This window comes from Streptomyces spongiicola, from assembly GCF_003122365.1.
Lineage (GTDB): Bacteria > Actinomycetota > Actinomycetes > Streptomycetales > Streptomycetaceae > Streptomyces > Streptomyces spongiicola.
Genome location: NZ_CP029254.1, coordinates 344,507 through 575,192 on the forward strand (window position 1 = coordinate 344,507; position 230,686 = coordinate 575,192).

At 73.1% G+C, this 230,686-nt stretch carries 187 protein-coding genes, 1 tRNA gene and 3 pseudogenes (1 of these 191 only partly in view); 74 read left to right on the forward strand and 117 right to left on the reverse strand.

The features are described from left to right. Positions 1 to 99: 99 nt before the first annotated feature. Positions 100 to 294: a DUF1918 domain-containing protein gene (locus tag DDQ41_RS01460; protein ID WP_109292803.1), complete on the forward strand. Its 195-nt coding sequence runs from the start codon at positions 100 to 102 to the stop codon at positions 292 to 294. Between the two features lie 9 nt (positions 295 to 303). Here DDQ41_RS01460 and DDQ41_RS01465 read toward each other — a convergent pair whose 3' ends face one another. After that, complete coding sequence (locus DDQ41_RS01465) at positions 304 to 1,554, reverse strand: glycoside hydrolase family 10 protein (RefSeq protein ID WP_109292804.1); 1,251 nt, start codon at positions 1,552 to 1,554, stop codon at positions 304 to 306. A 179-nt stretch (positions 1,555 to 1,733) separates the two neighbouring features. On the opposite strand from DDQ41_RS01465, the gene DDQ41_RS01470 reads away from it, so the two are divergent. Both DDQ41_RS01470 and DDQ41_RS01475 read left to right on the forward strand, forming a co-directional pair. Then, positions 1,734 to 2,594 carry a 3-hydroxybutyryl-CoA dehydrogenase gene (locus DDQ41_RS01470; protein WP_109297485.1) on the forward strand — a complete coding sequence of 287 codons (861 nt, stop codon included), beginning with the start codon at positions 1,734 to 1,736 and terminating at the stop codon, positions 2,592 to 2,594. 367 nt (positions 2,595 to 2,961) lie between these two features. Beyond that, the gene (locus DDQ41_RS01475) at positions 2,962 to 3,219 is read left to right on the forward strand and encodes a hypothetical protein (protein ID WP_109292805.1); all 258 of its coding nucleotides are present in this window, start codon (positions 2,962 to 2,964) and stop codon (positions 3,217 to 3,219) included. A gap of 61 nt (positions 3,220 to 3,280) precedes the next feature. Here DDQ41_RS01475 and DDQ41_RS01480 read toward each other — a convergent pair whose 3' ends face one another. From DDQ41_RS01480 to DDQ41_RS01545, 13 genes are all read right to left on the reverse strand, one after another. Next, positions 3,281 to 3,811 (reverse strand): NUDIX hydrolase, encoded by a 531-nt coding sequence (locus tag DDQ41_RS01480; protein ID WP_172607739.1) that lies wholly within the window; start codon positions 3,809 to 3,811, stop codon positions 3,281 to 3,283. Between the two features lie 86 nt (positions 3,812 to 3,897). Further along, a complete protein-coding gene (locus DDQ41_RS01485; RefSeq protein WP_109292806.1) occupies positions 3,898 to 5,238 on the reverse strand; it encodes a transcriptional regulator in 1,341 nt (446 codons plus the stop codon). Between the two features lie 741 nt (positions 5,239 to 5,979). Continuing rightward, positions 5,980 to 8,514, reverse strand: coding sequence for a phenylalanine--tRNA ligase subunit beta (gene pheT, locus DDQ41_RS01490; protein WP_109292807.1), 2,535 nt, complete (start codon positions 8,512 to 8,514; stop codon positions 5,980 to 5,982). Next, complete coding sequence (gene pheS, locus DDQ41_RS01495) at positions 8,514 to 9,650, reverse strand: phenylalanine--tRNA ligase subunit alpha (protein WP_109292808.1); 1,137 nt, start codon at positions 9,648 to 9,650, stop codon at positions 8,514 to 8,516. The genes pheT and pheS overlap by 1 nt, the downstream gene beginning before the upstream one ends. A 126-nt stretch (positions 9,651 to 9,776) precedes the next feature. After that, complete coding sequence (locus tag DDQ41_RS01500; RefSeq protein ID WP_109292809.1) at positions 9,777 to 10,901, reverse strand: sensor histidine kinase; 1,125 nt, start codon at positions 10,899 to 10,901, stop codon at positions 9,777 to 9,779. Positions 10,902 to 11,352: 451 nt separating this feature from the next. After that, a complete protein-coding gene (locus DDQ41_RS01505) occupies positions 11,353 to 12,210 on the reverse strand; it encodes a TrmH family RNA methyltransferase (protein ID WP_109292810.1) in 858 nt (285 codons plus the stop codon). A gap of 195 nt (positions 12,211 to 12,405) precedes the next feature. Next, entirely contained in the window at positions 12,406 to 12,792 is a 387-nt protein-coding gene (gene rplT / locus DDQ41_RS01510; protein WP_017945472.1) for a 50S ribosomal protein L20, read from the reverse strand. 106 nt (positions 12,793 to 12,898) lie between these two features. Next, positions 12,899 to 13,093 (reverse strand): 50S ribosomal protein L35, encoded by a 195-nt coding sequence (rpmI, locus tag DDQ41_RS01515; protein ID WP_017945471.1) that lies wholly within the window; start codon positions 13,091 to 13,093, stop codon positions 12,899 to 12,901. Between the two features lie 105 nt (positions 13,094 to 13,198). Further along, positions 13,199 to 13,822, reverse strand: a complete 624-nt coding sequence (infC, locus tag DDQ41_RS01520; protein ID WP_109297487.1) for a translation initiation factor IF-3 — start codon at positions 13,820 to 13,822, stop codon at positions 13,199 to 13,201. A gap of 476 nt (positions 13,823 to 14,298) precedes the next feature. After that, the gene (locus DDQ41_RS01530) at positions 14,299 to 14,679 is read right to left on the reverse strand and encodes a DUF1844 domain-containing protein (protein WP_109292811.1); all 381 of its coding nucleotides are present in this window, start codon (positions 14,677 to 14,679) and stop codon (positions 14,299 to 14,301) included. An 85-nt stretch (positions 14,680 to 14,764) separates the two neighbouring features. Continuing rightward, complete coding sequence (locus DDQ41_RS01535; RefSeq protein ID WP_109292812.1) at positions 14,765 to 15,496, reverse strand: SseB family protein; 732 nt, start codon at positions 15,494 to 15,496, stop codon at positions 14,765 to 14,767. Between the two features lie 174 nt (positions 15,497 to 15,670). Beyond that, positions 15,671 to 16,864, reverse strand: coding sequence for a type VII secretion-associated serine protease mycosin (gene mycP / locus DDQ41_RS01540; protein WP_109292813.1), 1,194 nt, complete (start codon positions 16,862 to 16,864; stop codon positions 15,671 to 15,673). Continuing rightward, on the reverse strand, positions 16,861 to 17,742 hold the full coding sequence (locus DDQ41_RS01545; RefSeq protein ID WP_109292814.1) for a hypothetical protein: 882 nt from the start codon (positions 17,740 to 17,742) through the stop codon (positions 16,861 to 16,863). Before DDQ41_RS01545 ends, mycP begins: the two co-directional genes overlap by 4 nt. A 1,491-nt stretch (positions 17,743 to 19,233) precedes the next feature. Between DDQ41_RS01545 and DDQ41_RS01555 the strand changes: the two genes are divergently transcribed. After that, the gene (locus DDQ41_RS01555; RefSeq protein WP_109292816.1) at positions 19,234 to 20,436 is read left to right on the forward strand and encodes an amino acid deaminase/aldolase; all 1,203 of its coding nucleotides are present in this window, start codon (positions 19,234 to 19,236) and stop codon (positions 20,434 to 20,436) included. Between the two features lie 668 nt (positions 20,437 to 21,104). Here DDQ41_RS01555 and DDQ41_RS01560 read toward each other — a convergent pair. From DDQ41_RS01560 to DDQ41_RS01570, 3 genes are read right to left on the reverse strand one after another with little or no spacing between them, the layout of a single operon-like run. Continuing rightward, positions 21,105 to 21,899 carry a 3-oxoacyl-ACP reductase gene (locus DDQ41_RS01560; protein ID WP_109292817.1) on the reverse strand — a complete coding sequence of 265 codons (795 nt, stop codon included), beginning with the start codon at positions 21,897 to 21,899 and terminating at the stop codon, positions 21,105 to 21,107. A gap of 6 nt (positions 21,900 to 21,905) precedes the next feature. Continuing rightward, positions 21,906 to 23,276: an aldehyde dehydrogenase family protein gene (locus DDQ41_RS01565; RefSeq protein ID WP_109292818.1), complete on the reverse strand. Its 1,371-nt coding sequence runs from the start codon at positions 23,274 to 23,276 to the stop codon at positions 21,906 to 21,908. 8 nt (positions 23,277 to 23,284) lie between these two features. Next, positions 23,285 to 24,649 carry a glutamine synthetase family protein gene (locus tag DDQ41_RS01570; RefSeq protein WP_109292819.1) on the reverse strand — a complete coding sequence of 455 codons (1,365 nt, stop codon included), beginning with the start codon at positions 24,647 to 24,649 and terminating at the stop codon, positions 23,285 to 23,287. Between the two features lie 79 nt (positions 24,650 to 24,728). Here DDQ41_RS01570 and DDQ41_RS01575 point away from each other — a divergent pair, with 79 nt between their 5' ends. From DDQ41_RS01575 to DDQ41_RS01585, 3 genes are all read left to right on the forward strand, one after another. Then, positions 24,729 to 25,457 (forward strand): FadR/GntR family transcriptional regulator, encoded by a 729-nt coding sequence (locus DDQ41_RS01575; RefSeq protein ID WP_109292820.1) that lies wholly within the window; start codon positions 24,729 to 24,731, stop codon positions 25,455 to 25,457. A 310-nt stretch (positions 25,458 to 25,767) separates the two neighbouring features. Next, positions 25,768 to 27,219 (forward strand): ethanolamine permease, encoded by a 1,452-nt coding sequence (eat, locus tag DDQ41_RS01580; RefSeq protein ID WP_109292821.1) that lies wholly within the window; start codon positions 25,768 to 25,770, stop codon positions 27,217 to 27,219. A 381-nt stretch (positions 27,220 to 27,600) separates the two neighbouring features. Then, entirely contained in the window at positions 27,601 to 28,278 is a 678-nt protein-coding gene (locus tag DDQ41_RS01585; RefSeq protein ID WP_109292822.1) for a gamma-glutamyl-gamma-aminobutyrate hydrolase family protein, read from the forward strand. Between the two features lie 123 nt (positions 28,279 to 28,401). Here DDQ41_RS01585 and DDQ41_RS01590 read toward each other — a convergent pair whose 3' ends face one another. Beyond that, the gene (locus tag DDQ41_RS01590; protein ID WP_172607740.1) at positions 28,402 to 29,325 is read right to left on the reverse strand and encodes a LysR family transcriptional regulator; all 924 of its coding nucleotides are present in this window, start codon (positions 29,323 to 29,325) and stop codon (positions 28,402 to 28,404) included. A 325-nt stretch (positions 29,326 to 29,650) separates the two neighbouring features. Here DDQ41_RS01590 and DDQ41_RS01600 point away from each other — a divergent pair, with 325 nt between their 5' ends. After that, entirely contained in the window at positions 29,651 to 30,736 is a 1,086-nt protein-coding gene (locus DDQ41_RS01600) for an SLAC1 family transporter (RefSeq protein WP_373995473.1), read from the forward strand. On the opposite strand, the gene DDQ41_RS01605 is transcribed toward DDQ41_RS01600, so the two are convergent. The 4 genes from DDQ41_RS01605 to DDQ41_RS01620 all read right to left on the reverse strand — a co-directional run bounded on the left by DDQ41_RS01605 (position 30,657) and on the right by DDQ41_RS01620 (position 35,079). Further along, the gene (locus DDQ41_RS01605) at positions 30,657 to 31,382 is read right to left on the reverse strand and encodes a helical backbone metal receptor (RefSeq protein WP_109292826.1); all 726 of its coding nucleotides are present in this window, start codon (positions 31,380 to 31,382) and stop codon (positions 30,657 to 30,659) included. The genes DDQ41_RS01600 and DDQ41_RS01605 overlap by 80 nt on opposite strands. Further along, positions 31,379 to 31,930: a helix-turn-helix domain-containing protein gene (locus tag DDQ41_RS01610; protein ID WP_109292827.1), complete on the reverse strand. Its 552-nt coding sequence runs from the start codon at positions 31,928 to 31,930 to the stop codon at positions 31,379 to 31,381. Before DDQ41_RS01610 ends, DDQ41_RS01605 begins: the two co-directional genes overlap by 4 nt. A 166-nt stretch (positions 31,931 to 32,096) precedes the next feature. Continuing rightward, on the reverse strand, positions 32,097 to 33,935 hold the full coding sequence (locus tag DDQ41_RS01615) for an ABC transporter permease/substrate binding protein (RefSeq protein ID WP_109292828.1): 1,839 nt from the start codon (positions 33,933 to 33,935) through the stop codon (positions 32,097 to 32,099). Then, complete coding sequence (locus tag DDQ41_RS01620; RefSeq protein ID WP_262508326.1) at positions 33,928 to 35,079, reverse strand: quaternary amine ABC transporter ATP-binding protein; 1,152 nt, start codon at positions 35,077 to 35,079, stop codon at positions 33,928 to 33,930. The genes DDQ41_RS01615 and DDQ41_RS01620 overlap by 8 nt, the downstream gene beginning before the upstream one ends. A gap of 457 nt (positions 35,080 to 35,536) precedes the next feature. On the opposite strand from DDQ41_RS01620, the gene DDQ41_RS01625 reads away from it, so the two are divergent. The 4 genes from DDQ41_RS01625 to DDQ41_RS01640 all read left to right on the forward strand — a co-directional run bounded on the left by DDQ41_RS01625 (position 35,537) and on the right by DDQ41_RS01640 (position 39,690). Beyond that, positions 35,537 to 36,457 (forward strand): 5'-3' exonuclease, encoded by a 921-nt coding sequence (locus DDQ41_RS01625; protein WP_109292829.1) that lies wholly within the window; start codon positions 35,537 to 35,539, stop codon positions 36,455 to 36,457. A gap of 46 nt (positions 36,458 to 36,503) precedes the next feature. Beyond that, positions 36,504 to 37,340: a siderophore-interacting protein gene (locus tag DDQ41_RS01630; RefSeq protein WP_174720245.1), complete on the forward strand. Its 837-nt coding sequence runs from the start codon at positions 36,504 to 36,506 to the stop codon at positions 37,338 to 37,340. A 726-nt stretch (positions 37,341 to 38,066) separates the two neighbouring features. Then, positions 38,067 to 38,651 carry a sigma-70 family RNA polymerase sigma factor gene (locus DDQ41_RS01635; RefSeq protein WP_109292831.1) on the forward strand — a complete coding sequence of 195 codons (585 nt, stop codon included), beginning with the start codon at positions 38,067 to 38,069 and terminating at the stop codon, positions 38,649 to 38,651. A gap of 226 nt (positions 38,652 to 38,877) precedes the next feature. Further along, positions 38,878 to 39,690 (forward strand): anti-sigma factor, encoded by an 813-nt coding sequence (locus DDQ41_RS01640; RefSeq protein ID WP_109292832.1) that lies wholly within the window; start codon positions 38,878 to 38,880, stop codon positions 39,688 to 39,690. An 879-nt stretch (positions 39,691 to 40,569) separates the two neighbouring features. Here DDQ41_RS01640 and DDQ41_RS01645 read toward each other — a convergent pair. The 11 genes from DDQ41_RS01645 to DDQ41_RS01695 form a co-directional block, all read right to left on the reverse strand. Further along, on the reverse strand, positions 40,570 to 43,398 hold the full coding sequence (locus DDQ41_RS01645; RefSeq protein ID WP_109292833.1) for a DEAD/DEAH box helicase: 2,829 nt from the start codon (positions 43,396 to 43,398) through the stop codon (positions 40,570 to 40,572). Positions 43,399 to 43,574: 176 nt separating this feature from the next. Beyond that, positions 43,575 to 44,534: a twin-arginine translocase subunit TatC gene (gene tatC / locus DDQ41_RS01650; protein WP_109292834.1), complete on the reverse strand. Its 960-nt coding sequence runs from the start codon at positions 44,532 to 44,534 to the stop codon at positions 43,575 to 43,577. 42 nt (positions 44,535 to 44,576) lie between these two features. After that, positions 44,577 to 44,867 carry a Sec-independent protein translocase subunit TatA gene (gene tatA / locus DDQ41_RS01655; RefSeq protein ID WP_109292835.1) on the reverse strand — a complete coding sequence of 97 codons (291 nt, stop codon included), beginning with the start codon at positions 44,865 to 44,867 and terminating at the stop codon, positions 44,577 to 44,579. Between the two features lie 211 nt (positions 44,868 to 45,078). Next, positions 45,079 to 45,276 carry a hypothetical protein gene (locus DDQ41_RS01660; RefSeq protein ID WP_109292836.1) on the reverse strand — a complete coding sequence of 66 codons (198 nt, stop codon included), beginning with the start codon at positions 45,274 to 45,276 and terminating at the stop codon, positions 45,079 to 45,081. 202 nt (positions 45,277 to 45,478) lie between these two features. After that, positions 45,479 to 45,733, reverse strand: coding sequence for an FmdB family zinc ribbon protein (locus DDQ41_RS01665; RefSeq protein ID WP_162602776.1), 255 nt, complete (start codon positions 45,731 to 45,733; stop codon positions 45,479 to 45,481). Between the two features lie 28 nt (positions 45,734 to 45,761). Beyond that, positions 45,762 to 46,730 (reverse strand): helix-turn-helix transcriptional regulator, encoded by a 969-nt coding sequence (locus DDQ41_RS01670; protein WP_109292838.1) that lies wholly within the window; start codon positions 46,728 to 46,730, stop codon positions 45,762 to 45,764. A 17-nt stretch (positions 46,731 to 46,747) separates the two neighbouring features. Next, a complete protein-coding gene (locus DDQ41_RS01675) occupies positions 46,748 to 47,704 on the reverse strand; it encodes a helix-turn-helix transcriptional regulator (protein WP_109292839.1) in 957 nt (318 codons plus the stop codon). Between the two features lie 115 nt (positions 47,705 to 47,819). Beyond that, complete coding sequence (locus DDQ41_RS01680; RefSeq protein ID WP_109292840.1) at positions 47,820 to 48,194, reverse strand: FKBP-type peptidyl-prolyl cis-trans isomerase; 375 nt, start codon at positions 48,192 to 48,194, stop codon at positions 47,820 to 47,822. A gap of 45 nt (positions 48,195 to 48,239) precedes the next feature. Then, a complete protein-coding gene (locus DDQ41_RS01685; RefSeq protein WP_109292841.1) occupies positions 48,240 to 49,172 on the reverse strand; it encodes an FKBP-type peptidyl-prolyl cis-trans isomerase in 933 nt (310 codons plus the stop codon). 135 nt (positions 49,173 to 49,307) lie between these two features. Next, positions 49,308 to 50,669: a Pup--protein ligase gene (gene pafA, locus DDQ41_RS01690; protein ID WP_109292842.1), complete on the reverse strand. Its 1,362-nt coding sequence runs from the start codon at positions 50,667 to 50,669 to the stop codon at positions 49,308 to 49,310. 9 nt (positions 50,670 to 50,678) lie between these two features. Continuing rightward, positions 50,679 to 51,947 carry an MFS transporter gene (locus DDQ41_RS01695; protein WP_109292843.1) on the reverse strand — a complete coding sequence of 423 codons (1,269 nt, stop codon included), beginning with the start codon at positions 51,945 to 51,947 and terminating at the stop codon, positions 50,679 to 50,681. 142 nt (positions 51,948 to 52,089) lie between these two features. Between DDQ41_RS01695 and DDQ41_RS01700 the strand changes: the two genes are divergently transcribed. After that, positions 52,090 to 53,118 (forward strand): LacI family DNA-binding transcriptional regulator, encoded by a 1,029-nt coding sequence (locus DDQ41_RS01700; RefSeq protein ID WP_172607749.1) that lies wholly within the window; start codon positions 52,090 to 52,092, stop codon positions 53,116 to 53,118. Positions 53,119 to 53,699: 581 nt separating this feature from the next. Here DDQ41_RS01700 and prcA read toward each other — a convergent pair. From prcA to arc, 6 genes are all read right to left on the reverse strand, one after another. Beyond that, the gene (gene prcA / locus DDQ41_RS01705; RefSeq protein WP_109292845.1) at positions 53,700 to 54,461 is read right to left on the reverse strand and encodes a proteasome subunit alpha; all 762 of its coding nucleotides are present in this window, start codon (positions 54,459 to 54,461) and stop codon (positions 53,700 to 53,702) included. Between the two features lie 62 nt (positions 54,462 to 54,523). Beyond that, positions 54,524 to 55,369, reverse strand: coding sequence for a proteasome subunit beta (prcB, locus tag DDQ41_RS01710; protein WP_109292846.1), 846 nt, complete (start codon positions 55,367 to 55,369; stop codon positions 54,524 to 54,526). Beyond that, complete coding sequence (locus DDQ41_RS32845; protein WP_309475787.1) at positions 55,321 to 55,530, reverse strand: endonuclease domain-containing protein; 210 nt, start codon at positions 55,528 to 55,530, stop codon at positions 55,321 to 55,323. Before DDQ41_RS32845 ends, prcB begins: the two co-directional genes overlap by 49 nt. A gap of 389 nt (positions 55,531 to 55,919) precedes the next feature. Beyond that, on the reverse strand, positions 55,920 to 56,138 hold the full coding sequence (locus tag DDQ41_RS01720) for a ubiquitin-like protein Pup (protein WP_109292847.1): 219 nt from the start codon (positions 56,136 to 56,138) through the stop codon (positions 55,920 to 55,922). A gap of 132 nt (positions 56,139 to 56,270) precedes the next feature. Then, positions 56,271 to 57,782 carry a depupylase/deamidase Dop gene (gene dop / locus DDQ41_RS01725; protein ID WP_109292848.1) on the reverse strand — a complete coding sequence of 504 codons (1,512 nt, stop codon included), beginning with the start codon at positions 57,780 to 57,782 and terminating at the stop codon, positions 56,271 to 56,273. A 272-nt stretch (positions 57,783 to 58,054) separates the two neighbouring features. Then, entirely contained in the window at positions 58,055 to 59,821 is a 1,767-nt protein-coding gene (gene arc, locus DDQ41_RS01730; protein ID WP_109292849.1) for a proteasome ATPase, read from the reverse strand. A gap of 256 nt (positions 59,822 to 60,077) precedes the next feature. Between arc and DDQ41_RS01735 the strand changes: the two genes are divergently transcribed. Then, positions 60,078 to 60,356, forward strand: a complete 279-nt coding sequence (locus DDQ41_RS01735) for a ferredoxin (RefSeq protein ID WP_109292850.1) — start codon at positions 60,078 to 60,080, stop codon at positions 60,354 to 60,356. Between the two features lie 29 nt (positions 60,357 to 60,385). On the opposite strand, the gene DDQ41_RS01740 is transcribed toward DDQ41_RS01735, so the two are convergent. The 3 genes from DDQ41_RS01740 to DDQ41_RS01750 form a co-directional block, all read right to left on the reverse strand. Beyond that, positions 60,386 to 60,979, reverse strand: a complete 594-nt coding sequence (locus DDQ41_RS01740; RefSeq protein WP_109292851.1) for a hypothetical protein — start codon at positions 60,977 to 60,979, stop codon at positions 60,386 to 60,388. A 334-nt stretch (positions 60,980 to 61,313) separates the two neighbouring features. After that, on the reverse strand, positions 61,314 to 62,201 hold the full coding sequence (locus DDQ41_RS01745) for a tRNA (adenine-N1)-methyltransferase (RefSeq protein WP_109292852.1): 888 nt from the start codon (positions 62,199 to 62,201) through the stop codon (positions 61,314 to 61,316). Between the two features lie 43 nt (positions 62,202 to 62,244). After that, on the reverse strand, positions 62,245 to 63,492 hold the full coding sequence (locus DDQ41_RS01750) for a site-2 protease family protein (protein ID WP_109292853.1): 1,248 nt from the start codon (positions 63,490 to 63,492) through the stop codon (positions 62,245 to 62,247). A 384-nt stretch (positions 63,493 to 63,876) separates the two neighbouring features. Between DDQ41_RS01750 and DDQ41_RS01760 the strand changes: the two genes are divergently transcribed. Next, positions 63,877 to 64,647: a RecB family exonuclease gene (locus DDQ41_RS01760; RefSeq protein ID WP_109292854.1), complete on the forward strand. Its 771-nt coding sequence runs from the start codon at positions 63,877 to 63,879 to the stop codon at positions 64,645 to 64,647. A 120-nt stretch (positions 64,648 to 64,767) separates the two neighbouring features. After that, complete coding sequence (locus tag DDQ41_RS01765; RefSeq protein ID WP_017945425.1) at positions 64,768 to 65,439, forward strand: response regulator; 672 nt, start codon at positions 64,768 to 64,770, stop codon at positions 65,437 to 65,439. 216 nt (positions 65,440 to 65,655) lie between these two features. Here DDQ41_RS01765 and DDQ41_RS01770 read toward each other — a convergent pair whose 3' ends face one another. From DDQ41_RS01770 to metH, 4 genes are all read right to left on the reverse strand, one after another. After that, entirely contained in the window at positions 65,656 to 67,242 is a 1,587-nt protein-coding gene (locus DDQ41_RS01770) for an ABC transporter substrate-binding protein (RefSeq protein WP_109292855.1), read from the reverse strand. Between the two features lie 59 nt (positions 67,243 to 67,301). Next, positions 67,302 to 67,961 (reverse strand): hypothetical protein, encoded by a 660-nt coding sequence (locus DDQ41_RS01775; protein WP_109292856.1) that lies wholly within the window; start codon positions 67,959 to 67,961, stop codon positions 67,302 to 67,304. 469 nt (positions 67,962 to 68,430) lie between these two features. Beyond that, on the reverse strand, positions 68,431 to 69,132 hold the full coding sequence (locus tag DDQ41_RS01780) for an HAD family hydrolase (RefSeq protein WP_109292857.1): 702 nt from the start codon (positions 69,130 to 69,132) through the stop codon (positions 68,431 to 68,433). A gap of 104 nt (positions 69,133 to 69,236) precedes the next feature. Next, positions 69,237 to 72,812: a methionine synthase gene (gene metH / locus DDQ41_RS01785; protein ID WP_262508327.1), complete on the reverse strand. Its 3,576-nt coding sequence runs from the start codon at positions 72,810 to 72,812 to the stop codon at positions 69,237 to 69,239. A 241-nt stretch (positions 72,813 to 73,053) separates the two neighbouring features. Between metH and DDQ41_RS01790 the strand changes: the two genes are divergently transcribed. The 5 genes from DDQ41_RS01790 to DDQ41_RS01810 all read left to right on the forward strand — a co-directional run bounded on the left by DDQ41_RS01790 (position 73,054) and on the right by DDQ41_RS01810 (position 80,847). After that, complete coding sequence (locus DDQ41_RS01790; RefSeq protein ID WP_109292858.1) at positions 73,054 to 73,821, forward strand: IclR family transcriptional regulator; 768 nt, start codon at positions 73,054 to 73,056, stop codon at positions 73,819 to 73,821. An 827-nt stretch (positions 73,822 to 74,648) separates the two neighbouring features. Then, positions 74,649 to 75,434, forward strand: coding sequence for an MIP/aquaporin family protein (locus DDQ41_RS01795; protein WP_109292859.1), 786 nt, complete (start codon positions 74,649 to 74,651; stop codon positions 75,432 to 75,434). A gap of 37 nt (positions 75,435 to 75,471) precedes the next feature. Next, a complete protein-coding gene (gene glpK, locus DDQ41_RS01800; protein WP_109292860.1) occupies positions 75,472 to 77,001 on the forward strand; it encodes a glycerol kinase GlpK in 1,530 nt (509 codons plus the stop codon). A 26-nt stretch (positions 77,002 to 77,027) separates the two neighbouring features. Beyond that, positions 77,028 to 78,638: a glycerol-3-phosphate dehydrogenase/oxidase gene (locus tag DDQ41_RS01805; protein ID WP_109292861.1), complete on the forward strand. Its 1,611-nt coding sequence runs from the start codon at positions 77,028 to 77,030 to the stop codon at positions 78,636 to 78,638. A 1,075-nt stretch (positions 78,639 to 79,713) separates the two neighbouring features. Then, positions 79,714 to 80,847 (forward strand): PAC2 family protein, encoded by a 1,134-nt coding sequence (locus tag DDQ41_RS01810; protein WP_109292862.1) that lies wholly within the window; start codon positions 79,714 to 79,716, stop codon positions 80,845 to 80,847. 667 nt (positions 80,848 to 81,514) lie between these two features. On the opposite strand, the gene mshC is transcribed toward DDQ41_RS01810, so the two are convergent. The 7 genes from mshC to DDQ41_RS01845 all read right to left on the reverse strand — a co-directional run bounded on the left by mshC (position 81,515) and on the right by DDQ41_RS01845 (position 90,174). Next, positions 81,515 to 82,744 (reverse strand): cysteine--1-D-myo-inosityl 2-amino-2-deoxy-alpha-D-glucopyranoside ligase, encoded by a 1,230-nt coding sequence (gene mshC, locus DDQ41_RS01815; RefSeq protein WP_109292863.1) that lies wholly within the window; start codon positions 82,742 to 82,744, stop codon positions 81,515 to 81,517. 269 nt (positions 82,745 to 83,013) lie between these two features. Next, positions 83,014 to 84,759, reverse strand: coding sequence for an IS1634 family transposase (locus DDQ41_RS01820; protein WP_109292864.1), 1,746 nt, complete (start codon positions 84,757 to 84,759; stop codon positions 83,014 to 83,016). A 391-nt stretch (positions 84,760 to 85,150) separates the two neighbouring features. After that, the gene (locus DDQ41_RS01825) at positions 85,151 to 85,981 is read right to left on the reverse strand and encodes an SCO1664 family protein (protein ID WP_167450227.1); all 831 of its coding nucleotides are present in this window, start codon (positions 85,979 to 85,981) and stop codon (positions 85,151 to 85,153) included. Beyond that, positions 85,945 to 86,535 carry a DUF3090 domain-containing protein gene (locus DDQ41_RS01830; RefSeq protein ID WP_109292866.1) on the reverse strand — a complete coding sequence of 197 codons (591 nt, stop codon included), beginning with the start codon at positions 86,533 to 86,535 and terminating at the stop codon, positions 85,945 to 85,947. The genes DDQ41_RS01825 and DDQ41_RS01830 overlap by 37 nt, the downstream gene beginning before the upstream one ends. 85 nt (positions 86,536 to 86,620) lie before the next feature. Beyond that, positions 86,621 to 87,328 (reverse strand): histidine phosphatase family protein, encoded by a 708-nt coding sequence (locus tag DDQ41_RS01835; RefSeq protein WP_109292867.1) that lies wholly within the window; start codon positions 87,326 to 87,328, stop codon positions 86,621 to 86,623. 275 nt (positions 87,329 to 87,603) lie between these two features. Further along, complete coding sequence (locus tag DDQ41_RS01840; protein WP_109292868.1) at positions 87,604 to 88,389, reverse strand: ferritin family protein; 786 nt, start codon at positions 88,387 to 88,389, stop codon at positions 87,604 to 87,606. 735 nt (positions 88,390 to 89,124) lie between these two features. Next, positions 89,125 to 90,174 carry an LLM class F420-dependent oxidoreductase gene (locus DDQ41_RS01845; protein WP_109292869.1) on the reverse strand — a complete coding sequence of 350 codons (1,050 nt, stop codon included), beginning with the start codon at positions 90,172 to 90,174 and terminating at the stop codon, positions 89,125 to 89,127. 200 nt (positions 90,175 to 90,374) lie between these two features. Between DDQ41_RS01845 and DDQ41_RS01850 the strand changes: the two genes are divergently transcribed. Both DDQ41_RS01850 and DDQ41_RS01855 read left to right on the forward strand, forming a co-directional pair. Then, entirely contained in the window at positions 90,375 to 91,358 is a 984-nt protein-coding gene (locus DDQ41_RS01850) for an aldo/keto reductase (RefSeq protein ID WP_109292870.1), read from the forward strand. A 353-nt stretch (positions 91,359 to 91,711) separates the two neighbouring features. Then, complete coding sequence (locus DDQ41_RS01855) at positions 91,712 to 93,919, forward strand: helix-hairpin-helix domain-containing protein (RefSeq protein WP_449451392.1); 2,208 nt, start codon at positions 91,712 to 91,714, stop codon at positions 93,917 to 93,919. A gap of 471 nt (positions 93,920 to 94,390) precedes the next feature. Here DDQ41_RS01855 and DDQ41_RS01860 read toward each other — a convergent pair whose 3' ends face one another. Further along, complete coding sequence (locus DDQ41_RS01860; RefSeq protein ID WP_109292872.1) at positions 94,391 to 95,056, reverse strand: hypothetical protein; 666 nt, start codon at positions 95,054 to 95,056, stop codon at positions 94,391 to 94,393. Positions 95,057 to 95,103: 47 nt separating this feature from the next. Between DDQ41_RS01860 and DDQ41_RS01865 the strand changes: the two genes are divergently transcribed. Then, positions 95,104 to 95,292, forward strand: coding sequence for a DUF5703 family protein (locus DDQ41_RS01865; RefSeq protein WP_109292873.1), 189 nt, complete (start codon positions 95,104 to 95,106; stop codon positions 95,290 to 95,292). Positions 95,293 to 95,358: 66 nt separating this feature from the next. On the opposite strand, the gene DDQ41_RS32850 is transcribed toward DDQ41_RS01865, so the two are convergent. The 3 genes from DDQ41_RS32850 to DDQ41_RS01880 all read right to left on the reverse strand — a co-directional run bounded on the left by DDQ41_RS32850 (position 95,359) and on the right by DDQ41_RS01880 (position 98,079). Further along, positions 95,359 to 96,135 carry a chaplin gene (locus DDQ41_RS32850; RefSeq protein WP_109292874.1) on the reverse strand — a complete coding sequence of 259 codons (777 nt, stop codon included), beginning with the start codon at positions 96,133 to 96,135 and terminating at the stop codon, positions 95,359 to 95,361. 136 nt (positions 96,136 to 96,271) lie between these two features. Then, positions 96,272 to 96,505, reverse strand: coding sequence for a chaplin ChpH (chpH, locus tag DDQ41_RS01875; protein ID WP_109292875.1), 234 nt, complete (start codon positions 96,503 to 96,505; stop codon positions 96,272 to 96,274). A 248-nt stretch (positions 96,506 to 96,753) separates the two neighbouring features. Beyond that, complete coding sequence (locus tag DDQ41_RS01880) at positions 96,754 to 98,079, reverse strand: M20/M25/M40 family metallo-hydrolase (protein ID WP_109292876.1); 1,326 nt, start codon at positions 98,077 to 98,079, stop codon at positions 96,754 to 96,756. A gap of 208 nt (positions 98,080 to 98,287) precedes the next feature. Between DDQ41_RS01880 and DDQ41_RS01885 the strand changes: the two genes are divergently transcribed. Continuing rightward, positions 98,288 to 98,375: transfer RNA gene (locus DDQ41_RS01885), tRNA-Leu, on the forward strand. A 1,201-nt stretch (positions 98,376 to 99,576) separates the two neighbouring features. Further along, on the forward strand, positions 99,577 to 99,777 hold the full coding sequence (locus DDQ41_RS31960) for a helix-turn-helix domain-containing protein (protein ID WP_109292877.1): 201 nt from the start codon (positions 99,577 to 99,579) through the stop codon (positions 99,775 to 99,777). Positions 99,778 to 99,808: 31 nt separating this feature from the next. On the opposite strand, the gene DDQ41_RS01895 is transcribed toward DDQ41_RS31960, so the two are convergent. The 3 genes and pseudogenes from DDQ41_RS01895 to DDQ41_RS01905 all read right to left on the reverse strand — a co-directional run. Then, a complete protein-coding gene (locus DDQ41_RS01895; protein ID WP_109292878.1) occupies positions 99,809 to 100,663 on the reverse strand; it encodes a hypothetical protein in 855 nt (284 codons plus the stop codon). Continuing rightward, positions 100,644 to 101,549, reverse strand: coding sequence for an aldo/keto reductase (locus tag DDQ41_RS01900; RefSeq protein ID WP_109292879.1), 906 nt, complete (start codon positions 101,547 to 101,549; stop codon positions 100,644 to 100,646). Before DDQ41_RS01900 ends, DDQ41_RS01895 begins: the two co-directional genes overlap by 20 nt. Then, positions 101,546 to 102,094, reverse strand: a pseudogene (locus DDQ41_RS01905) (cupin); the annotation flags it as partial. The gene DDQ41_RS01900 and the pseudogene DDQ41_RS01905, both read right to left, overlap by 4 nt. A gap of 706 nt (positions 102,095 to 102,800) precedes the next feature. Between DDQ41_RS01905 and DDQ41_RS01910 the strand changes: the two are divergent. After that, positions 102,801 to 103,742: an RluA family pseudouridine synthase gene (locus DDQ41_RS01910; protein ID WP_262508329.1), complete on the forward strand. Its 942-nt coding sequence runs from the start codon at positions 102,801 to 102,803 to the stop codon at positions 103,740 to 103,742. Here the strand turns inward: DDQ41_RS01910 and DDQ41_RS01915 are convergent. The 3 genes from DDQ41_RS01915 to DDQ41_RS01925 all read right to left on the reverse strand — a co-directional run bounded on the left by DDQ41_RS01915 (position 103,715) and on the right by DDQ41_RS01925 (position 107,110). After that, positions 103,715 to 104,344 (reverse strand): MBL fold metallo-hydrolase, encoded by a 630-nt coding sequence (locus DDQ41_RS01915; RefSeq protein WP_109292881.1) that lies wholly within the window; start codon positions 104,342 to 104,344, stop codon positions 103,715 to 103,717. The two genes, DDQ41_RS01910 and DDQ41_RS01915, sit on opposite strands and share 28 nt — an antisense overlap. Continuing rightward, positions 104,341 to 105,426 (reverse strand): S-(hydroxymethyl)mycothiol dehydrogenase, encoded by a 1,086-nt coding sequence (locus DDQ41_RS01920; protein WP_109292882.1) that lies wholly within the window; start codon positions 105,424 to 105,426, stop codon positions 104,341 to 104,343. Before DDQ41_RS01920 ends, DDQ41_RS01915 begins: the two co-directional genes overlap by 4 nt. 223 nt (positions 105,427 to 105,649) lie before the next feature. Further along, positions 105,650 to 107,110, reverse strand: a complete 1,461-nt coding sequence (locus tag DDQ41_RS01925; protein ID WP_109292883.1) for an amino acid permease — start codon at positions 107,108 to 107,110, stop codon at positions 105,650 to 105,652. A gap of 800 nt (positions 107,111 to 107,910) precedes the next feature. Between DDQ41_RS01925 and DDQ41_RS01930 the strand changes: the two genes are divergently transcribed. Further along, positions 107,911 to 108,420: a gluconokinase gene (locus tag DDQ41_RS01930; protein WP_109292884.1), complete on the forward strand. Its 510-nt coding sequence runs from the start codon at positions 107,911 to 107,913 to the stop codon at positions 108,418 to 108,420. Between the two features lie 375 nt (positions 108,421 to 108,795). Here DDQ41_RS01930 and DDQ41_RS01935 read toward each other — a convergent pair whose 3' ends face one another. The 5 genes from DDQ41_RS01935 to DDQ41_RS01955 all read right to left on the reverse strand — a co-directional run bounded on the left by DDQ41_RS01935 (position 108,796) and on the right by DDQ41_RS01955 (position 115,075). Then, positions 108,796 to 109,524 (reverse strand): cytochrome b/b6 domain-containing protein, encoded by a 729-nt coding sequence (locus DDQ41_RS01935; protein ID WP_109292885.1) that lies wholly within the window; start codon positions 109,522 to 109,524, stop codon positions 108,796 to 108,798. Further along, the gene (locus DDQ41_RS01940) at positions 109,466 to 110,404 is read right to left on the reverse strand and encodes a molybdopterin-dependent oxidoreductase (RefSeq protein ID WP_109292886.1); all 939 of its coding nucleotides are present in this window, start codon (positions 110,402 to 110,404) and stop codon (positions 109,466 to 109,468) included. Before DDQ41_RS01940 ends, DDQ41_RS01935 begins: the two co-directional genes overlap by 59 nt. Positions 110,405 to 110,467: 63 nt before the next feature. Then, on the reverse strand, positions 110,468 to 112,033 hold the full coding sequence (locus tag DDQ41_RS01945) for an APC family permease (protein WP_109292887.1): 1,566 nt from the start codon (positions 112,031 to 112,033) through the stop codon (positions 110,468 to 110,470). Positions 112,034 to 112,065: 32 nt separating this feature from the next. Continuing rightward, the gene (locus DDQ41_RS01950) at positions 112,066 to 113,022 is read right to left on the reverse strand and encodes a hypothetical protein (protein WP_167450229.1); all 957 of its coding nucleotides are present in this window, start codon (positions 113,020 to 113,022) and stop codon (positions 112,066 to 112,068) included. A 397-nt stretch (positions 113,023 to 113,419) separates the two neighbouring features. After that, positions 113,420 to 115,075 (reverse strand): FAD-binding dehydrogenase, encoded by a 1,656-nt coding sequence (locus DDQ41_RS01955; protein WP_109292889.1) that lies wholly within the window; start codon positions 115,073 to 115,075, stop codon positions 113,420 to 113,422. A gap of 149 nt (positions 115,076 to 115,224) precedes the next feature. On the opposite strand from DDQ41_RS01955, the gene DDQ41_RS32165 reads away from it, so the two are divergent. From DDQ41_RS32165 to DDQ41_RS01980, 5 genes are all read left to right on the forward strand, one after another. Further along, positions 115,225 to 115,401, forward strand: a complete 177-nt coding sequence (locus tag DDQ41_RS32165) for a hypothetical protein (protein ID WP_245991337.1) — start codon at positions 115,225 to 115,227, stop codon at positions 115,399 to 115,401. A gap of 116 nt (positions 115,402 to 115,517) precedes the next feature. Further along, positions 115,518 to 115,907 carry a YidH family protein gene (locus DDQ41_RS01965; RefSeq protein ID WP_109292890.1) on the forward strand — a complete coding sequence of 130 codons (390 nt, stop codon included), beginning with the start codon at positions 115,518 to 115,520 and terminating at the stop codon, positions 115,905 to 115,907. Next, positions 115,904 to 116,221, forward strand: a complete 318-nt coding sequence (locus tag DDQ41_RS01970) for a DUF202 domain-containing protein (RefSeq protein ID WP_109292891.1) — start codon at positions 115,904 to 115,906, stop codon at positions 116,219 to 116,221. The genes DDQ41_RS01965 and DDQ41_RS01970 overlap by 4 nt, the downstream gene beginning before the upstream one ends. A 651-nt stretch (positions 116,222 to 116,872) precedes the next feature. Next, positions 116,873 to 117,895: a phosphotransferase family protein gene (locus DDQ41_RS01975; protein ID WP_109292892.1), complete on the forward strand. Its 1,023-nt coding sequence runs from the start codon at positions 116,873 to 116,875 to the stop codon at positions 117,893 to 117,895. Between the two features lie 6 nt (positions 117,896 to 117,901). Next, positions 117,902 to 119,116 carry an acyl-CoA dehydrogenase family protein gene (locus DDQ41_RS01980; RefSeq protein ID WP_109292893.1) on the forward strand — a complete coding sequence of 405 codons (1,215 nt, stop codon included), beginning with the start codon at positions 117,902 to 117,904 and terminating at the stop codon, positions 119,114 to 119,116. Between the two features lie 322 nt (positions 119,117 to 119,438). On the opposite strand, the gene DDQ41_RS01985 is transcribed toward DDQ41_RS01980, so the two are convergent. The 3 genes from DDQ41_RS01985 to DDQ41_RS01995 form a co-directional block, all read right to left on the reverse strand. Continuing rightward, positions 119,439 to 120,032 (reverse strand): TetR/AcrR family transcriptional regulator, encoded by a 594-nt coding sequence (locus DDQ41_RS01985; protein ID WP_109292894.1) that lies wholly within the window; start codon positions 120,030 to 120,032, stop codon positions 119,439 to 119,441. Between the two features lie 97 nt (positions 120,033 to 120,129). Continuing rightward, complete coding sequence (locus DDQ41_RS01990; protein WP_109292895.1) at positions 120,130 to 121,800, reverse strand: AMP-binding protein; 1,671 nt, start codon at positions 121,798 to 121,800, stop codon at positions 120,130 to 120,132. Next, positions 121,782 to 122,543 carry an SDR family oxidoreductase gene (locus DDQ41_RS01995; protein ID WP_109292896.1) on the reverse strand — a complete coding sequence of 254 codons (762 nt, stop codon included), beginning with the start codon at positions 122,541 to 122,543 and terminating at the stop codon, positions 121,782 to 121,784. The genes DDQ41_RS01990 and DDQ41_RS01995 overlap by 19 nt, the downstream gene beginning before the upstream one ends. Before the next feature lie 245 nt (positions 122,544 to 122,788). Here DDQ41_RS01995 and DDQ41_RS02000 point away from each other — a divergent pair, with 245 nt between their 5' ends. The 4 genes from DDQ41_RS02000 (at position 122,789) to DDQ41_RS02015 (ending at position 126,999) form a co-directional block, all read left to right on the forward strand. After that, on the forward strand, positions 122,789 to 124,039 hold the full coding sequence (locus DDQ41_RS02000; RefSeq protein WP_109292897.1) for an exo-beta-N-acetylmuramidase NamZ family protein: 1,251 nt from the start codon (positions 122,789 to 122,791) through the stop codon (positions 124,037 to 124,039). 538 nt (positions 124,040 to 124,577) lie between these two features. Further along, entirely contained in the window at positions 124,578 to 125,189 is a 612-nt protein-coding gene (locus DDQ41_RS02005; protein WP_109292898.1) for a hypothetical protein, read from the forward strand. 416 nt (positions 125,190 to 125,605) lie between these two features. Continuing rightward, positions 125,606 to 126,319, forward strand: a complete 714-nt coding sequence (locus DDQ41_RS02010) for a YoaK family protein (RefSeq protein WP_109292899.1) — start codon at positions 125,606 to 125,608, stop codon at positions 126,317 to 126,319. Positions 126,320 to 126,537: 218 nt separating this feature from the next. Continuing rightward, positions 126,538 to 126,999 carry a MaoC family dehydratase gene (locus tag DDQ41_RS02015; protein ID WP_109292900.1) on the forward strand — a complete coding sequence of 154 codons (462 nt, stop codon included), beginning with the start codon at positions 126,538 to 126,540 and terminating at the stop codon, positions 126,997 to 126,999. 187 nt (positions 127,000 to 127,186) lie between these two features. Here DDQ41_RS02015 and DDQ41_RS02020 read toward each other — a convergent pair whose 3' ends face one another. Next, positions 127,187 to 127,810: a TetR/AcrR family transcriptional regulator gene (locus DDQ41_RS02020; protein ID WP_109292901.1), complete on the reverse strand. Its 624-nt coding sequence runs from the start codon at positions 127,808 to 127,810 to the stop codon at positions 127,187 to 127,189. Between the two features lie 519 nt (positions 127,811 to 128,329). Between DDQ41_RS02020 and DDQ41_RS02025 the strand changes: the two genes are divergently transcribed. Continuing rightward, positions 128,330 to 129,007, forward strand: a complete 678-nt coding sequence (locus tag DDQ41_RS02025) for a TetR/AcrR family transcriptional regulator (protein WP_109292902.1) — start codon at positions 128,330 to 128,332, stop codon at positions 129,005 to 129,007. Positions 129,008 to 129,481: 474 nt separating this feature from the next. Here DDQ41_RS02025 and DDQ41_RS02030 read toward each other — a convergent pair whose 3' ends face one another. The 5 genes from DDQ41_RS02030 to DDQ41_RS02050 all read right to left on the reverse strand — a co-directional run bounded on the left by DDQ41_RS02030 (position 129,482) and on the right by DDQ41_RS02050 (position 137,571). Further along, on the reverse strand, positions 129,482 to 130,816 hold the full coding sequence (locus DDQ41_RS02030; protein ID WP_109292903.1) for an MFS transporter: 1,335 nt from the start codon (positions 130,814 to 130,816) through the stop codon (positions 129,482 to 129,484). A gap of 564 nt (positions 130,817 to 131,380) precedes the next feature. Next, complete coding sequence (locus DDQ41_RS02035) at positions 131,381 to 132,463, reverse strand: Zn-dependent alcohol dehydrogenase (protein ID WP_109292904.1); 1,083 nt, start codon at positions 132,461 to 132,463, stop codon at positions 131,381 to 131,383. A 17-nt stretch (positions 132,464 to 132,480) separates the two neighbouring features. Further along, positions 132,481 to 133,872, reverse strand: coding sequence for an aldehyde dehydrogenase family protein (locus DDQ41_RS02040; RefSeq protein WP_109292905.1), 1,392 nt, complete (start codon positions 133,870 to 133,872; stop codon positions 132,481 to 132,483). A gap of 626 nt (positions 133,873 to 134,498) precedes the next feature. Then, a complete protein-coding gene (locus DDQ41_RS02045) occupies positions 134,499 to 134,840 on the reverse strand; it encodes a hypothetical protein (protein ID WP_394342116.1) in 342 nt (113 codons plus the stop codon). 490 nt (positions 134,841 to 135,330) lie between these two features. Then, positions 135,331 to 137,571: a molybdopterin oxidoreductase family protein gene (locus DDQ41_RS02050; RefSeq protein ID WP_109292907.1), complete on the reverse strand. Its 2,241-nt coding sequence runs from the start codon at positions 137,569 to 137,571 to the stop codon at positions 135,331 to 135,333. 223 nt (positions 137,572 to 137,794) lie between these two features. On the opposite strand from DDQ41_RS02050, the gene hmgA reads away from it, so the two are divergent. The 3 genes from hmgA (at position 137,795) to DDQ41_RS02065 (ending at position 141,246) form a co-directional block, all read left to right on the forward strand. Beyond that, positions 137,795 to 139,120, forward strand: a complete 1,326-nt coding sequence (gene hmgA, locus DDQ41_RS02055) for a homogentisate 1,2-dioxygenase (RefSeq protein ID WP_109292908.1) — start codon at positions 137,795 to 137,797, stop codon at positions 139,118 to 139,120. A gap of 25 nt (positions 139,121 to 139,145) precedes the next feature. Next, complete coding sequence (locus DDQ41_RS02060) at positions 139,146 to 139,895, forward strand: GntR family transcriptional regulator (RefSeq protein WP_109292909.1); 750 nt, start codon at positions 139,146 to 139,148, stop codon at positions 139,893 to 139,895. Positions 139,896 to 140,022: 127 nt separating this feature from the next. Then, the gene (locus DDQ41_RS02065) at positions 140,023 to 141,246 is read left to right on the forward strand and encodes a CaiB/BaiF CoA transferase family protein (protein ID WP_109292910.1); all 1,224 of its coding nucleotides are present in this window, start codon (positions 140,023 to 140,025) and stop codon (positions 141,244 to 141,246) included. 317 nt (positions 141,247 to 141,563) lie between these two features. Here DDQ41_RS02065 and DDQ41_RS02070 read toward each other — a convergent pair whose 3' ends face one another. Then, on the reverse strand, positions 141,564 to 141,830 hold the full coding sequence (locus DDQ41_RS02070) for a hypothetical protein (RefSeq protein ID WP_174720247.1): 267 nt from the start codon (positions 141,828 to 141,830) through the stop codon (positions 141,564 to 141,566). 298 nt (positions 141,831 to 142,128) lie between these two features. On the opposite strand from DDQ41_RS02070, the gene DDQ41_RS02075 reads away from it, so the two are divergent. The 9 genes and pseudogenes from DDQ41_RS02075 to cobC all read left to right on the forward strand — a co-directional run bounded on the left by DDQ41_RS02075 (position 142,129) and on the right by cobC (position 154,272). Next, positions 142,129 to 143,658: a DUF4331 domain-containing protein gene (locus DDQ41_RS02075; RefSeq protein WP_109292911.1), complete on the forward strand. Its 1,530-nt coding sequence runs from the start codon at positions 142,129 to 142,131 to the stop codon at positions 143,656 to 143,658. Next, on the forward strand, positions 143,655 to 144,971 hold the full coding sequence (locus DDQ41_RS02080) for a tetratricopeptide repeat protein (RefSeq protein ID WP_262508330.1): 1,317 nt from the start codon (positions 143,655 to 143,657) through the stop codon (positions 144,969 to 144,971). Before DDQ41_RS02075 ends, DDQ41_RS02080 begins: the two co-directional genes overlap by 4 nt. A 395-nt stretch (positions 144,972 to 145,366) precedes the next feature. Then, positions 145,367 to 146,272, forward strand: a complete 906-nt coding sequence (locus DDQ41_RS31965) for a CobD/CbiB family cobalamin biosynthesis protein (protein WP_394342117.1) — start codon at positions 145,367 to 145,369, stop codon at positions 146,270 to 146,272. Beyond that, complete coding sequence (locus DDQ41_RS02090; protein WP_262508331.1) at positions 146,269 to 148,041, forward strand: cobyric acid synthase; 1,773 nt, start codon at positions 146,269 to 146,271, stop codon at positions 148,039 to 148,041. The genes DDQ41_RS31965 and DDQ41_RS02090 overlap by 4 nt, the downstream gene beginning before the upstream one ends. Before the next feature lie 38 nt (positions 148,042 to 148,079). Next, positions 148,080 to 150,209, forward strand: a complete 2,130-nt coding sequence (locus DDQ41_RS02095) for a putative cobaltochelatase (RefSeq protein ID WP_262508636.1) — start codon at positions 148,080 to 148,082, stop codon at positions 150,207 to 150,209. Beyond that, positions 150,209 to 150,817, forward strand: coding sequence for a cob(I)yrinic acid a,c-diamide adenosyltransferase (cobO, locus tag DDQ41_RS02100; protein WP_109292915.1), 609 nt, complete (start codon positions 150,209 to 150,211; stop codon positions 150,815 to 150,817). Before DDQ41_RS02095 ends, cobO begins: the two co-directional genes overlap by 1 nt. A gap of 19 nt (positions 150,818 to 150,836) precedes the next feature. Then, the gene (locus DDQ41_RS02105; protein ID WP_109292916.1) at positions 150,837 to 152,381 is read left to right on the forward strand and encodes a cobyrinate a,c-diamide synthase; all 1,545 of its coding nucleotides are present in this window, start codon (positions 150,837 to 150,839) and stop codon (positions 152,379 to 152,381) included. Then, positions 152,354 to 152,815: pseudogene (locus DDQ41_RS33195) on the forward strand (cobalamin biosynthesis protein); the annotation flags it as partial. The gene DDQ41_RS02105 and the pseudogene DDQ41_RS33195, both read left to right, overlap by 28 nt. Before the next feature lie 407 nt (positions 152,816 to 153,222). Next, positions 153,223 to 154,272, forward strand: coding sequence for an Rv2231c family pyridoxal phosphate-dependent protein CobC (gene cobC / locus DDQ41_RS02115; RefSeq protein WP_109292918.1), 1,050 nt, complete (start codon positions 153,223 to 153,225; stop codon positions 154,270 to 154,272). Positions 154,273 to 154,497: 225 nt separating this feature from the next. Here the strand turns inward: cobC and DDQ41_RS02120 are convergent, their stop codons facing one another. Then, on the reverse strand, positions 154,498 to 155,586 hold the full coding sequence (locus DDQ41_RS02120; RefSeq protein ID WP_109292919.1) for an amidohydrolase family protein: 1,089 nt from the start codon (positions 155,584 to 155,586) through the stop codon (positions 154,498 to 154,500). 676 nt (positions 155,587 to 156,262) lie between these two features. On the opposite strand from DDQ41_RS02120, the gene ectA reads away from it, so the two are divergent. The 4 genes from ectA to thpD all read left to right on the forward strand — a co-directional run bounded on the left by ectA (position 156,263) and on the right by thpD (position 159,611). After that, positions 156,263 to 156,829, forward strand: coding sequence for a diaminobutyrate acetyltransferase (gene ectA / locus DDQ41_RS02125; protein WP_262508332.1), 567 nt, complete (start codon positions 156,263 to 156,265; stop codon positions 156,827 to 156,829). A 131-nt stretch (positions 156,830 to 156,960) separates the two neighbouring features. Next, positions 156,961 to 158,229, forward strand: a complete 1,269-nt coding sequence (gene ectB, locus DDQ41_RS02130) for a diaminobutyrate--2-oxoglutarate transaminase (protein WP_109292920.1) — start codon at positions 156,961 to 156,963, stop codon at positions 158,227 to 158,229. A 60-nt stretch (positions 158,230 to 158,289) separates the two neighbouring features. Beyond that, positions 158,290 to 158,718: an ectoine synthase gene (locus DDQ41_RS02135; RefSeq protein WP_109292921.1), complete on the forward strand. Its 429-nt coding sequence runs from the start codon at positions 158,290 to 158,292 to the stop codon at positions 158,716 to 158,718. Between the two features lie 2 nt (positions 158,719 to 158,720). Continuing rightward, positions 158,721 to 159,611 (forward strand): ectoine hydroxylase, encoded by an 891-nt coding sequence (gene thpD / locus DDQ41_RS02140; RefSeq protein ID WP_109292922.1) that lies wholly within the window; start codon positions 158,721 to 158,723, stop codon positions 159,609 to 159,611. A gap of 682 nt (positions 159,612 to 160,293) precedes the next feature. Here thpD and DDQ41_RS02150 read toward each other — a convergent pair. Then, positions 160,294 to 161,337 (reverse strand): aminotransferase class V-fold PLP-dependent enzyme, encoded by a 1,044-nt coding sequence (locus DDQ41_RS02150; protein ID WP_109292924.1) that lies wholly within the window; start codon positions 161,335 to 161,337, stop codon positions 160,294 to 160,296. 219 nt (positions 161,338 to 161,556) lie between these two features. On the opposite strand from DDQ41_RS02150, the gene DDQ41_RS02155 reads away from it, so the two are divergent. The 4 genes from DDQ41_RS02155 to DDQ41_RS02170 all read left to right on the forward strand — a co-directional run bounded on the left by DDQ41_RS02155 (position 161,557) and on the right by DDQ41_RS02170 (position 165,936). Further along, positions 161,557 to 162,027: a GNAT family N-acetyltransferase gene (locus DDQ41_RS02155; RefSeq protein WP_109292925.1), complete on the forward strand. Its 471-nt coding sequence runs from the start codon at positions 161,557 to 161,559 to the stop codon at positions 162,025 to 162,027. A gap of 415 nt (positions 162,028 to 162,442) precedes the next feature. After that, positions 162,443 to 163,891 carry a penicillin-binding transpeptidase domain-containing protein gene (locus tag DDQ41_RS02160; protein WP_109292926.1) on the forward strand — a complete coding sequence of 483 codons (1,449 nt, stop codon included), beginning with the start codon at positions 162,443 to 162,445 and terminating at the stop codon, positions 163,889 to 163,891. A gap of 105 nt (positions 163,892 to 163,996) precedes the next feature. After that, entirely contained in the window at positions 163,997 to 164,437 is a 441-nt protein-coding gene (locus DDQ41_RS02165; RefSeq protein WP_109292927.1) for a hypothetical protein, read from the forward strand. 299 nt (positions 164,438 to 164,736) lie between these two features. After that, entirely contained in the window at positions 164,737 to 165,936 is a 1,200-nt protein-coding gene (locus DDQ41_RS02170; RefSeq protein WP_172607704.1) for a TerD family protein, read from the forward strand. 235 nt (positions 165,937 to 166,171) lie between these two features. Here the strand turns inward: DDQ41_RS02170 and DDQ41_RS02175 are convergent, their stop codons facing one another. After that, positions 166,172 to 166,399, reverse strand: a complete 228-nt coding sequence (locus DDQ41_RS02175; protein WP_109292929.1) for a hypothetical protein — start codon at positions 166,397 to 166,399, stop codon at positions 166,172 to 166,174. Positions 166,400 to 166,768: 369 nt separating this feature from the next. After that, on the reverse strand, positions 166,769 to 168,223 hold the full coding sequence (locus DDQ41_RS02180; protein ID WP_109292930.1) for a hypothetical protein: 1,455 nt from the start codon (positions 168,221 to 168,223) through the stop codon (positions 166,769 to 166,771). 209 nt (positions 168,224 to 168,432) lie between these two features. On the opposite strand from DDQ41_RS02180, the gene DDQ41_RS02185 reads away from it, so the two are divergent. Next, positions 168,433 to 170,277, forward strand: coding sequence for an endonuclease/exonuclease/phosphatase family protein (locus tag DDQ41_RS02185; protein WP_109292931.1), 1,845 nt, complete (start codon positions 168,433 to 168,435; stop codon positions 170,275 to 170,277). Between the two features lie 479 nt (positions 170,278 to 170,756). Further along, positions 170,757 to 171,695 (forward strand): 4-hydroxy-tetrahydrodipicolinate synthase, encoded by a 939-nt coding sequence (gene dapA / locus DDQ41_RS02190; RefSeq protein WP_109292932.1) that lies wholly within the window; start codon positions 170,757 to 170,759, stop codon positions 171,693 to 171,695. On the opposite strand, the gene DDQ41_RS02195 is transcribed toward dapA, so the two are convergent. From DDQ41_RS02195 to DDQ41_RS02250, 12 genes and pseudogenes are all read right to left on the reverse strand, one after another. Beyond that, entirely contained in the window at positions 171,680 to 171,883 is a 204-nt protein-coding gene (locus DDQ41_RS02195) for a hypothetical protein (protein WP_109292933.1), read from the reverse strand. The genes dapA and DDQ41_RS02195 overlap by 16 nt on opposite strands. Positions 171,884 to 172,027: 144 nt before the next feature. Further along, the gene (gene dapD / locus DDQ41_RS02200; protein ID WP_109292934.1) at positions 172,028 to 173,029 is read right to left on the reverse strand and encodes a 2,3,4,5-tetrahydropyridine-2,6-dicarboxylate N-succinyltransferase; all 1,002 of its coding nucleotides are present in this window, start codon (positions 173,027 to 173,029) and stop codon (positions 172,028 to 172,030) included. 342 nt (positions 173,030 to 173,371) lie between these two features. After that, positions 173,372 to 173,902 (reverse strand): annotated as a pseudogene (locus DDQ41_RS02205) (TetR/AcrR family transcriptional regulator); the annotation flags it as partial. Continuing rightward, the gene (locus DDQ41_RS02210) at positions 173,902 to 174,240 is read right to left on the reverse strand and encodes a DMT family transporter (RefSeq protein ID WP_449451393.1); all 339 of its coding nucleotides are present in this window, start codon (positions 174,238 to 174,240) and stop codon (positions 173,902 to 173,904) included. The gene DDQ41_RS02210 and the pseudogene DDQ41_RS02205, both read right to left, overlap by 1 nt. Positions 174,241 to 174,468: 228 nt before the next feature. Further along, positions 174,469 to 174,864: a metal-sulfur cluster assembly factor gene (locus DDQ41_RS02215; RefSeq protein ID WP_109292936.1), complete on the reverse strand. Its 396-nt coding sequence runs from the start codon at positions 174,862 to 174,864 to the stop codon at positions 174,469 to 174,471. Next, a complete protein-coding gene (sufU, locus tag DDQ41_RS02220; protein ID WP_109292937.1) occupies positions 174,861 to 175,316 on the reverse strand; it encodes a Fe-S cluster assembly sulfur transfer protein SufU in 456 nt (151 codons plus the stop codon). The genes DDQ41_RS02215 and sufU overlap by 4 nt, the downstream gene beginning before the upstream one ends. 10 nt (positions 175,317 to 175,326) lie before the next feature. Then, positions 175,327 to 176,583 (reverse strand): cysteine desulfurase, encoded by a 1,257-nt coding sequence (locus DDQ41_RS02225; RefSeq protein WP_109292938.1) that lies wholly within the window; start codon positions 176,581 to 176,583, stop codon positions 175,327 to 175,329. Next, complete coding sequence (gene sufC, locus DDQ41_RS02230) at positions 176,580 to 177,344, reverse strand: Fe-S cluster assembly ATPase SufC (protein ID WP_109292939.1); 765 nt, start codon at positions 177,342 to 177,344, stop codon at positions 176,580 to 176,582. Before sufC ends, DDQ41_RS02225 begins: the two co-directional genes overlap by 4 nt. A gap of 7 nt (positions 177,345 to 177,351) precedes the next feature. Further along, a complete protein-coding gene (locus DDQ41_RS02235) occupies positions 177,352 to 177,669 on the reverse strand; it encodes a non-heme iron oxygenase ferredoxin subunit (RefSeq protein WP_017948817.1) in 318 nt (105 codons plus the stop codon). Continuing rightward, complete coding sequence (gene sufD, locus DDQ41_RS02240) at positions 177,669 to 178,883, reverse strand: Fe-S cluster assembly protein SufD (RefSeq protein WP_109292940.1); 1,215 nt, start codon at positions 178,881 to 178,883, stop codon at positions 177,669 to 177,671. The genes DDQ41_RS02235 and sufD overlap by 1 nt, the downstream gene beginning before the upstream one ends. Positions 178,884 to 178,945: 62 nt before the next feature. Next, positions 178,946 to 180,367 (reverse strand): Fe-S cluster assembly protein SufB, encoded by a 1,422-nt coding sequence (gene sufB / locus DDQ41_RS02245; protein ID WP_109292941.1) that lies wholly within the window; start codon positions 180,365 to 180,367, stop codon positions 178,946 to 178,948. After that, entirely contained in the window at positions 180,364 to 181,194 is an 831-nt protein-coding gene (locus DDQ41_RS02250) for a helix-turn-helix transcriptional regulator (protein ID WP_245991243.1), read from the reverse strand. The genes sufB and DDQ41_RS02250 overlap by 4 nt, the downstream gene beginning before the upstream one ends. Positions 181,195 to 181,537: 343 nt before the next feature. Between DDQ41_RS02250 and DDQ41_RS02255 the strand changes: the two genes are divergently transcribed. From DDQ41_RS02255 to DDQ41_RS02265, 3 genes are all read left to right on the forward strand, one after another. Further along, complete coding sequence (locus tag DDQ41_RS02255; RefSeq protein WP_109292943.1) at positions 181,538 to 182,464, forward strand: ABC transporter ATP-binding protein; 927 nt, start codon at positions 181,538 to 181,540, stop codon at positions 182,462 to 182,464. 98 nt (positions 182,465 to 182,562) lie between these two features. Further along, positions 182,563 to 183,279 (forward strand): ABC transporter permease, encoded by a 717-nt coding sequence (locus DDQ41_RS02260; protein WP_109297490.1) that lies wholly within the window; start codon positions 182,563 to 182,565, stop codon positions 183,277 to 183,279. 91 nt (positions 183,280 to 183,370) lie between these two features. Next, complete coding sequence (locus DDQ41_RS02265) at positions 183,371 to 184,339, forward strand: COX15/CtaA family protein (RefSeq protein ID WP_109292944.1); 969 nt, start codon at positions 183,371 to 183,373, stop codon at positions 184,337 to 184,339. Positions 184,340 to 184,463: 124 nt separating this feature from the next. On the opposite strand, the gene DDQ41_RS02270 is transcribed toward DDQ41_RS02265, so the two are convergent. From DDQ41_RS02270 to DDQ41_RS02280, 3 genes are all read right to left on the reverse strand, one after another. Further along, entirely contained in the window at positions 184,464 to 185,546 is a 1,083-nt protein-coding gene (locus tag DDQ41_RS02270) for an amidohydrolase family protein (RefSeq protein WP_109292945.1), read from the reverse strand. Between the two features lie 116 nt (positions 185,547 to 185,662). Next, positions 185,663 to 186,004 (reverse strand): hypothetical protein, encoded by a 342-nt coding sequence (locus tag DDQ41_RS02275; protein WP_109292946.1) that lies wholly within the window; start codon positions 186,002 to 186,004, stop codon positions 185,663 to 185,665. A 111-nt stretch (positions 186,005 to 186,115) separates the two neighbouring features. Then, complete coding sequence (locus tag DDQ41_RS02280) at positions 186,116 to 187,063, reverse strand: heme o synthase (RefSeq protein ID WP_109292947.1); 948 nt, start codon at positions 187,061 to 187,063, stop codon at positions 186,116 to 186,118. Between the two features lie 362 nt (positions 187,064 to 187,425). Between DDQ41_RS02280 and tkt the strand changes: the two genes are divergently transcribed. The 5 genes from tkt to pgl are packed head-to-tail and all read left to right on the forward strand — an operon-like array spanning position 187,426 to position 194,186. After that, positions 187,426 to 189,546 (forward strand): transketolase, encoded by a 2,121-nt coding sequence (gene tkt / locus DDQ41_RS02285; RefSeq protein WP_109292948.1) that lies wholly within the window; start codon positions 187,426 to 187,428, stop codon positions 189,544 to 189,546. A 35-nt stretch (positions 189,547 to 189,581) separates the two neighbouring features. After that, complete coding sequence (gene tal / locus DDQ41_RS02290) at positions 189,582 to 190,724, forward strand: transaldolase (RefSeq protein WP_109292949.1); 1,143 nt, start codon at positions 189,582 to 189,584, stop codon at positions 190,722 to 190,724. Positions 190,725 to 190,729: 5 nt separating this feature from the next. After that, on the forward strand, positions 190,730 to 192,262 hold the full coding sequence (zwf, locus tag DDQ41_RS02295) for a glucose-6-phosphate dehydrogenase (protein ID WP_109292950.1): 1,533 nt from the start codon (positions 190,730 to 190,732) through the stop codon (positions 192,260 to 192,262). Then, positions 192,259 to 193,383, forward strand: coding sequence for a glucose-6-phosphate dehydrogenase assembly protein OpcA (opcA, locus tag DDQ41_RS02300; protein WP_109292951.1), 1,125 nt, complete (start codon positions 192,259 to 192,261; stop codon positions 193,381 to 193,383). The genes zwf and opcA overlap by 4 nt, the downstream gene beginning before the upstream one ends. Beyond that, entirely contained in the window at positions 193,380 to 194,186 is an 807-nt protein-coding gene (gene pgl / locus DDQ41_RS02305) for a 6-phosphogluconolactonase (RefSeq protein ID WP_109292952.1), read from the forward strand. The genes opcA and pgl overlap by 4 nt, the downstream gene beginning before the upstream one ends. A 407-nt stretch (positions 194,187 to 194,593) precedes the next feature. Here pgl and DDQ41_RS02310 read toward each other — a convergent pair whose 3' ends face one another. From DDQ41_RS02310 to uvrC, 13 genes are all read right to left on the reverse strand, one after another. After that, entirely contained in the window at positions 194,594 to 196,126 is a 1,533-nt protein-coding gene (locus DDQ41_RS02310) for a PH domain-containing protein (protein WP_109292953.1), read from the reverse strand. Continuing rightward, positions 196,123 to 196,641, reverse strand: a complete 519-nt coding sequence (locus DDQ41_RS02315) for a PH domain-containing protein (RefSeq protein ID WP_109292954.1) — start codon at positions 196,639 to 196,641, stop codon at positions 196,123 to 196,125. Before DDQ41_RS02315 ends, DDQ41_RS02310 begins: the two co-directional genes overlap by 4 nt. A 13-nt stretch (positions 196,642 to 196,654) precedes the next feature. Beyond that, on the reverse strand, positions 196,655 to 198,319 hold the full coding sequence (gene pgi, locus DDQ41_RS02320) for a glucose-6-phosphate isomerase (protein ID WP_109292955.1): 1,665 nt from the start codon (positions 198,317 to 198,319) through the stop codon (positions 196,655 to 196,657). Positions 198,320 to 198,487: 168 nt separating this feature from the next. Then, complete coding sequence (locus DDQ41_RS02325; protein WP_078503510.1) at positions 198,488 to 198,823, reverse strand: RNA polymerase-binding protein RbpA; 336 nt, start codon at positions 198,821 to 198,823, stop codon at positions 198,488 to 198,490. 109 nt (positions 198,824 to 198,932) lie between these two features. Then, complete coding sequence (gene secG, locus DDQ41_RS02330) at positions 198,933 to 199,169, reverse strand: preprotein translocase subunit SecG (RefSeq protein ID WP_170813917.1); 237 nt, start codon at positions 199,167 to 199,169, stop codon at positions 198,933 to 198,935. 183 nt (positions 199,170 to 199,352) lie between these two features. Continuing rightward, positions 199,353 to 200,129 carry a triose-phosphate isomerase gene (gene tpiA / locus DDQ41_RS02335; RefSeq protein WP_109292956.1) on the reverse strand — a complete coding sequence of 259 codons (777 nt, stop codon included), beginning with the start codon at positions 200,127 to 200,129 and terminating at the stop codon, positions 199,353 to 199,355. Positions 200,130 to 200,136: 7 nt separating this feature from the next. After that, positions 200,137 to 201,348, reverse strand: coding sequence for a phosphoglycerate kinase (locus DDQ41_RS02340; protein ID WP_109292957.1), 1,212 nt, complete (start codon positions 201,346 to 201,348; stop codon positions 200,137 to 200,139). A gap of 111 nt (positions 201,349 to 201,459) precedes the next feature. Continuing rightward, the gene (gene gap / locus DDQ41_RS02345) at positions 201,460 to 202,464 is read right to left on the reverse strand and encodes a type I glyceraldehyde-3-phosphate dehydrogenase (protein ID WP_109292958.1); all 1,005 of its coding nucleotides are present in this window, start codon (positions 202,462 to 202,464) and stop codon (positions 201,460 to 201,462) included. Between the two features lie 193 nt (positions 202,465 to 202,657). Further along, a complete protein-coding gene (locus tag DDQ41_RS02350) occupies positions 202,658 to 205,618 on the reverse strand; it encodes a M14 family metallopeptidase (protein WP_109292959.1) in 2,961 nt (986 codons plus the stop codon). A 727-nt stretch (positions 205,619 to 206,345) separates the two neighbouring features. Further along, the gene (gene whiA / locus DDQ41_RS02355; protein ID WP_017948792.1) at positions 206,346 to 207,335 is read right to left on the reverse strand and encodes a DNA-binding protein WhiA; all 990 of its coding nucleotides are present in this window, start codon (positions 207,333 to 207,335) and stop codon (positions 206,346 to 206,348) included. Continuing rightward, the gene (locus DDQ41_RS02360) at positions 207,326 to 208,360 is read right to left on the reverse strand and encodes a gluconeogenesis factor YvcK family protein (protein ID WP_109292960.1); all 1,035 of its coding nucleotides are present in this window, start codon (positions 208,358 to 208,360) and stop codon (positions 207,326 to 207,328) included. The genes whiA and DDQ41_RS02360 overlap by 10 nt, the downstream gene beginning before the upstream one ends. Continuing rightward, on the reverse strand, positions 208,357 to 209,298 hold the full coding sequence (gene rapZ / locus DDQ41_RS02365) for an RNase adapter RapZ (RefSeq protein ID WP_109292961.1): 942 nt from the start codon (positions 209,296 to 209,298) through the stop codon (positions 208,357 to 208,359). The genes DDQ41_RS02360 and rapZ overlap by 4 nt, the downstream gene beginning before the upstream one ends. Next, positions 209,295 to 211,361, reverse strand: coding sequence for an excinuclease ABC subunit UvrC (gene uvrC / locus DDQ41_RS02370; protein ID WP_109292962.1), 2,067 nt, complete (start codon positions 211,359 to 211,361; stop codon positions 209,295 to 209,297). Before uvrC ends, rapZ begins: the two co-directional genes overlap by 4 nt. Before the next feature lie 716 nt (positions 211,362 to 212,077). Here uvrC and DDQ41_RS02375 point away from each other — a divergent pair. After that, positions 212,078 to 213,022 carry a hypothetical protein gene (locus DDQ41_RS02375; protein WP_109292963.1) on the forward strand — a complete coding sequence of 315 codons (945 nt, stop codon included), beginning with the start codon at positions 212,078 to 212,080 and terminating at the stop codon, positions 213,020 to 213,022. Between the two features lie 51 nt (positions 213,023 to 213,073). Here the strand turns inward: DDQ41_RS02375 and DDQ41_RS02380 are convergent, their stop codons facing one another. Continuing rightward, complete coding sequence (locus DDQ41_RS02380; RefSeq protein ID WP_109292964.1) at positions 213,074 to 213,502, reverse strand: Rieske (2Fe-2S) protein; 429 nt, start codon at positions 213,500 to 213,502, stop codon at positions 213,074 to 213,076. 131 nt (positions 213,503 to 213,633) lie between these two features. On the opposite strand from DDQ41_RS02380, the gene DDQ41_RS02385 reads away from it, so the two are divergent. After that, a complete protein-coding gene (locus DDQ41_RS02385; RefSeq protein WP_109292965.1) occupies positions 213,634 to 214,548 on the forward strand; it encodes a carbohydrate kinase family protein in 915 nt (304 codons plus the stop codon). 410 nt (positions 214,549 to 214,958) lie between these two features. Here the strand turns inward: DDQ41_RS02385 and uvrA are convergent, their stop codons facing one another. Further along, entirely contained in the window at positions 214,959 to 217,976 is a 3,018-nt protein-coding gene (uvrA, locus tag DDQ41_RS02390; protein WP_109292966.1) for an excinuclease ABC subunit UvrA, read from the reverse strand. 224 nt (positions 217,977 to 218,200) lie between these two features. On the opposite strand from uvrA, the gene DDQ41_RS02395 reads away from it, so the two are divergent. The 3 genes from DDQ41_RS02395 to DDQ41_RS02405 all read left to right on the forward strand — a co-directional run bounded on the left by DDQ41_RS02395 (position 218,201) and on the right by DDQ41_RS02405 (position 221,662). Then, a complete protein-coding gene (locus tag DDQ41_RS02395; protein WP_109292967.1) occupies positions 218,201 to 218,893 on the forward strand; it encodes a maleylpyruvate isomerase family mycothiol-dependent enzyme in 693 nt (230 codons plus the stop codon). Positions 218,894 to 218,935: 42 nt separating this feature from the next. Continuing rightward, entirely contained in the window at positions 218,936 to 219,592 is a 657-nt protein-coding gene (locus DDQ41_RS02400) for an MBL fold metallo-hydrolase (protein WP_109292968.1), read from the forward strand. A gap of 789 nt (positions 219,593 to 220,381) precedes the next feature. Further along, positions 220,382 to 221,662, forward strand: a complete 1,281-nt coding sequence (locus DDQ41_RS02405) for an MFS transporter (protein ID WP_109292969.1) — start codon at positions 220,382 to 220,384, stop codon at positions 221,660 to 221,662. 146 nt (positions 221,663 to 221,808) lie between these two features. Here the strand turns inward: DDQ41_RS02405 and DDQ41_RS02410 are convergent, their stop codons facing one another. The 5 genes from DDQ41_RS02410 to DDQ41_RS02430 form a co-directional block, all read right to left on the reverse strand. Next, positions 221,809 to 222,825, reverse strand: a complete 1,017-nt coding sequence (locus DDQ41_RS02410) for a TerC family protein (protein ID WP_109292970.1) — start codon at positions 222,823 to 222,825, stop codon at positions 221,809 to 221,811. Between the two features lie 420 nt (positions 222,826 to 223,245). Continuing rightward, entirely contained in the window at positions 223,246 to 225,243 is a 1,998-nt protein-coding gene (locus DDQ41_RS02415; RefSeq protein ID WP_109292971.1) for a TerD family protein, read from the reverse strand. A 119-nt stretch (positions 225,244 to 225,362) separates the two neighbouring features. Then, positions 225,363 to 225,929: a TerD family protein gene (locus DDQ41_RS02420; protein ID WP_162602777.1), complete on the reverse strand. Its 567-nt coding sequence runs from the start codon at positions 225,927 to 225,929 to the stop codon at positions 225,363 to 225,365. Between the two features lie 166 nt (positions 225,930 to 226,095). After that, positions 226,096 to 228,255, reverse strand: a complete 2,160-nt coding sequence (gene uvrB, locus DDQ41_RS02425) for an excinuclease ABC subunit UvrB (protein WP_109292973.1) — start codon at positions 228,253 to 228,255, stop codon at positions 226,096 to 226,098. A gap of 114 nt (positions 228,256 to 228,369) precedes the next feature. Continuing rightward, positions 228,370 to 229,266 (reverse strand): MHYT domain-containing protein, encoded by an 897-nt coding sequence (locus tag DDQ41_RS02430; protein ID WP_167450230.1) that lies wholly within the window; start codon positions 229,264 to 229,266, stop codon positions 228,370 to 228,372. Between the two features lie 437 nt (positions 229,267 to 229,703). Here DDQ41_RS02430 and DDQ41_RS02435 point away from each other — a divergent pair, with 437 nt between their 5' ends. Continuing rightward, positions 229,704 to 230,686: the 5' portion of an MFS transporter gene (locus tag DDQ41_RS02435; protein ID WP_109292975.1), read on the forward strand. It continues 325 nt past the right edge of the window; the window shows 983 of its 1,308 coding nt (coding positions 1-983); its start codon is at positions 229,704 to 229,706; its stop codon lies off the right edge, out of view.

Below are 230,686 nucleotides of genomic sequence, written 5' to 3' on the forward strand. Positions count from 1 at the left end.
CCCGATCAGCTCGGATTGACTTCGATCGGCTCGGATTGACTCGGATCAGCTCGGATCGGCTCGGATCACCGTCAACCCCCTTCAAGGAGGTCAGGCACGATGGAAGCGAGTGTGGGAGACAAGCTGCTCGTGCACGGCCGCGTCGTCGGCCAGCACGACCGGACGGCCGAGGTCGTCGAAGTACTCGGGGACAAGGGCAGCCCGCCCTACCGCGTCCGCTTCGAGGACGACGGCCACGAGTGCCTGATGTCCCCCGGCCCCGACTGCGTCGTACGCCACCGCCGGGAGTCCTGAGCCGGAGGATCAGCGCGGCGGCCGGGCCCGGGTCGGGTAGTGGTCGGCCACCACCCTGGCCATGGCACCGATCCGGTCCGCGACGACTTCCCTCGCGGCGAAGAAGCAGTGGCCGCGCACCTCCGGGTGGCGGCGGGCCAGGGTCAGATGACGGGACGGTTCGGCCGGGTCCTGCCAGGGGGCGGGCTGTGCGGGGTCACCGGCCTTGTAGAGCGCCTCGCCGATGAACAGGTCCACGCCGGTGCCCCGGGCCACCCCGGCCCACCAGGGCACCAGCTTCGCGTAGTCGGCGGCGCTGAACCCGATGTTCCAGTACAGCTGCGGGATCACATAGTCGATCCAGCCCTGGCGGACCCACTTCCGGGTGTCGGCGTGCAGGTCGTCGTACGTTTCCACACCCGCTCGCGTGGCGGAGCCGAGCGGGTCGGTGGAGGAGTTCCGCCAGACCCCGAACGGGCTGATGCCGAAACGGATCCCGGGGTCGATGCGCTTGACGCGCGCGGCGGTCTCCCGCACCAGCAGATCGATGTTGTGGCGCCGCCACGCGGCCCTGTCCGCGAACCCTCCGCCGTACCTGCGGTACGTCGCGTCGTCGCCGAAGTCCTCACCGGCCACCGGATAGGGGTAGAAGTAGTCGTCCCAGTGGACGGCGTCGACCGGGTAGCGTGCGACCGCGTCCAGCATCGCGTCCTGCACGAAGGCCCTGACCTCGGGCAGACCGGGGTTGTAGTACAGCTTTCCACCGTACGGAAGCACCCATTCGGGGTGCTGGCGCGCCGGATGGTCGGCGACCAGGCGGCTCGGGTCGGTGTGGCCGGCGACACGGTACGGATTGAACCAGGCGTGCAGCTCCAGCCCGCGCGCATGGGCCTCCGCCACGGCGGTGCCCAGCGGGTCCCAGCCCGGATGCCGCCCCTGCACACCCGTCAGATACGCGGACCACGGCTCGTACGGGGACGGCCACAGCGCGTCGGCGGTCGGCCGCACCTGGAGGATCACGGTGTTCAGCCTGCGGTCCACGGCGCGGTCGAGGTACGCCAGCAGCTCGGCGCGCTGCCCGGCCGCGGTCAGTCCCGGCCGGGAGGGCCAGTCCCGGTTGGCGACGGTGGCCAGCCACATCCCGCGGAACTCCTCGGGGCAGCTCCGCCGGCGGCCGCGGGCGGGGGAGGCCGACGCCTCCCCCGCCGTGCCCAGCGCGGCGAGCGCGCCGGCAGCCGTGACGAACCCGCGCCGGGTGATCTGCCTCGTGTGCCGGGTCATGTACCGAGCCTCCGCAACCGCCGTGCGCCGCGCTCTCGCGGTCGTCAGCGCACAGCATGCCCGCCCCGGGCACCCGCGCACACGCACCGGCGGAGTAACGTCGTGGCGTCGAGGCGGGCGCCGGAACCATACGGCCCTGCCGCACCGAGATCAGCGAAAGGCACGATGTGACCGACACTGTGGCCGGCGTATCCCGCGTCGGAGTGGTGGGCTGTGGCCAGATGGGCGCCGGCATCGCGGAGGTGTGCGCCCGCAGCGGACTCGAGGTCAGGGTCGCCGAGACCACCGGCGAGGCTCTGGAGATCGGCCGCACGCGGCTCTGCAACTCGCTTGCGAAGGCCGCCGAGCGCGGCAAGATCAGCGAGGAGGAGCACCAGGCGACGCTGGAGCGGCTGAGCTTCACCACCGATCTCGGGGAGTTCGCCGACCGCGACCTCGTGATCGAGGCGGTCGTGGAGAACGAGCAGGTCAAGAGTGAGATCTTCCAGGTGCTGGACCAGGTGGTGACCGGCCGGGACGCCATCCTCGCCTCCAACACCTCCTCCATCCCGCTGGTGAAGCTGGCCGTCGCGACCTCCCGGCCCGACCAGGTGGTCGGCATCCACTTCTTCAACCCGGCACCGGTGCAGCGGCTCGTCGAGCTGATCCCCGCGCTGACCACGTCGGAGGAGACGATCAAGCGCTCCGAGGCCGTGGTCGAGCAGGTGCTGGGCAAGCACGCCATCCGCGCCCAGGACCGCTCGGGCTTCGTGGTGAACGCGCTGCTCATCCCTTATCTGCTCTCGGCGATCCGGATGTTCGAGTCGGGGATCGCCAGCCGCGAGGACATCGACAACGGCATGGAACTCGGCTGCGCCCACCCGATGGGCCCGCTGAAGCTCTCGGACCTGATCGGCCTGGACACGGTCGCATCGGTGGCCGACTCCATGTACGCCGAGTTCAAGGAGCCGCTCTACGCGGCTCCGCCACTGCTGCAGCGGATGGTGGACGCGGGGCGGCTGGGCCGCAAGACGGGCTCGGGCTTCTACCCGTACTCCTGAGCACGCCTCGCCCGTCCGGCCGTCACCGTCCCCGCGGCGCACGGCCCACCGCGGTGCACCGCGTAGCAGGCGCCGGGCCGGGCACCGGGCAGAACGCGTCACACGGCACGGTCCACCGGGCAGCAAGCACCGTGCAGAACGCATCACACAGTACGGCGCACCACGCGGCACGGCGCACCACGCGGCACGGCGCACCACGCGGCACGGCCCGCCGCGGACGACGCGCACGGGTGCTTCACACGGGGTGTGAGGAGCGTGTCCGCATATGCCGTGCGCACACGCTCCCCTGCTCCCACCAGGAAGTGTTGACTCGGGATCGCTCGGCCGAGGGACCACCGGACGACCATTCCCGAACAGGAGCTGACAGGTGACCACCGACTCCGATCACTTAGCCGCCGTCGAGGAGTTCGCCGAGCTGCGCCGCTCCCTCGACGTCGGCCTCGCCCGAATCGACGGGCGCCTCGCCCTGCTGGCCCAGCGGCACGACCGGATCGACCGGGACCTGGACGATCTGGCCGCCCGCGTGGTGGCGCTGGAGCACGGCAGATGGCCCCTGCCCGCGGTGGCCGCACTCACGGCGATGGGCGCACTGGCGGTGGCGGTCTGGCAGGCGGTCGGGGGCTGAGGGCCGTCCCGCCTTCCGGCCGGGCGCCGCCGCACACGACGGCCCCCGGCCCGCCCCGGGTTCACCCCAGGCGCAGATGGTGCAGCATCAGCAGCCCGGCCGCCGTGTTGGCGGCCGGGACCTCGCCCCGGGCGATCATGTCGGGGACCAGCTTCAGCGGTATCCACTCACGGCGCGAGGACTCGAAGCCGTCCACGGGAGGGCCGGTATAGGTGGCGCCCTCCGACCAGTAGAGATGGTGCCGCGCGTCGGTGAGCCCGTTCGACGGTTCCACGGTCAGCAGATGCCGCAGCGGTCCGGGACGCCAGCCGGTCTCCTCCTCCATCTCCCGCGCCGCGGCGAACGCGACGTCCTCGCCGTCCTCCACGACGCCCGCGGCGAGTTCCCAGCCCCAGCTGTCGGTGATGAACCGGTGCCGCCACAGCATCAGCACCTCGTTGGCCCCGTTGACGGCGGTCGCGACGGCGACCGGGCGGAGCCGGATCAGGAAGTGGTCGAGATGCCGGCCGTCCGGCAGCTCGACATCCGCCAGATTGACCCTGAACCAGCGGTTCTCATAGACGGTCTGCTCACTCAGTTTCGTCCACTGCAAGGTTCTGCCACCTTCCGGCACGTAGGTGGCAATATCGCAGCAGTAGCTCGGACCGAGGGGAACGCCCGCAGAGGGCACGGGAGAACTCACAGAGGTACCCGCAGGGCCCCTTCGATGATGTCGGCCGCCTCGGCGGCCGGGCCGGAGCCGTTCTCCGCCAGCTTCGCCCGCACCGCCCGGAGCCGGTCCCTGAGCCGCTGCGACTCCATCCCCCTGGCCCGCTCGGTCATTTCGACGGCGGTCCGCGCTGCGCGTTCGGCCTCGCCCTGCCGCAGCTCGATCTGGCTGAGCACGGCCAGCCGGTGCACCCGTCCCCGGTCGTGGGACGGCACGGCGGCCGCGGCGGCCGCGTGCTCCCGGGCCGCCCCCAGCTCCCCCAGGCACAGCAGTGCCTCGGCGACCTGGACGTTCACCAGTCCGGGCTGCACATATCCCGTCTCGTCCGGCTCGTGCCCCGGCAGGATCCGCTCCGCCTCCTCCTCGGCGCGCCGGATCCGGCCCAATGCCGCCTCGCCGTCGCCGAGATGGGCGTAGGCCTTCGCCTGCATCGCGTACAGGTCGGTGGCCAGCGCCGGGGTGATCTGCCCGCCCGCCGTCCGCAGCGCCGCCTCGGCGAACGCGACCGCCTGCCGGTACTCCCCCATGAACAAGGACTGGTTGACGAGCAGCGCGATCACATAGGCTCCCAGGCCCCGGTCGCCGCTCGCCTTGGCGAGCCGCAGCGCCTGGTGGAAGTACCGCTGCGCGAGGCCGTGGGCGTCCGAGTCGTAGGCGCAGATGCCGGCGACGGCCACCAGTCCGCCGGTCGCCCGGTGCAGCTGGCGCCCGAGCGCGTCGCTGTAGGAACCCCGCAGCAGCGGCGCCGCCTCGCTGTTGAGGAAGCCGACGATCCGGGAGCGGGTGGCGATACCCCCCGCCTTGCGGTACATCAGCTCGTAGTGCGCCCGCGCCGCGCGGAGCAGCTTGATGTCGGCCATGCTGACCCGGGTGCGCCCCTCGCGTGAGACGTCCGAGTCCTCCGGAGGGTTCTCCCACTCCCAGACCGGCATCACGGCGGGGGTGCCGGTGACCGCGGGCGCACCGAGGACATGGGGACGCTGCTGCTCGTCGGAGCGCCACAGCGCCGTCGCGCGCTCCACGAAGCCGCCGAGCGGGGAACCGTGCTGGGCCGCCGTCTCCCCCGGTATGCCGAGGCCGATGTCGTCGAGGGTGACCGGGCGCCGCAGCCGGCCCGCCAGCACCTCGCAGATGAGGTCCGGTACCTGACCGCGGGGGCGCTGGCCCTTCAGCCAGCGTGCGACGGCGGTGTGCTCGTAGCGGAGCGCGAGGCCTCTGGCCCGGCCCGCCTGGTTCACATGGGCGGCCAGGCCGGCGTGCGAGATGCCCGCCTCGTCGAGCAGCGCGTCGAGCAGGGTGTTGGGCTGCATGGGGCCCTCCGTTGGCTCGGTGTGGCCCAGAGTAGTGGAGGGGGCTTCGCACGGGGTGTGAAACAAGTGCATATATCCGCGCCGTGTGCGCTCTGCCGCCGTTCCCGTCGCACCGGTTGACTGTTCTTCCTCTCAAGGAGGCGGCCGGGCCGCCGGCTCCCCCTCGTACAGTGCGGCGGCCCGTATCCGCGCCGTCCGTCCTGCCGATCTGCCCGACACTCCGCGGCAGGACGGACGGCGCCGGCCGCCAACGGCCCCCTACCCGCAACTGATCGGAGGACTCGGAACGGGAACGGCGCAGCTCCGGCCCAGGACTGCGCCGGCACCCGTGTCCGGGCGGCGGGAGGCGCACCGCCGCCTGCCCGGCGGCGCCGGCCGGGGCGTCCGGCTGCCGGGGCAGCGGCGGCTTTCCGGGTCGCCCCCGGGTCGCCCCCGGGGCTCCGCCACGGCACGGGCGGCACGGTGCCCGGTCGCCGACCCCACGCGGACGACCGGCGGGTGCCTCCGAGAGCCCCTGGCGCGGGCGGGGCCGTGAAGCCGCACGGCGGGCCTGCACGGCGTGCGCGGGACCGGGCGGCGCCGCGCGGCATACCCCGAAAGCGAGGGGAGCGGGAGCATCGGGTTGACGTCGGACACCCCGGTGTCCAACCGCCCCCGGGTGTGGCACCGGGGGCGGTCACGGACGGGGGCGCGCGCGGACCCGGGTCCGCACGCGCCCCCTGTGCCGTCGGCGGCGGGCGCTCAGGCGCCGCGCAGCACCGCCCCGGTGCGCTCGCCGGCCAGCGCGACGGCGGCGTCACGGGCGGCCGAGGCCTCCTCGACGGTCAGTGTGCGGTCGGGGGCGCGGAACCGCAGCGCGTACGCCAGCGACTTCCTGCCCCCGCCGATCTGCTCGCCCTCGAAGACATCGAACAGCCGGATGGACTCCAGCAGTTCGCCGGCACCCTCGCGCAGCGCCCGCTCCACGTCGGCGGCGGGTACGCCCGAGTCGACGACCAGCGCGACGTCCTGCGTGGCCACCGGGAAGGTGGAGATCCGCGGTGCCCGCAGGGCGCCCTCACCGGCCCGCTCCAGCAGGTCCAGCTCGACCTCCATCGCGCAGCTGCGCTCGGGCAGCCCGAGCGCCTTGACGACGCGCGGGTGCAGCTCGCCCGCGTGGCCGACGAGGGTCTCCTCGCCGTCCACCGTCGCGTACAGCGCGGCGCAGCGGCCCGGATGCCACGGCGCGTGCCGGTCGGCGCGCACGGTGAGTTCGGCTCCGGCCTCGGCGGCGACCGTACGGGCGGACTCGATCGCGTCCGCCCAGTCCGCGGGACGGCCCCCGCCCCACCAGCCGGCCTGCTCGCGCGCGCCGGCCAGGACGGTCGCGGCCCGGCGCGGCTGGTGCGGCAGGGCCGCGTCCAGCATCGCGATCTCCTCGTCGGTGGGGCGGCGGTCGACCGGCAGCACGCCCGGAACCGTCTCCTCGCCGGTGGGCCGGAAGACCAGCCCGGTCTCGAACAGCGCGAGGTCGTGCGAGCCGCGTCCGACGTTGCGGCGCAGCGCGGACAGCAGTCCCGGCAGCAGCGTGGTGCGCAGCGCCGGCTCCTCGTCGGAGATCGGGTTGACCAGGGTGACCACGGTGCGCCGGGGGTCGCCGGCGTCCAGGCCGAACTGGTCCAGCACGGCCTCGCCGATGAACGGGTAGTTCAGGGCCTCGACGTAACCGGCCCCGGCGAGTGCGCGGCCGACCCGCCGGTGCAGCCGGCGGCGGTGGGTGAGTCCGCGGCCGGACGGCGGGGTGGGGAGCGTGGAGGGGAGGTTCTCGTACCCCTCCAGCCGGATGACCTCCTCCGCCAGGTCGTTCGGTGCGTGCAGGTCGGGACGCCACGACGGGGCGGTGACGGCGAGCTCGTCCTGGCCGTGGACGTCGCAGCCGACCTCCTGGAGCCGGCGGACCACGGTCTCGCGGCCGTAGGCGACACCGGCGACCCGGTCCGGGTGGTCGGCGCGCATCCTGATGGTGCGCGGCGCGGAGGGGGCGACGACCTCGGTGACTCCGGCCTCGGCGGTACCGCCGGCCAGCAGCACCAGGAGGTCGACGGTGCGCTGGGCGGCCGCGGCGGCGGCCTGCGGGTCGACTCCGCGCTCGAAGCGCCGGGACGCCTCCGAGGACAGCCTGTGGCGGCGGGCCGTGCGGGCGACGGAGACCGGGTCGAAGTGGGCGGCCTCGACGACGATCTCGGTGGTGCCGCGGACCTCGCCCGTCTCCGGGTCGGTCTCGGAGTCGGCGATCTCGGTGTTCGCCCCGCCCATGACGCCGGCGAGGCCGATCGGCCCGCGGCTGTCGGTGATGACCAGGTCCTCGGCGTCCAGGACGCGCCTGGCCCCGTCGAGGGTGGTGAACTTCTCGCCCGGCTCGGCGCGGCGCACCCCGATGGGGCCCTCCAACCGGTTGCGGTCGTAGGCGTGCAGCGGCTGGCCGAGTTCGAGCATCACGTAGTTGGTGATGTCGACGGCGAGCGAGATCGGCCGCATACCGGCCTTCTGGAGCCGGCGCTGCATCCAGATCGGCGAGCGGGCCTCGGGGTCGAGGCCGACGACGGTGCGCGCGGTGAAGCGGTCGCAGCCGGCCGGGTCGGCGATCCGCACCCGGTAGCCGTACGAGTTCGGCGCGGGGACGTCGAGCAGGGCCGGGTCGCGCAGCGGCAGCCCGTAGGCGGTGGCGGTCTCGCGGGCGACCCCCCGCATCGACAGGCAGTAGCCGCGGTCGGGGGTGACGGCGATGTCGAGGACCTCGTCGTACAGCTCCAGCAGTTCGGTGGCGTCGATGCCGACCTCGGTCTCCGGCGGCAGCACGATGATGCCGTGTGCCGCTCCGCCGAGGTCGCCCATGCCCAGCTCGTCGGCGGAGCAGATCATCCCGCGGGACATCCGGCCGTACGTCTTGCGCTCGGCGATGCGGAAGTCGCCGGGCAGGACGGAGCCGGGCAGTGCCACGACGACCTTGTCGCCGACGGCGAAGTTGCGGGCGCCGCAGACGATCTCCTGGGGCTCGCCGGTCTCGTTGGACCGGCCCACGTCGACCGTGCAGAAGCGGATGGGCTTCTTGAACCCGGTCAGTTCCTCGACGGTCAGCACCCGGCCGACGACCAGCGGGCCGGTGAGGCCGGCGCCGAGCTGCTCGACGGTCTCGACCTCGAGGCCGGCCGAGACGAGTCTGGCCTGTACGTCGCGGCCGGTCTCCGCCGCCGGCAGGTCGACGTACTCCCGCAGCCAGGAAAGCGGGACCCGCATCAGATCTCCATCCCGAAGGGCCGGGTGAACCGGACGTCACCCTCGACCATGTCTCGCATGTCTTCGACGTTGTGGCGGAACATCAGCATCCGCTCGATGCCGAACCCGAAGGCGAATCCGCTGTACTTCCCGGGGTCGACGCCGCAGGCGGTGAGCACCTTCGGGTTGACCATGCCGCAGCCGCCGAGCTCGATCCAGCCCTCGCTGGAGCAGGTCCGGCAGGGCCGGTCCGGGTTGCCGACGGAATCGCCGCGGCAGACGTAGCAGACCATGTCCATCTCGGCGGACGGCTCGGTGAAGGGGAAGAAGTTCGGCCGGAGCCGGGTCTTCATGCCCTCGCCGCCGAACAGCGCGCGGACCATGTGGTCCAGGGTGCCCTTGAGGTCGGCCATGGTGAGGCCCTCGTCCACGGCGAGCAGCTCGACCTGGTGGAACACCGGGGTGTGGGTGGCGTCCAGGTCGTCGGTGCGGTACACGCGGCCGGGACAGATCACATACAGCGGCGGCTCGCGGTCGAGCATCGAGCGGACCTGCACGGGCGAGGTGTGGGTACGCAGCACCACACCGGACCCGGCCGCCTCGCCGCCGGGGCGCCCGGCGCCCCGCACGAAGAAGGTGTCGTGCTCACCGCGGGCCGGGTGGTCGGCCGCGATGTTCAGGGCGTCGAAGTTCAGCCATTCGGTCTCGGCCTCGGGGCCCTCCGCGACCTCGTAGCCCATGGCCGTGAAGACGTCCTCGATGCGCTCGGAGAGCGTGGTCAGCGGGTGGCGGGCGCCGGCCGGGGTGCGGTCGTACGGCAGCGTGACGTCCACCGCCTCCTCGACCAGCACCCGGGCGTCGCGCTCGGCTTCCAGCTCGGCCTGGCGGGCGGCCAGGGACTTGTTCACGGCACCGCGGGCCTGCCCCACGCGCTTGCCGGCCTCGGCCTTGGCGTGTGGGGGCAGGGCGCCGATCTCACGGTTGGCGAGCGCGAGCGGCGAGGAGGGGCCGGTGTGCGCGATCTTCGCCTCGTGGAGGGCGTCGAGGTCGCCCGCGGCGGCGAAGGCGGCGAGCGCCTCGTCCCGCATGCGCTCGATCTCTTCCGGTTTCAGTGCCTCGACCTCGACCGGGTCGTACGACTTGTTGGGTGCCGACATCTCTTCCCGTGCTTCCGATGGGGTGGCTGGTGCCCCCGCTCGACGACCGAGGACGCAAAGGTGCCAAGGGACGAGTCTAGCGGGGTGACGGTACGCGAACGCGCCCGCGGGCCGCCGGTGCGCTTGTCAGGTGAGATAGGCGGGCGCGCCGACGGGCAGGGTGAACCGGAACTCCGCACCGCCGCCCGGTCCGCGGCCGACGGTGATCGTCCCGCCGTGCGCCTCGACGATGCCCTTCACGATGTACAGGCCGAGACCGGTGCCGCCGCGCTTGCTCCCCCGCCAGAAGCGGGTGAAGACGCGGCTCATCGACTCCTCGGGGATGCCGGGGCCTTCGTCGCTCACGGTGACGGTCGTACCCTTCTCGTCGTTCTCGGCGGACGCCGGTGCCACCTCGATGGTGACGGTTCCGCCGCCGTGGCGCACCGCGTTTTCGAGGAGGTTGCCGAGCACCTGGTCGATCTTGTCGGGGTCCGCCCAGAGATCGGGCAGGTCGTGGTGGACGCGGAGGAAGAACCGGTCCGGGGGCAGGCCGCCGGCGGTGTAGGCCTGGACATGGCGGCCGACGGCGGAGGCGAGGTCCACGGGCTGGCGCCGCACCTCCAGCCTTCCGGAGTCGATGCGCGAGATGTCGAGGAGTTCGGCGATGAGCCGGGTCACGCGGTTGGCGTCGGCGTCGACGGTCTCCAGCATCAGCCGCTTCTGGTCGTCGGTGAAGCGCTCCCACTTGGCGAGGAGGGTGGCGGTGAAGCCCTTGACCGAGGTCAGCGGGGAGCGCAGCTCATGGGCGACGGTGGCGATCAGCTCGGCATGGCTGCGCTCGGTGCGGCGGCGCGCCTCGGTGCCGCGGAGGCTGACGACGACGCGCCGCACGGGGCCCGTGGGCACCTGGCGCACATAGCGGGCGGAGACCAGCACCTCGCGGCCGCCGGGCAGCAGCAGATTGCGCTCGGGCTGGCCGACCCGGGTGGCCAGGCCGCCGTACGGGTCGGTGAGCGGCCACCAGCGGCGGCCCTTGAGGTCCTCCAGGGGCAGCACGTGGTCCAGCGGACGGCCCAGGGCGCGGTCCGCCGGGACGGCCGTGAGGCGCGCGGCCGCGGCGTTGAAGCAGATGACCAGGCCGTACTCGTCGGCGACGACGAGGCCGTCGGGGAGGTCGTCCGCGCCGATGCCGATCCCCACGCCCGCGCCCTTCCCGGCGATCGCCGGCGCCGGGAACGCGTCCGACGGCCCGCTCGTGCCGACAGTCATCCCCGTAACCCACCTCTCGAACCGGTGCAGCGGGTCCCCGAGTCCGCCACCCTACTAGCCGGGACTGACGGAGCGACAGCCTGTGCCCCCGGGGGGCGGTGGTGCCGTGACCGCGGTGCGGCTCCCCGCCCGGGGCGGTCCGGCGTTGCGTCGGGCCGGGCGGCCGTCAGGCCCCTCATCGGCGGTCAAGCGGTGCCCCAAGACCCGGCGGCAACACCCCCCGGGGCATCCCTTCGGCAGGGGGCGGACAGCCGTACCGGGCCCGGAGGCCAGGCGCCCCGTTTCAGGGCCACGAGAAAGGCAACGGGGCTGTGGCGGGGGGCTGTGACGGGGCACGGTGGCGGCGGGCGGAGGGACCGGTCGGCGGGGGACCGGTCGGCGGAGGGGCGGGGCCGGTGGCGGCGGCCGGACGGCGTACGCCCGCGGAACGGCGTCAGCGCGCGGAACGGCGTCAGCGCGCGGGGGCGGCGCCGCGACGGCCCGGGGCGCGCTGGGCGCGGGCGGAGGCGTAGAGGCAGACCGCGGCGGCGGTTGCGAGGTTGAGGCTCTCCGCCCTGCCGTGGATCGGTACGCGCACGACGGCGTCGGCGAGCGCCCGGGTCTCCTCGGGGAGTCCCCATGCCTCGTTGCCGAAGATCCACGCGCTGGGCCCGGACATGGTCCCGGCGTCGAGCTCGTCGTCCAGGTCGTCCTCTCCGGCGCCGTCGGCCGCGAGGACTCGCACCCCCGAGCCGCGCAGCCCGCTCACCGCCTGCTCGACGGGGACCCCGACCGCCACCGGGAGGTGGAACAGCGAACCGGCCGAGGCCCGGACCGACTTGGGGTTGTACAGGTCCACCGAGGCGTCGGTGAGCACGACCGCGTCGGCGCCGGCCGCGTCGGCGCACCGCAGCACCGTGCCGGCGTTCCCCGGGTCGCGCACGTGCGCGAGCACGGCCACGAGCCGCGGGCCCGCCGCCAGGATCTCCTCGAACGGCGCGTCGAGGAAGCGGCAGACCCCGACGAGGCCCTGCGGTGTGACGGTCTGGGAGACCTCCGCCAGTACCGCGTCGGGAGCGTGGTGGACGCGGGCGCCGGAGGCGCGGGCGGCCTCGACGATGTCCGCGTACCGCTCGGCGGCCTCGGCGGTGGTGAACAGTTCGACGAGCGTGGCCCGGCCGTCGCCGCCCCGGTGCGCGACCGCCTCGCGCACGGCCTGCGGCCCCTCGGCGAGGAACAGCCGCTCCTTGGAGCGGAAGTTCCGCTTGGCGAGCCGCCGCGCGGCGACGACCCGCGGAGACCGCGGGGAGATCAGCTCGGGGGTCCCCATGGGGGCTCTCACTTCCTTGGCTCCGCTCGGCTGTGCGCGGTCGGCAGGGCACGGTCGGCTGTGCGCGGTCGGCAGGGCAGGGTCGGCGGTTCTCGTCGGGGGTGGTACGGGCTCGCGCGGGATCGGTCCGGAACACACTCGGACCCGCAGACCGTCGGCCTGCGGGTCCGGGCTTGGTCCGGTGGGACGCGACCGTCAGGCCGCGGCCTTCGGGGCGTTGACGTCGCTCGGGAGCGCCTTCTGGGCGACCTCGACGAGCGCGGCGAACGCGTTGGCGTCGTTGACCGCCAGCTCGGCCAGGATCTTGCGGTCCACCTCGACGTTGGCGGCCTTCAGACCCTGGATGAAGCGGTTGTAGGTGATGCCGTTCGCGCGGGCGGCGGCGTTGATGCGCTGGATCCACAGCTGGCGGAAGTCGCCCTTGCGCTTCTTGCGGTCGTTGTAGTTGTAGACGAGGGAGTGGGTGACCTGCTCCTTCGCCTTGCGGTACAGACGAGAGCGCTGACCGCGGTAGCCGCTGGCCTGCTCGAGGATCGCCCGGCGCTTCTTGTGGGCGTTGACTGCCCGCTTGACGCGTGCCACTTGTTGACTCCTTGTAGCGGGGCCGTGGTTGTCCTCACACGGCCCGGAAACGAATTGGTCCCGGTTCTGCCCGGAAGCCCCCGGTCGTACGGGGGCGGGAGGTCAGTCAGATGCCGAGCATCTTCTTGATCTTGGCGGCGTCACCCGGGGCCATCTCGGCGTTGCCGGTGAGGCGACGCGTCAGCTTGGACGACTTGCGCTCGAGCAGGTGGCGCTTGCCGGCACGCTCGCGGAGCACCTTGCCGGAGCCGGTGATCTTGAAGCGCTTCTTGGCACCGCTGTGCGTCTTGTTCTTCGGCATCGCGCCGTTCTCTCCTCGTCGGTGGCGCTTCCGTCGCCGGTCGGGTGGACCGGCAGCCGAAAGCGTCAGATGTATCGGTTCGTGTCCGGGACGGCCGTCCCGGAATCAGGCCTCGGCGGGCTCTTCGGGAGCGGAGCCGGCCTGGGCGGACCGGTCCCCCTGGCGCTCCGCCTTGCGGGCGGCCTGCGCCTCACGGGCCTCGGCCATCGCCTCGGTCTTCTTCTTGTGCGGACCGAGAACCATGATCATGTTTCGGCCGTCCTGCTTCGGGTTCGACTCCACGAAACCGAGGTCCTGGACGTCCTCCGCCAGCCGCTGCAGCAGCCGGTAGCCGAGCTCCGGCCGCGACTGCTCGCGACCGCGGAACATGATCGTGATCTTGACCTTGTCGCCCTGCTTGAGGAACCGGACGACATGACCCTTCTTGGTGTCGTAGTCGTGCGGGTCGATCTTCGGCCGGAGCTTCATCTCCTTGATGACCGTGTGCGCCTGGTTCTTGCGCGCCTCACGGGCCTTCATGGCCGACTCGTACTTGAACTTCCCGTAGTCCATGAGCTTGCAGACCGGCGGACGGGCGTTGGCCGCCACCTCGACGAGGTCGAGGTCGTACTCCTGCGCAAGCTCCAGGGCCTTGGCAAGCGGGACAATCCCGACCTGCTCGCCGCTGGGACCGACAAGTCGCACCTCGGGAACGCGAATCCGGTCGTTGATGCGGGGCTCGGCGCTGATGGATCCTCCTCGGTAGCACCACGCGGCGGTCTGGCGGACAGCCGCGCAACGTCTGTTTCTGTACGGACCAACCGCACCGGAGCAAGAAAAATGCCCCGACGGGACACAGGCGGGGCTCCTCGCGATACCGGAGCACCGCCGCGTCGACCGCGGGGCGCGTCTCGGACGGCTCCATCGTCCGTACGGAACGATGGGCGCCGCCTGACCGGTGACCCGCCACCCGCGAGGGCGGCCAGGTGGGAGATCGGAGCCTCCACTTGTGGGCCGGGCACAGGCGTGTCCGGCCGGTCGTCACACCAGGCTAGCAGCTCCGGCCCTGAGGGGCGAACCGAGCCGCCGGACGAGCCGCCCGGCGGTGTGCGCGGCTCCGGCGGCGGGGTGTGCGGCTCCGGCGGGGTGCGTGCGTGCCGGGTGGCGTGTCGGCCCCGGGGCCGGGCCGCGCGTGCCGGCCCCGGGGACGGGCCGCACCGCTCCGGTCAGCCGTAGACCGGACCGGTGTACTTCTCGCCCGGGCCCCGGCCCGGCTCGTCGGGGACGACCGAGGCCTCGCGGAAGGCCAGCTGGAGGGACTTCAGGCCGTCCCGCAGCGGTGCCGCGTGGAAGGAGCTGATCTCGGTGGCACCCGCGTCCAGCAGACCGGCGAGCGCGTGGACCAGCTTCCGGGCCTCGTCGAGATCCTTGTGCTCGTCGCCGTCCTCGGTGAGTCCCAGCTTCACCGCGGCGGCGCTCATCAGGTTCACCGCGACCGTGACGATCACCTCGACGGCGGGGACCTCCGCGATGTCGCGGGCCATGGCGTCGAAGTCGGGAGCCTGCTCGCCCGCGGGCTGCTCGGGGGTGGGGGTCGCGTCACTCATGGGGCACACGATATGCGGTGCCCTCCGCCCCGAACCCACGGGGGTTCTCGCCGCACTCCGGCCCGTTCGCGCCGCCCCGTCCCCGTCAGCCCCGCACGTACAGGGGCTCTCCGGGCGGTACCGCCGACACGGGCAGCAGGGCCAGGTCGAGTCCGCGCACCAGCCGGGCCCTGAGCGTCTCGTCCGCCGCCAGCGCGCGGGCCACGCGCTGGGCGGCCCCGGCCGGGGAAGCGCCGGCGTCGAGGACGAGGGCCAGCGTGCCGTCGGCGTCACCGGGGCCGAGATGGGCGCGGAGCACCGCCGGTTCGGCGGCCACCACGGCCCGCACCGCCCCGGCGACGGCAGGGTCGGCCAGCGGGTCGGTGCTGCTGCGCCCCTCGGCGAGGGCCAGCAGCACGGCACCGGTCAGCTCGTACGGCACCGGACCGGCGAGGTCCAGGACCACGGTGTCGGCCTGCTCGTGGGCGGCCGCCCGGAGGGCCTGGTACAGCGGCACGGCGACGGGCCGGGCCTGCGGATCCCACCGGGCCAGCGACGCGGTCGACGTGAACGCGGGCAGCGCGCGGCGGCCGCCCGCCGTCAGGGTGGGCACCGCCATGTCACTGGTCTTCTCCCGGCGCAGGCCCTGCTCGTCCTCCTCGACCTCGCCGAGCACGGCGACGACGGGCACCAGGAGCCGGGCGCCCCTGAGCGCCTCCAGCACGGGCCGCTCCGCGCTCCGGTCCTGCGCCCAGGCGGCGAGTGCCGCGGCCAGGGCCGGGTCGGCGGTGCCGTCGTCGTCGGAGTAGCCGGGGTCGGGGATGTTCTTGAGCGCCACGCTACGAGCCTAGTTCGTCGGCGGCGGTGCCCGGACGCGGGGGCGACACGGGGCGCGGGGCGACACGGGGCGCGGGCGCGAGGGCACGTCGCTGCTCCTGTGCTCGCGTGCGCTCGCGTGCGCGTCATATGTACGAGGAGCCGCAGGCGCGAGGGCACGTGCCGCGGTGCGGGATCATGCCCGGCGGCCCCCGCGCCACAGCACGACCGCCGCGACCAGCAGCAGCGCTCCGAGGCCGCCGGTGACCGGGGCGAGCCAGCCGCCGCGCGACTGCCCCGGGGGGCCTTCCGGGCCGCTGCCGAAATACTGCCCGCGGTGGCCCCGGCCGGACGCGGTCTCCGGGTCGGTGTCGCCCCGGACCGGCCTGCCGCCCTGCTCGATCGCGGCGGCGGGGTCGACGATGCCGTACCCCGTGGAGTCGTCGCGCCCGTTCTTCGGGCCGCCGCGGGCGGTCGCGGCGAGGAGCCGCTTGATCTGGGCGGGGGTGAGCCGCGGGTGCGCGGCGCGGACGAGTGCGACGGCGCCGGAGACGAAGGCGGACGCCGCGCTGGTCCCCCATCCCTCGTAGTACCTGCGGTCCGGGTCGGCGATGACGACATCGACGCCGGGGGCGCTGACGGTGGCGTACCAGCGCCGGGTGGAGAAGGAGGCGTGGGTGCCGTAGCGGTCGACGGCCGCGACGGCGATCACACCGGGGTAGGCCGCCGGGTAGGAGATGTGATCGCCCTTCTCGCCCCCGTTGCCCGCCGAGGCGACGACGACCGCGCCCTTGGCGAGGGCGTACTGGACGGCCGCGTCCTCACCTGCGTCCGGGTGCGCGGACTCGCTGTCGTCACCGAGGGAGAGGTTGATGACGTCGGCGCCGTTGTCGGCGGCCCAGCGGATGCCCAGGGCGAGCGCGGTGCCGCGCGTCTTGCGGGCCTTGGAACGGGCGGGGTCGGCGCCTTCGAGGATCACCCGCACGGGGAGGATCCTCGCCTCGGGGGCGATGCCGAGCACTCCTTCGTCCCGGCCGGGACCATGGCCGTGACCGGCGATGATCCCGGCCATCGCGGTGCCGTGGCGGGCCCAGGCGCGGTCGCCCCGCTCGGCCCCGAACCCGATGAGGTCCTTGGTGGGAAGGACGCTGCCCGCCAGGTCCGGATGTCTGTCGTCGACGCCGGTGTCGAGCACCGCGACGGTGATGCCCTCGCCCTTGGTCGTGCGCCACGCCTCCTCGGTGTGGAGGGTTTCCAGGGCCCACTGCCGGGCCCGGATGCCGTCGGCCTGCGCGGGTGCGGCGGAGACGAGCGAGAAGGCGACGGCCGCGGCGACGGCTCCCAGGAGCCGCCGGGGCCCGCCGGGTGTGCGGAGGTGTGCTGCCGTCATTCGGGGCGCTCCCGTGAGGTGGCGGACTCCCGCAGGGCGCGCTCGACGCGGTCCGCGATTCCCCTGGCCTCGTGGCCCAGGCCGGCCTGGGCGGCGGCGGAGGTGTCACCGGGCACCGTCGCCTCGGCGGCCGGCACGGGTTCGGCCACGGGGCGGCCGTCCGCGAACCCGGAGACGGCGAAGACCACGACGGGCGCGTCGGTGAGCACGCTGACGGTCCAGCTGGCCCGTTGGCGGTCCCCGAAGCCCGCCGCGACGGTGCCGGGCACCGGGTATGTACGGGGCATCAGGTCGGCCCGCTCGTCCAGGTCCTCCTGGGAGAACCTCCGGTACAGGTCGGTCATGGCGTCCCGGTCGGCCTCGGCCACGACCATGCCGACGGTCGTGACGCCGGAGGCGGTCGCGTCGGTGTAGGTGGCTCGCAGGACCCGCAGGCAGCCGACCGGCCGGAGCGCCTTGAGCAGCAGCGGGTCGAAGGCACCGGCGCAGGGGCCGTCGGGCGCGACCGCGACCCGGGTCCACACCCGGTCCGCACCACCCGGCCCCGCTCCTTCGCCGTTGATCGTGCGGGGGAAGAGCGTGTCGACGGGAACGCTGTGCCAGAGCGAGCGCACGTCTGCGTAGCGGGGTTGGGAGGCGGGTGACGCGGCCGGGTCGTCCACGAGCCAGCTTCCGGCGACCGCACCGCCGATCAGCCCGAGTCCGAGCACCAGGCAGACGAGGGCGCCCGCGGTTCTTGCGGAACGGCGCTCCCGGACGGGGCGCAGCCCGGTGGTGGTCGCGGTGGTCGTCCCGGGAAGGGCGCCGGGGTGGTGGGGACTGCCATGGGGGCCGTGATGGGGGCCGGCATGCGGCCGGTGCGGCGCATCGTCCGTCATCCAGGGCCACGGGCTGCCCGGGGTTCCCGTGGGACCGGCGCCGGAGCCGCCGCCCTGGGACCCCGGGATCCCCGGGGACCCGCGGGTCCCCGGGGCGAGCGGCGGAGCGGCGGAGGCGGGTGCCCTGGGCGCCGGAGGCGCGGGAGGCGTGGGAGGCGCGGGGCTCGGGCGGCGTCCCGGCGCGGTCGCCCACGGGCCGCAGTCAGGGGGGGGGCGGCGCGCAGGCGCAGGAGGGGGTGCGGCGGGCGCCGCGGGTACGGCGGGCGCCGCGGGTCCGGCGGGCGCCGCGGGTCCGGGGGCGCCGCGGTACGGCGGGGCGCCGCGGGTACGGCGGGTACGGCAGGCGCCGCAGGTCCGCGGGCGCGGCGGGCGCGGCGGGCAGGCCACCGACGCGCGGCGGTACGAGGGGGCGCGGGGGTATCTCCTCCGCGACGCGGGGTGCGGTCGCACCGGGGCGGCCGCGGTAGCCCGGTGGCGGCACGGACCGGCCCGGGGCGGACGGGGCATCTGAACGGGGAGCACCGGGTTCGGCGGTCCCGCCCGGGTGGGCGCCGGGGGGTGAAGGCGTACCCGACCGAGAAGGCGTACCCGACCGAGAAGGCGTACCCGACCGAGAAGGCGTACCCGACCGAGAAGGCGCGCCCGGAGGGGGAACCGTGCCCGGAGGGGGAACCGTGCCCGGGGCCGGCTGGGGACCCGAGACGGCGTGCGCGCCGGAAGACGGGTGTACGCCGGAACCGGAAGACGGGTGTACGCCGGAAGGCGGGTGCGGCCCCGGTGCGGGCGGCGGGCCGGGGCGCCTGGCCGGTCCGCCCGGTTGTGCGCCGCGAGGGGCGGGGGCGTCCGTACGCCCGCCGGCGGCCGGAGGAACGGAGGGCCGGGACGGCCGGCCCCTGGTAGCGCCCGGCAGCGCGCCGCGGGGGGCGGGAGCGATCGGGCCGTTCGCCGCGGCGGCCCGGGAGAGGGGCGGCCTCGGCGGCAGGGCCGGTGCCGCACCGGTCCCGCCGGTTCCGGAGCCGGACGGGTCGTGCCCGGCGCCGGGGGGCTCGCTCGCCGCGCGGGGCGGATGCATCGGGACCGCACGGCCCGCGGAGCTGTCCGGGCGGGCCCCCGGCCCAGGGGCGGAAGGGGTGTCAGCGGGCCCGGTGCGGGGGCGGGGGGCCGGAGGGGCGGAGACGGCACGCGGGTCCGGGGTGGAGTCCGTGATCGGGCGCAGACGGGCCGTCGTCTCGGCGGAGGTGGGCGCCTGGGCCGGCGGGGCGTGGGGCGGGCGGGACGGGACGCGTGGGCGCTGCGCCTCGGTGCTCATCCGCCCCCCGTTTCCCGGTGTCCGTACCGCCGCCGATCGCCTTTCGGAGCAGGCCCGTTCGTCGTCGCGGCCCCTCACTCTACGGGCTGGAGCACACCGGCAGGGCACGGGTCCGGCGCCCCGGGGGATCTGCGCAGAAGGTCCCACTACCCGCGGACCGACCGTTCTGGCAGGCTCTGCGCATGACTCCCCGTGCCGCTCTCAGGACCCGGTACGACCGGGCCACCGCACACCTCGACGCGCCCCTGGCCGTCGTGGACCTGGAGGCGTTCGACGCCAACGCGTCGGATCTGGTCAGGCGCGCGGGCGGGAAGCCGGTCCGGGTGGCCAGCAAGTCCGTGCGGTGCCGGGCGCTGCTGGAGCGGGTGCTCGCGATGGAAGGGTTCGCGGGGGTCATGTCCTACACCCTGGAGGAGTCGATCTGGCTCACCCGGGCGGGTTTCGGCGACGTGCTGCTGGCGTATCCGTCCGCCGACCGCGCCGGTTTCGCCGAACTGGCGGGCGACGCCAAGCTCGCCGCCGCCGTGACCGTCATGGTCGACGACCCGGCGCAGCTGGACCTGATAGACCGCGCCCGGCGCGGCGGCGCGGAGGAGATCCGGGTGTGCCTGGAGCTGGACACCTCCCTCCAACTGCTGGGCGGCCGGATCCGCTTCGGCGCTCGGCGCTCGCCGCTGCGCGCGCCCGAGGACCTGGCCGGACTCGCCCGCGCGACCGTCGCCCGCCCCGGCTTCCGGCTGGTGGGGCTGATGGCGTACGAGGGGCATGTCGCGGGAGTCGGTGACGCGGTACCCGGCAGTCCGCTGCGCTCGCGGACGGTCCGGCTGATGCAGTCCGCGGCCCGGCGCGAACTCGCACGGCGGCGGGCGGCCGTCGTGCGCGCGGTGCGGGCGGTGGCGCCGGACCTGGAGTTCGTGAACGGCGGTGGCACCGGCAGTGTGCAGCACACCGCCGCGGAGGACGCGGTCACGGAGATCGCCGCGGGCTCCGGGCTGTTCGTGCCGGGGCTCTTCGACAACTACACGTCGTTCAGCGGACGGCCCGCGGCACTGTTCGCCCAGCCGGTCGTACGGCGGCCGGGCGTCGGCGCGGTGACGGTGCTCGGCGGTGGCTACCCGGCCTCGGGCGCGGCCGGCCGGGACCGGCTGCCGGTGCCGTACCTGCCGGAAGGGCTGCGCTACGACCCGATGGAGGGACCGGGCGAGGTGCAGACGCCGCTGCTGGGGCCGGCGGCGGACGATCTGCTCATCGGCGACAAGGTGTGGTTCCGGCACGCGAAGGCCGGGGAGCTGTGCGAGCGCTTCGACTCGCTGCACCTGGTCGGGGACGGGCGGGTGACGGCCGTGGTCCCGACGTACCGGGGCGAGGGCCGTACCTTCCTCTGATCCGCCGGTGCCGGGAGCCGCCCCTGCGGTGACGGGCCCCGCCCACGAGCAGCTTTCACCGTGACCGGCGCCGGGCCGTGGGAACCACTGCGGTGGCCGTCCGGCCGCGGGAGCCACTCCGACGGTGGCCACCACGGCGGCGGGAGGCCGCTCCCTGCCGGTGGCGAGCGGGGCGAGCGCGCCCCTCCCGCGCCGCCGCCGACCGCCCGGACCCGCCGACGGGCGGCAGGGGCGCGGTGGCGGTCGGCGGCACGCGGGTCCGGCCGGACGAGATGGAACGGGGCGGCCCGGGACAGGACCGGACGGGACAGGGCAGGGCAGGACGAGACGGGGCAGAGCAGGACCGGACGTGACGGGAACGGACGTGACGGGACAGGGGGGATGAGACGGGACGGGGCAGGACGGGACGGGGTCGTGCGGGAGCGCCCGGCGGGAAGGCCCCGCTCCTCGGGCCCGGCCGGGGAGCGGGCGCGCGGGCGGTCAGCCGCGGGCTCGACCGTCCGCGCGCTCCGCCCCGTGCCCGCGGGCCTCCTCCCGCCCGGGGCCGGCACACCGGCGGTCCGCCTTCCGCCGTCCGGTGTGCGGGGTTGCGGGGTTGCGGGGTTACGGAACGGGGGACGCGGGACGCCGTGTGCCCGTCCGGTGGCTGTACGGGGTGCGCCGCGGGCTTACACAGGAGTGACGTACGCCCCCGAGATGCCGCCGTCGACCAGGAAGTCGGTGGCGTTGACGAAGGACGAGTCGTCGCTGGCGAGGAACGCCACGGCCGCGGCCATCTCCTCCGCCTCGGCGAAGCGGCCGACGGGGATGTGCACCAGCCGGCGGGCCGCCCGCTCGGGGTCCTTGGCGAACAGCTCCTGGAGCAGCGGGGTGTTGACCGGCCCCGGGCAGAGCGCGTTGACCCTGATGCCCTCGCGGGCGAACTGCACGCCCAGCTCCCGGGACATGGCGAGGACGCCGCCCTTGCTCGCGGTGTACGAGATCTGGGAGGTCGCGGCGCCCATCCGGGCCACGAACGAGGCCGTGTTGATGATGGAGCCGCGGCCCTGCCGCCGCATGTAGGGGATGGCGGCCCTGCAGCACAGGTAGACGGAGGTGAGGTTGACCTCCTGTACCCGCTTCCAGGCGTCCAGGCCGGTCTCCAGGATGGAGTCGTCGTCGGGGGGCGAGATGCCGGCGTTGTTGAAGGCGATGTCGACGCTGCCGTAGGTGTCGAAGGCGGTCCGGAACAGCGCCTCCACCTGCTCGGCGTCGGTGACGTCCACCTTCACGAACGTCCCGCCGACCTCCTCGGCCGCGGCCTTGCCCGCGGTCTCGTCGATGTCGCCGCAGACGACGTGGGCCCCTTCGGAGGCGAGGCGGCGCGCGGTGGCCAGTCCGATGCCGCTGCCGGCACCGGTGATGACGGCGGTGCGGCCGACGAGCCGGCGGCAGACGGGGGTGTCGTTGTGTGCAGTGCTCATGGGTTCTCAGGCCTCCGTGCTGATGAAGACGTTCTTGGTCTCGGTGAAAGCGGTGAGGGCGTCGGGGCCGAGTTCGCGGCCGAGGCCGGACTGCCCGTATCCGCCGAAGGGGGTCCAGTAGCGGACGCTGGAGTGGGAGTTGACGGACAGGTTGCCCGCGGCGACGGCGCCGGAGACGCGCAGTGCCCGGCCCACGTCGCGGGTCCAGACGGAGCCGGAGAGCCCGTACTCGGTGGCGTTGGCGAGGCGTACGGCGTCCTCCTCGTCGTCGAAGGGCAGGACGACGGCGACCGGGCCGAACACCTCGTCGGTGGCGACGGGGGCCTCGGGCGGGACACCGGTGACGAGGGTGGGGGGGAACCAGAAGCCGGGACCGGTGGGCGCGCCGCCCCGCACCGTCGCGAGGTCGTCGGTGACGTACGAGCGGACGCGGTCCAGCTGGGCGCGTGAGATGAGCGGGCCCATCTGGGTGGCCTCGTCCGCGGGGTCGCCCACGACGACCGACTTCAGCGCGGGGGCGAGGCGGTCGAGGAAGTCGTCGTACACGGGGCGCTGCACCAGGATGCGGGTGCGGGCGCAGCAGTCCTGTCCGCTGTTGTCCAGGAAGGCCATCGGTGCCGCGGCGGCCGCGGCCTCGATGTCGGCGTCGGCGAAGACGATGTTGGGGCTCTTGCCGCCGAGTTCGAGGGTGACGCGCTTCACGCGCTCGGAGCAGAGCGCCATGATCTGCTTGCCGATCCGGGTGGAGCCGGTGAAGACGATCTTCGCGACGCCGGGGTGGCGCACCAGCGCGTCGCCCGCGACCGCGCCGCGGCCGGGCAGCACCTGGAAGAGGTCCTCGGGAAGGCCGGCGTCCAGGGCGAGTTCGGCCAGTCGCAGCGCGGTCAGCGGGGTGGTCTCGGCGGGTTTGAGGAGGACGGCGTTGCCGGCGGCGAGCGCGGGCGCGGTGCCCCAGGCGGCGATGGGCATGGGGAAGTTCCAGGGGGCGATGACCCCCACCACGCCGAGCGGTTCGAGGATGGTCAGGTTGATGCCGCCGGGGACGGGGATCTGCCGGCCGGTGAGGCGTTCCACTCCCCCGGCGGAGTAGTCGAGGAGGTCGCGGACGTTGCCGGCCTCCCAGCGGGCGTTGCCGAGGGTGTGCCCGGCCTCCCGGACCTCGAGCAGGGCGAGTTCCTCGATGTGGTCGTCGACGACGGCCGCGAAGCGGCGCAGCAGCCTGGCGCGGTCGGCGGGGGCCGCGGCCGCCCAGGCGCGCTGGGCCCGCGCGGCGCGGCGCACGGCGGCGTCGACGTCGGCGGCGTCCGCGCCGGGGACGGTGGCGATGACTTCCTCGGTGGCCGGGTTGAGCACATCGAGTGCGTACGGTTGCGACACGGGGCGCCTCACATGCGTTCGAAGGAGCGGCGGAGCTCCCAGTCGGTGACCGCGGCGTCGAACGCGTCGAGTTCGACCCGCGCCATGTTGCGGTAGTGGGCGACGACCTCGTCCCCGAAGGCGGCCTTGGCGACGGGGCTGTTGTCCCAGAGTTCGGCGGCCTCGCGGAGGGTGGTCGGGACGTGCTCGTAGCCGGCGCTGTAGGCGTTGCCCGCGCAGGCCTCGGGCAGCTCCAGCTTCTGCTCGATCCCGTGCAGGCCCGCGGCGATCAGTGCGGCGACGGCCAGATGGGGGTTGACGTCGCCGCCGGGCAGCCGGTTCTCGAAGCGCGTCGAGCGGCCGTGGCCGACGACGCGCAGCGCGCAGGTCCGGTTGTCGTGGCCCCAGGCGACGGCGGTCGGGGCGAAGGAACCGGGCTGGAACCGCTTGTAGGAGTTGACGTTCGGCGCGTACAGCAGGGAGAAGTCGCGCAGGGCGGCGAGCTGGCCGGCGAGGAAGTGCCGCATGACGTCCGACATGCCGTCCGGTCCGTCACCCGCCATGGCGTTGCGGCCGTCGGCGTCGGTGAGCGAGAGGTGGATGTGGCAGGAGTTGCCCTCGCGCTCGTTGTACTTGGCCATGAAGGTGATGGAGACGCCTTCCTGGGCGGCGATCTCCTTGGTGCCGGTCTTGTAGATCGCGTGCTGGTCGCAGGTGACGAGGGCCTCGTCGTAGCGGAACACGATCTCGTGCTGGCCGGGGTTGCACTCGCCCTTGGCCGACTCGACGGTGAGTCCGGCGGCGGCCATCTCGTTGCGGATCCGGCGCAGCAGGGGCTCGATGCGGCCGGTGCCGAGGACCGAGTAGTCGATGTTGTACTGGTTGGCCGGGGTCAGACCGTGGTAGCCGCGGTCCCAGGCCTGCTCGTAGGTGTCCTTGAAGACGATGAACTCCAGCTCGGTGCCGACCTGCGCGGTCCAGCCGTACTCGGCCAGGCGCTCCAGCTGGCGGCGCAGGATCTGGCGGGGAGCGGCGGCGACCGGGGTGCCGTCGCTCCACGCCAGGTCGGCGACGAGCATGGCCGTGCCCTCGTTCCAGGGGACGCGGCGCAGGGTGGCCGGGTCGGGGTGCATGGCGAAGTCTCCGTAACCGCGCTCCCACGAGGACATCGCGTAGCCGTCCACGGTGTTCATCTCGGTGTCGACGGCGAGTAGGTAGTTGCAGCCCTCCGTACCGTGGTCCAGGACCTCGTCGAGGAAGAACCGGGCGGCGAACCGCTTGCCCTGGAGCCTGCCCTGCATATCGGGGAAGGCCAGGACTACGGTGTCGATCTCACCGCTCGCGACGAGGGCCCTGAGCTCCTCGACGGTCAGCGGGGGTGTGCGGTCTGCCACGGGATTACGCCTCCTAAGGTCAACCGGGAGCCATAAGGTATTGCTGAATACCATTTCTTGGGAAGGGGGAACCGCGAACATGCCGGAGAAGAGCGAGTCCGGGGACCGGCTCACGTCCGTGCTGCGGCCGGTGCGCGGGGGCAACGGTTTCGAGGAGGCCCTGGAACAGATCCTGCAGGTCGTACGCCTGGGACTGGTGCCCGGCGGCGAGCGGCTGCCCGCGGAGCGGGAACTCGCCGAGCGCATGGGCATCAGCCGGGTCACCCTGCGCGAGGTACTCAAGGTCCTCCAGGAGGAGGGCCTGGTGGAGAGCCGCCGCGGCCGCTACGGGGGGACCTTCGTCCGGCAGCGCCCGCGCACCGAGAGCGAGGACGAACTGCGCCGACGGATCGCGGCCGTCGACGTGGAGGACACCCTGCGCTTCCGGGAGGTCCTGGAGGTCGGCGCGGCGGGGCTGTGCGCGGCGCACGGGCTCTCCGACGAGGGCGCCCGGCGGTTGCGCACGGCGCTGACGGCCACGCACGACGCCCCCCTGGGCGACTACCGGCGGTGCGACACCCTGCTCCATCTCACCCTGGCGGAGCTGTCCGGCTCACCCATGCTGACCACGCAGTACGCCGCGGTCCGGGCGGCCCTCAACGACCTGCTGGACTGCATCCCACTGCTCGTGCGCAATCTGGAGCACTCACAGCAGCAGCATGTCGCGCTGGTACAGGCGGTCCTGGCGGGCGACGCGGGCAGGGCGCGCGAGGTGATGCGCGAGCACTGCGAGGGAACGGCGGCCCTGCTGCGCGGCTTCCTCGCATAAGGGCCCCCGCGCGGCCTGCCCGCCGCCCGGGGTGCGCGGACGCTTCACCCTCGGGCGGCGGGCGGGCCGGGAGGGCCGGGAGGCCGGGAGGGCCGGGAGGGCCGGGAGGGCCGGGAGGGCCGGGAGGGCCGGGAGGGCCGGGAGGGCACGACGGGCCGGGGCCCGGCGGACGCGGCCCCCGGCAGGCCGCCGTGCACCGCCGGAGACCGGACGGCCGTAATCCGAAAGTAACGCACGGGTCTTGCGCTACCCCCATGTCCACCGCAAAGGTATGGCTCCATTCCATTGGGTCCGACGCGGGAGCTCTGCCATGACACTGGAAGACACCGACACCACGGGGAGCGGCAGCACCCCACCGGACAACTACCTCGAACGCCGGACCCTGCGCCGCGGCAGCGCCGGCTGGCTGCTGCTCACCGGGCTCGGCGTCGCCTACGTCGTCTCCGGAGACTTCTCCGGCTGGAACATCGGCCTCTCCAAGGGAGGCTTCGGCGGACTCGCCGCCGCCACCGTGCTGATGGGCGTGATGTACGCCTGCCTCGTCTTCGCGCTCGCCGAGCTGTCGGCCATCCTGCCGACCGCGGGCGGCGGCTACGGGTTCGCCCGGCGGGCACTGGGGACCTGGGGCGGCTTCCTCACCGGTACGGCCATCCTCATCGAGTACATCCTCGCCCCCGCCGCCATTTCGATCTTCATCGGCGACTACGTCGAATCGCTCGGGCTCTTCGGGCTGGAATCCGGCTGGCCCGTGTACCTCGCCTGCTTCGCGGTCTTCATCGGAATCCATCTGTGGGGCGTCGGCGAGGCCCTGCGCTTCAGCCTCGTCGTCACCGCGATCGCGGTCGCGGCGCTGCTGATCTTCGCCCTGGGCGCGCTGACGGACTTCCAGGTGAGCGGTCTGAACGACATCCCCGTCGACGAGACCGCACTGGGTTCCAGCTCCTGGCTGCCGTTCGGGCTGCTCGGCATCTGGGCCGCCTTCCCCTTCGGTATGTGGTTCTTCCTCGGCGTCGAGGGGGTCCCACTCGCCGCCGAGGAGGCCAAGGACCCGGTCCGGTCGATGCCCAGGGCACTCGCGCTGTCGATGTCGATCCTGGTGCTGCTCGCCCTGATCACCTTCTTCGCCGCCACCGGCGCCCGCGGCTCGGCGGCGATCCAGGAGGCCGGCAACCCGCTGGTGGTGGCCCTCCAGGGCGACGGCGACCCGACCGCGCTGAGCCGCTTCGTCAACTACGCCGGACTCGCCGGCCTGGTCGCCTCGTTCTTCTCGCTGATCTACGCCGGTTCGCGCCAGCTGTTCGCCCTCTCCCGGGCCGGCTACCTGCCCCGCTTCCTCTCGCTGACAAGCCGCCGCAAGTCGCCGTACCTGGGTCTGCTGATCCCCGGCGCGATCGGCTTCGCGCTGGCCGCCGGAACCGGCGACGGGGCGCGGATGCTCAACATCGCCGTCTTCGGCGCGACGATCAGCTACGCCATGATGGCGCTGTCGCACATCGTCCTGAGAAGACGCGAGCCGGACCTGGCACGCCCCTACCGCACCCCCGGCGGCGTGGTGACCTCGTCCGTCGCCTTCGTCCTCGCACTGTCCGCGCTGGTGGCGACCTTCCTCGTGGACAAGGACGCGGCGTTCATCGCGCTCGCCGTGTACGGAGTCGCCCTCGCGTACTTCGCCTTCTACAGTCGGCACCGTCTCGTGGCCCGTGCCCCGGAGGAGGAGTTCGCGGCCCTCGCCGCGGCCGAGGCGGAGCTGGCCCGCGACTGACGGGCGGTCCGGTGTCCGGGTCCCCAGAACCCGGACACCGGACATCCGGACATCCGGGCACCAGTACCGGGCACCGGACGCCGGGCGCCGCCGTGTGCCGACGCCGTGACGCCGGCTAGCCGTATACCCAACAGCCGCATACCGGATACCGGATACCGGATGCCGGATGCCGGATGCCGGATGCCGGATGCCGGATGCCGGATGCCGGAAACAGGACTCCGGGTACCCGACACCGGGTACCGGATACCCGCTACCGGACCATGGACAGCCGGGGCCGCCCGTCACCACCGGCGGCCGCCGCAGCCGTACCCCCGGGGGCCGGGGATGCCGTGCACGACCAGGCACCCGCCACCCCGCACCACGACCGGAGGAACCACGACCGTGACCCAGCCGCTCATCGGCGTCAGCACCTACCTGGAGGACGCCTCGTGGGGCGTGTGGCGACTGCCCGCCGCACTACTGCCCGTCGGCTATCCGCGCCTCGTCCAGTCGGCCGGAGGCATCGCCGCCATGCTGCCGCCGGACGATCCCGGCCTGGCCGCGGCGGCGGTGGCCCGGCTCGACGGGCTGGTCGTCGCGGGCGGGCCCGACGTCGAGCCCGTACGCTACGGTGCCGACCCGGATCCGCGCACCGGACCGCCGGCCCGGGAGCGGGACGCCTGGGAGCTGGCCCTGATCCGCGCCGCGCTCGACACCGGTACCCCGCTGCTGGGGATCTGCCGGGGCATGCAGCTGCTGAACGTCGCCCTCGGCGGCACGCTCGTCCAGCACCTCGACGGGCACGTGGACGCCGTCGGCGTCTTCGGCCGGCACGGCGTGACGCCGGTCGCGGGCACCCGGTACGCCTCGCTGGTGCCGGAGGAGTCGTCGGTGCCGACCTACCACCACCAGTCCGTGGACCGTCTCGGCACCGGTCTCGTCGTCTCGGCGCACGCGCACGACGGCACCGTGGAGGCCGTCGAACTCCCCGGCCCCTCCTGGGTGCTCGGAGTGCAGTGGCATCCGGAGATGGCCGAGGACACCCGGGTGATGGCGGGTCTCGTTCGCGCCGCCTCCTGATCCCGCGGGCAGCGGACCCCGGCCCGACCCCGGCAGCAGACCCCGGCCCGACCCCGGCCCGACCTCGGCAGGGGACGCTCCGGGGCCGTCCCTCAGCCGCCGGACGCTCCCGGACCGTCCCTCTCAGCCCCCGGACCGCGTCAGTGACAGCAGGTCGCGGGCGGGGCCCGTCGGGCGGTGGCCGTGGGGCCAGACCGCGCGGAGGTCGCGCCGGAGGCGGATCCCCTCGACGGGGATGCGGACGAGGCGGCGGGAACCCAGCTCCTCCGTCACCGCTAGTTCGCTGAGGACCGCGGGACCCGCGCCGCTCACCGCGGCGGCCTTCACCGCAGTGGTGGAGGCCAGTTCGAGCAGGGGCTCGGCGAGGCCGCCGTGGTGGGCGAGCGCCGAGTCGAGCACCTGCCGGGTGCCCGAGCCCCGCTCGCGCAGCACCAGCGGGGTGGCGGCGAGCTTCTCGGGTGGCAGCGGCGAGCGCCGGCGCGCCCACTCGTGTCCCGGCGCCGCGACGACGACGAGCCGGTCGTGGCCGACGACCGCGCCGTCGAGACCCTCCGGCACGGCGAGGCCCTCGACGAAGCCGAGATCCGCCTCGCCGCGCAGCAGGCGCCGGGCGACCGCCGCCGAGTTGCCTGCGAGCAGGGACACCGCGGTGCCCGGGCGCTGCTGGCGGAGTGCGATCAGCCAGCCGGGCAGCAGGTACTCGGCGATGGTCATGCTGGCGGCGACCCTCAGCCGGGAGTCGCGCCGGTCCCGCAGCGCCTGCGCCCCCGCGTCGAACGCCTCGGCCGCCTCCACGATCCGCCGCGCCCAGTCCGTGACCAGCGCCCCCGCGTCGGTCAGCCGGGAGCCGCGCGGGGAGCGGTCCACCAGCGCGACGCCAAGCTGCCGCTCCATGGAGCGGATCCGGCTGCTCGCCGCGGGCTGGGTCACACCGAGGTCCCGGGCGGCGCGCCCGAGGCTCCCGTGACGGGCCACCGCGAGCAGCAGTTCCAGCGCGGCAAGGTCGGGCACCCGGTGGGCCACCGGCCCGCGTTCCCCATCGCTCATAAACCCAGCTTATGGGGCCATAGCGAGGGAATGCCTGGTGGGCCGCCGAACGGCGCCGGACAGTGGGGCCATGGTCACCGCCGCCCATCCCCGCTCCCCCTCCCCCAGCACATCCGCGTCCCCCGCCGCATCCACCTCTCCGGTCAGCTCCCCGACCGCGTCCCCCGCCGCATCCACCTCTCCCACCAACTCCCCCACCGCATCCCCCGCCCAATCCTCCGCCCAATCCTCCGCCGCATCCGGCACCGTGCGGCCCGGCCCGGCACGGCACGCCACCCGCGCCCCGCTGCTGCGCCGTCTCGGACCGAATTGGTACTCCGCCGTCATGGGCACGGCATCGGTGGCCGTCGCGGGTGCGTCCCTGCCGGTGGCACCCGTCACCGCGGCGGCCCCCGTGGCTCTGCCCGCCGCGGCGGGCCTGCGTGTCGTGCTGGAGGCGGTATGGGCGCTGTCCGCACTGGCCCTGGCGGCCCTGCTCGCAGCGCGCGCCGCACACTGGCTGCGCCACCGCGACCAAGCGCGCGCCGACCTCCTCGATCCGGCGGTCGCCCCGTTCCAGGGCTGCATGGCGATGGCGTTCCTCGCCGTCGGCATCGGCTCGCTCTCGGTCGGCGGCGGTGTGATCGGCGAGCAGGCGGCGGTCGTCACGGCGTGGGCGCTGCTCGCCGCGGGCACCACGGCCGGGCTCACGGCCGCGGTGGCGGTCCCGTACCTGCTCCTGACCCGGCGCCGGGTCACGCCGGGTCAAGCGTCCCCGGTGTGGCTACTGCCCGTGGTGGCCCCGATGGTGGCGGCGACGCTGGGCGCGATGCTCGTGGACCGGGTGCCCGCCGGAGGCTGGCGCGGGGCCGCCCTGCTGGGCTGCTACGGGCTGTTCGCCCTCAGCCTGCTCGCCGTGCTCGTCATCCTGCCGCTGGTGACGGCGAGGCTTCTCCGCGAGGGTCCTCCGCCGCTCGCGCTGACGCCGGCCCTGTTCCTGGTGCTCGGCCCCCTGGGCCAGTCGACCACCGCCGTGCACCGGCTCGCCGACGCGGCCCCCGCGGCGGTCGGGGAGGCGGACGCGGCGGCGCTCGGGAGCTTCGCGACCGCCTACGGGACCGCCGCCCTCGGCCTCGCCCTGCTGTGGCTCGTCCCGGCCGCGGCCCTGGTGGTGCGGGCGGCGCGCCGGGGCATGCCGTTCGCGATGACCTGGTGGGCGTTCACCTTCCCGGTCGGCACCTGCGTCACGGGGGCGGCGGCGCTGTCCGCCCGCACCGGCGCGGCGGCTCCCGCGTGGGCGGCGGCCGGGCTCTACGCGTTCCTGGTCGCGGCGTGGGCCGCGGCCGGGACCCTCACCCTGCGCGGCCTCGCCGGCGGAGCGCTGCCCGCAGCGCCGTCGGGGCCGCCGCCAGCGACGGGCCGTACCAGGTGAGCATGCGCCCGTCGACGAGCGCGGCGGGGACCGCCGGGAACGCCTCCGGGCCGTCGTCCGCGCTGAATCGATAGGGCTCGTCGGGGAGCACCACGAGGTCTGCGCCCGCGGCGTTCAGTTCGTCGAGCGGGATCCGGGGATAGCGGTCCGGGTGTGCGGCGTAGACGTTCTCGACGCCGAGCCGGGCCAGCAGGTCACCGGCGAAGGTGTCGCGGCCGAGGACCATCCAGGGCCGCCGCCAGACCGGCACCACCGCGCGGCGCGGCTCCGCGCACGGTTCGACGGCGCCCCACGCGGCCTCGGCGTCGTCGAGCCACCGGGGGCGCGGCACCCCGCAGGCGTCCAGCACCCGCTGCAACTCGGCGAACGCCTGGGGCAGGCTCCGCACCTCGGTGACGAGGACCTCCAGCCCCGCGGTCCGCAGCTCGGCGATATCCGGCCCCCGGTTCTCCTCCTCGTTGGCGACGACGAGATCGGGCCGCAGCGCGGCCACCGCCGCCACGTCGGGGTTCTTCGTGCCGCCGATCCTGGCCGCTCGCAGGTCCGGGGGGTGGGTGCACCAGCGGGTGGCTCCGGCCAGCAGCCCGGGCGCGCTGGCCGCGATGGCCTCGGTGAGGGAGGGCACCAGCGAGACGACCCTCGTCACGGCGCGACGGCCTCGATGTGGTCGGCCACGGCGACGACGAGGAGGCGGGTGCCGGGGCGGGTGGCGCGCCAGCGGTGGAGGACACCGCCGGAGAGGAACAGCGTGTCGCCCTTCTCCAGCCGGTGGGCGCGTCCCTCGGCCTCGACCTCGGCGGCACCGTCGGCCACGTACATCAGCTCGTCGTTGCGGTGCTGGTGCTCGCCCCCGGTGTCCTGCTCACCGGTGAACTCCACGGCGTGGAGCTGGTGGTGGCCGCGCACCAGATGGCGCACGCCCGGCCGGGCGGCGAGGGTACCGTCGTCCGCCCGGACGACGTCGACGACCCGGCCGGAGTCGGCGGCGGCGAGCAGTTCGGCGGCGGTGGTCTCCAGCGCGTCCGCGACGCGGTGCAGCGAGCGCATGCTGGGCCGTGCCCGTTCGTTCTCGATCTGGCTGAGGAAGGGCACGGACAGGCCGCTGCGCCCCGCGACGGCGGCGAGCGTGAGATCCAGGGCCCGTCGCCTTCGGCGGACGGCGGAGCCGACACGGAGCGCTTCCTTGTCTCCCATGGCTGAGGTCCCTCCCTCCTCTCTGTACCTTACGCACGTTCCGGCCCGCGCAACTCACCGTCGCCCCGTGACGGCGGTGAACGCCCCGTGACGGCGATGAGCGCCCCGCCGCACGACGACGGGGCCCCGCCACGTTATGTGACGGGGCCCTCACCGTGTGGGGGATTCAGCCGGTCCGCTGCGACTGTGAGACGTCCGGCGCCGCTCCGGAGACCGGTGTCCACTTGCCGGCGAGGCCGGGGTTGTCCTTCAGCCAGGCCCGGACGGCCTCCTGCTCCTTGCCCTTGCCCGTCTCCTGGATCCTCGCCTCCAGGCCGGTGAGCTGCTCCTCGGTCATCTCGAAGTCCTGGAGCCACTTGCCGACCCGGGGGTTCTCCTCGGAGAAGCCCTTGCGGGCGAGCGTGTGGATGCCGTCGCCCTCGCCCCAGCTGCCCTTGGGGTCGTCCAGTTTCCTGAGGTCGTAGGAGCTGTAGGCCCAGTGCGGCGACCACAGGGTGGTGACGATGGGCTCCTTCCTGTCGTACGCCCGCTTCAGCTCGGCGAGCATGCCGGGGGTGGAGCCGTCGACGACGTCGTACTCGCCCTCCAGGCCGTACTCCTCGAGGACCTTGTCCTTGAGGATCCCCATCATTCCGGCACTCGGCTCGATGCCGACGATCCGGCCCTTGAACTGGCCCGCCCTGCCCTTCAGGTCGTCGAGGGAGTCGACGCCCTCGACGTACGAGGGCACCGACAGCTCCAGGGAGGTGGGGCCGAACCAGGAGCCCTTGTCCTCCAGCTTGTCGCGGTACTTGTCCCAGTACTGGGCGTGGGTGACCGGGAGCCAGGAGTCCGTCTGGAAGTCGATCTGCCCGCCTGCGAGACCGGTGTAGAGTGCGCCGGCCTCCAGCTGCCTGGTCTCGACCTCGAAGCCGCGGCGCTCCAGCAGCTCCTTCCACAGGAAGGTGGAGGCGATGCCCTCGTCCCACGGGATGTAGCCCACGGAGATCTTCTTGCCCCGGCCCACGTCGCCGGCTCCGCCGGCCTCGGCGGACGTGGTGCCGCCGAACACGCCCACGCCGCCCGCGACCAGCGCGAGGACCACGGCACCGACCACGGCGACGACGGGCTGGGGGCGGTGGTTCCAGATCCTCGCCCCGCCGACCGCGGCCCTGGCCCGCGCCAGGGCCCGGCGCCCGAGCGGGGAGACCTGGCGGCCCAGCGCGCCCGTCATCCGGTCCAGGTACATCGCGAGGATGACGATGGAGACGCCCGCCTCGAAGCCCAGCCCGATGTCGACGTTGCCGATGGCGCGGTAGACGGCGCCGCCGAGGCCGCCGCCGCCGACCATGCCGGCGATGACCACCATGGACAGGCCCAGCATGATCACCTGGTTGACACCGGCCATGATCGTGGGCAGGGCGAGCGGCAGCTGCACACGGACCAGCGTGTCGCGTGGCGTGGTGCCGAACGCCTCCGCGGCCTCCACCAGTTCCTCGTCGACCTGGCGGATGCCGAGTTCGGTCATCCGCACGCCCGGCGGCAGGGCGAAGACGATGGTGGCGATGATGCCGGGGACCACGCCGACGCCGAAGAAGATGATGCCGGGGATCAGGTAGACCATGGCGGGCATCGTCTGCATGAAGTCCAGGACCGGCCGGATCACGGCGCTGACGGTCTTGGAGCGCGACGCCCAGATGCCCAGCGGCACCGCGATCAGCAGCGTGACGACGGTGGCGACCAGCACCAGCGAGAGGGTCGACATGGCCTCGTCCCACAGCTCCACGGAGTCGATCACCGCGAAGCCGGCGAAGGCCAGACCGCCCGCGAGCAGACCGCGCAGCCACCACGCGGCGACGGCGAGGATGCCGGCGAAGAGCAGCGGCTCGGGTGCGGACAGCACCGCGTCGATGCCGTCGTACATGCCGGTGACGGCCGAGCTGACGGCGTCGAACAGCCAGGAGAGGTGGGACTGGAGCCAGCCGACGCCGCCGTCGACCCAGTCGCCGAGGGGAAGCCTAGGCACTCGCACGCACCTCCTTCTGCAACTCCTGCGCCTCCTGCGCCTTGTGCGCCTCCTGCGCCTTGTGCGCCTCCTCAGCCTCCTGCGCCGGCAGGTGGCGGGCCGGCGCGCCGCAGGGCACCGGCTCGGCCTGCTCGTCGCCGACGAGGCCGACCAGCCGGGACTGCGGGACGACTCCGACCACTTCGCCGGCGGCGTCCTTGACGGCCACCGGATGCGGGACGCGCGCGCTCACCGCGCACACGTCCGCGACGAGGGTGCCGGGCGTGACGGTCTCGCAGCCGCACCCGTCGGCGGTGGCGGACGGCTCGGTCATGACGGCTGACGCCGTCAGCACCCGGGAGCGGTCCACGTCCTGGATGAAGGACGCCACATAGTCGTCGGCGGGCCGGACCAGGATGTCCTCGGCGGTGCCGAGCTGGACGATCCGACCGTCGCGCATCACGGCGATGCGGTCCCCCAGGCGCATGGCCTCGTTGAGGTCGTGGGTGATGAAGACGATGGTCTTCTTCAGCCGCTTCTGGAGTTCGAGCAGCTGGTCCTGCATGTCGCGCCGGATGAGCGGGTCGAGGGCGCTGAAGGACTCGTCCATCAGCAGCAGGTCCGCGTCCGTGGCGAGGGCGCGGGCGAGGCCTACGCGCTGCTGCATGCCGCCGGACAGCTCGTCCGGCCAGGACTGCTCCCATCCGGCGAGACCGGCGAGCTCCAGCGCCTCGGTCGCGCGCCGCTCGCGCTCGGCGCGGGCGACGCCCTGGACCGCCAGGCCGTAGGCGGCGTTCTCCAGCACGCTGCGGTGGGGGAACAGCGCGAAGTGCTGGAAGACCATGCTGATCCTGGCGGCGCGCACCTCTCGGAGCCCGCGGGCGCCCAGGGCGGTCAGGTCCCGGCCGTCGAAGAGCACGCGTCCGGCGGTCGGCTCCAGCAGTCCGTTGAGCATGCGCAGCAGCGTGGACTTCCCCGACCCGGACAGACCCATGACAACGAAGATCTGACCCGGCTCGACGGAGAACGAGGCGTCGATCACCGCGGCCGTCGTTCCCTCGGCGCGGAGCTCGTCTCGGCCGGAGCCGCTCTCGAGCCTGCGCACCGCCTCGTCGGGTCGTCTGCCGAACACCTTGTACAGGTGCTCCGCCTGGAGCCTGGACACATACACCTCACGCGTCGAACCGGAAACGCCCCGCCTCCCCCGCCGGCGGGCCGTGGAGCGGGCGGGCTCTTCCCGCCTCCCCGCGTCGTCGTCGGTCGAAGGCGCGGCGGGGTCCGCTCCGGCGCCGCGCCTGCCCCGCTCTTCGCCAGGGCAAACGCAGAAGTGAGCCAGTTCACGGGCCGTCCTGCCCGTGGCGCGCCCCGGGCAGGGCTCCGGCACCGGGGCCCGTGTTGCGGTGCCCCGGTGCCGCAGCCCCGCATTGCAGTGCCCCGGTGCCACAGCCTCGTATCGCGGTGCCCCGGTGCCGCAGCCCCGTATCGCGGTTTCCCGTATCGCGGTTTCCCGTATCGCGGTGCCCCGGAATGCGGTGCGGCGCCGGGGCGCGGTGCGGTGCGCCCCGGCGCCGGGGCGCTGTCGGCGGCGTACGGCATGATGGCGGACTGTGACGCGACGCCTGATGCTCCTCGACACCGCCTCCCTCTACTTCCGCGCCTACTACGGGGTGCCGGACTCCGTGCGCGCCCCCGACGGCACCCCCGTGAACGCCGTCCGCGGACTGCTCGAGTTCATCACCCGGCTGATCCAGGACCACCGCCCGGACGAGCTCGTGGCCTGCATGGACGCGGACTGGCGACCGCACTGGCGGGTCGAGCTGATCCCCTCGTACAAGGCCCACCGGGTGGCGGTGGAGTCCGTGGCCGGGCCGGACGAGGAAGAGGTGCCGGACACCCTGTCCCCACAGGTCCCCGTCATCGAGGACGTGCTGGACGCCTTCGGCATCGCGCGGGTCGGCGTCGCGGGCTACGAGGCGGACGACGTGATCGGCACGCTCACGGCACGGGCGAGCGGCCCGGTCGACATCGTCACCGGCGACCGGGACCTCTACCAGCTCGTGGACGACGCGCGCGGGATCCGCGTGCTCTACCCGCTGAAGGGCGTCGGCATGATGCAGGCGACCGACGAGGCGGTGCTCCGCGAGAAGTACGGTGTGGCCGGACCGGGTTACGCCGATCTGGCCCTGCTGCGCGGCGACCCGAGCGACGGGCTGCCGGGGGTGCCGGGCATCGGCGAGAAGACGGCGGCGAAGCTGCTGGCCGCCCATGGGGACCTGGCCGGGATCATGGCCGCCGTGGACGACCCGGCGTCCGGGCTGACGCCGGCCCAGCGCAGGCGGCTGGACGAGGCACGGCCCTATCTGGCGGTCGCCCCGAAGGTCGTCCGGGTCGCGGACGACGTGCCCCTGCCCGGCTTCGATCCGGCCTTGCCGAGGGCGCCCCGCGACCCGGCCGGGCTCGACGGCCTCGCCGCGCGCTGGGGTCTGGGCAGGGCGGTGGGCCGGCTGCGCACCGAGCTGTCGGGCGCGAACCCGCCGCACTGAGTGTTAGCTTAGGCAAGCCTAAGCATCTACGTCAGGGGAGACCGCCGTGGCAGACACAGCCGCCCGCAGGGCACCGCAGGTACATCAGGCGCGGGTGCTGCGCACGGAACGGATCACCCCGCACATGGTCCGCCTGGTCCTCGGCGGCGAGGGACTGGCCTCGTTCGCCCTGGAAGGGTTCACCGACCACTATGTGAAGGTCGTCTTCCCGGCACCGGACACGGCCTACCCGGAGCCGTTCGACATGGCCCGGATCCGCGAGGAGTTCCCGCGCGACCGGTGGCCCAGCACGCGCACGTACACCGTCCGCTCCTTCGACGCCGTCCACCGGGAACTCGTCATCGACTTCGTGGTCCACGGCGACGAGGGTCTCGCCGGGCCGTGGGCGGCGCGGGTGCGGCCCGGCGAGACCGTGCGCCTGCTGGGCCCGGGTGGTGGCTACGCTCCGGACCCGTCGGCGGACTGGCACCTCCTCGCGGGTGACGAGAGCGCGCTCCCGGCCATCGCCGCCGCGCTGGAGCAGATGCCGCGGGGCGCGCGGGTCCACGCCCTTGTCGAGATCGCCGGACCCGAGGAAGAGCAGAAAATCGCCACCCCGGACGGGGTCATCGTCAGCTGGCTGCACCGGGGCGCCCGTCCCGTCGGCGAGGCGCTGATCGCCGCGGTGCGCGAACTCGGCTTCCCCGCGGGCGATGTGCACGCCTTCGTACACGGCGAGGCGGGGGCGGTGCGCGAACTGCGCCGCCATCTCCGGCTGGAGCGCGGCATCCCGCGGGAGCGGCTGTCCGTGTCGGGCTACTGGCGGACGGGCAAGTCCGACGAGGCCTGGCGGGCCGTCAAGCGCGACTGGAACGCGGAAGTGGAGCGCGAGCAGGAGACATAGCGGGCGGGACGGACGGACGAAGTCCGCAGGCCCGCCCGGGGGGGGTGTGGCAGGACGTCGCAGAGGTACCGCCCGCGCCACGGCGGATGTGTACCGGCAGCACGAGGGCCGCGCGAGCATCCCGGTCCGGACCGGACCCGGGTCTCACTCGGGCTCTCGGCCCGGGACCTGGGCCCGGGACCTGGGCCCGGGAGGCGGGCTCGACTCGGGCTCCGGACTCGGGAGAGCGACTCGACTCGGGAGCGGGACTCGGGCTCCGGACTCGGGACCCTGGCCCGGGCGACGGGCTCGCGGCGCGCACGCGCATCAATCCATCCAGCGGTGTCCTCGCCGGGGCCGCCGCGGTCGCCGGGCGCACCGCCTCAGGGGCGCCTCCCCGTGCGCACCCCGCAGCGACCTCCCCCTTGCACGCCTCCGGGGGTACTCCCCCGTACCTCCGCCGCCGTCCCTGTGCCGCCGTCCCTCGCCTCCGCCGGCATCCGCACCTGGTCACCATCGGTTCCCCGACCCGGCCGCGGGAACGTCGCCGCTGCTCACCTCCCCCATCCCGGCCCGGTCCGGCCCGCTTGAGCGGTGGAGAGTCCGGTCGGAGCGAGGGCTCGCAAAAAGTTCGGCGACACGGCAGTCAAGACCCGTCTCCGCTCCGTATAGGGGAGGTGACACCCGCGGCGACGCAGGTCCGGGGAAGAGGGACCGGCCGGAGCGGGCCGCGGCGAGGGGAGAGCGGTGAAGGAAGCGATACACATCACAGGGGCACCATCGACGGGGCCGGGGCTCGACGAACTTCTCGTCCGGGTCGCGCGCGGCGATCAGCAGGCCTTCTCGCGTGTGTACGACGCGGTCTGCGGACCCGTACTCGGCGTCGTGCGCGGCGTGTTGCGCGATCCGGCGCAGTCCGAGGAGGTCGCGCAGGAGGTCCTGGTCGAGCTGTGGCGGACCGCCGCGCGCTACCAGCCGTCGCGTGGCTCCGCCCTAACCTGGACCCTGACCCTCGCCCACCGCCGCGCCGTCGACCGCGTACGCTCCGCCCAGGCCGCCGTCGAACGCGAGCGGAAGGCCGCCCGCCTCGGCGGTACACCGGCTTTCGACGACGTCGTCGAACAGGTCGAGGCGCGACTGGAGCGGGAGCAGGTGCGGCGCTGCCTGCGCACACTGACCGAGCTCCAGCGCCAGTCGGTGACCCTGGCCTACTACCGCGGCCTCGCCTACCGGGAGGTCGCCGAACTGCTCGCGGTGCCACTGGGCACCGTGAAGACACGGATGCGCGACGGGCTGATCCGCCTGCGCGACTGCCTGGGGGTGAACGCATGAGCCGGAGGAAGGAGCGCCGCTCGGTGGAGAACGCCTACCGAAGGCCCGTCGACCGGCCCCGGCGGGAGCGTGCTCCCGAAACGGGACGGCCGGACCGGACCGGGCACGGTGGTCCCGGACCGGCCCGGCCGTCGACCGACGCGCTTCGCCGGCCGCGCGCCCTCCGGGGCCGGGAGGCCGCGGCCCCGCCCGCGACGGCCACGGCCACGGCAGGGACGGTCATCCGATGAGCGCCGCTGCGAAGGGAGCGGACCGGGACGCCGAACTGCACACGCTGACGGGCGCGTACGCCCTCAATGCGCTGGGCGACCGGGAGCGTACCCGGTTCGAACGGCATCTGGCCGTGTGCCCGGCGTGCGCGCAGGAGGTGCGGGAGCTAGGGGCCACCGCGGTACGACTCGGCCTGGCCGCGACAGAGATCCCGCCGTCCGCGTTGAAGTCCCAGGTGATGGCCCGGATCTCGACCGTCCGCCAGGAACCTCCGAAGGTCGCCGCCGCGGGGGCCGGCCGTATCCCGCCCCCGGTGCACAGGGCCCGCCCGTCCGGCCGGCGCAGGCTCGCCGGGTTCGTACTCGCCGCGTGTATCGCGGGGTTGGCGGCGCTCGGCGGCATGGCGGTCGTCCAGCAGCGGGCCGCCGACGAGGCGCGGGCCGAGGCCCGCGAGGCCGCCGAACTGGCGCAGCGGCGCACCGAGGCGCTCGCGGACGTGCTCACCGCGGCCGACGTACGCACGCGGAGCACGGCGCTGGGCGAGGGGGCGGCCGGCACGGTCGCCTTCTCCCGGGAGCGGGACCGCGCCGTCTTCCTCGCTTCCGGCCTGCCGCGGCCGGACGGCGGCCGGGTGTACCAGCTCTGGTTCGCGGACGGCGGTTCCATGCGCCCGGCCGGGCTGCTCGCCTCGGCGGGAAGTGCGGAGGCGTTGCTCATGGAGGGTGCGATCGGCGGGGCGACGGGCGTGGGCATCACCGTCGAGCCGCCCGGCGGCTCCCGCGCCCCCACCTCCGAGCCACTGGGACTGCTGAGTTTCCCGTCCGGGTAGGGCCGGGCACGACGGCCGCCCCCGGGCCGCCCCTCGCCTCTCCGAACCGGCCGGCGCGGGCCGGCCCGGTGGGATGCCCCTATCTGTTTCGTCAACCTCGGTGGGGTCGATTCATAGGGGTTGATGCTGGTTTTCGGGAACGTTTCGCGAAGCGGGATGTTCCCGGCGGATCGGGTGGCTGATGGGCAGGCCGGTGGTCGGCAGGGCCGGAGTGACCGTGCCGGTGCACGGGCGTGATGGGGTCTGGAGGGCAGGGGTGGTGGAGCCGTCAGGCCCCTCATCAGCGGTCAGGCGGTGCCCCAAGCCCCGGCGGCAACACCCCCGGGTCATCCCTTCGACAGGGGGCAGACAGCCATACCGGGCCCGGAGGCCAGGCGCCCCGTTTCAGGGCCACGAGAAAGGCAACGGGCCAGTGGGGGCAGGCCGGCACAGGCGGCACAGGCGGCACAGGCTGGTCGGAACCTGCGGCAGTGACGCGGGGGCGCGCCCCGACGGGTCCGACGGTCCGGGCCGCACATCGGCCGGTGCCGTCCCCGGACACCACGCCCACCGCCGGTGCGAACGGTGCAGCCGGTGCGAACAGTGCGAACGGCGCCCGGCAGGACGACGCCCGACGGTCCGACGCCCGGCAGGACGGCCGAACTGCGGGACGGCAGGGCGGCGCGGGGTGGCAGGGCACGGCGTCGCCGGCCGGGCCATGTCGGCACCGGCACCGGCACCAACACCGAAACCGACACCGGTTCCGTGCCGGGCCACCCCGGCACCGGCTTCGGCACCGGCTTCGGCCGACCGGTGCCGGCAGTGGCCGTGGCGGCTGCGAGCCGCCGGTCACGCGGTGCGCCGCACTCCCACGGGCGGCCTGCCGGGCCTCCCCGGAGGTCAGCCGACCGAGCTGTACGCCACCACACCGCGCAGCACCGCGTCCACGGCCTTGCGGGCGTTGCGCGCCACCGTGGAGTTCTCGCCCGGCGCCGCGGCCGCGATCTGGCCGAGTACGTCGATGACCTGCTTGGTCCAGCGCACGAAGTCGCCCGCGGGCATCTCCGCCTCGCGCAGCACCTCGTCCAGGCCCCTGCCCGAGGCCCACTGGTACACCGCCCAGGCGAATCCGAGGTCGGGCTCGCGCTGGCCCACGCCCTCGGCCTGGTTGATGCGGAACTCCTCCTCGAGCGCGTCCAGCCGGCCCCAGATCCGCACCATCTCGCCGAGCGCTGCCTTCGACCTGCCGGAGGGCAGCCTGGGCGCCACGGCGTCGTCGGCCTGGCGTGCCTCGTACACCAGAGCCGAGACGCAGGAGGCCAGTTCGGCCGGGTTCAGCCCCTCCCACACCCCGTCGCGCAGGCACTCGCTGGCCAGCAGGTCCAGCTCGCCGTAGAGCCGGGCGAGCCGGCGGCCGTGCTCGGTGACCTCGTCGCCGCGGAGGTAGTCCAGCTCGGTGAGCAGCGCGACGATGCGGTCGAAGGTGCGGGCGATGGTGTTCGTCCGGCCCTCGATGCGGCGCTCCAGCTGGCGGGTGTCGCGCTGGAGCCGGTGGTGGCGCTCCGCCCAGCGGGCGTGGTCCTCGCGTTCGTCGCAGCCGTGGCAGGGATGGGCGCGGATCTCCCTGCGCAGCCGGGCGATCTCGCGGTCGTCCGCGGCCGCGGCGCGCGGCCTGCGGTGCCGGTCGGGCACGATGTGCCCGGCCTTGGTCCGCAGGGCGGAGGCGAGGTCGCGCCGGGACTGGGGGGAGCGCGGGTTGAAGGACTTGGGGATCCGCATCCGCTCCAGCGGCTCCACGGGGACCGGGAAGTCCATCGAGGCGAGCCGCTTGACCTGGCGTTCGGCCGTCAGCACCACGGGGCGCGGCCCGTCGTGGTACTCGTAGCCCCGGTGGCCGTTGGACCTGCCGGCCGGCAGCCCGGGGTCGAGGACGAGCGCGAGCCCGGCGAACTTGCCGGTGGGCACGTGGATGACGTCGCCCGGCCTGAGCTTCTCCAGTGAGTCCGCGGCGGCCGCCCGGCGCTGGGCGGCGCCCTGCTTGGCCAGTTCGGTCTCACGGTCCTTCAGTTCGCGGCGCAGCCGCGCGTACTCCTCGAAGTCCCCCAGGTGGCAGGTCATGCCCTCCCGGTAGCCCTCGAGCCCCTCCTCGTTGCGCTGCACCTGGCGCGAGATGCCGACGACCGACCTGTCCGCCTGGAACTGGGCGAAGGAGGTCTCCAGCAGTTCCCTCGAGCGGTGGCGCCCGAACTGCTGCACGAGGTTGACCGCCATGTTGTACGACGGCTTGAAGCTCGAGCGCAGCGGATACGTACGGGTGCCGGCGAGTCCGGCGAGCGCGCCCGGGTCCATCCCGCGCTGCCAGAGCACGACGGCGTGGCCCTCCACGTCGATGCCGCGCCGGCCCGCGCGTCCGGTCAGCTGGGTGTACTCGCCGGGGGTGATGTCGGCGTGCTGCTCGCCGTTCCACTTGACGAGCTTCTCCAGCACCACGGACCTGGCGGGCATGTTGATGCCGAGGGCCAGGGTCTCGGTGGCGAACACGGCCTTGACGAGGCCGCGGACGAAGAGTTCCTCGACGACCTCCTTGAACGTGGGGAGCATTCCGGCGTGGTGTGCGGCTATGCCCCGCTCCAGTCCCTCCAGCCACTCGTAGTACCCGAGGACGTGGAGGTCCTCGCGGGGGATGGAGGCCGTGCGCGCCTCGACGATCGACCGCACCTCCAGGCGCGCCTCCTCGTCGTTGAGCCGCAGTCCGGCGAACAGGCACTGCTGGACGGCGGCCTCGCAGGCGGCTCTGCTGAAGATGAACGTGATGGCGGGTAGCAGCCCTTCCGCGTCCAGCCGCTCGACGACCTCGGGCCGCCCCGGGGTCCAGATGCGGCCCCGCTGCCGGCGCTCGCGCTCGCGGTCGGCCTCGCGGACCATCTTGCCGCGGCGGCGGTCACGCGGGTTGTACGTGCGGGAGTTCTCCGTCCTGGCCAGGCGGACCAGGTCGGGGTTGACCTCGCGCCGGGCGGCGCCGCGGCCGCCGTGGTCGGTCTCCTCCTCGAAGAGGTCGTACATCCGGCGTCCGGCGAGCACGTGCTGCCACAGGGGCACGGGGCGCGACTCCGAGACGATCACTTCGGTGTCGCCTCGTACGGTGTCGAGCCAGTCGCCGAACTCCTCCGCGTTGGACACCGTCGCCGAGAGCGAGACCAGGGTCACCGACTCGGGGAGGTGGATGATCACTTCTTCCCAGACGGCGCCTCTGAAGCGGTCGGAGAGGTAGTGCACCTCGTCCATGACCACGTACCCGAGGCCGCTCAGCGACCGGGAGCCCGCGTACAGCATGTTGCGCAGGACCTCGGTGGTCATGACGACGACCGGCGCCTCGGGGTTGACGCTGTTGTCGCCGGTGAGCAGGCCGACCTTGCCGGGGCCGTACCGCTTGACCAGATCCGAGTACTTCTGGTTGGACAGCGCCTTGATGGGGGTCGTGTAGAAGCACTTGCGCCCCTGGGAGAGAGCCAGGTGCACGGCGAACTCGCCGACGATCGTCTTCCCGGAACCCGTGGGGGCCGCCACGAGCACGCCCTTGCCCGCCTCCAGCGCCTCGCAGGCCTCGACCTGGAACGGGTCCAGCCCGAAGTCGTACATCTCGCGGAAGGGAGCGAGCGCGGTGGCCTGCTCGGCGGCACGGATCCGGGCGGCCGCGTACCGCTCGGCTGGTGAGAGGTCCTGTGTCATCTTGCAGTCGAGCCTACCCGCCGGGTCCGACAGCGGGCGCGAGCTTATTTCGGGGCGGCGCCGGGACGGGTCCGGGACGGGCGGGCACAGGGGGCGTGCCCGCCGCCCGTCGGGGATGCCCGCCGGACGAGGTCGCCCTGCCCGTGCGGGCGGCGCGCCCGCCCTCGGGACCCGGGTCAGGTGACGTCGTCGTACCCGTTGATCCGGTCCCGGTCCCGGTCCCGGTCGCCGCTCGACTGCTCGGGGAGCGCGCGGGCGGCGGTGACGGGCCCGGCGTCGCCGACGTCCTCGGGGGTGAGGTCGAGCCTGGATGCCTCGTCGTCGCTCAGGCCGGCGTCGGGGTCCCTGCGCCGGCGGCGGGCGTCGTTGAGGAAGGAGAAGCCCACGGCGATGAAGTAGAGGACGGCCAGCGGGCCGGCCAGGAGCAGCATCGAGATCGGCTCGCCGCCGGGCGTGGCGATCGCGGCGAAGGCGGTGAGGCCGACGATCATTCCGCGCCACCAGCGCAGCATCCGCCGGCCGGTCAGTACACCGGTCATGTTGAGCAGGATGAGCAGCAGCGGGAGTTCGAAGGCGACACCGAAGACGATCACCATGCGGGTGATCAGGTCAAGGTAGTCGTCCAGCGGCAGCAGGGGCCTCGCGCCGGACGGTGCGAAGCCGAGCATGATCTCGGCGGTCTGCGGGAGGATCGAGTACGCGAGGTAGGCGCCGCCCAGGAACAGCGGCACGCCGGCGGCGACGAAGCTCAGCGCGTAGCGCTTCTCGTGGTTGTGCAGCCCGGGAGCGACGAAGGCCCAGAGCTGGTAGAGCCAGACCGGGGTCGCCGCCAGCACGCCCGCCATCAGGGCGACCTTCAGCGCGATGGTGAACGGTGACAGGAGCCCCTGTGTCGTCATCTCGGCGCAGAGCTGGCCGTTCCGCATGACGACCTGGCCGTTCGCGCAGCCGACCGACTCCAGGATCGGCCGCATCAGGAACGCGAAGATCTCCTTCTGGAAGAAGGCCGCGGCGACCGTGGCCACCGCGATCGCCAGCACCGACTTCAGGAGCCGGTTGCGCAACTCACGCAGGTGTTCACCGAGCGGCATCCGCCCCTCGGTGTCCTTGTCCTGCTTGCGGGCGGACTTGAGCAACCCACTTCCTCGTCTCGTGCGGGAACCGTCGGGGGAACCGGGTCAGCTCTGCGTCGTACGGTTCGGCTCCGAGACGGGGCGGCTGCTCGTCACATCGCCGGGGGCGGCCTGGATGGTGCGGGGGGTGTCCTTCTGGGCGGCGGTGTCGGCGCCCGGCGCCGGCTGACCGCCCGACGGCTCGTCGTCCTTCTTCATCGCCTTCGCCTCGCTCTTCAGGATCCGGGCGGACTTGCCGAGCGAGCGGGCCATGTCGGGCAGCTTCTTGGCGCCGAACAGCAACAGGATGACCACGATGATCAGAATGATCTCGAGGGGCTTCAGATTGCCGATCATGTGCGACTTCCTTCTCACTGGGGCGGCTGAAGGGCGGGCTGCCCGGCGGGCGGTCGGACAGGAGTCCGATCGCCGATGTGCCTGCGATCGTAACCCGCCCGGGCAAACGCCGGGCAATGCCTGTGCATACGGGCGATTGCGGCCCGAACGGACAGCGGACGCATCACAGCAGGGTACCTCCGGGCCCCCGTCCCGGAGGAGACCGCCCGCGCTAGCGCAGGGTCTCACCGGTGCGCGCCAGCCGCGCCGCCGCTCTCTCCAGGTCCTCCGCGGCCCGGTTGACGCGTTCCGCGGTGGCGGCCACCTGCCGGCCCAGTCGCCGGGCTTCCAGGAAGACGCGGACACCGAGGACACCGAGGACGGCGGTGCCGAGGAACCCCAGGGCGACGGCGAGCATGGGCCAGAGCATGGACCAGAGCCTAGTACCGCAGCAGGCGACCTCCGTCCCGCGGTCCCGCCCGGCAGGCGCCGCGACGGCCGGGCGCCGCCGGCCGGGGCACCCGAGGAGTGGCGTGCGGGGATCAGTAGTCCGGAGGCCGAGCCCCACCCTGTTGGCCTGTAAATCGAAGGCGAACGGGTCTTCTCGACCTTGGACGCGTTCTATTTACGAATCAGGCGGTGGAGTGGAGGCGCAGTGTCCGCACCCCGCCCCCGGTGAGGAGTTCGACGATCCGCTCCCCCGCCGGCTTGCGTACGGCGGCCCCGCACTCGGGACAGGTGAAGGAGTAGAAGGTGGTCCGGCTGCTCGCGCCGATCGCGAGGCGCAGCGCCCCGGCCGCCAGTTCGAAGCGGCCCCGGCAGTCGGGACAGGCGGCCTTGAAGACGATCGGCATCCTCGGTGCCGGGATTCCTGCCAGAGCGGGCATGTCCGCCGTGTCCCCCCTCATTCGGGCCTCATTCGGGCCGCCGGTCGTGGCTGTCGTACGCGGTGAGCGCCTCGCGCGCCGCCTGCCGCGCGCTCTCCGCCAGTCCGGTCGGCGACACGATCCGGCCGTCCCGCCCCAGCCGGAGCGCGAGCCGCCGCAGGGACGCCGGGTCGGGGGTGCGCAGGCTGATCCGCAGGCCGCCGCCGGGCTGCTCCTCCGCGCTGTCGTGCGGGTAGTACTCGGCCACCCAGCGGCCGCCCGGGCCGACCTCGACCACGACCTCGGGGTCCTCCGCCGAGGGCTGCACCAGCCCCTCCGACAGATCGCGCAGCTCCGTCTCGGGCGGCGCCGACGGCTCGTCCAGCAGCCGGATCTCGGCCACCCGGTCGAGCCGGAAGGTCCGGCGCGCCTCGGAGAGGTAGCACCAGCCCTCCATGTAGGTGTGGCCGACGGCGAAGAGGCGGATCGGGTCGACCTCGCGCTCGGTGAGTTCGTCCCGCGCCGGGGAGTAGTACCGCAGCCACAGTCTGCGGCGCTCCGAGATGGCGCGGTCGACGTCGGCGAAGACACCCCCCTCGGATTCGAAGGTCACGGAGAGCCGGGAGCTGGCTCCGGCGGACTCGCCCGCGGCGGCCTCCAGCTTGGCGGTGGCCCGGACCAGCGCCTCGCGGTCGCCCTCCCGCAGTCCGGGCAGCGTGGCGACGGCGCGTGCGGCGACCAGGAGCGCCGTCGCCTCGTCGGCGGCCAGCCGGAGCGGCTCGGCGACGTCGTCGGGGTTGTGCCACCAGATGCGTTCACCGTCGGTGTCGATGTCCAGGAGGTCGCCGCCGCGGAAGCTGGTCCCGCACATGGGCAGCACGTCGAGGTCGGAGATCAGCTCGTCCTCGGTGATCCCGAAGGCCCGGGCGACGTCCCCGACCCGCGCTCCGGGGCGTTCGCGCAGATACGTCACCAGCGAGAGCATCCGCCGGGTCTGGTCGATGGCGTTGGCGGCCATGCCTGTACGAGTCCCCCTCAGCCCTTGGCCACGGCGCGCAGCCGGTCCACCACGTCGGCCCGCAGGTCCGCGGGCTCGAGCACGACGACGTCCGGTCCGAACTCCACCAGCCAGGCGCCCAGACCGTGTCCGTACGGAATCTCCAACTCGTCCCAGCCGCCGCCGAGTTCCCGCACGGAAGCGGCGCGGGCACGCAGCGGGTAGCCGGAGCCCGCCCTCAGCCTGATCCGCGCGGACCTCGTGGCGGTCTCGCCGGCCCAGCTCTCCACCGTCTCGCGCACGGTGACCACGTCGGGTACGGGCGCGGTGAAGGAGCCGGCGCGGGAGCGTACCCGCCCGGTGATGCGGGAGAGACGGAAGACGCGTTCGGCGCCGCGGTCGCGGTCCCAGCCGGCGAGGTACCAGTGCCCGCGCCAGCACTCCAGCGTCCAGGGCTCGACATGGCGGGTCCCGGGGCGAGCGGCGTTGGACTTGCGGTAGTCGAAGACGACGGGGCGCCGGTCCCGGCAGGCGAGCATCAGCGGCTCGAACGCCGCCTCGTGGACGGGGATCCGCGGTTCGAGGGCGCTGTGCTGGGCCTCGTAGGGGTCCCGCGCCTCGGGCATGCCGGCGGCGCGCAGCTTCTGCAGGGCGCCGCTGGCCGCTCCGGCGAGGCGGGCCTGCTGCCAGACCTTGGCGGCGAGGCCGAGCGCCGCGGCCTCCTCGGCGTCGAGGGTGATCGGCGGCAGCCGGTTGGAGTCGCGGCGGGCGAGATAGCCGGTGTCGCCGTCGAGGTTGTCCACGGTGGCGATGACCAGCCCGAGTTCGCGCAGGTCGTCCTTGTCCCGTTCGAACATCCGGTTGAAGGCGTCGTCGGAGGCCGCTTCCAGATAGGCCTCGATGGAGCCCCGCAGCTCCCGCTTGCTGAGCGGCCGCCGTGTCCCGAGCAGACACAGCGCCAGGTTCATCAGCCGCTCGGCCTTGGCAATGGCCATCGACGCCCTTCCTCACCCGTTCTTCTGATCGTCGAACCTACCGCTACGGAGCGTCGTGGCAAAAGCGCGGGGCCCGTGCCCTTGGCGGCACGGGCCCCGCGGAGACCGGTCGCGGTCAGACCGCGACCAGGTCGCAGACGAAGATCAGCGCCTCGCCGGGGGCGATGCGGCCGCCACCGGCCCCGCGGTCGCCGTAGGCGAGGTGCGCGGGGATGGTCAGCTGACGGCGGCCGCCGACCTTCATGCCCTGCACGCCCTGGTCCCAGCCCTGGATGACCTGGCCGACACCGAGCTGGAACTGCAGCGGGGTGCCGCGGTTCCAGGAGGCGTCGAACTCCTCGCCGGTGGAGAAGGCCACGCCCACGTAGTGGACGGAGACGGTGTCGCCCGCCTTGGCCTCGGGCCCGTCGCCCTCCCAGATGTCCTTGATCTCAAGGTCGGCCGGCGGCTCACCGCCGGGGAAGTCGATTTCGGGCTTGTCCATGCTCACGTGTTGCTCCTTGCGCTCTCTCTGTGCGAGTCAACGCGGACAGTCTTACAGAACCGCCAGGATGTCCACGGAGAACACCAGCGTGGACTTCGCCGGGATCGGGCCCTGGGCCTGGTCGCCGTAGGCCATGTCCGGCGGCACGACGAGCAGCACCCGGCTGCCGGTCTTCTTGCCCTCCAGACCCTTCGACCAGCCCTCGATCACACCGGAGAGCGGGAAGGTGACGGGGGCGCCCTTGGCGTAGCTGCTGTCGAACTCCTTGCCGTCCTTCCACAGGACGCCCTTGTACTGGACGGCCACCGTGTCGCCCGCCTTGACCGCGGGGCCGCTGCCCTCGATGACGTAGTCGGAGACCAGCTCGGTCGGCGCGGGCTTCTTCGGGACGGTGATCGAGGGCGCCTTGCCGTCGGTGTTCGTGCCGACCTTGGGCAGGTCGATGTTGTCCTGGGCGACCTCGGTGCCCTTGGCGGACACGGGGAGGGTGGTGCCCTTGACGATGTCCATGACGAACACCAGCGTGGCGTTCGGCGGGATGTCGCCCTGGCCGCTGCTGCCGTAGGCGAGCGACGGCGGGATGGACACCTCCAGGCGGCTGCCGACCTTCTGCCCGGTGAGAGCCTTCTGCCAGCCTTCGATGACACCGCCGCCGCCGATGGTCACCGCGAACGGCTCGCCCCGGTCGAAGCTGTTGTCGAACGGCTTGTCGCCGTCCCACACCTGGCCGAGGTAGTCGACCTGGGCCTGGTCGCCCTTCTTGAGGGCCTGGCCCTTGCCCTCGCTGACGACCTCGACCTCGAGGTCCTCGGGCGGCTCGCCCTCGCCCTTGGCGAGCGTGGGCTTCTCGCCGAACTTCGCACCCGCCGTGATGGCGGGCAGTCCGTTCGACGGCTGGGCGGATTCGGAGCCCCCGTCGTCGCCGCACGCCGCTGTGGAGAGCAGCAGCAGGGGCACGACGAGCAGGCCGGCAAGTCGGCGCACGTGTTCCTCAGATCTCAGACGGCACATCGGTCGCTCGACACTCTAAGGGCTGCGCCCGGAGCCCCGTGCGCTTCTCGCACGGGGCCCGGGTGGCGTCCGGTCCGCCCGCCGCGCCCCACCGGGCGGACCGGACCACTACATTCCGGCGATCAGCTTCTCCACCCGGTCGTCCACGGAGCGGAACGGGTCCTTGCACAACACCGTGCGCTGTGCCTGGTCGTTGAGCTTGAGGTGCACCCAGTCGACGGTGAAGTCCCGCCGCTGCTCCTGCGCCCGGCGGATGAAGTCGCCGCGCAGCCGGGCCCTGGTGGTCTGCGGGGGCACGGACTTGCCCTCGAAGATCCTGAGGTCGTTGCAGATCCGGGCGGCCTGCCCCTTCTTCTCCAGGAGGTAGTAGAGGCCGCGCCTGCGGTGGATGTCGTGGTAGGCGAGGTCTATCTGCGCGACCCTCGGGTGGGACATCGTCATGTTGTGCTTGGCCCGGTACCGCTCGATGAGCTTGTACTTCATCACCCAGTCGATCTCGGTGCCGATGCTGTCGAGGTCCTCCTGCTCGATGGCGTCGAGCGTGCGCCCCCACAGTTCCAGGACCTGCGCCACCGTGCCGGTGCGGATGCCCCGCCGGTCGACGAAGTCCACCGCCTTCTCGTAGTACTCGCGCTGGACCTCCAGGGCGGAGGCCTCGCGGCCGCTGGCCAGGCGCACCTTGCGCCGGCCGGTGATGTCGTGGCTGACCTCGCGGATGGCCCGGATCGGGTTCTCCAGAGTCAGGTCGCGCATGACCGTGCCCGCCTCGATCATGCGCAGCACCAGGTCGGTGGCCCCGACCTTGAGCAGCATGGTCGTCTCCGACATGTTGGAGTCGCCGACGATGACGTGCAGGCGGCGGTAGCGCTCCGCGTCCGCGTGCGGCTCGTCCCTGGTGTTGATGATGGGCCGGGACCGCGTCGTCGCGGAGCTGACGCCCTCCCAGATGTGCTCGGCGCGCTGGCTGACGCAGAACACCGCGCCGCGAGGGGTCTGGAGCACCTTCCCCGCGCCGCAGAGCAGCTGCCGGGTGACCAGGAACGGGATCAGGATGTCCGCGAGACGGGAGAACTCCCCGTGCCGGGCCACGAGGTAGTTCTCGTGGCATCCGTAGGAGTTTCCCGCCGAATCGGTGTTGTTCTTGAAGAGGTAGACGTCGCCCGCGATCCCCTCCTCGTGCAGGCGGCGTTCGGCGTCGACGAGCAGGCCTTCGAGGATGCGCTCCCCGGCTTTGTCGTGGGTGACCAGTTCGGTCACGTTGTCACATTCGGGGGTTGCGTATTCCGGATGCGAGCCCACGTCGAGGTAGAGGCGGGCACCGTTGCGCAGGAAGACGTTGCTGCTGCGGCCCCATGACACGACTCGGCGGAAGAGGTAGCGCGCCACTTCGTCAGGTGACAGTCGGCGCTGTCCCCTGAACGTGCACGTGACGCCGTACTCGTTCTCCAGCCCGAAAATGCGGCGGTCCATGAGGGAACATTACGCCCGATGGCCTGAGCTGAAACCGGGTTCGGCGGCACCGCTTCGATCATTTTCGTCCGCCGGTGCGAAATCTGCGCCGCGGCCGGGAGCTGCGAGGACCCGTCCGGTGGCCAGCAGCACCAGCAGGGCGGCGATTCCGCCGCAGCCCGCGACGGCGAAGCCCGCGGCGGTCCCCGCGAACTCCACCGCGGGGCCGGCAGCGGCCGTGCCGACGGCGGCGCCGACGCCGAAGGTGGTCACCAGCCAGGAGAACGCCTCGGTCACCGTGCCGCGCGGGGCGTGCCGGTCGACGACGATGAAGGCGCAGGCGATCGCGGGCGCGAGGAACAGTCCGGCGACGGCACCGAGCGCGGTCATCGCGGGGACGCCGGGGGTGAGCATCAGCGGCAGATAGCCCAGGGCGAGCAGCCCGGTGATCACCCGCAGCCGGCGCTCGGGCGCCCCGGCCCATTCGCGTGCGCCGTAGGCGACGCCGCCGACGAGGGCGCCGAGGCCCAGGGCGGCCATGAACCAGCCGTAGACGGCGTCCCCGCCCCGGCCCTCGGCATAGGAGAGGGCGGCGACCGTGATGGAGCCGAGGGCGAGGCCGACGAAGAAGAAGCAGCCGAGCAGGGCGAGCAGCCCGGCTGAGCGCAGGGCGCCCAGCCAGTGGGCCTCGCGCGGAGCGGACCGCCATCGGCGGGAGGGCTCGGAGACCACCACGGAGAGCGCGCCGAGGACGCCCGTCGCGTTGACGGCGAGCAGCGCGGCGGCGGGCGACATCAGCCAGACCAGCAGGGTGACCAGCAGCGGTCCGACCGTGAACATGACCTCCTGCGCTATCGCGTCCATGGCGTAGGCGCGGTGCACCCGGTCCCGGCGTCCGAGGACGTCCGGCCAGAGGGCGCGCAGCCCGCCCTCCAGGGGCGGGGTGAAGAACCCGGCGACGGCGACGGCGGTGTAGGCCACGGCGAGCGAACCGATGCCGGAGACGGCGAGCACGGCCATGCCGAGAGCCGAGAGGACGGCGGCGGGGAGCTGGACGCGGGGCTGCCCGTACAGGTCGACCAGGCGGCCCAGCAGCGGCTGCCCGGCGGCCGTGGTCAGTCCGTAGACGGCCGCGAGGGCTCCGGCGAGCGTGTAGCTGCCGCCCTCGGCGCGGGCGAACAGCACGATCGCGATGTGCGCGACAGCGCTGGGCAGCCGGCCCACCAGGGTGCCCGCGAGCAGGCGGGCCGCGTGGGGGACCCTGAGGATGTCCGTGTACCCGGCGAGTCCGGTGCCCATCGCTTCCGCCTCTTCGCTGCCACCGCGGCGGGCCGTGCCCGACCTTGGGAAGTTTTACGTATAACTAGCTGCGTCATACGTACCATGTCAGATGCCGCGAGTCCACTCCCGCGGCGCACGGGGACCGAGCGCGGAGGCGAGTGTGCAGACCCGGGAGCCCGCCGGCGGAGCGCGGCCGACCAGCAGGGACGTGGCGCGGGCCGCCGGGGTGTCGCAGGCCACCGTGTCGCTGGTGCTGGGCGGGAAGTGGCGCGGCCGGGTGTCCGAGCGCACCGCGGGGCTGGTGCGCGACGCGGCGTCCGAGCTGGGCTACCGGCCGAACCTCGCGGCCCGCAATCTGCGGCTCGGCCGGACCCGGACGGCACTGCTGGTGGTCCCCGCCCTCACCAACGAGTTCTTCGCACGCGTGTACGGGGGTGCGGCGGAGGTCGCCGCCGAGCACGGTTTCGGCGTGGTGCTGTACCCCTCCCCCGAGGGCACGGGGCCCGCGCGGGATCCCTTCCCGTCCGCCCGGGCCGCGCTGGACGGGGTGATCGCCTCGTCGATGGCGGCGGGCACGCTGGACGCGATCCGCGGGACCGACCTGCCGCTGGTGATGCTGGACAGCGATCCGGCCGACCGGGCGTCCGCGGCCCAGGTGAACCTGGACGTGGCGGACGGCATGCGGCAGGTGGTGGACCATCTGCTCGCCCTCGGGCACCGGCGCTTCGTCCACCTCGCCTCGGCCGTGCCGTCCTGGACGTTCGCGGTGCGGGCCCGGGCTCTGGAGGAAGCCCTGGGGGCGGTCGCGGAGGCGGAACTGCGGACGGTTCCGTCGCCGCTCGACGTGCCCGGTGCGCTGGCGGCGGCGGGGCGGGCGCTCGGCGCTCCGGGCCCCCGGCCCACCGCCCTGGTCTGCGACGACGACATCCTCGCGGCCGGCGCCTGCAAGGCGGTCCGCCGCATGGGCCTGCGGGTGCCCGAGGACGTCTCGGTCACCGGCTTCGACGACCTGGCCCTGGCGACGGCGGTGGAACCGGAACTCACCACGGTCCGCCTCCCGGCCGAACGGATCGGCCGGGCCGGCATGACCGCGCTCCTCGACGTCCTCTCGTCCCGCGCCCCGGCCTCCGGCGCCCTCCCGGTCACCCTGGTTCCACGGGGCTCCACGGGCCCCGCGCCGGCGGCCTGAGGGCCCGCCCGGAGCGCGTTCGCGGCATCCGGCCGGTGAGCACCGCCCGTCACGCGCGGGGCGGCCCGCTGCGCGCTCAGAGACTCCTCGATCCCCCAGCCCCGACCGTCACGCGCCTGGCGGCCCGCCCCGCGCCCGGGAGGCACGGCACGGGCGGGGCGCGCACGGCGCACCGCCCGCAGCGGAGCGGATGCGCTGAGGCCGCCGCCCGGGAGGCCGCCGGCCGATCCCCCCGTCCGGACGGTCGGGTCCGACTCCCCTCTCGGGCTCGATTCCCCTTGCGGGTCCCCTCTCGGGCTCGACTCCCCGTCCCCCGGCTCGGCTCCCCGTCCGGCTGGCCGCGGCGGGGCACCTCCCGGCCTCCGGACGGGTACACCCCGGGGCCGTACCGGGCAGGGAGCGCCACCCGCCCGCCGGGCGGCTCCGAGGCGTCCGGTGCGCGGGAGCGGAACGGACACATCCGCGGCTCGCCCACCGCGTCCTCGCCCGCCCGCACCGACGCCCCGCACACGGGGCGTCGGTGCGGGGCGCGTGCGGGGCGCGGCGGACGAGCCGCCTACGGGCTTCCGACGGGCTGCCGGCTACTTCTCGTCGTCCGGGGCCTCCTCGTCAGACGGGGCCTCCGTCGGAGCGGAGGCGGCGTCGGCGGCCCCCAGCAGACGGGAGAGCTGGCGGCCCACGATCCGCTTGAACTTGCGCTGCTGGGGCCGGGTGCGGTCCAGGACCGCGACCTCGAGGCGCTCCGCGGGAATCTCCCGCTCGCCGCCGTTGGTGTCGCGGGACAGGGCCTGCACCGCGAGCTTCAGCGCCTCGGCGAGCGACATGCCGTCGCGGTGCCGCTGGTCGAGGAAGGAGCTGATCTGCTCGGCGTTGCCGCCGACCGCGACCGAGCCGTGCTCGTCCACGATCGAGCCGTCGTGCGGCAGGCGGTAGATCTGGTCTCCCTCGGGCGAGCTGCCGACCTCGGCGACGACCAGCTCGACCTCGTAGGGCTTCTCGCCGGCACTGGAGAAGATCGTGCCCAGTGTCTGCGCGTAGACGTTCGCCAGGCCGCGGGCCGTGACGTCGTCGCGGTCGTAGGTGTAGCCGCGCAGGTCGGCGTAGCGGACGCCGCCGATGCGCAGGTTCTCGTACTCGTTGTACTTGCCGGCCGCGGCGAAGCCGATCCGGTCGTAGATCTCGCTGAACTTGTGCAGCGCGCGGGACGGGTTCTCGCCGACGAACACGATGCCGTCGGCGTACTGCATCACGACCAGGCTGCGGCCGCGCGCGATGCCCTTGCGGGCGTATTCCGCCCGGTCGGCCATCGCCTGCTGTGGTGAGACATAGAACGGCGTCGACACCGGCTATCCGTCCCTTTCTGTCAGTGGCGAGGAGTCACCGCCCAGCGGTGCCCTGGGGTACATCAGAGCAGCGAGGCCCTCGGGCCGTCCGGCTGCTCCCTCCGGCGCTCCAGGACCGCATGGGCGATCTCGGAGGACTCGGCCTCGGTCAGCTTGCGGAAGCCCTCGTCGGTGATGACGGTGACGATCGGGTAGATGCGCCGGCCCACGTCGGGTCCGCCGGTGGCGGAGTCCTCGTCGGCCGCGTCGTACAGCGCCTGGATGACCAGGGTGAGCGACTGCTCCTCGGTCAGGTCCTCGCGGTAGAGCTTCTTCATCGACCCCCGGGCGAAGATCGACCCGGAACCGGTGGCGGCGTAGCCCTGCTCCTCGGAACGGCCGCCGGTGACGTCGTAGGAGAAGATCCGCCCCTTCTCCCGGTCGACGTCCCAGCCGGCGAAGATCGGGACCACCGCGAGGCCCTGCATGGCCATGCCCAGATTGCCGCGGATCATCGTCGACAGGCGGTTCGCCTTGCCCTCGAGGGAGAGCTGTGCTCCCTCCACCTTCTCGAAGTGCTCCAGCTCGAGCTGGAAGAGCTTGACCATCTCCACCGCCAGGCCGGCGGTGCCGGCGATGCCGACCGCCGAGTACTCGTCGGCCGGGAAGACCTTCTCGATGTCACGCTGGGCGATCATGTTGCCCATGGTGGCCCGCCGGTCACCGGCGAGCACCACGCCCCCGGGGAAGGACACGGCGACGATCGTCGTGCCGTGGGGTGCCTCGATCACGCCCTGCACGGGGGGCAGGACGCGCTTGCCCGGGAGCAGGTCGGGGGAGTGCCCGCCGAGGAAATCCATGAACGACGACGAGCCCGGCGTCAGGAAGGCGGCCGGTAGACGCCCGGTGCTACGAGGGTTGGCTTCCACGAGGTTCCTTCCAAGTAGGCGGCAGCCCGCCGGACGGTGTCGGGATCGTCTCCCAACTTGCCGATGGCCGAATTGCAGTTGAAGCACGGTACGCCACGGACCCTACCCGTCCCAGGACAGTGGTCCACATGCGCTTGCGGGAGCGGACAGGCGGATCGCACGGATACCCGTCCGCAACGAGACCATGCCGTCGCGCTCGGCCCCGGTGATGCCGCACAGGCGCTTCGGATGCCCCCGGCGGCCCTGGACCGCCCTGCACGCCGTGCAGCGCGCCGGGAGGCCGTCGGATGCGGTCGCTCGGCGGTGCCACCCGCCGTGGGGCCTCACCCCGCGGCAGGCCCGGCACTCCTCGTACGGAGCAGGGACATCGACCCTGGTCCGGACCGCCCCGCCCCGAGCCGCCCGACGGAGTCGGTGGTAGTCGGCAGCGCATTCGCGACAGGTGGTCCGGGGCCCGTCGGGCCGCGACCCGCTCGACGCGAACGCGCCGGCCGGAAGCACCTTCTGGCGGTCTGAGCAGCTCTTCCCGATGTCCATCTCGGGCATTCGCCTACTGACCGCCCTTTTGCACAAAACTCCGAACGAAGTCCTCCGCGTTCTCCTCCAGGACGTCGTCGATCTCGTCCAGCACGGAGTCGACGTCGTCGGACAGCTTCTCCTGGCGCTCCTTGAGGTCCTCGGAGGCCTGCGCGTCCTGCGCCTGCTCCTCGACCTCCTCGGTGGAGCGCGAGGCCCGCTGCTGCCCGCCGCCGGTGTCCTTGGTCGCCATATCCCTCACCCCGCTCGGTTTGCCCGCATGGTTCGGACTCAAGATCAGACCCTACTAGGAGGGTCCGACATCGGCCCCGTACTTTCCTCGACGTCCGGGGCCCGCCTTCATGATTCCCGGACTCGGGGCATTTCAGCCCCCGGAGAGGACGCGGACCAGGTCCTCCGCCGTCCGGCACCGGTCAAGGAGCTCCTTGACATGATTGCGTGTGCCACGCAACGGCTCCAGCGTGGGGACGCGCTGCAGGGAGTCCCGACCCGGCAGATCGAAGATCACCGAGTCCCAGGAGGCGGCGGCCACGTCGTCCGCGTACTGCTCCAGGCAGCGGCCCCGGAAATAGGCCCTGGTGTCCTCCGGGGGCTTGCTCTCGGCGCGCTCGACGTCGGCCTCGTCCAGCAGGCGCTTCATCCTGCCCCGCGCCGCCAGACGGTTGTACAGGCCCTTCTCGGGGCGCACGTCCGCGTACTGCAGGTCCACCAGGTGCAGCCGGGCCGCGTCCCAGTCCAGGCCGTCGCGCCTGCGGTAGCCCTCCAGGATCTCCAGCTTGGCGACCCAGTCGAGCTCCCCGGACAGGCTCATCGGATCGTTCTCCAGCCGGTTGAGGGTGTCCTCCCAGCGCACCAGGACGTCCCTGGTCTGCTCGTCCGCGTCCACGCCGAACCGGTCCTCGACGTACTTGCGGGCCAGCTCGAAGTACTCCATCTGCAACTGGACCGCGGTGAGTGTCCGGCCGCTGCGCAGCGTGACCAGCCGCTGCAGCGAAGGGTCGTGGGACACCTGGTGCAGTGTCCGCACCGGCTGGTCGACGGCCAGGTCGACGTTGACGAAGCCGTCCTCGATCATCGACAGCACCAGCGCGGTCGTACCGAGCTTGAGGTAGGTGGAGATCTCGGACAGGTTGGCGTCGCCGATGATCACGTGCAGCCGGCGGTACTTCTCCGCGTCGGCGTGCGGTTCGTCCCTGGTGTTGATGATGGGCCGCTTCAGGGTGGTCTCCAGGCCCACCTCCACCTCGAAGTAGTCCGCCCGCTGGCTGATCTGGAAACCGTGCTCGTGGCCGTCCTGGCCGATCCCGACCCGGCCGGCACCCGTCACGACCTGCCGGGACACGAAGAACGGCGTCAGATGCCGCACGATGTCCGAGAAGGGCGTCTCCCGCTTCATCAGGTAGTTCTCGTGCGTGCCGTAGGACGCGCCCTTGTTGTCGGTGTTGTTCTTGTACAGGTGGATGGGCTGGGCGCCGGGCAGCCGGGCGGCGCGCTCGGCCGCCTCCGCCATGATCCGCTCGCCGGCCTTGTCCCAGAGCACGGCGTCGCGGGGATTGGTGACCTCCGGGGCGCTGTACTCGGGGTGGGCGTGGTCCACGTAGAGCCGTGCCCCGTTGGTGAGGATCACGTTGGCCAGGCCGATGTCCTCGTCGGTGAGCTGGCTGGAGTCGGCGGCCTCCCTGGCCAGGTCGAAGCCCCGGGCGTCGCGCAGCGGGTTCTCCTCCTCGAAGTCCCAGCGGGCGCGCCGCGCCCGGTGCATCGCCGCCGCGTAGGCGTTGACGATCTGGGACGAGGTGAGCATGGCATTGGCGTTGGGGTGGCCGGGGACGGAGATCCCGTACTCCGTCTCGATGCCCATTACTCGCCGTACGGTCATGCGGCCCTCCTTGCCCGGCGGCGCTCCCCTCCGGGAGCGGCGCTCAAGTACCGCTCGTTCTCCGTTGCGTGTGCGGTGCCCGTCCCCGCACGGCGCGACGCGGCGGTACCGACGAGCCTAGAACGCCTCTGCGCTGGTGGGGAGATCAACTCGGTCATTGCCCTGTGTGGTGCGACTACCCGTCCGGAAACCCTCGGAAAGCAGCCGGCTGCGGATGTCCTCCCCCTGTTTTCCAAGGGGGAGCCCCAGGACATCCGCAGCCGGGCCGCGATCTACAGGTACTGACCGGTGTTCGCCACCGTGTCGATGGAGCGTCCGGTGTCCGCGCCCTGCTTTCCGGTGACGAGCGTGCGGATGAAGACGATCCGCTCGCCCTTCTTTCCGGAGATCCGGGCCCAGTCGTCCGGGTTCGTGGTGTTCGGCAGGTCCTCGTTCTCCTTGAATTCGTCGACGCAGGCCTGGAGCAGGTGCGCGACCCGGAGTCCCTTCTGGTCGTGGTCCAGGAATGCCTTGATGGCCATCTTCTTCGCCCGGTCGACAATGTTCTGGATCATGGCGCCGGAATTGAAGTCCTTGAAGTACAGGACTTCCTTGTCGCCGTTGGCGTACGTGACCTCGAGGAAGCGGTTCTCCTCGGATTCCGCGTACATCTGCTCCACGACCGACTGGATCATGCCCTGGACGGCCGCCTCCTTGGAGCCGGTGTGCTCCGAGAGGTCGTCGGCGTGCAGCGGCAGCGACGGCGTGAGGTACTTCGCGAAGATGTCCTTCGCCGCCTCGGCGTCCGGACGCTCGATCTTGATCTTGACGTCGAGCCGGCCGGGCCGCAGGATCGCGGGGTCGATCATGTCCTCGCGGTTGGAGGCGCCGATCACGATGACGTTCTCCAGGCCCTCCACACCGTCGATCTCGGCGAGCAGCTGGGGGACGATCGTGTTCTCGACGTCCGAGCTGACACCGGAGCCCCGGGTGCGGAAGAGGGACTCCATCTCGTCGAAGAAGACGATGACGGGCGTGCCCTCGCCGGCCTTCTCGCGCGCACGCTGGAAGACCAGGCGGATATGCCGCTCGGTCTCGCCGACGTACTTGTTGAGGAGCTCGGGGCCCTTGATGTTGAGGAAGTAGCTCTTCCCCGCGGGCTGGCCGGTCACCTCGGCGACCTTCTTGGCAAGGGAGTTGGCGACGGCCTTCGCGATCAGCGTCTTGCCGCATCCGGGCGGGCCGTAGAGCAGGATGCCCTTCGGCGGCCGCAGTTCGTGCTCCTTGAAGAGGTCGGGGTGGAGATACGGGAGCTCGACGGCGTCCCTGATCATCTCGATCTGGCCGCCGAGGCCGCCGATCTTGCCGTAGTCGACGTCCGGGACCTCTTCGAGGACCAGCTCCTCGACCTCGCTCTTGGGCACGACCTCGTACACGTACCCGGACCTGGGCTCGAGCAGCAGGGCGTCGCCGGGGCGGACGGTGACGTCCAGCAGCGGCTCGGCGAGCCGTACCACCCGTTCCTCGTCGGTGTGCCCGATCACCAGGGCGCGCTCGCCGTCCTCGAGGACCTCCTTGAGGGTGACGATGTCCCCGGTGCGCTCGAACTCCATGGCCTCGACCACGTTGAGCGCCTCGTTGAGCATGACCTCCTGGCCGCGCCGGAGCCCCTCGGGCTCGACGCCGGGGCTGACGTTCACCCGGAGCTTGCGGCCCCCGGTGAAGATGTCGGCGGTGCCGTCCTCGTTGGTCTGCAGGAAGACACCGAAGCCGGCCGGCGGCTGCGCGAGCCGGTCGACCTCCTCCTTGAGGGCCACGATCTGGTCTCGGGCCTCACGGAGCGTGTTCGCCAGTCGCTCGTTCTGCGCGGACACGCCGGCCAGGTTCGTCTGCAGCTCGACGATCCGCTCTTCGAGAATCCTCGTATGGCGCGGAGAGTCGGCGAGCTTGCGGCGCAGGACGGCGATCTCCTGCTCGAGATAGGCGACCTGGCCGGCGGGGTCTTCAGACCCCCGCCCCGGCCGGAAGCCGCGGTTGTTGTCGTCGTCGTGGGCTGCCACGGTCCTCACCTCCTCCAAGGGGAGCTGGACGCTTCCTGACCCTACCTGGGCTGGTGGTGATTGAAACCCCTAGATCACAAAGACGGTAGGGGCGTGTCCGATCTTCACCCTTGCGCTCTCCCTCACGCCAGGGGAATACCCACCCATCAACATCGGAAAGCGGGCGGTTGTATGGTCGGAACGGTCAACACCCGTCAGGGCTGGCCGGTATTGATACAACAGGCTCGATGCACACCGCGCAGGAACGGCAGGCGACATGAACGAGGCTCTCGAAGTCTGGATCGACCAGGGGCTGTGCACCGGCGACGGCATCTGCGCCCAGTACGCGCCCGAGGTGTTCGAGCTGGACATCGACGGCCTGGCCTATGTCAAGGGCGCCGACGACGAGCTGCTGCAGGAACCGGGCGCGGCAACGCCCGTACCGCTGCCGCTGCTGACCGATGTCATCGACTCGGCCAAGGAGTGCCCGGGCGACTGCATCCACGTACGCCGCGTCGCGGACGGCGTCGAGGTGTACGGGCCGGACGCCGGGTAGCCCGCCCGGCGCGTACCGAGGGTGACGCCTCACCCACCGAAGGTGCCGTCGGCGTCCTCCGCGTCCTCCGCGTCCTCCGCGGACTCGGTGAACTTCCCCCCGCTCCACCGCCACTTGACCGTCTGCCGCCGGTCCGGGCAGCAGCGCGGCACGTCCGGCGACGAGTAGCCGAGGAGGACGGCCGTGACGGCTCCGTCACGGACCGCGAGCCCGCCGGCGCTCTGCCGGCGCGCGGGCTCAAGCAGGGTGGCGACGACGCGGGCCTCCCCGGTACGGGACCGGGCCAGTACGTAGATCCCGCTGGGCGGGGTGCCGGACCCGGCCTCGCAGCGCGCGGCCACCACCGCCTCCGGTCCGCCGTCGCCGTCCAGGTCCCCCGTCGCCTGCTCCACCACCACGGTGGGGGCCCCGCCGCACTCCAGGGGCAGCGGCACTCCGGTCGCCCCGGGCGCCGGCACGGTGGCGGCGGTGGTCTCCCGCCCCCCGGTCTGGCCCGCTCCGGCACGGTCCGGCTGGAGCAGTCCCGCGGCGGCGACGACCGCCGCCATCGCCGTCGCGGTGGCCAGCCAGTGGACCGGGCGGGCATGGTTGTGCGCGAGGTCCGGGACTGCGGAGGTCTGCACCGAGGCGTCTCCTGTGGGCGGCGGTTCCGGTGGGTGCCCCGCATGGTGCCACACGTCACAGGGTGCGGGAACAGCGGGGTGCGAACCGGCCGGAGAGCCGACCGGGGCGAACCGGCGGGGCGGACACCCCGGCGGACCGCCGGGAGGGCCAACGGGGCCCGGCCGCCGCCGAGTTCCCCGGCCGCGGCCGGAACTGAACGGCGGTCCGCCCCCGTTGCGGCAACGCGCCCGCCCCTCACCCGCCCCTCACCCGGGACGGATGCGGGACGGATGCGGGACGGCACGGGTCAGGTGACGCGGGACGGACGCCGGGCGGGCGGACCCTGACGGGCTCTCAGCCCTTGTTCGGGCCCTCGTAGTCCTCGCCGTAGGCGCCCTTGGCGGGCCGGCGGCGCCGCATCGGCGGCTCCACGCCGTCCGCGAGCCGCCGGGCGGTGACCAGGAAGCCGGTGTGGCCGATCATCCGATGGTCCGGGCGCACGGCCAGTCCTTCGACGTGCCAGTTGCGGATCATGGACTCCCACGGCTGCGGCTCGGCGTAGCACCCGGTCTCGCGGACGGACTCGACGGTCCGCGCCAGCTGTGTGGTCGTCGCCACGTAGCAGCACAGGATGCCGCCGGGGACCAGGGCCTTGGAGACGGCCTCCAGGCACTCCCAGGGCGCGAGCATGTCCAGGATGACGCGGTCGACGTCGGCGTCGGAGAGGTTGTCCTGGAGGTCGCCGACCGTGAGCGTCCAGGCCGGGTGCGGTCCGCCGAAGTAGCGCTCGACGTTGCCCCTGGCGATCTCCGCGAAGTCCTCGCGGCGCTCGTAGGAGTGCAGCATGCCGTCGTCGCCGATGGCACGCAGCAGGAAGGCGCTGAGCGAGCCGGAGCCGACCCCCGCCTCCACGACGCGCGCCCCGGGGAAGATGTCGGCGAAGGCCAGGATCTGCCCCGCGTCCTTGGGGTAGACCACGGCTGCGCCGCGGGGCATGGACAGGACGTAGTCGGGGAGCAGGGGGCGCAGCGCGAGGTAGGCGACGTTTCCCGTGGTTCGGACCACACTGCCCTCGGGGGCGCCGATCAGCTCGTCGTGCGGGAAGGAACCCTTGTGGGTGTGGAAGTTCTTCCCGGCCTCGAGCGTGAACGTGTAGTGGCGTCCCTTGGGATCGGTGAGCTGGACCTGGTCCCCGACCTCGAAGGGCCCGCGACGGCGGGCGGCACCGGTCGGTTCGGACATGTGACCAGTGTATGGGGTGCGCGAACCCCTCTTCGCCACGCGGTCAGGGGCCCGGGCGGGCCATCGCCGACACGAAGGCGCGCTCGACGTCCGCCGTGGAGAGCACTCCGTAGATCTCGCCGGTCTCCTCCACCACCAGGTACTCGGAGGCCGGGTTCGCGCGCAGCCGGTCCAGGAGCGCCTCGCCGGCGAGTTCGGCCGGGACCCTCATGCCGTCGGCGAGGTCCTGGGCGAGGCCGCCGACGGCGACCCAGGGGCGGCGGTGCTCGGGGACCCCGACGATCGCGGCCTCGCGGACGAGGGCCGTCGGGTCGCCGTGCCCGTCGACCACGACGAGGGCGCGGGCACCGGCCTCGTTGGCGCGCCGCAGCGCCTCGGACAGCGGTGTGTCCGAGGCCACCGGGACGGCCCGCCGGGTGAGGGCCCGGGCCCGCAGTTCGGGCAGGTGCTCCCGCAGGCGCGCCATGCGCAGGCTGTTGCCCGCCCCGGTCCAGATGATCGCGGCGAGGATGGCGGCGAGCAGGGCGTCGGTGACGGTCTCCATGCCGCCGATGTCCTCGGTGGAGTTGCCGAGGGCGCCGGTGTGGGTGAGCAGCGGCAGGCCGACCAGTACGGCGACGGCGAGGGCACGGCCCACCCAGGCGGCCGCGACGGTGCCGCTCATCGGCTTGCCGGTGATCTTCCACACGACGGCGCGCAGCATCCGGCCGCCGTCCAGCGGCAGCCCCGGGAGGAGGTTGAAGGCGGCGACGATGAGGTTGGAGATCATCAGGCCGGCGAGCAGCACGCCGGGAACGGTGCCGGGCTCCACGGCCCGCATTCCGGCGTAGAAGACGGCGGCGAGCACCAGTGACAGCAGGGGTCCGACGAAGGCGAGGACGAACTCCCGGCCCGGGGTCTCCGACTCCTTCTCGATCTCCGAGACGCCCCCGAAGAACTGGAGCTGGATGCGCCGCACGGGGAGCTTGTAGCGCAGTGCCGCGACGGTGTGGGCCAGTTCGTGGACCAGCACGGAGGCGTAGAAGGCGACCGCGAAGAACAGCGACACGAGGTAGCGGGCGCCGCCCAGCTCCGGCAGGACCCGGTCGAGCTGCCCGCCGAACACCCAGGTGATGAGGGCCGCGACCAGGAACCAGCTCGGGGCGACGTACACCGGTACGCCGAAGGGGCGGCCCATGAGGATGCCGCCGCCCGGCTCCGCCGGGCGGTCCCGCTTTCCGCCGCCGGGGTCCGCTGCCCCCGTGCCGGGCCGGGCGCGCTCGCGCCCGCCGCTCTCCTCGTCGTTCTTCACGGGTTCCCGGGTTCCCTTCGTCGCGAGGCGTCGCTCGCTCGATCATGCAGTGCGGCAGGGTCTGCCGTCGATGGTATGCCGCTCGCTGTCGGTGGCGGGCCGTAGGGTCTGAGTCATGAGTACGAGTCAGCCGCCCGTTCCGGAAGGCCCGCCGCGCCCCGAGCCGACGCCGCCGCCCGCCGGGGAGACGCCGGCCACCGCCGCCGGGGCGCCGCGCGGCGCCGGGGTCCGCCCGCCCTCCGGGGGACGCGCGGCCCGGCGGCCGGCCGCGCGCCCGCTCCGGCGCGGCTCCGTGCCGGGCGTCCCGCCCCGCCGGAGGGCCCGGCCCCGGTGCGGGAGGGGCGGCCGCCGGTGTCGCTGTCGCCGTCGCGTGCGAGCGACTTCATGCAGTGCCCGCTGCTCTACCGCTTCCGGGTGATCGACCGGCTGCCGGAGAAGCCGAGCGAGGCGGCCACCCGGGGCACGCTGGTGCACGCGGTGCTGGAGCGGCTCTTCGACGCGCCGGCCGCGGAGCGCACGCCGCTCCGGGCGAGGGCCCTCGTTCCCGGTCAGTGGAACCGGCTGCTGGAGTCGCGGCCGGAGCTGGCCGAGCTGTTCGCCCGGGACGAGGGCGGCGAGCGGCTGGCCCGCTGGATGTCCGAGGCGGAGGCGCTCGTCGAGCGCTGGTTCTCGCTGGAGGACCCGACCCGGCTGGAGCCGGCCGAGCGCGAGCTGTTCGTGGAGACGGAGCTGGAGTCGGGGCTGCGGCTGCGCGGGGTGATCGACCGGGTGGATGTGGCTCCCTCCGGCGAGGTGCGGATCGTCGACTACAAGACGGGCAAGGCGCCCCGCCCCGAGTACGGCGAGGGCGCGCTGTTCCAGATGAAGTTCTACGCCCTGGTGGTCTGGCGGCTGAAGGGCGTGGTGCCGCGGCGGCTCCAACTGGTGTATCTGGGCAGCGGCGAGGTGCTCACGTACGACCCGTTGCCGGCGGACCTCGAGCGGGTGGAGCGCAAGCTGCTGGCGCTGTGGGACGCCATCGTGCGGGCCACGGAGACCGGCGAGTGGCGGCCGCGCCCGACGAAGCTCTGCGGCTGGTGCGACCACCGGGCCCGGTGCCCGGAGTTCGGCGGCACGCCGCCGGTGTACCCGCTGCCGGTGGTCCCTGCGGGGTGACGCGCGGGGTGACCGGCGGGGTGGCACCGGGCGGGCCGCCCGGCGCGGGGTGACCGGCGCGGGGTGACCGGCGCGGGCAGGGCAGAATGGTCCCGGTCCCGTACTGCCTGAGGAGATCCCGTGGCTATCCGCGTCCTGCTCGTCGACGACCAACCGCTGCTGCGCACGGGCTTCCGGATGATCCTGGAGGCCGAGCAGGACATCGCCGTGGTCGGTGAGGCGGGGGACGGGCTGCAGGCCCTGGACCAGGTGCGGGCGCTTCAGCCCGATGTGGTGCTGATGGACATCCGGATGCCGCGGATGGACGGTGTCGAGGCGACGCGCCAGATCACCGGCCCGGAGCGGGACGGACCGGCCAAGGTGCTGGTGCTGACCACGTTCGACCTCGACGAGTACGTCGTGGAGGCGCTGCGTGCGGGTGCGAGCGGTTTCCTGCTGAAGGACGCCCCGGCGAACGAGCTGGTGCAGGCGATCCGGGTGGTCGCGGCGGGCGAGGCGATGCTCGCGCCCAGCATCACCCGCCGGCTGCTGGACAAGTACGCGGGCCATCTGCCCTCCGGCGAGGAGCCGATGCCGGACACGCTGCACACCCTGACCGAGCGCGAACTCGAGGTGCTCAGGCTGGTGGCCCGCGGCCTGTCGAACGCGGAGATCGCGGCGGACCTCTTCGTCAGCGAGACGACGGTGAAGACGCATGTGGGCCATGTCCTGACGAAGCTGGGCCTGCGCGACCGGGTCCAGGCGGCGGTTTACGCGTACGAGAGCGGACTGGTGCGCCCCGGGGCTCAGTAGCCCTGCGCGGCAACACCGGGCGCGGAAGCACCGGGCGCGGAAGCCCTGCGCGGGCGCTCCGGCACGGCGGGACGCCCGCGGAGCACTCGGCTCCGGGGGCCGTCCCGGTGCGGCCCGGCCGGGCCCGGTGTGTCCGGGCCCGGCCGCGGGCGGGCGGGGACGTCCGCTGACGAGCGGAGGCGACCGCTGGCGGGCGGAGGCGGGCGGAGGCGGGCGTCAGCCCTTCTTGATCTCCCAGAAGCGGAAGACCGTGGAGGCGTCGAGCGTCCACTCCAGGCCCGTGATGTCGCCGTTGTAGACGGCGTACTGCTTGCCCTGCCACAGCGGGAGGATCGGCAGTTCCTCGGCGACGATGTCCTGGAGCCTGGCGAACTTGTCACCGGTGGAGGAGCGGTCCGCCACGGCCGCTGTCTCCGGGATGATCTTGCCGGTGATCTGCTTGTTCTCGTAGCCGTTGCCGAGGACGTTGCCGTCGCCGAAGAACGGCTGGGTGAAGTTGTCGGCGTCCGGGTAGTCGGGGACCCAGCCCTTGACGTAGACGCCGTACTCGCCCGCCTGGATGCCCTTTTCGTACTGCTCGAACTCGACGGACTCGACGTCCGCCTCGAACAGGCCGCTCTGGTTGAGCTGCTGCGCGATCGCGGCCATCTCCAGGTCGGTGGCCGGGCCGTAGCGGCTCGGGGTGGACCAGAGGGTGATCTCCACCTTGTCCTCGATGCCCGCCTCGCGCAGGGCCTTGCGGGCCTTCTCCGGCTGCGGCTGGCCGCCGTAGCGGTCGAAGAACGCGGTGTTGTGACCGGGGATGCCGGCGGGCACGATCGAGTGCAGTGGCTCGGCGGTGCCCTTGTAGACGTCGCGGACCAGGGCGTCCCGGTCGACGAGATAGGCGAACGCCTGGCGGACGGCGAGATTGCCGGCGACCGGATCGTCCATGTTGAAGACCAGGTGCTGGACCTCGGCGCTGTTGCCCTCGACGACCTCGATGCCCTGCCGGCCGGCCTCCACCGAGGCCTGAAGCCCGTCGATGTCCTGGGCGGTGAGGCCTCGGTAGGCGACGTCGACGTCGCCCTGCTTCAGGGCCGTGCCGAGGCCCTTCTGGTCACCGCGGAAGAACGTCAGGGTGACGCCGCTGTTGCGGACCTGGGCGTTGCCCTGGTAGTCGGAGTTGACCGAGAAGACGGCCCGCTGCTTGCTGAAGGAGTCGAGCCGGTACGGGCCGGAACCGACGGCCTTGCCGTCCGTGCGCAGGGAGTCGGCCTCGTACTCGCGGTGGTCCACGATGGAGCCCGCGCCCGAGGCGATCTTGCTCGGGAAGGTGGCGTCGGGCACCTTCAGGTTGAAGACGACCGTGCGCTCGTCGGGCGTCTCGATGCCGTCGATGGTGGAGAGCAGCGGGCCGGGCCCGGAGTCGCTGCCGATCCGCAGCGCGCGCTCGAAGGAGAACTTCACGTCCTTCGAGGTCAGGTCGTTGCCGTTGCTGAACTTGAGGCCCTCGCGCAGCGTGCAGCGGTAGACCGTGCTGCCGCTCGTGAAGCCGCACTTCTCCGCGGCCTCGGGCTGCGGGGTGGATCCGCCCTTGGGGAAGCTCATCAGGGACTGGAAGACGTTGTTGAACAGCAGCCAGGACCCGGGGTCGTAACCGTCCGCGGGGTCGGTGGCGAGGACGTCGTCGGAGATGCCGACGGCGACGCGGAGGCCGTCTCCGTCGGACCCGTCGCCCTGCTCCGAGCCGCAGCCCGCCAGCAGTACGGCGGACAGCCCCGCGGCCAGCGGCGCCGTCGTGCGCTTGAATCGTGCCTTCACAGAACCTTGCCTCTTGCTCTCGTTTCCGGCCGCGCCCTTCGCGACCGGGTCATGAAGGGTCAGGCGGTGCCGCGCTCGGGTTCCCGCAGCCGGAGGCCGGAGGAGGCGTCCAGCGTCCTCGTGGCTCCGTCGGCGTCCGTCCGGGCGGCGACGACGTACTGCCGGCCCTGCCGTCGCGGCGGCACCGGGGCGTCGTCGGCGACGACGCCCCGGAGTCCGGCGGACGGGAGGACGGCGGCACTGCGGTCGGCCTTGCGGCGGGACTCGGGAATGAGCTGATTGCGCGCGGCGGTGCTCACGTAGGGGATACCGAGGACGTCGTCCTCGTCCGGGAACGGGGCGATGCGGCCGTCCGGGCCCGGGAGGCCGGGGAACCGGCCCGCGCCGTGGAGGGCGCAGTCACCCCGCTGCCGTGTGGGAAGGCGGTCGGACCGGCTGCGGGTGCCGGGGAGTTCGGGGCGCGCTGCCGCCGCGGGCACCGGCCGGCCGCCGCGGGTGATGCGCGTCGGCGTCTGCACGGTCCGGCGCGGCGCCTTCCAGGCACCGCCGCAGGCGGAGGCGCGGCCGAGGAGCGGGGGAGTCCCGCCGCCGGGAACGAACCGGTCCGCGGTCCGGACGGCGTCGCCTCCGTCCGGCACGCCGGACGCCGCGCCCCGGGCGGCGGGCACCGGGGCGAGCAGGCCTGCCGGGGCCGGCAGCACCAGTGTCTTGCGGTCCATCCTGGACTTTCTCCCTCGGTCCCTCACTGGGGTGCAGCGGTTGCGGGATGCTCCGCCGCGGCCGCCCGTTCGGGGCGGTGGGATCGGGCCGGAACAGGGGCGATCGGTCCTGCGGACACGGCGACGAAAGTGGTCCCCGTGACACGGCGGTGGTGCGGCGAAGCTCTCGCGACGAGATTAGTGGCTGAGCCGGGAACGCCGGACCGGGCCCGAGTCGGGAGCCGCGCGGCGATGAGCGGACATGGCGCGGAGTCGATATTCACGCGCCGGAATGATTCGTACACGCATCCACCAATGGGGACACATAGGCCTACCCGAATCACCGCACATCGGACCGGCACTGTCATGGTCGCGCTATTTATGCAGAGGCACGCGTGACGAACATCACCAAAGATGGATGGTCACGGAAACTACACGGTTCACCGCCCTTGGTACCGGCGGATATTCCCCTGCACGCTCGGTGAGAGATTCAGTTCACCCGCGTAATCAGTGTGCGCAGAAAAGGCAGATTCACTTCTTCGAGCGAGCCCACGACGATCCGGCCGTCGGCGGGCGCGATCGGCGCCACGGACGGCACCGCCACGACCCGGCAGCCGGCCGCCTCGGCGGAGGCCACCCCGGTGGCCGTGTCCTCGATGACGGCACAGCGGGACGGGTCGGCGCCCACCCCCCGGGCCGCGCGCAGATACGGGTCGGGGTGCGGCTTGGTACGGGGCACCTCGTCCCCCGCCACACTCAGCGCGAAGCGGTCGCGGCCCACGGAGGCGAGCACCCGGTCGATGATGCGCCGGTGGGAGGCGGAGACCAGGGCCGTGGGCACGTTGTGCGCGGCCAGCTCGGCCAGCAGCCGCTCGGCCCCGGGCATCAGGGGCACACCGCGGGCGATGCGGTGCTCGAAGCGCTCGTTGAGCAGCACGGTCAGCTCGGCCAGGGTGATGTCGGCACCGGTCGCCTCGATGAGGTAGCCGGCGCTCCGCGTCATCGGGCCACCCACGACCACGTCACGCCACGCCTCGTCCAGCTCGTGTCCGAGATCGGCGAAGACCTCACGCTCGGCGTCCCACCAGAAACCCTCCGTGTCCACGAGGGTGCCGTCCATGTCGAGGAACACGGCCTGGAGGGCGGAACCGCCCGCCGTACGGGCCAGGGACACGGGGACCGTACTGGTCATCCGGACACCTCCATCGGGGACGCGCAGGCCGGCCGCCAATTCGGGCGACCGGCCTGTATGGGACCGACCAGTGTACGTCGCGCGCGACCGAAGCGCGCGGGGCGTCACCGCGCGTTGAAGTACTTCGCCTCCGGGTGATGGATCACGATGGCGTCGGTGGACTGCTCCGGGTGGAGCTGGAACTCCTCCGAGAGCTCCACCCCGATGCGCTCGGGCCGCAGCAGCTCGGCGATCTTGGCGCGGTCCTCCAGGTCGGGGCAGGCGCCGTAGCCCAGGGAGAAGCGGGCACCGCGGTACCTCAGGGCGAACATGTCCTCGATCTGCGCCGGGTCCTCCGCCCCGAAGCCGAGCTCGGCGCGCACCCTGGCGTGCCAGTACTCGGCGAGGGCCTCGGCGAGCTGGACGGACAGCCCGTGGAGTTCGAGGTAGTCGCGGTAGGAGTCGGAGGCGAAGAGCCCGGCGGTGGCCTCACCGATCCTGGAGCCGACGGTGACGACCTGGAGGCCGACCACATCCCGCTCGCCGGACTCCTCGGGGCGGAAGAAGTCGGCGAGGCACAGCCGGCGGCCGCGGCGCTGGCGGGGGAAGGTGAAGCGGGTGCGCTCGTTGCCGGCCTCGTCGAGCAGGATCAGGTCGTCGCCCTTGGACACACAGGGGAAGTAGCCGTAGACGACGGCGGCTTCGAGCAGGTTCCGGGTGTGCAGCTGGTCCAGCCAGCCCCGCAGCCGCGGGCGGCCCTCGGTCTCCACCAGCTCCTCGTAGGTGGGCCCGTCGCCGGTACGGGCCTGCTTCAGGCCCCACTGGCCCTTGAAGAGCGCGCCCTCGTCCAGCCAGGAGGCGTACTCCTTGAGCTGGATGCCCTTGACCACCCGGGTGCCGAAGAACGGGGGCTTCGGCACCCGGTTGTCGGCGGCGACGTCGCTGCGCACCGCGCCGTGCTCCTCGGAACGCCCCTCGGAACGCCCCTCGGAACGCCCCTCGACGACCGCGGTGGCGGCACCGCGCACCCGGCGCTGCTTCAGCTCGGGCAGGGTGGCCCCGGGGACACCGCGCTTGACCGCGATCAGGGCGTCCATCAGGCGCAGCCCCTCGAAGGCGTCGCGGGCGTAGCGGACCTCGCCCTCGTAGATCTCGTGGAGGTCCTGCTCGACATAGGCGCGGGTGAGGGCGGCGCCGCCGAGGATGACGGGGTAGTCGGCGGCGAGCCTGCGCTGGTTGAGCTCCTCCAGGTTCTCCTTCATGATCACGGTGGACTTCACCAGGAGCCCGGACATGCCGATCACGTCGGCCCGGTGCTCCTCGGCGGCCTCCAGGATCGCCGACACGGGCTGCTTGATCCCGAGGTTGACGACGTTGTAGCCGTTGTTGGACAGGATGATGTCGACCAGGTTCTTGCCGATGTCGTGGACGTCACCGCGCACGGTGGCCAGCACGATCGTGCCCTTGCCCTCGGCGTCCGACTTCTCCATGTGCGGCTCCAGATGGGCGACCGCGGACTTCATCACCTCGGCCGACTGGAGCACGAACGGCAGCTGCATCTGCCCGGAGCCGAACAGGTCCCCGACCACCTTCATCCCGTCCAGCAGCGTGTCGTTGACGATGTCCAGCGCGGCCCGCTCCCGCAGGGCCTCGTCCAGGTCCGCCTCCAGACCGTTGCGCTCCCCGTCGATGATCCGCCGCTTCAACCGCTCCTCCAGCGGCAGCGCGGCCAGCTCCTCGGCCTTGCCCGCCCGCAGCGACTTCGCCGTCGCGCCCTCGAACAGCGCCATCAGCTTCTGCAGCGGGTCGTACCCCTCGCCGCGGCGGTCGTAGATCAGGTCCAGCGCGGTGGCGACCTGCTCCTCCTCGAAGCGCGCGATCGGCAGGATCTTGCTGGCGTGCACGATCGCCGAGTCCAGCCCCGCCTTCACGCACTCGTCCAGGAACACCGAGTTCAGCAGGATCCGCGCGGCCGGGTTGAGCCCGAAGGAGATGTTCGACAGGCCAAGCGTGGTCTGCACCTCCGGATGGCGGCGCTTCAGCTCGCGGATCGCCTCGATGGTGGCGATGCCGTCACCCCGCGACTCCTCCTGACCGGTGCAGATGGTGAAGGTGAGCGTGTCGATGAGGATGTCCGGCTCCCGGACGCCCCAGTTGCCGGTCAGGTCCGCGATCAGCCGCTCCGCGATCTCGACCTTCTTCTCCGCGGTGCGGGCCTGGCCCTCCTCGTCGATGGTGAGCGCGATCAGCGCGGCACCGTGCTCGCGCGCCAGGGCCGTGACCTTCGCGAACCGCGACCCGGGCCCGTCACCGTCCTCGTAGTTCACCGAGTTGATCACCGCGCGGCCGCCGAGCTTCTCCAGACCGGCCCGGATGACCTCCACCTCGGTGGAGTCCAGCACGATCGGCAGCGTGGAGGCCGTGGCGAACCGGCCCGCCAGCTCCTCCATGTCCGCCACGCCGTCCCGGCCCACGTAGTCGACGCACAGGTCGAGCAGGTGCGCACCCTCGCGGATCTGCTCCCGGGCCAGTTCGACGCAGTCCTCCCACCGGCCTTCCAGCATGGCCTCGCGGAACTTCTTCGACCCGTTGGCGTTCGTCCGCTCCCCGATCGCCAGATAGGAGGTGTCCTGGCGGAAGGGCACCGTCTGGTACAGCGACGCCGCCCCGGGCTCCGGCCGGGGACGGCGCTCGCCCGGGGTCAGGTCCCGCACCCGCTCCACCACCTGCCGCAGGTGCTCCGGCGTCGTACCGCAGCAGCCGCCGACCAGGGACAGCCCGTACTCGCGGACGAACGTCTCCTGGGCGTCGGCCAGCTCGCCGGCGGACAGCGGATAGTGCGCGCCGTCCCTGCCCAGCACGGGCAGGCCGGCGTTGGGCATACAGGACAGCGGGACCCGCGCGTGCCGGGCCAGATAGCGCAGGTGCTCGCTCATCTCCGCCGGGCCGGTGGCGCAGTTCAGCCCGATCATGTCGATTCCGAGCGGCTCGAGCACCGTCAGCGCCGCGCCGATCTCCGACCCGAGCAGCATGGTCCCCGTCGTCTCCACCGTGACCGAGCAGATCAGGGGCAGTTCGGCGCCGGCGGCGGCCATGGCGCGGCGGGCCCCGAGGACGGCAGCCTTGGTCTGCAGCAGGTCCTGGGTGGTCTCCACCAGCAGCGCGTCGGCGCCCCCCGCGATCATCCCCTCCGCGTTCTGCTGGTAGGCGTCGCGCAGCACGGCGTACGGGGCGTGGCCGAGCGTGGGCAGCTTGGTCCCCGGGCCCATCGAACCGAGCACCCACCGCTGCTGCCCGGTGGCGGCCGTGAACTCGTCCGCGACCTCGCGGGCGATCCTGGCCCCGGCCTCGGAGAGCTCGTGGACCCGGTCGGCGATCTCGTACTCCCCCAGCGCGGCGAAGTTCGCCCCGAACGTGTTGGTCTCCACGCAGTCCACGCCCACCTCGAAATAGGCGGCGTGGACCGAACGGACGATGTCCGGACGGGTCACGTTCAGGATCTCGTTGCAGCCCTCGAGGTTCTCGAAGTCCTCCAGACTCGGATCCCGCGCCTGCAGCATGGTGCCCATCGCGCCGTCCGCGACCACCACCCGCGTCGCCAGCGCGTCACGCAGCGCCTCGGAGCGGGTCCGGCTGTCCTGGGACGCAGCGCTGCCCGGAGCGGCCGGGCTGTCGGCGGAGGGGGTCGGCAACGAGTCCATGAAGGTGCTCCCTGGGGTGCGACGGCTGTCGGCTTTGCGGCTTCCCGTGGAAGGCGCACCCGGCCAGCGTAGCCGTGCCGCCCCCGGCGCGGCGGCGCGGTCCAGGAGGTGGACTCCGTGTGTCCCCGGTGATGACCGCGTGAGCATGCTGTTGCCACACTGTTCGGGCAGTAACACCGATTCGGCATCGGCCGATAGTGTTCAGCATTGTCGAACGAGGTTGTGCAGAAAGGCCGGAACGATGGCGAAGAACATCCAGTCACTGGAACGGGCGGCGGCGATGCTCCGCCTGCTCGCGGGTGGCGAGCGCCGTCTCGGCCTCTCGGACATCGCCTCCTCCCTCGATCTGGCCAAGGGCACCGCCCACGGCATCCTGCGCACCCTCCAGGCGGAGGGGTTCGTCGAACAGGACCCCGCCTCCGGGCGCTACCAGCTGGGCGCGGAGCTGCTGCGGCTCGGCAACAGCTACCTGGACGTCCACGAGCTGCGGGCCCGGGCACTGGTCTGGACGGACGACCTGGCCCGCTCCAGCGGGGAGAGCGTCCACCTGGGCGTGCTGCACCAGCACGGCGTCCTGATCGTGCACCACGTCTTCCGCCCGGACGACAGCCGCCAGGTGCTCGAGGTGGGCGCGATGCAGCCGCTCCACTCCACGGCGCTGGGCAAGGTGCTGTCCGCCTACGACCCCGTCGCGCACAGCGAGGCCCTGGAGATCGAGCGGGAGGCCTTCACCCCGCGCACCGTGACGGCCCTGCGGGCCTTCGAGGGCGAGCTCGACCTGACCCGGGCGCGGGGGTGGGCCTGCGACGTGGAGGAGACCTGGGCGGGCGTCGCGGCGGTGGCGGCACCCATCCACGACCGGCGGAGGATGCCGGTCGGCGCGGTCGCCATCACCGGTGCCATCGAGCGCGTATGCGATGCCGGGAAGGAACTGCGGGCCGAGTTGGTCGCCGCGGTGCGGGACTGCGCCCGCGCGGTCTCCCGGGACCTGGGTGCCGGCCGCTTCTGAGCCCCGCAGGCCCCTGGAGCGCGGGGACCCGGGCACCGGACCTCCGACCCCCCGGGGGCTTCCGCGCCCCGGGGCCGGCGCGCAGCACCCCGCGGCCATGACGGCCGCTCCCCCGCGCATACCGGGCGCACAGAACCCACAGAGCGCACAGAACACACCGGGCACACCGGGCACACCGGGCGCCGGTGCAGCACCTCGACCCGGCACCGCCCGGCCCGGCCCCGCGCCGGGGCCCAGCGCGCCGGAGCCCTCCGGCCCCACCCTGCACCGCCCGGCCCCACCCCGTGCCGCCCGGCCCCACCCCGCTCCGGGGGCGCGATCCGGTGTACGCGCGCACCACGGCGGCACCCAGCGCCGGAGGCGCGACCCGCCGGCCACCCCCGCGGACCCCGGACGCCCCGCATCCCCCGCGGACCCGGGACGATCCCTCCGGCGGGCGCGCCGGGACCCACCTCATCCCGTCCGGGTCGGCGACCGGTTCGGCGCCCCTCCGGCGGGCGCACCGGGAGCCGCCCCCGCCGGCTGCGCTTCGCTCCGTAACGCGACGGTGACAGACACCCGATCAGACGAATCACTCACAGCGGGCGATATCGCCCATCCGGGCGCACCATCGATAACGAAACGGTTTTCGGCCACACAGCCCTTGACGCCGTGTTAACCAGAGGACAAAACTGCCGTTCATCGGTCGGCATTGTCGAACACCTACCGGCAATAGGCGCTAGAGTGTGGCAAAGCCAAGGGCCGGTATCGCTCTCACCCCGAGGGCGCGGACCACGGAGGGACCCGTTGGTTCGCCTTCCCCTGGACGAAGGACAAAGGAGTCGCGGGTGTCCAGCTCCGACATCTTCATCGGCGAGATCATTGGTACCGCCGTACTCATCCTGCTCGGCGCCGGCGTCGTCGCCGCCGTCGTACTGAAGCGCTCCAAGGCGCAGGGCGCCGGCTGGGTCGCCATCGCGTTCGGCTGGGGCTTCGCGGTCATGACCGCGGTCTACATCGCCGGCCCCATGTCCGGCGCGCACATCAACCCGGCGGTCACGCTCGGCATCGCCATCACCAGCGGCGACTGGGGCAACGTCCCGATCTACTTCGCGGGCCAGCTCATCGGCGCCATGCTCGGTGCCTTCCTCGCCTGGCTGACGTACTACGGGCAGTTCAAGGCCCATCTGGAGGATCCGGAACTCGTTCCGCCGCCGCTCGAGGAGGGCCTGGTCGACGAGCGGTCCGCCCCGAACGCCGGCCCCGTGCTCGGCATCTTCTCCACCGGTCCCGAGATCCGGGTCTACTGGCAGAACCTGGTCACCGAGATCATCGCCACGGTCGTGCTGGTGCTCGCGGTGCTCACCATGGGCCTGAACGACAGCGGCAAGGGCCTCGGCACCCTCGGCGGACTGATCGTCGCGTTCGTCGTGGTCTCCATCGGCTTCTCCCTCGGCGGCCCGACCGGTTACGCCATCAACCCGGCCCGCGACCTCGGCCCGCGCATCGTGCACGCCCTGGTCCCGATGCCGAACAAGGGCGGCTCCGACTGGGGCTACGCCTGGGTGCCGGTCGTGGGCCCGCTGATCGGCGCGGCCATCGCCGCGGGTATCTACAACATCGCGTTCGCCTGAGCCGTACGCCTCCCCTCAGAACCCCCAGGAGCACACAGTGACCGACGCACACACCGCCGGCCCGTTCATCGCGGCCATCGACCAGGGCACCACCTCGTCCCGCTGCATCGTCTTCGACAAGGACGGCCGGATCGTCTCCGTCGACCAGAAGGAGCACGAGCAGATCTTCCCGAAGCCGGGCTGGGTCGAGCACAACGCCGCCGAGATCTGGACCAACGTCCAGGAGGTGGTCGCCGGCGCCATCGAGAAGGGCGGCATCACCGCGGCGGACGTCAAGGCCGTCGGCATCACCAACCAGCGCGAGACGACGCTCCTCTGGGACAGGAACACCGGTGAGCCGGTCCACAACGCCATCGTCTGGCAGGACACCCGCACCGACGCGCTCTGCCGGGAACTGGGGCGCAACGTCGGCCAGGACCGCTTCCGCCGTGAGACGGGCCTGCCGCTCGCGAGCTACTTCTCCGGGCCGAAGGTCCGCTGGATGCTCGACAACATCGAGGGCCTGCGCGAGCGCGCCGAGCGCGGCGACATCCTCTTCGGCACCATGGACTCCTGGGTCATCTGGAACCTGACCGGCGGTGTCGACGGCGGACGCCACGTCACCGACGTCACCAACGCCTCGCGCACCATGCTGATGAACCTGCACACCATGGAGTGGGACGAGAAGATCGCGCAGTCCATGGGCGTGCCGATGGAGGTCCTCCCGGAGATCCGCTCCTCCGCCGAGGTGTACGGAGAGGTCAAGGAGGGCGTCCTGGCGGGCGTCCCGGTCGCCTCGGCGCTGGGCGACCAGCAGGCCGCGCTCTTCGGCCAGACGTGCTTCTCCGAGGGCGAGGCGAAGTCCACCTACGGAACCGGCACCTTCCTGCTGATGAACACCGGCAGCAAGATCATCAACTCCTACTCGGGCCTGGTCACCACCGTCGGGTACAAGATCGGCGACGAGGCCCCCGTCTACTCGCTCGAGGGCTCCATCGCCGTCACCGGCGCCCTGGTGCAGTGGATGCGCGACCAGCTGGGACTGATCAACAGCGCGCCCGAGATCGAGACGCTCGCCGCGTCCGTCGAGGACAACGGCGGCGCCTACTTCGTCCCGGCGTTCTCCGGTCTGTTCGCCCCGTACTGGCGCTCCGACGCCCGCGGTGTGATCGCCGGCCTCACCCGGTACGTCACCAAGGCCCACATCGCGCGCGCCGTGCTCGAGGCCACGGCCTGGCAGACGCGCGAGATCACCGACGCCATGACCAAGGACTCCGGCGTCGAGCTGACCGCCCTGAAGGTCGACGGCGGAATGACCTCCAACAACCTGCTGATGCAGACCCTCTCGGACTTCCTGGACGTGCCCGTGGTGCGTCCGATGGTGGCCGAGACCACCTGCCTCGGCGCCGCCTACGCCGCCGGACTGGCCGTCGGCTTCTGGCCCGACACCGACGCGCTCCGCGCCAACTGGCGCAGGGCCGCCGAGTGGACCCCCCACATGGACGCTGCCAAGCGTGATCACGAGTACAAGTTCTGGCTCAAGGCCGTCGAGCGGACCATGGGCTGGCTCGAGCACGACGAGAGCTGACGAGAGCTGACGAGGAGCAATCGAGAATGACCACCCTGCAGAGCGTCCCCTCGCTGGGGACGCACCCGGCCTCCGGTTCACTCCCGAGCCGCGCCGAGACAAGGGAGCAGCTTGCGAGGGCGACCTACGACCTCCTGGTGATTGGCGGCGGCATCCTGGGCATCTCCACGGCCTGGCACGCCGCGCAGGCCGGGCTGCGGGTGGCCCTCGTGGAGGCCGGCGACTTCGCCGGCGCCACGTCCTCCGCCTCCTCCAAGCTGCTCCACGGCGGTCTGCGCTACCTGCAGACCGGCGCGGTGAAGCTGGTCGCGGAGAACCACTTCGAGCGCCGCGCGCTCTCCCGGGAGGTGGCCCCCCACCTCTCCAACCCGCTCACCTTCTACCTGCCCGTCTACAAGGGCGGACCGCACGGCGCCGCCAAACTCGGCGCCGGCGTCTTCGCCTACTCCGCCCTGTCCGCCTTCGGTGACGGCGTCGGCCACGTCATATCCCCCGCCAAGGCCCAGCGCGACGTACCGGAGCTGCGCACGGAGAACCTCAAGGCGGTCGCCGTCTACGGCGACGACCAGATGAACGACGCGCGCATGGCACTGATGACGGTCCGCGCGGCCGCCGAGTCGGGGGCGGTGGTCCTCAACCACGCCGAGGTCACCGGGCTCCGCTTCACCGGGGGCCGGGTCACCGGCGCCGAACTCAGGGACCGTACGGACGGCACCGAGTTCGGTGTCACCGCCCGTCTGGTCCTCAACGCGACCGGCCCGTGGGTGGACCACCTGCGGAGGATGGAGGACCCGAACGCGGCGCCCTCGATCCGTCTCTCCAAGGGCGCGCACCTGGTGCTCAAGCGCACCTCGCCGTGGAAGGCCGCACTGGCCACCCCGATCGACAAGTACCGCATCACCTTCGCCCTCCCCTGGGAGGACATGCTGCTGCTCGGCACGACCGACGAGGAGTACGAGGGCGACCCGGCCGATGTGGCGGTCAACGAGAACGACATCGCGCAGATCCTCGACGAGGCCGCCTTCTCCATCCGGGACCAGCAACTGTCGCGCGATCTGATCACCTACTCCTTCGCGGGCCTGCGGGTGCTGCCCGGCGGTCCCGGCGACACCTCCAAGGCCAAGCGGGAGACCGTGGTCACCGAGGGCCGCGGCGGCATGCTGTCGGTGGCCGGCGGCAAGTGGACGACGTTCCGCCACATCGGCCGCACGGTGCTGAACAAGCTGGCCGAACTCCCCGGCCGACCGCTCGCCGGCGACATGGAGCCGATCTCGGAACTGCCGAAGAAGCTCCCGCTGCCCGGCATCTCCAACCCCCGTGCCGTGGCGCACCGCCTGCTGGTGGACGCGCCGGCGCCCGGGCCCCGGATGGCGGCCGACACCGCGCGGCACCTCGCCACGCACTACGGCTCGCTGTCCTTCGACATCGCGAGGCTGGCGAACGAGAACCCCGACCTGGCCGAGCGGGTCCACCCGGACGCCCCGGAGATCTGGGCCCAGGTCGTGTGGGCGCGCGACCACGAGTGGGCCGAGACGGCTGACGACGTGCTGCGCCGCCGCACCACGCTGACGATCCGGGGTCTCGCCACCGACGAGATCCGGGGGAAGGTCGAAGACCTGCTGGGCAAGCGGGCCTGACACGGGACCGCGGCGGGCACGGTCCGCGCGGCGGGGGCGGTTCCCTACGGAGCCGCCCCCGTTCCGCGTTCCGCGCCTCGGGCGGCGGATGGCGCGGGACGGGGGCGGGACGGGCGGGACGGGGCAGGCAGAACCGTGGCTGTCTGCGGTTCGGTGCAGCGCAGTGCAGCCGGTCCGGTCCGGACCGGTGAGTGGGCCGGAGGATCGGAGGCGCGGTCGTCTCCGGTGCGCCGCGGCTGGTGCGCCGTCGTCTCCGGTGCGCCGCGGCCCGGCGGCCGACTCCCGGGGAGAGCCAACTCGCCGCAGGGCGGGTCCGGTCGAGGGCGCCCGCAGCCCGGACCGCCGCCGGATTCCGGCCGATCTCGCACGCGCCCGCCCGCGCACGGGGTACGGCCGGGACCGCACCCCGAGGCGATCGGCGCGTGAACGCTTCGGGCCGCATGGGAGGAGGGCTGAGCGGGTACGCCTGACGGCATGCGGTGCCTCGGTGCCTCGGTGCCCAACGCCGTTCCGGTGAGGTGCACTCGGAGGTGGTCGACGTACCGGATACCCGGGCCTCCCCGCTTCCGTGGACATCGGCGCGGCCGTCCACAGGACGGCTGCCGCACGGGTGGGGCGCCTGCCGGGCCGTGCGGCCGGATCGTCCGAACGGCGTCCGAACCGTCGGTCCGCCAACCCGTTCCGCGACGCGAGAGCGGACGCCGGGGACCCTGGCGTACGCCATGGCGGTCCGCGGGTCCCGCCGCCCCGACTCCGCCGTACCGGCGCCCGGAGTGGGCGTCCCCCGCCGCCCGCGAGCGGGGTGGCTCGGCTCCCGCGCCGCCGGGCATCGGCCCTCTCGGGCACCAGGCTTCTCGGGGATCCGGCTCGCGGCACGGCCGAGGGCCGCAGGACCCGGCTCCCCCGACGGACTTCCGATGGCAGACCGGACCGACCTTCGGCCGGAACCGGTATTCCCCCGACCGGTGCCGCTGCCGTATGGAAGTCCTCCGCGCCGCGCACGGGGGCTGCGGGCAGGCGCCCGCGAAGCCTTAAGGTTGGGGCGTACGAGAGGGAACGTCGGAAGGAGGCCTGGGTGATCGAGCTCGAGGGGGTTCCCGAGCTGATCGACCCGGTCATGGTGGCCGCGTTCGAGGGCTGGAACGACGCAGGCGACGCCGCCTCCACCGCGGTCGCGCACCTGGACCGCGAGTGGAAGGGCGAGGTGTTCGCGGCGCTCGACGCCGAGGACTACTACGACTTCCAGGTCAACCGGCCGACGGTGTGGCTGGACGGTGGGGTCCGGAAGATCATCTGGCCCACGACACGGCTCTCCGTGGTGCGGGTAGGCGGGGAGAAACCCCGCGATCTGGTGCTGGTCCGCGGGATCGAGCCCTCGATGCGGTGGCGCTCGTTCTGCAACGAGTTGCTGGGCTTCGCCCACGAACTGGGCGTCGAGATGGTGGTGATCCTGGGCGCACTGCTCGGCGACACCCCGCACACACGGCCCGTTCCGGTGAGCGGTGTCACCTCGGACCCGGACCTGGCCAGGACGATGGAACTGGAGGAGACCCGCTACGAGGGCCCGACCGGCATCGTCGGCATTCTCCAGGAGGCCTGCACGCATGCCGGGGTCCCGGCCGTGTCGCTGTGGGCCGCGGTGCCGCACTACGTCTCCCAGCCGCCGAACCCCAAGGCGACCCTGGCGCTGCTGAACCGGCTGGAGGACCTCATCGGCCTCCGCATCCCGCTCGGTGAACTGCCCGAGGACGCAAGGGCCTGGCAGCTCGGTGTGGACCAACTCGCCTCCGAGGACAGCGAGGTGGCGGAGTACGTCCAGACGCTGGAGGAGGCCCGGGACACCGCCGAACTGCCCGAGGCGTCCGGCGAGGCCATCGCCCGGGAGTTCGAGCGCTATCTGCGCCGGCGGGACGGCGGCCCCGGGCCGGGCCCGGGCGGGCATGCCGCGGAGGGCGGGGACGCCTCGTATCTGCGGGACACGTCCGGAGGACTGGCGAAGCCGCCGAGGCCGCCGCGGGCCGGGTCCGGGACTCCCGAGTCGGGAACGGGCGGGCCGGGGACTCCCGAGTCCGGGACGGGCCGGTCCGATGACGACGGCTCCGGCGGGCCGCGCTCCGCCGGGGCCTCCGGCGCTCCCGATTCCACGGACTCACCAAGGTCACCGGGATCACCGGGATCACCGGATTCGCCCGACTCCGCGGAGGACTGAGTCCTCCGAAGGGCACACGCAGCACCGCCCGCGAGCGGCCGGCGGCTGTTCCGTCCCCCGGCCGCGAACTCCCTTCTTCTCCCGCGCTCTCCGCCGGGCCCCGTCCTGTGCACCGGGTCGCCCGGCCTCGCCCGGGACCCGCGCGAGGCCCGCCGACCGGGTTCGCACCGGGTCCCGCGGCCGTGGTCGCGTCGGGGAGGAGAGGGGAGTCGGGGAGGAGAGAGGGGAGGCGAGGGGAGGTGGGGAGAAAAGAGAGAAGAGCGCTCTCGGACGTCCGCCGCACCCCGCCCCGCCACCGCGCTGAGGACCGGATCGCGCGCACGTCCCCCGGAGAGCCGCTCACATCCCGCGAACCGCCGTCTGGGAGTGCGGAGTCGCCCCGCCGTCCGCGGATACGCACCGCCGCCGCCCGGCCCGGCGCCCCGCACGGAATCACCCCGGCCCGGCGCCCCGCATGGAATGCCAGGCCCTCGGCGCGCCCCGGGGATGTCCAGAGGATGTCCAGGGGCCCGCGGTACGCCGCCGGTGCGGGGCTCAGCCGCCTTTCCCCGCCGGGGCGCCTCGGTCGGCTACGGGCCCCGGCGGGAGCGGCGCGGCCGCCCCCGGGCCCGTGCGGGACTCCGGGGACGGCCGGGCCACCGGGGCCGGCACCCGGCAGGCGTCCGGGTTACAGCGCGACGCCGAGCAGGGCGTCAACGGCGCGGGACACCAGACCGGGCGCGCCCTCGTCCGTGCCGCCCTCCGTCCGCTGCGTCTCGGCCCAGCGGTCCACGGCGGCCAGCGCCGCCGGAGCGTCCAGGTCGTCGGCGAGCGTCCCGCGGATCTCCTCGACAAGCGCGTCGGCGGGCGGCCCGTCGGGCCGGGAGACGGCCGCACGCCAGCGCCCGAGGCGGTCCAGGGCCTCGTCGAGGACGTCGCCGGTCCACTCCCAGTCGTCGCGGTAGTGGTGGGCCAGCAGCGCCAGCCGGATGGCGGCCGGGTCCACGCCGTCTCGGCGCAGCGCCGAGACGAAGACGAGGTTGCCCTTGGACTTGGACATCTTCTCGCCGTGCAGGGCGACCATCCCGGCGTGCACATAGGAACGGGCGAACGGGTGCTCGCCGGTGAGCGCCTGGGCGTGCGAGGCGCCCATCTCGTGGTGCGGGAAGGCGAGATCGGAGCCGCCGCCCTGCACGTCGAAGCCCATGCCGAGATGCTCCAGGGCGATGGCCACGCACTCGATGTGCCATCCGGGACGGCCGCGCCCGAGGCTGCCGCCGTCCCAGCTCGGCTCGCCGTCCCGGGCCGCCATCCACAGCATCGGGTCGAGCGGGTTCTTCTTGCCGGGGCGGTCGGGGTCGCCGCCGCGCTCGGCGGACAGCGTGCGCATCACCTCGGTGCCGTAGTGCGACACCCCGCCGAAGTGGGGGTCCGAGTCCACGGAGAAGTAGACGTCGCCGTCGAGTTCGTACGCGGCGCCGGTGTCGCGGAGGCGCTCGACGAGCGGGACGATTCCCGGGATGGCCTCGACGGCGCCGATGTAGTGCCGCGGGGGCAGCATCCGCAGCGCGGTCATGTCCTCGCGGAACAGCGCCGTCTCGCGCTCCGCGAGGTCTGCCCAGTCCTGGCCGTCGCGCTCGGCACGCTCCAGGAGCGGATCGTCCACGTCGGTGACGTTCTGGACGTAGTGAACCTGCCGCTTGGTGTCGAGCCACACGCGCTGGACGAGGTCGAACGCGTTGTAGGTCGCCGCGTGACCGATGTGGGTGGCGTCGTACGGGGTGATGCCGCAGACGTAGATACGGGCGACGGGACCGGGGGCGAGGGTCACACGGCCACCGGTCGCGGTGTCGTGGATCCGGAGGTCCCGGCCCTTGCCGGGCAGGGCGGGGACCTCGGAAGCGGGCCAGGCATGCATGCCATGAGCCTAACCGGATGCAGGTTCCGGATACGAACCGGACGCCTCCCGGGGAGTCTCCACACCCGGGCCGCGGAGGCCCGGGCAGACCACGCACCTGAACCCGTGGAGGCCTGGCGGACCCGGGCGTCCGACGCCGCGAGGAGTCACCCGGCGCCCGGGTTCCGCATAATTCGGCGGTCTAGAGAGCCGAAAGTTGGGTCTGACCTGCGCGGACATGGGTTTGACTGCCTGGAGGGCGTGTCTCTAGGCGGTGGTGTTCTTGCTGGTCAGCGCGGTGCGGGCTGAAGGCCGGCGATCTGCTTGGGGGCGGGTATGCCGAGCTTGGTGAGCAGGTCCTGCTGTGGCTTGGTGGGGGTGGTGACCTGCTGGAACGTGCCGGTGGGGCCGGTGAAGGTGCCCAGGTGGAGGCGGTCGAGTTCGCGGCGGATCCTGGGCCAGGTGTCACCGGTCGTGGTCTCGGTGATGCGGACGAGCAGGAGGGCGAGCCAGCACAGCAGGACGTGGGCGCGGATACGTTCCTCGAGCCGGTGGTAGACCGGCCGCAGGTCGATGACCTGCTTCATGTCGCGCCAGCCGCGTTCGACTTCCAGGAGTGCCTTGTAGCCGAGCGCGATGTCCTCGGCGGAGAGCTTCGGGTCCGAGCAGCGCAGGAGGTACTTGCCGTCGAGGTTCTCCTCGGTCTTGATCCTTGCCTGGTCGATGCGGAGCTTGCCGGCCGGGGTGGTGCGCAGGTAGCGGTTCAGGCCGGGCTTGTCGGTGATCTTGCCGCGTAGTTCGCCGCGCTTGAAGTCGCTGAGCTTGTCGGTGTCGGCGATCAGCTCGGTGAGCTGGGCGACGAGTTGTTCGCGTGTGTGCCGATCGCGGTCGGCGGCCTCGGGGTTGTGGCAGATGACGAACCGTTCGGTGTCGCTGATCCGCACTTCTTTCACGCGCATGTTGCCGGTGATGTCCTGGTAGCGGCCCTGCCGGGACAGGGCCTGCTTGACTTCCGGTGATCCGGAGCGGAGCTTCTCGCCGATGATGTAGGCGTCGGTGCCGCTGCGCAGGTAACGGCGGTTGCGGTCGGATGAGAAGCCGCGGTCGGCGACCCAGACGATCTTGGAGAGGGTCCAGTCCCGCATGTCGTCCTTGACCTGCCGGATCAGGGTCTGGTCGGAGGCGTTGCCGGGCCATGACCAGACCCGGACGGGGATGCCGTCGCGGGTGACGGCCATGCCGATCACGATCTGGGGCAGGTCGTCGCGGGAGTCCTTCGACTTGCCGTGGGTGCGGAACCCCGCCGGCTTGGCCGCGTCCGCACCGTCAGGGCCCTGATCGCCCTCGCCCTCGCCTTCGCCGGTGGCGTCCTGGCGGTTGCCTTTCTCGTCTCGGGCGACGGGTTCGTCGGGTTCCTCCAGTTCGAAGTAGGTGCTGGTGGTGTCGAAGAACAGCAGGTCCACTTCCAGGTTCAGCAGGTTCGCGACCTCGTCGAAGACCTGCTTCTCCAGGTCGTCCTTCACCTCGTGGAGCCAGTCCATCGCCCGGTAGCAGGCGTCGTCGTCGGTGCTGGCCAGTGCGTCGATATGCACGTCGTGGGTGATCCACTCGGCGGCGGCGAGCTTGGAGGAGGGGGCCAGCGCCCGGTTGGCGACCAGCGCGAACAGCACCCGCTCGGTCGCGGACATCTCCCGGGGCCGCCCCCGCTTGGGCTGCCCGACCCGGCCCGCGATCTTGTCGATCTTCAACTGGTGCCACAGGTGGTCGAGGACGTAGGCGCCGCCGAACGGGACCGAGCCGGTGAAATCCAGCCCGGGCGCGGCATTCGCTTCCAGTGCCTGGCCTGGTTCCAGCAGGCGCGACAGTGACGCGACCAGCCGCCGGATCGCGTCGCGGTCGAGTTCGTCCTCGCGGCCGAAGGTGAACAGGACCTTCGGCACCGCCCGGCCCTTGACCGGGTCCCATTCGTTGTGGGCCAGGTGCAGGTACCGGACCGTCCCGGACTTGTTCTCCCGCTTCGTCGTCCTCACGTACACGACTCCAGACGATACGGGAGAAGTACAGGCCAGTACAGGGAGATCAGAGAAATCGTGTCTCTAGGCACTTTCGGCTTTCACTCCAGTCGACACAGCCCTGACCAGCTGTTTCACCCAGCTACCGCCTCCAGGACCCCTGAATTACGCGGAACGCGGGCGGCGGGGAGGGCTGTCCGGCAAGGGGCCCGTCGGCCGACTGCGGCCCGGCAGGGGGCCGGCAGGGGGGTCGGCAGGGGGGTCGGCAGGGGGCCGGGCCGCCGGGCGGACACCGCCGCCGCGGACGGGTCCGGATCCAGCGGGTCCGGGACCGGCAGATCCGGGACCGGCAGATCCGGGACCGGCGGCTTCCGAGCCGAACGGTGAGCCGGGTCACTCCGGTACCGCGGGCCTACTACACGGGCGGCCACGGAATCGCGGGCCAGTTGCCCGCCGGCTCAGGGTGGCGGGCGCTCTTACGCAGGGCACGGACCCGGTCCCGCACGGCGGACACCTCCTCCCGGGTGATCAGTCCGGCCAGCCGCCCGGCCAGCGGCGACCCGCCGTCGAGGGAGGCGTCGAGTGCCTCCAGGACCCCGAGGGCCTCTTCCGTCAGCGGCTCCCCCGCCCAGCCCCACAGCAGGGTCCTGAGCCGGTCCTGCGCGTTGAAGGTGACGCCGTGGTCGATCGCGTACAGGCGTCCGTCCGGCGCCGGGAGCAGATGGCCCCCCTTGCGGTCCCCGTTGTTGATCACCGCGTCCAGTACGGCGAGCCGGCGCAGCCGCGGATCGTCCGCGTGCACCAGGAGCGCCGTGCGCCCCTCCCCGACCTCCGCGAGGCCGACGGCCTTCCAGCCGTCCTCCGGTTCGTCGCCGTCGACGAGCGCGAGCAGGGACTGCGCCGGATCGGCCTCGATCCACATCTGGCACATGCCCTCCCCGTACGGCCCGTCGCGGAGCACGGTGGGCGGCACCAGCCGCCACCCCGTCGCCTCGGACACCTCGTACGCCGCGACCTCGCGCTGGGCAAGCGTCCCGTCGGGGAAGTCCCACAGCGGGCGCTCCCCGGCCACGGGCTTGTAGACGCAGTGCGCCTCCCGGCCGTCGAGGGCGACGGAGCAGTACAGCGCCGCGTTGGACGCCTCGCGGATGCGGCCTCGCACGGTGATCTCGCCCCGGGTGAGCAGTTCCAGGGCTCCGTCGTGGGCGGTCACGCTCCGCGGCGGTATCCGTTCTGGCGCGGGCATACGTGTCCCTCCGGGTCGAGCGGCAGGCTGCACAGCGGGCACGGCGGTCTTCCCGCGTTCACGACGTCCAGCGCACGCTTGGCGAAGGCTCTCGCCTGCGCTCCGCTCAGCCGCACGCGCAGCATCGGCGGACCGTTCTCCTCGTCCTGCAGCAGCCGCTCCTCGGCCTCCGCGAGGTCCTCGTCGGAGTCCGCCTCCAGTTCCACCAGCGCCTGGGCCTCGACGATCATGCGCTGCTCCTCGCCGTCCCAGGCCAGCGCCATCGTGCCGACCCTGAACTCCTCCTCCACGGGCGCGTCCAGGGGAGCTGTGTCGGCGACGTCCGCGGGGGCGACGGCCGGGACCGGGGCGTTTCCCCCGGTCCGCCGCACCACCTCGTCGAGCAGTTCGTCCATCCGCTCGGCGAGCGCGGCCACCTGGGTCTTCTCCAGCGCGACGCTGGTCACCCGCCCCGCTGCGGAGGCCTGCAGGAAGAACGTACGACGTCCAGGCAGCCCGACCGTACCGGCCACGAAACGCTCCGGCGGGTCGTACAGGAACACCTGACGGGTCACGTCCTGCTCCCTAGGGATTCATGGGTCTTCGGTGCCGGAAGCGGGCTTCCGGCTTTCGGCCCGTCCACCCTACTGCGCCCGGCGATCACGGTGCGCCCGCGCCGCCGCCGACCACCGCCGTCCCGTCGCTCCCGCCCTCGCGGGGCTCGTTCGCGTTCCCGCGCGGACGGAGGGAGCCCAGGTCACCGGTGTCGCCGAGCCGCAGGAGGAAGGGCCGGAGGCGGGTGTAGCGGATCGCCGTGAGGGAGCACGGTTCGACGTGGATCCGCTGGAACAGGTCGAGGTGCATACCCAGGGCGTCCGCCACCACCGCTTTGATGACGTCGCCGTGGGAGCACATCAGATACACGGCCTCCTCGCCGTGCTCCAGTTCGATCCGGGCGTTCCAGTCGCGTACGGCGTCGACGGCCCGGCCCTGCATGGCCCGCATCGACTCGCCGCCGGGGAAGGCCGCGGCCGCGGGGTGGCGCTGGACGGCCTCCATCAACGGCTCACCCGCCAGCTCCTCGAGTTTGCGGCCGGACCAGTCTCCGTAGTGGCACTCGCCGATCCGGTCGTCGCTGCGGAGCGGGAGGCCCGGCCGTGCGTCGAGCAGCGGCTGAAGGGTCTGGCGGCAGCGCTCCAGCGGGCTGGTGACCGCGGCCGCGAGGGGCAGCCCGGCGAGCCGGGCGGGCAGGGCCGCCGCCTGCGCGGTGCCGCGCTCGTCGAGGGCGACGCCCGGCGTCCAGCCGGCGAGCACCCCCGCGGTGTTGGCGGTGGAACGTCCGTGGCGTACGAGGATCAACGTGGCCATGGCGGCCAGCCTACGGCCTGTCCCGCGGTCCCCAACGGGCGCACGACGACAGCCACGGCACCTCGCCTCGCTGCCGAATCGCCCCGGTACACCCACTTCCGACCAGTGCGTGCCGCACCGGCACCCCGCGGCGGGACCGGCCCGGACGGTCCACGAGGGCCGCCCGGAACCCTGAGGACGGTTCCGGCGGTTCCGGCGGTGCTGATGGTGCCGGTGGTGCCGGTGGTGCCGGTGGTGCCGCGATACGGTACCGGCCGGGGCCCGAACGCGGCGGCTCAGACGACGGGGGCCGTGGTCGCGGGGCCTCCGAGGGCGTCACGCCGCTCGGGCATCCTGAGCGTCACCATGCGCCGCCAGCCACCGGCGCGTTCGAAGGCGTACACGGCGTGGACACCGGCCGTGAGCGCCGCCGACTTGGCTCCGGGCCAGTTCAGGATCCGCGCCATGTGCGACATGACCGCGAGGCTGACGTCCCGGTGGACGGCGATCTCGGTGAGCGCGCACTCCCGCAGGGTGCCCTGGATGACCCGGCCGTGCCCGGTGCCGGCGAGGCGGAGCAGTTCCTCGTGGCAGTAGGCGAGGTGGTTGTCCTCGTCGTTGCAGATCTGCCTGACGGCCCTGCCGACCTCGGGGTGGTTCCCGAAGCACTTGACCAGCATGTCCATCTGGTCGGCGGCACGTTGCTCGGTGACCCGGCTGTGCGAGAGGTAGACCACGATGTCCCGCTCGGTGAGCCGTTCGTCGCGGCGCAGCTTCTCGTGCGCCAGTCCGATGCCCTGCTTCTCCAGGAGCATCGTGTAGTCGGTCTCGGGAGGGACGTCGACCGGTTCCAGGCCCCGCTTCCTCAGCAGTGCGTTGAAGATCCGGCCGTGCTTGTCCTCGTCGGCGCCGTGCCGGGCGATCTTCGGCGCGAGCCCGCGCATGGTGTCGGGGACGAGCGCCGCGATACGGCCGTTCTCCCACCCGCCCTGGGCCTCGCCACTGGCCGCGATCGAGCAGAAGAGCTGGTAGGAATCGTCGTTCTCGAGGATCTCCTGGAAAAGGCTTCGGGCCGAGAGCATCACTGCCACCTCCGTGAGGCACCCGTGGGCGACGGGTGTCCGCAGAGAACGAGTCAAGTGCGGACGGGACGGACAGGCAACAGCTGAACTGGACCAATCCGCCGAAAGGGGGAGCAAACAGATCATTGGGCACTCGGGAGGGCTATGCGGCCTGGGCGCCGACGGGCAGGGGGCGGACGGACAGGTGGCGGCCAGGGGGCGGGCGCACAGCGGTCGGTGACCCGTGGGCCACCCGCACCGGCCCGTCGCCCGTATCCCGCCCACCGCTGATCCGCCCGCCACCCGCCCACCGGCGGCCCGTCACCCACTCACCGCCGGCCCTTGCACCTGCCCGCCGGCGGTGCGCAGGGTTCCGCGCGTGACCGGGGACGGGGCAGGGCGTTAGACCTCGTGACGGCCGTGGCGGGGATGACCCCGAGCCCCCACCACGGCCGCAGACATGTCCGGCACCGCACGGGCCGGGACCGGCGACCGGGATTCCCGACCCCGGATCCGGCTCCAGGGCGCGTTGTGAAGGCAGCTCCGTCCGTCCGCCCGCAGTGCGGGGCCCGCGGCGTCCCTGCGTCCGCGGCGTCCGGTGCTGCGATCGCAAGGCGGAGGGCCGTCCCCGTACCGGACGCACCCGGATGCCTCCGGCAGCGCAGCGCGGAGGCACCTCCCGTGCCCGAGGGGCGGCGGGGAAGTGCGTGCCGGGCTTCGCGGGCCGGGAGCGACCCTCGCAACACGCCTGGCGAGTCAGGCGAGTCCCGCCCGCTCCAGGGCCTCGGTGCCGGCCCGCAGGGCGGTCAGCCGCTCGTCGAGGGTGAAGCCGGCGGGAGCGAGGGTGAGGGTGGTCACCCCGGCGGCGGCGTAGGCCCGCATGCGGTCCGCGATCCGGTCGACGGTGCCGAGCAGGGCGGTGGAGTCGATCAGCTCGTGCGGTACGGCCGCGGCCGCCCCGGCCTTGTCCCCCGCGAGGTACTTGTCCTGGATCTCCACGGCCTCCTTCTCGTACCCCATGCGCTGGGCCAGCCGGTTGTAGAAGTTCTGCTTGCGGCTGCCCATGCCGCCCACGTACAGCGCGGTGTACGGGCGGAACATGTCGGCGAGCGCCCGGACGTCGTCACCGACCGCGAGCGGCACGGTGGGGCAGACGTCGAAGCCGTCCATCGTCTTGCCGGCCTTCTCCCGCCCCTCGCGGATGTACCGGACCGCGGTGTCCTCGAGGTGGTCGGGGGACGGGAAGATCAGCAGCGCCCCGTCGGCGATCTCGCCCGTCTGCTCGAGGTTCTTCGGGCCGATGGCGGCGATGTACAGCGGGATGCGCTCGCGCTCGGGGTGGACGGTCAGCCTGATGGGCTTGCCCGGACCGCCGGGGAGCGGAAGGGTCCAGTGCTCGCCCTCGTAGGACAGGCGCTCGCGGGTCATGGCCTTGCGGACGATCTCGACGTACTCGCGGGTGCGGGCCAGGGGCTTGTCGAACCTGACGCCGTACCAGCCCTCCGACACCTGCGGGCCCGAGACGCCGAGACCGAGGCGGAAGCGCCCGCCGGAGAGCGAGTCCAGAGTGGCGGCGGTCATCGCCGTCATCGCCGGCTGGCGGGCGGGGATCTGCAGGATCGCGGAGCCGACGTCGATCCGCTCGGTCTGCGCGGCGACCCAGGACAGCACGGTCGGCGCGTCGGAGCCGTAGGCTTCGGCCGCCCAGCAGACGTCGTATCCGAGGCGGTCCGCCTCCTGGGCCACGGCGAGGTTGTCGCCGTCCATGCCCGCGCCCCAGTAGCCGAGGTTGATGCCCAGCCTCATACCGATCCCCTTACCGCTCCGCACTGCTTCTGATGTGTTGAAACCAGTTCTGACGCAATGATTTACCGATGAGTAATGTCCTGGGTCGGGACTCTAGCGCGGGCAGCGGCGTCGCGGCAGGGGTGGGCGGGCGACGGCTTCGCGGGCGAGTTGTCCACAGGGTCGCTCCGGGTGGGGCCGTGGCCAGTAATCTCGCGCCCATGGAGCAGAGGCATCTCGGCCGTACCGGACTGCGCGTGTCCCGGATCGGGCTCGGCACCCTCACTTGGGGGCGGGACACCGGCGAGCACGACGCCGCGGACCAGTTGAAGGCCTTCTGGAACGCCGGCGGCACGCTGGTCGACACGGCGGATGTCTACGGCGGCGGCGAGGCGGAGTACCTGCTCGGCCAGCTCGTGGAGCGGCTGGTCCCGCGGCGCGACCTGGTGATCGCCACCAAGGCCGGCAGCGTCCTCGACCCGGTGCGGCGGTACGACGGCTCCCGCGGCCATCTGCTGGCGGCCCTCGACGCCTCGCTGGAGCGGCTGGGGACCGACTACGTGGATCTCTGGCAGGTGCACGGATTCGATCCGCATACACCGCTGGAGGAGACGCTCCGGGCACTGGACATCGCGGTGGGCAGCGGCCGGGCGCGCTACGCGGGCGTCTCGGGCTTCTGCGGCTGGCAGCTGGCCAGGGCCGCCACCTGGCAGCTCGCGGCGCCGGACACACGGACCCGCCTCGCCGGTACGCAACTGGAGTACTCACTGCTGCAGCGCGGCGTCGAGCGGGAGGTGCTGCCCGCGGCGCTGGACCTCGGTGTGGGGCTGCTGCCGTCCTCCCCGCTCGGCAGGGGGGTGCTCACGGGCAAGTACCGGCACGCGACGCCGGCCGACTCGCGCGGGGCGTCGGAGCAGCTGGCGGCCTTTGTGGAGCCCTATCTGGACGAGTCGGCGACACGCATCGTGGAGGCGGTCGCCACCGCCGCCGACGGGCTGGCGGCGAGCCCGCTCGAAGTGGCCCTCGCCTGGGTCCGCGACCGGCCGGGCGTGGCGGCGCCGATCGTCGGTGCCCGCAACGCGCAGCAGCTCACGCAGGCGTTGTCAGTGGAGGGTCTTAGTCTTCCTGACGAGATCAGCCGGGCTCTGGACGACGTGTCGGCGCCCGTGCACCGCTATCCCGACCAGGACTGGAGCACGCTGTGACTGCGCTTCCCGGGGCGAGCCCCGGCACCCCCGCCGAGGACGACCCGGCGGCCCGGGACTCCGCGGCCCGGGACTCCGCGGCCGGGGACTCCCCGGCCCAGGACTCCGCGGCCGGGGGTTCCGGGCCGGAGGCGGAGCGCGGGTTCCCGCCGGCCGGGGACGGCGGCTGCACCGAGGACCCCGCGGCGGGCAGAGCTGCCACCGCGGCGGCCGCGAGCCGTACCGGGAGGGCCCCGGACCGGGCGCCCGGCGGCGGCGCGAGCGGAGAGGCCGCCGACGCCGGTGGGGCGGGGGGCGAAACCGGGCCGCCGATGAGCCCAGAAACCGGAGGCGGAGCCGAAACCGGGCCGCCGATGAGCCCAGAAACCGGAGGCGGAGCCGAAACCGGGCCGCCGATGAGCCCAGAAACCGGAGGCGGAGCCGAAACCGGGCCGCCGATGAGCCCAGAAACCGGAGGCGGAGCCGAAACCGGGCCGTCCGGCGGCGAGCCGTCCGGCGCGCCCCAGGGCGATGGCTCCGGGGGCGGCGAGCCGTCCGAGGCGCAGGCGGAGCTGGCCGCGCAGCAGGAGCTGCGGTCTCGGATCGAGAAGCGCAAGGCCGGGAAGTCGGGGCCGATCGAGGCCGGCGGAAAGCTGAGCGGCACCGCGGCCGATCTGCTGGCGGCAGTGCGGGCGGTGGAGAGCGGCGCCAGCCCGTCGGGCACGTTCTTCGAGGCTTCCGCCGCACCGAGGAAACCGGCCCCGACGTCCGTGACCGAGCCGAAGCGGCCGCGGGTGCCGGCGCCCGAGCCCGCCCGGCGGCAGGTCGGCCCGGGCACGGTGACGGCCGTTCTGGAGGTGCTCGTGTCGGGCGGTGCGCCTGAGGGTCTGGCCGCGCGGGTCGCCGATGTGCTGGGGGAGCAGGCCGCCGACGCGCTCCGGGCGGACCCCTGGCGGCTGCTGGCGGTGCCCGGGGTGCAACCGGAGCAGGCGGACGGTTTCGCCCGGGCACTGCTCGGCGCGGAGTGCCGGCCGGACGACGGACGGCGGGCCGCTGCACTGGTCGGCTGGCTGCTGGAGCGCGCCGCGCTCAGGGGTCATACGGCCCTGGAGTCCGCGGCGGTGCGCACGGCGCTCGCCGGGCACTCCGTGCCGGAACCGGACGAGGCGTTGCGGCACGCCGTGGCGGAGGGGGCCGTGCTGGTCTTCCAGGACGGCGTCGACGACGCCGCGGAGCCGGCGCAGGCCGAGGACACCGGAGCGGACGACGGGCACGGGGCACCGGAGGCGGAGGAGGCGGCCGGGCCGGGGCCGGTCCCGGTCCTCCTCGGCCTGGACCGGTACGCCCTCGCCGAGGAGAGCCTCGCGGACGGTCTCGCCCGGCTGGTCAGGACCGCGCAACCGGCGTCCTGGGAGGCCGCGGCCGGTGCGGCGGGTTCACCGTCGGCCGCGGAACTGATCCGTGCCGCCGCCGGGCACGGCCTGGTCGCGCACACCGGCGGCGAGACGGCCCGCGGCGAGCCGGCCGCCCTGGTTTCGGCCGTCCGCGCCCTGGGCCTGCGGGCGGTCGCCGCGGTGCACAGTGACAACGGCCGACGGAGGATCGGGGCCGAAGCGGTCACGGTGCGGGGCTTGCTCTCCGGTGCGGAGGGACCGGGCCGGGACGACGACGGCGCGCTGGCCGTGGATCTGCTAGCGGTCCTCGACTCGCCGCAGCTCGACGTCGAGACCGCGGCCGCACTGGTGGAGTCCCTGCCGGACGGTTGCCGGCTGGTGCTGAGCGGGGACCCGGGGGTGCTGTGGTCCGCGGGCGCGGGGCGGGTGTTCGCCGACGTGCTGGCCGCGCGGGTGTGCCCGGTCGTCGCCTCCCGCACACCCGATCCCGGGCCGCTGGGCGAGCTGGTCTCGGGGGTCGGCGTCGGCGAACTCGCTCGGGTCGACGCCCCCGGCAAGGAGGTGGTGATCGTCCCGGTTCGGGACGCGGGCGAGGCCGTGCACCGTGCGGTCCAGCTGGTCGCCGACTCGGTACCGAGGGCGATCGGGGTGCCGTCGGCCGAGACCCAGGTCATCACCGTCGGCCACGGCGGCTCCGCGGGCACGAGGGCGCTGAACGCCGCGTTCAAGGAGCGGTTCAACCCCGGCCCCGGCCGCTTCGGCGGCTTCGACCCGGCCGACCGCGTCGCCTACTCCCCCGCCCCCGGGCTGACCCTGGCCGGCACGGTGGTCTCGGCCGAGGCGGGGGGTCTTCGCGTCGACTGCGAGGGCTCGGCCGTCGTCGTCCCCCGGGACCGGGTGGGCTCGGTCCTGCGGCACGGCTGGGCGCTCACCGCGCACCAGGCGGCCGGAATGCGCTGGCCGGCGGTCGTCGTGGTGCTGCCGGGAGACGCGGCGCAGGGCCTGAACCGCCCCTGGGTCTACACCGCGTTCAGCCGCGGTGAGCGCCATCTGTCCGTGGTCCACGGCGTGGAGCAGGCCCTGCCGCGCGCGGTGGCCGACATCCCGTCCGAGGCCAGGACGACACGGCTGCGCCCCCTGCTGGAGAGTCTGCTCCGACCCGGCGGGGCGGAGGCCGCCCCCGCCTGAGCGGGGCTGCCCCCCGTTGCGGCGCCGCGCCGGCGCGAGGCTCTGCGCCGGGCGGCGCGCAACCGCCTCGGCCGCACGGCGGCGACGCCGCAGCCGCTCGCGCCCCGGGCGGGCGACGGCTCCCCGGCCGTCCACGGCCCTGTCCCGGCCTCTGTCCCGGCCCGGGGCTTGGGCAGGGGCAGGGGCCCGGAGCCCGTGGTGTGCGGCGGGGGCAGCCGTCGCCGGTTCGCGGCGGCAGCGGACGGCCGGACACCTCCGCTGCCGGCTCGCCGGTTGCCGCCGGACGGCCTTCCCGGCCCGGGGCCCGCCGGGATCCCGCCGGACGGCCTCCCCGCACCACCTCCCATGTCTTCGGTGCGGCCCGTCCCGCAGCCCGCGAGCGGCGGCGCCGGGACAAGGCGAGGCGCCCTGTGAGGACCGGATCCTCCGGTCCTCACAGGGCGCCTGTCAGCGCGTTCCGAGCGGTTCCCGCTAAGCGGAGTGGAGGTCGCCCGGGCCCTCGCCCAGGTCCTCCTCGTCGAAGACGGCGCTGACGTCGAAGCGGCAGACCACGCGCTCCGGATCAGCCTGGTCGAAGGGTGTGCTGAGCCATTCGCCGGGCTCGGGCAGTTCGTCGGCGGCGGAGACCCACAACGTGGAGTCGCCCTCCTCCAAACCGAACTCCTTGTGCCTCGACGCGATCTCGTCCGGCTCGAACTCGCCGAACAGCACCCCGAGCGCGGCATGCACGCTGGCTCCCACGACGGCCGCGGACGTGTCGTCCGCGGTCTCGTCCCGATCGAGGTCCGCGATCCGCTGGGCCTGTGCCAGCAGCCGCTGCGGCTCCACGACGGCGTAGTCGCGGCGGATCAGGACGCTCAGCGCATTCGGTTCGTCCGGTCCCGTGTAAGGCGGCATCGAGTCGTCCGCACCGGGGATCTCGAACGGAGTGACTTCGTCGTAGCGGTCGTAGAGGCGCTCGTCATACGCCTCGGCCGCGGCGGCAAGGGCGTTGAAGGCCGCGTACACCGCCGGGTCGTCCTCTCCCGTGCGGCGTTCGACCGCTTCGAGGTGGCGGTCCAGCGCGGCTTTGACCGCCTCGGCGGCGGCGCGGACCTCGGCAGCCGTGGGCTGCGCAGGAGCGGAAGCATCAGACATAGTGCAGACGCTATCCGTACTCGGCCCATGCCCGCACAATAGATGCGATGCCGGAATACGAATTTGTCGACGTGCACGTGCCTCGTGGGGTCTCTCGCAGAGAGGCCACCCGTCTGCTGACCGACCATGCCGAGTACGGACACTGGGAGTTGGACAGGCTGACTCTGCTCCGTGACGGCAGCCGCCGCGTACGGCTGCGCCGTCGCATCATCCGCCAGGTCCGTGCCACCTGGTGAACGCCCGTCGCACACAGTACGGAGCGGTTCGCGGTCGCGAGCCCGCTCCGTTGCGTGGTCGCTCAGTCACGCGGAGGCCCGAGCCCTGCGGTAGAGGACCGCTCCGCCGAGCAGCAGACCGGCGGCCGCGGAGGCCCCCAGCCCGAGCGAGCCGGCGCCGGTTCGGGCGAGTTCCTCGGTAGCCCTGGGCGGTGCGGCGGTGTCGGTGCCCGGGGTGTTCGGAGCGGTGGGCTCGGCCGGAGCGCCCGGCGTCCCCGGCTCTCCGGGCTCTCCGGGCTCTCCCGGCTCCCCCGGCTCCCCCGGCTCCTCAGGTTCACCAGGCGTCCCCGGCTCTCCGGGCTCTCCCGGCTCCTCAGGTTCACCAGGCTCACCGGGCTCTCCCGGCTCCTCAGGCTCACCGGGCTCCTCCGGGTTGTTCCCGTCGTCCCCGTTGCGGCACTCGTTGCCGAACGCGGGGTTCAGCGCGCCGATGACGTCGACGCTGTTCCCGCAGACGTTCACGGGCACATGGACAGGCGCTTGGACACTGTTACCGGAAGCCACGCCTGGAGAGTCCGAGGCGCCGCCCTCCGCGTGCGCACCGCCCCCGTTCTGCGACGTGTTGGCGCACCTGTTGCCGAACGCGGGGTTCAGCGCGCCGATGACGTCGACGGTGTTGCCGCAGGCGTTGACCGGCACGTGGACCGGCACCTGGACCGAGTTCCCGGAGAGCACGCCCGGGGAGTCGGAGGCGCCGCCGTGGGCGCCCGAGCCTCCGTGCGCGTGAGCGTTGCCGCCGCCGAGGACGAGCACGCCGCCCGCGGCCGCCACGGTGATCAGGCCCTTGCGCGTGACCTGTCGCATAGCTGGTTCCTGCCTTCTGACTTCCGGACTGCCCCGGGCGCGGTGCCCGGGAGCGGGGTCGATGCGGGCGGTCCCGGAGCGCACGGCGTACGCTCCGGGGCCGCCGGTCAGTCCCTCACAGGGGCGAGACGCAACGTCAGTCGTTGACGCAGACGTTGCCGAAGGCCGGGTTCAGCAGACCGATAACGGATACCGTGTTGCCGCAGACGTTCACCGGCACGTGGACGGGCACCTGCACGAGATTGCCCGAGAGCACGCCGGGCGAGTTCACGGCGGCACCCTGGGCACCGGAGTCGGCGAGGGCCATGCCCGCACCCGCGAGAACCAGGCCACCAGTGGCAGCCGCAACGGCGACGACCTTCTTGATCATTATTCCTCCTCGTTGGCAATGCGATCCCAACTGCGGACCGCACACCTGTAACGAGGAGGAGCTAATGGGGCTACTAGCGTATGAGCCCATTCACTCTTCTCAGTCCGATACGCACGCGCGGACGAATGTCGGCGTCACGTTTCCGCAAGACGTCCCCTGCCCGGGCGACCGGCGTGCGCCGGACGCGAGGCCGGACGCGGGGCCCGCACCGCGGTGGGACCCCGGACGACCGGGCAGGCACCGCAGGCTCAGCTCGCGTCGAGGAAGCGGTCCAGCACCCGCACACCGAACTTCAGGCCGTCCACCGGGACACGCTCGTCCACACCGTGGAACATCCCCGCGAAGTCCAGCTCCGGCGGCAGCTTCAGCGGCGCGAAGCCGAAGCAGCGGATGCCGAGGGCGTCGAAGGACTTGGCGTCCGTACCGCCGGAGAGCATGTAGGGCACGGCCCGGGCGATCGGGTCCTCGGCCCGGAGGGCCGACTGCATGGCGTCCACGAGGTCGCCGTCGAAGCTCGTCTCCAGCGCCTTGTCGGCGTGGACGTCCTCGCGGCGGACCCGGGGGCCGAGGATCCGGTCGAGATCGGCGAGGAACTCCTCCTCGTGACCGGGCAGAAAGCGCCCGTCCACGTGCGCGGCCGCCTGACCGGGAATGACGTTCACCTTGTAGCCGGCGCCCAGCATGGTGGGCGCGGCGGAGTTGCGGAGTGTGGCCCCGACCATCTTGGCGATGCCGCCGAGCTTGGCGAGGGTCGCCTCCATGTCCTCGGGGTCGAGCGGGGTGCCCAGCGCATCCGAGAGCTCGTCCAGGAAGGACCGCACGGTCTTGGTCACCCTCACCGGCCAGGTGTGCCGGCCCAGGCGGCCGACGGCCTCGCACAGCTCGGTGATGGCGTTGTCGTTGTTCGTCATGGACCCGTGCCCGGCGGTGCCCTCGACCGTGAGCCGCATCCAGTGCATGCCCTTCTGGGCCGTCTCGACGAGGTAGAGACGCAGGTTCTCGTTGACGGTGAAGGAGAAGCCGCCGACCTCCCCGACAGCCTCGGTGACGCCCTCGAACAGGTCGGGGTGCCGGTCGACGAGGTGGCGGGCGCCGTATGTCCCCCCCGCCTCCTCGTCCGCGAGGAACGCCAGCACCACGTCGCGCGGAGGCCGGCGGCCGCTGCGCAGCCGGTCGCGCACGACGGCGAGGGTCATCGCGTCCATGTCCTTCATGTCCACCGCGCCCCGGCCCCAGACGCAGCCGTCGGCGATCTCGCCGGAGAAGGGGTGGTGGGTCCAGTCGCCCGCGTCGGCCGGTACGACGTCGGTGTGGCCGTGGACGAGCAGTGCCGGGCGCGAGGGGTCCTCGCCCTCGATCCGGGCCACGGTGGAGGCTCTGCCCGGGTGCGACTCGATGATCCGGGGCTCGAGACCGACCTCGGCGAGCTTCTCCGCCACGTACTCGGCGGCCGCGCGCTCGCCCGGCCCCGAGTGGTCGCCGTAGTTGCTGGTGTCGATCCGGATCAGATCGCGACAGAGGTCGACGACCTCGTCCTCGCCGGAGACCCTCCGGGCGGTGTCCGTCTCGCTCACGCTGTTCCTCCCGCTGTCGCACTGGTGGTCCTCCACATCCTCCCCTGCCGGGGGCCTCGCCCCAAGAGCGGCGCCGGACGCCACGCCTGCGGCACGAACGGGCCCCGGGAGGCCTCCGCGGCCGGGGGCAGGGGGGTGATCGGGCACCTCGAATGTTTGCTATGGTTTTCCACGTCGGAACGGCCTGCGGCCGGGAGACAGACACCTTGTCCGGGTGGCGGAATGGCAGACGCGCTAGCTTGAGGTGCTAGTGCCCTTTATCGGGCGTGGGGGTTCAAGTCCCCCCTCGGACACCAGCAGAAACCCCAGTTGATCTGGGGTTTTCTGTTTCTCCGGCTGTGGCGTGACCAACCACGTGACCAACAGCCGAGCGAATCTCCTGGTCAGCCCAGGGATGACAGGCCGAGACGGCTGGCGCTCGAAGCAGCCGGCTTCCTCGCTCCCCCAGCGCGACGCCTCCGTACCGCGCTATCGCGGCGGGAAGAGGTGGCCGCGTACGAGGTCCACAGCGGGGCGCCCCGAAGGCAGTGGTGGGTCGGCCCTCCGTCACACGCCCGGTTGCCACACGGCTTCCCCGCCTGCAGGATCGGCGGCCACCTCCGCTTCCGCCCCTCGGAGGTGGACCGGTGGATCGAGCGGGAGGGCCGAGCGGCCCCTGACGGCGACGACCATTCACCGCCTCAAGGAGGGAGGCGCATGTCCCGCCGTCCGGCGGGCGTCCCCGGCACATCCAGCGCCACTCGGAAAGGGGAGTGTCCGCGTGGGACGCATGCCGTTCCAGTTCGCAGGCGACTTCGCCGCTGTGTCCCAGGAGGAGTACAAGCGGCGGGGAAGAGACCCGCGCTTCGCACACCGCCACCGTGTCGAGTACGCGGCCATGGGGTGGGCGAGCCCGGATCGGGCACGCCGAGTTACCGCCGGGTGAGCTGAACAAGATCCTGGCCGACGGGTACGGCACCGTGCCGGGCGAGGACGCCGTGAACAACCCTGTGCGCCGAGCGAAGGAGCGGGGCCTCATCGAGGCGGAGTCGAACCGCCGATGCCTCGTACTGCCGGACTACCGGATTCAGAGGGGCATCGGGGACAGGACGTGCGGCGAGCGCGGCATCCGCCCGCCCAAGCGCTTCAGGCTCCAGCCGACACGTGTGGTGTGTCGGTCGATCGGGGCAGCGACCCAGGAGGCCTGTCGATCAGGGGCTCAACGACAGTTGTCCTGTGTCACTGCAACGCTGTGACCTGGGATGATGTGTCGCACCTCCTCAGTGGCGGCCTCTGGTCCGGCCGCCGGACGGGAGCGGGCAAGGTGGCAGCCAACCACCGCACGGGCCGCTTCGCCCCCGTGCCGTCTCTCAAGGCGGAACTCACCGTGAAGGCCCCGGCCGACCGCAACCCCGGTAAGCGATCGGTGCAGGGTGAGCCCGTGCCCGTGGTGGCCGAAGCCGTGCCGGCGCGGCAACACGACCGGGCTGTGCCCGGTGCAGCACCGTTGGGCAGGGATTGCAGAGCCAGTTGGACATGCCGGCCCGTGCCGACTGCACGAGGGTGTTCTCGGAGAAGATCAGTACCCGTGTGAAGGAGCGGCCGGAACTGGAGAAGGCGCTAGCCCCTGCCCGGCACGCCAAGGGAGAGAGCGTCACGGCCATCGCCAAGGCGCTGGGGATCTCCCGTGCCACCCACCTTGTACCGGCACATCGGTGAGAGCGCCTGAGGCAGGCGCACAGGGGCACGGTCAGGCGCTCACCTCGGAGTGCACCGGGACCGGCGGGCGCACTCCGGTGAGCGCCTCTGCACGGGCCACGAGGCGGGGCGCAAGGTCGGGGTACCAGCCACGGGCTACGGCTTGCAGCATCTCCGCCAGGGCCGCGAGCTCCCCGATTCGGCCGGCCGGGGTGTCGAGGATCGGGGCGAACTCCTGTCGGACGCGGGCCGCTACGTCGGGCACGAGCAAGCTGTTCGCGTGGAGGAGACCCGCGTCATAGCCGAAGGGCACCCGTCCCCACCGCTCCCAGTCCAGCAGGCACAGGGGCGCGGCGGTGAGGTTGCCCCAGTGCAGGTCACCGTGCCCGGTCACCCGCTCCACCCTGGCGGGGGCCGGGACGCCGAGGAACTGGGGAAAGGCTCGTTCGATCCACCCGTCCCGCACGGTTGCCTTCGCTCCCTCCGCTTCAGCCAGGAGGGCAAGGGCTTGGCGAAGGTCAGCCCACCAATCGTCGGGCAACCCCGGGTCGTGGTCGATGTCGGCCCGGTCCGGGGACACGACGGGTTGCGTGAGGTAGTCCTGGACTGCCGACTCGAAGGCCCACTCGCCGTCAGTCCAGTCATGCACCGCGTGCAGGTGGGGGCGGGGCACTCCGTCAGGCAGCAGCTCCGAGGCACCGACCGTGCCTTCCCCCGCCTTCCTGCCCGCGTTCCTCTTCGCCGTCCGGCTCACCCGCAGCCACCGGTCCCCCGCTCGGCGCCCGAGGGTGACACCGAGGAAGCCCCACGCCAGCGGCCCCGTGCAGGTGAGGCCCAGCGCCTTGGCCGCCCGGTCGTGGGCGGCCTCCATCAGGGCCTGCACCTCCTCATTCACCGGCGAGTTCATCCGTCACCCTCCTGAGTTCCTCGGCCGTCAGCGGCGCAGCCAGAGCCTTGGCCACATCGTCCCAGTGCTCGCGGCTGCTCGCGGAGGTGAGGACGACATCGAGGCCAGGGCACGAGCCGGCGGCCAGCAGGGCAGCGGCTGCGGCCGACAGGCCGGGGCGGATGAGGTTCACCAGTTCGGGTGTCATGGCGTCAAGGAGTGCGCCGCCGTGCAGGGGCGCGGAGCCGAACGTGATCAGTCCCGCCTCCTTCGCCCGCACCAGTGGTCCGCCGCCGTTCAGGGCCTGTGTGAGCGAAGCATCCATGATCAGGCTGACGGGCATCTGCAAGCCCGTGAAGTGATGCTCGGCGGAACCGGCAGCATGCCGGGCGAGCGCGAGCAACTCGGGAACGCTGAACGCTCCGGAGGTCAGGCCCGACCAGGTGGCGACGCCGTACCCGCCGATCCTGCCCGCATGGACGAACTCCTCCAGCGCCGTGAAGGCTTCCCGCACACGCCCGTGCAGAGCGGCACGGTCACGGCCGTGACCGTGGTGCTCCGGGTTGTGCACGAACACCAGGTCCACGCGGCCGAGCGCGGCCACCGACCGCTCCGTCTGCCAGCGGACGAAGCCCCGCTCAAGGCAGTGCCTACCGGCCGCCTCCTCCCGGGTGAGTACGCCCTCAGCCAGGGCGGTGCGGCCTTGCTCCTCCGTCAGGAACCCCGTCTTCGTGGCTACCCGCACGGTCGGGTACTCACCGAGAACCGGGCGCAGTTCCTCATGCGCCCGACCAAGCGCGTAGTTGGGTGCCGTGTCCACCCAGGGACTGCCGGCGGCCAGGGCGGTGCGTGCCGCCTGGCTGACGGCACGCACGCGGTATGTCCCCAGGGAGAGCGCGGTGGTCACAGTGCCGTCCCCACGACTGCGACGGCGTGGCCGTCGATGAGGGCGGAGACCAGTTCGGCCACGTCCTTGACCTCCAGTCCGGCGGAGTCGGCGAGTTCGCCGAGCGTGGTCGGCTGGTTGCTCAGCAGCGTGCCCAGCGCGGGCGCGGCGGACTCAGCGAAGTCCCAAGCGGTACCAGCCGCCGAGAAGGTGACCGTGCCCTGTTCGCGGTTCGCCGTCAGGCGGCCCCTCGGAGCGGTGAGCTTGACTGTGATCTCCCCCCGTGCGGGGATGCCGTCCACGTAGGGTAGGGACGGAATCGCGTGGCCCAGCTCCGTCATGTCGATCGACTCTGCCCACCGCTCCACGAGGCGGGGGTCCGCCATCATGTCGGCCACTTCACGGCGCACGGCGTCGGTGAAGTCCGACTGTTCCGTCAGCGAGCCGAAGCGCGGGATGTCCCTGCGAAGCGCGAGGGACGCCCGAAGCTGGTCGACGACCCAGAGCATCAGGTCAGCGCCCGTGTGCGGGACCATCCCGAACGTGAGGTGAAGGGATTCCGTCCCTGGAACAGCAGGAAAGAACAGGAGAGACGCCCGCCGAAATCAAGCGTGAGCAGCGGGCGCTTCCCCAGGTCAGAGCGGTTGGGGGCTGGTGCCCGGGAGGAGAGTTCACGTCCCCCCTCGGACACCGGCGGGTACCCCACTTCATGTGGGGTTTCTCTGTTTCCGCGGCTGGGGCGTGCCCCGCCTGGTACGGCGCGAGCCGCCTCTGTGCGATGCGATCCGGCCGCTGGACTCCGGTGCAAGGGCGTGGCGGCAGGTTCCCCCGGTCAGGGGTCCGGGCCAGCCCCGTGCGCCCGTGGGGAGGAGAGCGTTCCGGGCCCGTCTCGCCGGCCCTCCCCCGCCTCCGGCCCTCCCTCGCTTCCGGGCCGCGCGTGTCTCCGTGCAGACTTGGCGTGGCGGCGGGCGGGTGCCGGCCGGTGGTCCCGGCGGCTCCGGAACAGCCGGCGGGAACCGGCTGGAACTGCGCGGAACTATCGGGAACTGCCGGGTGTGCCGGGATGTACCGGGAAGAGGAGTGGCTCCCGGACCGGGCGTTCCGGCGAGTGTTCGCCCGGCGTTCACCCGGGCGGTGCCGGAGCGCTCGCGGCCGGTGCCCGAAGGGAGGTCGCCTCTCCCTGGGACATCCTCGGAGAAGGCGGGCTGAGCTGCGGTTCTTTGTTGGCGCCGGGGTTGCGCCCCGGCCGGTGCGGGACGAGGTGCGGGAGCTGTGGGACGTCGACGGGCGGCGGCGGTGGCTCCGCTGCCGCAGCGGGACGGGATCGACCCGGTGCGGCTCCGGCTGCCCGCGGACCCGGACGGGGCGTGGCCCACCGTGCGGGACCATCTCGTCCACCGTTTCGCCGGGAGGGTCGGCGCCGAGCGGGTGGACGCCATGTTGAGGGACGGGCGGTTCGTCGGCACGGACGGCCCCCTCGCCGCGGACGAGCCCTACACCGCGGGGGGCCGCGTCTGGTTCCACCGCGACTTCGCGCCCGAGGTCCCGGTGCCGTTCGAGGTCGGGATCCTCCACCGCGACGAACGGCTGGTGATCGCCGACAAGCCGCACTTCCTGGCGACCACGCCGCGCGGCAGCCACATCACGGAGACCGCGCAGGCCCGGCTGCGGCGCGAGCTGGGGCTGCCCGCGCTCCAGCCGGCGCACCGGCTGGACCGGCTCACGGCGGGGCTCGTGCTGTTCGTCGTACGGCCCCGGGACCGGGGCGCCTACCAGGCGCTGTTCCGCGACCGCCGGGTGCGCAAGGAGTACGAGGCGGTGGCCCCGTACGACCCGGGGGTCGCGCTGCCCGTGACGGTACGCAGCCGCATCGAGAAGGAGCGCGGGGTGCCCGCTGCCCGGGTGGTGCCGGGCGAGCCGAACAGCGAGAGCCGGATCGAGCTGCTGGAGCGGCGGGGCGGGTACGGCCGGTACCGGCTGCTGCCGGCCACCGGCCGTACCCATCAGCTGCGGGTGCACATGAACGGCGCCGGGCTGCCGATCCTGAACGACCCGCTGTATCCCGCGGTGCTCCCCGAGGGGCCGGAGGACTTCTCCCGTCCCCTGCAACTGCTGGCGCGGGTGCTGGAGTTCACCGATCCCTTCACCGGTGAGCGGCGGCTCTTCACCAGCCGGAGGCGGCTGGCTCAGTGGCCGCGGTCGATCCACTCCTGAAGGTGCGGCGCCTCGGCGCCGATCGTGGTCGTCCCGCCGTGCCCCGGGCGGACCAGTGTCCGCGGGGGAAGCGTGAGCAGCCTGCCGCGGATCGAGTCGATGATCGTCGGGAAGTCGGAGAACGACCGGCCGGTCGCTCCCGGGCCGCCCCGGAAGAGGGTGTCCCCGGTGAGGACGGTGACCAGTTCGGGGGCGTGGAGGCAGACCGCGCCGGGTGCGTGGCCGGGGGTGTGCAGGACGGTCAGCGTGACGCCGGCGACGGTCAGGGTCTGCCCGTCGGCGAGTTCGCCGTCGGGGGCGCGGCCGGGATGGGTCCGCTTCCACAGGGGGAGGTCGTCCGGGTGCAGCAGCACCGGCGCGCCGGTGGCGTCGGCGAGTGCCGGGGCCGCGTCGATGTGGTCGTTGTGCGCGTGGGTGCAGACGACGGCCCGCAGCGTCCGGCCGCCGAGGGCGGCGATGATCGCGTCGGCGTCGTGGGCGGCGTCGACGACGATCGCCTCCTCGTCGTCGCCGACGATCCAGACGTTGTTGTCGACGTCCCAGGTGCCGCCGTCCAGGGAGAAGGTGCCGGAGGTGACCAGCAGGTCGACACGCGCGGTCACAGGACCACCACCGAGCGGAGCACGTCGCCGGCGTGCATCCGGGCGAAGGCCTGCTCCACGTCGCCGAGCCCGATGGTCTCGGTGACGAACGCGTCGAGGTCGATGCGCCCCTGGAGGTGCAGGTCGACGAGCATGGGGAAGTCGCGGGACGGCAGGCAGTCCCCGTACCAGGAGGACTTGAGCGCCCCGCCCCGGCCGAAGACGTCGAGGAGCGGGAGGTCCAGCTTCATGTCGGGGGTGGGGACGCCGACGAGGACGAGGGTGCCGGCGAGGTCGCGGGCGTAGAAGGCCTGCCGGTAGGTCTCGGGTCGGCCGACGGCGTCGATCACGACGTCCGCGCCGAAGCCGCCGGTCAGTTCGCGGACGGCTGCCACGGGGTCGCCGGTGCGGGAGTTGACGGTATGGGTGGCGCCCATCGTCCGCGCGGTCTCGAGCTTCCGGTCGTCGACGTCGACGGCGATGATCGTGGTGGCGCCGGCCAGCCGGGCGCCCATGACGGCCCCGTCGCCGACACCGCCGCAGCCGATGACGGCGACGGAGTCGCCCCGGCCGACCCGGCCGGTGTTGACGGCGGCCCCGATGCCGGCCATCACGCCGCAGCCGAGCAGGCCCGCGGCGGCCGGGGAGATCGCCGGGTCGACCTTGGTGCACTGGCCGGCGGCGACGAGGGTCTTCTCGGCGAACGCGCCGATGCCCAGGGCGGGCGACAGTTCGGTGCCGTCCGTGAGGGTCATCTTCTGCCGGGCGTTGTGGGTGTCGAAGCAGTACCACGGGCGTCCCCGGCGGCAGGCGCGGCAGCGGCCGCACACGGCGCGCCAGTTGAGGACCACGTAGTCCCCGGGCTCGACCTCGGTCACCCCGTCGCCGACGGACTCGACGACGCCGGCCGCCTCGTGTCCGAGGAGGAACGGGAAGTCGTCGTTGATGCCGCCCTGCTTGTAGTGCAGATCGGTGTGGCAGACCCCGCACGCCTGCACCTTCACCACGGCCTCCCCCGGTCCCGGGTCGGGGACGACGACCGTCCCGACCCGTACCGGCTCGTTCTTCCCGGGTGCGACCACACCCTGCACCTGCTGCGGCATTGCCGGACCTGCCCTTCGTCGCGCGGCGGATGTCGCCACCCACTATGGCGTGCGGCGGGGGCTGCCGCTGCGGGAGGGGCGCGGGCGGGCGGCGTCCGCCGGTGCGGAAACCCGTCGTCGGGGCCCGGCGGTCCCGGCTCCGGGCGGGGCGGGGCGGCCCCGCCGTGGATCACGGTTACGGCGGGGCGCCCCGTCCGCGCGGTGTGTGCCGGGCCCGGAGGCGTCAGGGCGCCCGGCGCCCGGCGGCGATGCGCCGGACCCGGCTGCGGACGGCATACCAGCCGCCGACGAGGGCGAGCGCGATCAGCGGGAGGCACTCGACGGTGGTGCGGCCGATGCCGCCCTCCAGCCACATGAGGACGAGGACGCAGGCGAGGAAGGCCAGGGTGGCGATCTGGGTCCAGGGGGCCCAGGGAAGCCGGTACGCGGGGCGGGTGAGCCGGCCCTGGCCCGCGCGGTTCACGAACAGCAGCGAGCAGACCATGATCATGCCCCAGGTGCCGATGATGCCGATCGAGGCGAAGTTCAGCACGAGTTCGAACGCCTTGCCGGGCATGACGTAGTTCAGGAACACGCCGACGACGCCGAAGCCCGCGGTGAGCAGGATGCCGCCGTAGGGGACACCGCCCCTGTTCATCACGCCGGTGAACTTCGGCGCGGAGCCCGCTACCGACATGGAGCGCAGGATGCGGCCGGTGGAGTAGAGACCGGAGTTGAGGCTGGAGAGGGCCGCGGTGAGCACGACGAGGTTCATGACGCTGGCGGCGCCGGGGATGCCCAGCTTGTTGAGGACGGTGACGAACGGGCTCTGGTCACCGGTGTAGGCGGTGTACGGCAGCAGCAGGGAGAGGAGCACCACGGAGCCGACGTAGAAGAGGCCGACCCGCCACATGATGGAGTTGATCGCCTTCGGCATGATCTTCTCGGGGTTCTCGGTCTCACCGGCGGCGACGCCGACCAGCTCGACGGAGGCGTAGGCGAAGACGACACCCTGGATGAGCAGCAGCATCGGCAGGACACCGCTGGGGAAGAGGCCGCCGTTGGCGGTGACGGTGGCCAGGCCCGGAGTGTGGCCGCCGACCTCGTGCCCGGTGGCGACGAGGAAGATGCCTGTCAGCATGAACAGCACCAGCGCGCCGACCTTGACGATCGCGAACCAGAACTCCATCTCGCCGAAGTACCTCACCGAGATCAGGTTGGCGGTGAGGACCACGGCGAGGGCGATCAGTGCGAGCACCCACTGGGGGACGTCGCTGAAGGCCGACCAGTAGCGGGCGAACACCGCGGCGGCGGTGATGTCCGCGATGGCGGTGGTCGACCAGTTCAGGAAGTACAGCCAGCCGGCGGTGTAGGCCCCCTTCTCTCCCATGAACTCGCGCGCGTAGGAGACGAAGGCCCCGGAGGACGGCCGGTAGAGGACCAGCTCGCCGAGCGCCCGGACGACGAGGAACGCGAACACGCCGCACAGGGCGTACGCGATGAACAGCGACGGGCCGGCGCCGGCCAGGCGCCCGCCCGCGCCGAGGAAGAGGCCGGTACCGATGGCGCCGCCGATGGCGATCATGTTGATGTGGCGCGCCTTGAGGTCCTTGCGGTAGCCGGCGTCTCCGGCGTCCACGTGGAGGGCGCCGTCCGCCGGGGCGGCGGTGGGCGCGTCGGACGCGGCCAAGCTGTGGTCACTCATGCAGTGGTTCGCCTTCGTGAGGGGTGCGGAGGCCGGAACTCCTCCGGTGGTCTTCCCCCCAGCGCGGAGGGCGGTCGCCGCTGAAGGGGCGGGCGGGCGGAGACGGCCCGGCACCACGCGGTCGCCTCAACCTGGGATTCTGACAGCGACTAACGTCGCTCGTATATAAATCTGAAGTATTCAAGTGGTTAAGACGAAGTAAAACAAGGTCAACTTGTTTTGAGGGAGAGGCATCGGACGGCCGGCAGGCACATGCGCGCAGCTTCCGGGCACCGCGGCGCCGCTCGGCCCGGTCAGCCCCTCGGCCGACCGGCGTCGCCTTCGCGAACGGCTTCGGCAACCCGGCGCGGAGCACGACGGCGGCCGCGTCCCGTTCCCGAACGGCGGGGACGGGCACGACCGTCGGGCGCGTCTCGGGCCACGGCACCGCCCGGGCGGGCGGGGTCTTCCGTCCGGATGCACCGGGCACGGCGGGGGTCCGGAGCCGCCCAGCACAAGGGGCTTCCGGAGGAGGCCGGGGACGACGGGCTTCCGGAGGAGGCGCCGAGCACGACGGGCTTCCGGAGGAGGCGCCGAGCACGACGCAGCGGGAACCCTTGCCGTACGCGGCCGACCCTCCGGCCCGGAGTGCGGCGACCGCGCCGATGGCGCACCCGGTGGGCGCGGCGCGCCGACGGCACGCCGGACGGCCGCCCGGGGCCGCCCGTACCCCCGGGCACGTCGCACCTCATACTCTCAGTGGCGCACGGCCCGGCGCCGGGCCCGGCGCACGGCCCATGTCGAGAGGACGGCGAGGCACTTTGGACACCCCGCACGCCGTCGTGGTGATGGGCGTGTCAGGCACCGGCAAGACCACCGTCGGTGTCCTGCTCGCCGAGGCACTCGGCGTTCCCTACGCCGATGGCGACGACTTCCATTCCGCGCACGCCATCGCCAGGATGTCCGCCGGCGTCCCGCTGGACGACGCCGACCGCGAGCCCTGGCTGGACGCCGTCGGCCGGTGGGCGCACGGCAGGTCCGGCCGGGGCGGTGTCATCAGCTGCTCGGCCCTCAGGCGGGCCCACCGGGACCGGCTGCGGGCCGCCGCGCCGGACGTCGAGTTCCTCCATCTGACCGGCGACCGCGCGCTGATCGAGCGCCGGACTGCCGAGCGCGAGGGCCACTTCATGCCCGCCGCGCTGCTCGACTCGCAGTTCGCCGCCCTGGAACCCCTGGAGGGCGACGAGGCCGGCGTCGCCGTCGACGTCTCCGGCTCCCCCCGTGAAATCGCCGAACGGGCCGTCGCCGCGCTGCGCCGGCCGGAGGACTGAGACATCACCCCGACGCCCTTCCCCGCCCCGGCCGGCGGGATCCCGGCTCACGCCGGCCGGAGGGCGGGCCGGGTGCCGCGCCGGCACCGGCACCGGCACCGGCACCGGCCGACCGCCGCCGCATCCGGGCCCGGGACGGTGACGGGACGAGGACCGGGACGGCCACCGTGCCCGGATGCCCCTGGTGCCCCTGGTGCCCCTGGTGCCGACGGCTGCGACTGCGAGCGCGGTCGATGCGATCGGGCTGGTCGGGAAGCGTGCGGCCGCGCAGCGGTCCGCCCGCTTCCCGACCGCCGCGTCGTCGCCGGTTCGGCCGGGTGCCGCTCACGGCGGATACGGCGGGGAAACCCGCACGGATGCTCAACGACCGTCACCTTACGTCCCCGTTCGCCCTTTTTCGCACTTGTCCGCCCCTGTCCGCCCCCCGGTCGCCCCCTGTCCGTCCCTGTCCGGGTCCCACAGCGGGTGCTCCCGGCGGGCCCAGGAGCGCTCGACCGTCCCGTGGCGCATACCGCGGCGCGCCTCCGGATCGGCGAACGCCTTCCTGATGTGCCCGATCAGTACCACCCCGATGGCCAGCGCCAGCCAGTCGTGCACGAACGTCGCGCCGTTGCGCCAGACCAGCGGGGCGAGCCCGGTGAACCACATCAGCAGCCCCGTGCCGAGCATCACCAGCACCGCGCCGGCGATCCACGCGGCGTACAGCTTCTGCCCCGCGTTGAACTTCCCGGCCGGGCGTTCCCCGGGGCCGTGCCGGCGGCGGAGCGCGGCCCGGAGCCAGCGGCGGTCGTGCTGCCCGAAGCGGTTCAGCCGCCGCAGGTCCTTCCGGAACGGACGGGAGGCCAGTCCCAGCAGGAACGGCACCGGGAGCAGCAGCCCCGACCACTGGTGCAGGGTCACCACGAGGTGGCGGCGGCCCACGAGTCCGGCCAGCGCAGGCACGTACAGACAGGCGGCCGTCGCGACGCACAGCAGCATCAGCACCGCGGTGGCGCGGTGGACGAGGCGTTCGGCGCGGCCGAACCTCCGTACACGGCCCGGGGCCTCAGACGGTGGGGGTGTCGTCGCGGCCGTTCGAGCGGCCGACCCAGGCGTCGACGTCATAGCCTCGCTCCTCCCAGTACCCGGGGCGCACGTCCCGGGTCAGGGAGATCCCGGAGAGCCACTTCGCGGACTTGTAGAAGTACATGGGTGCGACATACAGCCGCACCGGCCCGCCGTGCGCGTGGGAGAGGGGTTCGTCACTCATCCGCAGACAGACCAGGACGTCGGAGCGGCGGGCCTGTTCGAGGGTCAGGCTCTCGCTGTACACACCGTCGAAGCAGGTGAACCGGACCGCCCGGGCCTCCGGCCGTACGCCGACGGCGTCCAGCAGCTCCGACAGCCGGACGCCCTCGAAGGGGGTGTCGGGGACGCGCCAGCCCGTCACGCACTGCACGTCGCGCACCAGACGGGTCTGCGGCAGTGCGCGGAGGGCGCGGAGGGTGAACTCGGCGGGCCGCTCGACCAGTCCGCCGACGGTGAGTTGGTAGCCGGCGGCGGTCTCGCGGGGCACGGACGCGGCGACCGAGTAGTAGCGGAAGCCGCCGCCACCCGGCAGCAGGCCGGTGAGCTTCGTCGGGTCCGTGTCGGCGACCGGCCCGAGGACCGCTTCGAGACCGCGTTGCAGCCAGGGAGCGGCGGCGACGCCGGCGGCACCGAGGCCCAGGACGGCGAGCACCGTGCGACGCCCGAGGGGTACGCCCTCCGCGTCCGGGTCCGCGACGGCAGCCGGATCCGGGGGCGGTGCCGGTGCCGGTGCCCCGGTCGGGGTCGGTGCCGGTGCCCCGGTCGGGGTCGGGGGCGGAGTCGGGGGCGGTGCCGCGTCCGGCGGACGCGGGTCCGGGTCCGTGTACCGGTCCGGATCCGCGTACCGGTCCGGGTCCGGACCCGGCCGCGCCGGATTGGAGGGGGTCGGACCCGGGGGCGGGGTGGTCTCGTTCACTCCTCGATTCGAGCACCCGCGGCCGCCGGGATCCAGCGGCCGCGGGCGTCCGTCAGAATTCCGTCACACCTCGGCGCGGGGTGCCGGGACCTGCTCCGCGGCCTGCTCCAGCCGGAAGGCCTCGTTGCCGAGCCCGATCCGGGCGTGCACCTCGGGCCGCAGGGACTTCAGGACCACGCCGTAGACGAGCCCGCCGGCCAGGGACAGGCCGATGATGCCGGGCAGGATCCAGCTCAGCGCCGAACCGGGTCCGGCTCCGATCAGGACATCGAAGTCCTTCACCGTGTAGGCGGCGATCGCGAGGAGCGAGAGCCCCGCCAGCCCGGAGCAGACGAGCCGCCACGCCTGCGGGCCGGCCGCGCCGCGGCGTACGAAGAAGGCGATCACGGCGAAGGAGGCCGCGGCCATCAGCAGGATCACCCCGAGGGCCCCGATGTTGCCCATCCAGGTGAACAGCCGCAGCACCGGAGTGGTCGGGTCGCCCGCGGGCCGGCCGTCGGTGGCGGCGAAGGCCGCGATCACTGCGGCGGAGACGAGGGACTGGAGCACCGAACCGGTGGCGGGGGCCCCGCTGGTACGGGTGGTCCGGCCGAAGCCGGCGGGCAGCAGCCCCTCCCGGCCCATGGCGAACGCGTAGCGTGCGACGACGTTGTGGAAGCTGAGCAGCGCCGCGAACATACCGGTCACGAAGAGGACGTGCAGCACATCGGTGAAGGCGGTGCCGAGTCGGTCGCCGGTGAGCGAGAACAGCAGTCCGGGCCCCTGCTCGGCCGCCTCGCGGGTGACGGCGCCGGGACCGGTGGCGACGGTGATCGCCCAGGCGCTGAGCGCGAGGAACAGCGCGGCGTAGCCGACGGCGAGGAACATCACGCGCGAGACCACCACCTGGGGGCGGCTGGTCTCCTCCGCGTACACCGGGGACTGCTCGAAGCCGACGAACGCCGCGATGCAGAAGCACAGGGCGGTACCGAGGCCCGCACCGGTGAGGGTGGCCGGGTCGAAGGCGCTCAGGGAGAGGCCCTCGGGGCCGGGCTCGGCCACGGCGGCGACGTCGAAGACGACGACGAGGGCGCACTCGACCACGAGGAGGACGCCGAGCACCCTGGCGTTGAGGTCGATCTTCAGCCAGCCCAGTACGGCGACGACGGCGGCGGCCGCGAGCGCGGGGACCCACCAGGGGACGGTCAGGCCGAGGTGGGTGGCGAGCAGGCCCGAGACCTCGAATCCGAGGATGCCGTAGATGCCGACCTGCATGGCGCTGTACGCGACGAGGGCGACCAGCGCGGCCCCGGCGCCCGAGGTGGGGCCGAGGCCGCGGGCTATGTAGGCGTAGAAGGCACCGGCGTTGTGGACGTGGCGGCTCATCTCGGCGTATCCGACGCTGAACAGCATCAGGACGATGCCGAGGACCACGTACAGCAGGGGCTGGCCGACGATCCCCATCACGCCGTAGACGGTGGGCATGACCCCGGCCACGACCATCAGCGGTGCGCTGGCGGCGAGGACCGAGAGCAGCAGGCCCGCGGTCCCGAGCCGGTCGGCGCGCAGCGCCCGGTCCTGGCCCTTGTAGGTGTTGATCTCGCTCGTGCTGGTGGCGCTCGTGCTGGTGCTCGAACTGGCCGGCGGCATGACGGGGCGGTCCCTTCCGGGGGATAGGTCGTTCAGACGGAGCCGAGCGCGGCGTCGCGCGCGGCGAGGAAGGCATGGTGCGGATCCCGGTCCGGGTAGGACCAGGGGTCCGGGGTGGCGTGCGGCCCGATGCGGTGGAAGAGGGCGGCGGCCTCGGCCGAGCGGCCCTCGCAGTACTTGGCGTGGGCGAGGAAGTTGAGGTCGAGCCGGTTGCGGGGGTGGTCCTCTCCCTCCCATTCCAGCCACCAGTCGAAGGCCGTCTTCATCACCTGGCGGGCCCGGCGGCTGGTCCAGTGGCCCGAGACGGCTGGGTCGGCGGGCCAGCCCCCGGCCGCGGCCAGCACCCGGTACCGCTCCGTGTGCGCGACCACGGGCAGGACGGCGAGCGGGGAGTCGGCGGGGGCCTGCTCGGCCGCCCAGGACGCGAAGTCGTACACCTCGTGCAGCGGGTCCTGGCCGGCGCCGACGCGGCGTTCGGCGAGCCGGGCGACCATCAGGTGGTGGGCGTGGTGGTGTTCGGGGTGGCGTACCCGTACCTCGTCGAAGAGGCGGACGACCTCCTCCTCGGTGCCCATGGTGCGGGCGAGGAGCAACTGCGCGAGCCACGGGGTCGGATCGTGGGGCGCCCGTCCCGCGGCCACCAGGCAGGCGGCCCTGGCGGACTCCGCCGGCTCCCTGCCGCGCAGGGCGGCCCGGACGGCTGCGCAGGCGAGCAGCGCGGCCGCGTCGGAGCTCTCGGGCTCGGCGAGGAGCCAGTCGCGCGCCCAGGCGGCGCTGGACGGCGGCTCGCCGAGGACGACGAGCCGATGGCCGCGGCGGTCCCAGTCGTCGCCGGTGGCCGAGAGCAGGGAGCGGACCGCGTTCCAGCGTCCCTGGGCCAACTGGCCTCGTACGGATATGAGTTCGGTGTCGTCGAGCGCGGGGTCGAAGGACTGACCGGAACGCCATGCGCGACGGCGGCGGCCGAGCGGAGGCGGAGGTGGGGGCATCCGCATTGCTACTTTCACATCAGACAGTGAGCGAATGATCGCTCTCAGCAAATCGGTAGGGAAGGCTCTGCGTCAAGGCCGGGCCCCTCGGGCTCTCCCTCACTGCCCCTCCGCCGACCCTCCGCGGACCGCCCATGGACCGCCCGCCGACCCTCCGCGGACCGACCACGGACCGACCACGGACCCCTGCACCGTGCCCCTCCGCCAGCCCTCCACCAACAGTCCACCGACCCCTGACCGACCGCCGCCCGCAGACCGCCGACCGCCGACCGCCCGCCGACCGCCAACCGCCGACCGCCCACGACCCCTGCGCCACCCCTCCGTCGCATCGTCCGCTTCCCCCTGCTGTGCGGGGAGTCGCGTCCCGCCGGCGCCGCGCGGCCGCCCCGTCGCGCCGCTACGAAACCGCCTTCGACGCCGCCCGGCCCGCCGCGCGCCCCGAGAAGATGCAGCCGCCGAGGAAGGTGCCTTCGAGGGAGCGGTAGCCGTGGACGCCACCGCCACCGAACCCGGCCGCCTCGCCCGCCGCGTACAGCCCCGGCAGCGGCTCCCCGCCGTCGGTGAGGACCCGGGAGGAGAGGTCCGTCTCCAGGCCGCCGAGCGACTTGCGGGTGAGGATGCTGAGCCGTACGGCGATGAGCGGCCCGGCCGCGGGGTCGAGGACGCGGTGCGGGGCGGCGGTGCGGATCAGCTTGTCGCCGAGGTATCGCCGGGCTCCCCGGATCGCGGTGACCTGGAGGTCCTTGGTGAAGGGATTGGCGATCTCGCGGTCGCGGGCGGTGATCTCGCGGCGCAGCGCCGCCTCGTCGATCAGGGGTTCGTCGGTGAGCGCGTTCATGCCGCGTACCAGCGCCGTCAGGTCCTTCTCGACGACGAAGTCCGCCCCCTTCTCCATGAAGGCCCTGACCGGGCCGGGTACTCCGGCGCGCGCCCGGTCGATGACACCGCGGACGGAACGGCCCGTGAGGTCGGGGTTCTGCTCGGAGCCGGAGAGGGCGAACTCCTTGCCGATGATGCGCTCGTTGAGCACGAACCAGGTGTGGCCGTGGCCGGAGCGCGTGATGTGCTCCAGCGTCCCGAGCGTGTCGAAGCCCGGGAACAGCGGGACCGGCAGCCGCCGTCCGCGCGCGTCCAGCCAGAGCGACGAGGGCCCCGGCAGGATGCGGATGCCGTGCCGGGCCCAGACGGGGTCCCAGTTCTCGATGCCCTCGGTGTAGTGCCACATGCGGTCGCGGTTGATGTGGCGGGCACCGGCCGACTCGGCGATGCCGAGCATCAGACCGTCGACGTGGGCCGGGACGCCGGAGAGCAGCTTCCCGGGCGGGGTGCCGAGCCGGTCGGGCCACTGCGCGCGCACGAGGTCGTGGTTGCCGCCGATGCCCCCGGAGGTGACGACGACGGCCTGGGCGCGGAGTTCGAAGTAGCCGTTGGCCTCGCGGCTGCTCGCCTCACCCCGCGGCACCGCGGACGGCTCCAGGACCTCCCCGGTGACGGTGTCGAGAGCGCCCGCGGTCCGGCCCAGCCCGGTCACCCGGTGGCGGAAGCGCAGTTCGACCAACCCGCGGGCGACGCCCTCCCGCACCCGGCGCTCGAACGGCTCCACGAGGCCGGGGCCGGTTCCCCAGGTGATGTGGAAACGGGGCACCGAGTTGCCGTGTCCGCCGGCGTCGTAGCCGCCGCGCTCGGCCCAGCCGACGACGGGGAAGAACCTCACGCCCTGGGCGTGCAGCCAGGGCCGCTTCTCGCCCGCGGCGAAGTCGACGTACGCCTCCGCCCAGCGGCGCGGCCAGAGGTCCTCGCCGCGGTCGAACCCGGCCGTGCCGAACCAGTCCTGGAGTGCCAGGGCATGGCCGTCCCTGATGCGCATCCGGCGCTGCTCCGGCGAGTCGACGAGGAAGAGCCCGCCGAACGACCAGTGGGCCTGCCCACCGATCGACTGCTCGGGTTCCTGGTCGAGCAGAAGGACCTTCCGGCCGGCTTCGGCGAGTTCGGCGGTGGCCGCGAGCCCCGCCAGCCCTGCCCCGATCACGATGACATCAGCGTCGTACGCCATGGTTGCTGTCCCTCTCGGAGCGGGCGCCCGGCGGCGCGGCCCAGTGCGATGGGCTCCGATCTTCTTTACGCGGCGGTAACTCGTCAACCGTTCCGATCGGAGCGGTCGCTCCCGTCGGGGCGGCCGTTCAGGCCGAGGAAGGCCGCCTCATGCCCCGGTTCCTGCCCGAGAGCGAACCGGAGGCACTCCTCGCGGATCGGGAGTGGGTCCCCGACGGCCTCGCCGCGTGCGAGCGGCTGCGGCGCAACCGGCCGCGTGAGCGCCGATCCGGAGCCGGAAGGGACCCGGGCGGCGCGAGAGCGCTCGGGTGGAAGCGGGTGCGCTGAGCGGCAGCGCTGAGCGGGACCGCTGGGGGAAGCAGCAGCAGCGGCAGCGCTGGGCGGAAGCGGCAGCGGCCCCGCCGGAGGGGCCTGCGCGCCGCGGCGCCGGTAGGGTGCGGCGCGTGAGCGACTTCGTACGCAACCTGGGGCTGTGGCTCGCGCCGCGCCGGATCCACGAGGAGGGCGAGACCCCCGACTACCGCTTCTCACTCGCCAACGAGCGTACGTTCCTCGCCTGGATCCGGACCGCGCTCGCACTGATCGCGGGTGGCTTCGCCGTCGACCAGTTCCTGCCGGACCTGCGATGGGGGATCCGGGTGGGACTGTCGCTCGCGCTGATCGGGACCGGGGTGCTGTGTGCGTTCCGGTCGGTCCACCACTGGGTGCGCTGCGAACTCGCGATGCGGCGCGGTGAGGACCTGCCGCTGTCGCGCTTTCCGTCGGTGCTGGCGCTGGCGGTGGGCGCCGTCTCGGTCACCATGGTGGTGGTCGTGGCCTCGGGTCGCGGATGAACGCGCTCACGCGCGATCCGGGGCTTCAGCCGGAGCGGACCCGGCTGGCCTGGCGGCGCACGACACTGGCGTTCACGGTGGCGGCCGCGCTCGCGGTCCGGCAGGTGGTGCGGCACGGTTCGGTGACGGCGGGCGATGTCGTCGCCTTCGCGCTGAGCGCGGTGGTGTGGCTCGGCTTCCTCGCGGTGGCGCACCGGCGCATCCGGGCGATGGCCCTGCTGCGGCCGCCGGGCGCCATGCCCTTCGCCCAGGCGGCGGCCGCGACCGTCTGCACACTCGCGCTCGCGGGGTTCGCCGCCGCGATCGTGTGGTGAGCGGTCGCGGGTGTCGGCCGGCGTCCGCGACCGATTCGACGATCCTGCCCTGGGGGCGACCCCGGCTGAGCCGGTGGGCCTCTGCCGTACGCTCCGGCGGGAGGACCCGCGCCAGACGGACCGAGAGGGCCTTTTCCCAGGCGAGTTCGCCCAGCGGGCAGAGGCCGGCCGCATCGGACCGTACATACACAAGGCACCCGCGTCGGACCGTACATACACAAGGCACCGGCATCGGGCCGCACGGACGCAAGGCACCCGCATCGGGCCGTACGAACAGACGACGCCGGCCCGGTCCTGCGACACGGGTCGGCGGCGGAGGCGATCCTGCCGCCCTCGGCGAGCACCCGGGCCGAGACCTCGCGGGGGCCTCGCCCCGCACACAGCCGACGACCGCGCTCACCCCGTCCGGGCGAGGGCCCGTACCGGCCCGGTCGGCCCCTCGCCGTGCGCCACGGGTCCGGCACCCGGGGCATGCGGGCGAAATCGTGCGGCGGATCGCCTCCGGCGCCGATCACGCGTGCGCCGAAGTGCCGGGCCGGCCGGGGCCGCCGGCGGTCCCGGCCGGCCCGGCACCCCCGCTCTGGACGACATACCGACCGGTCGGTCATGATGGGTGGGACGACCCGCCCCGCCCCACCGGAGGTATCACCGATGAGTTCAGTCCACCCCCCGGGCCTCGACCCCGAGAAGCTGCGGGTCCATCTCGACCGCGCGCTGCCGGGCCTGGTGAAGGGGCCGCTCGAGGCCCGGTGGATCGAGGGCGGCCGTTCGAACCTCACCTACTCCGTCACCGACGGCAGCGGCCGGTGGATCGTCCGCCGGCCGCCCCTCGGCCATGTGCTCGCCACCGCGCACGACATGAAGCGCGAGCACCGGGTGATCAGCGCCCTGCACCCGACGGCCGTCCCGGTGCCCGAGCCGCTGCTGCTCTGCGAGGACGAGGACGTGCTCGGCGCGCCCTTCTACGTCATGGAGTTCGTGGAGGGCACCCCGTACCGGACGGCCGAGGAACTCGCGCCCCTCGGCCCCGAGCGCACCCGTGCCGCCGTCCTGGCCCTCGTCGACACGCTCGTCGACCTCCACGCCCTGGACCCGGAGGCCGTGGGGCTGGGCGACTTCGGCCGGCCGGACGGCTTCCTCGACCGCCAGCTGCGCCGCTGGGGCAAGCAACTGGCCGCCTCCCGGGGCCGGGAACTCGCCGGCATCGACGAGCTGCACACCGCGCTCGGGCGGGGCCTGCCGGACTCCCCCGCACCGGCGGTCGTCCACGGCGACTACCGCCTTGACAACGTGCTGGTCGGCGAGGACGACCGGATCAGGGCGGTCCTCGACTGGGAGATGTCCACGCTCGGCGACCCGCTGACCGATCTCGGTCTGCTGGTGATGTACAGCCGAGAGCTGGAGCTGCCGGACTCCCCCGTCGGCACCACGGCCGGGGCCGCGGGCCACCCGGACGCCGCGGAACTCGTCGAGCGCTACGCGGCGCGCTCCGGCCGGGACACCTCCGCCGTCTCCTGGTACACGGCGTTCGCCTGGTTCAAGCTCGCCGTGATCCTGGAGGGCATCCACTACCGCTACACGCTCGGCCAGACCGTCGGCGCCGGCTTCGACCGGATCGGCGAACTGGTGCCCCTGTTCATCGAGCACGGCCTCGCCACCCTCCAGGAAGGCTGACCACCCATGGACTTCGCTTTCGACGCCCGCACCGAGGAACTGCGGGCCAGGCTGCTCGCCTTCATGGACGGGTACGTGTACCCGGCCGAGCCGGTCGAGCAGGAGCAGCGCGCGAGGCTCGCCTCGCCGTGGGACACCCCGGCCGTGATGGAGGAACTCAAGGCGGAGGCGCGCCGGCAGGGTCTGTGGAACCTCTTCCTGCCCGACTCCGGGTACGGCGCCGGACTGACCAACCTCCAGTACGCGCCGCTCGCCGAGATCACCGGCCGCAGCCCGCATCTGGCCCCGATCGCGCTGAACTGCGCCGCGCCCGACACCGGCAACATGGAGGTGCTGGCCCAGTTCGGCACCGAGGAGCAGAAGAAGCAGTGGCTGGAGCCGCTGCTGGCCGCCGACATCCGCTCCGCCTTCGCCATGACCGAGCCCGAGGTGGCGTCCTCGGACGCGACCAACATCGAGACCCGGATCGAGCGCCGGGGCGACGAGTACGTCGTCAACGGCCGCAAGTGGTACATCTCCGGGGCCATGAACCCCGACTGCCGGATCCTCATCGTGATGGGCAAGACCGATCCGGAGGGCGCGGACATCCGGCGCCAGCAGTCGATGCTCCTCGTCCCGCGCGACACCCCGGGTGTCGAGGTGCGCCGGGCGATGCGGGTGTACGGCTTCGAGGACCACTCCCACGGCGGCCACGCCGAGGTCGTGTTCGACGACGTCCGGGTGCCGGTGTCGAACCTGGTCGGCGAGGAGGGCGGCGGCTTCGCCATCGCCCAGGCACGGCTGGGGCCCGGCCGCATCCACCACTGCATGCGGCTGATCGGCATGGCCGAGCGGGCGATCGAGCTGATGTGCCGACGGGCCCTGTCGCGCACGGCGTTCGGCAAGCCGATCGCCCGGCAGGGCGTCGTGCAGAACTGGATCGCCGACGCGCGGGTGGCGGTGGAGCAGCTGCGGCTGCTGGTGCTGAAGACGGCCTGGCTGATGGACACGGTCGGCAATCGCGGGGCCCACACGGAGATCCAGGCCATCAAGATCGCCACACCGCGTACGGTCGTGGACATCCTGGACAGGGCGGTCCAGGTGCACGGGGCGGGCGGGGTGAGCCAGGACTTCCCGCTGGCCGAGCTGTGGGCCGCGGCGCGGACGCTGCGACTGGCGGACGGCCCGGACGAGGTGCACCAGCGGTCGCTGGCGCGGCGTGAGCTGAAGCGGTACCGGTGAAGCGATACCGGTGGGGCGATACCGGTGGGGCAGTGCGGGTAGGGCGGTAGGGCGGTACCCCGGTGGGGCGGCGGTCGGCCGGCAACGGCACGGCGGTGGCGGCGAGGCAGGGCCGCCCGCCCCGCGGGTCCGCGCCTCCGTCACGCGCCTCCGGCACGCGGCACCGCCCATGCCGCACCCACCGGCACGCCACACCACCGCCCACGCCGCACCACCGCCCATGCCGCACCACCGCCCATGCCGCACCGCCGGCACGCCACGGCACTGTCCGCGCGGCGCCCCCGCGAGCCGGGACGCCGTGCGGTTCACGACCCCGCGGGTGTCAGGGGCGCAGTGCCCGCAGGAGCAGGTCGGCGAGTTGGTCGGCCACCTGCTGCGGGCTGAGCGGACCGTCCGGGCGGTACCAGGTGGACAGATGGTGCACCGAGCCGAAGTGGTAGTCCACCACGAGGTCGGCGGGGGTCGCGGCGGAGAACACCCCGCTCTGCTGGCCCTCCTCGATCAGTGCGCGGAACCGCTCGTGGTAGCGCCGGCGTTCGGCTCGGACCTGCTTGTTCTTCTCCGGGCTGAGGTGGTGCATGGAACGGAAGAAGATCGAGGCGTCGTCGAGGTTATCGATGGTCGTGACGACGACGTCGGCGGCGGCCGACCTGAGCCGCTGCTCGACGGGGGCGTCCGCCTCGGCGAAGGCGTCGAGGCGTTCCTGCTGAAGCCTGAGCACCCGGGAGTAGACCTCCTGGAGGAGGTCCTCCTTGGAGCCGAAGTAGTGGTAGAGGGCGCCCTTGGTGACGCCCGCCGCCTCGACGATCTCCTGGACGGACGTACGGTCGTAGCCCTGCTCCGCGAAGAGCCGGGTGGCGGTGGCGAGCAGCCTCTGGGGGACGGGCACGCCGTTCCCGTCCGTCGTCCTGGCCATTGCCGCCACCCGCCCTTCCGTTCGGTCGTCCTTGTGCCGCGCTCCCCGGTCGCCGGGGCCGACGGGGTCTCATACCCCGCCGGGGCCCGGCGGGGTCTCATGCCCGGGAACGCAGCTCCCGCCTGAGGATCTTCCCACTAGTCGTCTTCGGGAGCTCCTCGAGGATCTCGACCTGCCGCGGGTACTTGTAGGCGGCGAGCCGGTCGGCGCAGTAGCCGGCGAGTTCGTCGGGGCCGACGGAGGTGCCGGGGCGGAGGCTGACGTACGCCTTGACGGTCTCGCCGCGGTAGGCGTGCGGCACGCCGACGACCGCCGCCTCCCGGACCGCCGGGTGGGTGTGCAGGACGTCCTCGACCTCGCGCGGCCAGACCTTGAAGCCCGAGGCGTTGATCATGTCCTTCTTCCGGTCGACCACGTAGAGCCAGCCGTCGGGGTCCATGAATCCGATGTCCCCGGTGCGCAGCTCGCCGTCCGGGAAGCCCGCCGCGGTGGCCTCCGGCAGCCGCCAGTAGCCGGGCACGACCTGCGGTCCCCGGACGGCGATCTCGCCGTGCTCGCCGAAGGGGACCTCCTCGCCGCGGTCGTCGAGGATCCGTACGACGGTGTCCGCCCCGGGGAGGCCGACGGAGAGGGTGCCGGAGGCGGGGTCGACCGGGGCCTCCTTCCCCGGGGGCACCGAAGCGCAGGGCGCGGTGCACTCGGTGAGCCCGTAGCCGTTGCGGATGTAGGGGCCGAACTCCGTGCGGAACCTCTCCACCAGGGCGGGCGGCACGGGCGCGCCGCCGGAGGAGAGGACGGCGAAGGACGCGAAGTGGGCTGGTCCGGCGCCGGGGTGGGCGGCCAGGGCCATGAAGGCGGTGGAGGGCCCGACGGTGTAGGCGGGCCGGTGCTCCAGGAAGGCGTCGAGGACGACGCCCGCCTCGAAGCGGTACGCGAGCGCGAGCGTGCCCGCGTTGGCCACGCAGGCCGCCAGTTCGCACACCAGGCCCGTGATGTGGAAGAGCGGAGCGAGGGCGAAGTAGCAGGCGCCTTCGGGCACGGGGTGGCCGGTGCGCTGGCGCTCGGCGTTGTAGGTGATGCCGCCGTGGAGGTTCATGGCGCCCTTGGGTCTGCCGCTGGTGCCCGAGGTGTAGCTGATCAGGGCCACGTCGCCGGCCGCCGGGTCTCTGCCTTCCGGGGCGGTGTACCCGGCGCGGGCGACGGCGACCAGGTCGTCGGTGTCGCCGGGCGGCGGCAGCCGTTCGAAGCCGAGGACCCGGCTGTCGTCGCGGGTCTGCAGGTCCTGCTCGCAGGCGGTGACGGCGAACCGGACGGGGGTGGCGGCGGCGGTGCCGCGCAGCCCGGTCTCCCAGGCGCGGTCCGAGCAGATCAGCGCCGTCGCGCCGGAGTCCTCCAGGGCGTGGGTCGCCTCGGCCGACTTGTACATGGGGTTCAGCGGGACGACGGCCGCCCCGGCCTTCCACGCGCCCAGCAGGGCGAGGACGAAGTGGGGGGTGTTCTGGAGCATCAGGGCGACCCGGTCGCCCCGGGCCACTCCGCGGGCGGCGAGGTAGCCGGCGAGGGAGTCGGAGAGGGCGTCGGTCTCGCGGTAGCCCAGCCGGCCGTCGAAGTAGGCGAGGGCGGTGCGGTCCGGGGCCCGCCGGGCGGCGGCGCGGAAGGAGTGGACGACGCTCGCGGGCGGGTGCACGGGGGCGCGCTGGTTCGCGGTCAGCTGGGAGAGCCATGGCCGGGCGGCGTAGTGGGAGGCCCTCACCGGGCGGCCTCCCACTTCTGCTGGATGTGGTTCATGGTGCCCAGCCAGCGGTCGGGGTCGCCGGCGCGGGCCTGGTGGTACCCGGCGACCTCGGGGTGCGGCAGGATGAGGAAGCGATCGGCCTCGATCCCCTCGAACAGGGCGTCGGCGACGTCCTCGGGCTCGATGGCGTCGGGGGCGAGGACGAGTTCGCCCGCCGATCCCGCCGCGGCGAGCATGTCGGTGCGGACGCCCTGCGGGCAGATGGCGTGCACCTTGAGGCCGCGGTGGCGGTACGTCAGCGACAGCCATTCCGCGAAGGCGAGCGCGCCGTGCTTGGTGACGCTGTACGGGGCGGCGCCGATCATCGTCAGGAGCCCGGCGGCGGACACGGTGGAGACGAAGCGGCCGCCGCCCCGCTCCAGCCAGTCGGGGAGCAGGGTGCGTACGGCCCGGACGTGCGCCATCACGTTCACGTCCCAGGCGGCGGCCCAGACCTCCTCGGCGGCGAGGGCGTCGCCCGGTGAGGCGAGTCCGGCGTTGGCGCAGTAGACGTCGACGGTGCCGCCGAGGGCCTCCCTGGCCTCCTCGACGACGGCGGAGGCGTCGCCGGGGACGGCGAGGGCGCCGATCTCCTCCGCGACGGCCCGGGTCCGGCCCGGGTCGATGTCGTTGACGGCGACGCGTGCGCCCTCCGCCGCGAAGCGGCGTGCCAGGGCGGCGCCGATGCCGCCGCCCGCGCCGGTGACCACCACGTTCGCGCCCTGAACCGTACCCATCGGACCTGCCTCTCCGTCGCGGCTCACTCAGAAGTGCAGACTAACCAGTCGGTATGTGCAGGCGGAAGAGGGCCCCGGCGGACGTGCCGCCGGGGCCGGGAACGCACCCGGCGGACGTGCCGCCGGGGCCGGGAACGCACCCGGCGGACGTGGTGCCGGGGGCGTTCCCGGCGGCCCGGCCCCGCGCTAGCGTGCATGCCCATGACAGCCATCACGACAGCCATAGCGATCGCGGAGGTGGTGCGATGAGCCTGACCAGACGAGGTCTGCTGGCCGCGGGAGGTGCCGCGGGCGCCCTGGCGGCGACCGCGTCCGCGACCCCGCCCGCGGTGGCGCACGACGGGCGGAGCCGGGTCCGCACCGGTTTCGAGCGGCTCGCCGCCGACGGCTACCGGCTGCTCTCCGGCGAGCGGGTCGGCGTCGTCACCAACCCCACCGGCATCACCCGCGACACCCGTCACCTGGTCGACGTGATGCACGCGGACGACCGCGTGGACCTGGTCGCCGTCTTCGGCCCGGAGCACGGATTCCGCGGCACCGCCCAGGCCGGAGGCTCGGAGGGCCGCTACGACGACCCCGCCACCGGTCTGCCGGTCTACGACACCTACCTCAAGAGCGGACAGCCCCTCGCCGACGTCTTCACCGCCTCCGGCGTGGACACGGTCGTGTTCGACGTCCAGGACGCCGGCGCCCGCTTCTACACGTACATCTGGACGATGTACGACTGCATGGCCGCGGCGGTGCTCGCCGGGAAGCGGTTCGTGGTCCTGGACCGGCCCAACCCGGTGACCGGCCGCGCCGCCCTCGGACCCGTCCTGGACAAGGCGTTCGCCACCTTCGTCGGCCGCGAACCGATCGCCCAGGCGCACGGGATGACCGTCGCCGAACTGGCCCTGCTGTTCAACGCCGAGTTCCTGACCGCACCGGCGGAGCTGGACGTGGTGCGGATGTCGGGGTGGCGACGGGACGACTTCCACGACGCCACCGGCCTGCCCTGGGTGCCGCCGAGCCCCAACATGCCGACGCCGGAGACCGCGCTCGTCTACTCCGGGACCTGCCTCTTCGAGGGCACCAACCTCTCGGAGGGCCGCGGCACCACCCGCCCGTTCGAACTGCTCGGCGCGGAGGGGATCGACCGCGCGTGGGCGGAGGCGGCGAACGCGCTGCACCTGCCCGGAGTGCGCTTCCGCGAGGCCTACTTCGCCCCGGTCTTCTCCAAGTTCCAGGGCAGGACCGTGGGCGGGGTGCAGCTCCATGTGCACGACCGCGAGGCGTTCGACCCGGTCCGCACCGGCGTCGGACTGCTGGTGACCGCGAAGCGCAGCTGGACGGGCTTCGCCTGGCGGCCCGACCACTGGATCGACAAGCTCACCGGGTCCGCCCTGGTGCGCACGATGATCGACGCGGGCGCCGGGACGGACGAGGTCGTCGGAGCGTGGCAGCAGGACCTTGCGGCGTTCCGCGCGCTGCGGCGGGAGTACCTGCTGTACCGGTGACCGCGAATCGGCCAAGTCCCGCCGGCAACCGCGACTTCAGGGCGCGTTCGCGCGGGGCGTCCGGGGCGGGTCCGACCGAGCGCCCGAGCGGCCTTCGGGCGAGGTCCTTCCGGCGCGCCCGACCTCCGTGAACCGGGCCTCCCTGTACCCGCGTTCACGTCCGGGCCCCGGCCCGCCGGCACGCCCGGGCCCGCCCGGGGCCGGATGCCCGCTACGGCGGCTCCCCGGGCCGGCGCTCCCTCCGCCGCACCCCGAGGCGGCCGGTCGGCGCGCGCCGACCGGCGCGGACCCTCGGTACGGCCTGGCCGGGAAGGGTTCCGGCGCCCCGGCGCGGCCCGCCGGCCGCCGTGGCGTCGCCGGTCTCCATCGACCGCGCCGCCCCCGGCCGGATCTCTGCTCCGGCACACAGTTCTTGCCGAATCCCTTCACCCCGTCTCGCAGTACGGACGTTCAGGGGAGCCGTACGGGGTACTCGTACGTCCATTCCTTGACGCGGAAGTACCAGCGACGGCGTTCGAGCGACGGAGGTGGCAGGACGATGGCCGGATTCCGGAGTCTTGCGAGACAGGTCCGCGACCCGCGGTGTGATCTGGCGCTGCGGCGCTATTCACTGCGCAAGTGCCTGGAGCGGTTCGCCCCCTACGGGCACCGGGCGACCTGGGACCATCTGTGCACCAGGCACGGGATCGATCCCGACGACAGAGACCCCGATCCGGCGCGGCTGGTGGCCGCGCTCGCCGAACTGGAGGAGGCACGGGCCGTGTGGCTCGCGTACGAAGGGGACTTCGCGGAGCGGCGCAGGCGCGAGAAGCACGGCGGCCTGCGGCGGCCGGGGTCCTTCGACGACTGGCACCGGCGGACCTGGGGCGGCAACGGCATCGCCCGGTGCGGCGACCCGGGGGTGCACCCCACGGATCCGCTCGCCGATGTGCTGCGCCGGCTGATCACCGCGCTCGAGGCGGCACCCTCCGCGGTGTGCCCGGTGTGCGCGGGCTCCCGGATCGTCTGGCGGCAGGACCTGGACCAGGAGCCCTGGTTCGGCCCGGTGTGCTCGGGCTGCGGGATCGTGGTGCCGCAGCCCGTGCTGACCCGGGAGGCCCTGATGGCCGCGAAGCGGGCGCGCGTGGGGGAGCTGGCACCGGTGGCCTGACACGGGCGGGGGCGCGGACGGCGCCGGTGACCCGGCACGGGCGGGGGCGCGGACGGCGCCGGTGGGGCCCGGCAGGGGTGGGGGTCGCGGAACGGCGCAGGTGACCCGGCACGGGCGGGGTCGGACGACGGCGCCGGTGGCCTCGCACGGGTACGCGTCGCAGATCCGTGTGCGACGGCGGGACGCCGGGGCACGCGGCCGGGGCCGGACCGGCCGTGTTCGCCCGGCTGCTCCACGCCCCGTCCTCCGACCGCGCCCTCCTCGACGCCCACGCGCCGGCCCGCCTTCCCTGCGGACTTCGGTACGAGCCGGCCGTGCGGCCCCGCCGTCCGGGGCGCCGGGAGTGTGGGCACGGCCCGGGCCCACGGTCGGCGCAATGCCCTTCGGCCGGGCGGGGCGGGCGCAGACTCGGCGGGATGCGGGCGAAACGCGGGACCTTCCTGATGTGGGCGATGGTGGCGCTCACGCTGACGACGGGGATGGTCGAAGCGGTCAGCTTCCTCGCCCTGGGGCCGGTGTTCACCGCCGTACAGACCGGCACCATGCTGTTGCTGTCGTTCGCTCTGGTGGGCGTGGCCGGACTGGCCGTCGTGCCGTGTCTGGCCTCGGTGGCGGGGTTCACCGTGGGGGCGGCGCTCTCCGCGCGGTTCGAGTCGCGGTCCCGGGTGAGAGGTCACCGGTGGTTCCGGGAGGCGCTGATCGCGGAGAGCCTGGTCCTGGCCGTCGCCGCCGCGGTGGCGTGGGGTATCGATCGCCCCGGCGAAACCCTCACCGGACACCACTACACGGCGGCCGGCCTGGTGGCACTGGCCATGGGGATCCGCAACGTCTCCACGCTGCGGGCGGGCGTACGGGGCATGCCGGTGACGGTCATCACCCGAGCCCTGGCGGCGCTGATCGGCGGCTCCCCGCTGACGGTGGACACGCGCCTCGCCCCCGGGGCGGGCGAGCAGGTCCGGCGGACCGTCTCGGTGGCCGCGATGTTCGCGGGCGGTCTGTTCGGCGCCTGGCTGCTGCACGACGTCCGGGTCGGCGCGGGCGCGGTGCTGCTGTTCACCGCGGTGCTCGGAATGGCCGTCGCACTCGCCTTCACCCTGGCGCCGCGGGAGCGGATGCCCGACGCCGGCTGACGGCACTCGGCAGGCGACAGGCGACAGGCGACAGGCGACAGGCGACAGGCGACAGGCGACAGGCGACAGGCGACAGGCGACAGGCGACAGTACGCGGTGACGCGGTGACGCGGGAAAAACCCTCGGGTGCTCCGTTGACAGGAAGCCCCACCCCGGTCAGACTAAGCAGTCGCTTAGCCGTTGTGCAGCATCCGGATGAGAAGGGCAGGGACAGGGACATGGCCGAACCGAGGATCTTCACGTCCGCCGAGGAGCTGGCCGCCGGGGTCGGCGAGGAGTTGGGGCCCAGCGACTGGCTGGAGGTCGACCAGAAGCGGATCGACCTGTTCGCCGAGGCCACGGGCGACCACCAGTGGATCCATGTGGACCCCGAGCGGGCGGCCTCCGGGCCGTTCGGGACGACCGTCGCACACGGCTATCTGACGCTCTCACTGCTCCCGGCACTCGTCCCCCGGATCATGCGGGTCGAGGGCATGAAGATGGGCATCAACTACGGGACCAACAAGGTCCGCTTCCCCGCCCCGGTCCCGGTGGGCTCGCGGCTGCGGGCCACGGCGGTCCTCAGCAGCGTGGCGGAGGTGGGCGGCGGTGTGCAGGTGACGGCGGTGGTCACCGTGGAGCGCGAGGGCGGCGGCAAGCCGGTGTGCGTCGCCGAGTCGGTGTCCCGCTACTTCTTCTGAGCTGAGGCTTCCTCCGGCCCTTCCCCCGGTTCGCCGGGCGCATCCCCTGCTCCGAAGCGCGAGCGGGCCCCGCTGCGCCCGGCCCTCAGGAGCCGCCCGTTCCCCCACAGCCGCCGCCCGGGGTCACCGGCCGGGCACGGCCGACCCTCCGCCCGCACCGCTACGACCGCTACGACCGCTACGACCGCTACGACCGCGCGGACACCATACGCAGGACGAGGTCGGCGTACAGCTCGCCGACCTCCTCCGGCGTCCTGCGCCCCTGCACGTTGAACCAGCGCGCCACGTCGATGCAGAGCGACAGCACCGCCAGGGTGGTGCCGGACACGTCCGGGACGTCGAACTCGCCCGACTCCACGCCGTCGCGCAGGATCCCGCGCACCACGGCGTCGCTGCGCCGGCGCAGCGCCATGATCTCGGCCCGGTGCTCCTCGGACAGTGCGTCGAGCTCGTACTGCACCACGCGTGCGGTGTCGTGCCTGCCGGCGTGCCAGCGGACGAAGGAACGCACCGCCTCGGCGAGCCGCTCTCCCGGCGCTCCGCCGCCCTCGGACGCGGCCGACAGCACTTCGAGCGCCTTGTCGTGGCCGATCCGGCTGATCCGGTGGAGCAGCTCCTCCTTGGTCTTGTAGTGGATGTAGAGGGCGGCCGGGCTCATGCCCGCCCGGCCCGCGATGTCCCGGGTCGTGGTCGCGTGGTAGCCCCGCTCCGCGAAGGCCTCGACTGCGGCGACGAGGAGCTTGCGCGCGGCTTCGGGCGCGACCTCGCCCCACGGCACGTCGTCGGCCGTCGTTTCCTGCGCCGCAGTCATGGCTCACCCCTTCTGCCCGCCGTCCCTGTGAGTGCGGGACGAACACCATACCCCGAACCTGAGCAAGCGCTTAGGGCACGGAACCCGCCTCCGCGGGGGAACCGCGCGGGAGGGGGAACGGAAGCGGAACCGCGGGCGGGAGCGGGACCGCGCGGCCGTCTGCCGCCCTGACGGACCGGTCCTGCCCGTTGCCGCACCCTGGCTGCTGCGGCAACGGGACCCCGGTTGCCGCCCCGTACGCGGCGCACGGCACACACGGCACGGGACACAGCGCGCACGGCACGGGACACAGCACGCAGGGCACGCACGGGGCACGGGGCATCCCGGGGCCCGGCTGCGCCACTCGCCCGCCGGAGCACATCCCGTGACTCCCCGCCGGGCGCCGGGCGGGCCTCCGGCCGCCCACCCCGCACCGCACAGGCCCGAATCCGGTACCCGCCCCGGCCCCGGGGCCGCCTCCGGACTCCGCCGCGACCAGCACTGCCGGTGCCGCATCAGGCAGGGCCTACCATGTGCCGCATGGCCCGACCCCGCAAGCCCCTCCTCAGCAGAGAACGCATCGTCGGGGCGGCGAGCGCGCTGGTGGACTCCGAGGGTCTGGGCGCCGTCTCCACCCGCCGCCTTGCCGCGGAACTCGGTGTCAGCGGCCCCTCGCTCTACAACCACTTCCGCAACAAGGACGAGATCCTCGAGGCCGTGGCCGACGCCGTCAGCGCCAAGGTCGATCTGTCGATGTTCGAGGAGTCCGACTCCCGCGACTGGCGCACCGCCCTGCACGACTGGGCCGTCTCCTACCGGGCGGCCCTGACCGAACACCCCAACGTCGTCCCGGTCCTGGCCCGCGGCCCGGGGCGCCGCCCGGCCGCGCTGAGGGTCGCCGACGCGGTCTTCGGCGCGATGGTCCGCGCGGGCTGGCCGCCCGCCCAGGCCACCCGCATCGGCGCCCTGATGCGCTACTTCGTCACCGGTTCCGCCCTGGGTTCGTTCGCCCGCGGCTTCGTCGACGACGAGGCGGCCTACGACCCCTGCGACTACCCCCACCTGGGGCAGGCGCATCTCCTCGCGGAACGCCAGGAGGAGATCGACGAGGGCGCGTTCGAGACGGGTCTGCGGGCCCTGCTGGACGGCCTGGCGGCGCAGCACGAGACGTTGGTACGAGCCGGCGGGCCGGGGCACCCACGCGTGGACGGCCCGTAGAGCGCCGACCCGCCGCCCGAAGCCGGGCTTCGCGTACCGCCCGGCCCGCCTTCGCCCGTCGGCCGCCCGTCGGCTGCCGGGCCCGTCGGCTGCCGGGCCGCGTCCGGGCCCGCACCCGCCCGGACAGGTGTTCCTCGACCGGCTCGTGCCGGCTCAGGCCGTGCCGTGCGTGCTCGGAGACGGCCTCCCACTGCTTGCCGCCCGACAGCCGCGCCCGATGCCGATGCCACCCACCGCGTCCCGGGACGGTGGGGAACGGCGGGGGTCGTTCTCAGCGCCGGCCGCGGTTCGACCGCTCCGACGGGGCCGGAGGCCGCGGCGGTTCCCGCCGAGCCGCGGGCGCGCGGCGGACGGCGCTCCCTCCCGCCTGCCCGGCACCCAGGCCAGGCGGCCCGGATCGGCGCCGCAGGCCAGGCGGCCCGGATCGGCGAGAGGGAGGCTGCGGCGGACTCCCGGGGCCGGGGTCCTTGTGCGTCACTCCCGGGCGGCGGCCCGCTTCGCCAGGACCCTAATCGAGCCGAGCGCGACGACGGCCAGCACGGTGATGTAGGCGGAGACGGCCATCGACGTGCCCGTCGCCTCCAGCAGCAGCACCATGACGAACGGGGCCAGGCCGCCGCCGAACACCGCCGCGATCTGGTAGCCGAGCGAGGCTCCGGTGTAGCGCATCTCGGGGGTGAACAGCTCGGCGAACAGGGCTGCCTGCGGCCCGTACATGATGCTGAGGAAGCAGCTGGTGACGAAGGTGCCGACGGCCAGCCACAGCAGCGACGCGGTGTCGATCAGCAGGAAGAGCGGGAAGGCCCACGCCAGCAGGCCGATCGCGCCCGCGGCGTAGATGCGCAGCCGTCCGACCCGGTCGGAGAGGGCCGCGGCGGCCGGTATCAGCGCGAGCTGGGTGAGGCTGACGCACAGGGAGACGGTGAGCACCGCCTCGCGCTCCATGCCGAGTTCCCGCGTCGAGTAGTCCAGCACGCCGGTGATGATGATGTAGAAGGTCGCGGTGTTGACGGCGAAGGATCCGCCGGCGAGGAAGACGGTGCCGAGGTGCCGGCGCAGGATGGTCCGCAGCGGCGAGCGGGGCTCGCTCTTCTCCTTCTCGGCCAGGGTCCGTTCGGCCTCGCGGAACTCGGGGGTCTCCTCGACCCGGGCGTGGATGTACCAGGCGAGGCCGAGGACCAGGAAGCCCACGAGGAACGGCACCCGCCAGCCCCAGGACGCGAACGCGGCATCGTCGGTGAGGGCGCCCGCGGCGAGGAACACGGTGTTGGCGGTCACCACGCCGATGGGTACGCCGAGTTGGACGAGGCTGCCGTACAGCCCGCGCTTGCCCTCCGGCGCGTACTCGGTGGCCATGAGCATCGCGCCGCCCCACTGGGCGCCGACGGCCAGCCCCTGCATCACCCGGAGCAGCACGAGGAGCAGCGGTGCGGCGACGCCGATGGACTCGTACGTCGGCAGCAGGCCGATGCCGGTGGTGGCGAGGCCCATGAGGGTGAGGGCGAGGACCAGCATCGGCTTTCGGCCGCGCTTGTCGCCGAGGTGCCCTGCGATGATCCCGCCCACGGGGCGCGCGAGGAAGCCGACGGCGAAGGTCGCGAAGGCGGCGAGGACTCCGGCCGTGGCGCTGCCCGCGGGGAAGTAGAGGTCGCCCAGCACCAGCGCGGCGGCGATGCCGAAGACGAAGTAGTCGTACCACTCGACGGCCGAGGCCAGGGCGGCGGCGCCGGCCACCCGCCGGCGGTGCCGGTCGTCGGGAGCGGTCGACCGGGGATTGCCGGCGAGCGGGGAAGGGGGTGCCGTGTCCATGCGTGCACACTCCGGTGGGTGCGGGGGACGAAGGTGCGGGGACCGTACCGACCGGATGGTATGGAGGTCAACGGGTCGCGCGACAGGACTTTTCGCTCGATCACCACCCGTCAGTAGCGCGAGGGCCGCGCCGGGCCGGGCCTGTGGAACCCACGCGTCCGCCCGCCGGCGCGGCCTGGCTCCACCGGGGCTCCCGGCAGGGCTTCGAAGCGGCCTTCTCCTCCGGGGCGGGGACGACCGCTCCCCGACGCGGTGCGCGCGCCGCCGTGCCCTGCCTGCCGCCGGGCGCCACAGCGACCTCGACCACCGGCCATCGACTATCGACCACCGGCCCTCGACTACCGGCCACCGGCCACCGGCCCGACACGGTACGCGCGCCGGGGCGGCGGTCCCGCAGCGCGGGCTAGGCCCGTCCTCCGCACGAAACTCGGACGAGTGAAGATCGAATGCACCACTCGCCCAGCTGTGGGCTGGTTTCACCCTCCGGCGTGGCGTCCACATCGTGAGATGTTGTCCTCGCCGCCGGCCGCAATCGACCTCTTCCCCCATGTGCGGAGGATGGGGCTAGGAGAAGACGACCAGCGCCCTGCCGCCCTTGCCGGCGAGCATGTTCTCGAAGGCGGCCGGGATGCCGTCGAGGCCGATCCGCTCGGTGACGAGCGCGCTCAGGTCCAGCCGGCCGGCCCGGATGTGCTCCGCGAGCACCGGCACGTCCCGGGCCGGGTCGGAGTTGCCGTAGACGCAGCCCGAGAGCGTACGTCCCCAGTGGAACAGCTCCAGGGCGTGGAAGGTGACCCGCTGGTCCTTGCCGCCGATGCCGACCACCGTCGTCCGCCCGCCGCGCCTGGTCGAGTCCCAGGCGGTACGGATCGTCACGGCACGGCCCACGCACTCGACGGCCACGTCCGCGCCCTGACCGCCGGTCAGGGCGCGGACCTCGCGGGCGGTGCCGTCGGAGGCGGCGACGAAATCGGTGGCGCCGGCGGCGCGGGCGAGTCCCTCCTTCTCCGGCGACACGTCCACGGCGACGATCCTCGAGGCGCCGGCGATCCGGGCCGCCTGGAGGGTGGCGAGCCCGACTCCGCCGACGCCCAGGACGACCACGGTCTCCCCCTCACGGACCCGGGCCGAGTGGTGGATCGCGCCGTAGCCGGTGAGGACCGCGCACCCGAGCAGGGCGGCCTCGGCCAGCGGCACCCCCTCCGGCAGCGGCAGCACGCAGTTCGCCGCGACGACGGTCTCCTCGGCGAAGGCGGCCACGTTCAGTCCCGGATGGAGCGGGGTGCCGTCCCCGGTGACGGCGTGGACGGCACCGGCGCCCCTGAGCGCACCGGCGCAGAGCCACACCTCGCCGATGGAGCAGTGGTGGCAGTGCCCGCAGGACGGGGCCCAGTTGAGCACCACCCTGTCGCCCGGAGCGACACGGGTGACGCCCTCGCCGACGGACACCACGGTGCCCGCGCCCTCGTGGCCGAGGACGGCGGGCACCGGCACCTGCATCGTGCCGTTGGACAGGGACAGGTCGGAGTGGCACACCCCGGCCGCCGCGAGGCGGACCCGCACCCGGCCGGGACCTGGCTCGGGAAGCTCGATACGGGTGATCTCCAGAGGGGAGCCGACGGCGGGCAGGACTGCGGCGCGGACCACGGTGGTTTGCTCCCGGTTCAGAACTGGAGGGACTTGGTGTGCAGGTACTCGGCGAGGCCGTGCGCGCCCAGTTCGCGGCCCACGCCCGACTGCTTGTACCCGCCGAAGGGGGCCAGCGGGTTGAAGCGGCCGCCGTTGACGTCGACCTGTCCGGTGTCCATCCGGCGTGCGAAGGCGACGGCCTCGTCGTGGTCCCCCCACACGGCTCCCGCGAGCCCGTAGACGGTGCCGTTGGCGATCCGCAGGGCGTCGTCCTCGTCCTCGTACCTCATGAGCGAGACGACCGGCCCGAAGATCTCCTCCTGGGCGATGGTCATCTCGGGGGTGACGTCGGCGAAGACCGTCGGTGAGACGTAGTAGCCCGTCGCGCACGGGGATTCGGGACCTCCGGCGACGAGCCGGGCCCCCTCGGCGACGCCCTGCTCGATGTAACCGCGGACCCGGTCCCGCTGCCGGGCACTGACGAGCGGGCCGAGGCGGTCGCCGGGAACGTACTTGGCGACGGCCTCCGCGGCGAGCGCCACGGCCTCCTCGTACCGGTCCCGGTGCACCAGCATGCGGGTCCAGGCACTGCACGTCTGGCCCGAGTTGGACATGACGTTGGCGATCCCTGCGTTCACGGCTCGGCTCAGATCGGCCCCCGGGAGGATCACGTTGGCGGACTTGCCGCCGAGCTCCAGGGCCACTCGCTTGACCGCGCCCCCGGCGGTCGCACCGATGCGGCGGCCGACGGCGGTGGAGCCGGTGAAGGAGACCAGGTCCACGCCGGGGTGCTCGGCGAGGGCCTGACCGGCGACCGGGCCGAGACCGGTGACGAGGTTGAACACCCCGTCGGGGAGCCCCGACTCATGGACGGCCTCGGCGAACAGCCGGGCGGTGAGCGGGGTGTCCTCCGCGGGCTTGAGCACCACCGTGCAGCCTGCGGCGAGGGCGGGGGCGACCTTGGCCACGATCTGGTGGAGGGGATAGTTCCACGGGGTGATGGCACCGACGACACCGACCGGCTCGTGCAGCACGGTGGAGTTGCCGACGGTCTCCTCGAAAGCATAGGAGGCGGCCAGTTCGGCGTACGAGCCGGCGACGAGGACCGGCAGTCCGGCGTGGACGGTCTCGGCGAGTCTGGGCGGGGCACCGAGTTCGGCGGTGACCGTCCCGGCGATCTCGCCCTTGCGGGCCGCGAGCACGTCGCGGAGCGCGGCGATGCGCGCGGCACGGTCACCGGGCGCGGTGGCGGCCCAGCGCGGGAAGGCGTCCCGGGCGGCGCGCACCGCGGCGTCGACGTCCTCCGGGGACCCGGCCGGCACCTGGGCGATGACCTGCTCGTCGGCGGGATTGACCACCGCGATGGTGCCGGTGCCTGTGGCGGGACGCCACATGCCGCCGATGTACATCCCGTCGTAGGCCTTCATCCGCTGCTCCTTCGGGCGTGGCAAGGGGGACCGCAACCCAAACTAGCGGTGTTAGTTTTTCGGCGCCAGAGCCGGAGGGTGCGGGTCGCTGCGATTCTGCCGCACGGCGCGGACGGGGGTCACGGGTGGAGTGCGGGTGGCGGGGCTCAATGGGCGCGGCGCGTCCGGCGGCGCTGACGGACGGTGCACGGGTGGCGTGCACGGTGGTGCACACATATGGCGCGCACAGATGGTGCGCACAGATGGTGCGCATCCGGCGGCGCTGACGGACGGCGCCGGCAGGCACATCCGGCGGCACCGGCGGACGGCACCGGCAGGCAACGGCTCTCGGGTGGCACCGGCTCTCGGGTGGCGCTCTCGTCTGGCGTGCCCGGGAGGTCCCCGCCGTCACCGGTACGTCCCGGCACAGGGGCCCGTGCGGAAAGCCGGCACAGGGGCCGGCGCGGGCCGACCGCATATTCCGGCCGCGACAGGTGGACACCGGCCGAAGGTCGCGACGGCGGCCGGAGCAGGCCTGCCGCCAGCGCCGGACCGTGTCTCCGGACGCCGGACGCGTCATCCCCTGGCCCGTCCGGCGTCCGGGCCCGCAGGCGCGAGGGTGGGGGGTCCCGCACCCGCGGGGGCGCTCAGGCCGGGGTCTGGCCGAGCGCCGTCGGGGAGGACTGCGGCGGGCGGACGGTCGGCGGCGAGATGGACGCGACCTGCGAGCGGGCGCGGTCCGCCGGCTGGCCCCCGCTGATCGCGGCCGGCTGGCCCTTCTCCTCCTGGGACTTGGACACCGACGACCAGGTACGCAGCCGGTGGCTGGCCGCCTCGTCGAGAGTCACCGGCGCCCCGCGCTGCTCCGCGAGACGGCTCGCCTCGCGGCCGAGCGCCGCCACGTCGTCCCACCGCAGCCTGAGCACCACGGCGAGTTCGGCACCGCCGTCGGCGAGCCCCCTCATGGTCGGCCCGTCACCATCAGTCATTGCCGCTCCTGTCGTTGAGGCACAGACGCTCGAGTTCCCGGGTGCCCATCAGTACGCAGCGGACCCTCCGGGTGTTCATCGCGGTAGCGCCGGGACCACGGGCCCGGTCCGTCCGCGGAGCCGCGGCCCGCTCCTTCCGGCCCCCTGAGCGGGGAGGCTCCCGGGCCGGGCCGTTCGGTACGCCGGCCTGGCCCGGGATGAACGGCGCAGCGACCAGCGTCGTCTCCGCGGCCGCCTGGGCAGGGAACTCGGCGGTGAGCGAGGCGCTGGAGCAGCGGACGGGAGGAGCCAGAGGGGGCCGGGAAGAGGCAGAAGGAGACGAGGCGGGGAGGCGCGCGGGACGGGAGCGACGGCCACGGGGCAGGGAGGCGCGGGACGGGAGGCGACGAAGGCAAAGGCGACCGGGGCGGGAGGCACGCGGGGCGGGAGGCGCGCGGGAGCTGGCGGAGGGAGTAGCGGAGGGAGTAGCGGAACGGTGAGGCGGGCGGCCTCAGCCGGCCGGCCCCACCTCCACGGCGAACCCGTTGAGCACGGCGGTGCCGGAGAGCGGGTCGAGCAGCGAGCCGTCGAGCAGCTGGTTGACGTTGACCCCCGGACGGGCCGCCGCCACCCTCGTCCGGGTGCCCGGGCGGTCGTGCCCCCAGCCGTGCGGGAGGCTCACCACCCCGGGGCGTACATCGTCGGTGATCTCGACCGGGACCTCCACCTCTCCCCCGGCCGCCTTGACGCGGGCGAGGCCGCCGTCCGCGAGCCCCAGCCGGGCGGCGTCGCGGGGGTGGACCTGGAGGGTGCAGCGGTTCGAGCCGCCCTGGAGGGCCGGGATGTTGTGCATCCAGCTGTTGTTGGACCGCAGATGGCGGCGGCCGACGAGCACCAGCCCGCCGCCCCGCGCCCCGAGTGCCCTCCGCAGCCGCGGCAGGTCCGCGGCGATCGGGCCGGGCAGCAGTTCCACGCGTCCGCTTCGGGTCCTGAGCACCTGCTCCAGCCGGGGACGCAGCGGCCCGAGGTCGATGCCGTGCGGTCGGGCGAGCAGATCGTCCAGGGTCAGCTCGTACGGGCCGAGGCGCAGCATCATGTCGAGCCGCCGCTCGGGGCCGCTCCGGCCGGTCAGCCGGGCGGCGAGTTCCCCGGCGTCCTGGCCGTGCACCGGCGAGAGGGGGTCGGCGACTGCCCGGGCGAGGGAGTTCGAGACGACCGTGTCGTCGACCGCGGACGGTTCGGCGCCGTGCATACCGCCGACGGCCAGGATCAGCCGGGCGTGGATCTCGCACTCGTCCAGTGCGCCCTCGTCGAGCGGGATGGCGGGAGGGGTGTAGCGGACCTGGTTGCGGACGGCGAGTCCGTTGAAGGAGAAGTCGTAGTGCCCGCTGCGGGACGGTGGCGGCGGGGGCAGGACGACGTCGGCGTGGCGCGAGGTCTCGTTCAGATAGGGGTCGACGCTGACCATGAGGTCGAGCCCGCCGAGCGCCCGGTCCAGCCGGTCGCCGTCCGGGGCGGACAGCACCGGGTTGGCGGCGATGGTGACGACGGCGCGGATGCGGCCCTCGCCCGGTGTCTCGATCTCCTCGGCGAGTGCGGCGATGGGCAGTTCGCCCTTGGCCTCGGGATGCCCGGCGACCCTGCTGGCCCAGCGGCCGAGGGCGAAGCCCCTGCCGGGCGGGGCCGGTTCGGCGGCGGGCCGGGGTGCGCGGTCGTGTGCGGCGAGCGGGAACAGGGCCCCGCCGGGCCGGTCGAGGTTTCCGGTGAGGATGTTGAGGACGTCGACGAGCCAGCTGGCGAGGGTGCCGTGCTCGACGGTGCAGCTGCCGATGCGGCCGTAGACGGCGGCGGTCGGTGCGGAGGCCAGTTCGCGCGCGATGGTCCGGATGACGTCCGCGTCCATGTCGCAGGCCGCGGCGGCGGCCTCGGGGGTGAAGTCCCGTACCGCCTCGCGTATTCCGTCCACGCCCTCGATCCGTCCGGCGAGCGGGCCGGGGTCGGTGAGGTCTTCGTCGAACAGCACATGGACCAGGGCGGCGAGCAGCAGTGCGTCCGTACCGGGGCGGATGGCCACGTGCCGGTCGGCGAGCCGCGCGGTGCGGGTGCGGCGCGGGTCCACCACGGTGAGCCGGCCGCCGCGGCGGCGCAGCGCCTTGAGCCGGCCCGGGAAGTCGGGCGCGGTGCACAGGCTGCCGTTGGACTCCAGGGGGTTGGCGCCGAGGAGCAGCAGATGGTCGGTGCGGTCGAGGTCCGGTACGGGTATCGCGAGGGCGTTACCGAAGAGCAGTCCGCTGGAGACGTGCTTGGGCATCTGGTCGAGGGTGCTGGCCGTGAAGACGTTGCGGGTGCGGAGCGTGGACAGCAGCACGGGCGGATAGAGCCCGCCGGCCATGGTGTGGACGTTGGGGTTGCCGAGGACGACGCCCACCGCGTCCGGCCCGTGCTTCTCGATCAGCGGGCGTATCCGGGCGGCGATGACGTCGAACGCCTCGTCCCAGCCCGCCTCGCGCAGTTCGCCGTGCTCGTCGCGTACGAGCGGGGTCCGCAGCCGGTCGGGGTCGGAGTCGAGTTCGCCGAAGGTGGCGCCCTTGGGGCAGATGAACCCGCCGCTGAAGACGTCGGACCGGTCACCGCGGACGGTGCCGACCCGTTCCCCGGCCCCGTCGCGTTCGACGGTCAGGGCCAGTCGGCAGGTGGCCTCGCACAGCGGGCAGATGCGCAGGGCGGTGCGGGTGGTGTCGGTTCCTGGCATGGGGGTCCTCCCCGGGGACGGCAGCGCAGGGGCACGGGCACGGGCACGGGCACGGGCACGGGCACGGAGAGCATACCGACCGGTACGCACGTTGTGGAGGGGGTGTTTCCGCGCACCCCGGCCGGAGCGCGCGCCACGCGGCCGGACGGTTCCGTTGACTGGGCGGACCAGGATTCCTATTGTTCTCCATAGGATTCCTTGGACGGATGCATCGGGAGTGCGGATGAGCGGTATCGAGCAGGCGAGGAAGGCGGCCGAACGGCTGGAGTACCTGTCCGGATTCGGCAACGAACACGCCTCGGAGGCCGTCCCGGGCGCCCTGCCGCTCGGGCGGAACTCGCCGCAGCGCGCCCCCCTCGGGCTGTACGCGGAGCAGCTGAGCGGCAGCGCGTTCACCGAGCCCCGCGCGCACAACCGGCGCTCGTGGCTGTACCGCATCCGGCCGTCCGCCGCCCACCCCCCGTTCGTCCGCGCCGGCAGCGGCGCCCTGCGCACCGCGCCGTTCACCGAGTCCGTGCCGGACCCGAACCGGCTCCGCTGGGACCCGCTGCCGGAGCCCGCGCCCGGCACGGACTGGCTGTCCGGTCTGTGGACCCTCGGGGGGAACGGCGACGCCGCCCAGCGCACGGGCATGGCGGTCCACCTCTACCACGCCGACGCCTCGATGGAGCGGGTGTTCGGCAACGCGGACGGCGAGCTGCTGATCGTGCCCGAGCGCGGCGGCGTGCTGCTGCGCACGGAGCTGGGACTGCTGTCCGTCCGGCCCGGCGAGGTCGCGCTGGTCCCCCGCGGCGTGCGCTTCCGGGTCGAACTGCTCGACGACACCGTCCGCGGCTATGTCTGCGAGAACTACGGACAGCCCTTCACCCTGCCCGAGCTGGGCCCGATCGGGGCCAACGGGCTGGCCAACCCCAGGGACTTCCGGTTCCCGGTCGCGGCGTACGAGGACGTCGAGGGCGATGTCGAGGTGGTGAACAAGTTCTGCGGCAACCTGTGGACCGCCGTCCACGACCACTCGCCGCTCGATGTCGTCGCCTGGCACGGCAGCCATCTGCCGTACGTCTACGACCTGCGGGCGTTCAACGTGATGGGGACCGTCTCGTACGACCACCCCGACCCGTCGATCTTCACCGTGCTCACCTCGCCCAGCGACACCCCGGGGCTCGCCGGTGTCGACTTCGTGGTGTTCGCGCCGCGCTGGCTGGTCGGCGAGGACACCTTCCGGCCGCCGTACTTCCACCGCAACGTGATGAGCGAGTACATGGGCCTCATCGAGGGCGCCTACGACGCGAAGGCCGCCGGCAGGGGCGGCTTCGTCCCCGGCGGCGGCTCGCTGCACAACATGATGTCCGCGCACGGACCCGACCGGGAGACCTTCGACCGGGCGAGCGCCGCCGAACTCAGGCCGCAGAAGGTCGACGACGGGCTGGCGTTCATGTTCGAGACCCGCTGGCCGGTGACCGCCACGGCCCAGGCTGCGAACGCCGACCACCTGCAGAGCGGGTACGACGACGTGTGGCAGGGTCTGGAGCGCCACTTCCGGTCCTGAGGCCGGATCTGATACGGAGTGTGCCGTGACCGCCTTCGCCCCCGACTCGCTCGTCCTGAACCGCAAGCTGCCGCTCTGGTACCAGGTCTCGCAGTCGCTGCGTGCCTCCATACTCGGGCGCAGACCGCACGACCCGCTGCGCCTGCCGACCGAGGAACAGCTGGCGGAGCACTACGGGGTGAGCGTGCTGACCATGCGGCAGGCGCTCAAGGAGCTGGAGTCGGAGGGCCTGATCAGCCGGCACCGGCGGCGCGGCACCTTCATCGAGCCGGGTGCCCGGCGCGGTGCGCCCCGGCGGCTGCTGGGCTCGATCGACGCGATCGTGGCCCAGCAGTCCGGCGAGCGGACGACGGTCCTCGGCCACGCCGCGGAACCCGTGCCGGGCGAACTCGCCGAGTACTTCCCGGACGGCGAGCAGGTCGTCACGTACCGCAGGCTGCGGTGCGACGGCGACAGCGGGGAGCCCACCAACTGGGCGGAGAACGCGGTCCGGCCCGACGTCGCCGCCCGGCTGGACGTGGCGGACCTGGAGCGGTGGCCGATGACCAAGGTGTTGCGCGACGCCGTCGGGGTGCGGATCAGCCGCATCACGGACACGGTGGAGGCCCGGCTGGCCGACCCGGAGACGGCGGAGCTGCTTCGGGTGCCCCTGCTGTCGCCGATCCTCCACTACACCGGAGTGACGTACGACGCGGAGGGGCGGGTGGTGGACGTGGCGCGGATCCGGTACCGGGGCGACCGGTTCTCGTTCTCCGTGACCGTCGAAGCCGAGTGAGCGGCCAGGAGAGCGGCGCGGGCGGCGCGGGCGGCGCGGGTGCGGAAGGGTCTCGCACCCGCCGGGGGTCCCCCACCGCCCCCACCGGGGTGACACGGGTGGCGGCCGCACGGTATCAACGGCTTTCATGAGCCAGCCGCTGCCCCTGGAAGGCATCACCGTCGTCTCCGTCGAACAGGCCGTGTCGGCTCCGTTCGCGACCCGTCAGCTCGCCGACCTCGGCGCTCGTGTGATCAAGGTGGAGCGGCCCGACGGCGGCGACTTCGCCCGCGGCTACGACACGGCGGCCGGCGGGCTCGCCTCGCACTTCGTCTGGTGCAACCGCGGCAAGGAGTCCCTCGCGGTGGACCTCAAGGACTCCCGTGGCCTGGCCGCGGTACGCAGGCTGGTCGGGCGGGCCGACGTCTTCGTCCAGAACCTCGCCCGGGGCGCGGCCGCCCGGCTCGGACTGGACGCCGCCACGCTCTGTGCCGCGCACCCGCGGCTCGTCGCCGTGGACATCTCCGGGTACGGGGCGGACGGCCCGTACGCCCACAAACGGGCCTACGACATGCTCGTCCAGTGCGAGGCGGGACTGGTGTCCGTCACGGGCACCGCCGAGCGGCCGGTCAAGGCGGGCATCCCGGCGGCGGACGTAGCCGCGGCGATGTACGCCTTCTCGGGGGTGCTGGCGGCCCTGCTGCGGCGGGGCGCCACCGGGCGCGGCGGCCCGGTGGAGATCTCGATGCTGGAGTCGCTCGCGGAGTGGATGGGGCACCCCCTGCACCACGGGATGCACGGGGGCGAGGCCCCGGAGCGCACGGGTCTGGCGCACGCGGTCATCGCGCCCTACGACGCGTACCCGACGGCCGACGGGGGCCAGGTGCTGCTGTCGGTGCAGAACGACCGGGAGTGGCAGCGGCTGGCCGAGCGGGTGCTCGGCCGGCCCGAGCTGGCCGAGGACCCGGCCTTCGCCACCAACAAGGCGCGGACGGCGAACCGCGGCAGGACGGACGCGGTGGTCGCCAGGGCGCTGGCCCGGCTGGACACCCCCGGGGCGGTGGCGGCACTGGAGGAGGCGGGCATCGCCTGCGCCCGGCTGAACAGCGTGGCGGATCTGGCGGCCCATCCTCAGCTGGCGGCCCGGGACCGCTGGCGGGACGTGGTCACGCCCGCCGGGCCGCTGCGGGCGATGCTGCCGCCGATCACCTTCCCGGACGGGCCGGAGCCGGGCATGGGCGCGGTGCCTGCGCTCGGCGAGCACAGCGACGCCCTGCTGCGCGAGGCGGGACTGACCGCGGCGGAGGTCGCCGAGCTGCACCGGGACGGGGTGGTGCCGACGGAGCACGGGCGCGGCGGGCATCTCGTGTGACCAGAGTGGGCATCTCGTGTGACCAGGGCGGGCATCTCGTGTCGCCAGGGCGGGTACGGGGGACCGGAGGCTCCGAACGGTACGCGGCGGCCCGGCCGGTGGCACCGGGGTACGGGCCGGTGACACCTGGGCCGGTGCGGGGCGTACCGCAGCCGGTGGCGTCCGTGCGGCCGCCGGTGGGGACCGGGGCGCGGACGTGCGAAGCGAGCCGGGACTCGGCGGGGTGGTCGGGCCTGCGGTGACCGGACGGGAGCGAGGGGGACGGGTGCGCGTGAACGGTCACGCGTGCCCGGGCCGCCGGCCGGCCACCCCGCCGGTCAGAGGCCTCGGCTGCCGAACAGCGAGCGGCGCAGCCGGCGGAGCGGCGCGAAGAGCGAGACCCGCGCGCTCCTGCTGCCGTGGCTGTGTGCGACGTCGCGCGTGGTCAGCTCACGCATCAGGGACGTCGCCTCGGCCGCCTCGCGCTGCGGCACGGCAGGCCCGCCGAGCACCGCGAGGTGGCGGTCGAGACGCGAGCTGGTCGCACTCGTCCCGCAGGTGACCGCAGGGACCCGCGCCCTGCTGCGCATCGTTATCTGTTCCATGTCACTCCCCACCCGTACGAGGGCACCCGGCCCGGGCAGATTAACCCTATCGCCCCGGCCTCACACCCGTGTATCCCGCCTGAGCGATTCAGCACACATGTACGGGGGTTGACGAACTCCACGTCAATACACCCTATTCCAGGGCGAGTTGGACACTTGCAAAAGTCGACCAAACCTTCGGCCCGGCAGCCCCGAACACCTGTCACCGGGCAGCGGGGACCGCCTCGTTCACGGCAGTCCGAGCAGCCCGAGCAGTCCAAGCAGTCGACGAGAGTCCACGACAGGACGGGACCGAGACATGTTCTCTCATCTCATCAGGAGCACACAGGGGCGCAGGAGTCTCACCGCGCTCGTGTGTGGTGCGCTGGCGGCAGGGGGGCTCGCGGCCGCCGGAGTGGGCTCCGCGCTCGCGCCGGGCGCCGCCAGCGCGTCCAGCCACCGCGAGGCTCCGCTGATCTCCGGGCAGCCGCAGTACGACACGACGGACGTGTACGCGTTCGTGAGCCCCGACCGGCCGGACACCACGACGATCATCGCGAACTGGCTGCCGTTCGAGGAGCCGGCGGGCGGACCGAACTTCTACCGCTTCGCGAACGACGCCCGCTACGACATCAACATCGACTCGGACGGCGACGCCCAGGCAGACCTGCTCTACCGCTGGACGTTCCACGACCAGGTCAAGAACGGCGACACGTTCCTGTTCAACACCGGCCCGGTGACCAGCCTGGACGACCCGGACCTCAACATCACCCAGACCTACGACCTGGAGCTGATACGGCTGCGGGGCCACCGCGTGGCCTCCACCACGAAGATCGCGAACGATGTGCCGGTCGCCCCGTCGAACGTGGGCAAGGCGTCCATGCCGGACTACGCGGGGCTCCGGAAGGAGGCCGTACGCAAGCTGAAGGACGGCAGCACCGTCTTCGCCGGCCAGGCCGACGACCCGTTCTTCCTCGACCTGCGGGTGTTCGACCTGCTGTACGGAGGCGACCTCTCCGAGGTCGGGCGCGACACCCTGAAGGGCTACAACGTCAACAGCATCGCCCTGCAGGTGCCCTCCGAGCACATCCGGCAGTCGGTGGGCCAGCCCGTGGTCGGGATCTGGACGACCACGCACCGCAAGACCGCGGGCGGGGACTGGACGCAGGTCTCCCGGCTGGGCATGCCGCTGGTGAACGAGGTCGTCATCCCGCTCAAGGACAAGGACAAGTTCAACGCCTCCCACCCGCTGAACGACGCGGACTTCCTCAAGTCCGTCACCAACCCGGAGCTGCCCAAGCTCATCGAGGGCATCTTCAAGATCGAAGCCCCCGAGGAGCCGCGCGACGACCTGGTCTCCGTGTTCCTCACCGGGGTGAAGGACCTCAACCAGCCGCCGCAGGTGCGGCCGGCCGAGGCGCTGCGGCTGAACACGGCCGTACCGCCCACGGAGGCGCCGAAGCGGCTGGGCGTGCTGGACGGCGACAACGCGGGCTTCCCGAACGGACGCCGGCTGACCGACGACGTCCTGGACATCGCGCTCCAGGTCGTCGAGGGCGAACTCCTGGGCAAGAAGAACGACCTGGGCGACGCCGTGGACAAGAACGACGTGGAGTTCGAGAAGGCCTTCCCCTACGTGGCACTGCCGGCATCGGGCTCGGACGGCCCGCTGGCCGAGGCCGGCGGCAACCGCGCCCAGCTCGACGGCGCCGCGGAGCTGACCTCCGGCAGTGCCGCGGACGACCGCACGGTGCTGATGGTCTCGGCGGGCGCCGGGGGCGCGGGCGCCGTGCTCGCCGTACTCGGCCTCGTGTGGTGGCGGACCCGGCGGCGCGGCAGGTGGTCATGACGCGGACCGCACGGTCCGGATGGCGCCTGGGAGCCGGTGTCGTGGGACTCGCGTTCGCGCTCACCGCCGCGGGAGCGGTGCTGGGCGGCCCGGACGAGGTGCCCGCGACTCCGGCCGCCGCGGGGGCGCTGGTCCTCGGTGCGGATCCCGGGCACGGGGTGCGCGCCCTCCAGGCCCGGCTGAAGGCGCAGCCCGAGGACGCGGGCGCCTGGGCGGCGCTCGGCACGGCGTACGTCGAGGAGGCCCGGGGCGGCGGCGATCCGTCGCGGTACCCGCAGGCCGCCGAGGCGTTCGCCCGGTCGCTGCGGCTGCGGCCCGACGGCAACGCCGACGCGCTCGCCGGCCGGGCAGCCCTGGCGGCGGCACGGCACGACTTCCCCGCGGCGCTCCGGGACGCCGACCGGGCGCTGGCGGTCAACCCGTACAGCGAGCACGGTCTCGCCGTACGGATCGACGCACTCGTCGAACTCGGCCGCTACCCGGCGGCGTTGGACGCGGCGCGCCGGGCGGACGCCCGCCGCCCGGGCATTCCGGTGTTCACCCGGCTCGCCTACGTAAGGGAACTGCGCGGGGACACCGAGGAGGCCCGGCGGGTGCTGGAGCTGGCGCGGAACTCGGCGAGCAGCCGGGCCGACATCGCCTACACGGCGACGGCCCTCGGCCGGCTCGCCTGGTCCCAGGGCGACTACGACGAGGCGCTGCGGCAGTGCGGCCAGGCTCTGAAGGCCGAACCGGACCATCTGGAGGCCCGCGAGTGCCGCGCCCGGGCCCTCACCGGAAAGGGGCAGCTCGCCGCCGCCGTCGCGGAGTTCGAGGAGATCGTCGACCGGTCCCCGCTGCCGGGGCGGCTGGTCGCGCTCGGCGAACTCTACGAGGCGAGCGGCAGCCCCGGGCCCGCCCGCCGGCAGTACGAGGTGCTCGGCACCTGGGCCGGCCTCGCCCGGGCGGGCGGGGTGAACCCGGATCTGGACACGGCCCTCGCCGCCGCCGACCACGGCGACCGCGCCGAGGCCCTGCGGGCGGCCCGAGCCGAATGGCAGCGCCGCCGCACCGTGCACACCGAGGACGCCCTCGCCTGGGCGCTGCATCGCGCGGGACGCTCCGAGGAGGCCCTGCCCCATGCGCGGGCGGCGACCGCGACGGGCTACCGGGACGCGTCCTTCCTCTACCACCGCGGCATGATCGAACGCGCCGCGGGCGAGCGGGCCGCCGCGCGTTCCTCGCTGTCCCGCGCCCTGGCACTCAATCCCGCCTTCTCCCCCCTCGGCGCACGCGAGGCGCGCCGCGCGCTCGACGGTCTGGAGGCGACGTGACCCGGAAGCCGAGTCGCCCGTGCGGCGATTCGCCCTCCCCCGCCCCGCTCCGCAGGAGTCCGGCCCCTCCCCCGCCCGAAGCCGGGGGCTTCCCCGGAGGTTCCCGATGACCGATCCGATCCCCGGCGCCCTCGCGGCACTGCTCGCGCTCCTGGCACCGGCGGCCACCGGTGCACGGGGGTGCCTGGCCCGCGTCCCCGCGCCCGGCTCCACCCGGCCGGCGCCGGCCGGCGCGCGGCAGGCCGCCGGGCCCCGGGAGGCAGCGGCGGCCGGCCCGCACACCGGGCACCGGGCACCGGGCACCGGGCACCGGGCACCGGGCACCGGGGAGAAACGACCGGGACACCGGCGGGGACGCGGCCGCGCCGCCCGGTGGCGCGGCCGCGGGAGAACCCGTGCGGAACGGAGGCGCACCGCCGGTGGCGTGGCGGGAAGACCGTGCCGGACCACGGAAGTGCGCCGTCCCGGGACCGAACGGCCGGGTGCCGTTCGCCCCCGGGACGGCGCATCGCGGGACGGGTCAGGCGACCAGGGTGGTGCCGCTGCCCTCCCTGGGAGAACAGCAGCCGTGCCTCGTCCTCGGCGAAGACACAGCCCGCGGCGCGCAGTCTGCCGACGCCGTCGTCGGCGGCACCTCGCTGGGCCGGGAGGCCCGCGCGGTCGCCGGGTCGCTGGCGGCCGGGGACCTCGGCGCCGCCAGGGAGCGGCTGCCGCACCTCTGCGGGCGCGACTCGCAGGCGCTGGACGGTCCCGGCATCGCCCGCGCCGTCGTCGAGTCCGTCGCCGAGAACACCTCGGACGCCGTCGTGGGCGCCCTCGTCTGGGGCGCGATCGGCGGGGTTCCGGGCCTGCTCGGGTTCCGCGCCGTCAACACCCTGGACGCGATGGTCGGTCACCGTTCCCCCCGCTACCGGCGGTACGGCTGGGCCTCGGCCCGGCTGGACGACCTCGCGGGCTGGCCCGGGGCCCGGCTCACCGCGGCGCTGGCGACCGTCGCGGGCGGCGACCCGCGCGGCGCGGCCCGCGCCTGGCGCCGGGACGCCGCGAAGCACCCGAGCCCCAACGCGGGTCCCGTGGAGGCCGCGTTCGCCGGGGCCCTCGGCGTACGGCTCGGCGGGACGCTGTCGTACGGCGGACGGGTCGAGCACCGGCCGGTACTCAACGGCGACGGCGGACGGGCCGTCCGGACCGCCGACATCGAGCGGGCGGTGCGGCTCTCGGCGCGCGTGGGGGTGCTGGCGCTCGCGGTGTGCGCGGGCGGGCGCCTCGCGGCCGGGGCGCTGCGGCGGAGGCGCGCATGAGCGGGGGCGGACTGCTGGTCGCCGGCACCACCTCGGACGCCGGCAAGAGCGTCGTGACGGCGGGGATCTGCCGCTGGCTGGTGCGCCGGGGCGTGAAGGTCGCCCCCTTCAAGGGGCAGAACATGTCCCTCAACTCCTTCGTCACCCGTGAGGGCGCCGAGATCGGCCGGGCGCAGGCCATGCAGGCGCAGGCCGCCCGGGTGGAGCCGACGGCGCTGATGAACCCGGTGCTGCTGAAACCCGGCGGGGACCGCTCCAGCCAGGTCGTGCTGCTGGGCCGGCCGGTGGGCGAACTGAGCGCGCGCGGGTTCTTCGGGAGGCCGGGGCCCCCGGCGGGGCCGGAACGGGGCGCGCAGGCCGCCGGAAGCCTGCCGGGAGGGACCGGGGGCACCCCTGTGGGGATGCTGCGCGGAGGGCGCCGGGAGGCGCTGCTCGAACCGGTGCTGGCCTGCCTGGAGGAGCTCCGCGGCACCCATGACGTGGTGATCTGCGAGGGCGCCGGCAGTCCCGCGGAGATCAATCTGCGGCGCACGGACATCGTCAACATGGGCATCGCCCGCGCCGCGCGGCTCCCCGTGCTGGTCGTGGGCGACATCGACCGGGGCGGGGTGTTCGCCCAGTTCTTCGGTACGACGGCACTGCTGGCCCCCGGTGACCAGGAGCTGGTCGCCGGCTATCTCGTCAACAAGTTCCGCGGCGACGTCTCGCTGCTGGGGCCGGGGCTGGAGATGCTGCGCGGGCTGACCGGGCGGCGGACGTACGGCGTGCTTCCGTACGCGCACGGGCTCGGCATCGACGAGGAGGACGGGCTGCGGGTCTCCCTGCGCGGCACCGTGCGCGAGTCGGCGGTGGCGCCGCCGGTCGGCGAGGACGTGCTGCGCGTGGCCGTCTGCGCCGTGCCGCTGATGTCCAACTTCACCGACGTGGACGCGCTGGCGGCCGAGCCGGGCGTGATCGTGCGCTTCGTCGACCGCCCCGAGGAGCTGGCCGACGCCGACCTGGTGGTCGTGCCGGGCACGCGGGGCACGGTGCGCGCGCTGGAGTGGCTGCGCGAGCGGGGCCTCGCGGGCGCCCTCGCCCGGCGGGCGGCCGAGGGCCGGCCCGTGCTCGGCATCTGCGGCGGCTTCCAGGTGCTCGGCGAGCACATCGACGACGAGGTCGAGTCGCGGACCGGAGCCGTGCCGGGGCTCGGGCTGCTCCCGGTCCGGGTGCGGTTCGCCGCGGAGAAGACCCTCGCCCGCCCGTCGGGCGAGGCACTGGGGCAGCCCGTCGAGGGGTACGAGATCCACCACGGCGTCGCCGAGGTGCTCGGCGGCGAGCCCTTCCTCGACGGCTGCCGGGTCGGCGAGGTGTGGGGCACCCACTGGCACGGGTCGCTGGAGAGCGACGGGTTCCGCCGGGCGTTCCTGCGGGCCGTCGCCGCGGCGGCGGGCCGCGGGTTCGCCCCCGCCCCTGACACGTCCTTCGCCGAGCTGCGCGAGGCCCAGCTCGACCGGCTCGGCGACCTCGTCGAGGAGCATGCGGACACCGACGCGCTGCTCCGCCTCATCGAGGGCGGCGCGCCCCCGGGCCTGCCGTTCATCCCGCCGGGGGCGCCCGACCTCCCCGCTGCGACCGCCGTGCCCACCGCGACCCCCGTGCCCACCGGGACCACCGGGACCCCTGGGACCACCATGCCCACCGCGACCACCGGGACCGCTGTGCCCACCACAACCGCAGCGTCGACCGCGACCGCGACCGCCGCCGGAACCCCAGGAGCCGCACAGTGAGCAACGCACCCCACTATCCGTTCACGGCGGTCGTCGGCATGGACGACCTGCGGCTCGCCCTGCTGCTGAACGCCGTCAGCCCGGCCGTCGGCGGTGTGCTGGTGCGCGGGGAGAAGGGCACCGCCAAGTCGACGGCGGTGCGGGCCCTCGCCGCGCTGATGCCGGACGTCGACGTGGTCGCGGGCTGCCGGTTCTCCTGCGCGCCCGCGGCGCCCGACCCGCGATGCCCGGACGGTCCCCACGAGGCCACCCCGGGCACGGCACGCCCGGCCCGGATCGTCGAGCTTCCCGTCGGCGCCTCGGAGGACCGTCTCGTCGGAGCGCTCGACATCGAACGGGCCCTGGCGGACGGGGTGAAGGCGTTCGAGCCGGGTCTGCTCGCCGACGCCCACCGGGGCGTGCTCTACGTCGACGAGGTCAATCTGCTCCACGACCACCTCGTCGACCTGCTGCTGGACGCGGCCGCGATGGGTGCCTCCCATGTGGAGCGCGAGGGCGTGTCCGTACGGCATGCCGCCCGTTTCCTGCTGGTCGGCACCATGAACCCCGAAGAGGGCGAGCTGCGGCCGCAGTTGCTGGACCGCTTCGGGCTGACGGTGGAGGTCGCCGCCTCCCGGGAGCCGGAGCAGCGGGTGGAGGTCGTGCGGCGCAGGCTCGCCTACGACGACGACCCCTCGGCCTTCGCCGCCCGCTGGGCGGCGGAGGAGGCCGCGCTGCGCGAACGCATCGTGGCCGCGCGGGCGACGCTGCCCCGGGTGGGGCTCGGGGACGCGGCGCTCCGGCAGATCGCCGCCACCTGCGCCGCGTTCGAGGTGGACGGCATGCGCGCCGACATCGTGATGGCCCGCACCGCGGCGGCGCTGGCCGCCTGGGCGGGCCGTACCGAGGTACGCGAGGAGGACGTGCGGCAGGCCGCGCTCCTCGCCCTCCCCCACCGGCGCCGGCGCAATCCGTTCGACGCGCCCGGCCTCGACGAGGACAAGCTCGACGAGACGCTGGAGCGGTTCGGCGGGGACGGCCGACCGGACACGGATTCCGGCCCCGGCACCGACGCCGATCCGGACCCCGACACGGACCCGCCTCCGGACGGCGGCCCCGGCGGCCCCGGCGGCAATGACGTCCCGCCCCAGGGCCGGGGGCCGGACTCCGCCGCCTCCGCCGGACAGCCCGAGCCGTCCAGCCCGTCCAGCCCGACCGAGCCGCCCGCCGGGCAGCCGGAGCCCTCCGGAACGCCCGCCGCGAGCGCGGCCGAACGGGCCGCCGAACGGGCCGGGGAGCCGTTCCGCACCAGGACCCTCAGCGTGCCCGGTCTCGGCGAGGGCGCCGCCGGACGCCGCTCCCGGGCCCGTACCGAGCACGGCAGGACCACCGGAGCGCACCGGCCGCGGGGGGCGCTGACCGCGTTGCACCTGTCGGCGACCGTGCGGGCGGCGGCTCCGCACCAGCACGCCCGCGGCCGGCGCGGACCGGGCCTCGTGGTGCGCCGGGACGATCTGCGGCAGGCTGCCCGCGAGGGCCGCGAGGGCAATCTCGTACTCTTCGTCGTCGACGCCTCCGGCTCCATGGCGGCGCGCAGGCGTATGGGCTCCGTGAAGGGCGCGGTGCTGTCGCTGCTCCTGGACGCCTACCAGCGCCGTGACAAGGTCGGCCTGGTCACCTTCCGGGGCGACGCGGCGGAGCTGGCGCTGCCGCCGACCTCGTCCGTGGACGCCGCCGCGGCACGGCTCGGGGAGCTGCCGACCGGTGGCCGGACCCCGCTGGCCGCCGGTCTGCTGAAGGCCCGCGACGTGCTGCGGGTGGAGCGGCTGCGCGACCCGTCGCGGCGGCCGCTCCTGGTGGTCGTGACCGACGGCCGCGCGACCGGGGCGGGCGGCGGCGACGCCCTCGCGCTCGCCGGGCGCGCCGCGCGGCTGCACGCCGCCGAGGGCACGGCCGCGGTGGTCGTGGACTGCGAGACGGGCCCGGTGCGGCTCGGCCTCGCCGGAGATCTCGCCCGTGACCTCGGCGGCACCGCCGTCACCCTGGACGAGCTGCGCGCCGACAGCATCGCGGGGCTCGTCCGGGACGTGCGGGCGGCGGCGGACACGAGAACGGCGACGGCGACCGGAACGAGAACGGCGACCGGAACGGGAACGGGCAGCACGGTCCGCGACAGGAGGGCAGCGTAGTGCCGCAGGGAAAGCCGGACGTCGTGCCGGACGACGGTCTCACCACCCGCCAGCGCCGCAACCGGCCGCTGGTGATGGTGCACACGGGCATCGGCAAGGGGAAGTCCACCGCCGCCTTCGGGATGGCGCTGCGCGCCTGGAACCAGGGGTGGCCCGTCGGGGTGTTCCAGTTCGTCAAGTCGGCGAAGTGGCGGGTCGGCGAGGAGAACGCGCTCAGGGTCCTCGGCGCGAGCGGCGAGGGCGGCACCGTCCACTGGCACAAGATGGGCGAGGGCTGGTCCTGGATCCAGCGCCCTCCGGCCGAGGGCGAGCAGTCCCACGAGGACAGGGCGCGCGAGGGCTGGGAGCAGGTCAAGCGGGATCTGGCCGCCGAGACGTACCGGTTCTACGTGCTCGACGAGTTCGCCTATCTGCTCCACTGGGGCTGGATCGACACGGCCGAGGTCGTCGAGGTGCTGCGCGACCGGCCCGGGACCCAGCACGTCGTCATCACCGGCCGCAACGCCCCCGCGGAACTCGTCGGGTTCGCCGACCTCGTGACCGACATGTCCAAGGTCAGGCATCCGATGGACGCGGGCCAGAAGGGTCAGCGGGGCATCGAGTGGTGACGAGGTCGGCAGGCAGAAGGTGGTAGCGCGTCTCGTCGTCGCCGCACCGGCGTCCGGCAGCGGCAAGACCACCGTCGCGACGGGGCTGATGGCGGCCTTCACGGCCGCCGGTCTCGCCGTGTCGCCGCACAAGGTGGGGCCCGACTACATCGATCCCGGGTACCACGCGCTCGCCACCGGGCGCCCGGGCCGCAACCTCGACGCGTACATGTGCGGCACGGAGCTGATCGCCCCGCTGTTCGCGCACGGCGCGCGCGGGTGCGACCTGGCGGTCGTCGAGGGAGTGATGGGGCTGTACGACGGGGCGGCCGGGGCCGGTGAACTGGCCTCCACCGCCCAGGTCGCCAAGCTGCTGCGGGCGCCGGTGGTGCTGGTCGTCGACGCCTCGTCGCAGTCCCGGTCGGTCGCGGCCCTGGTGCACGGATTCGCGTCCTGGGACCCGGAGGTGCGGCTCGGCGGGGTGATCCTCAACAAGGTCGCCACCGACCGCCACGAGGCCCTGCTGCGCGACGCCCTGGAGGAGTCCGGGGTGCCGGTGCTGGGGGTGCTGCGCCGTGCTCCCGGGGTGGCGACACCGTCGCGGCATCTGGGGCTGGTGCCGGTCGCCGAGCGGCGGACGGAGGCGGTCGGCGCGGTCGCCGCGCAGGCCGGTCAGGTGCGGGCGGGCTGCGACCTCCAGGCGCTGCTGGCCCTGGCGCACAGCGCGCCGCCCCTCGCCGGGGACCCCTGGGACCCCGCGGCGGCACTGGGCTCCCCCGCCGCCGGAGCCCCGTACCGGCGGCCTGCCGAGGCCCCGGGCAAGAGGCCCGCCGGGCCCGGTGAGCGGCGGCCCGCCGGGCCCGGCGACCTGGGAAGAGCAGCCGAGTCCGGCGACCTGAGAGCAGCCGGGTCCGGTGCTCTGAGGGCGGTCGGGGCCGATGCTCTGAGGGCGGTCGGGTCCGATGGCCGGCGGCCCGTCGTCGCCGTGGCCGGGGGCGCCGCGTTCACGTTCTCGTACGCCGAGCACGCCGAGCTGCTGAGGGCCGCGGGTGCGGACGTGGTCGCCTTCGACCCGCTCCGCGACGAGGAACTGCCCGACGGCACGGCCGGCCTGGTCATCGGCGGCGGCTTCCCGGAGGTGTACGCCCCGGAGCTGTCCGCCAACTCCCGCCTCCGCAAGACGGTCGCCGAACTCGCCCGTGCGGGGGCACCCGTCGCCGCCGAGTGCGCCGGGCTGCTGTATCTCGCGCGCTCCCTCGACGGCAAACCCATGTGCGGGGTGCTGGACGCCGACGCCCGGATGACGGAGCGGCTGACGCTGGGCTACCGGGACGCCGTGGCGGTGGGCGACAGCGTCCTGGCCCCGGCCGGGACCCGGATGCGCGGCCACGAGTTCCACCGCACCGTGACGGAACCGGGCGCGGGAGCCGCGCCGGCCTGGGGGCTCCGGCAGCCGGAGCCCCGGGTCGAGGGCTTCGTACAGGACGGTGTGCACGCGAGCTATGTGCATACGCACTGGGCCGGCGCACCCGGCGCGGCCCGCCGGTTCACGGAGGGATGCGCGGCGTGGGACGCGCGGGGATAGCGGCCGGCGGCCCCGGTGCGTCGCTCGGCCGGGCCGTCGCCAGCCGGTCGACCGGCCTGTCGGGGCGGTTCGTCGTGGGAGTCGGGGCGCGCCGGGGCGCGCCCGTGGAAGAGGTGCTCGCTCTGGTGCGGGACGCGCTGCGGGAGGCCGGGGCGGCGGCGAGTTCGGTCGTGGCGCTCGCGACCGTGGCCGCCAAGGCCCGCGAACCGGGCGTCGCGGCCGCGGCGGCCGCGCTCGGCGTGCCGGTGCGGTCCTACCCGGCCGCGGAACTCGCCCGCGTGCCGGTGCCGAACCCGTCCGCGGCGGCGGCCGCGGTGGGCACCGGGTCGGTGGCGGAGGCGGCTGCCCTCGCCGAGGGGGGAGAACTCGTGGTGGGGAAACGAAAGTCCGGAGGTCAGGGACGCCCCGGTGCGGTGACCTGTGCCATCGTGCGGATTGCGGATCCTTCGGCTCCGGAACCGATCCCGCCACGCGTGGAACCGGTGGCGCCGGACGACCCGGACTCAGTCCCGGACATAGTCCCGGAGGTAGTCCCGGACGGTGAAGGCGGCGCGGACAGCGCGGACGGCGAGGTCAGCGGTGACAGCGCGGGCGGCGCGGACGGCGCGGCGCTGCCGGACTCCGCGGAGCGCCTGGGCAGCCGCCGTCTGCCGCACGTCCTGTTCGGCGGCGTCCCGGCCGAACGGGCCGGGACGCAGCACGAGGGCCGGGCCGCTGCGCACCCGGGCTCATCGGTCCGGCGCGCCGACGTGACCGGCGCGGCGGACGAGCCGTCCGATCGGGTCGTCGACCGCTACCGGCAGGCGGCCGCCTCGCCGGTCCGGGCCCGGGCGGGACGACCGTGAACGCCGGCTTCCACGACCTGCGGCACCACGGTGACGCGGAGGTCCGCGAGGGCGGGCTGACCGATCTCGCGGTCAACGTCCGCACCGGCACCCCTCCGGTGTGGCTGCGGGAGCGCATCGCGGCGTCACTGGCGTCGCTCGCCGCCTACCCGGACGGCCGTGCGGCACGGGCGGCGGTCGCGGCGCGGCACGGGGTGCCGGTGCAGCGGGTGCTGTTGACCGCGGGCGCGGCGGAGGCCTTCGTGCTGATCGCGCGGGCCCTGCGGGTGTACCGCCCGGTGGTGGTGCACCCCCAGTTCACGGAGCCCGAGGCGGCGCTGCGGGACGCGGGGTACGAGGTGGGCCGCGTGGTGCTGCGCGCGGAGGACGGCTTCCGGCTGGACCCGGCGGCCGTGCCCGAGTCCGCGGACCTGGTCGTCGTCGGCAACCCCACCAACCCGACCTCGGTCCTCCATCCTGCCGCCGAGTTGGCCCGGCTCGCCCGGCCCGGGCGGATCCTGGTCGTCGACGAGGCGTTCATGGACGCGGTTCCCGGTGAACCGGAAACCCTCGCCCCGAGGACCGATGTGCCCGGACTGATCGTGGTTCGCAGCCTCACCAAGACATGGGGGCTCGCGGGGCTGCGGATCGGCTACGTCCTCGCCGGGCCGGGGACGGTCGCCCGGCTCGGGCGGGCCCAGCCGCTCTGGCCGGTGGGGACCCCCGCGCTCGCCGCGGCCGAGGCGTGCATGTCTCCGGGGGCGCTCGCGGAGGCCGCCCGCGCGGCGGAGCGGATCGCGGCGGACCGGGCCCATCTGCTGGCCGGTCTCGCGGAGTTCGACGGGGTACGGGCGGTGCCGGCGGCGGCGGGCCCGTTCGTCCTCGTCCGCATCGACCGCGCGGACGAGGTACGCGGACGGCTGCGGGCGCTCGGCTTCGCCGCCCGGCGCGGGGACACCTTCCCGGGGCTGGACCGCGACTGGCTGCGGCTCGCGGTCCGCGACCGGGCCACGACGAACCGCTTCCTCCAGGGCCTCGACCAGGCCCTGAGGTTCGTCGCGGTGTAGGCGCCACGCTGGGGGGCGTCCAGTGAAGTGCTCGGCGACGCGCCCAGTCGCGTACGCAGTGCCGCGCCCAGTGACGTACGCAGTGCCGCGCGCAGTGACGTACGCAGTGACGTACGCAGTGAAGTGGCGCGTCCACGCGGGGAGACGCGGCGGGGGTGCGCGCGAGCGGGCGGCGGCTGCGAGGTGGCGGGGCGAAGGGAACCGTCCGGTCGGGGTCGCGGTCCGTCAGCCGACGACGCGCCCCCGCATGACCACCGCGCTCGGCGCCGCCAGCACCCGTACGTCCGCCCTCGGGTCGCTCTCGTACACGACCAGATCCGCCGGGGCTCCCTCCTCCAGGCCCGGCCGCCCCAGCCAGTCCCGCGCGCGCCAGGTGGTCGCGGAGAGCGCGTCCACCGCCGGGAGCCCGGCCTTGACCAGTTCGGCGACCTCTGCGGCCACGAGCCCGTGCGGCAGAGAGCCGCCGGCGTCGGTGCCGACGTAGACGGGGATGCCCGCGTCCCAGGCCGAGCGGACGGTGTCGTAACGGCGTTCGTGGAGCCGTCGCATATGGTCCGACCAGCGGGGGAACTTGCTCTCGCCACCGGCCGCGAGCTGCGGGAAGGTGGCGATGTTGACCAGCGTCGGGACGATGGCCACACCGCGCTCGGCGAACAGCGGGATCAGGTCCTCGGTCAGTCCGGTGGCGTGCTCGATGCAGTCGATGCCCGCCTCGACGAGGTCGCGCAGCGAGTCCTCGGCGAAGCAGTGGGCGGTGACCCGGGCGCCGAGGCGGTGCGCCTCGGCGATGGCGGCCTCGACCGCGCCGCGCGGCCAGCAGGCGGCGAGGTCGCCCACCTCACGGTCGATCCAGTCGCCGACGAGCTTGACCCAGCCGTCGCCGCGCCGGGCCTCGCGGGCCACGTAGGCGACGAGGTCCTCGGGCTCGATCTCATGGGCGTAGTTGCGGATGTAGCGGCGGGTGCGCGCGATGTGGCGCCCGGCACGGATGATCCTCGGCAGGTCCTCGCGGTCGTCGATCCAGCGGGTGTCGGCGGCGGATCCGGCGTCGCGGATGAGCAGGGTGCCCGCGTCGCGGTCGGTCAGCGCCTGCTTCTCGCTGGTCGCCTCGTCCACCGCGCCGTGCCGGTCGAGCCCGACGTGGCAGTGCGCGTCGACCAGACCGGGGAGCGCCCAGCCCCGGACGGTGCGGACGTCCCCGGTGGCCGGGCGCCGGTAGGTGACGCGCCCGCCGACCACCCACAGCTCGTCCCGTACGTCGTCCGGCCCGACGAGCACCCGCCCTGTCACGTGCAGCACCGCGTGATCGCTCATGGGGAGCACTCTACGAGTCCCGCCCCGGTGGCCGTCCCGCGACCGGGGACGCCCGGCGCAGCGGGGACACGGGGAACGCCGAGTACCCCGAGTACGCCGAGTACGCCGAGCCACCGGGCACGCTGAGCACCCCGGGCACCCCGAGTACGCCGCGGACGCCGCGGACAACGACGGCACCGCGGGCACCGACGGCACCGCGGGCACCGACGGCACCGGGAACCCCGGCGCGCGTCAGCGGTGCCGTTCCGCACTGCGGATGCCGCCGGCCCCACGCCGTGGAAACCGCCGGCGCCGGTCGCGCGGACTTCCGGGGGCGCGCCTTCGAGGGCTCGGCAGAACCAATTCCCCGAACCGCACCGAAAAAACAAACAGCGCATTAATAGGAGAATTACGTGAGCCACCTTTTACAAGAGCTGCCTCCCGAGTTCGTCTGCCCGCTTTCCGGAGCGCTAAACGCATCGGTTCCCAAGAGATCCCAAGAGCCATTCCGCGGGCCCCACCGCCATGTGACGGACACCACACAAACGGCGTTCTGTCCGATAACTCCCGGTCAAAAACGGATAATTCGCCCCACCCTCACGCCAGGGTGCGCGCCCGCGCGATAACATATAGCGCGGGACTCGCCAACCCCTCCCCACGATGCAATTTATGAATTTGCTCGGTAAATTAAATCCGCATGACCACCGCATTGAGCATCGACAGCCCGAGCGTGGAGGACGGAGCCGCCATCTGGCGCATAGCCCGCGACTCCGAGGTCCTGGACCTCAACTCCTCGTACAGCTATCTGCTGTGGTGCCGCGATTTCGCCGCGACCTCCCTGGTGGCCCGCGGCCCGGACGGCGAGCCGATCGCCTTCGTCACCGGTTACCTCCGGCCCGAGCGTCCGGACGTGCTGGTCGTATGGCAGGTCGCCGTCGACGGCGAGCACCGCGGCCGCGGACTGGCCGGCACGCTCCTCGACGCACTCACACACCGGGTCGTCCCGCGCGGCATCCGCGCGGTCGAGACGACCGTCACCCCGGACAACACCGCCTCGGACCGCCTCTTCGCCTCGTACGCGGCCCGGCACGGCGCGTCACTGGACCGCGAGGTCCTGTTCGACGGCGGGCTCTTCCCCGACGGGGGACACCAGCCCGAGGTGCTGTACCGCATCGGACCCATCGGACCCATCGGACCCATGGAACCCACGGAAGCCGTCGGCCCCGGCGCCTCGATCGGCACCGCCGCCCCCGTCGGCGACTGAGACCGGCGCTCCGGCCGGTCCCGGACACCCGTTCCGCGCCGGGCCGCCCCGGGCAGGCCCGCGCGACCCCGCACGACCCCGCACGACCCGCATCCCAGCTCCGTCCGACCCCACATCAGGAGTGAAACGCTGTGACCATCACCCCGCCCGCCCTGAGTGTCTTCGAGACCCTGGAGTCGGAGGTGCGCAGCTACTGCCGCGGTTGGCCCGCCGTCTTCGACCGCGCGCAGGGCGCCCGCCTCACCGACGAGGACGGCCACACCTATCTCGACTTCTTCGCCGGCGCAGGGTCGCTCAACTACGGCCACAACAACCCCGTACTCAAACGCGCGCTGCTGGACTACCTGGAACGCGACGGCATCACCCACGGCCTGGACATGGCGACGACCGCCAAGCGCGCCTTCCTGGAGAGCTTCCAGAACGCCGTACTGAGGCCGCGTGACCTGCCCTACAAGGTGATGTTCCCCGGCCCGACCGGCACCAACGCCGTCGAGGCCGCGCTGAAGCTGGCCCGGAAGGTGAAGGGCCGCGAGTCGATCGTCTCCTTCACCAACGCCTTCCACGGGATGTCGCTCGGCTCCCTCGCCGTGACCGGCAACGCCTTCAAGCGCGCCGGCGCCGGCATCCCGCTGGTCCACGGCACCCCGATGCCGTTCGACAACTACCTGGACGGCCAGGTCCAGGACTTCCTCTGGTTCGAGCGCCTGCTCGAGGACCAGGGGTCCGGGCTGAACAAGCCCGCCGCGGTCATCGTCGAGACCGTGCAGGGCGAGGGCGGCATCAACGTCGCCCGCCCCGAGTGGCTGCGGGCGCTGGCCGACCTGTGCCGGCGTCAGGACATGCTGCTCATCGTCGACGACATCCAGATGGGCTGCGGCCGCACGGGTGCCTTCTTCTCCTTCGAGGAGGCGGGCATCACCCCGGACATCGTCACCCTGTCGAAGTCCATCAGCGGCTACGGCCTGCCCATGGCGCTCTGCCTGTTCAACCCGGAACTGGACGTCTGGGAGCCGGGCGAGCACAACGGCACGTTCCGCGGCAACAACCCGGCCTTCGTCACGGCGGCCGCCGCGCTGGACGCCTACTGGGCCGACGGGCAGACGGAGAAGCAGACCATCGCCCGCGGCGAGCAGGTGGAGCAGGCCCTCCTGGGCATCTGCGACGAGAACTCCGCCCTCGGCGCCCACTACCGCGGCCGCGGTCTGGTCTGGGGCCTGGAGTTCACCGACAAGAGCCGTGCGTCGGCGGTCTGCGCGCGGGCGTTCGAGCTGGGCCTGCTGCTGGAGACCTCGGGCCCGGAGAGCGAGGTGGTGAAGCTGCTGCCGCCGCTCACCGTGACGCCCGACGAGCTGGACGAGGGCCTTCGCACGCTGGCCCGTGCCGTCCGCGAGACCGCCTGAGGCCCCCGCGGCACCCCGACCCACCCCGTACGGCGAGGAAAGAAAGGTTCTGAAAGCACCGTGATCGTCCGATCGCTCAAGGACATCGAGAACACCGACCGGCACGTCCGGTCGAAGTCCGGCACCTGGGAGAGCAAGCGGATCGTGCTCGCCAAGGAGAAGGCGGGCTTCTCCCTCCACGAGACCGTGCTGTACGCCGGTACGGAGACGTCGATGTGGTACGCGAACCACATCGAGGCCGTGCTCTGCGTGGAGGGCGAGGCGGAGCTGACGAACGACGAGACCGGTGAGGCGCACCGGATCGAGCCCGGCACGATGTACCTGCTGGACGGCAACGAGCGCCACACCCTGCGTCCCAAGACGGACTTCCGCTGCGTCTGCGTCTTCAACCCGCCCGTCACCGGGCGCGAGGACCACGACGAGAACGGCACCTACCCCGCCCCCGGACCCGAGGCCCGGGGGGACCACCAGCACACCGAGGAGGGCTGACCATGACCACCGCGATCACCGACCTCTACCCGACCCGCGGCGCCACCGAGACCGCCGTCCCCCGCCGGGACCCGGTGGTGTGGTCGGCGCCCGGAGCGCCGGGCCCGATCTCCGCAGCCGACCTCCAGGGGTACGAGCACGACGGCTTCCTCGCCATGCCGGAGCTGCTCACCCCGGCCGAGGTGGAGGTCTACCGCACCGAGCTGGACCGGCTGGTCGACGACCCGCTGATCCGCGCCGACGAGCGCTCGATCGTCGAGCCGAGGTCGCAGTCGGTCCGTTCGGTCTTCGAGGTCCACAAGATCAGTGAGGTCTTCGGGGCCCTGGTACGCGACGAGCGCGTCGTGGGCCGGGCGCGGCAGATCCTCGGCTCCGACGTCTACGTCCACCAGTCGAGGATCAACGTCAAGCCCGGATTCGGGGCCTCGGGCTTCTACTGGCACTCGGACTTCGAGACCTGGCACGCCGAGGACGGGCTGCCGAACATGCGGACCGTGTCGGTGTCGGTCGCCCTCACCGAGAACCACGACACCAACGGCGGGCTGATGATCATGCCCGGCTCGCACAAGACGTTCCTGGGCTGCGCCGGTGAGACGCCCAAGGACAACTACCGGAAGTCGCTGCAGATGCAGGACGCCGGCACCCCGTCGGACGAGGCGCTGACCGCGTTCGCGGACCGGCACGGCATCCGGCTGTTCACCGGCCGGGCCGGCTCGGCGACCTGGTTCGACTGCAACGCGATGCACGGTTCCGGGGACAACATCACCCCGTACGCGCGCAGCAATGTCTTCATCGTGTTCAACAGCGTGGAGAACGCCGCGCGGGAGCCGTTCGCGGCACCGGTGCCGCGCCCGACGTTCATCGGCGCGCGGGACTTCACGCCGGTGAGGTGAACTCGGGGCCGGTCCCGGGGGACGCCCCGGGACACGGCGTCGGAGCGCGGTGGTCCCACCTCGGTGGCGCCGCCGTGAGATGCGGGCAGGGGGCCGGCCGCTCGTGCGGCCGGCCCCTTCCCCGTGCGCGGACCGGTGCCGGGAGCCCTTCCGCCCGGACCGGGCAGCCCTCGCCGCCGGCGGAGGGCCGGATGCCCTCCGTGATGACGAGCCCGGCCGAGGCGCCGCTGCGTGTGGTGGTCGACGGTGGAGCCGGTCGGATGAGGCCCGGGCCGAAGGCGCGGCTGCGGGTCATGGGCGCCGTGGCGATGCGGCTGGCGAGCGGTGTGCCGCGGAGGTCGAACGGGTCGAAGGCGGTGGTCATGACAGCTCCCACGGAGACGGGCGGAGAACACTGCCGGTCGGCCGGGCATCGGCCCGGCGGTCACCCGGCCCGGCCCGGCCCGGGAACACACCCCGCGGGGCGGAGGGGAATCGCACCCGGCCCTGAGCCGGGCCGTCACGGCCGCACCGGACACCCGCCCCGGCCCCGGGCGGCGGCAGTCCGACCGCCCCGTGCCCGGCAGGACCTCACCCGGCCCGGAAGGTCCCGCACCCGGCCCCAGGGGGGCACGCCGGGCTGCCCCGCCGCGAGCCTCCCCCGCCGCCGGGCGCGCCCGTCCCGGCCGCCGGGCGCGCCCGGTCAGCCCGCGAGCACGTCGAGGGCCCGGTCGACATCGGCGGCCGAGTTGTAGAAGTGGAACGAGACCCGCAGAATCCCGGCGCGGGCCGACACGACGACTCCCGCGCGGTCGAGCAGGGGCTTGCGCTCGCCGAGTCCGGGTACCCCGACGATCGCCGAGTCGCCGGGCACGGGCTCGTGCCCGAGCCGCACCAGCCCGTCCCGGAACCGGGCCGCGAGCGCGGTGGCGTGGGCGTGCACCGTCGCGATGCCCGCCTCCTCCAGCAGCGGCAGGGACTGCGCGGCCCCGTGGTAGGAGAGGTACGAGGGCGGCTCGTCGTACCGCCGGGCGGAGCGGGCGAAGTGCTCGACGGGTCCGTAGGTGCTCCCCGCCGGGTCCTCGGCCGCGTACAGACCCGCGTGCACCGGGACCAGCGACTCCTGCGCCTCCTCGGTGACGGTGAGGAAGGACGCGCCGCGTGGGCACAGCAGGTACTTGAACCCGGCCGTGACCGTGTAGTCGTACCGCCCCGCGTCCAGCGGCAGCCAGCCCGCGGCCTGGCTCGCGTCCAGCAGGACGCGCGCCCCGTGCCCGGCCGCGGCGGCCCGCACCGCCGGGAGATCCGCGATCCGGCCGTCGGCGGACTGCGCAGCGGACAGGGCCACCAGCGCGGTGCCGGGCCCCACCGCCTCGGCCAGCGAGTCGAGCGGCGCGTACCGCACCTTCAGGTCCCGGGTGGTGAAGGGGGTGACCACGGAGCTGAACTCGCCCTCGGGCACGACGACTTCCGCCCCGGCGGGCAGGGAGGCCGCGATCAGCCCCACATGGACCGCGACCGAGCCGCCGAGCGCGACCCGGTCCGCGGACACCCCCACCAGCCGGGCGAAGGACGCCCTGGCGGCCTCGACGGCCCCGGTGCTCCCCGACCCCTCCGGGCGCCCGTCGGCGATCTCCCGGGCGAGCCTTCCGACCGCTTCCACCGAGCGTCTCGGCAGCAGGCCGCAGAAGGAGGTGTTCAGATACGTCGACGTGGGCGCGAACTCGGCGCCTCCCAGGGTCTCCATGCGCCCCCACCCTAACGGGGCCGGCCTCCCCGGCCGCGGCCTCGACCGACCCGCTCCAGCGGCTTCCCGGTTCGAAGGCCCGTACTCCACACTGGTGCCGCACCCGCCGCGGCCTCCTCCCCCGGGTGGCTCGGTGGCCGAACCCCGACCGCGAGCAGAAGGCCAAGGGCGCGCTGTCCGGCGCCCGGGCCGGCCGGCTCCCGTCAACAGGAGGCTCTGATGGAGGTCGTCCTCCGCGAGGTCCGGCGCCCCGATCTCGACACCTTCTTCGCGCTGATGCAGGACCCGGAAGCCGCGCGCATGGCAGCGTTCACCCCCGGGGACGCGGGCGACCGGGCCCGGTTCGACGCCCGCTGGGAACGGGTCCTGCGCACGGACGACGTCAACCGCACCGTCGTCGCCGACGGGGTCGTGGCGGGACACGCCGCCGTGTACGGGCCGCCAGGTGAGCGCGAGGTGACGTACTGGATCGACCGTGCCCTGTGGGGGCGCGGTGTGGCGACCTCGGCCCTGCGGGCACTGCTGCTGCTGGTACCGGAACGGCCGCTGCACGCCCGGGCGGCGGCCGACAACGCGGGCTCCCTGCGGGTACTGGCCAAGTGCGGGTTCACGGTGGCGGGGCGGGGCACCGGCTTCGCCCACGCGCGGGGCGGGGAGACCGACGAGCTGCTGCTCCGGCTCGACCGCTGAAGACGGCGCGGGCGCGGCCCTCCGTCCGGCGGCCGAGCCCCGCACGGGGGAGGACCGGACGCGGCCGGCCGGGGGCGGCCTCCCGGAACGGACGGCGCCGGCCGGGCGGTCCCGGACAGGCGAGTCCCGGGCAGGCGAGTCCCGGGGGGCGAACCCTCCCGGGCAGGTCGGTCCCGGTCGGCGGCTCACCGCCGCAGAACGTGCTCGGCCCGACCCGTTCGGGGAATCACGCCGGGGAATCACGCCGGGGAACCCCGCCGGGGAACCCCGCTGAGGGAATCACGCCGGGGAACCCCGCCCGGGGACGCCCTCCCGGGAAACCCCGCCCGGGGCGCTCCCCTCCCCTGATGAGGGTTCGGTGAGAAAACCGACCTGTCCGGAACGGTACTCCCCGTGCGACTCGTCCTTCTCCGAGATGAACAAGACGATCAGGCGCACCGCGGTCTTCAGCCTGCTCCTGGTGTTCGCCCTGCTGCTGCGGGCGACCTGGGTGCAGGCCTACGAGGCCAAGGCGCTCGCGGACGACCAGCACAACCGGCGGAACACCATCGCGCAGTACGCGCAGCCGCTCGGCGACATCGTCGTGGCCGGTTCCCCGGTCACCGGCTCGCAGCGGACGGGGGGAGGCGATCTCGCGTACAAGCGCACGTACACGGACGGCGCGCTGTACGCACCCGTCACCGGCTACAGCTCACAGGCGTACGGGGCCACCCAGCTCGAAGGCGTCTACGGCGATGTGCTCGACGGCACGGACAGCCGGCTGAAGAACCCGCTGGACGTCCTCATCGACAAGCAGGCCCAGCCCGGGGACGTCCTCACCACCATCGACCCGGCGGTCCAGCAGGCGGGCTTCGAGGCGCTCGGCGGCAAGAAGGGCGCCGCGGTCGCCGTCGACCCTGCCACCGGGCGGATCCTGGCCGTGGTGAGCACTCCGTCGTACGACCCGTCGCGGATCAGCGGGACCACGGACGGCGAGGCGTGGCAGCAGCTCACCGGGGATGAGGACCGGCCCATGGTCAACCGGGCCCTGCGGCAGCCGCTGCCGCCCGGCTCGACCTTCAAACTGGTGGTCGCCGCGGCGGCGCTGGAGGACGGGCTGTACTCGTCCGTGGACGAGCCGACCGACAGCCCCCAGCCCTACACCCTGCCGAACACCCGGACGGTGCTGGTCAACGAGAACGCTTCCGCCCCCTGCGAGGACGCCACGATCCGCACCGCCCTGCGGTACTCCTGCAACAACGTCTTCGGCAGGATGGCGGAGCAGCTCGGCAAGGACAAGCTCCGGGCGATGGCGGAGAAGTTCGGCTTCAACGACTCCGAGCAGGACGTCCCCGTGCGCGCCGCCACGAGTGTGTACCCGACGGACATGGACGAGGCGCAGACGGCACTGACCGGCATCGGGCAGTTCGAGGTCACGGCCACCCCGCTGCAGATGGCCATGGTGTCCGCCGCCCTGGCCAACGACGGGCTGCTGGCGTCGCCGCACATGGTGTCCAGGGTCGTGGACGCGGACGGGACCACACTGCGGGAGTACCCGGACTCCGACACCGAGCGGATCGTGTCCTCGCGGACGGCGGAGCAGCTGCGCAGCGCGATGGTCACGGTCGTGGAGGACGGCACCGGCAGCAACGCCCGGATCGACGGCGCCGAGGTCGGCGGCAAGACGGGCACCGCCCAGCACGGCGAGGACAACAGCGCGACGCCGTACGCCTGGTTCACCTCGTACGCCGAGGACGCCGGGTCCGGGGCCAGGGTGGCGGTCGCCGTGGTCGTCGAGGACTCCGGGGCGGCGCGCTCCGAGGTGAGCGGCAACGGACTCGCGGCGCCGATCGCGGAGAAGATGATGCGGGCGGCGCTGGCGTAGCGCGGACCGGCGCCGGAAGATTCGGTTCCGGTTGGCGGGCGGGGTGCGGGGCGCGGTATGCAGGGTCCTCCACCCTTTCCATGTCCCGCTTCCGGGGAGGACGTTGTGCGGCGGCTGCCCCGTTCCCTGTCCGGCTGGACGATGGCGGTGTTCGGCGTCCTGGCCGCGGTCATGGGCCTCGCGGGCCTGGCCTCGCCGGACTTCCTGCTCGCGGTCCTCGGTCTCGGCTCCGACGGCGGGCCGGCCGGCGCCGGCGCGGACGGCCGCACGGCAGCGTTCGTCACCGCCTCCTCCATGGCCGCGCTCAACATGGGCGTGTACTACGTGCTGGCGGCCCTGTCCGACTGGAAGCCGTTCTTCCGCTGGACCGTCCCGTTCCGGCTGCTCACCTTCCTGGTGTTCCTCCTCGCGGTGCTCGCCGGGCGGGCGCCCGCGCCGTTCCTCGGCATAGCCGTCTGGGAGGGTCTCGGCGCGCTCGCGACGGGCCTGGCCCTCCGCTTCGACGCACGCCGCGCGGCGCGCCGCGGGGGCGTGCTGCGAACGTAGCCCCGTCCGCCCGCGGGACGGGCCTGCGGCGTCCGGTGCCCGCGATCACAGGGCGGAGGATCCGGAGGATCATCCGGATCCTCCGGAGGGTCACCCCGTACCGGACGCACCCGGATGACCTCGGCAACCCGGCGCGGGGCACCTTCCGGACCCGAGGGGCGGCGGGGAAACGCGTGCCCGACGCCGCAGGCCGGGAGGGATTCACCACACCCGTGGAGCCGCGTCAGACTGCGGACGCCCCGTACCGGTTCGGCGCAAGGTAAGGGAACGGCAAAGCGACCTCGCTCGTTACCCCAGTCATGACAGCTATGACCCCCGGCTCGAACATCCCCCTGGCCGCCACCCGTGTGGCGGTGGACGTCGCCGCTCCGGTGCGGCTCGACGTATCGGGCCTGCTGCTCACCGCCGACGGCAAGGTGCGCTCCGACGACGACTTCATCTTCTACAACCAGCCCTCGGGCGCCGGGGTGGCATACCGCTCCGGCGGCGGCTCCGCACCGGACGCGATCATCGTCGACACCGCGGCCGTTCCGCCCGGCATCGAGAAGATCGTCGTCACCGCCAGCCCGGACGCCGCGGGGCAGACCTTCCAGGGCATCGAGCCCACCGCCACGATCCGGGACGCCGACGCCGGCTCGGCACTGGCCACCTTCACCCCGCCGCGCCTGGGCGCGGAGACCGCCCTGGTCGTCGTGGAGATCTACCTGCGGAACGGGGCGTGGAAGGCGCGTGCCGTCGGTCAGGGGTACGCGAACGGGCTGGCCGGCATCGCCACCGACTTCGGGGTCTCGGTCGACGAGGAACCGGCCGCCGCGTCCGCGCCGGCCGCTCCGACGGCCGCTCCGGCGGGCGCACCCTCGGCGGCTCCGGCGGCACCGGCAGCCGCCCCCTCGCCCCCGCCCGCGGCCCCTCCCGGCTCCGGCAAGATCAACCTCGACAAGGGGCGGGTCAGCCTCCAGAAGAACCAGACCGTGTCCCTGGTCAAGGGCGGCCGCCCGCTGCTCTCCCAGGTCAAGATGGGGCTGGGCTGGGAGCCCGCCTACCGCGGCCGGGACATCGACCTGGACGCCTCCGTGATCGCCTACGGTCCGCAGCGCAACCACCTCGACAGCTGCTACTTCGGCAAGCTCTCCATCCTGAGCGGCGCCATCAAGCACTCCGGCGACAATCTGACCGGCGAGGGCGCGGGCGACGACGAGGTGATCGTCGTGGATCTCGGCAGGCTCCCGGCCGAGGCCACGGGGCTGGTCTTCACCGTGAACTCCTTCTCGGGCCAGAAGTTCACCGAGGTCGCGAAGGCGTACTGCCGGCTGATCGACGCCGCCACGGGCGAGGAACTGGTGCGCTTCGACCTCACCAGCGCCGAGCCGCAGACCGGGGTGATGATGGCGAAGCTCATCCGCCAGTTCTCGGGCGAGTGGGAGATGACCGCGATGGGCGAGTTCGTGAAGTCCCGCACGGTCCGGGGGATGGTCAAGCCGGCCGCCCAGGCACTGTAGCCCGGGCGCACACCGGGAGCGCCCGGGCCGCCGCTCGTCGGCGGCGGCCCGGGCGTCCTGGTGCCGTGTCAGGCGACGTCTGCCCCGTCACGGCGTCCGGTACGGCGACTCGCCGCGTTGCCGGACCGACCGGGTAGACCGGCTACCAGGCCGATCCGGCGCCCTGCGATCCACCGCGCCGGACGCCGCTCCGCGCCGGGGCTGACGGGTGGACCCCGCCCGACGCGGCACCGGGTCAGAGTTTGACCAGTTTGGTGAACGGGCTCAGGATCCTCCCTTGCCTCCCTGAGAAGTCGACGAGGACGGCGTCTGCGCCCTCGACTCCGGTGACTCTTCCGAGTCCGAATTGATCATGCGAGACCCGGTCTCCGACCTCGAACTGCTCGATCGGTGGGGCGGCCGGGTCAGGGCGGTGGAAGGGGCTGGTGGGCAGGCGCCGCCGGGAAGCGAAGGATTCAGTCATCCTGTGCAGTATGTGCCCTCCACCCGCCTCCGGTTCAATCCTCGCGGCCGGTCGCGTCGGCCGGTGTCGGCTCGTCACCGGCGAACGGCCGGGGAATTGCCCTCCCTTGGCGGGTTGACGGGGCCGCCTGCCGTCACTCTGACATCGCGGTCCCCGGAGGCAGGCGGCGGCCCTCGCCGCGGAGGCGGGCGGGCGCGACCCTTGCCGCGGGAAGGCTCGGGAAGGCTCGGGAAGGCACGGGAAGGCGGAGCGAGGCTCGGGACGCGCGGGCCGCCCGCACGGCCGTGCCGCACACCAGCCGCCCGCCCGGCGCCGAACGGAATCCGCCGCGGGGCCGCCCGCGCGCGGCCCCGCCGGGGGGTGACGGCGTCAGCTCCGCGAGCGGGCCTTGAACGCCGCCTTGCGGGCGTCCTTGGCCGTCTTCTTGTCGGGGTGGAGGCGGCCCATCGCCTCGAGGACGTCGACCGTGGCCGGATGGTCGACGCGCCAGACCGCGTCGAAGAAGCCGCCGTGCCGGCCCACGAGGCCCACGATCAGGTCCTGGAGGTCCACCAGGTCGCCCTCGGCGTCGAGCTGGGCCGCGATGGTGTCGACGGCGAGCCAGAAGACCATGGCCTCCGGCGGCGGCGGTACGTCCGGTGAGCCGCGCTCGGCGAGCCAGACCCTGGCGAGGCCGCCGAGTTCGCGGTCGTCCAGGACGTCCCGGACCGCCGGTTCCGCCTCCGGTCCGGCCATCGCGAGCGCCTGCTGGCAGCGAAGGCGGCGCAGCGGCGCACCGGGGTCGGCACCCCGGGCGGCGGCCAGCAGCTCGCGCGCGGCCTGCGCCGGGGCGCGTCCGTCCAGCCAGTGCGCCGTCTCCGCCTGCGCCGCGCCGTCGGGGTAGTGCGCGACCCCGTCGAGCAGCGCGTCAGCGTCCTCGTCCGCGAGATCGCCCAGGGCCGGCACCGACTCCCCGCTCTCGATCAGCCGGTTCCGGACCCCGTACAGCCCGAGCGGGGTGAGCTTGACCAGCCCGTAGCGGGAGAAGTCCTCCTCCTCGGCCGGGAGCGCGGAATCGGCGCCCTCCTCGGCCATCAGCGCCTCGTCGACGGGGCGGTACTCCACCAGCCCGATCGGCTCCAGAACCCGGAACTGGTCGTCCAGGCGCATCATCGCGTCGGACACCTGCTCCAGTACGGCGTCGGTGGGCTCCCTCATGTCGTCGGGAACGATCATCGACGCGGCGAGCGCCGGCAGCGGGACCTGTCCCTCGGCCGCGCCCGTCTCGCCGACGGTCAGCAGATACAGGTTGCCGAGGACCCCGTCGAGGAACTCCGTCTCCACCTCGGGATCCCAGCCGAGCGCGTCGAAGTCGATCCGGCCGTCCGGACCGATGATCGCGTCGGGGTCCTCCAGCACGGGGGCGATGGCGTCGGCGAAGACCGCGTCGAAGGCGTCCTGCCAGAGTGCGAGGACGTCCTGCGGACCGCCGCCCGCGACCAGCGGCAGCGCGCCGCCGGCCGTGACCGTGCCGTACTCGGCCCCGTCGTCCTCCGGATCCGCGGCCTCGACGAGCCCGGTGTCCACGGCGATCCGCCAGGCCTCGCTCGCGTACGCGCGGCCGTCGTCGTCCGGGTGCAGCCCCAACACCTGCGCCGCCGGTGCGAGTTGCTCTTCGGCGAGTTCACCGCCCGCGCCGACCCTGGTCTCCGGCCCGGCCCAGCGCGCCAGCCGGACGGCCCGGGCGAGCAGCGGGGCCCCGAGCGCGTCCCGCGCCAGTTCCGCCTCCGAGGGCAGTCGCACGGGCGGCAGGGCACGGCGTCCGGCGGGGCGGTCTTCTGGCATGTGGGGCTCTCCTCGGCTCTGGTCGTCTCGGCTCGTGGCGGCCCCCAGCGTAGACGCAATTCGCCCGGTGCCTTCCGATTCACGGACCCGTCAACCCCCGTGCACCCGGCACCTCTTGACAAGCCGTACGTCCACACAAGACATTGACGCGCGTAGAACCGTCAGTGGTCACACAAGCCACCCCTCAACCCTCACCCCGGAGTTCCCTGATGCCTTCCATACCGAGATCCGCCGCCGTCGCGGCCGTCGTGGCCGCCGCACTGGCCGCGGGCCTGCTCGCCGGCTCCTCCTCGGCCGCCGCCGATGGCGAGAACGACGGCCCGGCCGTCCGCGTTCACGACATCCAGGGCACGACCCGCACCTCCCCGCTCGTCGGACAGCAGGTCGCGGATGTCGAGGGCATCGTGATCGGTGTCCGCACCTACGGCTCCTCGCGCGGATTCTGGATGCAGGACCCGCAGCCCGACGCCGACCCCGCCACCAGCGAGGGCCTGTTCGTCTACACGGGCTCCACGCCTGCGGTCGCCACCGGCGACGCGGTCGAGGTCTCGGGCACCGTCGGCGAGTACGTCCCCGGCGGCCTCGGCTCCGGCAACCAGTCGATCACCCAGATCTCCAAGCCGGCCGTCACCGTGGTCTCCTCGGGCAACGCGCTGCCCGCGCCCGTGACCATCACCGGCCGGTCCGTACCGTCCGCGTACGCGCCCGAGGGCGACCCCGCCGCCGGGAACAGCATCAACGCGCTGCCGCTGCGGCCCCGCAGCTACGCCCTGGACTACTACGAGTCCCTGGAGGGCAGCAACGTCCGCATCGGGTCCTCGCGGATCGTCGGCGCCACCGACCCGTACTCGGAGCTGTGGGTCACGGTGAAGCCGTGGGAGAACCCCACCGAGCGCGGAGGCACCCGCTACGGCTCGTACGCCTCCCAGAACTCCGGCCGGCTCCAGATCCAGTCGCTGACGCCGACCTCCCAGCAGCCGTTCCCGAAGGCGAACGTCGGCGACGTGCTGTCGGGCACGACCGAGGGCCCGCTGGACTTCAGCCAGTACGGCGGCTACACCCTCACGGCCCGCACCCTCGGCACCGTGCAGGACCGGGGCCTGGAGCGCGAGCGCACCCGCCGGGAGCGCCGCGGCGAACTGTCCGTGGCCACGTACAACGTCGAGAACCTGGACCCGTCCGACCCGCAGGAGAAGTTCGACGCCCTGGCCGCCGCCGTCGTGGAGAACCTCGCGACGCCGGACATCGTCGCCCTGGAGGAGATCCAGGACAACACCGGGACGAAGAACGACGGCGTGGTCGCGGCGGATGAGACCGTCCGCAGGTTCACGGACGCCATCGTCGCCGCCGGAGGGCCCGCATACGACTTCCGCTCGGTCGACCCGGAGGACAACGAGGACGGCGGCCAGCCCGGCGGCAACATCCGCCAGGTGTTCCTCTTCAACCCCGAGCGGGTCTCCTTCACCGACCGCCCGGGCGGCAGCGCGACCGCGGCGACCGGTGTCGTCCGCGAGTACGGCCGCGCCGCCCTCACCCTCTCCCCCGGCCGGGTCGACCCGGCGAACGCCGCCTGGGAGAGCAGCCGCAAGCCGCTCGCGGGGGAGTTCGTCTTCCGCGGCCGCACGGTGTTCGTCGTCGCCAACCACTTCGGCTCGAAGGGCGGCGACGAGAGCCTGACCTCGCACCACCAGCCGCCGACCCGCTCCTCCGAGGCCAAGCGCCTCCAGCAGGCGCAGACGGTGAACACGTTCGTGAAGGACATCCTCAAGGCCCAGCGCAACGCCAACGTGGTGGTGCTCGGGGACATCAACGACTTCGAGTTCTCGGAGACCACGAAGGCGCTGACGGACGGCGGCGCGCTGTACCCGGCGATCAAGTCGCTGCCTCGCGCGGAGCGCTACTCGTACGTGTACCAGGGCAACAGCCAGGTGCTGGACCAGATTCTGATCAGCCCGTCGATCGACGACTTCAGCTACGACAGCGTCCACATCAACGCGGAGTTCGCGGAGCAGAACAGCGACCACGACCCGCAGGTGCTCCGCTTCCGCCCGTAGCCCGTCAGGGCCCGTCGGCCCGTCTCGGCCCGTCTCCGTCAAGGGGGGCCCGTCTCGGCCCGTCTCGGAAGGGACTGCCGAGCCGGGCGCCGGGCGCGGCCGGGACGCCCGCGCTCGGAGCGGGCGCGGGCGTCCAGCGCGTCGCCCGGCCGCCCTCAGGGACCCGGGCGGATCCCGCCCCGAGCACGCTGCCGGGGCCGGGCTCCGGGCTCCGGGCTCCGGGAGGCCTCGGCGCTCCGCGCGGAACGCCCGCTCGACGACGGCACCGGCGCCCGAGACGGAGTCGCAGTCGCAGTCGCAGTCGCAGTCGCAGTCGCAGTCGGCAACGGCAACACCGGGCGCCGGTGCCGGTGCCGGTGCCGGTGCCCGGGTCTGCCTGGGCATCCGCGTCCACATCCGAAACACTTCAGCGATGCTTCCCCTTGCCTGGCAGCAGAACTAAGTGGACCTTCACGGTCATCGGGGCGAAGACTTCGGGTATGACGACGACTCGACCTCGGCCGCGCCCGTTCGGCCGCGCGCTCTGCGCGATGATCACACCCTTCACCGCAGGAGGCGGGCCCGACCTGGACGGCGCCCGGAAGCTGGCCGCGCACCTGGTGGCCGAGGGCTGCGACGGGCTCGTGCTGAACGGCACCACCGGCGAGTCGCCCACCACGACCGACGCCGAGAAGACCGCACTGGTGCGGGCCGTGCGCGAGGCCGTGGGCGATCGCACGGCCGTCGTCGCCGGTGTCGGCAGTGCGAGCACCCGGCACACCGTCGAGCTGGCCAGGGCCGCGGAGGAGGCGGGGGCCGACGGCCTGCTGGTGGTCACCCCGTACTACAGCAAGCCGCCGCAGGACGCCCTCGCCGCCCACTTCCGGCAGGTCGCGGACGCGGTGGGCATCCCGCTGATGCTGTACGACATCCCCGGACGCACCGGCACCCGCATCGAGCCGGACACCCTGGTGCGGCTGTCCGCCCACCCCCGGATCGTGGCCGTGAAGGACTGCGCGTACGACCTGCTCGGCAGCACCAAGGTGATCGCCCGGACCCCGCTCGCGTACTACTCGGGCTTCGAGGAGGCGAACCTCCCTCTCTACGCGGTGGGCGCCGCCGGGTTCGTCAGCACCGTCGCGAACGCGGCCCCGCGCCCGATGCGGGCCGTGCTCGACGCCTTCGACGCCGGCCGGACGGCGGAGGCCGCCGCGCTCAACCGGCTCACGCTGCCGCTCGCCGAGCTGATGATGGCGTCGGGGCTGCCGGGCACGGTGACCGCCAAGGCCCTGCTGGAGGCGATCGGGCTGCCGGCCGGCCCGGTCCGCGAACCGCTGCGGCCCGCCGGCCGCGAGGCGGCGGGCGGGCTGCTGGCGGCGTACGAGGAGCTGGCCGGGCTGTACCCGGCGGGCCCCGGGCCGGCTCAGTCGTACACGTAGGTCGTGCCGAGGACCGCGGTGTGCTCCAGGACGTCCTCGAGCGGATCGTCGATCTGGCCGGTCGACACCAGCGCCACCACCGGGGCGTTGTGCGAGCCGGTGTGCGTCTCGTCGGCGTGCGCGAGTCCGCACTGACCCGCCGACGCCCACAGCGCCGGCACTCCGATCGCGGCCACCCTGGTCCTCATGCCGTCTCCTCGCCTTGGCATTTCGTCCGACTCCGCGGTCACCCGTCCATCCGCCCGGCGGCGCCGTAGGTCACGCGGAGTCACCCGAAAGCGTCAGCGGCCCCGGGGAGCGGCCCTCCGGCCCCGGGGCGGCGACCGCGTGACTCAGTTGTGGCTGTGGAGCACCTCGTTGAGGCCGCCCCAGACCGCGTTGTTCGGGCGGGCCTCGACGGCGCCGGTGACCGAGTTGCGGCGGAAGAGGATGTTCGAGGCGCCGGAGAGTTCGCGGGCCTTGACGATCTGGCCGTCCGGCATGGTGACGCGGGTGCCCGCGGTGACGTACAGGCCGGCCTCGACGACGCACTCGTCGCCGAGCGCGATCCCGACACCCGCCTCGGCACCGATGAGGCAGCGCTCACCGACGGAGATGATCACGTTGCCGCCGCCGGAGAGCGTGCCCATGGTGGAGGCGCCGCCGCCGATGTCGGAGCCGTCGCCGATCACGACGCCCGCGGAGATGCGGCCCTCCACCATGGAGGTGCCGAGCGTGCCCGCGTTGAAGTTGACGAAGCCCTCGTGCATGACGGTGGTGCCCTCGGCGAGGTGCGCGCCGAGGCGGACCCGGTCGGCGTCGGCGATACGGACGCCCCTGGGCGCGACGTAGTCCGTCATCCTCGGGAACTTGTCGATCGAGGTCACCTGGAGGTGAAGGCCCTCGGCGCGGGCGTTGAGCCGGACCCGCTCGACGTTGTCGACGGCGACCGGGCCCAGAGAGGTCCAGGCGACGTTGGCGAGCAGGCCGAAGACCCCGTCGAGGCTCTGGCCGTGCGGCCGCACGAGCCGGTGCGAGAGCAGGTGGAGGCGCAGATAGGCGTCGTGCGCGTCGATCGGCTTCTCGTCCAGCGAGGCGATGACCGTACGGACGGCGACGACCTCGACCTCGCGCCGGGCGTCCACGCCGACGGCCTTGGCAGCGCCCTCACCGAGCAGGTTGACCGCCTGGTCGGGCGTGAGCCGCTCGGTCCCGGACGGGCCGGGCTCGGCGGACAGCTCGGGGGCGGGGAACCAGGTGTCGAGCACGGTGCCGTCGCCGGCGATGGTGGCGAGGCCGGCGGCGACGGCGCCGGTGGGGCGAGGTGCGGTGGTGCTGTCGGGCGAGTCAGTCATGAGGAGAACCTAACCGGCGGGGGCGGGCGGGGGCGAACCGGTCTCAGGTGCCGGCCGCCGCGGTCGTCCCCCGTCCCGTTCCGGCCCGGCCGGGGCCCCACCCGGCACGGACCCCGTCCCGGGTGGGGCCCCGTCCCGTTCCGGCCCGGCCGGGGCCCCACCCGGGACGGGGTCCGTGCCCCGGGCAGCGGCGGCCGGGGCATCGGCGGCCGCGGTCGCGGCTGCGGCTGCGGCCGCCTCTGCTCCCGATGCCGAGGCCGATGCCGATGCCGATGCCCCAGCCGTTCCCGAAGCCGTTCCCGATGCCGTTCCCGGCGCCGATGCCGATGCCGATGCCGATGCCAGGATGCGGGCCAGCATCACACGGGTGTACTCCTCGTCGTAGGCGGTGTCCGTGAGCAGGACCTGGAGGCAGATTCCGTCCATGAGGGCCACCAGGGCCCGCGCCGTCACCGGATCGCTGCGGCGTGCGAGTACCTCGGTGACGCCCTCGGTCCACTCCGCGACGACGGGACGCAGCGCGGGGCGGCGCAGGGCGGCGAGATAGAGCTCGTACTCGAGTTCCACTCCACTGCGTTCGCCCCCGAACCACTCCCCCAGCAGCCGGGCCAGTTCCCCGGCCGGATCACTGCGGGGGTCGGCGAGGACCTCGCTGTCCCGGACCGCGGCGGCGAAGCCCTCGTTCGCCTGGCGCAGCGCGGCGACCAGCAGTTCGTCGAGCGAGGTGAAGTGGTAGGTCGTCGAACCGAGGGGGACCTGCGCCTCCGCGGCGACGGTGCGGTGGCTCAGCCCCGCGATACCCCGGCGCCCGACCACCCGGATGGCGGCGTCGATGATGCGCCGGCGCCGATCGGGGTCGTGCCGGCGCCCCATCAGTGCGCGCCGCCGAGGTTGAGCACGACGACGCCCGCGACGACCAGGGCGATCCCGGCGATCTTCACCAGGCTGGTGGACTCGTGCAGGAACACCATGCCGATCGCCGCGACGGCGGCGGTTCCGACCCCGGCCCAGATCGCGTAGGCCGTGCCGACGGAGAGCGTCTTCAGCGTCTGCGCGAGCAGCGCGAAGGCGATCACGTACCCGATGACGGTGGCCAGTGACGGCCAGAGCCGGGTGAAACCCTCGCTGTACTTCATCGCCGTGGTGCCGGCGACCTCGGCCGCGATCGCCGCGGCCAGGAGTCCGTAAGCCATGTGTACGACCGTACACAAGGACGGGTGCGGCCGTACACAGCGCGGGGACACCGTCCTCGGAATACGGACCCGCCCACCTCGGCCCGATCTCTCCGTGTGACGGACGGCCCTCCCGCGGCGTACGGTGCTCCCGCGGCGGGCGATCCGCCTCGGGAACGGCCCCGCCCGGGACCGGCCCTACCGCGGGACCGGCCCGCTCCCGACGCCGCCGCCGCGAGGGGAGACACCCGGGGGGGCCGGGCACCGTCAGACGTTGAAGCCGAGCGCCCTCAGCTGCTCACGGCCGTCATCCGTGATCTTGTCCGGTCCCCACGGCGGCATCCAGACCCAGTTGATCTTCAGCTCGTTGACGATGCCGTCCGTCGCCGCCTTCGCCTGGTCCTCGATCACGTCCGTCAGCGGGCAGGCCGCGGACGTCAGTGTCATGTCCAGGGTGGCGATGTTGGCGTCGTCGACGTGGATGCCGTAGATCAGCCCGAGGTTGACCACGTCGATGCCCAGCTCGGGGTCGACGACGTCGTACAGGGCCTCCCGGACCTCCTCCTCGGACGCCTTGGTGCCCGTCGGCGCCGCGGCCTCGGAGGAGAAGGTCTCCTCGTCCGGCCAGTCCTTCTCCGCCGTGGTCTCGGGGTTCTCAGTCATGCGGTCTTCCCTTCGGACAGCGCCTGCGCCGTCGCGTCCTTCCATGCCATCCAGCTGAGCAGGGCGCACTTCACGCGCGCCGGGTACTTGGAGACGCCGGCGAACGCCACCGCGTCCTCCAGCACCTCCTCCATCGCGTCGTCCGGCTCGATCCGGCCCTTGGACTGCATCAGTTCGAGGAACGCGGCCTGGATCTTCTGCGCCTCGGCGAGTTCCTTGCCGACGAGCAGTTCGTTCAGCACGGAGGCGGACGCCTGGCTGATGGAACATCCCTGGCCGTCGTAGGAGATGTCCTCGATGCGGGTGCCGTCGTACTTCACCCGCATCGTGATCTCGTCGCCGCAGGTGGGGTTGACGTGGTGCACCTCGGCGTCACCGTCCCGCAGGCCCCGCCCGTGCGGGTGCTTGTAGTGGTCCAGAATGACGTCCTGGTACATCGAATCAAGCTTCACGTCAGGCCCCTCAGCCGAAGAAGTTGCGGACGTGCTCCAGGCCGTCGATCAGCGCGTCCACCTCGCCCGGCGTGGAGTACAGATAGAACGACGCCCTCGTGGTCGCGGGAATTCCGTACCGGAGGCACACCGGCCGTGCGCAGTGGTGGCCGACCCGGACGGCGATGCCCTGCTCGTCCAGCACCTGCCCCACGTCGTGCGGGTGGATGTCCCCGAGCACGAAGGAGATCGCCGCGCCGCGGTCCTCGGCCGTGACCGGGCCGATGATCCGCAGATCGGGGACCTCCTGGAGCCGCCGGACCGCGTACTCGGTGATCGCGTGCTCATGCTGGGCGATCCTGTCCATGCCGATCGCGGTGAGGTAGTCCACCGCCGCGCCGAGGCCGACGGCCTGGGCGACCGGGGGCGTACCGGCCTCGAACTTGTGCGGCGCGGGGGCGTACGTCGACGAGTGCATCGAGACGGTCTCGATCATCTCGCCGCCGCCGAGGAACGGCGGGAGGTCCTCCAGCAGCTCCTGGCGGCCCCAGAGCACGCCGATGCCGGTCGGGCCGCACATCTTGTGGCCGGTGAAGGCCACGAAGTCGGCGCCGAGGGCCTGGACGTCCAACGGCATGTGCGGGGCGGCCTGCGAGGCGTCGACCAGGACGAGCGCGCCGACTTCCTGGGCGCGGCGGACGATCCGCTCGACCGGGTTGACCGTGCCCATGATGTTGGAGACCAGCGTGAAGGAGACGATCTTCGTCTTCTCGGTGATGACCTCCTCGATGTCGGAGAGGTCGAGGCGGCCGTCGTCGGTGAGGCCGAACCACCTCAGCTTCGCGCCGGTGCGCTGCGCGAGCAGCTGCCACGGCACGATGTTGGAGTGGTGCTCCATCTCCGTGATGACTATCTCGGTCTCGCGGTCCACCCGGTACGGCTCGTCGGCCCAGCCCAGCATGTTCGCCACGAGGTTGAGCGACTCCGAGGCGTTCTTGGTGAAGATCACCTCGTTGCGGCTCGGCGCGTTGACGAAGGAGGCGACCTTGTCGCGCGCGCCCTCGTACAGCGCCGTGGCCTCCTCGGCGAGCACGTGCACACCGCGGTGGACATTGGCGTTGTAGCGCTCGTAGTACTCGGCGAGGGCGTCCAGCACCTGGCGGGGCTTCTGCGAGGTCGCCGCGTTGTCCAGGTAGACGAGCCTGTGGCCGTCGTGCAGCACGCGGTCGAGGATCGGGAAGTCCTTGCGGATCGCCTCGGTGTCGAGGAGGCCCGGCAGCTGTGTCACGCGGATACGCCACCCTTCGTGTAGGCCTCGTAGCCCTCCGCCTCGAGCTTGTCGGCGAGTTCGGCTCCGCCGGACTCGGCGATGCGGCCGTTCGCGAACACATGGACGAAGTCGGGCTTGATGTAGCGCAGGATGCGCGTGTAGTGCGTGATCAGCAGGGTGCCGACCTCACCGGTCCCCCGGACGCGGTTGACGCCCTCGGAGACGGTGCGCAGTGCGTCGACGTCGAGGCCGGAGTCGGTCTCGTCGAGGATCGCGATCTTCGGCTTGAGGAGCTCCAGCTGCAGGATCTCGTGGCGCTTCTTCTCACCGCCGGAGAAGCCCTCGTTGACGTTCCGCTCGGCGAAGGAGGGGTCCATCTGGAGCCGCTCCATGGTCTCCTTGACCTCCTTCACCCAGGTGCGCAGCTTGGGGGCCTCGCCGCGGATGGCGGTGGCGGAGGTGCGCAGGAAGTTGGAGACCGAGACTCCGGGGACCTCGACCGGGTACTGCATGGCGAGGAACACGCCGGCGCGGGCGCGCTCGTCGACGGACATCTCCAGGACGTCCTCGCCGTCCAGGGTCACGGTGCCACCGGTGATCGTGTACTTGGGGTGGCCCGCGAGGGAGTAGGCGAGGGTCGACTTGCCGGAGCCGTTGGGGCCCATGATGGCATGGGTCTCGCCCTGCTTCACGGTCAGGTCGACGCCCTTGAGGATCTCCCGGGGGCCGTTCTCGGCCTCGACGGAGACGTGCAGGTCGCGGATTTCAAGCGTTGCCATGGGTGACTCAGGACTCCTGGGTGACGGAGACGAGCACGTCGTCCCCTTCGATCTTTACGGGGTACACGGGGACGGGGCGCGTCGCGGGAAGGCCGGACGGTTTGCCGGTGCGGAGGTCGAAGCTGGAGCCGTGCAGCCAGCACTCGATCTGGCAGTCCTCCACCTCGCCCTCGGACAGGGAGACGTTGGCGTGCGAGCAGATGTCGTGGATCGCGAACACCTCGCCCTCCGTGCGGACGACGGAGACCGGCGTACCGTCGAGTTCCACCCGCTTCGGGGTGTCCTCCTCCAGCTCGCTCAGCCCACAGGCGCGGACGAAGGCCATCAGACGGACGCCTCCAGCTCCGCCTCGATCTTGGCGATGAGGCGCTCCTCCACGTCCGGCAGGCCGATCTGCTGGACCAGCTCGGCGAAGAAGCCGCGGACGACGAGGCGGCGGGCCTCGGCCTCCGGGATGCCCCGGGCCATCAGGTAGAAGAGCTGCTCGTCGTCGAAGCGGCCGGTGGCGGAGGCGTGGCCGGCTCCGACGATCTCACCGGTCTCGATCTCCAGGTTGGGCACGGAGTCGACCCTGGCGCCGTCGGTCAGGACCAGGTTGCGGTTCATCTCGTAGGTGTCGGTGCCCTCGGCCCCGGCCTCGATGAGGACGTCGCCGATCCAGACGGCGTGGGCCCCCTCGCCCTGCAACGCGCCCTTGTAGACGACGTTGGACTTGCAGTGCGGCGTGCTGTGGGTGACCAGGAGGCGGTGCTCCTGGTGCTGGCCTGCGTCGGTGAAGTACAGGCCGAACAGCTCGGCCTCGCCACCCGTGCCCGCGTACTCGACGCGCGGGTGCAGGCGCACGACGTCGCCGCCGAAGGTGATGACCACCGACCTGAAGCCGGCGTCGCGGCCGACGAGCGCGTTGTGCTGGGAGCAGTGCACGGCGGTGTCGTCCCAGTCCTGGACGGAGACGAAGGTCACCTTGGCGCCGTCGCCGATCAGGAAGTCCACGTTGGCGGCGCGCACGGCGTCGCCGGTGTGGTCGATGACGATGACGGCCTCGGCGAAGGCGCCGATCTCGAAGACCGTGTGCCCGAAGGTGGTGCCGCCCTCGCCGTGGAGGGTGACCCGCACCGGCTCGGTCAGCACCGTCTCCTTGGGGACCGAGACGACGGTGGCCTTCTCGAACGAGGAGAACGCCTGCGCGGCGACCCGGTCGACGGGCGTGCCCGCCCGGCCGACGCGCGCGTCGTCACGGCCGACGGACTCGACGGTGACGCCGTCGGGGGCGCTCACCTCGGCCCTGATCGAACCGTCCGCCGTGGCGGTGCCGTCGTGGAGGCCCCTCAGGCGCTCCAGCGGCGTGAACCGCCACTCCTCCTCCCGGCCGTGCGGCACCGGGAAGTCCGCCACGTCGAACGACGGGGGCGCGCTCATACGGGTGGCGACGGTCGACTCCGCGGCCACCGCGATGGAGCCGGCGGTGGTGGAGCCCACCGGTGGGGGTCCCCCCGCCCGGGCGGAGTCGGGGGTGGGGGAGTTCTGAGCCTCAGCCATGGCTGTCGTGTTGCTCGCTTCCTACGTGAGAGTTCTGCGTCGCTGCGGGCGGTGCGGTGGCGTCAGCCGACCGCGCCCTCCATCTGCAGCTCGATCAGCCGGTTGAGCTCCAGCGCGTACTCCATCGGCAGCTCCTTGGCGATCGGCTCGACGAAGCCGCGCACGATCATCGCCATCGCCTCGTCCTCGGAGAGGCCGCGGCTCATCAGGTAGAAGAGCTGGTCCTCGGAGACCTTGGAGACGGTGGCCTCGTGCCCCATGGAGACGTCGTCCTCGCGGACGTCGACGTACGGGTAGGTGTCCGACCGGGAGATCGTGTCGACGAGCAGGGCGTCGCAGAGCACGTTGGACTTGGCGCCGGGGGCGCCCTCACCGATCTCGATCAGGCCGCGGTAGGACGTGCGGCCGCCGCCGCGCGCCACCGACTTGGAGACGATGTTCGACGAGGTGTTCGGCGCCATGTGGACCATCTTGGCGCCGGCGTCCTGGTGCTGGCCCTCGCCCGCGAAGGCGATGGACAGGGTCTCGCCCTTGGCGTGCTCGCCCATCAGGTACACGGCGGGGTACTTCATCGTGACCTTGGAGCCGATGTTGCCGTCGACCCACTCCATGGTCGCGCCCTCGTACGCCACGGCGCGCTTGGTGACCAGGTTGTAGACGTTGTTCGACCAGTTCTGGATGGTCGTGTAGCGGCAGCGGGCGCCCTTCTTGACGATGATCTCGACCACGGCGCTGTGCAGCGAGTCCGAGGAGTAGATCGGGGCGGTGCAGCCCTCGACGTAGTGGACGTAGGCGTCCTCGTCGACGATGATCAGCGTCCGCTCGAACTGGCCCATGTTCTCGGTGTTGATCCGGAAGTAGGCCTGGAGCGGGATCTCGACGTGCACGCCCTTCGGCACGTAGATGAAGGAGCCGCCGGACCACACCGCGGTGTTCAGCGAGGCGAACTTGTTGTCGCCGACCGGGATGACCGTGCCGAAGTACTCCTTGAACAGCTCCGGGTGCTCCTTCAGCGCGGTGTCGGTGTCCAGGAAGACGACGCCCTGCTCCTCCAGGTCCTCGCGGATCTGGTGGTAGACGACCTCGGACTCGTACTGCGCCGCGACACCGGCCACCAGGCGCTGCTTCTCGGCCTCGGGGATGCCGAGCTTGTCGTAGGTGTTCTTGATGTCCTCGGGCAGGTCCTCCCAGGACGCCGCCTGCTTCTCCGTGGAGCGCACGAAGTACTTGATGTTGTCGAAGTCGATACCGGAGAGGTCCGAGCCCCAGTTCGGCATGGGCTTCTTCTCGAAGAGCCTCAGGCCCTTCAGACGCATCTTCAGCATCCACTCGGGCTCGGACTTCTTCGCGGAGATGTCCCGGACCACGTCCTCCGAGAGGCCGCGCTTCGCTGCGGCACCCGCGGCGTCGGAGTCGGCCCAGCCGTATTCGTACTTGCCCAGGCCCTCGAGCTCGGGGTGGGCAGTCTCCGTGGGGAGAGTCATGCGGGGTTCCTCCCGGACGTGCTTGCAGATGCTTGCGAACTGATCTTGGCAGCCTCGGCGGTCCTGGCCGCCTCGGCCGCCCCGGCGGGGCCGCCGGTGGTGCCGGTCCTGCCGGACCCGCCGGCCGACCGGCCGCCGGACCGGTGCGCGGCCCTCGGGATGAAGGTCGTGCACACGCCGTCGCCGTGGGCGATGGTGGCCAGGCGCTGTACATGGGTGCCGAGCAGACGGGAGAAGACCTCGGTCTCCGCCTCGCACAGCTGCGGATACCGCTCCGCCACATGGGCGACGGGGCAGTGGTGCTGACACAGCTGCTCGCCGACCGGTGCGTTACGCGCCGTGGCAGCGTACCCGTCCGCGGTCAGCGCCCTGGCCAGCGCCTCGGTGCGCGCCGCGGGGTCGGCGGCCTCCACGGCCCGGCGGTACGCCTCGGCCTGGGCCTCCATGCGGTCGCGGGCGAAGGCGGCGACGGCGGCCTCGCCTCCCGCGTTCTCCTCGATCCAGCGCAGGGCGTCCACGGCGAGCGCGTCGTAGGACTGGTCGAAGGCGTCCCGGCCGCAGTCGGTGAGCGCGAACACCTTGGCGGGCCTGCCGCGGGTGCGCGTGCCGTACACACGCTGCTCGCGGGCCTCGACGACGTCGTCGGAGGCGAGCGCGTCCAGATGGCGGCGCACGGCGGCCTGGGTGAGCCCGAGGCGCCCGGCGAGGTCGGCGACGGTGGACGGGCCGTGGTCCAGGATCGACCGCGCGACCCGGTTGCGGGTGGACCGCTCCCCGGTCGCGAGTTCCTCCTGGGGGGACTCCCCCACGGCTCCGACGTTTTTCACAACGCCATTGTTGCGTAATTCCCGAGAGACTGACAAGCCGCGTCCCGCCGGACGGACGGTGCCGTGCATCACTTAGGGAAACCTAACCTGACCTGCGGAAACGATCAGCCGTGAACTCGGCTCCGAAAGGTCCGCCACGGGCCGGAGGAGGGCGCGAACGGGGCCGGCCCACCCCCGCTGACCGGCGATTCGTCCCTTTCGGGCACCCCTCCGCGGCACCGTCCCGGGACAGCCGCCACCACCCTCCCGGGGCCCCGCCAGGTGGCCGGATCCGGCCCCTCCCCCGGTCCGGGATCCCGCCCCGGGCCCCGGCCGCACCCCACCCCTCCCTAGACTGCCCGGCATGAACAACGAGTCCGCCGTCCGGGTACGGGGCCTGGTCAAGCGGTACGGAGCCAGGGCCGCCGTGGACGGGCTCGACCTCGACGTCCGCACCGGCACGGTCACCGCGGTCCTCGGCCCGAACGGAGCCGGGAAGACCACCACCGTCGAGACCTGCGAGGGCTACCGGCGCGCCGACTCCGGCACGGTCCGGGTCCTCGGCCTCGACCCGGTCGCCGACGCGGCGCGGCTGCGCCCGCGGATCGGTGTGATGCTGCAGTCCGGCGGCGTGTACCCGGGCGCCCGCGCCGACGAGATGCTGCGCCACATGGCGAAGCTGCACGCCCACCCGCTCGACGTGGACGCCCTGGCCGAGCGGCTCGGCCTGGGCTCCTGCGGCCGCACGGCCTACCGGCGGCTCTCGGGCGGACAGCAGCAGCGGCTGGCGCTGGCCATGGCCGTCGTGGGCCGCCCCGAACTGGTCTTCCTCGACGAGCCGACCGCCGGACTCGACCCCCAGGCCCGCCGCGCCACCTGGAACCTCGTACGCGAGCTGCGCGCCGACGGGGTGACGGTCGTGCTGACCACGCACTTCATGGACGAGGCCGAGGCGCTCGCCGACGACGTCGCGATCATCGACGGAGGCCGGGTCGCCGCCCAGGGCAGCCCCGAGCAGCTGTGCCGGGGCGGCGCCGAGAACACGCTCCGCTTCACCGGCCGTCCCGGCCTCGACCTCGGCTCCCTGCTGAAGGCGCTGCCGGACGGCACCGCGGCGGCCGAGCTGACACCGGGCGGGTACCGGATCAGCGGAACCGTCGGCCCGCAGCTGCTCGCCACCGTCACCTCCTGGTGCGCTCAGCACGGGGTGATGCCGGACGGCATCACCGTGGAGCGCCGCACCCTGGAGGACGTCTTCCTGGAGCTCACGGGGAAGGAGCTGCGGTCGTGACCGCCGAGGTGACCACGGACCGGACGCCCGGCACACCGGGCCCGCCCGGCGGCAGGGGCGACCACGCCCCCAGACCGGGCGGTGCGCCGGTCGTCAGGATGATCGCGGCGCAGGCGGCGCTGGAGACGCGGATGCTGCTCCGCAACGGCGAGCAGCTGCTGCTGACGGTGGTCATCCCGTCGCTGCTGCTGGTGCTCTTCTCCACCGTCGACGTCGTCGACACGGGCGCGGGCCGGGCCGTCGACTTCCTCGCCCCCGGCGTCCTGGCCCTGGCCGTGATGTCCACGGCCTTCACCGGGCAGGCGATCGCCACCGGCTTCGAGCGCCGCTACGGCGTGCTGAAGCGGCTGGGCGCCTCCCCGCTCCCCCGCTGGGGGCTGATGGCGGCCAAGACCCTCGCCGTCCTCGTCACGGAGGTCCTCCAGGTCGCGCTGCTGACGCTGATCGCCCTCGGCCTCGGCTGGTCGCCGCAGGGCAACCCCGTATCCGTGGCGCTGCTGCTGGTCGCCGGCACCGCGGCCTTCTCGGGCCTGGGCCTGCTGATGGCCGGCACGCTCCGGGCCGAGGCGACGCTCGCCGCGGCCAACCTGGTCTTCCTGCTGCTGCTGGTCGGCGGCGGGGTGATCGTGCCGCTGGACCGGTTCCCGGACGCGGCGCAGACGGTCCTGGCGCTGCTGCCGATCTCCGCGCTGTCCGACGGGCTGCGCGACGTGCTCCGGGACGGCGCGGCGCTGCCGTGGGGCGAGCTGGGGATCCTGGCGGGCTGGGCGGTGCCGGGACTCGCCGCGGCGGCGAGGTTCTTCCGCTGGGAGTGAGCGCTCCCCGGGCCGCTGCCCGGCCCGGGGAGGGGCCCGCGGCCCCGCCCCGGGGACCCCTCGTGAAAACGCGCACAAGCCCCCCTCTACGATGGTCGCCGTGCAGACCCCCCTCGCCCACATCGCCCGGCGCTGGACGCCGTCGCCCAAGGTTCTCCGGCGTGCCGCGCTCGCACCCGTCGTGATGAGCGTGGTCATCATCGTCACCGGCGGCGCGGTCCGGCTGACCGGCTCCGGTCTCGGCTGCGACACCTGGCCCAAGTGCACGGACGACAGCCTGTTCGCGACACCCGAGCAGGGCATCCACGGCGCCATCGAGTTCGGCAACCGGTTGCTGACGTACGTCCTGTGCGCGGCGGTGGGCTGGGCCATCGTCGCGGCGCGCTCCACCAAGCCGTGGCGGCGGGGGCTCACCCGGCTCGGCTGGGCGCAGTTCTGGGTGGTGATGAGCAACGCGGTCCTCGGCGGCATCACCGTGTGGGCGGGTCTCAACCCGTGGTCGGTGGCCGGGCACTTCCTGGCGGCCAACGCCCTGCTGACGGTCGCCGCCGTCACCTGGATCCGGGCGGGTGAGGGCGACACCGCGCCCCGGCCCCGGGTCCCCCGCCCGGTACGGCGGCTGTCGTGGGCGCTGACCGGCGCGGCGGGACTGCTGATCGCGGCGGGCACGACCGTCACCGGCTCCGGCCGGCACGCCGGCGACAGCAGCGACGTGCCGAGGATGCCGTTCGACTGGGTGGACGCGGCCCATGTGCATGCGGCGCTGGCCTGGCTGGTGTGCCTGCTCGGCGTGGCGATGTGGCTGGCGCTGCGGATCGTGGACGCGCCCGACGACACCCGGGCGCGGGCGCGGGAACTGATCGGCGTGCTGGTCGCCCAGGCCGCCGTCGGCTATGTGCAGTTCTTCACCGACGTGCCGGAGGTACTGGTGGGCGCGCACATGCTCGGCTCCTCGCTGATGTGGATCGCCGTGCTGCGGCTGGCGCTGAGCCTGCGGGAGCGTCCCGCCGCCGCCCCGGGTACGCCGGCCGCTCCGGACGCCGCGCTCACGACCGTCTGAACCCCCGGAACCCGCCGGACCGCCGGAACCCCCGCCAGGAACCGACTGAACCGCCCCGCAACCGGCTGAACCGGCTCAACCGGGTTCAGGGGCTCAAGGGGCTCAACCGCCGGAACCGGCCGGTTCAGCCGGCGAGGCCGTAGACGCGGCGGGCGTTGCCGGCCGCGACCATCCCGGCGACCCGCCGGGCGTCCGCCCGGCACCAGGCGCCGTCGCGCACCCAGTTGCCCAGCACCCCCTCCAGCGCCTCCCGGAAGATCCGCGCCCCGACCACATGGGACTCGGGCAGCCCCCGGGCCCCGCTGGAGAACAGCAGCTTCCCGAACGGGGCGCGCTCCAGGGCCTCGGCGAGGACGCTCGCCGCCCCCGCGCCGGTGCGGGCGAGGGCGGGCCCGACGTCGGCGTACACATGCGGGAAGGCGCTCGCCAGATATGCCGCGTGGCGGTGGTACGGGCAGCCGTGCAGCAGCACCAGATCGGTGCCGAGCCCCTCGGTCGCCGCCGCGAAGCCGCTCAGCGCCAGCGGATCGCCCGCCCCGACGTGGATCTGCAGCGGCCGTCCCGTGGCGACGGCGATCCACCGCAGATGGCTCAGCAGGACGGGATCGGTGAGCCGGGCGCCGGGCGGCCGCCCGTCGAGCCAGCGCCCTACGGCGGCGCGCACCCCACCGGGCCCCGGCGCTTCGGGGGCGGCGGAGGCGTGGTGCCGCAGTCCCGCGACCGAGGTGAGGGCGACGGCCGAGTCGGCCGCGCCGTGCACGGCCTCGGCGAGGTTGGCGAGAAACGCGCCGACGGTGCCCGAGGTGTCGGCGACCTGCTCGGCGAGCAGTTCCAGGCGCACGATCTCATGGGCGTCCGCCATGCCCGCGGCGGCGGTCTCGGGCACCGAGGTGAGGTCGCCGGGCGGGCCGGTGTCCACGAGGTAGGTGGAGATCCCGCTCGCCCGCAGCAGCCGCCTGCCGGACTCCAGGACGCCGAGCTCCCGGCGGCGCGCGAGGTAGCGCGCCGGCGGGCAGTGGGCTTCGAGGCCGAGCAGCGGCGCGCACCAGCGGCGTACGGCGAAACCGGTCTGGGTGTCGAAGAAGGTGGTGCCGGGCGCGGGCGCCCCGCCCGTCCCCCCGAGGTGGGCCTCGAAGGTGCCGAGGCCCAGCTCCGTGCGGAGGACGCCCCGGCAGTAGTGGTCCACCAGGGACGGGGTGTCGATCATCCGGGGCTCCCAGCGGTGGACGTCGTTGCACCCGTCCTAACGGGTGAGCCCCGCGCGAGGTGCTGCCCCGGCCCGCGACGGCCGTGCTCCGGTGCCGTCACCGGGACGCGGAGCGGTCAGCCGTTGGACGGGCCGCCGAGCTGGATCCCCGCCATCCGGGTCCACTCGTACGGTCCGGTCCGGACCTTCAGGGCGAAGTCGCCGTCGAAGGACTCGTGCAGGGTGATGCCTGACTTCTCGGCGGCCCTGACGGCGATCTCGTGGGTCGGTGCGACCAGGTCGCCCCAGCCGCCGTCCTCGCCGACGAGCACGATCCGGGTGCCGCTCTGGCCGATGTAGGCGAGCTGGCCCTCGGCGCCGCCGTGCGCCTTGGCGAAGGCCCCGATCCGCCGGGCGAGTCCCGCCGCCTTCCGCTCGGCCTTCGCGGACTGCTTCTCGTCAACCTGGGTGTCTGCCATGACCAGGATGCTACGCGCGGGTAGATCCACTGGCGACCGCCCCGGCGCGTGGCCTCCGCCACGCCGTGCGCCGGTCGCCTCCCGTGCGGCGGTCGCCTCCCGTGCGGCGGGTCAGCGCAGGAAGGGGTCGACGGCGACGGCGACGAACAGCAGCGAGACGTAGGTGATCGACCAGTGGAAGAGCCGCATCTCCTTGAGCTTCCCGCCCGTCACGCCGACCTTGGCACGGCTCTGCAGGGCGTGGGCCTCCCAGAGCCACCAGCCGCCGGTCGCCAGGGCGACGGCGGTGTAGAACCAGCCGGTGTAGCCGAGCGGGGTCAGCAGCAGCGAGACCGCCACCATCACCCAGCTGTAGACGACGATCTGCCGGGCGACGACCCTGTTCGAGGCGATGACGGGGAGCATCGGCACGCCCGCGCGCGCGTAGTCCTCCTTCACCTTCATCGACAGCGGCCAGTAGTGCGGCGGGGTCCAGAAGAAGATGACGAGGAAGAGGACGACGGCGGCCCACGACACGGAGTCGGTGACGGCGGACCAGCCGATCAGCACCGGCATGCAGCCGGCGATGCCGCCCCAGACGATGTTCTGCGCGGTGCGGCGCTTCAGCAGCATCGTGTAGACGACGACGTAGAAGAGGAGTGCGCCGAGCGCCAGGGCCGCCGACAGCCAGTTGACGAGCAGTCCGAACCACAGCGTGGAGACCGCGGCCAGGGCGAGGCCGAAGGCCAGGCCCTCGCGCGGTGACACCATGCCGGTGACCAGGGGGCGCTGAGCGGTGCGGTCCATCAGGGCGTCGATGTCGCGGTCGATGTACATGTTGAGCGCGTTGGCGCCGCCCGCGGAGAGGTATCCGCCGACACAGGTGGCGACCACGAGCCAGAGGTCCGGCACGCCCTGCGCGGCCAGGAACATCACCGGTACGGTGGTGATGAGAAGCAGCTCGATGATCCGCGGCTTGGTCAGCGCCACGAACGCCTTGACGCGGGCCCCGAACGGCCGGCGGCCCCCCGGGCTGGGAGTCAAGACGACCCCGGCGGGTCGGGACTCGACGGCCGTCACGCACACCCCTGACAGAGAATTCCCAGCAAGCTTCGCGGGGGCACCGCTGGTACCCGGGAGGGTTCGCGGAGGCGTGGATGCCCGGTGAAGGCTTGCGCGTACCACGCCACTCTAGACGTTGGCCCCATGCCGGTCTTCGCGGGGGTGGGTCGTGTTGAGCGCTGCCGCGGCCCCGTCCGTAATCACCGGAGTCAGCCGTCGACAAGAGGCGAAGTCGGGCCGCTACCCGCAGGCTGGTTGATGTGTCCGATTGGAGAGACGTGCACCCGAAAGGACGCACGCTGCTGCGAGGGTAGGCTCGACACCGCCCGGTACCCCTTGTCACCGGGACCCGAACATGTGGAGAGGAGCCCTGACCCAGGGTGAGCACCAAGCCGACCACCACAGACCTCGAGTGGACCGCATTGGACCAGCGGGCCGTGGACACCGTCCGCGTCCTCGCCGCTGACGCCGTACAGAAGGTCGGCAACGGCCATCCCGGTACGGCGATGAGCCTGGCCCCCGCGGCGTACGTCCTCTTCCAGAAGCTGATGCGGCACGACCCGGCCGACGCCGACTGGACCGGCCGCGACCGGTTCGTCCTCTCCGCGGGCCACTCCAGCCTGACCCTCTACATCCAGCTCTACCTGGCCGGGTACGGCCTGGAGCTCGACGACCTCAAGTCCTTCCGCACATGGGGCTCCAGGACCCCGGGCCATCCCGAGTACGGCCACACCACGGGTGTGGAGACGACGACCGGCCCGCTCGGCCAGGGCGTCGCCAACGCCGTCGGCATGGCCATGGCCGCCCGCTACGAGCGCGGCCTGTTCGATCCCGACGCGGCTCCCGGCACCTCCCCGTTCGACCACACCGTCTGGGTCGTGGCCGGCGACGGCTGCCTCCAGGAGGGCATCTCCCACGAGGCGTCCTCGCTCGCCGGGCACCAGAAGCTCGGCAACCTGGTGCTGCTCTGGGACGACAACCACATCTCCATCGAGGGCGACACCGAGACCGCGGTCTCCGAGGACACCCTGAAGCGGTACGAGTCGTACGGCTGGCACGTCCAGCGCGTGGCGCAGCTGCCGAACGGCGACCTGGACCCGGCCGGGCTGTACGAGGCGCTGAAGGCGGCCAAGGAGGAGACGGGCCGCCCCTCCTTCATCGCCGCCCGCTCGATCATCGCGTGGCCCGCGCCGAACGCGCAGAACACCGAGGCCGCGCACGGCGCCGCGCTGGGCGACGACGAGGTGGCGGCCACCAAGCGCGTGCTCGGTTTCGACCCGGAGCGGACCTTCGAGGTCTCCGACGAGGTCCTCCGGCACACCCGCGAGGCCCTGGACCGCGGGCGCACCGCCCGCGAGGAGTGGGAGAAGACGTTCGCCGAGTGGCGCGCCGCCAACCCGGAGCGGGCCGCCGAGTTCGACCGGATCCGCGCGGGCGAACTGCCGGCCGGCTGGGAGGAGAAGCTCCCGGTGTTCGAGACCGGCAAGGCGGTCGCGACCCGCGCCGCGTCCGGCAAGGTGCTCCAGGCGCTCGGCGCCGTCGTGCCGGAGCTGTGGGGCGGCTCCGCCGACCTCGCGGGCTCGAACAACACCACGATCGACAAGACCTCGTCGTTCCTGCCGAAGGGCAACCCGCTGCCGGAGGCGGACCCCTACGGCCGCACCGTCCACTTCGGGATCCGCGAGCACGCGATGGCCGCGATCATGAACGGGATCACGCTGCACGGCAACACCCGTGTCTACGGCGGTACGTTCCTCGTCTTCTCCGACTACATGCGCAACGCGGTCCGGCTGTCGGCGCTGATGCACCTGCCGGTGACCTACGTCTGGACCCACGACTCGATCGGTCTCGGCGAGGACGGCCCGACGCACCAGCCGGTGGAGCACCTCGCCTCGCTGCGCGCCATCCCGGGTCTGAACGTGGTGCGCCCGGCCGACGCCAACGAGACGGCGATCGCCTGGCGCGAGATCCTCCGCCGCTGGACGAAGGAGTTCCGGGTGGGCACCCCGCACGGTCTGGCGCTGACCCGCCAGGGCGTGCCGACGTACGAGCCCGACGAGGACGCGGCCAGGGGCGGTTACGTCCTGTTCGAGGCCGAGGGCTTGGGCGGGGAGAGCGCCGAGGCCCAGGTCGTGCTGATCGCCACCGGGTCCGAGGTGCACCTGGCCGTGGAGGCCCGCGAGCAGCTCCAGGCCGAGGGCATCGCCACGCGCGTCGTCTCGATGCCGTGCGTCGAGTGGTTCGACGAGCAGGACCGGGGGTACCGGGACGCGGTGCTGCCCCCCTCGGTGAAGGCACGGGTGGCCGTCGAGGCCGGCGTCGGGCTGACCTGGCACCGCTTCGTCGGCGACGCCGGCCGGATCGTGTCGCTGGAGCACTTCGGCGCCTCGGCCGACGGAAAGGTGCTGTTCCGCGAGTTCGGTTTCACCCCCGAGGCGGTGGCCGCCGCCGCGCGGACCGTGCTCGGTTCGACGACCGGGACCGCCGCCGCCGCGGGCTGACGCCGGCCATACGACCAACAGGAGATGCAACTCTCATGACAGACGCACTCAAGCGCCTCTCCGACGAAGGCGTCGCGATCTGGCTCGACGACCTGTCGCGCAAGCGCATCACGTCCGGCAACCTGGCCGAGCTCATCGACCAGCAGCACGTCGTGGGCGTCACCACCAACCCGTCCATCTTCCAGAAGGCCATCTCGTCCGGCGACGGGTACCAGCCGCAGGTCTCCGACCTCGCCACCCGCCGGGTGACCGTGGAGGAAGCCCTCCGCATGATCACCACCGCGGACGTACGCGACGCCGCGGACGTGCTGCGACCGGTGTTCGACGCGACGGGCGGCCAGGACGGCCGGGTGTCGATCGAGGTCGACCCGAGGCTGGCGCACCACACGGCGGCGACCGTCGCCGAGGCCAGGCAGCTGGCCTGGCTGGTGGACCGGCCGAACACCTTCATCAAGATCCCGGCCACCCGGGCCGGCCTTCCGGCGATCACCGAGGTCATCGGCCTCGGCATCAGCGTCAACGTCACGCTGATCTTCTCGCTGGAGCGCTACCGCGAGGTGATGGACGCCTATCTGGCCGGTCTGGAGAAGGCGAAGGCCGCGGGCCTGGACCTCTCCAAGATCCGTTCGGTGGCGTCCTTCTTCGTGTCCCGGGTGGACACCGAGATCGACAAGCGGCTGGACGCGCTGGGCACGGACGAGGCCAAGCAGCTTCGCGGCAAGGCGGCCCTCGCCAACGCCCGCCTCGCCTACCAGGCCTACGAGGAGGTGTTCGGCTCGGCCGACAAGTCGGTGCCGCCGTCGGAGCGCTGGGCCGCGCTGGACAGGGCGCGGGCCAACGCACAGCGCCCGCTGTGGGCCTCGACCGGCGTCAAGGACCCGGCGTACCCGGACACGATGTACGTGGACCGGCTGGTCGCCCCGGGCACCGTCAACACCATGCCGGAGGCCACCCTGGAGGCGACCGCCGACCACGGGCGGATCACGGGCGACACGGTGCGCGGGACGTACGAGCAGGCCCGCGCGGAGATCGACGCCGTCGAGGCGCTCGGGATCTCCTACGACGACGTCGTCCGGCTGCTCGAGGACGAGGGCGTCGAGAAGTTCGAGGCGTCCTGGAACGACCTGCTCAAGTCGACCGAGGCGGAGCTGCAGCGCCTCGCTCCCTCGGAGGGCTGAGCACCTTGACTTCCGCACACGGAGCGAATCCGCTTCGTGACGCCGCGGACCGACGGCTCCCGCGCATCGCGGGGCCGTCGGGTCTGGTGATCTTCGGCGTCACGGGCGATTTGTCACGGAAGAAGCTGATGCCGGCCGTGTACGACCTCGCCAACCGCGGGCTCCTGCCTCCGGGCTTCTCCCTGGTGGGCTTCGCCCGCCGGGAGTGGGACGACCAGGACTTCGCGCACGAGGTCCACGAGGCGGTGAAGGAGCACTCCCGCACCCCCTTCCGGGAGGAGGTCTGGCACCAGCTCATCCAGGGCATGCGTTTCGTCCCCGGCGAGTTCGACGACGACGACGCGTTCGAGACCCTGAAGAAGACCATCACGGAACTCGACCAGGTGCAGGGGACCGGCGGCAACTTCGCCTTCTACCTCTCGGTGCCGCCGAAGTTCTTCCCCAAGGTCGTCAGGCAGCTGAAGAAGCACGGGCTGGCGGAGCAGAAGGACGACTCGTGGCGGCGCGCCGTCATCGAGAAGCCGTTCGGCCACGACCTGGCGTCCGCGATGGAGCTCAACTCCCTCGTCCACGACGTGTTCGAACCGGACCAGGTCTTCCGCATCGACCACTACCTGGGCAAGGAGACCGTCCAGAACATTCTGGCGCTCCGCTTCGCCAACACCCTCTTCGAGCCGCTCTGGAACCGGTCGTACGTCGACCACGTCCAGATCACCATGGCCGAGGACATCGGCATCGGCGGCCGGGCCGGCTACTACGACGGCATCGGCGCGGCGCGCGACGTCATCCAGAACCACCTGCTCCAGCTGCTGGCGCTGACCGCGATGGAGGAGCCCGCCTCCTTCGAGGCGGACGCGCTGGCCGCCGAGAAGACCAAGGTGCTGGGAGCGGTGAAGCTGCCCCGCGACCTGGCCGCCGGCACCGTGCGCGCCCAGTACGCGGCCGGCTGGCAGGGCGGCGCCAAGGTCGCCGGCTACCTGGAGGAGGACGGCATCGACCGGCGCTCCAAGACCGACACCTACGCGGCGATAAAACTGGAGATCGACAACCGGCGCTGGGCCGGAGTGCCGTTCTATCTGCGCACCGGCAAGCGGCTCGGCCGCCGGGTCACCGAGATCGCGGTCGTCTTCCAGCGCGCGCCGCACTCCCCCTTCGACCGCACCGCCACCCAGGAGCTGGGGCAGAACGCCCTGGTCATCCGGGTGCAGCCGGACGAGGGCGTGACACTGCGCTTCGGCTCGAAGGTGCCCGGCACCTCACTGGAGGTCCGCGACGTCTCCATGGACTTCGCCTACGGCGAGTCCTTCACGGAGTCCAGCCCTGAGGCGTACGAGCGGCTGATCCTCGATGTGCTGCTCGGCGACTCGAACCTCTTCCCCAGGGTGGAGGAGGTCGAGCTGTCCTGGAAGATCCTCGACCCGATCGAGGAGTTCTGGGAGAAGCACGGCAGGCCCGCGCAGTACCCGGCCGGGACCTGGGGTCCGGTCGAGGCGGACGACATGCTCGCACGAGACGGACGGAGCTGGCGCCGGCCATGAAGATCGACCTTACGGACACCACCTCCGGCAAGATCAACAAGGCGCTGGTGCAGGGCCGGCGGGCGATCGGCACCCCCGCCGTCGGCATGGTCCTCACCCTCGTCATCGTCACCGACGAGGAGAACGCCTACGACGCGCTGAAGGCGGCCAACGAGGCGGCCCGCGAGCACCCCTCGCGCAAACTCGTCGTGATCAAGCGGGTCTCCCGCTCGCCGCGCGACCGCGCCAAGGCCCGTCTGGACGCCGAGGTCCGGGTCGGCGCGGACGCCGGCACCGGCGAGACCGTCGTCCTGCGGCTGTACGGCGAGGTCGCCGACCACGCCCAGTCCGTGGTGCTGCCGCTGCTGCTGCCGGACGCACCGGTCGTGGTGTGGTGGCCGGTGAACGCCCCGGTGGACCCGGCCGGCGACCCGCTGGGCGCACTGGCCCAGCGCCGTGTCACCGACACCTACGCCTGCGAGCAGCCGGTCGCCGAGCTGACCGCCCGCGCCGACGCCTACACCCCCGGCGACACGGATCTGTCCTGGACCCGCATCACCCCCTGGCGCTCGATGCTCGCGGCCGCGCTGGACCAGGTGGACTGGCGGATCACCGGAGCGGAGGTCGAGGGCGAGGGGTTCAACCCGAGCTGCGAGCTGCTCGGGATGTGGCTCGGCGACCGGCTCGACGTACCGGTGACGCGCACCGCCTCCGGCGGTCCCGGCCTCACGGCCGTGCGGCTGACGACGGACAGCGGCAGCATCGTGCTGGACCGGGCGGACGGCTCGCTGGCGACGCTGTCCATCGAGGGCCAGCCCGACCGTGCGGTGGCGCTGAAGCGGCGCGACACGGCCGAGCTGCTGGCCGAGGAGCTGCGGCGGCTGGACCCGGACGACATATACGCCACGACGCTGCGGTTCGGGGTCGGCCGGCTCAACGAGCAGACCCCCGCGGCCGCCGGCGGCTCCGCCGCGAGGAGGAGCGCGGCGGGGAGCACCGCGAGGCGCCCGGAGGCGCCCGGGGAGCGGGGCGCAGAGCAGGGAACAGAGAAGGGAACGGAGAAGGGCACGGCAGGGGGCGGGGACAAGAGCGGAGCGAAGACCTCCGCGAAGACCCCGGCGAGGAAGGCGGCGCCGAAGTGAGCACCCCGCAACTCGTCGTCCACCGCGACAAGGAGCTGATGGCCCAGGCCGCGGCGGCACGGCTGATCACGAAGATCGTGGACGCCCAGGCCGCCCGGGGCTCGGCGTCGGTGGTCCTCACCGGCGGGCGCAACGGCAACGGCCTGCTGGCCGCGCTCGCCGCGGCCCCGGCACGGGACGCCGTCGACTGGACGCGGCTGGACCTCTGGTGGGGCGACGAGCGCTTCCTCCCCGAGGGGGACCCGGAGCGCAACGTCACCCAGGCCCGCGAGGCCCTGCTGGACTCGGTACCGCTGGACCCGGCCCGGGTGCATCCGATGCCCGCGTCGGACGGGCCGCACGGCAGCGACCCGGACGGCGCGGCCGCGGCGTACGCGGCGGAGCTGGCCGCCGCCGCGGGGCCCGAGCACTACCGGTCGGCGGCCGCCCCCGCGAGCGGCGGCGTACCGGCGTTCGACGTGCTGATGCTGGGTGTCGGCCCGGACACGCACGTCGCCTCCCTGTTCCCCGAACTCCCCGCGGTCCGGGAGACCGAGCGCACGGTCGTCGGCGTCCACGGGGCGCCGAAGCCGCCGCCGACCCGCGTCTCCCTGACGCTCCCGGCGATCCGGTCGGCGCGCGAGGTGTGGCTGCTCGCGGCCGGCGAGGACAAGGCGGGCGCCGCGCGCATCGCCCTGTCGGGCGCGGGCGAGATCCAGGCCCCGGCGGCCGGCGCGTACGGCAGGTCGAGGACGCTGTGGCTGCTGGACGCGGCGGCCGCGTCCCAGCTGCCGCGCGACCTCTACCCGCCCGCCTCCGCCTGACCCGGCCCCACCGCCGGGCGCGAGGTGGCCCGGTGCGAGACGGCCCGGTCCGCCCCCACCGGCGGACCGGGCCGTGCGCCGTCTCAGCGCGCGCCGTCGTTCTCTCCGGTGGCGTACGCGGGCGGAGGGCCCCGAACCACCGAGCACGGAGCCGCTGACGGCGGCCCCGACGAGGGCGTGGGCACCGAACGGCGATCTGCCGAGATGTTCACGAGAGTCGTGATCCCGGCCCCGGCGGGGGAATCACCCGCTCCGGACGTGGCATCGCTCAACGCCCCGTGCGCGTCGTCCCCGCAACACCTGTCACCCCCGCCGTGACCGTCATGCGCACCGTCCCCGCAACACCTGTCACCCCCGCCGTGACCGCCGTGCGCACCGTCCCCGCAACACCTGTCACCCCCGCCGGCTCAAGCGTGGCCGTCGCCCCCGCCCGGTCGTTCGAGGAACGGCTCCAGCAGCCCCGGTACCGCCCGGGAGGCGAAGTCGAGGATCTCGTGCTCGTCGGCGTCGTACACCGGGTACGCGCCGTCGCCCGCCGCCGTGGTGGCGGTCAGGGTGAGCAACCCGGCACGGCGCTGGAACCACGACTGCTTCAGGGTCCAGCCGATCACGCCGCCCCGCCGCAGCGCCACCGTGGCCCGCCGGACGGTCCCCGAGCGGGCGACCAGGTAGTCGCCGGCGAGCGTGTGGCCCAGACCGCGGTAGGCGTCCAGTGCCAGCAGCACCGCGAGCGGCACGGACACCGCACCGCACACGGCGGCGGCGTACAGCAGGACGTCGGCCAGGGACAGCCCCAGCGCGACGAGCAGCAGGACGGGTGCGAGGGCGGCGGCCAGGGCCCAGCGCAGTCTTCGGGAGCGCGCCGCGCGGGGATGCGCGGTGAGCGCCGCGCTGGTCGGTGGGACCGGTTCCCGCAGCACCCGGGCCACCACGTCGCCGGCGACCGGACCGGGCGCGGGCGGCAGCAGCGTCCTGTGGGCGGCGTTCCTGCCCTGGTCGTCCTTGAGCAGGCCGGTGGCCACGGCATCCACCCGCGCGGCGCCGCACAGCCGCACTCCGAGGGGTTCGACCAGTTCCACCCCGCGCAGCCGGCGCTCCTCGATCGACAGCGAGCGGGAGGTGAGCAGCCCCCGGCGCAGCCGCAGGGTGCCGCCGGGTTCGCGTTCGAGCCGGTAGCCGAACCACATCTCCACCCAGAGGCCGAGCGCCCCGGCGGCCCCCGCCGCCAGGGCCAGCGCGCCCAGCACCACGGCCGCCCAGAGCAGCGGGGTGTCCCGGAGCCGCTCGCCGACCCAGCCGACCACCTCGGCCTGCACCCCGAGCCACTGGCTCACCTGCATGACCGCGCCGACCGCCGCGCCGCCGAGCAGGGGCGCGACGAAGGACACCGGCGCGTAGCGGATCCAGCGGGGGTCGAGGGTGGAGAGCACTCCGTCCCGGTCCGCCTCGGCTGCCAGGCCGGACCGCCCGGCCAGCAGTTCCCGGCGCAGGCGCTCGCCCTCCGGCCGGGAGACCGGGTCGAGTTCCAGCGTGGACGCCCCGGCGCCGGTGTGCTCTCCGGTGCCGATCCGCACCTTGACCAGGCCGAGTATCCGCAGCGGCGGAGAGGCCGTCAGGTCGACGGTGCGGATGCGCTCGCGTGCCAGGGAGCGCCGTCTGACCAGCACCAGTCCGGTGCGGAGTTCGGCGCGCTGGGGTCCGATGCGGTACCGGGTGCGCCGCCAGCGGAGCCAGTCCGCGCCCGTTCCCCCGGCGACGAGCAGCAGGGCCCCGGCGAGCACCCAGCCGAGCGCCTGCCACCAGGGCATGCTCCCGGCGAGCCCCAGCAGCACCGGCAGCCCGGCGCCGCCCGCCACTCCCGCCATCACGGTGGCGGTGACGAGCACGGTGCGCGGGTCGAGCCGCCGCCAGCCCCCGTCCGGGCCGCCCGGGGCAGTCATGTGGCGTCTCCGGGGGTGGCCTGGGTGATCCGTGTGAGCCGTTCGGCCAGTGCGGCCGCGACCTCGTGGTCCAGGCCCTCGATCCTGAGCGCGCCCTTGGCGGAGGCGGTGGTGACGGTGACCGAGGCCAGCCGGAAGAGCTGTTCCAGCGGGCCGCGTATGGTGTCGACGGTCTGGATCCGGGACATCGGGGCGATCCGCCACTCCTGCCAGAGGGCGCCCGTACGGAGGTACACGGCCTCGTCCGTGATCTCCCAGCGGTGCACCCGGTACCACCAGGACGGGAGCAGGACCGCGCCGGCCAGGCCGAGGACCGCGAGGGCCCATGCCGCGTACCGCAGCCAGGTCCCGGCGGGCCCGGCGAACGCGCCCAGGGCCGCGAGCGCCGCCACCGGCAGGGCCGTCGCCGACAGGCACCGGGCCCGCCACCACCAGACGGCCCGTGCGTCGAGCGTGTTCCTCGGCGGCCTCAGCCGGACGGCCCCCTTCCCCTGCCCGGGCGGTTCCCCCGTCATCGGTTCGCCGCCCCTACGCCCCGCCGCCCAGCGGGCTCCGGCCGCGCAGGGTGCGGTAGGCGGACACCAGCGCGGTCGTGGAGCTGTCGAGGTCGTCGCCGCCGCGGCCTTCGATGAGCACCGGCTCCAGGCGTTTGGCCAGGACCTTGCCGAGTTCGACGCCCCACTGGTCGAAGGAGTCGATGTTCCAGACGGCGCCCTGGACGAACACCTTGTGCTCGTAGAGCGCGACGAGCTGGCCGAGGACGGAGGGCGTCAGCTTGTTTGCGAGGATCGTCGTGGTGGGGTGGTTGCCGCGGAACGTCTTGTGCGGCACCAGCTCCTCGGGGACACCCTCCGCCCGCACCTCCTCCGGGGTCTTTCCGAAGGCCAGGGCCTGGGTCTGGGCGAAGAAGTTGGCCATCAGCAGGTCGTGGTGGCCCGCCGGTCCCGGTGGCAGTTCGTCCACGGGATCGGCGAAGCCGATGAAGTCGGCCGGGACGAGCTTGGTGCCCTGGTGGATCAACTGGTAGTAGGCGTGCTGCCCGTTGGTGCCCGGGGTGCCCCAGACGACGGGGCCCGTCTGCCAGTCGACGGGCTCGCCCTCGCGGTCGACGGACTTGCCGTTCGACTCCATGTCCAACTGCTGGAGATACGCGGTGAACTTGCTCAGATAGTGCGAGTACGGCAGGACCGCGTGCGACTGGGCGTCGAGGAAGTCGCCGTACCAGATGCCGAGGAGGCCCATCAGCATCGGCGCGTTCCTCTCCGGCGGCGCCGTGCGGAAGTGCTCGTCGACGAGGTGGAAGCCGTCCAGCATCTCGCGGAAGCGCTCGGGGCCGATGGCGATCATCAGGGACAGCCCGATGGCCGAGTCATAGGAGTAGCGGCCGCCGACCCAGTCCCAGAACTCGAACATGTTGGCGACGTCGATGCCGAAGCCGGCGACCTTGTCCGCGTTGGTGGACAGCGCGACGAAGTGCCTGGCGACGGCCTCCTGGCCCGCTCCGAGACCGGTGAGGAGCCACTCGCGGGCCGTGGTGGCGTTGGTGATGGTCTCGACGGTGGTGAACGTCTTGGAGGCGATGACGAACAGCGTCTCGGCGGGGTCGAGGTCGCGGACCGCCTCGTGCAGATCGGCCCCGTCCACGTTCGAGACGAAGCGGAGGGTCAGGTCGCGTGAGGTGTAGGCGCGCAGCGCCTCGTAGGCCATCGCGGGGCCGAGGTCGGAGCCGCCGATACCGATGTTGACGACGTTCCTGACGGGCCTGCCGGTGTGCCCGGTCCAGCGGCCGGAACGGACCTGTTCGGCGAAGGCGCTCATCTTGTCGAGCACGGCGTGCACGGCCGGTACGACGTTCTCGCCGTCGACCTCGATGACCGCGTCGCGGGGCGCGCGGAGTGCGAGGTGCAGCACCGCCCGGTCCTCCGTGATGTTGATCTTCTCTCCGCGGAACATGGCGTCCCGCAGCCCGGCGACCCCGGTGGCGGCGGCGAGGTCCCGCAGCAGCGCCAGCGTCTCGTCGTTCACCCGGTGCTTGGAGTAGTCGAGGTGCAGGTCGCCCGCCCTCAGGGTGTACCGGCTGCCGCGCTCGGGATCCGCGGCGAACAGCTCCCGCAGATGCGTGTCCGCCATCTGCTCGCGGTGCTTGGTCAGAGCGGCCCATTCGGGCCTCCGGTTGAGCCGGATTGCGTTCATCTTCAGCCCACTTCTTCTCGTACCTGACTGCGTGCCCCGCTGCCCCACCAACCTAGTTGATCGGATGGGCGCCCGGCGCGTCGCAACGGCGTGCGGGCGGAACGCATCGGGCCCGGCCGGGGGCGGAATCCTGGGATTCCGCCCCCGGCCGGGCCCGGTGTCAGCTGCTCAGATCTCGCCCCGGAGCTTCGCGAGCGCCTCGGCGAGGATCGCCTCGCCGTCCGCGTCGCTGCGCCGCTCGCGCACATACGCGAGGTGCGTCTTGTACGGTTCGGTGCGCGGCGGGTCCGGCGGGTTGTCCCGGTCCTGTCCGGCCGGGAACCCGCAGCGCGGGCAGTCCCAGCTGTCCGGAACCTGTGCGTCACTGGCGAAGCTCGGCTGAGTCTCGTGCCCGTTCGAGCACCAGAAGGAGATGCGCAGACGCGGTGCGGACTCGCCCCGCTCGGCCTCCCCCATCGGCCCCGCGCCGACCCGGCTTCCCCGGATCGCGTTGCCACTTGCCACGGTTGTAACTCCCTGCGTGATGGTGCTCGAGGATGCCCCAGTCTACGTAAGGCCCAACGCTCGTCCAGTGATTGGAGTTACCCACACCCCCCGGGACGCTCTCGGCGGGTCAGCCGCCCAGCTTCATCAGCAGAGCGAGTACGACAATGCACGCGAACCACATCAGGCCGACCACGATCGTGATGCGGTCCAGGTTGCGCTCGGCGACCGAGGAGCCGCCGACGGACGACTGCATGCCGCCACCGAACATGTCGGAGAGGCCGCCGCCCTTCCCCTTGTGCATCAGCACCAGCAGCATCAGCAGCAGGCTGAAGACGATCAGGGCGATCGAGAACCCCATAACCACGGCTGGACCAACTTCCTCGGACGAACGAATTCAGAGTGAACAACTGATCAGGAGAACGGGGGCCGGGCCAGCAGGCCCCGGCCCCCGCAAGCGTACGACGAGGTTACCCATTTCCACGACCCTCGCCGCGGACGAACCCCCTCACCGAAGGTGACGAGGGGGCGGCCCAGCGCTACCTTCCGCTCACTGGTCCCGGAAGCGCACGATCCTCACGAACTCGTCCACGTCGAGGGACGCGCCGCCGACCAGGGCGCCGTCGACGTCGGGCTGCGCCATGATCGCCGCGACGTTGCCCGACTTCACCGAGCCGCCGTACTGGATCCGGACCTTGTCGGCCACCTCCCGGCCGTACAGCTCGGCGAGCCGGCCGCGGATGGCCCCGCAGACCTCCTGGGCGTCCTCGGGGGTGGCGACCTCGCCGGTGCCGATGGCCCAGACCGGCTCGTAGGCGATCACCAGGGTCTCGGCCTGCTCGGCGGTGACGTCCTTCAGGCCGCCGTCGACCTGGTCGAGCGTGTGCTGGACCTGCCGGCCGGCCCTGCGGACGTCGAGGCCCTCGCCGACGCAGAGGATCGGGGTCAGACCGTGCCGGAACGCGGCCTTCACCTTGGCGTTGCACAGTTCGTCGGACTCGGCGTGGTACTGGCGTCGCTCCGAGTGCCCGACGACCGCGTAGGTGCACTTCAGCTTGGCGAGCATGGTGCCGGAGATCTCACCGGTGTACGCGCCGGAGTCGTGCGCCGAGAGGTCCTGGGCGCCGTAGGCGATCTTCAGCTTGTCGCCGTCCACCAGGGTCTGCACGGAGCGCAGATCGGTGAAGGGGGGCAGGACGGCGACGTCCACGTCGTCGTAGTCCTTGTCGGTCAGCGCGAAGGCGAGCTTCTGGACGTGGGCGATGGCCTCGAGGTGGTTGAGGTTCATCTTCCAGTTGCCCGCCATCAGCGGGGTACGGGTGCTCATATGGGGTTCAGTCCTCCAGTGCGGCGAGGCCGGGAAGGGTCTTGCCCTCGAGGTATTCGAGGCTCGCCCCGCCACCGGTCGAGATGTGGCCGAATGCGTTTTCGTCGAAGCCCAGGGTGCGGACCGCGGCGGCCGAGTCGCCGCCGCCCACGACGGTGAAGGCCGTGCTGTCCACGAGTGCCCGGGCGATGGAGCGGGTGCCGCCGGCGAAGTCGGGGTGCTCGAAGACGCCCAGCGGGCCGTTCCAGAACACCGTCGCGGCATCGGCGATCTTGGACGCGTACAGCTCGCACGTCTTCGGGCCGATGTCCAGCCCCTGCCTGTCGGCGGGGATGGCGCCCGCGTCCACCGTGCCGTGCTCGGCGGGCGCCTTGGTCCTGAGGTCCGGGAACTCGGCCGCGGCCACCACGTCGACCGGCAGCACCAGCTCGACGCCGTTCGCCTCGGCCCGCTCCAGGTACTCCTTCACCGCCGGGACCTGGTCCTCCTGGAGCAGCGAGGCGCCGACCTCGTGGCCCTGGGCCCTGAGGAAGGTGTACGCCATGCCGCCGCCGATCAGCAGCCGGTCGGCCCTGCCGAGCAGCGAGTCGATCACGGCGAGCTTGTCGGAGACCTTGGCACCGCCGAGGACGACCGCGTACGGCCGCTCGACGTCCTCGGTGAGCTTCCGCAGCACGGCCACCTCGGCGGCGATCAGATAGCCGGCGGCGTGCGGCAGCCGGGCCGGGAGGTCGTACACCGAGGCGTGCTTGCGGTGGACGGCCCCGAAGCCGTCGCCGACGTACAGGTCGGCGAGGGAGGCGAGCTCGTCGGCGAAGGCGCCGCGCTCGGCGTCGTCCCCGGCCGTCTCCCCGGCGTTGAAGCGCAGGTTCTCCAGGACGGCGACATCGCCGTCGCCGAGGCCGGCGACGGTGGCGCGGGCGGACTCGCCGACCGTGTCGGTGGCGAACGCCACGCCCGCGCCGAGCAGTTCACCGAGCCGGGCGGCGGCCGGGGCGAGGGAGAAGGCCGGATCCGGAGCCCCCTTCGGGCGGCCGAGGTGCGAGGCGACGACGACCCGCGCGCCCGCGCCGGCCAGGGCCTTCACGGTCGGCAGCACCGCGCGGATACGGCCGTCGTCGGTGATCGTGGTGCCGTCGAGGGGCACGTTGAGGTCGGCGCGGACGAGGACCCGCCTGCCGGTGACGCCTTCGGCGAGGAGTTCGTCGATCGTCTTCATGCTTGATGGCTCCTAGAGGGTGGTCGGGGACAAGCGACAGGGCCCGCGCAGCGCGCCGTTGCGCTGCCCGAGCCCTGCTCCGCTCACATCGGGGTGTCTACCGGCCGGTGATCAGAGCCGGCCGCCGACGAAGACCGTGAGGTCGACGAGGCGGTTGGCGTAGCCCCACTCGTTGTCGTACCAGCCGATGACCTTGACCTGCTTGCCCTGGGCCATGGTCAGCTTCGAGTCGAAGGTGCAGGAAGCCGGCCAGTTCACGATGTCCGAGGAGACGATCGGGTCCTCGGTGTACTCCAGGATGCCCTTCAGCCGGCCCTCGGAGGCCTTCTGGAAGGCGGCGTTGATCTCGTCCCTGGTGACCTCGCGGTCGAGTTCCAGGACGAGGTCGGTGACGGAGCCGGTCGGGACCGGGACGCGCATGGCCATACCGTCCAGCTTGCCCTTGAGCTGCGGGAGGACCAGGGCGGTGGCCTTCGCGGCACCCGTCGAGGTCGGGATGATGTTCTCCGCGGCGGCACGGGCGCGGCGCAGGTCCTTGTGCGGGAAGTCGAGGATGCGCTGGTCGTTGGTGTAGGCGTGGACGGTCGTCATCAGGCCCTTGACGATGCCGAAGTTCTCGTCGAGGACCATGGCCATCGGGGCCACGCAGTTGGTGGTGCAGGACGCGTTGGAGATGACGTGGTGCCGCGCCGGCTCGTACTTGTCCTGGTTCACACCCATCACGATGGTGATGTCCTCGTCGGTGGCCGGAGCCGAGACGAGGACCTTCTTGGCGCCGCCCGCGAGGTGCTTCGCGGCGTCCGCCTTCTTCGTGAAGATGCCGGTGGACTCGACGACGATGTCGACGCCCAACTCGCCCCACGGGATGTCGGCCGGGTTGCGCTCGGAGAGCACCTTGATGGTGCGGCCGTCGACGGTGATGGTGTCTGCGGTGTGGCTGACCTCGGCCTTCAGACGGCCCAGGATGGTGTCGTACTTCAGCAGGTGAGCGGTGGTCGCGGTGTCACCCAGGTCGTTGACAGCCACGATCTCGATGTCTGCACCCTGCTCCAGCAGCGCGCGGAAGTAATTACGACCGATGCGGCCAAAGCCGTTGATGCCTACGCGGATCGTCACGAACCGATCTCCTCAGTGGTACGCCGGTTTCGACACCGGCGAGCTGATATGGGATGTCCCCGACCGCTTACGACCCTACCTCCCCGGGGCAGCCGGAGCGGCATCGAGCACGCCCCCGGATCGAGCCGAAAACCGGCGGCCCGCGCCTACCGGCAGGTACGGGCCACCGGCGCTTTTCGGCGGCTACCCAGGGTCAGCGACGGATCGCGGCGAGCGCCTCGCCGACCAGGGCGGCCCGGTCGGCGGGCGCGGTGACGTGCTCCAGGCCGAAGCCCAGCAGGACCGTGTCGGCGGTGGCGACGGCCGCGTACGAGGCGAACAGCTCACCTGTGCGCGCCCAGTCACCTCCGAGCACGGGACTGCCCTCGGGCGCCCCCGGGGTGGTCCAGGGGCCGAGCGAGGTCTCGAAGCCCTCGATCTCCCTCTCCGAGCCGCCGACGACCAGGGCCGCGTCGTCGGCGAACACCCCGCGTCCGCCGCTGCCCGGGTCGGTGACGTAGGCGAGCGACAGCTCCACTTCCCCGCCCGCGTAGGCGCTCAGGTCGAAGGAGACCTGCTGCCAGCCGGCGGAGGAGCCGGTGAAGCTGTTCCAGGACCCGCTGGAGCCGGTCGCGGTGCAGCCGCCGGACTCCCGGGTGAGGTAGTGGCGCAGGAAGGGGTGCCCGTCGAGGAAGTACCCGGCCTCGCAGTCCTCGGGCACCGCCGTGCCGCTGCGGCCGCCCTCGTCCGGGAGGGTCGTCCAGTCCCCGGCGCCGGCGGTGCGGGCCTCGAGGAGCGCGTGGTCGTAGCCGGGCTCGGTGTTCCAGTTGAGCGCGAGCCTCAGCCGGGGCCGGTCGGCGGCGGTGGCCCCGGTGAGGTCGACGGTGCGGGTGAGCCGCTTCCAGTCGTTGTCGTCGTGGGTCGCGGAGGCCATCGACGAGCCCGCGTACGGGGCGTAGGGGTTGGCCACACCGCCGTAGCGGCCCGCCCGGGCACTCGTGAACTGCGGGAACTGCGCGGGGGGAAGGGTGTCGGAGGTGACGGTGTACGCGCCGGGCGCGTTCAGCGGGTTGCCGTCCGCGTCGGACAGCGGCCCGCCGGCCCCGGCCAGGGCCCCCGCCCCGGAGAACCCGGTGGCCCCTGGCGCGGAGGCGCGGCCGTAGGCGCCCAGCCAGTACTGGCTGAAGTCGTTGGTCAGCGCCCTGCCGACCTGGGCGCTGCCGCCGGCCAGCTCACCGGCCTCGATCAGCTTGCCGCCCTCGTTGAGGTAGTCGCGCAGGGCGAGCTGGGTGGGGCCGCCGGGGGCCTGCGCGCCGGTGTGGTGGACGGCGGTGGGGAAGTGGCCGAGGACGCCGAGCGGGTGGGGCGCGCCCCGGGTGGCGACGTCCCAGACCACGGCCTTGCGGCCGTTGGCCTTCAGGGCGTCGACGTACACCTGGGCGTGCCGGGCCGGTGCGCCCTCCTCGGCCACCACCACGGTGTCGGCCTTGGGCCGGGGTGCGACGGTGTAGGTGAAGCGCTCGCTGGAGGTGCGCTTCCCGCTTCCGGTCTCGCCGGTGAACCAGACCTCGACCCGGTCGCCGACGTCCCCGTCCTTGACCTTGGCGCGGTACTCGTCGAAGCGGATGTTGTCCTCGCCGCCGTAGGTCTCGCCGCCCTTCCACGGCCTGAGCGCCATGTCGTGGGTACGGCCGCCGTTGACGCGGTACCTGAGTTCCTTGTCCCGCAGGGACTTGCGGGCGACGACGGAGACCTCCTGGTGGCCGCCGCGGGCGTAGGAGGTGGTGAACGGGTCGACGGTGAAGTCGGGGGCCGCCAGGCCGACCGGTGACGACGGCCGGTCGGGGTGGGCTGCGGTCTCGGCGACGGAGAGCGCGAACTCGACGTTCTTGGCGAACTCGGCCTGGATCAGCTTCTCGTCGTCGGGGAAGTTGAAGCCGGAGCGGCAGTCCTCGGGCCGCCACCGGTCGTCCGGGTCCTCGGCCGAGACGGTCTGGCAGGTCGTCATCTCCGGGGTGAACATCATCGTCCCGTTGACGTTGGCCGCGTGGCCGTTGGCCTCGCCGTTGGTGATGTAGAGCTCGGAGGAGACCTGGGGGTGGTAGCCGGGGACGGCCGGGTTGTCCGGGGTGCCCGCCAGCGCCTTGTAGAGCACGTCGTCCGGGGTGGGGGTGGCGACCTGCCAGCCCACGCCGTACAGCAGCAGTTCGGCGGCGGAGTGGTAGTTGATGCCGTACTCGAAGCCGACGCGCTTCTGGAAACGGTCCAGGGCGACGGTCTCGGGCTCGGAGGAGGGGCCGGGCCCGCGGTAGGTCTCGCCGGCGGGGTTGGGCGACGAACCCTCGTTGTCGTAGCCCCACTTGTAGGCGAAGTTGCGGTTCAGGTCGACGCCGTCGCCGGTGGTGATCCTGCCGTCGCCGTTGTTGTCGCGCAGGTTCTTGCGCCAGAGGCGATTGGCGTCGGAGGCGTGGGTGAAGTCGTAGCCGTCCGGATTGGCCGAGAGCAGGAACCACAGTTCGGTGCGGTCCACGATCCGGGTGATGCGGCGGTCCTTGCCGTAGCCGTCCACGTAGTGGTGCAGGAGCCGCCGGGTCATCTCGGGGGTGATCCACTCGCGGGCGTGCTGGCCGGACATGTAGAGGGTGGCCGGCTTCGCGCCGTCCCGGTGCTTCCCGGCGCCCCGGGTCAGCTTGAGGGCGAGGATGTCCGCGCCCCGCACGGTCTCACCGATGCTGACCACCTTGGTGATCGACGGGTGGGCGGCGGCGACGGCGAGGATCTCCTCGCGCAGGCCGCCCTCTCCGCCGTACGGCCGGAAGACGCCGTCCCCGGCGGCGGCGGCGCGCTTCTCCGCCGCGCCGGAAACGGTGTGCTCGGTGAGGCTCACGCCCTGGTCGCGGAGCGCGCCCGCCTGGTCGCCGGTGAGGAACACCTCGACGGTGGCGGTGCCCCTGGCCGGCACCTGCTCGGTCAGTTCATGGCCGTCGGCGCCGGCCTGGAGGAGGAGTGGTACCTGTTCCCTGGTGACCTCGGCCTGCCATACGGAGAGTCCGGCACCGGAAGCACCGGAAGCACCGGCGGCGTCGCCGTCGGCCGCCCGGGCGAGCGGCGCGGCGGCCAGGCCGGCCATCAGCAGTGAGGTCGCGGCGAGGATGGATCTCGCTCGTCGTCTCATGGGCCCCCCTTGCTTCGTCTGTCGCGAGAGAAAACAGATGCCAGGCTCACGACACCTCATGGTCATGTCAAGATGTGCCCGGCGGCCAACCGGCCCGGCGCGGGACGCGGTGGGGCGCTGCGGGAGGCCGGCGTCCCGCTCACCGGGCTCAAGGCCGAGGCGCGTCGGGAAACCTGACCGGCGATCGCCGTCGCGCCGGCGCCCTCGGGGGCGGTCGGCTTCGCGGCGGCAGACGTCAGGCGGTAGGCGCGTGCGGCAGACGGCAGGCGCGTGCGGCAGGCGTCAGGCGTCAGGCGCGTGCGGCAGGCGGTAGGTGCGAGGGGGCGTGTCGACCGCGGCCACCGCGGCGATCGCCGAGGCTGCCGGCAGCCCGCCGAAGACCAGGGAGAGGGGAGCGGTGGCGAGCGACGCCGACAGGCCGCGAAACGGCCGGCCGCAGCGCAGCGGGCGGGTGTCGAGGAACCGGACGCGGACGCGCCTCCTCGCCTCGCGATCGGACCGGAGCCCGCGGCTGTACCTACCGCCGGTCCCCGCCGCCCGAGCACGAGGGCGTACGGACCGCGATCGACCGGTCGCCGGGGATCCTCCGGCGGCGGCGCGATGAGGTGCGTCCGCCGTTTCCCGCCGACGGCTGCGGAGCCCTGCCGCCCCCGGAGCACTCGGCCGGGGTCGGCTTCTCCCGGCCGGCTCCCGGACACCGGGAGGCCGCTCGCACCCCGGGGCCGGCTCAGCCCACGAGGCCGTCGGCCATCTCCTCCGTCAGGTTGGACTCCGTACCCGGGATGCCCAGATCCTGGGCGCGCTTGTCCGCCATCGCGAGCAGCCGGCGGATGCGGCCCGCGACCGCGTCCTTCGTCAGCGGCGGGTCGGCGAGAGCGCCCAGTTCCTCCAGGGACGCCTGCTTGTGCTCCATGCGCAGCCGGCCCGCCGCGGCGAGGTGCTCGGGCACTTCCTCGCCGAGGATCTCCAGCGCACGCTGCACCCGCGCGCCCGCCGCGACCGCGGCCCGGGCCGAGCGGCGCAGATTGGCGTCGTCGAAGTTGGCCAGCCGGTTGGCGGTGGCGCGGACCTCGCGGCGCATCCGCCGCTCCTCCCAGGCCAGGACCGACTCGTGCGCCCCGAGCCGGGTCAGCAGCGCCCCGATCGCGTCGCCGTCGCGCACCACGACCCGGTCCACCCCCCGCACCTCGCGGGCCTTCGCGCCGATGGAGAGCCGGCGCGCCGCGCCGACCAGGGCCAGCGCGGCCTCCGGGCCCGGGCAGGTGACCTCCAGGGAGGAGGAGCGGCCGGGCTCGGTCAGCGAGCCGTGCGCGAGGAACGCGCCGCGCCAGGCGGCCTCCGCATCGCATGTGGCGCCCGAGACGACCTGGGGCGGCAGCCCCCGGATGGGGCGGCCCCGGCCGTCGACCAACCCGGTCTGCCGGGCCAGCTGGTCACCGCCGGCCACGACGCGTACGACGTAGCGCGAACCGCGCCGCAGCCCGCCGGGAGCCATCACCACCAGGTCCGAGGAGTGCCCGAAGATCTCCAGGATGTCCTTGCGGAGTCTGCGCGCCGCGATGCCCGTGTCCAGCTCCGCCTCGATCACGATGCGCCCGCTGACCAGGTGCAGCCCGCCGGCGAACCGCAGGATCGACGAGACCTCCGCCTTTCTGCAGCAGGTCCGGGTGACGGGAAGCCGGGAGATCTCGTCCTTCACCGCTGCCGTCATCGCCATGGGCCGATCCTTCCATGCATCCGAAAAATACGGTCGTACGCGGCGGCCAACAGCTCCGGATCATGCTTCGGAGCCCCGTCGGGTCTGGCCACGGGCGCCAGCTCGACCGCGGCACCGAGCCGCTTCGCCGCGTCGGCGAGGGACTCGCGGTCGGGCACGGCGGCCTCGTCGGCCAGCACCACGTCCAGGGCGAGTTTAGGGGCGTGTCGCCCCAAAACCTCCAAATGACGCTGCGGAGAGAAGCCCTCCGTTTCCCCGGGCTGCGGAGCCAGGTTGAGCGAGAGGACACGCCGGGCCCTGGTCTCGACGAGCGCGTCCAGCAGCTCGGGCACGAGGAGGTGCGGAATCACCGAGGAGAACCAGGAGCCGGGCCCGAGGACCACCCAGTCCGCGTCGAGCACGGCGTCGACGGCGTCCGGGACGGCCGGCGGGTCGTTCGGCACCAGGTGCACGGACTGCACCTCGCCCGGCGTCAGCGCGACGGTCGCCTGCCCGCGGACCGTGCCCACCTCGTCGGGTCGGGCCGGGTCGTGTCCCCTGACCAGTGCCTGGAGTTCCAGCGGCACGGCGGACATCGGCAGCACCCGGCCGTGGGCGCCGAGCAGCCTGCCGACCAGGTCCAGGGCCTGGACATGGTCGCCGAGCTGCTCCCACAGCGCGACGATCAGCAGATTGCCGACCGCGTGCTCGTGCAGCTCGCCCTGGGACTGGAAGCGGTGCTGGATGACCCGGGACCAGGTCTGGCCCCACTCGTCGTCCCCGCACAGCGCCGCCAGCGCCTTGCGGAGGTCGCCGGGCGGCAGTACCCCCAGCTCCTTGCGGAGCCGGCCGCTGGAGCCCCCGTCGTCGGCGACGGTGACGACGGCGGTGAGGTCGCCCGTGATACGGCGCAGCGCGGCGAGGGACGCCGAGAGGCCCATGCCGCCGCCGAGCGCGACGACCTTGGGCTGGGTTCCGCGCCTGCGGCCGGCGCGGAGCGTGTCACCGCCCCGCAGCCGGCGCAGGCGGGGGTTGCGTCCGGTCACTCGCGCCCCATGTCCCGATGGACGACGACGGTCTCGATCCCCTCGGTGCCGAGCCGGGCGGCGAGCTTCTCGGACATCGCCACCGAGCGGTGCTTGCCGCCCGTGCAGCCGACGGCGATCGTCACGTACCGCTTGCCCTCGCGGCGGTAGCCCGCGGCGATCAGCTGCAGCAGCCCGGTGTACTGGTTGAGGAACTCCTTGGCGCCGGGCTGGTTGAAGACATAGCCCGACACCTCCTCGTTCAGGCCGGTGAAGGGGCGCAGCTCCGGGACCCAGTGCGGGTTCGGCAGGAAGCGGCAGTCCACCACCAGGTCGGCGTCGACGGGCAGGCCGTACTTGTACCCGAACGACATCACGGTGGCCCGCAGCTCCGGCTCCTCGTCGCCCGCGAACTGGGCGTCCATCTTGGCGCGCAGCTCGTGGACGTTGAGGCTGGAGGTGTCGATCACCAGGTCGGCGTCGCCGCGCAGCTCCCGGAGGAGGTCCCGCTCGGCGGCGATGCCGTCGACGATCCGGCCGTCGCCCTGGAGCGGGTGCGGGCGGCGCACGGACTCGAAGCGGCGCACCAGGGCCTCGTCGGACGACTCCAGGAAGACGATCCGGCGGGTGACCTGCTTGGCGTCGAGGTCCGCGAGGGACTCGCGGAGGTTGTCGAAGAACCGCCGGCCGCGGACGTCCACGACGACGGCGATCCGGGCGACGTTGCCCTGGGAGCGTGCGCCGAGTTCCACCATGGTGGGGATCAGCGCGGGCGGCAGGTTGTCCACGACGAACCAGCCGAGGTCCTCCAGGCACTTCGCCGCGGTACTGCGGCCGGCGCCCGACATTCCGGAGATGATCACCAGCTCGGGGATGGCCGCCTCTGCGGCCTGCCCGGCCTCGGTGGTGCCCGTATCCACGTCTCCTGCTCCGTGTTCTGGTCTGTTCTGCTCGGTCATTCCGTGGTTCCCCCGTTCCCTTCCGTCACTGCTGCCCCGTCATCCTCTTCAATGATCTCGCCTGTCGCCATGTTCACCGCCGGAGCGGCCGGCGCGGCCTGCGCCAGCGCGGCGGCAACGGCCTCGGCGGTCTTCCTGCCGAACCCCGGGACCTCGCAGATCTGCTCGACCGTGGCCTGCCGCAGCCTCCTCACCGAGCCGAAGTACTTGATCAGCGCCTGCTTGCGGGCGGCGCCCAGACCCGGCACGGAGTCCAGCGGGCCGGACCTCAGCCGCTTGGTCCGCTTGGAGCGCTGGTAGCGGATGGCGAAGTCGTGGGCGGTGTCCCGCACCCGCTGGATGAGGTACAGCCCCTCGCTGGAGCGGGGCAGCACGACCGGGTCGTCCTCCCCCGGCAGCCACACCTCCTCCATGCGCTTGGCGATCCCGGCGACGGCGACGTCGTCGATGCCCAGCTCGTCCAGGGCCCGCCGGGCCGCCGCCACCTGCGGCTGCCCGCCGTCGACGAGCACCAGCTGCGGCGGGTAGGCGAACCGCCTGGGCCTGCCGTCATCCGCCGGGGCAGCCGGGGCCTCGCCGGCCGCCCCGGCGCTGCCGGCCTCGCCGCCCTCCGGAACCGCCCACTCGCCGGTCTTCTCCCGCTCCATGAGATACCGCCGGAAGCGCCTGCTGATCACCTCGTGCATCGAGCGGGCGTCGTCCTGGCCCTCGCCGTGCCACAGCTGCGTGTCCCCGGCACGGCCCTTGATCTGGAAGCGCCGGTACTCGCCCTTCCGGGGCAGCCCGTCCTCGAACACCACCATGGACGCGACGACGTCCTGGCCCTGGAGGTGGGAGATGTCGAAGCACTCGATCCGCAGCGGCGCCGAGTCCAGGCCGAGCGCCTCGGCGATCTCCTCCAGGGCCCGGGAGCGGGTGGTCAGATCGCTCGCGCGCCTGGTCTTGTGCAGGACGAGGGCCTGCTGGGCGTTGCGCCCGACCGTCGCCATGAGGTCCTTCTTGTCGCCGCGCTGCGGGACGCGCAGCGACACGGCCGAGCCCCGCCGGCCGCCGAGCCACTGGGTGACCGCGGCGGGGTCGTCGGGCAGGGCCGGGACGAGCACCTCCCTGGGGACGGCGTCGCCGCTCTCCTCCCCGTACAACTGCTGCAGCGCGTGCTCGACGAGGCCGGCGGTGTCGACGGCCTCGACCTTGTCGGTGACCCAGCCGCGCTGGCCGCGCACCCGCCCGCCGCGGACGTGGAAGATCTGGACGGCGGCCTCCAGTTCGTCCTCGGCGACCGCGATCAGATCCGCGTCGGTCGCGTCGGCCAGCACCACCGCGTTCTTCTCCATGGCGCGTCCGAGGGCCTCCAGGTCGTCCCGCAGCCGGGCGGCCCGCTCGTACTCCATGTCCTCGGCGGCCGCCGTCATCTCCTTCTCCAGGCGGCGGATGTAGGTGCCGGTGCGGCCGGCCATGAAGTCGCAGAACTCCTCGGCCAGTTCGCGGTGCTCCCCGGCACCGACCCGGCCGACGCAGGGCGCGGAGCACTTGCCGATGTAGCCCAGCAGGCAGGGCCTGCCGGTCCGCTCCGCGTTCCTGAACACCCCGGCGGAGCAGGTGCGCACGGGAAACACCCGGAGCATCAGGTCGACCGTCTCGCGGATTGCCCACGCGTGCGCGTACGGGCCGAAGTAGCGCACGCCCTTCTTCTTGGCGCCACGCATCACCTGGACCCTCGGGAACGCCTCGTCCATCGTCACCGCGAGGTACGGATAGCTCTTGTCGTCCCGGTACTTGACGTTGAACCGGGGATCGAACTCCTTGATCCAGGAGTACTCCAGCTGGAGCGCCTCCACCTCCGTGGACACGACGGTCCACTCGACGGAGGCCGCGGTCGTGACCATCGTGCGGGTCCGCGGGTGCAGACCCGCCAGGTCCTGGAAGTAGTTCGCCAGCCGCTGCCGCAGGCTCTTCGCCTTGCCGACGTAGATCACCCGGCGGTGCGCGTCGCGGAACCTGTAGACCCCCGGGGAGTCGGGGATCTGTCCCGGCTTGGGGCGGTAGCTGGAGGGGTCTGCCATGTCGCCCACCCTACTGGCGGGCACGGACAGGCGGGCCGGCCGAGAGGCGTGCGGACACCCGTCGTCGCGCCGGCGGTCCGAACCCGGCGGTCCCGCGGTCCCGGCCCCGGGGGCCCGCGCCGGAGCAGGGCGCGGGAGGGCCGGGGAGGCAGGAAAGGGCCTGGTGGGGCCTGGGCGGGCCGGAAGCCGGGCCGGGGCGGAGCGGAGCGGGAGAGCCCGGGCCGGCAGAGGTCGGGGCGAGGCGGGAGAGCACGGGCCGACAGAGGCCGGGGCGGAGGGGAGCGGGAGAGCCCGGGCCGGCAGAGGTCGGGGCGGGGCGGAAGAGCACGGGCAGGCAGGAGTCGGGGCGGAGCGGGAGTCGGACCGGGAGAGCACGGGCAGGCGCGGGCCGGCAGGGGTCGCCGCTGCTCCCGGTGCGTCCGGACCCTCACCGCCCGGTGGCGCCGTTCCGGGCGCCCCGGGCCCGGGCCACGGCGCCTTTCGGACGCCCTCCGAACGCCTTTCGGACGCCTTTCCGGTGCCTTTCCGGTGCCTTTCGGGCCGGAACCCGGACAGGCCATTGTCCGGTAGGTGCCGGCACGCTTCAATGCGGTGTGACACGCGGCCGGGCCGGCTGCGCCGCAAGGACACGGTCCGCCGCGGTCGGTCGCGTCCGCACGCCCCGCCCTCGGTGCGAGGGCCCACCGGGCCGCGGTGCACATCCATTGAGGAGCCCCATGGGACACGCCGTGCACTCCGCGCACACGCGGGCCGAGCTGGACCGGGTACTGCTCACGGGCCCCTTCCATCTCGCCCTGCGCGCCGCGCTCGCGGTGCGGGGACTGCCGCTCCAGCGAGTGCAGCACCATCTCGCCCATCGGGGCATCAAGGTCGGGGTGACCAGCCTGAGTTACTGGCAGCAGGGGGCCCGTCGGCCCCGGCGCCCCGAGTCGCTGCGCGCCGTTCGGGCGCTCGAGGACGTGCTCGGGTTGCCGGAGAACTCGCTGCTCCGGCTGCTCCCCGGCGACGGCGCGCCCGGCCCCCAGTGCCCCGCAGCCCCCTCGCCGCGCACGCCCGCCGCGGCGTCCGCGGCGGTCGAGCGACTGCTGACCGGGCTCGGCCGGCCCGCGGACGGGGGCCTGCACACCATGGGGCACCACGAGCGCGTGCGGATCGGGCCGGGCGGCGAACTGCTGGGCCGGGACTCCCAGAAGATCGTGCGCGCCCGGCGCGACGGCGTCGACCGCCTGCTCGCCGTCCACCGCGGCGACGCCGGATGGGATCCGGCACGGGTGACGGTGCGCGCGACGGAGAACTGCCGCCCGGGGCGCGTCCGGTACGACCGGGACGCGGGGGTGCTGGTCGCGGAACTCCTCCTCGACGCGCGGCTGCGGTCCGGTGAGACGTATCTCCTCTGCTACGGCTTCGAGGACGGCACGGCGGGGCCGAGCGGCGAGTACCTGCGCGGCTTCCGCGACTCCGGCGGGCAGTACGTACTCCAGATCCGCTTCGACACGGCGGCGCTGCCGGTGCGATGCCGGCACTTCGCCCAGAACTCCCCCGGCGCGGCGCGGATCTGCCGGGCCGAACTGGCGCCGAGCGGCAGGCACCCGTCGGTGCACCTGGTCGACCAGGAGGTGCGGCCGGGGATCCAGGGGATCGACTGGCAGTGGGAGCGCTGACGCGGGGCCGCCGGCTGGGCACCGCGCAGCGGAGAAGCGGTACGGGCGGGCTCAGACCTCCGGGCCCGCCACCAGCTTCCCGTTCCGCACCCGCACCGGGACCTCCGGAAGCGGCACGGTGGCCGGGCCCCGGAGAGCCGTGCCGGTCGTCACATCGAACCGGCTGCCGTGGCAGGGACAGTTGCCCTCGGTGCCCTCCACCTTGTCGAGGACGCAGCCGGCGTGGGTGCACTGGGCGCTGAACGCCCGGTACCGGCCCTCCGCCGGGCAGTGGACGACGAGCCGCTGCTCGCGGTAGAGCCGGGCGCCTCCCACCGGGACCTCCCCTGCGGCGCCGAGGTCGACCGGCGCGGTCGGCGTCGGGATCCGGGCGTGGCCCAGCTTGGACTCGGTGGAGCAGGCGGCGGCCCCCAGCCCGGCCGCTCCGGCGAGAGCGGCGCCTTTCAGCACGGTACGGCGGGCGGCGGGTCGGCCGGACATGAGGATCTCCACGGTGAGGGGCCCGGGTGGTCGACCCGACGATACCGGTGCAGATCGCGGCCCTTCCGGGCGGGTCCGCCGGGCCGGGACGGGACTGCCGCGCCCCGGAGCGATGGACTACGTTCTCAGCTGTGATCGTCGTCGCCGGTGAGTCCCTGATCGACCTGGTCCCGCTGCGGCCGGCCGGGGACGCACCGCTGCGGCCCCTGCTGCCGAGGCCGGGCGGCGGCCCGTACAACACGGCTGTGGCCCTGGGCCGCCTGGGGTCGCCCGTGGCCTTCTGCTCCCGTGTCTCGTCGGACGGCTTCGGCGAGGCGCTGCTGGACGGGCTGCGCGCGGCGGGGGTACGGACGTCACTGGTGCAGCGGGGCCCGGAGCCGACCAGTCTGGCGGTCGCCGAGGTCGGCGCGGACGGTTCGGCCGCCTACCGCTTCTATGTGACCGGCACCGCCGACCGGCTGTTCGCGCTGCCGGCGGAACTGCCGGACGGAGCCAGGGCGCTGGCCCTCGGCACCTGCTCGCTGGTGCTGGAACCGGGGGCGAGCGCGTACGAGGCCCTGCTGCGGCGCGAGGCGGGGCGCGGGGTGTTCACCCTGCTCGATCCCAACATCCGCCCGGGGCTGGTCCCGGACGCCGGTGCGCACCGGGCGCGGTTCCGGGGCTGGCTGCCCTCGGTGTCGCTGCTGAAGCTCTCGGAGGAGGACGCCGCATGGCTCGGCGGCACGCCTGGGTGCTGGCTTGCCGAGGGTCCGGCCGCCGTGGTCGTGACACACGGCGGTCGCGGTCTCACGGTACGCACCCGGGCGGGTGTGGAGGCCGCCGCCCCGGCCGCGGACGTGGCGGTGGCCGACACGATCGGAGCGGGCGACACCGTGAACGCGGCACTGCTGCACGACCTCGACCGGCGCGGCGCCCTCTCCCGCCGAGGCCTGCTGGCCCTGGACGCCGCCGGCTGGACCGAGGTGCTCGCGTTCGCCGCCCGTGCCGCGGGCGTCACCTGCTCCCGCGCGGGCGCGGAGCCCCCGTACGCCGCCGAACTGGACTGACCCGGCCGCCGAAACGGTCCGTGCCCCCGCGCGGCAGCCCTGGCAGAGCAGGACGGCTCCTCGAGGCGCCGGGACCTCGGAAGCGGGGCCGCGGAAGCCGAGGACCGCAGAAGCCGGGGACCTCGGAAGCCGGGGACCTCGGAACAGTGCGGCCCCAGCACGGGAACACCGCCGCAGCCCGGGGCCGGGAAGACTCCCACGCCCCGAGCACGGGAACACCACCGCGTCCCGGCACGAAACGGCCACTCCGGCCCGGGAGCCGGGGGAGCCGGGGGAGCCGCCCTGGCCCGGGTCCCGGCGGCAGGGTCTGGAACAACCGGCCGGACCGCAGTATCCCGGGCCTCCGCGTCACAGCCCCGCCCCACGGCCCCGCGGCCCCGCCAGCAGACGGGGCCGGTCCCGAGACGGGGTCAGGCCTTGCGGCTGCGGCTGCGCGACGCGGCCGTCTTCTTCCCGACCGGTGCCGCGTCTGCCGTCACCGTCTTCTTCACCGCGGTGGAGTTGGCGGAGACGACCGGTTTCCTGGACGCGGCCTTCTTCGCCGCCGTCTTGCGCGACTGCGGCGGGACGGAGTCGCTGACGCGCTCCGGGCCCAGGATGTCCCGCAGGAACTTGCCCGTGTGACTCGTCGGCACCCCGGCGACCTGCTCGGGAGTGCCCTCGGCGACGACGAGGCCGCCGCCGCTGCCGCCCTCGGGTCCCATGTCGACGACCCAGTCGGCGGTCTTGATCACATCGAGGTTGTGCTCGATCACGATCACGGTGTTGCCCTTGTCGACCAGTCCGGACAGCACGTTGATCAGCTTCGCGATGTCCTCGAAGTGCAGCCCGGTCGTCGGCTCGTCCAGCACGTAGACGGTCCGGCCGGTCGAACGCTTCTGCAGCTCGCTCGCCAGCTTCACCCGCTGCGCCTCACCGCCGGAGAGCGTGGGCGCGGGCTGGCCCAGCCTGACGTACCCGAGACCCACCTCGTTCAGCGTCTTCAGGTGACGGGAGATCGTCGGTACGGCCTCGAAGAAGTGCAGCGCCTCCTCGATCGGCATGTCCAGCACCTCGGCGATGGACTTGCCCTTGTAGTGGACCTCCAGGGTCTCCCGGTTGTAGCGCGCACCGTGGCAGACCTCGCACGGGACGTACACGTCCGGCAGGAAGTTCATCTCGATCTTGATGGTGCCGTCGCCGGAGCAGTTCTCGCAGCGCCCGCCCTTCACGTTGAAGGAGAAGCGGCCCGGCAGATAGCCGCGCACCTTCGCCTCCATCGTCTCCGCGAAGAGTTTGCGGACGTGGTCGAAGACACCGGTGTACGTCGCCGGGTTGGACCGCGGGGTGCGGCCGATGGGCGACTGGTCGACGTGGACGACCTTGTCGACGAGGTCGTCGCCGTCCACCCGCGTGTGCCGGCCCGGCACCGACTTGGCGCCGTTCAGCTCGCGGGCCAGGTGGGTGTAGAGGATGTCGTTGACCAGCGTCGACTTGCCCGAGCCGGAGACGCCGGTGACGGCGGTGAGCACGCCGAGCGGGAACGGCACGTCGATGTCCCGGAGGTTGTTCTCCCGGGCGCCGTGCACCGTGAGCTGCCGGGTGTGGTCCACCGGCCGCCGGGTCCCCGGCGTCGCGATGGACTTCTTCCCGGACAGGTAGAGCCCGGTCATCGAGTCCTTGTTGGCCAGCAGTTGCTTCAGCGGCCCCGAGTGGACGACCTTGCCGCCGTGCTCGCCGGCTCCGGGGCCGATGTCGACGACCCAGTCGGCGACCTTGATCGTGTCCTCGTCGTGCTCGACGACGATCAGGGTGTTGCCCATGTCCCTGAGCCGCACCAGGGTCTCGATCAGCCGGTGGTTGTCGCGCTGGTGCAGTCCGATGGACGGCTCGTCCAGCACGTACAGCACGCCGACGAGTCCCGAGCCGATCTGGGTGGCCAGCCGGATGCGCTGCGCCTCGCCGCCGGACAGGGTGCCCGCGGCCCGGTTGAGGGAGAGGTAGTCCAGGCCGACGTCCACCAGGAACCGCAGCCGCTCGTTGACCTCCTTGAGCACCCGCTCGGCGATCTTCTTGTCTCGGTCGTTCAGCGTCAGCCGGCCCAGGAAGTCGGCGCACTCGCTGATCGACATGGCCGAGACCTCGGCGATGGACCGGTCCATGACCGTCACCGCCAGGACGATCGGCTTCAGCCGGGTGCCGTCGCAGGTGGGGCAGGGCACCTCCCGCATATAGCCCTCGAAGCGCTCGCGGCTGGAGTCGCTCTCCGCCTCGCTGTGCCGCCTCTTCACGAAGGACACCGCACCCTCGAACGCCGGGGTGGTGTAGGCGCGCTCCCGCCCGTAGCGGTTCCGGTAGCGGACCTCGACCTGGGTCTTGTGGCCGTGCAGCAGGGCCTTCCTGGCACGCTGCGGCAGCCCGGCCCACGGGATGTCCGTGCGGAAGCCGAGCGCGTCGGAGAGCCCGCCGATGAGGCGGCCGAAGTACTCCTTGGTGTGGCCGTGCGACCACGGGTGGATCGCGCCGTCGTCGAGGGAGCGGTCCTCGTCCGGGACGATCAGGTCGGGGTCGACCTCCATCCGGGTGCCGATGCCGGTGCAGTCGGGGCAGGCGCCGAACGGCGAGTTGAAGGAGAACGAGCGGGGCTCCAGCTCCTCGAAGGAGAGGTCGTCGTACGGGCAGTAGAGATGCTCCGAGTACATCCGCTCGCGCTCGGGGTCGTCCTCGGGGAGATCGACGAAGTCCAGCACCACCATGCCGCCGGACAGGCCCAACGCGGTCTCCACGGAGTCCGTGAGCCGGCGCTTGGCGCTCTCCTTGACGGTCAGGCGGTCGACGACCACCTCGATGGTGTGCTTCTCCTGCTTCTTGAGCTTCGGCGGCTCGGTGAGCTGGATCGTGCGCCCGTCGACGCGGGCCCGCGAGTACCCCTTGGACTGGAGGTCGGCGAAGAGGTCGGCGAACTCGCCCTTGCGCTCCCGCACCAGCGGCGACAGCACCTGGAAGCGGCTCCCCTCGGGCAGCTCCAGCACCTTGTCGACGATGGCCTGCGGTGACTGGCGGGAGATGGGGCGCGCGCACTCGGGGCAGTGCGGCTTGCCGATCCGGGCGAAGAGCAGCCGGAGGTAGTCGTAGACCTCGGTGATCGTGCCCACCGTGGAGCGGGGGTTGCGGGACGTGGACTTCTGGTCGATCGAGACGGCCGGGGAGAGGCCCTCGATGAAGTCCACGTCCGGCTTGTCCATCTGGCCCAGGAACTGCCGGGCGTAGGAGGACAGCGACTCGACGTAGCGGCGCTGTCCCTCCGCGAAGATCGTGTCGAACGCGAGCGACGACTTGCCCGACCCCGAGAGCCCGGTGAAGACGATGAGTGAGTCACGCGGGAGGTCGAGCGAGACGTTCTTCAGGTTGTGCTCGCGAGCGCCACGGACGATGAGACGGTCGGCCACGCCGGGTCCGCACCTTTCTTGAGTCAGGTCGTGAGAAGCATCGGGGGCACAGCCCCCGGCCCGGACTGCTCCAGGCTAGGACGGCTGCGGGATCGACGGCTGCCGGACGGGTGAGCACCCGGCCCTCCAGAATGCCTCCACCCGAGCCTATAGCACGCGCATTCGATTAACGTCGGTCCACACCCACCTTCACCCGAACGTGTGGCGGGGCTATCGTCTTCCCCATGATCGATCCCGTGGACGACCTGGCCTCCGTACGCGCAGCGACCGAGCGGCTGCTGAACGCGGCCGCCGCCCTGGACGACGCCGCGGCGACCGGGCCGTCACGGCTCCCCGGCTGGAGCCGCGGGCACGTCCTGGCCCATCTCGCCCGCAACGCCGACGCCCTGGTCAACGTCCTCGAGGGCCGTCCCATGTACCCGAGCGCCGAGGACCGCGAGGCGGACATCGAGCGCGACGCGCCGCGGCCGCTCCGAGCCCAGCTCGACGACGTACGCGAGTCCGGTGAGCGCTTCCAGGCCGCGGCCGCTGCGGACGCGGCCTGGTCCCGGACCGTGCAGCTCCGCAACGGCGTCGAGGACACCGCGGCCCGTGTCCCCTTCCGGCGGCTGATCGAGGTCGAACTGCACCATGTGGACCTCGGCATCGGCTATGAGCTGGAGGACCTCCCCGCCGACTTCACCGAACGCGAGACCGGGTTCCTCGCGGAGCGCTTCGACGGGCACGGGGACGTCCCCGCCACGACCGTCGTCGCCGCCGGGGGCGGACGGAGCTGGACCACGGGAGGAGGCGCCGCGGGCGGTCCGGTCACGGTGCGGGGCACCTCCGCCGACCTGCTCGGCTGGCTCGCGGGCCGGCGCGACGGAGCGTCGCTCGAGGTCGCCGGCGGCCCGCTGCCGGTGCTGCCACCGCTGTAGTAGTCGGTGTAGTCGCTGTAGTCGGCTGAGTACGCTGGCCCCATGACTTACAGCGGAGCGGTGAAGGTCGGCGGCCCTGCGGACGTCCACGAGCTGGCGGCCCTGATGATCTCCAAGGTCGCCGTCGGTCCCATGGACAACAACGCCTACCTGCTGCGCTGCCGGGCCACCGACGAACAACTGCTGATCGACGCGGCCGCCGAGCCCGAGACCCTGCTCCGGCTGATCGGTGACGACGGGATCACCTCCGTCGTCACCACGCACCGGCACGGCGACCACTGGGGCGCGCTGGCCGACGTGGTGGCGGCGACGGGGGCGCGCACCTACGCGGGGCGCCACGACGCCGCCGGCATCCCGGTGCCGACCGATGTGCTCGTCGACGACGGCGACACGGTCCGGGTGGGCCGGGTCGAACTCGGAGCCCGCCATCTGGTCGGCCACACACCCGGCTCGATCGCGCTCGTCTACGACGACCCGCACGGCCATCCGCACGTCTTCACCGGGGACTGCCTCTTCCCGGGCGGGGTGGGAAACACCCGGAAGGACCCTCGGGCCTTCGCCTCGCTGATCCGTGACGTGGAGACGAAGCTCTTCGACGTACTGCCGGACGAGACCTGGGTCTACCCCGGCCACGGCGACGACACGACGCTCGGCGACGAGCGGCCGCACCTCCCCGAGTGGCACCGGCGCGGCTGGTGACGACGGGCCCGGGGGCCGTGGGAAGGCCGCCGGAGGGGCGCGCGGCACGGGATGAGCTCGGTGTCTGCCGACGCCCGGGCACCCGGACTGCCTGCCTGGTTACCTACCCGTCTGCCCGTCTGCCCGTCTGCCCGACTGCCTGCCTGCCTGCCTGCCTGCCTGCCTGCCTGCCGCCCATGGCACCGCCCGGAAGCCCCTCCGCGCTCTCCGCACCCGGCTGCCCGCCCGGACCGCGGACCCCGCCGGCTGACGGCCCGGAGGTGCTCCGGGTCCGGACTCCGGGAGAAGAGCAGCGGCCGAGACGCTTCGACGGGACGGCCGGGACGGCCGGGGCGGCCGGGGCGGCCGGGGCGGGCAAACGGGCCGGACGGGTGTCGGATGGGCGGGGCAAGCCGGACGGGGCGGCCGGGGCGGGCAAACGGGCCGGACGGGTGTCGGATGGGCGGGGCAAGCCGGACGGGGCGGCCGGGGCAGGCAAGCGGGCCGGGCGGGACAGGGCCGCGGTCGGCGCCACCGGAGGGCCACCACGGAGGCCACTTCGGAGGGCACTTCGGAGGGCACCGGCGGCCGCTCCCAGCGACCGCGTGACAGGGCCGCGCGAGCGGGGCGCGCGGGCCGTTCCTCCGGTGCACACCCTTTCGCCGACCATGCGCCCATGCGCCCCCGTAACCGCCACGGTGCACGGGTAGTTGGCGCGGCATGCACAATCGTCATGCCACGCCGTCGGTGGAGCCGCCGCCGGTGGAGCCGCCGTCGGCCCGTCCGGCAGCGCCCGCGCAATCCGTCTCCATGCCCCGGCTCGCGGCCGCCTCGCTCGCCGGGACGGCCGTGGAGTTCTACGACTTCTTCGTCTACGGCACGGCCGCGGCGCTGGTGCTCGGGCCGTTGTTCTTCCCCGAGTTCTCCCCGCTGGCGGGGACGCTGGCCGCCTTCGGGACGTTCGCCGTCGGCTTCGTCTCCCGGCCACTGGGATCGGTGCTCTTCGGGCACATCGGCGACCGCCACGGGCGGCGCCCGGTGATGTTCGCCTCACTGCTGCTGACGGGGCTGGCCACGGCGGGCGTGGGGTGTGTCCCGTCGTACTCGACCCTCGGAGTGGCCGCTCCCGTACTGCTGCTGGTGCTGCGTTTCCTCCAGGGCCTCGGGCTCGGCGGCGAGTGGGGCGGGGCCGTGCTGCTGACCGCCGAACACGCTCCGGCCGGGCGGCGCGCACTCTGGGCGAGCTTTCCGCAGATCGGCCCGTCGGTGGGGTTCCTGCTGGCCAACGGGGTCATGCTGGCGCTGTCCGCGGGACTGACCGACGCCCAGTTCCGGGACTGGGGCTGGCGGGTCCCGTTCTGGGCGGCCGGGCTGCTGGCGGCCGGGGGGCTGCTGCTGCGCGGCTCGCTGGCGGAGACCCCGCAGTTCGAGCGGATCACCGAGCGGGCCCGGCTGCCACTGGCGGAGGTGCTGCGCGGGCACTGGCGGCTGGTGCTCCTCACCGCGGGCGCGCTGTCGGTCGGCTACGCGCTCTTCTACGCCGTCTCCACGTGGTCGCTGGCGTACGGCACCGAGCGGCTCGGAGTGAGCAGGACCGTGATGCTCGTCTGCGTGATGGCGGCGGTCGCCGTCCAAGGGGCCGTGACTCCGTTCGCGGCGATGCTCGGGGACCGCTACGGGCGCAGACCGCTCTGCCTCGCCGGGTGCGCGGCGAGCGCGTTGTGGGTGTTCCCGATGGTGGCGCTGCTGCAGACCGCCGAGCCGCTGCTGATGTTCGCCGGCTTCGCGGGCGCCCTGCTGGCGTTCATCACGATGTTCGCGGTGGTGGCGGCGTATCTGCCGGAGTTGTACGAGGCCAGGGTGCGATGTACCGGGGCGGCGGTGGGCTACAACCTGGCGGGAGTGCTCGGCGGCGCGCTCACCCCGCTCGTGGCCACGGTCGTGTCGGGCGGGAGCGGACCCCCGTGGGGGGTGGCCGCGTATCTGAGCGGGATCGCCGTGCTGAGCCTCGGCTGCTTCGCGCTGCTGCCGGAGACGGCGCCGGCACATGAGCGGTCGCGCCGCCCCTCCCGGGACGCGGCCGCCGTGTGAGGCCACGGCCCCTCGGGGCGGCGCGGCCCGTGGCCCCACCGCGGCCGCGCGGCCCGCTGTCACCGGACACGACGGCGCCGGCCGGGTCTCGTACGACCCGGCCGGCGCCGAGGTGCCGTGCGCGCGTCGGGAACGCACCGCGGGGCTCAGGCCTCGATGCTGTCCTTCTCGGCCTCGGCGGCCGTGGGCTCCGTCTCCGGCTTGTCCTGTCCGGCCCGCCTCTGCTGCTTCCTGGAGGCGATCAGACTGGTGATCGTGGTGACGATCAGGACACCGCAGATGAACACCAGCGAGAACGGGGTGGAGATCTCGGGGACATGGACCCCGGACTCGTGCAGTGCGTGCAGCACCAGTTTGACGCCGATGAAGCCGAGGATCACCGACAGGCCGTAGCTGAGGTGGACCAGCTTGGTGAGCAGTCCGCCGATCAGGAAGTACAGCTGCCGCAGCCCCATCAACGCGAAGGCGTTCGCGGTGAAGACGATGTACGGATCCTGGGTGAGGCCGAAGATCGCGGGGATCGAGTCCAGGGCGAACAGGACGTCGGTGGTGCCGATCGCGAGCATCACGAGCATCAGCGGCGTCAGGACCCGCTTGCCGTTGACGCGGATGAAGAGCTTGGTGCCGTGGTACCTGTCGGCGACGCCGAACTTGCGCTCGATGGACTTCAGGAGCCGGTTCTCCTCGAAGTCGTCCTCGTCCTCGTCGGAGCGCGCCTCCTGGATGAGCTTCCAGGCGGTGTAGATCAGGAACGCGCCGAAGATGTAGAAGACCCAGGAGAAGTTGGCGATGATCGCGGCGCCCGCGGCGATGAAGACGGCCCGCAGCACCAGCGCGATGAGCACGCCGAACATCAGCACCCGCTGCTGCAGCTGCGACGGAACCGCGAACTTCGCCATGATCAGCACGAAGACGAAGAGGTTGTCCACGCTGAGCGACTTCTCGGTGATGTAGCCCGCGAAGAACTCGCCCGAGGCCTGGCTCTCACCCGCCATCAGCAGCGCCACGCCGAAGATCGCGGCGAGGACGATCCAGACGATCGTCCAGATTCCCGCTTCCTTGATCGACACGTCGTGGGGCTTGCGCCCGATGAAGAAGTCGACCGAGATCAGGGCGAGGAGACCGAGAATGGTCACCAGCCACATGGTCAACGAAACGTCCATTGCGCCTCCGGCGTCGTACGGCTACTCACCAGCGTCGTCGTTGCCGGAGGTCTCTTCCACCCGGGGTGGCTGGTCGCCGAACCGCGGGCCGGCGCCCCGGGACCGCTCTGGTCTTTCGGTCCGTACTGACGGGCACGCCGCAGGTGGGAGTACTCCCCTCCGTTCGAGGAACCCTACCCGAAAGACAAAAGAAAGGTAAAGGCGGAGGTAAACAAGGGTCAAAATCACAGATCAGCGCACGGAGACCCGGTCCACCCCGAGCCGGATACGACACGGGGGCGGATACGACACGGAGGCGCGCGAGGCGCGCCCCCGCAGCGAGCCGCACGGGACCCGACAGGCCGTCGGCGGTTCGTCCGGCCCACCCGGAAACCGGCCGGCGGCTCACGGTCTCCGCCGCGCCCTGCGTCCGGGGCCAGGTCAACTCCGCCCGGTCCGCCGTGCCTCCGCGACCTTCGCCAGCACCGGCTCTAGCACGGCGCCGTACTCCGCGAACACGGGCGGCTCGTACGTCCAGACGTGCTGGACCCATGGATCGGCCAGGTGGTCGTCCGGGACCGGGGGGATCCGCAGCAGCGAGCGCCACAGCGGGTCGAGCACCGGCCCGTACGCGGAGGCGTCCTCCCGGTCGGCCACCATCAGCAGATGGACGCCGACCGCGGGGCCCTCGTCGGCGAGGTAGCGGAGCCGGGTCACGGCCCGGTCGTCGAAGCCGTGCGGGAAGTCGCTGACGATCAGCAGCTGCTGAGCGGTGTCCAGGTCCGGCGGCAGTGCGTCGGCGGCGCCCCCTCGCACGGCCATCTGCACCAGGTCGACGCGGCGCGTGAGCTTCTCGAGCATCGCGGAGACGCCCGCGGCTCCTGCCGCGGGCGGTTCGCCCAGCACTCCCGACCGCACCAGCGGGCCCAGCGAACGGGCCGCCGTACCCGCGGGGTCGATCACCCGCACGGTGAACTCCCCGGCCGGATGGACCGCGAGCAGCCTGGTCGCGTGGGCGACCGCGGTGTCCATGGCGAGCGCGCGCGCCGGCACCGCCTCGGGCCCCGCGGTGGACTCCGACGGGCCCCGCCCGCTGTCCACCCACAGGCCGCGCTCCAGTGGCAGCCGGACCAGCATCGGGATCCGGAGGCCGGGCCGCTCGGCGAGGTGGAGGTCGCCGAGGCGGAGGGCCGTCGGGGTCTCCGTCGGGACTCGGTAGCGCTGCCAGACCGGGCTGTCCCAGCGGGCGAACGCCGGCGGCAGTGCGGGCTCGACGACCTCCGACTCGGCGGCCAGCTGGTCGAGGTCTCGGTCCAGGGCCTCGCGGGCACGTCCCGTCAGCTCGTCGTGCCCGGCACGGGCCGCCTCACGAGCGGCGTCGCCCGTGCCGGCGAGACGGCTGCGCGGGTCGGACAGGGCGCGGTCGAGTTCCCGGCCGAGCCGTGAGGCGGCGAAGTCCACCGCGCTGCGGTACCCCGCCGTCGTCCGGGCGAGGTCCTCGAACATGCCCCACACCTGGTTGTACAGCCGCTCCTCCATGGACCAGCCGGTGGCGTCACCCGCGACGGGCGCCGGCGGCCTTCCGGGCGCGGCGGGCGGTGCGGCCGGGGGCGGCTGCGGGGCGGCGGAGTTCCTGCGCGGGTGCGTGTAGTCGACGGGGCCGCCGAACGTCCGGGCCGGGGCCTGCGGCGGTGGCTCCGGTTCCGCGGACCGCGGGGCCGTGCCCGAGCCCGAGCCCGTGCCCGAGCCGGAGCCGGAGCCGGAGCCGGAGCCGGATGCGTCCGGGCCGTGGTCGGCACAGGGTCCGGGGGCCGCCGCGTTGGCGGCCGCGGCGGCGCCGCGCCGCACTTCCGCCGTCCGGACCGGGGGCGTGCCGGCGGTGCGGGAGAGGCCGGGCGCGACGGCCTCGTGGACGGCGGCGGCGAGTTCGCCGGCGCGGTCGAGCCCCAGGTCGGCAAGGCAGGCGGCGAGGCCGGCCGCGTATCCCTGGCCGACGGCGCGGACCTTCCAGGCCCCCTGCCGGCGGTAGAACTCCAGGGCCACGACGGCGGCTTCGGATTCCAGACCGGTGATCGTGTAGCTGGCGGTCCCGGGGCCGCCGGGTGCGCCGACGGAGAGGAACGGCGCGGCGACCGCCCCGAAGCGGACGGGGCACCCGGGACCGGTCGGCAGCGCCAGCAGCACCGCCACACCGTGCACCGAGGGGGGCACGGCGTTCAGGTCGACGGCCAGCAGATGGCCGGCGGCGGCCTGGCGGGAGACCTCGACACCGGGCAGGGCCGGCTGGGCCGGGTGGGCGACCCACTCGGTGCCCGGCACCCGCCCGTCCTCGTCGCTCAACGTGACGGCGGCCACGACCGGTTCACCGGCCGACACCCGGATGTCGAGCCGCGTATGGGGCAGGGGATGGTTCTGCCCTCTGACCAGCTCGGCCGTCATCGCCTCTGTCCCCCTCGGTGGTGTGCGGGTCGGCTCCCGGCGTCCGCTGCCTCCGGGAGCCGCCGGGCCGCGGCGGGGAACGCCGCGGCGCCCCGGTGCCGGTGGCCGCCGCCCGGTGCCTACAGGTGGGGCAGGATCGCGGGCATCAGATCCTGGAACGTCCGGCCGTCGGCCGGGTTGCCCAGGGCGGTCATCCGCCAGCCGGAGCCGGCGCGGTGCACCTTGGCCATGATCTGGGCGGTGTACCGGCCGCCGCCGTCCAGTGTGTAGCGGGCGAGTTCCTGGCCGTTGGTCTCGTCCACGATGCGGCAGAACGCGTTCTGCACCTCCTGGAAGGTCTGGCCGGTGAAGGAGTTGACGGTGAAAACGATCTGGTCGATGTGCACCGGCACCCGCTGCAGGTCGACGAGGATCGCCTCGTCGTCACCGCCCCGGCCGACGCCGCCGACCAGGTTGTCGCCGGTGTGGCGGACCGAGCCGTCGTCGCTCACGAGGTGTCGGAAGAAGACCACGTCCACGGGCTGGTCGCCGGCGAAGAGCACCGCCGAGGCGTCCAGGTCGATCTCACGGGTGCGCGACCCGAACAGCCCCCGCCGGGGCGCGGCCTGCCAGCCGAGGCCCATCCGCACCGCGGTGAGGGCGCCGCCGCCCTTCTTCTCCAGGCTGATGGCCTGCCCCTTGGTCAGATTGACACCGGGAGCACTGCCCTTGGATACGTCCGCCACCTGCTGTCCCCTTCTCCCTCGTTCCCCCGCAACCGTCCGTGAGTGCGGTTGACTGCACCCTACGCATTCACTCCGGCGGCGCAGCGGACTCGGTGTGTTTTGTGTCGGTGTTGAGACACTGCCCGGTTCAGGCGATACCGGCTTCCCTCATCTGCCGCAGCTCCTTCTTCAGCTCGCCGACCTCGTCGCGCAGCCGTGCGGCAACCTCGAACTGGAGCTCCGCCGCCGCCGCGCGCATCCGGTCCGTCATCTCCTCGATGATCCCGGCCAGTTCGGCGGCCGGCCGGTCGCTCGTGATCGCTCCGCGGCCCGCCTTCGCGCCCATGCCGGCCTTGGCACCGCTGCCGTCGGCGCCCTTGCCGGAATGCGCGGCCAGCGACGGGACCGGCGCCTTGGCGCCCTTGCCGTCCTTGCCCTGCCGGTAGCCGGAGCCGAGCAGCTGCTCGGTGTCGACCTCCTCTCGGGCGATGGTGGCGACGATGTCGTTGATCTTCTTGCGCAGCGGCTGCGGGTCGATGCCGTTCGCCTCGTTGTACGCGATCTGCTTGGCCCGCCGCCGGTTGGTCTCCTCGATCGCCTTCTCCATGGCCGGTGTGATCCTGTCCGCGTACATGTGGACCTGCCCGGAGACATTGCGCGCCGCCCGGCCGATGGTCTGGATCAGCGAGGTGCCGGAGCGCAGGAAGCCCTCCTTGTCGGCGTCGAGGATGGCCACCAGTGACACCTCGGGGAGGTCGAGGCCCTCGCGGAGGAGGTTGATGCCGACCAGCACGTCGTACTCACCGGCGCGCAGCTCGCGCAGCAGCTCGATCCGGCGGAGCGTGTCGACGTCGCTGTGCAGATAGCGGACCCGGACGCCCAGCTCCACGAAGTAGTCCGTCAGGTCCTCGGCCATCTTCTTGGTGAGCGTGGTGACGAGGACGCGCTCGTCCTTCTCGGTGCGCGTGCGGATCTCGTGCACGAGGTCGTCGATCTGGCCCTCGGTCGGCTTGACGACGACCTCCGGGTCGACGAGGCCGGTGGGGCGGATGATCTGCTCGACGGAGCCGTCGGCGCGGGAGAGCTCGTAGGCGCCCGGGGTCGCCGAGAGGTAGACGGTCTGGCCGATGCGCTCCTGGAACTCCTCCCACTTCAGCGGCCGGTTGTCGAGCGCGGAGGGCAGCCGGAAGCCGTGCTCGACGAGGGTGCGCTTGCGGGAGGCGTCGCCCTCGTACATGGCGCCGATCTGCGGGACCGTGACATGGGACTCGTCGATGACGAGGAGGAAGTCCTCCGGGAAGTAGTCGATGAGCGTGTTCGGCGCACTGCCCGGCAGGCGGCCGTCGAAGTGCATCGAGTAGTTCTCGACACCGGCGCAGGTGCCGATCTGGCGCAGCATCTCGATGTCGTACGTGGTGCGCATGCGCAGCCGCTGGGCCTCCAGGAGCCTGCCCTGCTTCTCGAGCTCCGCGAGGCGCTCCTCGAGTTCCCGCTCGATTCCGGTGATCGCCTTCTCCATGCGCTCCGGACCGGCGACGTAGTGGCTCGCGGGGAAGACGTACAGCTCGCGGTCGTCGCTGATGACCTCGCCCGTGAGGGGGTGGAGCGTGGAGAGCGCCTCGATCTCGTCGCCGAACATCTCGATCCGCACGGCGAGCTCCTCGTACACCGGGAAGATCTCGACGGTGTCGCCGCGGACCCGGAAGGTGCCGCGGGTGAAGGCGAGGTCGTTGCGCGCGTACTGGATGTCGACGAAGCGGCGCAGCAGCCCGTCGCGGTCGATCTCGTCGCCGACCCGCAGGGGCACCATGCGGTCCACGTACTCCTGCGGGGTGCCGAGACCGTAGATGCACGAGACGGAGGCGACCACCACGACGTCCCGGCGGGTGAGCAGGGAGTTCGTCGCGGAGTGGCGCAGCCGCTCCACCTCCTCGTTGATCGAGGAGTCCTTCTCGATGTAGGTGTCCGACTGCGGGACGTACGCCTCGGGCTGGTAGTAGTCGTAGTACGACACGAAGTACTCGACCGCGTTGTTCGGCAGCAGCTCGCGGAACTCGTTCGCCAGCTGGGCGGCCAGCGTCTTGTTCGGCGCCATCACGAGGGTCGGTCGCTGAAGCTTCTCGATCATCCAGGCCGTGGTGGCCGACTTGCCGGTCCCGGTCGCGCCCAGCAGGACGACGTCCTCCTCGCCCGCGCGAACCCGCCGGTCGAGTTCGGCGATGGCCGCGGGCTGGTCACCGCTGGGCTGGTAGGGGCTGACGACCTCGAAGGGCGCCATCGTGCGTTGGATCTCGGTAACGGGCCGCATGCCACCAACCGTACGACCCCCCACTGACAACCGGGCCGGTCCCGCCCGTGCACCGGGCCGGCGGGGCAGGGAGGGCGGGCCGGCGGGGCCGGGATCGGTCAGAGCCTGGATCGGTCAGAGCCTGGAGGGTGGCCCGTCAGGGCCGGCGGACGCGCGGCGCGCCCCGCGGGCGGGCACCGTCCGGTCCGCCGGGCCGCCGCCGTGGGAGGGCCGCCGCTGCGCGGGCACGCCCGCGGCCGCCGCGCGCCCCGGGGCCGGGTGGTGCCGTGTCCCCGGGGCGGACACCAGGAGCGCGCGGTCGGACACGACGATCACCGCCGCCAGGACCGCGAACACCACAGACCCCACCAGCATCGGGGCGAGCAGCGTGGCAGGGGTGCCGTCCCCGGCCGGCGGTACGGGCGCGGCGTCCACATGGACGGTGACGGCGGCCATGCCGGTGTAGTGCATGCCGCTCACCGCCACACCCATCAGCAGCCCGGCGCCGACGCCCGGCAGGAAGCCGCGGACGGACACCGCCGCCCACAGCGCCGCGGTCGCCGCGACGACGGCGATCACGACGGACAGCGCGACGGTCGGGGTGTCGTACTCGATCCGGCCGCTGAGCCGTACACCGGCCATGCCCAGATAGTGCACGGTGGCGATGCCCAGGCCCGTGATCATCCCGCCGGTGACCACGGCCATCGCGCTCGCGCCGCCCTGCCCCACGACGAGGATCCCGATGGCGGCCATGGCGACGGCGACGCCGAGGCCGGCGAAGGTGATCACGGGGTCGTGGCCGACCGCGACCTCCTCCACGGCGAAGCCCGACATGGCCACGTGGTGCATCGTCCAGATCCCGGAGCCGATGGAGACGGCTCCCAGCGCCGGCCAGCCGGGCCGGACGCCGCCGCCGCCCCGCAGCGCCCGGATCGTGCAGCGCAGCCCGAGCACACCGCCGAGGCACGCCATGACATACGCGGCCACGGGTGTGACGAGCCCATGGCTGAAACCGTCCACTGTGCCCCGCATCGAGCCAAGCCCTTCGCCCCGTGTGTCGCCAGGTGTTCTCGCGCGTACCCCGTCGAGAAGGCCGTCCGCGCCGAGCGTATTTGGAGCACCGCGGCAAGCAAAGCTCGTCGGGAAGGTCCGTCAGGAAGGTCTGCCGGGAAGGTCCGTCGGGAACGGCCGTCGGGAAGGTTCACCGGGAAGGGCCGCGGCACCGGAGCCGCGGCACACGGGCCCCGTTCCCTCTGCCGCCGTGCCGCGAACGCATCCGATCGGCCCGTGAGTCCGCCGGACACCGCTCGGCCCGGCCGCACGGTCCGGCGGCGGGAGCCGCTGCCAACGCTGCCCCTGGGCGGGGGTGCCGGGAGCCGCTGCCCCTGGGCGGGGGTGCCGGGGCCGCCGGCCTGCCCCGCGCGTGGGCGGGGGTGCCGGGGAAGGGAGGCCACTGGCACACTGCGGCAGTGGCCCGTACCTCCCGTGAAGTGACCGCAGCCGCCGGCCCCCTGGATCCGGCCGGCCTGCGCCGCCGGATCACTCCCGTGCTGGTCGTGAGCCAGATCCTCGGCGGGCTCGGAGTCGCGACCGGCATCGCCCTGGCCACCGTACTGGCCCGGCAGGTCGGCGGGTCGGAGGCGCTGTCGGGCCTGGCCCCCACCGCGACGGTCGCCGGGACGGCACTGCTGTCGGTCCCGCTCGCCGCGCTGATGGCGGCCCGCGGCCGGCGCCCCGGGCTGGTGCTGGCGTACCTCATCGGATCCGCGGGGGCGGGTGTGGTGGTGCTGGCGTCCGTGCTCGGCGACTTCCCGCTGCTCCTGCTGGGCATGGCCGGCTTCGGGGCCGCGTCCTCGGCGAACCTCCAGGCGCGTTTCGCCGCCGCGGACCTCGCGGAGCCGGCGAGGCGCGCCCGTGCCATCTCCATGGTGGTGTGGGCGACCACGGTCGGCGCGGTCCTGGGCCCGAACATCGCGGCACCGGCGGGCCGGAGCGTCGCCGGGTCCGGGATACCGGAGGCCGCGGGCCCGTTCGTCTGGGCCTCGGGGGTCTTCCTGGTCGCGGCGTTGGTCGTCGCCGTACTGCTGCGGCCGGATCCGCTGCTCACGGCCCGGGCACTCGCGCCGCCGGAGGAGGGGAAGCGGCGGGAGCGGTCGCTACGGTCCGCCGTCCGTGCCGTACGGGAGTCCCCCGGGGCCCGGCTGGCGCTCGTCACGGTCGCCGCGTCGCACACCGCGATGGTGTCGATCATGTCGATGACGCCGCTGGCACTGAGCCACCACGGTGCCGGGGTTCAGCTGATCGGCCTGGTCGTCAGCGGCCATATCGCCGGTATGTACGCGTTCTCGCCGGTGATGGGCGTACTGTCCGACCGCCTCGGCAGGCTCGCGGTGATCGGTCTGGCCGTGGGCCTGCTGTCGTGCGCCGCGCTGCTGGCGGGCACCGCCGGGTC

Bases quoted from the DNA above. Each gene is read 5' to 3' on its own strand.
- DDQ41_RS01460 (WP_109292803.1), top strand. From the start codon at position 100: ATGGAAGCGAGTGTGGGAGACAAGCTGCTCGTGCACGGCCGCGTCGTC.
- DDQ41_RS01465 (WP_109292804.1), bottom strand. From the start codon at position 1,554: ATGACCCGGCACACGAGGCAGATCACCCGGCGCGGGTTCGTCACGGCT.
- DDQ41_RS01485 (WP_109292806.1), bottom strand. From the start codon at position 5,238: ATGCAGCCCAACACCCTGCTCGACGCGCTGCTCGACGAGGCGGGCATC.
- pheT (WP_109292807.1), bottom strand. From the start codon at position 8,514: ATGCGGGTCCCGCTTTCCTGGCTGCGGGAGTACGTCGACCTGCCGGCG.
- pheS (WP_109292808.1), bottom strand. From the start codon at position 9,650: ATGTCGGCACCCAACAAGTCGTACGACCCGGTCGAGGTCGAGGCACTG.
- DDQ41_RS01500 (WP_109292809.1), bottom strand. From the start codon at position 10,901: ATGACTGTCGGCACGAGCGGGCCGTCGGACGCGTTCCCGGCGCCGGCG.
- DDQ41_RS01505 (WP_109292810.1), bottom strand. From the start codon at position 12,210: ATGGGGACCCCCGAGCTGATCTCCCCGCGGTCTCCGCGGGTCGTCGCC.
- rpmI (WP_017945471.1), bottom strand. From the start codon at position 13,093: ATGCCGAAGAACAAGACGCACAGCGGTGCCAAGAAGCGCTTCAAGATC.
- DDQ41_RS01530 (WP_109292811.1), bottom strand. From the start codon at position 14,679: ATGAGTGACGCGACCCCCACCCCCGAGCAGCCCGCGGGCGAGCAGGCT.
- mycP (WP_109292813.1), bottom strand. From the start codon at position 16,864: ATGACGGCAGCACACCTCCGCACACCCGGCGGGCCCCGGCGGCTCCTG.
- DDQ41_RS01545 (WP_109292814.1), bottom strand. From the start codon at position 17,742: ATGACGGACGATGCGCCGCACCGGCCGCATGCCGGCCCCCATCACGGC.
- DDQ41_RS01555 (WP_109292816.1), top strand. From the start codon at position 19,234: ATGACTCCCCGTGCCGCTCTCAGGACCCGGTACGACCGGGCCACCGCA.
- DDQ41_RS01560 (WP_109292817.1), bottom strand. From the start codon at position 21,899: ATGAGCACTGCACACAACGACACCCCCGTCTGCCGCCGGCTCGTCGGC.
- DDQ41_RS01575 (WP_109292820.1), top strand. From the start codon at position 24,729: ATGCCGGAGAAGAGCGAGTCCGGGGACCGGCTCACGTCCGTGCTGCGG.
- eat (WP_109292821.1), top strand. From the start codon at position 25,768: ATGACACTGGAAGACACCGACACCACGGGGAGCGGCAGCACCCCACCG.
- DDQ41_RS01590 (WP_172607740.1), bottom strand. From the start codon at position 29,325: ATGAGCGATGGGGAACGCGGGCCGGTGGCCCACCGGGTGCCCGACCTT.
- DDQ41_RS01600 (WP_373995473.1), top strand. From the start codon at position 29,651: ATGGGCACGGCATCGGTGGCCGTCGCGGGTGCGTCCCTGCCGGTGGCA.
- DDQ41_RS01610 (WP_109292827.1), bottom strand. From the start codon at position 31,930: ATGGGAGACAAGGAAGCGCTCCGTGTCGGCTCCGCCGTCCGCCGAAGG.
- DDQ41_RS01625 (WP_109292829.1), top strand. From the start codon at position 35,537: ATGCTCCTCGACACCGCCTCCCTCTACTTCCGCGCCTACTACGGGGTG.
- DDQ41_RS01640 (WP_109292832.1), top strand. From the start codon at position 38,878: ATGAGCGCCGCTGCGAAGGGAGCGGACCGGGACGCCGAACTGCACACG.
- DDQ41_RS01645 (WP_109292833.1), bottom strand. From the start codon at position 43,398: ATGACACAGGACCTCTCACCAGCCGAGCGGTACGCGGCCGCCCGGATC.
- tatA (WP_109292835.1), bottom strand. From the start codon at position 44,867: ATGATCGGCAATCTGAAGCCCCTCGAGATCATTCTGATCATCGTGGTC.
- DDQ41_RS01660 (WP_109292836.1), bottom strand. From the start codon at position 45,276: ATGCTCTGGCCCATGCTCGCCGTCGCCCTGGGGTTCCTCGGCACCGCC.
- DDQ41_RS01665 (WP_162602776.1), bottom strand. From the start codon at position 45,733: ATGCCCGCTCTGGCAGGAATCCCGGCACCGAGGATGCCGATCGTCTTC.
- DDQ41_RS01670 (WP_109292838.1), bottom strand. From the start codon at position 46,730: ATGGCCGCCAACGCCATCGACCAGACCCGGCGGATGCTCTCGCTGGTG.
- DDQ41_RS01675 (WP_109292839.1), bottom strand. From the start codon at position 47,704: ATGGCCATTGCCAAGGCCGAGCGGCTGATGAACCTGGCGCTGTGTCTG.
- pafA (WP_109292842.1), bottom strand. From the start codon at position 50,669: ATGGACCGCCGCATTTTCGGGCTGGAGAACGAGTACGGCGTCACGTGC.
- DDQ41_RS01695 (WP_109292843.1), bottom strand. From the start codon at position 51,947: ATGGGCACCGGACTCGCCGGGTACACGGACATCCTCAGGGTCCCCCAC.
- DDQ41_RS01720 (WP_109292847.1), bottom strand. From the start codon at position 56,138: ATGGCGACCAAGGACACCGGCGGCGGGCAGCAGCGGGCCTCGCGCTCC.
- dop (WP_109292848.1), bottom strand. From the start codon at position 57,782: ATGACCGTACGGCGAGTAATGGGCATCGAGACGGAGTACGGGATCTCC.
- DDQ41_RS01735 (WP_109292850.1), top strand. From the start codon at position 60,078: ATGAACGAGGCTCTCGAAGTCTGGATCGACCAGGGGCTGTGCACCGGC.
- DDQ41_RS01745 (WP_109292852.1), bottom strand. From the start codon at position 62,201: ATGTCCGAACCGACCGGTGCCGCCCGCCGTCGCGGGCCCTTCGAGGTC.
- DDQ41_RS01760 (WP_109292854.1), top strand. From the start codon at position 63,877: ATGCAGTGCCCGCTGCTCTACCGCTTCCGGGTGATCGACCGGCTGCCG.
- DDQ41_RS01775 (WP_109292856.1), bottom strand. From the start codon at position 67,961: ATGGACCGCAAGACACTGGTGCTGCCGGCCCCGGCAGGCCTGCTCGCC.
- DDQ41_RS01780 (WP_109292857.1), bottom strand. From the start codon at position 69,132: ATGACCAGTACGGTCCCCGTGTCCCTGGCCCGTACGGCGGGCGGTTCC.
- metH (WP_262508327.1), bottom strand. From the start codon at position 72,812: ATGGACTCGTTGCCGACCCCCTCCGCCGACAGCCCGGCCGCTCCGGGC.
- DDQ41_RS01790 (WP_109292858.1), top strand. From the start codon at position 73,054: ATGGCGAAGAACATCCAGTCACTGGAACGGGCGGCGGCGATGCTCCGC.
- DDQ41_RS01805 (WP_109292861.1), top strand. From the start codon at position 77,028: ATGACCACCCTGCAGAGCGTCCCCTCGCTGGGGACGCACCCGGCCTCC.
- mshC (WP_109292863.1), bottom strand. From the start codon at position 82,744: ATGCATGCCTGGCCCGCTTCCGAGGTCCCCGCCCTGCCCGGCAAGGGC.
- DDQ41_RS01825 (WP_167450227.1), bottom strand. From the start codon at position 85,981: ATGCCCGCGCCAGAACGGATACCGCCGCGGAGCGTGACCGCCCACGAC.
- DDQ41_RS01835 (WP_109292867.1), bottom strand. From the start codon at position 87,328: ATGGCCACGTTGATCCTCGTACGCCACGGACGTTCCACCGCCAACACC.
- DDQ41_RS01840 (WP_109292868.1), bottom strand. From the start codon at position 88,389: ATGCTCTCGGCCCGAAGCCTTTTCCAGGAGATCCTCGAGAACGACGAT.
- DDQ41_RS01845 (WP_109292869.1), bottom strand. From the start codon at position 90,174: ATGAGGCTGGGCATCAACCTCGGCTACTGGGGCGCGGGCATGGACGGC.
- DDQ41_RS01850 (WP_109292870.1), top strand. From the start codon at position 90,375: ATGGAGCAGAGGCATCTCGGCCGTACCGGACTGCGCGTGTCCCGGATC.
- DDQ41_RS01855 (WP_449451392.1), top strand. From the start codon at position 91,712: ATGAGCCCAGAAACCGGAGGCGGAGCCGAAACCGGGCCGCCGATGAGC.
- DDQ41_RS01860 (WP_109292872.1), bottom strand. From the start codon at position 95,056: ATGTCTGATGCTTCCGCTCCTGCGCAGCCCACGGCTGCCGAGGTCCGC.
- DDQ41_RS01865 (WP_109292873.1), top strand. From the start codon at position 95,104: ATGCCGGAATACGAATTTGTCGACGTGCACGTGCCTCGTGGGGTCTCT.
- DDQ41_RS32850 (WP_109292874.1), bottom strand. From the start codon at position 96,135: ATGCGACAGGTCACGCGCAAGGGCCTGATCACCGTGGCGGCCGCGGGC.
- chpH (WP_109292875.1), bottom strand. From the start codon at position 96,505: ATGATCAAGAAGGTCGTCGCCGTTGCGGCTGCCACTGGTGGCCTGGTT.
- DDQ41_RS01895 (WP_109292878.1), bottom strand. From the start codon at position 100,663: ATGAACTCGCCGGTGAATGAGGAGGTGCAGGCCCTGATGGAGGCCGCC.
- DDQ41_RS01920 (WP_109292882.1), bottom strand. From the start codon at position 105,426: ATGCCGCAGCAGGTGCAGGGTGTGGTCGCACCCGGGAAGAACGAGCCG.
- DDQ41_RS01925 (WP_109292883.1), bottom strand. From the start codon at position 107,110: ATGAGTGACCACAGCTTGGCCGCGTCCGACGCGCCCACCGCCGCCCCG.
- DDQ41_RS01935 (WP_109292885.1), bottom strand. From the start codon at position 109,524: ATGACGTCGACGCCTGGGTCGGCCGCTCGAACGGCCGCGACGACACCC.
- DDQ41_RS01945 (WP_109292887.1), bottom strand. From the start codon at position 112,033: ATGCCGCCGGCCAGTTCGAGCACCAGCACGAGCGCCACCAGCACGAGC.
- DDQ41_RS01950 (WP_167450229.1), bottom strand. From the start codon at position 113,022: ATGCCCCCACCTCCGCCTCCGCTCGGCCGCCGCCGTCGCGCATGGCGT.
- DDQ41_RS01955 (WP_109292889.1), bottom strand. From the start codon at position 115,075: ATGGCGTACGACGCTGATGTCATCGTGATCGGGGCAGGGCTGGCGGGG.
- DDQ41_RS32165 (WP_245991337.1), top strand. From the start codon at position 115,225: ATGCCCCGGTTCCTGCCCGAGAGCGAACCGGAGGCACTCCTCGCGGAT.
- DDQ41_RS01970 (WP_109292891.1), top strand. From the start codon at position 115,904: ATGAACGCGCTCACGCGCGATCCGGGGCTTCAGCCGGAGCGGACCCGG.
- DDQ41_RS01975 (WP_109292892.1), top strand. From the start codon at position 116,873: ATGAGTTCAGTCCACCCCCCGGGCCTCGACCCCGAGAAGCTGCGGGTC.
- DDQ41_RS01980 (WP_109292893.1), top strand. From the start codon at position 117,902: ATGGACTTCGCTTTCGACGCCCGCACCGAGGAACTGCGGGCCAGGCTG.
- DDQ41_RS01985 (WP_109292894.1), bottom strand. From the start codon at position 120,032: ATGGCCAGGACGACGGACGGGAACGGCGTGCCCGTCCCCCAGAGGCTG.
- DDQ41_RS01995 (WP_109292896.1), bottom strand. From the start codon at position 122,543: ATGGGTACGGTTCAGGGCGCGAACGTGGTGGTCACCGGCGCGGGCGGC.
- DDQ41_RS02000 (WP_109292897.1), top strand. From the start codon at position 122,789: ATGAGCCTGACCAGACGAGGTCTGCTGGCCGCGGGAGGTGCCGCGGGC.
- DDQ41_RS02005 (WP_109292898.1), top strand. From the start codon at position 124,578: ATGGCCGGATTCCGGAGTCTTGCGAGACAGGTCCGCGACCCGCGGTGT.
- DDQ41_RS02010 (WP_109292899.1), top strand. From the start codon at position 125,606: ATGCGGGCGAAACGCGGGACCTTCCTGATGTGGGCGATGGTGGCGCTC.
- DDQ41_RS02015 (WP_109292900.1), top strand. From the start codon at position 126,538: ATGGCCGAACCGAGGATCTTCACGTCCGCCGAGGAGCTGGCCGCCGGG.
- DDQ41_RS02020 (WP_109292901.1), bottom strand. From the start codon at position 127,810: ATGACTGCGGCGCAGGAAACGACGGCCGACGACGTGCCGTGGGGCGAG.
- DDQ41_RS02025 (WP_109292902.1), top strand. From the start codon at position 128,330: ATGGCCCGACCCCGCAAGCCCCTCCTCAGCAGAGAACGCATCGTCGGG.
- DDQ41_RS02030 (WP_109292903.1), bottom strand. From the start codon at position 130,816: ATGGACACGGCACCCCCTTCCCCGCTCGCCGGCAATCCCCGGTCGACC.
- DDQ41_RS02040 (WP_109292905.1), bottom strand. From the start codon at position 133,872: ATGAAGGCCTACGACGGGATGTACATCGGCGGCATGTGGCGTCCCGCC.
- DDQ41_RS02045 (WP_394342116.1), bottom strand. From the start codon at position 134,840: ATGACTGATGGTGACGGGCCGACCATGAGGGGGCTCGCCGACGGCGGT.
- DDQ41_RS02050 (WP_109292907.1), bottom strand. From the start codon at position 137,571: ATGCCAGGAACCGACACCACCCGCACCGCCCTGCGCATCTGCCCGCTG.
- hmgA (WP_109292908.1), top strand. From the start codon at position 137,795: ATGAGCGGTATCGAGCAGGCGAGGAAGGCGGCCGAACGGCTGGAGTAC.
- DDQ41_RS02065 (WP_109292910.1), top strand. From the start codon at position 140,023: ATGAGCCAGCCGCTGCCCCTGGAAGGCATCACCGTCGTCTCCGTCGAA.
- DDQ41_RS02070 (WP_174720247.1), bottom strand. From the start codon at position 141,830: ATGGAACAGATAACGATGCGCAGCAGGGCGCGGGTCCCTGCGGTCACC.
- DDQ41_RS02075 (WP_109292911.1), top strand. From the start codon at position 142,129: ATGTTCTCTCATCTCATCAGGAGCACACAGGGGCGCAGGAGTCTCACC.
- DDQ41_RS02080 (WP_262508330.1), top strand. From the start codon at position 143,655: ATGACGCGGACCGCACGGTCCGGATGGCGCCTGGGAGCCGGTGTCGTG.
- DDQ41_RS02090 (WP_262508331.1), top strand. From the start codon at position 146,269: ATGAGCGGGGGCGGACTGCTGGTCGCCGGCACCACCTCGGACGCCGGC.
- DDQ41_RS02095 (WP_262508636.1), top strand. From the start codon at position 148,080: ATGGACGACCTGCGGCTCGCCCTGCTGCTGAACGCCGTCAGCCCGGCC.
- DDQ41_RS02120 (WP_109292919.1), bottom strand. From the start codon at position 155,586: ATGAGCGATCACGCGGTGCTGCACGTGACAGGGCGGGTGCTCGTCGGG.
- ectA (WP_262508332.1), top strand. From the start codon at position 156,263: ATGACCACCGCATTGAGCATCGACAGCCCGAGCGTGGAGGACGGAGCC.
- thpD (WP_109292922.1), top strand. From the start codon at position 158,721: ATGACCACCGCGATCACCGACCTCTACCCGACCCGCGGCGCCACCGAG.
- DDQ41_RS02150 (WP_109292924.1), bottom strand. From the start codon at position 161,337: ATGGAGACCCTGGGAGGCGCCGAGTTCGCGCCCACGTCGACGTATCTG.
- DDQ41_RS02155 (WP_109292925.1), top strand. From the start codon at position 161,557: ATGGAGGTCGTCCTCCGCGAGGTCCGGCGCCCCGATCTCGACACCTTC.
- DDQ41_RS02160 (WP_109292926.1), top strand. From the start codon at position 162,443: ATGAACAAGACGATCAGGCGCACCGCGGTCTTCAGCCTGCTCCTGGTG.
- DDQ41_RS02170 (WP_172607704.1), top strand. From the start codon at position 164,737: ATGACAGCTATGACCCCCGGCTCGAACATCCCCCTGGCCGCCACCCGT.
- DDQ41_RS02175 (WP_109292929.1), bottom strand. From the start codon at position 166,399: ATGACTGAATCCTTCGCTTCCCGGCGGCGCCTGCCCACCAGCCCCTTC.
- DDQ41_RS02180 (WP_109292930.1), bottom strand. From the start codon at position 168,223: ATGCCAGAAGACCGCCCCGCCGGACGCCGTGCCCTGCCGCCCGTGCGA.
- DDQ41_RS02185 (WP_109292931.1), top strand. From the start codon at position 168,433: ATGCCTTCCATACCGAGATCCGCCGCCGTCGCGGCCGTCGTGGCCGCC.
- dapA (WP_109292932.1), top strand. From the start codon at position 170,757: ATGACGACGACTCGACCTCGGCCGCGCCCGTTCGGCCGCGCGCTCTGC.
- DDQ41_RS02195 (WP_109292933.1), bottom strand. From the start codon at position 171,883: ATGAGGACCAGGGTGGCCGCGATCGGAGTGCCGGCGCTGTGGGCGTCG.
- dapD (WP_109292934.1), bottom strand. From the start codon at position 173,029: ATGACTGACTCGCCCGACAGCACCACCGCACCTCGCCCCACCGGCGCC.
- DDQ41_RS02215 (WP_109292936.1), bottom strand. From the start codon at position 174,864: ATGACTGAGAACCCCGAGACCACGGCGGAGAAGGACTGGCCGGACGAG.
- sufC (WP_109292939.1), bottom strand. From the start codon at position 177,344: ATGGCAACGCTTGAAATCCGCGACCTGCACGTCTCCGTCGAGGCCGAG.
- DDQ41_RS02235 (WP_017948817.1), bottom strand. From the start codon at position 177,669: ATGGCCTTCGTCCGCGCCTGTGGGCTGAGCGAGCTGGAGGAGGACACC.
- sufD (WP_109292940.1), bottom strand. From the start codon at position 178,883: ATGGCTGAGGCTCAGAACTCCCCCACCCCCGACTCCGCCCGGGCGGGG.
- sufB (WP_109292941.1), bottom strand. From the start codon at position 180,367: ATGACTCTCCCCACGGAGACTGCCCACCCCGAGCTCGAGGGCCTGGGC.
- DDQ41_RS02255 (WP_109292943.1), top strand. From the start codon at position 181,538: ATGAACAACGAGTCCGCCGTCCGGGTACGGGGCCTGGTCAAGCGGTAC.
- DDQ41_RS02260 (WP_109297490.1), top strand. From the start codon at position 182,563: ATGATCGCGGCGCAGGCGGCGCTGGAGACGCGGATGCTGCTCCGCAAC.
- DDQ41_RS02265 (WP_109292944.1), top strand. From the start codon at position 183,371: ATGGTCGCCGTGCAGACCCCCCTCGCCCACATCGCCCGGCGCTGGACG.
- DDQ41_RS02270 (WP_109292945.1), bottom strand. From the start codon at position 185,546: ATGATCGACACCCCGTCCCTGGTGGACCACTACTGCCGGGGCGTCCTC.
- DDQ41_RS02275 (WP_109292946.1), bottom strand. From the start codon at position 186,004: ATGGCAGACACCCAGGTTGACGAGAAGCAGTCCGCGAAGGCCGAGCGG.
- tal (WP_109292949.1), top strand. From the start codon at position 189,582: ATGACAGACGCACTCAAGCGCCTCTCCGACGAAGGCGTCGCGATCTGG.
- opcA (WP_109292951.1), top strand. From the start codon at position 192,259: ATGAAGATCGACCTTACGGACACCACCTCCGGCAAGATCAACAAGGCG.
- DDQ41_RS02310 (WP_109292953.1), bottom strand. From the start codon at position 196,126: ATGACTGCCCCGGGCGGCCCGGACGGGGGCTGGCGGCGGCTCGACCCG.
- DDQ41_RS02315 (WP_109292954.1), bottom strand. From the start codon at position 196,641: ATGACGGGGGAACCGCCCGGGCAGGGGAAGGGGGCCGTCCGGCTGAGG.
- pgi (WP_109292955.1), bottom strand. From the start codon at position 198,319: ATGAACGCAATCCGGCTCAACCGGAGGCCCGAATGGGCCGCTCTGACC.
- tpiA (WP_109292956.1), bottom strand. From the start codon at position 200,129: ATGAGCACCCGTACCCCGCTGATGGCGGGCAACTGGAAGATGAACCTC.
- DDQ41_RS02340 (WP_109292957.1), bottom strand. From the start codon at position 201,348: ATGAAGACGATCGACGAACTCCTCGCCGAAGGCGTCACCGGCAGGCGG.
- DDQ41_RS02350 (WP_109292959.1), bottom strand. From the start codon at position 205,618: ATGAGACGACGAGCGAGATCCATCCTCGCCGCGACCTCACTGCTGATG.
- whiA (WP_017948792.1), bottom strand. From the start codon at position 207,335: ATGGCGATGACGGCAGCGGTGAAGGACGAGATCTCCCGGCTTCCCGTC.
- rapZ (WP_109292961.1), bottom strand. From the start codon at position 209,298: ATGACCGAGCAGAACAGACCAGAACACGGAGCAGGAGACGTGGATACG.
- uvrC (WP_109292962.1), bottom strand. From the start codon at position 211,361: ATGGCAGACCCCTCCAGCTACCGCCCCAAGCCGGGACAGATCCCCGAC.
- DDQ41_RS02375 (WP_109292963.1), top strand. From the start codon at position 212,078: ATGGGACACGCCGTGCACTCCGCGCACACGCGGGCCGAGCTGGACCGG.
- DDQ41_RS02380 (WP_109292964.1), bottom strand. From the start codon at position 213,502: ATGTCCGGCCGACCCGCCGCCCGCCGTACCGTGCTGAAAGGCGCCGCT.
- DDQ41_RS02395 (WP_109292967.1), top strand. From the start codon at position 218,201: ATGATCGATCCCGTGGACGACCTGGCCTCCGTACGCGCAGCGACCGAG.
- DDQ41_RS02400 (WP_109292968.1), top strand. From the start codon at position 218,936: ATGACTTACAGCGGAGCGGTGAAGGTCGGCGGCCCTGCGGACGTCCAC.
- DDQ41_RS02405 (WP_109292969.1), top strand. From the start codon at position 220,382: ATGCCCCGGCTCGCGGCCGCCTCGCTCGCCGGGACGGCCGTGGAGTTC.
- DDQ41_RS02410 (WP_109292970.1), bottom strand. From the start codon at position 222,825: ATGGACGTTTCGTTGACCATGTGGCTGGTGACCATTCTCGGTCTCCTC.
- DDQ41_RS02415 (WP_109292971.1), bottom strand. From the start codon at position 225,243: ATGACGGCCGAGCTGGTCAGAGGGCAGAACCATCCCCTGCCCCATACG.
- uvrB (WP_109292973.1), bottom strand. From the start codon at position 228,255: ATGCGGCCCGTTACCGAGATCCAACGCACGATGGCGCCCTTCGAGGTC.
- DDQ41_RS02430 (WP_167450230.1), bottom strand. From the start codon at position 229,266: ATGCGGGGCACAGTGGACGGTTTCAGCCATGGGCTCGTCACACCCGTG.